The organism is Stenotrophomonas sp. SAM-B, assembly GCF_013387485.1.
GTDB classification, from domain to species: Bacteria; Pseudomonadota; Gammaproteobacteria; order Xanthomonadales; family Xanthomonadaceae; genus Stenotrophomonas; species Stenotrophomonas maltophilia_AA.
The window spans coordinates 382405-613090 of record NZ_JABBXB010000002.1 but is presented as its reverse complement, the minus strand read 5'-3'; the positions used below and the strand labels follow the sequence as shown (position 1 = coordinate 613090).

The window sequence follows — 230686 nt, the reverse complement described above, 5'->3', positions numbered from 1 at the left end:
GCACCGGCGCGCCGCAGTAGTCAAAGATGCCGGTCTCGATCTGGATCTTCATCGCACCGGTATAGCCGCGCTTCTGCCAGGTGCGGTCGTCAGCGCCGCCGAGCCCGACCAGGTGGACGGGCAGGTGGCCGAGCTTCTTGAGCACGCCCTGGCCGCTGCTGTCGTCATAGGCCCAGCCATTGGAGAAGACCCGATCGATCCAGCCCTTCAGCAGGGCAGGCATGCCCCACCAGTAGACCGGGAACACCAGCACTACGGCATCGGCGCGGTCCAGCCGGGCCTGTTCGGCCAGGACATCGGCAGGGAAGGGGGCGTTGCGGTGGTGGCCCTGCAGGTCCGCCCGGTTGAAACGGGGGTCGAAGCCCTCTGCGTCGAGGTCGGCGAGCTCGGCGGTACTGCCGTCATTGGCGCTAATGCCTGCTGCGATCTGGGTCGCGACGGCGTGGGTCAGGGAGTCGGGATCAGGGTGGGAGACGACGATGAGCGCGTGCATGGGATTCCTGGGGCGGGGAAGGGCTTGTATACTTTCGGTAAGTTACGGAACGTAAGTTACGATTGGTATATAACCATGTCAAGTCCGCCCGATGCGCCTGCCCCGGTGGCACCCCGCCGCCGCATGACCCGCGATGACCGCCTGCGCCAGCTCCTGGCGGAGGCGTGGCGGCTGATCCGCGAGGAAGGCACCGATGCGCTCACATTGGGGCGCCTTGCCGAGCAGGCCGGGGTGACCAAGCCGGTGGTGTATGACCATTTCGGTACGCGGGCCGGTCTGCTGTCCGCGCTGTACCGCGATTTCGATGCGCGCCAGGGCGTGGTGATGGAAGCGCGGTTCGCCAGCAGTGGCCCGACGCTTGCGGACAAGGCGCAGGTCATCGCCGAGGCCTACGTGGCGTGCGTGATGAAGCAGGGGCGCGAGATTCCGGGCGTGATCGCTGCGCTGGCCGGGTCACCGGAACTGGCGCGTATCAAGCGCGAGTACGACGTCGTGTTTCTTGAGCAGTGTCGCGCGCTGTTGTCGCCGTTCGCACCCGCAGGTGCGTTGGCGCAGGCGGGGCTGTGGGGCATGCTCGGTGCCGCGGAAGGTCTCTCTTCTGCAGCGACCACCGGCGACATCACGCCGGTGCAGGCGGAGCAGGAACTGGCGGCGACCATCATGGCGATGGTGGCGCGCGGCTGAGCGCTGCCTGCACGACAGGGCGATGACGCGCGAAGCGGTCGTCGAGTGGGCGCGTATGATGTCCCGCCCTTCTGGACTGGATGCCATGCGCGCTTTTTTCCCTGTGTTCGTACTCGCTGCCGCGATCGGCGCGGCCTTGCCCGCCACCGCGACGACCGTGTCGTTGAATGAGCGCCTGAAAAGCGCGTCCCGCGTCGAGGTGAACCAGGTGCCGACGAGCGGCGCGTCATTGATCGGGCGCGTACAGCAGTTCCACAACGGCGACAGTCTGATCAGCCTTGGCGAAGGCGAGGGTCAGCCGGTCGTGTTGACACTGTGCAGCGGCAAGGCGCATCTGAATCTCGAGGCGAGCTGGCCGGGTGCGCCCGCGGCGAAGACGGCCGAGGAGAAGCAGATGCGGGCGTACGGCATGTACATGGCGGTGATGGGTGGCATGGCGATGGTGCAGGGCCTTGCAGGCGATACGCTGGAACTGCCGGCCGATGGGCAGGCAGCCACTGTGCAGCGCGAGACCTCCTGGGCCTATGGCAAGGAGCAGTACGCGGTGACCGTTACCGGTGGTGCCGGCGGCGAACTGCGGATCAAGGCGGTCAAGACCGCGAACACCACGAAGACGCCGCGCTCGGGGCCGGACGACTTCGTCAGCACCGACGGTGACAAGGCGGCGCGCCTGGCCGAGCTGGAGCCGGTCGGCACGTCGCGCGAACTGGTGATCTCGTCCGCGCCGATGGCGGCGGGGATACCGGATGCTATGTCCCTGGCAGGCTGGCTGTCGGCCAGTGGGAAAGGGGGCGCGACCGTGGGGGAGGCGCGCACGGCCTCGGGTGACTGCGCGCGCTGAAGCACCTTGAGAAGGAAGGCGCCTGGGCGGGGTGGTCAGCGCAACGTCAGTGATACCCATTCTCATTTGAGTTACACTGGCGCGATAGCACCGTCCCTCGCTCCGGGTAGTCATGATTGTTTCGTCGTCGCTGATCTCTTCCGTATCGCCGTGGTTGCGCACGCTGGGCGTGGCGACCGCCATCGGCATGGCGGCGCTGTCGCCGGCTTCGGCTCAGCAGCGCAATCCCGAGCAGAAAGTCGGTGAGACGGTGCTGGACCAGCCGGCGCAGAGTTATCGCTTCGAACACTTCGTGCTCGACAGTCCGGATCACGCCCGCCGCTGGCGGGTGAATGTCGGTGTGCCGGCGAAGGCCTCGGCCACGCCGGCACCGGTGCTGTACATGCTCGACGGCAACGCCGCGGCGATGGTGCTCGACCAGGCGATGCTTGCCGATCTGGCCGCGCATGCCGCGCCGGTGCTGGTGTTCATCGGTTACGACAACGACCTGCGCATCGATTCCGCGGCACGCACCCGCGATTACACCGCGTGGATCGATACCGCCGATGACGAAAACGGCACCTCGCAGTCCAGCGGTGGTGGTGCGTATGCGTTTCTCGATCTGATCGAGCGCCGGATCAAGCCGGAAGTGCAGCGCCGCGCCAGCATCGATCTGCAGCAGCAGTCGCTGTGGGGCCATTCGCTGGGCGGCCTGTTCGTGGTCAGCACGCTGTATACCCGCCCGGCCGCGTTCCAGCATTACGTGTCGGCCAGCCCATCGCTGTGGTGGAGCCAGGGCGCGCCGCTGGGCGACATGGAGCGCCAGTTCATTGCCAACACCCAGGGTCAGCCGGCACAGGTGACGGTGATGCTTGGCGGCGATGAGCGCACCGGCAACCGCGGGGTGCGCGACATGACCAACCCGCGTGTGGTCGCGCACCTGCGCCGTATCGGCGGGGCGACGCCCGATGCCGCCCAGCAGCTGGCCACCCGCCTGGCCAAGGTGCCGGGCCTGACCGTGCAGTACCGCGAATTTCCCGGCCTTGGCCATGGGCCGATGCTGCCGGCGTCGCTCAAGGCCACGCTGAGCCAGTTGTATGGCATCGCCGATCGCAGCGGCACGCCCGCGCCGGCACCCTGATTTTTCGTTACCCAGGCAGTTCCGTGGCCCTGTGCCACCGCCGCAACGGACCGCGGCCACGCCAAGGCAAGCACTGTGACAACGCGCCAACCGGCGCGCCCCCAACAGAAGGAGTCTGCTGATGTACACCCTGAAAACCCTCCCGCGTGTCGCCGCCCTGGCCATTGCGCTGTCGCTGGCCAGCCCTGCCGTGTTCGCGCAGCCGGTGTTCGATGCGCCGGCCAACGGCTTCCGTGGTGAAGTGATCAGCCGCGGCCAGAACGTGGTGCCGGGCAGCGATGCCGAGGTGATCGGCCGCCAGTTCGTGCCGGGCCAGCAGGTCACCCTGCTGCGCGGCGAGACCGTGCTCAATGCCACCCCGTACGTGGTCGACGCCGAGGGCAACTTCAAGGGCAACGTCGCGATTCCCGCCGATGCCGTGCCCGGCCAGCAGCCGGTGATCGTGCGTGCCAGCCAGCCGTCCGCGGCAACGGTGCTGTCGCTGCGCGTCTCGCCGAACCTGCCGCTGAGCGGCCAGCAGAATTTCAACCAGACCTCGGCCAAGCTGGTCCAGGGCCTGTACCAGTCCGCCTACAGCGCGGCCAGCAACGCGGTGTTCGTCACCGCGGCGGTCGGTCGCCCGCCGGTGACCCAGTCGCAGCTGCTCAAGCTCGACCCGAAGACGCTCAAGGTCACCGCCAAGATCACCCCCGCTGCAGTGCCGGGCGGCAAGGGCGGTGCGGTGTTCGCGGTGTATGGCGTGGGCGTGGACGATGCCAACGGCAACGTCTGGGTGACCAATACCCGCCAGGACACCGTGGCCGTGTATCGCCAGAAGGACCTGTCGCTGGTGCGCCAGTTCGACGTCGGGGCGGTGCCGCATGCCCGCGACATCGTGGTCGATGGCCGCCATGGCAAGGTGTTCGCCTCGGCCGCCGGTGAAGACCATCTGTCGGTGTTCGATGCCCGCACCCTGCAGCCGCTGGAGCCGATCACCCTGGCCTCGGGCGCGGACGACAAGAAGTTCGTCCCGATGAGCCTGGTGCTGGATGAAGCGGCCGGCAAGCTGTTCACCGTCAGCATCGGCACGCCCGAAGCGGCGGTGATCAACACCACCACCGGCAAGGTGGAGAAGGTCATCGACCTGGGTAATTCGATCAGCGCCTCCGGCGTGGCCTACGACGCTTCGGCAGGTCGGCTGTACGTGGCCTCTCAGGGCACGGACAACCTGCTGATCGTCGATGTCGCCAGCGGCAAGGTGCTGCACGACGTGCCGGTCGGCGCGGGTGCGCTGAACGTGGCCTTCGAGCCGGTGTCCAAGCTCGCCTACGTGACCAACCGCGGTGCCGGCACGGTGACCGTGGTCGACGGCAACGGCAAGGTGGTCGGCAACCTGGATGGCGGCACCTTCCCGAACCATGTGCGTGAAGATGGCAAGGGCAACGTGTTTGCCGTCAACAAGTCGCGTGATGCCCAGGATCCCAAGGGCGACCGCATCACCCGCATCAGCACCCGCGCGAACTGAGCTGCGCGGAGAGCGTTGCACCGGCGGCGGGGCGTACAGCCCCGCCGTTCTGATTGAAGAGGAACTGCCATGAAGTCGATTGTTGTCCGCCGCAGCCTGTTGGCGCTGTCCCTGGTCGCCGTGATCGCCGGGTGCTCGAAAGAGCCCGCTGCACCTGCCACCGACACCGCTGCCGCATCGGCCGCGCAGACCCCCGAAGCACTGCCGGAAGGCTGGCAGCGTGTGGTGGGCGTGGACGTGCCCGACATCGAAGGCGCCACCCAGCAGTTGCCGACACAGGTCACCTCCGATGATGGCGTGGCCACGACGGTGACCGACACCTCGAAGATCATTGCCGGCGGCGATGACATCATCGCCGTGCTCGAAGCGCTTGGCCTGGACGATCAGGTGTACGCCGCGCCGCTGCGCTCGGCCACCGAATCCGGGCGCAAGGCCCCCAAACAATTCCTGTTCAACCGCACCACGGGCGTGGAAGGCGTGTTGAGCCTGCAGGGCACCCTGTTCCTCGGCAACAGCCTGCGCCGTCATTCCGATCTGGCCGCCAAGCTGCGCGGCGCAGGCGAAGCGGCGGTGATCGTCGATGATCTGCAGCCGGCGGCCGACAAGGTGCGCAAGGTCGCCGCCGCGGTCGGCATGGCCGAGCAGGGTGAAGCACTGGCCACGAAAGTGCAGTCGCAGCTGGATGCGGCCAAGACCAGTGGTGCGGCGCTGGCGTGGCACCCGCGTGTGATCCATGTCTCCGCGACCGGTGCCGGCGGCGCGCCGACGGTGGCGGGCTCGGACAGCGCCTCGGGCAAGCTGATCACGCTGGCCGGTGGCATCAACATCGGTGACGAGGCTGGCGTGGCCAACTATTCCGCGCTGAGCAATGAGGGCGTGGTGGCCGCTGCGCCGGACGTGATCCTGGTGACCGAGAACGACCTGGCCCTGTTCGGTGGCCAGGCCGGCCTGTGGCGCGCCTATCCGACCCTGCGGCAGACGCCGGCCGGTGCGGCCAATCGCGTGTGGGTGATGCCGGACGTGGAGTTGAAGTCCGCCAGTGTCGCCTCGGGCAGTGGCGCGGTCGCCCTGGCCGCGGCCTTCGCCACCGTGCCGCGTCCGTGAGGGCGTAAGGCATGGCGGTGTCGAGTCCTGCGCGTCGCCGTGGCGCGACCGTGTTGATCTGGGCCGCGGTGGGATTGCTGATCGCGGTGATCGCCTCCTTCGCGGTGGGCCCGTTGCGGCTGCCGCCGATGGACGTGCTGCAGGCGATCGGGGTGAAGCTGGGGCTGGCCGATCCGGCCAGCGTCAGCACCCGCGATCTGGCCGTGGTCTGGCAGCTGCGCATTCCGCGTGCCCTGCTGGGTGCGATGGTGGGTGCCGCACTGGCGATGGCCGGTGCGAGCCTACAGGGATTGTTCGGTAATCCGCTGGCCGACCCCGGCATCGTCGGCGTGACCCAGGGCGCGGCCTTGGGCGCGGTCTCCGCGATCGTGCTCGGGGCAGGCGCGTTCGGTGCATGGACGCTGCCGCTGGCCGCGTTTGCCGGCGCCGGTGGCGCGATCACATTGACCTACCTGCTGGCACGACCGGGGCAGGGCAGTGGCACCGCAACATTGCTGCTGGTCGGCATTGCCATCGCCGCGTTCTGCTCGGCGATGATCGGGTTCCTGACCTACATCGCCAGCGAGAGCGAGCTGCAGTCGCTGGTGTTCTGGCAGATGGGCTCGCTGGCCCAGGCCGACTGGCGGGATGTGATCGCAGTGGCGCCGGTGTTCGTGCTCGGCACGATCGCCCTGCTGCGCCTGGCCACGCCGCTGGACATGCTCGCGCTCGGTGAGCGCCAGGCCCAGCACCTGGGGCTGGATGTAAAACGCACGCGGCTCAAACTGATCGCCTTCAGCGCCCTGCTGGTCGGCGCGGCCGTTGCGTTCGCCGGTTCGATCGGCTTCGTGGGTCTGGTCGTGCCGCATGTCGTGCGCCTGCTGGTCGGCCCCGGCCATCGCTGGCTGCTGCCGGTCTCGGCCGTGGCCGGCGCGCTGCTGATCGTGGTCGCCGACACCGCCGCCCGCACGCTGGATCCGCCGTCCGAAATCCCGCTGGGCCTGTTCTCGGCTGCGCTGGGCGCGCCGTTCTTCCTGTGGCTGGTGATGCGTCAGCGCCATCGGAGCGGCGGATGAGCGCGTTGCTGCAACTGCAGTCGGTGCAGCTCAGTCGCGGCGCACGGCGCATCCTGGATGACATCACGCTGGATTTCGTGCCCGGCACGGTGACAGCGCTGGTCGGCCCGAACGGTGCGGGCAAGTCGACGCTGCTGGCGGTGGCCGCAGGCGACCTGGAGGCGGAGCAGGGCCACGTGCTGCTGCGTGGACAGGCGCTGGCGGAGTGGAAGGCCAAGCCGCTGGCGCGCGAGCGCGCGGTGATGCCGCAGGAGCACGCGGTCCGGTTCGCCTTCCGGGTGCATGAAGTGGTCGCGATGGGGCGGCTGCCGCATCCGCCGGACCCGGTCAAAGACGCCGCCTGCATCGCCGATGCGCTGGCGCGTGCCGACCTGCATGCGTTGATCGAGCGGGAAGTGGAGCATCTGTCCGGTGGTGAGGCGGCGCGGACGACCTTCGCCCGCGTGCTGACCCAGGACACGCCGCTGTTGCTGCTGGACGAGCCGACGGCGGCGTTGGATCTCCGCCATCAGGAACGCACATTGCGCGCGGTCCGCGAGCTGGCCGATGCCGGCGCCTGCGTGATCGTGGTGCTGCACGACCTGAATCTGGCCGCGGCCTACGCGGATCGGATCGTGTTGCTGGAACAGGGCCGCGTGGCCGCCGACGGGACGCCTACCGAGGTCCTGACCCGCGAGCATATCGAGCGGGTCTACCAGCAGCCGGTGCTGGTGCTGCGGCATCCGCAGCGCGATGTCCCGTTGGTGGTGGTCACCGACGCGTAGCGCCGGGTTGGCCGGCGCGTTGACGGTGTGATGGGAGCCGGCCCATCGGCCGGCCCCGCCGTTTACGGATTACCAGCCGAATCTGGCGGTCGCCATCACCGTGCGGCCGCTGCCGTAGTAGCACGACGACACGCCGGTGCAGGTCGACACGAAACGCTTGTCGGCCAGGTTGCTGGCGTTGAGTGCCAGCTGCACCTGGGTGCCACCGATCCGGCCCACGTCATAGCGGATCGCCGCATCGAACAGGGTGTAGGACGGAATCCGGTACAGGTTGGCGCTGTCGCCGTAGCTGACGCCGTTGTAGCGCGCGCCGGCCGCCAGGCTGAGACCCTGCAGGGCGCCGGCCTGGAAGGTGTAGTCCGCCCAGAACGAGGCGCTGTAGTCCGGCACCATTGCCAGTTCCTTGCCCTTGTAGGGCGCCGAACGGGTCATCTCCGAGTCCATGCGTGAGGCGGCGCCGATCAGGCTGAAGCCCTCGATCGGGGTGATACGCCCTTCCAGCTCGATGCCGCGCACGCGGCCTTCGTCGCCCTGGATCGAGCAGGTGGCGGTACCGGTCGCGCCGCAGTTGCGATGCGACGCCACCGGATCATCGACGATCATGTTCTGCTGGCGCAGGTCGTAGACCGACAGGGTGACCAGCCCATCCACCGAGGCCGGCTGGTACTTCAGGCCGGCTTCCCACTGCGAACCGGTCACCGGCTCGAACGCGGTCTGGGTGAAGCTGTCCAGCGGCGATTTGGTCGAGGGCTGGAAGGATTCGGCGTAGCTCACGTACGGGGTCAACCCGTTCTCGAACACGTACAGCACACCCGCGCGGCCGGTGAACGCCTCGCTCTTGATCACGTTGCGCCCGCCCGGCGTGGAGATGCCGGTGGCGATGTTGCGGTTGGCGCTGCTGCTGTCGTCCTTGGTCCAGTCGTAGCGGCCGCCGAACGTCATCCGCCAGTTGCCGAGCGCCAGCTGGTCCTGCAGGTACACGCCGCTCTGGCGATTGATGCCAGCGGTCGGGGTTTCGGTGCTCACCGTCGGGCGGTAGGTCGAATACACCGGATTGAAGATGTCGATCGGGCGCGGGCTGCTCATGGCGCTGCGCACGCCTTCCCAGTCCGCACGCTGCCAGTCCCAGCCGAGCAGCACGGTATGGTCCACCGCGCCGGTGCTGAAGCGCGCCTGCAGGCGGGTATCGAAGGTGTCGCCATCGGAGTCGCCGGTGCCCATCACGCCGCGACGGTTCTGGGTGCGGCCATCGGCATTCAGTGCGCCGAAGGTGACCACGCTGCGGAACAGCGAATCGACATGCGTGCGGCGCGCGCTCTGGGTCAGCGTGAGGTGGTCGTTGAACTGGTGCTCGAACATCCAGCCGGCGGTCCACAGCGTGCGGTCGAAGGTGTTCCAGTCCGGCTCGCCGATGAAGGTGCTGTTCTTCATATAGCCCGACGCCGTCGGATTGAGCGTGCCGGCCGCCGGCAGGAACTGGTAGGTCGAGCCGCCATCGTCCTTCTGGTACAGGCCCAGCAGGGTCAAGCGGGTGCGTTCGGCGAGCTGCCAGGTGTAGCTGGGGGCGAGGAACCAGTGCTCCTGTTCGGTGCGCTTGATCTGGGTCTGGCCATCGCGGTACAGGCCGACCAGGCGGAACAGGTGATCATCCCCCGCAGTGCCGGCGCCCACGTCGAAAGCGGCGCTGTACTGGCCGTTCGCATCCACGCCCAGGCGCAGCTGCTGCATCTGGTCCGGGGTGGGGGTCTTGCTGACCTGGTTGACCATGCCGCCCGGGGCCACCTGGCCATACATCACGGCGGACGGACCCTTGAGCACTTCGACCCGCTCCAGGTTCCAGCTGTCGAACATGCTGCGGTTCCACTGGCTGCCCTGCGGCGCGCGCATGCCATCCAGGGTGACGTTGTTGGACCAGCTGCCGGCATCGAAGCCACGGATGCGGAAATCGTCCACGCGGTTGTCGATGCCCGAGCTTTCCAGGCTGACGCCGGCGACATAGCGCATCGCATCGTTGAGCGACTGCACGCCACGGGCATCCAGTTCGGCGCGCTCGATCACCGAGACCGACTGCGAGGTTTCGGCCAGCGCGGTGCTGGTCTTGGTCGCGCCGCTGGTGCTGTTGGCAGCGCGGTAGGCATTGACGCGCACCGCATCCAGATCGGTCGCGGTCTGGGCATGGGCGGCAGGAGCAAGCGCGGCGGCCAGGCAGGCCAGGGCCAGCAGGTTGGGGCGCAACCGGCGCGGATTCGGGGAGGAAGAGCAGGTCATGGGCAACAACTCGGCAACGCGGAAGGAGGGGCGCGAGCGCGGCTCGTTGCTTTGATGGGCGGAGCCTGACGCGCGGGCGTCGCCGTTGGCGACGCATAGGCCGCCATTTTAAGGATTCCCGTCATATACGCAATTGCGACCCATTCGCATGTCGGGGGATGCTCGGGGGTCGTCGTGCTAACTACGAGCGTTATCGGCGTGCATGAGGCTCAGTGTTGCACGGGTGGTGTCAATCAGGGCTTGTAGCCAGCCACGGGAGGTCTACAATGCCGGCTACACCCCAGGTGATCCTCATGACTTCGATGCCGCTTCTGACGTTTTTTACCCTGACCCGCGTTTACGCGGCACGGGCGCGTCTGCTACTCGGAGTGGAAGGCTGCTGACCGGAACACCGGTCACCCTGGACCCCAAGCAGAGCGCCCACCGGGCGCTCTTTTCGTTTCCACGCACCAGAACTGTTTGAAGGAGAACGTGCCATGCACCAGATCGCCGAGCCCCAAACCTGGCCGCACGCCCGTTAGCCAACGGCGGCGTGCGGCTCCCCGATGTTGGCAGCGAGACCTATCCCATGAACACCCATACCCAGACCCTGTCCCTCCGGCGCAACCTCGGCATCATTGCCCACATCGACGCCGGCAAGACCACGCTCACCGAGCGCCTGCTGTGGAAGACCGGCGAGATCCATCGCGTCGGCGAGGTCCACGACGGCGCGGCGACCACCGATTTCTCGGCGATCGAGCGCGAGCGCGGCATCACCATCGGCGCGGCCGCCGTGCAGGCGCATTGGGCGCCGCGCGACCAGCCGATCCACCACCTGACCTTGATCGACACCCCCGGCCACATCGATTTCGCGATCGAAGTGGAACGTTCCCTGCGCGTGCTTGATGGTGCGGTGGCGGTGTTCTCCGCCGTGGATGGCGTGCAGCCCCAGTCCGAATCGGTCTGGCGCCAGGCGCGTCGCCACGGGGTGCCGCTGATCGCCTTCGTCAACAAGATGGACCGCACCGGTGCTGCGTTCGAACGCGTGCTCTCGCAACTGCGCGAGAAGCTGCGGGCCACGCCGTGGGCGCTCGGCGTGCCGATCGGGACCGAAAGCCAGTTCAACGGCTGGGTGGACCTGGTCGACCGCAGTACCGTGCACTGGGACGACAAGGGCACCGCGTTGCGTCATGCCTGGACGACCGATGAGGCGGCCCAGTGGATGCCGCAGCGCGAGGCGCTGATCGAGGCCGTGGCCGATGCCGACGACGTGCTGGCACAGGCGTGGCTGGAAGGCGCGGCGATCGACAACGCGCAGCTGCGCGCGGCGATCCGTCGCGGCACCCTGGCCGGTGCCGGCGTCCCGGTGCTCGCGGGCTCGGCGTTCAAGAGCAAGGGCGTGGAAACGCTGCTCGATGCCGTGGTCGACTATCTGCCGTCGCCACTGGATCGGCCGGCGGTGGTCGCCACCGAGAACGGCAACGACGTGCTGCTGCCTCCTGATCCCGATGGTCCGCTCGCGGCGCTGCTGTTCAAGATCACGCACCAGAACCACGGTGCGCTGAGCTTCGTGCGGGTGTATTCGGGCACGCTGAAGGTGGGCGACGCGCTGGCCAGCTCGCAGCATGCACACGGGCGACGCGTCAGCCGCCTGGTGCGGGTGCAGGCCGACCAGACCCACGACATCAAGCAGGCCGTGGCCGGTGACATCGTCGCGGTGCTGGGCTGGAAGGACGCCGTCAGCGGTGAAACGCTGAGTGCGCCCTCGCGCCCGCTGCTGCTCGATACGATCCAGGCGCAGCATGCGGTGCTGGCATGGCGGTTGACGGCGGAGAAGGCCTCGGACCTGATCCGCATCAGCCAGGGACTGGCCAGCCTGGCGCAGGAGGATCCGTCGTTCCGTGTCGAGACCGATGCGGACAGCGGAGAGACCCTGATCTGGGGCATGGGCGAGCTGCATCTGGAGGTGATGGTCGAGCGCCTGCGCACGGAGTGGGGCGTCAACGTCCGCACCGGCCAGCCGCGCGTGGCCTACCAGGAGACGCCGAAGCGTGCCGTGCAGCGGGTGGAAGGCAAGGTCGCCAAGCAGACCGGTGGCCAGGGCCAGTTCGCCCAGGTCCTGATCGACATCACCCCGCGCGAGGACGGCGAGGTGAGCTTCGTTGACCGCACCGTCGGCGGCGCGATCCCGCGCGGGTTCGTCAATGCGGTGGAGAAGGGCGTGCGCGCGGCATTGGGCGAAGGTCCGCTGGGCCATCCGGTGGTCGGTATCGAGGTGACGCTGGTCGACGGCCAGACCCACGTCAAGGACTCCTCGGACATGGCCTTCCATCGTGCCGGCAGTGAAGCGGTGAAAGCGGCGCTGGCCCAGGCGGGCACGCAGCTGCTGGAGCCGGTGATGGAGATCGCCATCCACGCGCCGTCGGGCAACGTCGGCGATGTGGTCGGCGACCTCAACCGCCGCAGTGGGCGGGTGGCCTCGATCGAGGACCAGGATGGGCAGGCCGAAGTGCTCGGCTATGCACCGCTGGCGCGACTGGGTGGCTATACCACCTCGCTGCGGTCGCTGACCCAGGGGCGCGCGTCCAGCGACATGCGCTTGAACGGGTACGAGGCGGCGCAGACGGTCTGATCGTTGATGTGGAAAAAGAAGGGGAGCCGGGCAACCGGCTCCTTTTTTCATAGAATATCCATCGCACTGTCGCGCGCAGCCCCAACCCGCGCTGCGACCGGATTTCACCTTGGAGTACCGCTATGAGCAACACGCATTTCTACCCGATCGGCACCCCCGGCCAGCCCTGGGGCGACGCGGAGCGCGCGCAGTGGCGGGCGGGGCAGCAACGGCAGCGCAGTTACCACGAGGATGTCGTGGCCGCGCTGGAGCGTCTGGGCGAGCGCTTTGATGTCGTGCAGTACGGTCAGCTCGACTACGCCCCGGATCATTACCCGCTGTTCGCGGTGGTCAGCCACGACTGGAACCCGGCCTTGCCGACGGCGCTGGTCACCGGTGGTGTGCATGGCTACGAGACCAGTGGCGTCCACGGCGCGCTGCAGTTCCTGGACCAGCACGCCGAGGCATACGCGGGCCGCATCAACCTGATCGTCGCACCCTGCGTCAGCCCGTGGGGTTACGAGCGCATCCAGCGCTGGAATCCGGAGGCGATCGATCCGAACCGCAGCTTCCGCGGCGAGGGCATCATCGAGGAAGCCGCGTCACTTATGCGCTGGATGGCGGCGCGCGGCGATACGCTGCTGGTGCACATGGACCTGCACGAAACCACCGACAGCGACCTGCACGAGTTCGATCCGGCGCGTTGCGCGCGCGACGGCATCGCCTTGGTGCCCGACATCATTCCGGACGGCTTCTATGTGATTGGCAACAGCGAAGATCCGCAGCCGGCCTTCCAGCAGGCGTTGATCGCCGCGGTCGAGAAGATCACGCACATCGCCCCGGCCGATGCGAACGGCGAGCTGATCGGCATGCCGCTGCAGTCACCGGGCGTGGTCTGGGGCGAGTCGCGCTCGATCGGGGCGTGCGCCGGTTTCACCGACGCGCGCTATGCCACCACCACCGAGGTGTATCCGGACAGCCCGCGCACGTCGCCGACCGAATGCAATGACGCGCAGGTGGCGGCCATCTGCGCGGCACTGGATTACGCGCTCGCCCAGCGCTGACCGGGTCAGCTCTTCAGCCAGCGCTCGCAACCGGCCGTGCCCTCCGCGGACGACGCGGCCTTCGTGCAGGTTGCGGTCATCCGTGCCTGCAGGCGGGTCAGGCTCTCCGCACCGTGATGGGTGCGGCTCCAGGCCTGCAGCGTGGTGCCAAGCCGTTCGAAACGCTGGCGGGTGCGCTGGTGGTAGCCGGCCGGTTGCGCGGCCAGATCGGCGATCACCTCGCCGGTAGCCTGTTCGATGGCGGGGGCATCGTCCGGGCTCAGGCGCACCAGGCCTTCGACGTACAGGACACCCCGCTGCACGCGCGTGGCGGGTCCCTGCGCGCCCTGGTATGCCTTGTGCAGCCACGAGAGGGCGGAGGCCTTGTCGCCCCGGGCCTCGGCGAGGTCGGCCAGCTCGGGCATGTAGTAGTACGGGGTCTGGCTGCGGTCGAGTTCGGCCAGCAGCAGCTTCTCGGCGTCGTCGTCCTCCTTGATCTGGCGCAGCACATACACGGCGGTGCTGATCGTGGCCTGGCGCTCGTGCGGCGTGGTCGCGGCGGCATCGGCAGCGGCGACGCGCTGCTGCGCTTTCTCCTTCAGTGCCGCCGGAATCTCCTCATCGGGATGCTGCTGGCGCTGCAGCGCCAGTTCGGTGATGACGGTACCCAGTCGCGCATCCGCCTTGTCGCCCAAGGCGCGGTCCGCAGCATCCAGGGCGGTCAGCAGCTGCTTACCCAGTTGCTGCGCCTGCTCGGGGGTGGCGCTGGCCAGGCTCACCAGGGCCGGACCCTGGTAGCCCAGCAGGTCACGATTGGCACGGACCTCCGCCGGCGCGCTCAGCACGGCGTCGAGCAGGGTGCGTGTGGTGTCGCGTTGCGCTGGCGTCGGTGTCACGTCGGGCTTGCCCGCGCCAAGTGCCAGCAGCGCGAACCGACGCTGCAGCGCAGGCTCGGGCGCTGAGGTGGCCAACTGCTGTAGCAGCGAGGCGGCATCGCGCTCGCCGGCAAGGCGATTGGCATCCACTTCCCAGCCGTAGTCGCCCAGTACGCGCCAGTCTTCGGCGCTGACCTCCTTCGGTGCATTCAGTGCGTGCTGCAGCACCTCGCTCACCGCAGTGCGGCGGCCGGCAGCCAGGGTGAGTGCGCGGGTCAGGGCTTCGCTGTCGTTGCCGCCGGCCAGGCGGGTAAGTTCATTGCGCTGGGGGTCGAGCACGATCAGGGTCGGGTAGCCGCGCACCCCAAAGCGCTCGCCCCAGGCCTGCGCGCCTTCCTCGTCGCCGTCCAGATAGACCGGAACATACTGGCGCGTGAGCGCGATGAAGGCGGGATCCTTGAACAAGGTAGCCTTGAGCTGGTTGCAGGGCGGACACCACACCGCGCCCCAGTACAGCAGCACCGGTTTGCCGCTGTCGCGGGCCTCGGCGAAGGCATCGTCGACGTCGCCATGGCGCCAGGCGATTTCCGTGGGCGCCGGTTCGGCCGCAGCGGGCGTCGCAGTAGCCGCGGGGGAGGGAGCGGGCGAGCAGGCCGGCAGCAGGGTGATTACACCCAGCAGACCGAGGGACAGGGCAAGGCGCATCGAGGTATCCAGAGGGGAGAAGGCGGGAGGGAGGCCGTGCTCGATTGTAGGAAGCGCGGGAAGGTCCGGCCGCGTCTCCCTGATGCGGATTGCTCATGACGGCAGGCCCGGGCGTGATAAGGCGTGCGTCCGCCCCTCGACATGGCATGCCGTTCACGGACCGCGAGGCAGGCTGGGGTCATTGCCAGTGGAGCCTTTCATGCAGATGCCGAGCCGGAACTATGCAGGGTTGATGGCCGCCGCTTTGACGGTGTTGCTGTGTGCCTGTTCGCCGCAGGGCGAGGGCGGTGCTGCGCCGCTGGTACCGCCCAGCGGCGCGGACCCGGGGGCGGCGAAGGCGGCTGATCCCGGGGGCGCTGCGACCACAGTCGGGCGGCCGGCACCGGTCTATCAGGAAGGCGCTTCGGGCATTGCGGTCGGTCCGGTCGCGGGGACGCGGGTGGCGCACGATTTCCAGCGCGACTACCTTGCCTCGCCGACATGGAAGCTGTTCGCACCGCCGGACAGCGTGGGCACACCGCTGGTGGCGTTGGTACTGGACGGCTCGGATCGGATGACGGCCGGTGAATTGCGGATCGGGCGAAGCGATGATGCCGTGGCAATCAAGACCTGCCTGGAGATGCCTGCCGAAGCGGCCGGTCCTGCGGTGGCGGCCACGGTCGATATCGGCGGCGTGCCGTTCACCCACTTCACCGTTGGCGATGCCGCGATGAGTCATTACGTCAACGCGGAGAGCTACCGCGCGGTCCATGACGGCGGCTGCTACGCGATCGATCTGGTCGTGGCGGGGACGCGTCCGGAGGTCTACGATCCGCCGCGCACGCCGCCGTTCACGCAGGAGGAGGCGGCATCGCGATTGGCGGAGGCGTTGAAGGCGGTGTACTGGGTGGAATGAGGGGCGTTCTTCCTGCGCTCGACTCTGGCGCTATGATCTGGTCTTGGAGTCGTGCCACGCCGGAAGCTCCAAGGCATGCTCTTTGAGCATGGCTTGGATGCACGCGCACGCGTGGTCTCTCTCCGCCTGCGCGCATTGATCCAGAATCTCTCCAGCGAGCATTTCGAACTGCGGCCAGAACTGCGCCGGGTGGCGCACCTGCGCCACCCAGTGGACCAGCATCTCGCCCAGCGCATCAAGCTGCACCTGTATTTCGGGGCGCACGTTCATCCCGGCGGCGCCCCCAGGTCAAGCGCGACACGGTAGTAATGACCGTCGTCGCGGAGCTGGACGGTGAGGTCCGGCTGCAGGACGTCATCCACATGCAGCGTCGGCTGGCCCTGCGCAGTGCGGGTCACGACGAACTCGTACAGGCTGCGCCCGAAGCGGTAGCTCAGTTCGAAGGACGGCCAGTGATCGGGCAGGCACGGTTCAAGCGACAGACGATCACCGTCACGACGGATGCCGAGCAGGGATTCGACCAGCAGGCGATACATCCAGCCGGCCGAACCGGTGTACCAGGTCCAGCCACCGCGCCCGACGTGCGGCGATACGGCGTATACATCGGCTGCCAGCACATAGGGTTCGACGCGGTAGGTCTGCACTGCCTCCGGGTCGAGCGTGTGGTTGAGCGGGTTGATCATGTCGGCCAGCTCCCAGGCACGCACCGCATCGCCCTGCTGTGCGAATGCCATGGCCGCCCACACTGCCGCGTGGGTGTACTGGCCGCCATTCTCGCGGACGCCCGGTACGTAACCACGAATGTAACCGGGGTCTTCCTTCGTCTTGTCGAAGGGCGGATCGAGGAGCTGGATCAGCTTGGCGTCCTTTCGCACCAGATGCGTGTAGAGCGAATCCAGTGCTTCCTGGGCACGCTCCGGCGCGGCAACGCCTGACAGCACCGACCAGCTCTGGGAGATCGAATCGATGCGGCATTCCTGGCTTTGCGACGAGCCCAACGGGGTGCCGTTGTCGAACCAGGCGCGGCGGTACCATGCCCCGTCCCAGGCGTGCTGTTCCAGGTTCTGACGCAGGCGCTCGGCCTGCTCCTGGCACCACTGGGCGCGGGCTTCGTCGCCCCGCGCGTTGGCCAGCACGATGAAGCGGCGAAGCGTGTCGTGGAGGAAGAATCCGAGCCACACACTCTCACCGCGCTGCTGGTCGCCGACGCGGTTCATGCCGTCATTCCAATCGCCGGTCCCCATCAACGGGAGACCGCGCTCGCCGAGCAACCGGCAACCGCGCTCCAGCGCGAGGACGCAGTGCGCATACAGCGTGCCGCGCTGCGTCGAAGGCGTGGGCATGTCGTAATACCCTTCCTCTTCCGGTGTCACCGCGCGTCCTTCGATGAAGCCGACCACTTCGTCCAGCACGCTGGCGTCGCCGGTGACCTCCAGGTAACGGCACGCGCCCTGGGGCAGCCACAGATAATCATCCGAGCAGCGGGTGCGCACGCCGCGACCCTGAGGAGGATGCCACCAGTGCATCACATCGCCTTCGGCGAACTGGTGGGCAGCGCAGAGCAGCAGGTGATCGCGGGTCAGGTCCGGGCGAGCGTGCACGAGGGCGAGTGCGTCCTGCAGCTGGTCGCGGAAGCCGAAGGCTCCGCCTGACTGATAGTAGCCACTGCGCGCCAGGTAGCGGCAGCCGAGGGTCTGGTAGACCAGCCAGCCATTGGCCAGCGCGTCCAGCGCCGGGTCCGGCGTGCGTACCTGCACCGTGGCCAGCACATTGCGCCAGTGGATACGCACCGCGTCCAGCGCATCGATGGCCTCATGAGCACCCTGGCGGCTTCGTGCCAACGCGAGTGTTTCGTCGCGGTCGCGCCCCGCGCCAAGGCGGAACGTCGTTTCACTGCGGTCGCCCGGCGCCAGCACCAGAGGCACCTGGATCGCCGCGCAGGGATCCAGGCCCGTACCCAAGCGTCCATCCAGACGTTCGCGACGCAACGCCGCGGGTGCATGCAGGCCACCATTGCGGCCGATGAACTCCAGGCGATCACAGGTCCAGCCGCAGCCCTCGGCATCGGTGTCGAAGAAGGCCATCCGGCCGCCGAACTCGGTGCTGTAGCTGTTGCGCGCGAGCAGCGCCCCGGTCTGCGGGTCGCGTTCCGTGACGACGTGCATGCGCGACTTGGTGCGCAGGTCGCCCATGACCCATTCAACGTAGCCGATGGCCGACAGCCGCCGTGGCCTGCCCGAGAGGTTGTGCAAGCGCAGGACCGAGAACTTCAGCGGTGCGGTGACATCGACGAAGATCCACAACTCGCTGGCGATGCCGTCTTCGATATGCTCGTAGACCGTATAGCCGAAGCCGTGGCGGGTACGGTACGCACCGGTGCCCCTGCACGGCAGCGGCATCGGCGACCAGACACGGCCGGTGTCCTCGTCGCGCACGTAGAACGCCTCGCCGCCGGTGTCGGACACCGGATCATTGAGCCAGGGCGTCAAGCGGAATTCGTGTGCGTTCTCGAACCAGGTGTAGCCCGGTGCACTCTCACTGACGACCGTACCCAGGCGGGCATTCGCGATCACGTTGGCCCACGGCGCCGGGGTCGGGGCGCCTTCGCGCACCACCACGACGTACTCGCGGCCGTCCTCGCTGAAGCTGCCGGTGCCGTTGTCGAATCGGCCCGCGCCGCGGTACGGAAGGAACGGCCACGGGTCGTCCACCTCTTCGTCATGCTCGGCGCCCGGGGGCAGTCCGGGTTCGGGGCCCGGGTCGGCGACGACGGGCAGCCCGGGCGTCTCTTCCATCGCCAGGGCCAGCTCCTGCTGCTCCGCCTGCGGCACCAGGGCCGGAATCCGGCGCACCGGCAGCGGCTGGCGTCCCACCTGCGCGGCCAGCGTGCCGTCTTCGTCGCTGATCACCACGCGTGCAACCGCCTGCAACAGAATGCGGTCCTCGTGGCTCATGTTCTGCACCGGCCGCACGAAAATGCCGCCCGGGCGATCGAGCAGGCCGGTCTCCGAACTGGCGGCCACCATCCCCAGGATCTGGTCCTGGAGTTCCTGCCGATAGCCGGCCTTGCTGTCGTTCCAGATGACGAGGTCGGTGTTGAGGCCCTTCTGGCGCCAGTACGCATGCGCCTGCACCAGTTGCCGGACCAGTTCCACGTTCTCCGCGTCGGTGACCTTGAGCAGGACGATCGGCAGGTCGCCGGAGATGGCATGGCCCCACAGGCCGGATTGTCCGCGCTGGTTCTGCTGGAGGACGGCGGCGCCCGCGCGCAGCAGCGGATTGGAATACAACACGTGGCTGGCCAGGCGCTCGTAAAGCGACGCCTCGGCCTGGCTGGCGTTGATCTGCCGGCGCACCACCTGGCTGTGCGTCCAGGCCAGGTCGAAGACACGGTCGGCCAGGCGGCGATCACGGTACTTGTCTACCAGGGCCTCGCAACCGGTGCGGTCGGCGCCGATGCCGTACACCATGTCCAGCTGCACCGTCTGCTCAGGCTCAAGCACCACGCGGACGCGGATCGCCACGATCGGGTCGAGCACCGAGCCGTCCGTGCCGGAGAGCTCGGTATCGGTGGTCAGGGCCTGCGGCGTCCGCGGCGTGTTGCCACGACCGAGGAAGCGTGCGCGGTCGGTTTCGTAGGAGATCGCCACCACCTCGGCATCATGCACCGCCACCAGGTGGAACATCCACGGTGGTACCTCGTCGTGCGAACGCGGCCGGCGCGTGCATAGCACGGCCTGCTTGGCCGACAGGATCTCGCTCTGCACGAACAGGTTGCTGAAGGCCGGATGCGCATCGTCGGATGCGGCGGGGGCGAGCACCACTTCGGCATAGGTGGTGATTTCCACCGTGCGCTGGCGACGGCTGCGGTTGGTCAGGCGCAGGCGCCTGAGCTCGATGTCGTCCTCGGCGGAGATGGCGACCTGCAGGTGGCTCTCGCAGCCGCGGCGGGCACCGCGGAACTCTGCCTTGGCGTCGGAGAAGATCGCCTCGTAATTGTCCACTGCCACGCAGGTGGGCTGGTAGGCGGCAGACCAGAACTCGCCGCTGTCCACGTCGCGCAGATAGCAGAACGAGCCCCAGGTATCGGTGGTGCCGTCCTCGCGCCACCGGGTGAGCGACAGGTCGCCATGGCGGCTGTAGCCGCCGCCGGCATGGGTCAGCATGCCGTGGTAGCGGCCGTTGGACAGCAGCTGCACTTCCGGGCGCGGGCCACCCGGATCGCGCAGGACGCGCAGGGAGGTCTCGTGCTCGGCCATGGCGGAGTGCTCGCCCAGGGATTCGACCTCATGGGGATGGAATACACCGATGCGCGGGATGCGTTCCTGCAGCAACAGCAGGGTGGCCTGGAACTCGACATCGGCAACGAAGCGGCGCTGCATCGGCTGGTCGCGCAACAGGTAATCCAGCGACAGCAGGCCCATGCCCTGGTGGTGGGCCATGAACGAACGCAACAGCACGTGATCCTGTCCCGGTGGTACGCGGGCGGGGGTGTAGTCGATCGCTTCGTACATGCCGAAGCGTCCGGAGAAGCCCAATCCTTCGAGCGCCTGGAGGTTCTGGCACGCCGCTTCCGGCGCGACCATCAACGCCATCATGCTGGCATAGGGCGCGATGACCCGATCCTGGCCCAGGCCGCGCTTGAGACCCAACCCAGGCACGCCGAACGCCCGGTACTGATAGTTCAGGCGGGCATCGACGGCGTTGTAGCCGGACTCGGATACGCCCCACGGCAGGTTCAGGGTACGGCCGTAGACGATCTGCGCCTCGACCGCATGGCGCGCGGTCTGGTCGAGCAGGGTGTCCGGATAGCTCGGCATCACCAGCTGCGGCATGAGGTACTCGAACATCGAGCCACTCCATGACAGCAGCGTCGGCGTGCCGTTGACCTCGGTGAGCATCCGGCCGAGCGCAAACCAGCTCTCCTGCGCCAACTGGCCCTGGGCGATGGCGACGAAGGCGCACAGCCGCGCTTCGGAGGCCAGCAGGTCGTAGAAGCTGTTGTCGAGGCGGTGGTCGTCGACGTTGTAACCGATCGAGAGCAGGTTGCGGGTACGGTAGAACAGGAACCCGTACTCCATCAGCGAGAACTGCCCGGCACGGTGCGCCAACGCGTGCAGTTGCTCGGTGCGCACGCGCGCGTCCGCACCCGCCGTACCCGGCAGGGCGGCCAGCTGGCGCAGGCTGGGCACCGGCGCCTCGCCGTCCACGGCGGCAGCGGCAGGGAGGTCGGCGAGTGCCGCCTGGGCGGCATGGCATTCGGCAGCGAACAACGCTGGCCAGTGCAGCTCACCTTCCTCGGGCGATTCCGGTGCCGGCCATTGCATCAGCACGGCATCGGCCAGACCGGCCAGCTCCTGCAACCGGGCGAGCAGCTGCGCCATCCCATGGGGGCGATCGGTACGCGTTGCCACCAGGCGCTGGCGAAGGTGGTTGAGCGCCTCGCCGAGTCGCGTGTCACCGGGGCGATGGCGCTGCCGTTCCTCTTCCAGCACGCCGAGCGTATCGGCCAGGCCGTCGAACGTGTGCGGCGCCAACACCGGCGCGTCGACCAGCGCGAGCAGGCCTTGGCGCAGCGTCAGCAGATGGCCAGCCAGGTTGCCGCTGTCCACGGTGGAGACGTAGCGCGGCGGAAGCGGTGCGAGGGTTTCGGTGTCGTACCAGTTCAGGAAGTGGCCGCGATGGCGCGGGAGCTGGTCCAGCGTATCGAAGGTGAGGGCGGTACGTTTGGCGACCGCGCCCTGCTGGAGATACCCGAAATCCCACGCGGACAGATTGGCCAGCAGGGACAGGCCGATGTTGGTCGGCGACGTGCGCCGCGCGACGACCAGCGTCGGATGCTCCTGGATGTTGTCCGGCGGCAACCAGTGATCCTGCTCGCGGACCCAGGCCTGGAAGAACGACCAGGTGCGCCGCGCCAGCCGGCCGAGGAAGGCCCGCTGGGTCACGGACAGTTCCGCCACGCTCGCAGCCGGCGGCCGGCCCAGCCACGCCATCAAGGCGGGCGCGAAGGTCCACGCCAGCAGCAAGGGCAGGGCGACAGGCAGCGCCTGCGGATGCACGCTGGCCACGACCGCCGCCAGCGCGAGCGCCAGCAGTGACGCCGGTGCCATCACACGCCACTCCGCGCCGCGGTCGCCGCCGAGGCGGCGCTCGACCTCGCTGGAGGGGTTCCATTGCAGCAGGTGACGGCGGGTGATGGCCATGCGCCAGAGCGTGCGCAGGATTGCACCACCGGCCAGCAACGCTTCGTAGGGAAGGCAGGCGATCTGGGTGGACGCGCGCAGCAACGACTGCAACGTACCGCGCCCGACCATGATGTAGTGGGCTTCCAGCGGCGTGTCTTCCGGAACGCTCAGCGCATCGCGCAGCATGCCGATCAGCGGCGGCGCGAACCACAGCGCCAGCACCCACGCCGTCCACGCGGCTGGGTTTCCGGCATACAGCCAGCCCGCCATCAACAGGGCCAGGGCCGCGATCGGCACCAGGCTTCGGCGCAGATTGTCCAGCAACTTCCCGCGCGACAGCAGACTGAGCCGGTTGCGTTCCCAGCCGGATCCCGGGCGCGGTGTCCACGGCAGCAGCCACGGCAGCAGCTGCCAGTCGCCGCGGATCCAGCGTGCACGGCGCTTGGCATCCGCCGCGTAGCGTTCGGGATAATCCTCGTACAGGCGCACGTCGCTGACCAGCCCCGCGCGCGCATAGCAGCCTTCCAGCAGGTCATGGCTGAGGATGCGGTTCTCGGGCAGGCGGCCCTCGAGCGCATGCTCGAAGGCTTCGACGTCATAGATGCCCTTGCCCACGAACGAGCCTTCGTCGAACAGGTCCTGGTAAACGTCCGAGACCATGCGCGTGTACGGATCGATACCCGGCTCGCTGCCGAACATCCGGGCAAAACGCGAGGTGCGGCGCCGGCCCAGGCTGGTGCCGACACTGGGCTGCAGGATGCCGTAGCCCTCGACCACGCGTTGCAGCGCCGGATCGAAGCGCGGGCGGTTGAGCGGGTGCGCCAGAGTGGCGACGAAGGCACGTGCCGCATCCCGCGGAAGTTGCGTGTCCGAATCCAGGGTGATCACGTAGCGGACGCCGATCAGGGCCGCCGCGTCACCAACGACGCGCATGAACGCGGCCGCATTGCCCTGGCGGAGCAGGGCATTCAGCGCGGCCAGCTTGCCGCGCTTGCGCTCGTGGCCCATCCACACGCCTTCGCCCGGGTTCCATTGCCTCGGGCGGTGCAGCAGGTAGAAGCGATCGCTGCGATCTGGCGCGTAACGACGGTTCAATTCCTCGATCCGCTCCACGGCATGCGCAAGCAGGGTGGCGTCCGTCGGCGTCTCGGCTGCCGCGGCATCGAGAAAGTCGGTCAGCAGCACGAAGCGCAGCTGGGGATCGCGGTTGGCCAGGAAGCGGACCTCCAGCGCTTCGGTCAGGACGTCGATGCCGTCGATGCTGGAGAGCATCGACGGGACCGCGACCACGGTGGCGCAGGCGGCAGGGATACCTTCGCTGAAATCGAGCTTGGGCAGCGGCCGGGGCGTGACCAGCACCGTCGCGGTCCAGTTCACCAGGACGATGCCCAGCTCGCTGAAGACCAGCAGCCCCAGCAGCGCGGCCAGCCAGACGGGCGCCGCGCCACTGCCGCTGGCCAGCAGGCCACCGGTGGCCAGCACCGCAAGCAGGATGATCGGCAGCAGGTACAGCGCCAGCGGCACGCGATGCGCCAGTCGCGGTGCCTTGCGGTGGCGAGGGGCTGCCTCGGCCACCGCGTCAATGGTGGCGTTCACGCCTTCGCCGACGAGCCAGTAGCCCACGTGCGTGCGCGGCCCCTCGAGCGGCGCAGCCCGTGCCAGGTCGAGCGCGATGGTCGCAACGCGTTCCTCCGCGACGCGGCTGCCGCGGGCAATCTTCTCCACCACATGGCGATAGGCGTCGCGGGTGCCGAAATCCATCTGCGCATAGACGCCCATGGGGTCGTCCCGCAGCCGCTGCTCGACCACGCTCATATCTTCGACAAACGTGCGCCAATCCATGGTGGAGAGGAAGCGCAGGCTGCCGATGCTGTTGCCGATCGAGACCTGATCGGCCGCCTGCTGCTGCCCCTCGGCGGCGACCAGTTCGTCGATGCGCTGCCCAGCCGCGGCCGCCCACTGTTCCAGCCAGGCGACGGGCATGGCCCATGCGCCGCCGCGCCCCTGCAGCGAGCGGGTGAGCTCGGCGATGAAGGCGCCGGTCAGAGGTGGCTCGGACCGTGCCATGTCAGCCACCACCAGGACCACATCGGTAGGGGTGTCGGAGGCAGCGCGATTGAGGTTGTCCGCCCATTGGGCGGCCAGGCCACGGTCTGTCCCGTCGCGCATCACCCGCGCCGCCATGCGCCGCAGATTCTCCAGCAGGGCCAGGCGCAGCATGATGGGCACGGCCCACAGTTCGCCCAGGCTCAGCGGCGCGAGCGACTGGTACGAGGCGATGAAGCGGCCCAGGGTGTCGGCGTCAATGCGGCCGTCGCCGTGCGCGATGGCCTGCATCGACAGCTCATACACGCGCGGCAATCCGGCCGAGGGGCCGCCGACAAGCGAAGGCAACTGCCGGCTGTAGCCGCGCGGCAGGTGGCGTCGCGCGGTCTGGATCTGTTCTTCGATCAGGTAGTAGTTGTCGAGCAGCCATTCCCCGGCCGGGGTTACCGGCCGCTGTTCGCGCACTACGTTGCTGAGCAGCGTGTTGGCGTCTTCCAGGACACGCTCGTTGGCCTGCAGGCGATCGAGCAGGCGCTCTGCGCCAGGTCGCATCCGCACCCGGTGCTGGCGCGCGAGTGCGCGGCCGTACACCTCCATCTGTTCAACGCTGTACAGCGCGGCACGCAGTGGGACCTCGGTGGCTTCGATGGCCGGGACCGAGGCCTGGCGCTCACGCCAACGCCAACGCACGAGCCGACGCAGGCGGAGCCAACGACCAAAAAGACGACGAAAGTGGGGCATGGGTTACCGAGGGGGGCAGGTCGCGGCCTTCATAGTTGCATTTGGGGTGCCGTGGTAGCTGTGAAGGTCGCGTGCGGCTGGCGGGGCCGGTCCCGCCGTCAAGCGTTGGCCGAAGTGCACTTGCTCTACACTGGGTTGAGCGGGTTCCCGCCGTCACGCCGATTCATCCCAGGGGATAAGCAAGATGCGTCTGAAGTCGATCGGGGCGGCACTGTCGCTCGCATGTCTGTGCGCCGCTTCCGCCAGTGCGGAGACCGTTGTACCTCTTACTTTCGCCGATCGCCTGGCGCAGGCAGGGTCGCCGCTGACCGTCCGGCCGGAGGGCTTCTCGGGCCCGGGCGCCGCCATTCTGTCGGACGCTGTGGACGCCAGCCGGTACGTCCTCATCGGCGAGAGCCATTTTTCGCGTGAGATCCCCGCCTTCACCACGAACGTCTGTCGATTGATGGCGCCCGGCGGTCTGACCGCCATGGCCGTCGAGACCGGGCCGGAGGCCGCCACTGCAGTCGACGCACGGATGAGAGCGCCGGATCGCGAACAGCAGATTGCCGACTTCATGACCACCTATCCCGACGCCATGGCGTTCCTCAACAGCCGCGCCGAAGGCCAGACGGTGGCCGAGTGCGCCGCTGTCGCCGGGCCGGACTTCACGTTGTGGGGGCTGGATCAGGAGTTTCTGGGGGTAAGCGGCTATCTGTTCGACCAGATGCTGGCGTCTGCCCCAGGGCCGCTCGCCCGTGCCCAGATCGAGGCCTTGGCCAAACAGGAGCGGACGGCCGTACAGGCTGCGCTCGCCTCCGGCTCACCGATGGACCTGTTTCTGTTGAAGGTCAGCGATGCGACGCTGGATCCGGCGGGGAAAGCCATCGACCAGGACGGCGGCGACCGGGCAAAGGCACTGTTCGCCGCCTTGCGCGAAACGCGCGCCATTTATCAGGCCTCGCAGTCTGGTCGTGGTGATCCGAACGGACGCAGGGCGCGGCTGATGAAGCGGACGCTCGCGGTCCATTTCGACGAGGTGCCGCAGGCGCGCGTGCTGATGAAGTTCGGCGCCTATCATCTCTACAAGGGCTACAACCCACTTGGCCAGCGCGACGTGGGTAACTTCGTCGCTGAACTTGCCGACGGAGAAGGCGTGAAGGCGTTGAATATGATCGTCGTTGGCGCGAAGGGCAGGGAGGCCGGATACAACGGGGTCGGTCGCCCGATGAAGGTGTACGACTTCGATGCGACAACCGGCAAGGACAGCGACTGGCGCAAGGATGTGATGTTGGCCCGCCCCTCGGGCATGGCACCGGGCGACTGGATGCTGGTGGATCTGCGCCGTTTGCGCAGCAAGGATATGGAAGACGTAACGCCTGAGTGGAGCGAGCTCATCCGCGGCTACGACCTCGCCGTTGTGGCGCCGGAACTGTCTCCGTCGACCAAGCTCGGGCCGCCGGACGCCCCGTAGCGGAAGGCGGATGAGCGCCATGAAGAAATATCTATCCTTTCGCACTGGGTTCGCGCGGCACCGCGGAAGAGCTGACGGGTTGGAGAATCGAACCCCAGGCGCAGCTGATCTGGCAGCGCCTGGACGTCGACGACCTGGTCGATGACATCGCGCGCGTGCGCTACAGCGATGGCGATTCCACGGTGGGCCGGTTGGGCATCCGGCTCAATCGCATCGGCAGTGGCCAGGGCCGCAACGGCGGCGCCCGGGCCAGCGATGCGTGGCTTCGCCTGAACGCGTGGCACGAGTTCAACGGATCGCCCAGGACAGAGTTCTCCAGCGCGACGGGGTATGTGCCTTTTACGGCCGACGTCGATTACACGTGGAGCTTCAACGGCGATGAGACATCCTGGAACAGCAAGGTGGGCATGTGTTGGAACTGGTGGCCTACCACCATGATCGTGTGAGGATGGCTTAAAGAAGCCCTCCCACTACGGCAGTTCCACCACCACTTTGCCCTTCGCCCGACCGCTCTCCACATGCGCCAGCGCACCCTGGGTATCCTGGAACGGAAATACCCGATCAATGACGGGGGCGATTGCGCCGGACTCGACGAGCGATGTGATGGTGCTCAGTTGCGCCCCATCAGCCCGCATGAAGACGAAGGAGTACGTCACCCCTTTCAGTTTGGCCTTCCTGCGGATGCCAAGGCTGAGCAGGCGCATGATCTGCTTGAGCGGCCAGGCCAGCCCGCGCGCAGCGGCAAAGCTGGGCGTGGGCGGCCCCGAGATGGAAATAAGATGGCCACCCGGCTTGAGGATCTGCAGCGATCGCTGCAGTTCATCCTTGCCCAGGCTGTTGAGCACCACATCGTAGTCCTGCAGTTCCGTAGCGAAATCCTGCTGCCTGTAATCAATGACCACGTCCGCGCCCAAGTCCTTCACCCAGGCCACGTTCGGCGTACTGGTGGTGGTGGCAACGAACGCGCCGAGGTGCTTGGCCAGCTGGATGGCCACGGTGCCGACGCCGCCGGAGCCCGCCTGGATGAACACCTTCTGCCCGGGTTTCAGCTGGGCGGTTTCGACCAGTGCCTGCCACGCGGTCAGCGTGACCAGCGGCAGCGAGGCCGCCTCCACCGTGGTGAGGTTGTTGGGTTTGAGTGCCACAGACGTGGACTTGACGGCGATGAACTCCGCGAACGTACCGATGCGGTCATCGTCGGGACGTGCGTACACCTCGTCGCCCGGCTTGAACTGGCGAACGCTGGCGCCGACGCGCTCCACCGTACCGGCCAGGTCGTTGCCCAGAATCAGCGGCAGTCGATACGGCAGGATCACCTTGAACTCGCCCCGCCGGATCTTCGTGTCCAGCGCGTTGACGCTGGCAGCATGCACCCGGATGAGCACATCGTCATCGCGCAGCGACGGCGTCGGCACGTCATCGATGCGCCCCGTTTCTTTCTTGCCATAGCGGTCGATGAGGAAGGCCTTCATGGGCGATAGCGCTCCGCAGCCTGCGCCTGCCGGACGTCCGAGAGCAGGCCCTGGCGCGATGCCTCCAGTGTGTCCCAGCGTGCGGCGACGTGCAGCGGCGGAATGGTCACGGTCTCGCGACGATCAAAGCCGACCAGGGCGGCATCCACCAGCTCGCCGACATCCATCACCTCCGACAATGTATTGATGTCGATGCCGGCACGCTCCCAGATCTCGGTGCGCGTGGTGGCAGGCAGCACGGCCTGCACGTAGACGCCCTTGGGCGACAGCTCCAGGCTGAGCCCCTGCGACAGGAACAGCACAAAGGCTTTGGTCGCACCGTAGACGGACATGCCGAACTCGGGTGCCAGACCCACCACCGAGCCGATGTTCACGATCGCGCCTTCGCCGGCGTCGGCCAGTCGCGGTGCAACGGCCGCGGCGAGGCGCGTCAGGGCGAGAGTATTCAGTGTCACCAGCTGATGGATGCTGTCGGCCGACTGCGCGGTGAAGCCGCCGGACTGGGCCATGCCCGCATTGTTGATCAGGATGCCGATGCGGGCGTCGTCGCGCAGGCGGGCTTCCACGTTGGCCAGATCGGTGTGCTGGGTGAGGTCGGCCGGCAGGACGTCGACGGCCACACCGGTGTCCTGGCGCAGGCGGGCGGCCAGTGTGTCCAGGCGCGCCTTGTCGCGCGCGACCAGCACCAGGTCGTGGCCGCGGCGTGCGAAGCGTTCGGCGTAAACGGTGCCGATGCCGCTGGAGGCGCCGGTGATGAGGACGGTGGGAAGCAGGCTCATGGTGTGTCTCGTGAAATGGGTGGACGAACGGGGGGCGCAATGCGCGGCTGTCGAACGGGTTACTGCGGCGTCGTGTCCGTCAATGTGGGGTAGTCGGTGTAACCCTCCGCGCCACCCCCGTACAACGTGGCGGGATTCAATGCGTTCAAGAGCGCGCCGGTCTTCAGGCGTTCCACCAGATCAGGATTGCTGATGAAGGCACGGCCAAACGCAACGAGGTCCGCCTTGCCTTCGGCGAGGTGTGCGTTGGCCAGCTCCAGGTCATAGCCGTTGTTGGCCAGATAGGTCCCCTTGAAACGACCGCGCAGCCCGTCGAAATCGAAGGGCGCGACGTCACGTGGGCCGCCCGTCGCACCTTCGACCACATGCAGGTAGACGATGCCGAGCGCGCTGAGCTGGTCGACGATGTAGTCGTACTGCGGCTGTGGGTCGCTGACCGTGGCAATGGCGTTGGCCGGCGAGACCGGCGAGATGCGCACGCCGGTACGATCCGCGCCGATCTCCTCGGCCACGGCGGCGGTTACCTCCAGCAGCATGCGCGCACGGTTCTCGATCGAGCCGCCGTAGGCATCGGTGCGCTGGTTGGCGCCGTCCTTGATGAACTGTTCGAGCAGGTAGCCGTTGGCACCGTGGATTTCCACGCCGTCAAAACCGGCGGCGATGGCATTGGCGGCAGCCTGGCGGAAGTCGTTGACGATGGCCGGCAGCTCGTCGATCTCCAATGCGCGGGGTTCGGACACTTCGACAAAGCCGTTGTGGACGAAGGTCTTGGTCTGCGCGCGAATGGCCGAGGCGGAAACCGGCGCGGCGTTACCCGGCTGGAGATCCACGTGCGAGATGCGGCCCACGTGCCACAACTGCACGAAGATGCGCCCGCCCCGGGCATGCACGGCATCGGTGACCTGACGCCAGCCGTCGATCTGGTCCTGCGAGTACAGCCCCGGCGTGTCCTGGTAGCCCTGGGCCTGGGCCGAGATCTGGGTGGCCTCTGTGATGATCAGGCCGGCCGAGGCGCGCTGGGCGTAGTAGGTGGCGGCCAATGGACTGGGTACCAGACCGGCGCCGGCGCGGTTGCGCGTCAGCGGCGCCATAACGACGCGGTTGGCCAGCGTTATCGGACCAAGGGGGTAGGGCTGGAAGAGTGTCGGGGTCGTCATGGGTGCGGAGGTTCTGATCGTTGGGAGGGATGTTGCGAAGGGGCCGAAGCCCCCTCTGGGACGGCGGGTGGCGCAATGATGATGACCATAATCTTAGATGTCAATAGTTTGATGATGCACATAATCTAAGTGTGGTAAAGTGCCCTACTTCCGCAGCACAGCGTTGCAGGGCATCGTTCATGAAGGTCACCAAGGCACAGGCGCAGGCCAACCGGGCGCACATCGTTGAAACCGCCTCCACGCTGTTCCGGGAGCGGGGATACGATGGCGTGGGCGTGGCAGACCTGATGGGGGCCGCGGGCTTCACGCACGGCGGCTTCTACAAGCACTTCGCCTCCAAGACCGACCTGATGGCTGAAGCTGCGACCTGTGGCTTCGAGGCATCCGCCGAGGCGTTGGCCGAGACCGACCTGCGTGCGTTCCTGACCTATTACCTGTCCCGTGAACACCGGGATGCGCCAGGGCAGGGCTGCACAATGGCGGCGCTGTGTACGGATGCCGCGCGTCAGCCGGCGTCGGTCAAGTCTGCGTTCGCAACCGGTATCGAAGCGCGGCTGGCAGCGGGAGCAGCTCCCGAGGGCCAGGTGGATCCCACTGCCGCCAAGCGCAGCCGTGCGCGGCGGATTGCCCTGATTGCGCAGGCGGTGGGCGCGGTGGTGTTGTCGCGGTCCTGCCCGGATGATGCGGCGCTGGCCGACGAGATTCTGGATGCCTGTCGGGACGACATACTGGCGCGGCTGCCGGATGCACCTGATCTAGCGGGCTGAGACACGCGCCAAGCGTCGTAGTCCTTTCCTGTCGATCACCTGCAGTCGTCCGTATCCCACGCTGAGCAGGTCCAGCCGTGCCCATCGGGCAAGCTGGCGGTTGAGGGTAGGGCGGGATACCCCGAGTTGTGACGCGAGGAGTTCCTGGGAAATCCTGGGTAGCGCAGTGGCGCCTTCGGGAGAGAGGGCCAGAACCCTGCGCGCCAGCCGCACCTCGAAGGACTGCAGGACATTGTCTTCAATCCAGGCCAACGCTTGACGATACCTGGCGCAGACAAGTTTCGTGATGGCCAGCAGCGCCTCCGGGTGCGTGGTGATCACAGCGTTGAATGCCGTTGCGGTCACCACCGCAATGCGACACTCGCCGTGTGCAATGGCAGTGAATGCCCGCGCTTTTGCGTCCAGCAGCGGCGCCTCACCGAACCATTGACCGGGTCCGAGCAGGGTCGCCAGCCGCTGGTCATGGTCCGAATCGGCCAGGCTGACCCCGACATGTCCGCTCAGCACGCCGAACATCGCGGCAGGATGTGACCCTTCGTCAAACAGCAGTTGCCCCTTCCGGTAGCGCCGGGAAACCGCTACGTCGGTGAGCAGGGCGCTGATGGCGCTGGGGAGCGTCCCGTCTGCAGCGGAGGAAGCCCCCTCCGGAAAAGTGTTCATTTTTTACAGTCTCGAGCCCCGGGCGCGCAGATTATCTACCGGATCGAGCACTGGAGCCGTATATGTACGTCGGACACTTCGCAATCGGGCTGGCCCTGAAGGCCCGCTTTCCCCGGATTCCCACGCTCCCCCTCCTGATGGGGGTCGGATTCCTGGACATTCTCGATGGCCTGTTCATCATCTTCGGCTGGAATCAGGTCACGCCCAACCTCAGCGCCGGGCCCTACCTGTTCTTCGATCTGACGTTCATCGACTGGGATCATTCCCTGGCCGCTGCGCTGCTGTGGTCCGCGGTATGGGCGGCGCTCTTCTTCCGTAACCGAACCGTCGCGGTCATGGCATTTGCCGCCTCGTTCTCCCATTTCCTTGCGGACTGGCCGATGCACAATGCCGACCTCGCGATCTACCCCTTCTCGACAACGCATCTTGGACTGGGCCTGTGGGGAAAGTTGGGGACGATGTCCTGGGTCATCGAAGGGCTGTTTGTGGCGGCTCTGACGGCCTATGCCTGGCGTGTTTGCGCAAAGCGCGGTGTGCATCTGCTGTGGCCGACGGTGGCGATGGCGATCGCGTTTCTCAACCTGTCGCCCTGGCTGTCACCCATGAAGCATGTTGCGACGTTGAATGAGCCGGCCGCGCATCTGCTGCACGGCGTGTTGGTTACGGCCGGCTTCCTGCTGCCTGGCGCGTTGCTGACTTGGCTCGTGAACCGCGCGGAAAAGCGCGCGGCGCCTGCGGGCATGACGCTTTGAAAAGCAGAGTGGCAACCTGGGGGAGGTGCCGTTGACGGACGGCCGCACGGCCTTCGGTGAACCCATACCCGATCGGTCACCGTTTGCCCGGTTCACTCCACGGCGCTACCCTTGGCCCATGTCCATTTCACCCTCCGCAGCGCTCGACGCCGGGCGCGGCCCCGCCGAGCACGATGTGCGCACGCAGATCATCGAGGCGGCCACCGCGCACTTCAGTCACTACGGCTACGACAAGACCACGGTGTCCGACCTGGCCAAGGCCATCGGTTTCTCCAAGGCCTACATCTACAAGTTCTTTGCCTCCAAACAAGCCATCGGGGAGGTCATCTGCGCCAATTGCCTCGGGCAGATCGAAAGCGAGGTGCATGCGGCCTTGAAGGGCGTTCAAGCGCCACCTGAAAGGCTTCGTGTTCTCTTCACCGTCATCGTGGAGGCCAGTCTTCGCCTGTTCCTCCAGGATCGCCGGCTCTATGAAATTGCCGTGGCGGCCGCGACGGATCACTGGCCCTCGACCCAGGCCTACCAAGGCCGCATCCGGCAGCTTGTCGAAGAGATCCTGGAAGCTGGACGCGTCTCCGGCGCATTTGAGAACTCAACGCCGCTGGAAGAGACCAGCCGCGCGGTGTACCAGGTGCTGGTGCCCTATCTGAACCCGGTGACGCTTCCCCACCTGTCGGTCTGGTATGAGGAAGTTCCCACCGCACTCCAGGACCTGGTGCTTCGGAGTCTGTCCTCGCTGCGCTAGTGACTATTGACGTAAATGGTCACTAGGAACAGAATGCGTCCGGATACCCCACTCCGGAAGTCTGTATGCGGCGCCGTTTTGTACTCACAGCCATCTCCTGTGTTGTTCCGTTGTTCCTTGCAGCCTGCGGAACGTCGGATGACACCGACCCCCGGACCGCGCCGCCCATCGTCCGGGTTGCCACCGTGCAACCGGGCGCGGGAGACGCGCGCACATTTACCGGCACCATCGCGGCAAGGGTGCAGAGCGACCTGGCATTCCGTGTGGGAGGCAAGCTTACTGAGCGCCTCGTCGAGACGGGTCAGACGGTCAAGCGCGGCGATGTGCTCTACCGGATGGACCCCAACGATCTGAACCTGGCCGCGGCCGCCCAGCAGCAGGCCGTCATCGCGGCGCGTGCGCAGAGCGTGCAGGCCACGGCCGACGAAGCGCGGTATCGCGATCTGGCGGCCCAGGGCGTCGTGTCACGATCCTCTTACGACCAGATCAAAGCGGCGGCCGACGCGGCGGCCGCACAGCTCGGAGCGGCCGAATCCCAGGCTCGGGTTGCGCGCAATGCCAGCCAGTACACAGCGCTTGTTGCCGATGCCGATGGGGTGGTCATGACCATCTCCGCCGAGCCCGGTCAGGTTGTGGCGGCGGGGCAGATCGTCGCCCGGCTTGCCCGTGCAGGCAGCAGGGAGGCAGTGGTCCAATTGCCCGAGACGCTGCGTCCCCAGATCGGCTCCGTGGCCTCGGCGTCCTCGTTCGGGGGCAGCGGCAAGATCCCCGCGCGGTTGCGCGTGCTCTCTGAATCGGCAGACGCCGCAACCCGGACCTTCGAAGCCCGCTACACGTTGGAAGAGGGCAGCGCCCCACTGCCGCTGGGTTCAACGGTGGCGGTCGAGCTTGCAGGCTCGGCCCCTGCCGGCGTCCCGGCTGGGTTTGCGGTTCCGCTGGGGGCGTTGTTCGATCCCGGCACCGGAACCGGCGTATGGGTGATCAGCGGTGAGCCGCTCAAAGCCAGCTGGACGCCGGTCGCCGTCAAGCAGCTGGGCGACGATCAGGCCTTGGTCGAGGGCGCGTTGAAGGCCTCGGATCGCGTGGCGGCGCTTGGCGCACACCTGTTGCGGGAAGGGCAGGTGGTTCGTCTGGCTGACACGGCCAAGAGCACCGCTGCAGATGGGGCCCATCAGTGAGTGGGTTCAACCTGTCCGCGCTTGCGGTGCGCGAGCGCGCCATCACGGTCTTTCTGATCTTTCTGATTTCCGTTGCCGGCATCGTGTCGTTCTTCCAGCTCGGCCGCGCGGAGGACCCCGCGTTCACCGTCAAGGTCATGACCATCGTGACGGCCTGGCCAGGTGCCACGCCGACGGAAATGCAGGACCAGGTCGCCGAGAAGCTGGAAAAGCGACTGCAGGAACTGCGCTGGTATGACCGCAGCGAAACCTACACGCGGCCTGGCTTGTCCTTCACCACGCTGACATTGCAGGACGGTACGCCGCCTTCGGCCGTGCAGGAGGAGTTTTACCAGGCGCGCAAGAAGATGGCCGACGAAGCAGCGAACCTGCCCGCAGGCGTGATCGGGCCGATGGTCAACGACGAATATGCGGACGTCACCTTCGCTCTGTTCGCACTGAAAGCGAAGGGTGAGCCGTTCCGTGTGCTTGCACGCGACGCTGAAACCCTGCGCCAGCGCTTGCTGCACGTGCCTGGCGTGAAGAAGGTCAACATCATCGGTGAGCAGCCCGAGCGCATCTATGTGGAGCTTTCGCACGAACGCCTGTCGAACCTTGGCATCACACCACAGCAGGTGTTCGGGGCGCTCAACGGACAGAATGCCCTGACGCCCGCAGGCTCGGTCGAGGCCATGGGCCCGCAGATCTTCATCCGCCTGGATGGGGCGCTGGACCAGCTGGAGAAGATCCGCGATACGCCGGTCATTGCGCAGGGTAAGACGCTGAAACTGCGGGACATTGCGACCGTCAAGCGGGGTTATGAGGATCCGTCGACCTTCATGATCCGCAACGGCGGCGAGCCGGCGATGCTGCTTGGGATCGTCATGCGTGACGGCTGGAACGGCCTGGATCTCGGCGCCTCACTCGACGCGGAGGTCAAGAAGATCAATGCGGGCCTCCCGGTAGGGATGGCGCTGGACAAGGTCACCGATCAGGCGGTGAACATCAGTGCGTCGGTCGACGAGTTCATGATGAAGTTCTTCGCCGCGCTGCTGGTGGTGATGCTGGTGTGCTTTGTCAGCATGGGCTGGCGGGTGGGGGTGGTGGTCGCTGCGGCGGTGCCGCTGACGCTGGCTGCCGTGTTCATGGTCATGGCCGCAACCGGCAAGAATTTCGACCGCATCACGTTAGGCTCGCTGATCCTGGCACTTGGCCTGCTGGTGGACGACGCGATCATCGCCATTGAAATGATGGTGGTGAAAATGGAGGAGGGCTACAGCCGGGTCAAGGCATCGGCCTACGCGTGGAGCCATACGGCAGCGCCGATGCTGGCTGGCACCCTGGTGACTGCGGTGGGCTTCATGCCCAATGGCTTTGCCCGGTCCACTGCGGGCGAATACACCAGCAACATGTTCTGGATCGTGGGCATCGCGCTGATCGTGTCGTGGGTGGTCGCGGTGTTCTTTACGCCTTACCTGGGTGTGAAGCTTCTCCCTGAACTCAAGACCGTCGAAGGCGGGCACAGCAGTCTCTACGACACGCCGCGCTACAACCGCTTCCGATCGGTCCTGGCGCGCGTGATTGCGCGCAAGTGGCTTGCCGCAGGCTCGGTGATCGCACTGTTCGTGCTCTCGGTGGTGGGCATGGGGCTGGTGAAAAAGCAGTTCTTCCCCATCTCTGACCGTCCGGAGGTGTTGGTCGAAGTGCAGATGCCCTACGGCACGGCCATCGAACAGACCAGCCTGGCCACCAAGAAGGTCGAGAAGTGGCTCTCGGCGCAGGAAGAAGCGAAGATCGTCACGGCTTACATCGGTCAGGGCGCGCCCCGGTTCTATCTGGCCATCTCGCCGGAACTGCCGGACCCGGCGTTTGCCAAGATCGTGGTGCGCACCGACAGCCAGGAACAGCGTGATGCCTTGAAAGCCAAGCTTCGCCGAGCGGTGGCGGAGGGCTTGGCGCCCGAGGCGCGTGTGCGGGTGACACAACTGGTGTTCGGGCCTTACTCGCCTTACCCAGTGGCGTATCGGGTCAGTGGTCCGGATCCGGACGTCGTCCGTGGCATTGCGGCCAAGGTCGAGCAGACCCTGCACGCCAGCCCGATGATGCGCACGGTCAACACCGATTGGGGCGTGCGCACACCGACGCTGCACTTCATGCTGGATCAAGATCGCCTGCAAGCGATGGGCATGACATCGGCCTCTGTCTCGCAGCAGTTGCAGTTCTTCCTGAGCGGGGTGCCCGTCACGGCTGTTCGTGAAGACATCCGCACCGTCGAGGTTGTCGCTCGATCCGGCGGGGACACACGCCTGGATCCGGGCCGGATTGCGGACTTCACTCTCGTCGGTGCGGCCGGCCAGCGCGTGCCGCTGTCCCAGATCGGCACAGTGGAGGTCCGGATGGAAGAGCCGGTGCTGCGCCGTCGTGATCGGGTGCCCACCATCACCGTGCGCGGTGACATCGACGATGCGCTGCAGCCACCGGACGTATCCGCAGCGATCAGCAAGCAGCTTGAGCCACTCATTGCCTCGCTGCCCGAGGGCTACGCCATTGCCCAGGCCGGTTCCATCGAGGAATCGGGCAAGGCCATGAGCGCCATGCTGCCGCTGTTCCCGATCATGCTGGCGGTGACCTTGCTGATCATCATCCTGCAGGTGCGCTCCATCTCGGCCATGATCATGGTGTTCATGACCAGTCCGTTGGGGCTGATTGGCGTGGTGCCAACGCTGCTGCTGTTCCAGCAGCCGTTCGGCATCAACGCGCTGGTGGGATTGATTGCACTGTCGGGGATCCTGATGCGCAACACGCTCATCCTCATTGGTCAGATCCATGAGAACGAACAAGCAGGGATGGAGACCTTCCACGCCATCATCGAGGCGACGGTTCACCGCGCGCGTCCAGTGATCCTGACCTCCCTGGCAGCGGTGCTTGCCTTCATCCCGCTGACCCATTCGGTGTTCTGGGGAACGCTTGCCTACACGTTGATCGGCGGCACCATCGCCGGCACCGTGATGACGCTGGTGTTCCTCCCGGCGATGTATGCCATCTGGTTCAAGGTCCGAGCGGAAAAGACCCCCGTTGCCTGACATTGGCCCGGACCTCTTTTATATGGGAAGTGATTCATGAGCATTGCTGACAAAGACCGCATCGTGGTGACCGGAATGGGCGTGGTCAGCCCACTCGGCTGCGGGGTTGAAACCGTCTGGTCGCGCCTCTTGGCGGGGCGCTCCGGGATCGGGACGCTGGGTGCCGATCTTGCAGCGGGGACCGGCTGCGAAGTCGGCGGCCGCGTGCCTGACCGTGTTCAAGACCCGGAGGCGGGCTTTGACTCGACCGGGATCATCGCGCCGAAAGATCTCAAGAAGATGGACCGGTTCGTTGAGTTTGCGCTGGTCGCCGCGCATGAAGCGCTGGCGCAGGCGGGTTGGCATGATGCCGATGAGCGCGGGCTGCTGCGAACGGCGACCGTGATTGCCACGGGCATCGGCGGGTTTGGATCGATCGTCAATGCGGTCCACACCACCGAAAGCCGTGGGCCTGGCCGGCTGTCGCCCTTCACTGCGCCGACTTTCCTGGCCAACATGGCGGCAGGGCAGGCGTCGATACGCTATGGGTTCAAGGGTCCGCAGGGTGCGCCCGTCACGGCCTGCGCAGCGGGCGTCCAGGCCATCGGTGATGCAGCACGGCTGATCAGGTCCGGTGAGGCGGACATCGCGTTGTGCGGTGGGGCGGAAGCGGCGATGCACCGGGTCAGCCTGGGTGGCTTCGCGGCGGCCAAGGCGCTGAGCACCTCCTTCAATGCCACACCCCAGGCAGCCTCTCGCCCGTTCGATGAGCAGCGGGACGGATTCGTCATGTCCGAAGGGGCAGGGTTGCTGGTGATCGAGCGCCTGGACCACGCCTTGGCGCGCGGCGCCAAGCCGCTTGCCGAGCTGGTTGGCTACGGCACGACCTCCGATGCCTACCATCTGACAGCCGGCCCCGACGACGGCAGCGGGGCGCGGCGGGCGATAGAGATCGCGCTGGCACAGGCAGGCATTACGCCGGCGCAGGTCGATCACATCAACGCGCATGCCACGTCCACCCAGGTGGGCGACCGGGCAGAACTCGCGGCGATGCGTGCGCTGTTCGGTACCCGACCCGATCTTCTGATCTCCGCCACCAAGTCCAGCACCGGGCATCTGCTGGGGGCGGCGGGGGGCATCGAGGCCATCTTCACCGTGCTCGCGTTGCGTGATCAGATCGCGCCCGCGACGCTCAATCTGATTCGTCCGGATCCATTGGCGGAAGGACTGACGATCGTAGGCGGCGTGCCGCGGAAGGCGGACATCGCGCTCGCCCTGACCAATGGATTTGGCTTCGGCGGAGTGAATGCCAGCGCGCTGTTCGGGCGACTGTGAACACTGCGGCCTCAACCGGCGGCGCAAGCAAGACCACGCTGCGTTGGGAGCGGGCGAGGGCGCGTAGCCGAAGGAGCATCCTTGATGCCGCCGCCACCGTGTTTGCGGAGGAGGGCTTTGAGCGTGCGACGATGAAGCGCATCGCAGAGGCCTGTGGTATCACGAAGGTCACCCTCTACGCGCACTTCCGTGACAAGGAGCGTCTTTACAGGACGGTCATGGACGGCCACCTCGCATCGATGCCCTCAGGGATGCTCGACATGCATGGAGTTGCCGATCTTGGCGAAGCCTTGAAGCGTATCGCTGAGGGCATCGGAAGATTGGCGGCGGACGCTTCGTGTCAGGCGTTCTGCCGGTCGTTGTCGCGCTCTGGCGCCGCAAGTGACGTCTACAGAGACCAGTGGAACGCGATGCTGGAACCGTATCTGACGCTTGCAGACGATGTCTTCATGGAGGCTTCCGCACGCCCGACCAACGCCGCTGACAGCGAGAATTTCCTGAGACTGGTGCTCACGGAGCATGGCTTGCCTCACGGGCCCAGGCGTGTCTCCAGGAGCGATGCAACCGTCGCGCTGTTTCTTCGGGCCTATGCAACGCCTCAGCGGCGCAGGTAGCTGGCCAGTTTGAGGACGGTGGCTGCCCTGGATGCTTGGAGCAATCGTAAGGCCGTGGCCTTTCGGGAGCCGATGCCGGCGACCGCTTCCTGTACCACGATCGTTTCATACTCCCTGGCGTTGCCATCGAAACACGTGGCCGTAATACAGGACTCGGCCGTCATTCCGACAACGACGAGCTCCCTTACGCCAAGCTTGGCAAGCAGCACGGCGAGTGGGGTGGCGAGGAAGGCCGAGTGCTTGGGTTTGAGCACGAAGTAGTCGCCGTGCTCCGGTTGCAGGATTTTCGCGATCGCCGATGACGCGCCCTCCGTGGACAGGCAGAGCCTCACCAACTCTTTGAAATCCATCTGCCAGTTGGCGAAATTGTCATTGGCGTAGATGACCGGATGGCCGCGCTCGCGGAAATGCCGCGCGAGCCTTGCGATGTGCCGAGCTGCTTCCAGAGCACTGGGCTTCGCTTGGGCGGCTTCCGGGAAGTCGAACAACGTGAACATATCGATGATCACGAGCGCAGGGTTGGGAATACTCATGGCTTTCCTCCCACCTCAATCGTCCGTCTGGTCGTAAGGCGTCGGCAGCGGCTCGATCATGCAGTGAAGGAGCGGCGGTGCATGCCGCTCCTGGATCAGCTGCCGAATCCGGGGCGACGGGCCTCAAGCGGCCTTTGCCGCCTGCGCATTCCCACCCGACTTGGCCAGGATCGTCAGCTTCTCATCGGTTGCCTTTTCTTCTTCGAGGGTTTCAAGGAGAAGCGGCAGCGCGTCCTTGTAGCCCAGCTGCTTGGCGAGCGCTGCGATCGTGCCGTAGGACGCTATCTCGTAGTGTTCGACCTTCTGGGCGCCGCCGATGAGAGCCGCATCGCGCACCGGCCCCTCTTCGATGCTGTCGATGGCTTCCTTCCCTTCCTCAACCAGCCCTTCCATGGCGGCACACTTGATGCGCTTGAGACGAATGCCGAGCAATTCGACCACCTGGTCGATGCGCTCGATCTGGCCCTGGGTCTCTTCCAGATGGGTTTCAAAGGCGGCGGCCAGGTCCGGGTTGGCGGCTGCGCGCGCAAGGCGGGGCAGCGCCTTGGTCAGCTGCTTTTCCGCGCTGTAAATGTCCGACAGTTCGTGGATGAACAGGTCTTCAGCGGTCTTGATCGCCATGATGGTCCTCCAGGTTGGTGGCGGGTGGAGCGCTGAAGCTAGGGGCTCTTTCCGTTAGGTTCGTGCGCAGAGCTGTGAAGGCCTGCTACACACGCCTGCCATGTCTTCTGCGCACGGCATGCAGACCTGTTCACAGCCGCCCCACGGTCGAAGGGCTAGAACCAGGCTGGGCGAGTGGGACGTTCAGGAGAAGCCGTAATGCATCGAACCGTAGTATGTATCGCTGTCATCTTCGCTCTGTCTGCGTGCGGGGGCGGGAACACAGAGTCCAGCGTCCAAGCACCCGGGGCTGAAGAAACCGCGAAGACCAAAGCGCTCGAGACCGGGGCCGCCTTGCTGCAGGACCGACCGCCGGTCGACGCCATCAACGCCTATCTGGACGGGTTCCATTTCTACAATGGCCAGATGAAGGTCCAGATGGAAGCGCACCATTACTGCTCCATCCTCAACGAGGATGTCATCCAGTGCACGATCTACGACGGCAACGTGAAAGACGCCAAGTTGATGGGGGTGGAGTACATCATCAGCGAAAAGCTCTTCGCAGGTCTTCCCGAGCAGGAGAAGGCGCTATGGCACAGCCACATTCAGGAGGTGAAATCCGGTCAGCTCATCGCGCCAGGGATCCCTGAGGTGGCCGAGCACGAGCTGATGGAGAAGCTCATCCACACGTATGGCAAAACCTGGCACACCTGGCACACAGACCTGGACAAGGACCTGCCCCGAGGCATGCCGCAGCTGATGATGGGCTTCACCGCCGATGGCCAAGCGGATCCGGCGATGGTGGCTGCACGCGACGCGCGGTTGGGCGTCAGTAGTGAGGACAAGCGACAACGCCGTGCCGACATCGCCACGCCGCCCATCGATGCAGGGGCGGATGCGTGGCAGAAGGGGACAGTCATCCAGATCGAGGACCCGACCGGCGGACATGCTCACGTCGGTGCCAAAGATGCTGACCCGCCGTCCGGCAGGGACAGGAATGCGACGTCCAAGGGCAGCTCAGGAAGGTGAGGGTGGACGTCGAGACCAGGGTCAGGACGTCCGAAGGTGCTGGCCTGGTGCCGCTGCCGCTGAGCGCAGCAGTGCGCGGCGGATCGCCCTGATTGCGCAGGCGGTGGGCGCGGTGGTGTTGTCGCGGTCCTGTCCGGATGATGCGGCGCTCGCCGACGAGATTCTGGACGCCTGTCGGGACGACATACTGGCGCGGTTGCCGGATGCACCTGTGGCCTAACGCCGTGCCCTGCGGGGTGAGCGCTGCAGGAACGAGCTTGAACACGGTCGTATCGTCGGGCGGTACGGATTGCCGCAGATTCTACGATCCGATAGCTGTCCTGAGTTTCTAAGTGAAGCACTCAGCCAGTTGGCCAAACCCAACGGCGTGACCTTGCGATGCGTCCAACCCGGCAAGCCCAACCAGAACGCCTTTCGAGAAGGTGTCGGACGTGCTGAAGGAAGGCGATCGGGTGAAGGTCAAGGTGCTGGAAGTTGCCAAGCCGGGCCGAATCGCCCGTCGATCAAGGCCGTGTCGGATGGCGAAGGGCTGACGGCCGAGCAATCGGCCGCCCACCTTCGTTTGTTGTGTCAATGCGGAAGCGCGGCCCTCGGGTCGCCTTTCCGCTTTCCGACCTTTGGTTTGCCGCGGCACCAATGCAAGTTTGCAACTCGTTGTATGGCGGCTCCTTCGTGCCCTCTCTACCATCCACTGCCATTATCGATCCGAGGATTGCCCGTGAGACCTCTCCTGCTCCACAGCCTGATCTGTGTCGCCTGTCTTGCCCCTGTCGTGGGCGCTTCGCAGAACCTCGTCGTCGAGCCAGCTGCCGCGCCAGACGTTGCGTCGCTTAGGACCTACACGAAGCACGGGTTGAAGTTGCAGTTGCCTGGAAACTGGACGGTCCTGGAAGACCATCCCAGTGACGGGGAGAACCAGCGGCGTCTAATCATCGAAGCCGACAAGACCCGTTTCGAAGTGTTGAACCTAGAGGTCACGATCAATGTCGTCCACACGAGCGAGGCCCTCTCGTTGCCGGATTGGGCCGCCCACTCGTACTCACTGGATGTGGAGGACAGCGAATACTACGGACCCCCCAAGTATTCGGCCTACCAGCTGGCGCCAGGCGTGAAGGCGCATGCCACGCAGTTCCAGAACAACCTTTTCGAAGACGATCAACCGTATGCCCAGCGCCTGCACGTACTGGCCGTCAAGCGGTGCGGCGAGGAGTGGAACTGCTACGCATCCACTTGGACGGTTGAGGCGAATCGCAGCGCCGCGGAAGCGGGCATGCAGAAGATCATGGAAACCGTGACGTTCGCGGACTGAACGACTCGTGCCCTGCGCACGCCATCTTAGGAACCTGCATGAAGCGTTTTCCGAATCTCCTGCTGCTTGCAATCGCGCTGGCCGTAGACGCGGCCGCCGCGGCGACTCCTGCTCCCAGCTTCGCATCTTGTTTCGTCCTGCAGCCGGGTGTGGAGCTATCGACATCCGCATCCCACACGCGCATCGAGTCAGCACGCTACGACAACAGGGACGTGATTGCGGTGTCCGTGACCCTGTCGGACGAGCATGGGGGTGGCACGGTGGTGCAGTACCACGACCCTGGTACCTACCGGCCCATTGCGCTCGAATCCACTGGCATGCATGGGCTAGGGATCCCGGCCGGGGAGGTCCGGATTCCAGATGCGGAGCCCTACCCAGACCACGTGGCCCGCGGCACCAAGGTCCAGTCCACTGGCATGCGCCTCGCACAGCGCCTGCTGCCGTTCGATGCGACGATCACGTTCGTCGGTTTCGCGACCATCGAACTGCCCCTTGCCGCTGGGCCACGCACCTTCGAACATACGTGCCATCTGCAGGTGTCGGTAGATGACGCGCGCGTGGACTATTGGTGCGCCAGTGGGCTCGGTGTCATCCGCGCCGATTTTGCGACGGGCGATGGTCCCGTGCAGAGCAACCCCGTCACCTCGATCAGCGAAGGCATCTAGTTCTTCACGTGGGGAAACACGGAGACGCGGTCCCGCACCATGCGGCGGGCAGGTACCGCGTCGGTGGGGTGCTAGGCAACATACAGCGGCGTGCCGCGATCAACGCTGCGAAGGCCCTTCTGCGCATCGATCGAGCGCTCTACGAAGAGACGGATGCGACTGCAACGATCTTGACGCAGTCTTATCAATCAAGTGCCGGCACGGTGGCCACGTCTTACGACCGGAGTGCGGACCAGCCGATTCCTGTCTATCCGAGGAACTCCGCCACCTGGGGATCCCGGGTCAAAGGGTAAAGGTCATCGATTCCAGCATCAGGCGAATCCCTGCCTCAGCCGCGTTTCATCCACCCGCACTTCCAGTTCCAGCTGCCCAGGCCGCTCCAAGTCCGCCTCGAAACGCGCGTAGCGGTTGTTGGTTTCGTCGTCGAAGCCGACCCAGTTCCCGGACCAGTTTCGCGGCAACTCCAGCCTCAGCTCATCGATCGTATATTTCTTGGGTGAAGTGACGTTGGGCGAGGGCGCGGGCGCGGGCTCTGGCGCCGGGGTGCCACTGCAGGCCCCGGCAGCCGTTGGCGGAATCGGCGACCCGGCCAGCATCCCCAAGGTCTGGAAGACTTGCCTGTACGTTGGTTTCGCTTTGTTGGGAGTCATTGGCACGGTTCCCGCCTGATTTGTTCTGCGGCCTTTTCCTGGGCAACAGCAATGACGGCATATCGATTTCGGCACAAGCTCTGCTCGCCATCGGTCAGCGCGGTATCGCAATCGGGCTGAATACCTACTATGCAGGCGAGGAGGCGCACATCACTGGGTACCAGAACTCGTTCAAGCCGAGCCGCTTCGTGGGCCAGCTCAATTCCCAAGATGTGAACGGCCGCTTGTAGCCGAGAGAGAGGATGGGCGCTTGGCGCAGTTGATTAGGGATGTTTATCGGGGGTAGGGGAGGGCAGCTGCCGACCCAAAGCGGACGTACGATGTTGCCCCGAGCGCGCGATCGGGGCGCTGAAGGGAAGCCTTGATATCGAATTCAATCAGGGCCACCCTTGATTCAAATAAAAGGGGGACGTCGTGTTCGAACATATGAAGAAGGAGCTGGAGCGACTGGCTCAACTGCAACAAGTATCGGTGCCGTTAGAAAGCGATGCTGAAGGTTACTGGGACAAGGAATGTCCCTCACCTGGGTGCCTCTTCCAATTCAAAGTTCACAATGAGGACTGGAAGAACATCGTCCGCGACGAGGAGGTCTTCTGCCCCGCTTGTCGACATGCAGCCCCGGCGAAATCATGGTTCACTATAGCGCAGGTAGAGGCAGCTCGCGAATTCGCACTTGGCACCGTGGTCAATTGTTTGAACAGGGCCATCCGGGAGGATGCGAGCGAGTCGAAAAGAAGGCAGAGTCCAAACTCATTCCTTCGCATCACTCTTGAAGCCAGGGGGGGGCGCGATGCGGTTCTGCTCCCCATCGCATCAGCAGAACCTATGCGGTTGCGGGCGGTATGTGAAGGCTGCGAATGCAGGTACTCCTACATTGGCGCCGCGTACTTTTGTCCGAGCTGCGGAAAAAACTCGGCAAAGCACACATTCTTCCAGACCCTAGGCTCGATCCGATCTGCCGTAGGGCTTCGCGGCACCTTGGTGGGCTCGATCGGTATCGATGAGGCTGAAGTCGTGACACAGTCGCTCATCGAAAAAGGAGTGCTCGATGCGGTTACCTCCTTTCAGCGACTTTCTGAGCAGCTCTATTTGCTGCGTACAGGAAAACAGGCAAAGAGAAATTCTTTCCAGAACCTAGATGTTGGATCGGAGCTCTGGAAGTCCGAGATTGGTCAGAGCTACGACCAATTGACTGATGAGGTGTCAGTAGCGAAGCTCCGGATCTTCTATCAGCAGCGACATCTGCTGGCGCATCAACAGGGGATCGTTGATGCTGAATATATCGAGCGGAGCCAAGATCATCGATATGTTGTTGGACAGAAGATTCTCGTTCGAGAGGGTGACGTTCTCGAATTCGTCAGGCTCATCGAAATACTTGGAAACGGGCTAATGGAGCACGTGGGCGACTGAAGACGTTCACTGCGAAGTTTCGCTGCGGACGCCGACTGGATCTAGCAGTGACGGAGAGCAGCTCGCCATGAGTACGCTTCCCAAGCGCGAGGAGGTTGCAGCTGAATTGTCCGCTTCTGGCCGGTAGCGGTCCCAAGTACACCGAGGCAGCATCCGACCCAAAGCTGACATTGGACCTTAGCCCTGCGACGCTTGATCTAGCTGTTGACGCCTGAAGTCCAAAGCGGCCACCATGCTCCAATGGCCCAAGGGTCCACAAGGAGTAGTTATGGCGACGAAGTATTCAGTTCGTCAGACTGATGGATCTGTAGAGCACTGCAGCACGCGCGCGGAGGTGGTGGCCGCCAATCTGACTACGACTATTGCTCGGACTTTAGAATTATTGGAACCATGAGCCGCACACGAGACATCATCCAAGAAATTGCCGAAGTTCGCCAGCGTCGGCGCTGTGGCTCAGCCATGTCAGAACTTCCGATGCGGCTCTTTGCGCTAGAGCATGCATTCGAGAGGCATGACAAGTCGCAGAGCGAGCTGACCCGATACTTTCCTGTCGCGCTCATCGCGTGCATCGAAGGGTACTTTCGGATGGCGATCAAAGACCTCATTGATGCGGGCGATCCATACCTCAGCAACGCGGAGAAGCCAGCTTCGTCCATGAAGCTTGATTTCTCCATACTCAGGGCGGTGCACGGCAAAGCGCTCACCGTTGGAGAGCTTGTTGCCCATGGCGTTCCGCTGAGTCGTCTCGATCACATCGAAAATGCGATAACGAGTTTGATCGGAACGGCATTTTTACAGGCACTCCGCACGACTATAGATCGTTGGGGTCACGAAGTGTTGGGAGAGCCGCCTAGTCCCGTCCTCGCGAACCCCGACCAGGTCTTCGCCGATGTGGCGAGGACCTTCGAGCTAAGGCACATCATCTGTCACGAGATTGCCTCAGCATATGAGATTAAAGCGGAGGAGGTTGAGCGTTGTTTTCAAAGTTGCGTGGCGTTCTTGAGAGCAACTGATGAGCTCATCTCTGAAACGCTTCACCCCGGCGCGCCTCTGACGCAGACTGAGATGAACATCGTCGCCGGGCAGTCACTTTCTGAGGCCGAAGCGCGGCTAGGCGAAGCGATTGAAGGAGTCAGGCAACGCCTCGACGCCTCCGAGCTCGCAGCGTTCAACGACTCACAGGCTAAGTGGAAGATGTATTCCGACGCGTGGGCATCGTTCGTAGCCGGAGAGCGGGTCAACAGCGGGACGATCTGGCCACTGATAAATGCTAACGCTGCAAAGGCAGCGGTTGATCAGCGGATAGACGAGGTTGTCGGCTGGAGGCGATTTGGTGATGGTGCTTAGAAATCTAACCCTTCGTTCCAGCGGACTGCTCGGGGCGTCCTCCGAATTCAAACGGTCGACGTCCGCTCGTGGCCGTTGAGCCAGTGAGCCAGTCCAAGGCATCCCACCACGCTACGGCGGGTCTTTCTATAGGAAGCAAGAAGATATTGAATCAGCAGCACATCAGCGAAATTTCAACGATTGTCGAGCAGCTGACGGTCGCACCAGCAAAAACCAAGGGCACTGGATACGCTCGTTTCGTAGCCGCAGCCGACCTTTGGTTCATCCTGTTCTACGTCGTGCTGCTTCTTGTCGTTATCGGCCTCGGCGTTGGGCTCAAATACTTCGACTTTGAGCCATTAACCGCTACAGCAGTTCTGCCATGGATCGTGGTTCCGATGGGGATCGCTGGAATTGTATACGCCGTGCTCAATGTCACTGATATCACCATTCGCCTGATCAAGCGAAGGTCAGATCCGCACGGAGAGATCATGACGCAGATCAGGCTCACCACGGCGGCGGATGCGGACTTGGCTTCTCGACTGGCGACCTATGGTAAGCGCGAGCTTGAGTACGTGCTTGTCCAATACGAGACCAAGTGGGGGCTTATGGAGGACCGCGTCGCGTTGCTGGTTGGCAACATCCGAAAGCTTGGCCTGATGCCCATGCTGGCAGCCATTACCGCAGGTTCGGTAAAGCTCTTCGATAAGAGTGCCAGCGTGTACTGGGGCATCTTGCTCGTGGCACTGCTTCCAGCTGTCTTTGCGATCATGGGCTTTGTGGCCATCGCTTCGCGTGAGCGCATCAAGCAGGTCACTGAAATACTGAAATTCGCGATCAGGCACGCCCTGGATAAGCGCGTTGCTCCTGACGAAGTGACGGAGGGCGCGGCCTCCGCAGCCCCTACATCCCTGTAGGGGCCCGCTCAGTGGATGACATGCTTTACTGGGCCGATAACGGGGTCAGGCTCACTTCCGGGCCTTTCGCGCCTGGCGTTGACTTTGCGGTGAGGGCGGGAGCGAAGGTGCTTGGCGGCTACGTCGGAACCAAGCGAACGTCCCGTCCTGGCCGAGGCTGTGTGAAAACTATTGCCCTGAACCACGAGCTTCAATTCTGGCTGGCACACTTTTGATCGATTTCTCCAAGGCGAAGAGTTTTAACACAGCCTCGGCTGGAAGCGGACATTGGCTGGGAAGGGGATAAGGAAGATTTATCAAGGGTAGGGCGCGCCATGTTTCGTTTCTGTCGACCACCCTCCAGTGAACGGGCCCAGATGGATGCCCGGCCAAGCCGTCAACGTGCCAAATTGGGCCGGGCCAGATCCTTGCGGCACAACAGCCGTGCACGATGACAGCCTCGCCTCGCGCCGTCCTGCACAGAGCGATATGCTACGCGCATGCAGGCTGGCGCGAGGGAGCGGCGATGTCCAATACCAACGAATATTCAGAAGACTTGCCTCCTCTTCGAACAGAGGGGCGGGGTCGGCTGGACTTGATTATTGAGGAGGTGAAAACGTCCGAAGGCAAAATTAAGTTCCGGGTGACGCCAGATCCTCGCCGATACGAGCGAGTAGAAGCGGATGGAGAGGTTTGCTACATAGACAGGTTCACTCGGGTCATGTTCCCGATACGGCTTTTTCAAGACGCCATTTCGACTCTGCCTTTCTATGATCTAAGACCGAGGATAGCCTCTACCACTGACTACGCTCAGGAGCGCGCCTTAGCGGTAGAGGATGAGCTGGCGGGCGAGAGCCTCAGAAGCCCGAGCGTGGAGCCTGCGCGCCATAGAGAAATGCAAAGTAAAACAACGATCACCAGTACGCCATTTTTGTCACTGGATATCTGCAGGTCGACGGAATTGCGCAGGAGGGATTCCGCGTCATTTGATAGAGCGGCCGAGATACTTTTGCGCGAAATGCAAATACTCGTCGGTCAATTTGAGGCCACGATCCTCAAGGCAACGGGTGATGGCTTCATTGCATACCTGCCACATCCCGCTTTCACGCGACAGTGTGACTTAATCGTTGATCTTGGGACTTCAATGATTAGGATGGCGCGAGACTCGATCTGCCCCATGCTGCATGCCAGTGGACTTCCACGCCTGGATATCCGGATCGGCGCAGACTACGGCGAGGCCAGATTTGAACAGAAGACGAATGCTGCCACTGGATTTACCTGGCCACACGTTGATAGCGACGCCCTCAACCTTGCAGTAAAAATCGAGCAAACGGCTCGCGCGAATAGCCTGCGTATAGGTGTGGCGCTATATGGGCTGCTGCACGTGCAATGGCTTGAGCGAGCCGCCCTAATTCCAACAGAGGAACTGCCGTCTTCATTTAACGGCTATTCTGTTTATGAGATAAACTAATGGCGACCTATAGAGAGTTGACGTCAAAGAGCTACCGCGCCACTCAGCGGGACAGGGTCGTTGCCACCGCAAGGAAGATCAGTTCTCGTAGCAACTTGCGTCCAGGGCGGGTAATTCCAGGTGCAGACGACCTCGCGATACACGAAGGCAGGTTTCTCAATGCGGCCGTACTCTTTCTAGACATTTCAGGTTTTACTGGAAGACCTCAGGAGACTCGAGATCAGCAGGAGCAGCTTCTTCAAGGGCTTTCGCTTTTTTTTACGGAAGCGATCAGGGTCGTGGAGGACTTCGGCGGGGTAGTTGAAAAGAATACTGGCGACGGGTTGATGGCTTATTTTGTCAGAGAAGCGGATGAAGACGCCTCAAAAGAAGTTCGATCTCTAACGGCAGCGATCACGTTGTTCGATGCAATGAGCGGCGGCCCGGATGCGCCATTGAACAATGAACTGTGGAACTTCGGAGTGGAACCTTTTCGGTTCCGAATCTGCATTGATAGCGGGCCATTGACCGTAGCAAAGATGGGGGCGGCGCAGCGATTCAATGGGGTTGTCGCTATTGGGACCACGGCCAATCTTGCGTGCAAAATGCTTAATGTTGCACAGGCTGGAGAGATAATGATAGGTAATAACGTGGCGAATTCATTGCCGGAAGACTGGAGACAGTACCTCGCGCGCTCCGATCACGAGACAGGGTATCACTACACCCTTACTGGACTTCCTTACTATTACTGGTACTACACCGGAAGGTGGATGTCATGACGCACCCAAGCGATTCTACTAATTCCCTTGGAGCCCACAGCGAAGCGGCTGGACTGCAAATTCAGCTCCAGTTTGCTGATACGCAACAAGCGTATATTACGAGCTATATCCAGCTTGCAGATACGAAGTGTGCATGGTCGTTTGCCGCATCTGCCGCCCTGGTAGCTTACATTATTACCAATACCAGTTCGTCCCCATTGCTCCTCGATGGCGCATCAGGAGCCGTGCGTGGCTTGGGTCTGATTGCGCTCGCACTTCTAATTGCATCCGCAGCTTACGCATTCTTAGGGATAGCGCCTCGGTTGAAGTCATCGCGATCAACGGACCCCTTCTTCTTTGGCACAGTTGCACGTCACGGATCTCCCGGGCAGTTCGTCCAACAGATTTCTAGCCTTAGCCCGAGTGACGTTGTCACCATTCGGCTACGTCATAACTTTGACATTGCTCGTGTGTGCACTAGGAAGTACTTCTTTGTCAAAGCGTCACTTTGGATCGGCATAGCAGGAGCCATATGCTTAGGCTTGGCACTCCTATTGAATAAATGTGGTTAGCCGTTGCCGTCAAGATCTTCAACAGCACGCAGGTCACGCAGGTCGGCTGCAGCGATCTCGCTGCGCCGGCGCCCGCCACTGGCAAATCCAAAGCAGAGCACGGCGCGGTCACGGATCCCCTCTAAGCTGTCATCGCAGGTGGCCAGCATCGCCCCCAGCTCAGGCAAGGTGATGGCGGTCTTCTTGCGCGGCCGCTCGCCACGCTTGACCGCGGCTCGTGCCGCGCGGCTGAGCACAGTGCGAATGGCTGGCTGCTCGCAGGGATTGGTGACTTGCTTGAGTCGGTGCGCCGTGGACAGGACGGCAACGCGATGACGCACGGTGGCCAAGGTCCACGGGCCGAGCTTGGCCTTCAGGCCAGCGACCACAAGCGCCTGGTCGACGGCCGGCGGCAGCTCCCACGCTAGCTCTCCATCGGCCGAGCGCCGCTGCACGTGGTCGACCACAAACTGCAGCACGGTGGCCTCGGCCACCGGCATGGTCAGTTCGATGCCGTAGCGCGCCGCATGCCAGCCAGCAGCCCAGTACCGCAGGCCGGGGCACGATCTAGGAACAAAAGGACATCAATTAGGAACACCGACAACCTCGCCACGGCCGCCAGACGTTTTACATAATATACATTATGCGAAATGGATCATGGGTCGTCTTTCGTGGGTGTGGCTGTGGATCAAGTCTTGCCTCCCTTCCGGGAGCCCAACAAGGACGACATCGCAGCATGACCACGATGGACGCGCAGAGAGCGGCAGATGGGTGTCAATCATGCCGGAACCCTAGACCAATCTTCGAACGTAATTCACGTTTCCCACTGGCAAAGGAGCCCAAGCCGAACGTAAGCCCTTGCCAATGGCATGATCCTTCACTGCCTAGTCCGGGCGTCCTTTCGTTCCCTGGCGAGGCGAATACGCTCTTTCTCCGTATAGAGACGACGAAGCAATTCAGTCGTAAAGTCAAGCAGGTCTTCTGCTTCTGCACTGGATAAAGAGCCACGGTGCACCCCATCGTTCCCATCGTCTTTGATGCAGACAGAAAGATCGTGAAGGTCCTCAGGTAGCTTCGCGTTCTCGAAGAGCCAAGGAAGTCTTAGGCCAAGTTCGCGGGCTGTCCGATGGTTTGGACCGCCTTCTTCAGGGGTAGGGACAAGTGGAGTTGTCGCAAGGTCAACGCAGAGTCGGAACATAGCTGCGGCGGCATTTATGCAACCGATTGAGTGGCAGGCGGCCCCTTCTCGAAAGGCAGCATCGATAGATGCGGGCAAATAGTCTGGCGGGACCGTGGTCACCCTATCTTTGGTACTAACCAATCCGATGACCCTAACAATGTGGTTGAGTACACCAGGCATTTTGCCTATCCCGCCGTTAACCTGCATCAGGCTGTAACCACGAGGCTCCTTGGTTTGGACAACCAAGGTGCTTGACTTGGCACAGGCTCGACAGACAGAAAAAAGCTCATGCACCTCCTGCCACGTGTGCTGCGACGAGAGTAAATGTGCGCCCTTTACGTCAAAGGTCGTATGTGGAACACCACAGCGCGGACAGTCGTGAACAATCTCGGGCATATCAATGGCTCCAGATAGTGACCAGAATCAGCGATTAGCGTGGACATATTTGCATGTAGACGCAAGCTCTGACCGACCAAATAAGATCCGGCCAGCGTCAGATGATGAAGCGCGCTTCATTGACCGACAGGGCATCCAAGACCACCACTCCGGGCGGTCAGCAGGTTGAGGGCGTCTCCGTAGGGCTCCGCCCCTACACCCCGGCTAGAATGCGCGGACCATTCACCGGGGGAACGGAATTGACTGACCACAGGACAGCGGACGCCATTCACACGATCTGGTGGCAGGTGGGCTTAGGGGTGTTCTTGACCCTTTCTGCCCACAGCCTGATCGAAGCTGCTTACACGCGATACCAGATGCAGCAGGTTACGCAGCAGCTGGATGCCGAACTGAAGAAGCTACCGGCTGTAGTGAACAGACCCACTCCAGTTCAACAGGAACACCGGCCAGCCCCATTACGAACAAATGAGCGATGCATGCAGGGGCGTAGGTTCGACCGCGTCGAGAACGGCTGGAAGCAGATCAACGAGCCTTGCCAGTTCCCGCCGTAGCGATTCTGCACGGACTTCGGGAACGTGCCCATAGGACGATTTTGGACGTTGAGCAAGACATACGGGCTATGAGCACCTGCAGAAGTAACGAGTGCACTCTGATCCGGCACTGCCGTCCCGCCTGAAATTTGACGACCACTATCAGGGCCTCCTTGCCCTGGCTGTTTGTAGGGGTTGTAGGCTGGGCCATCGCGAGTGATCGCCACGCAGACTGGCAGCCTAACTTTGGCCTTTGTGCCCTGCTCTGTCAGGCAGGTGCAGGTCGCGTCGCTTAGTTTATTTGTCTTGAATAGTGGCTGCCCGCCCCAGAGCGCAAAGTTGTCTGGCCATCCGTCGCGACCGTTCTTGGGTCGTGACCCTGCGCGGCGTTGAGTCAGGCGCCAAGAAATTTGCTAAAGATGTTCACAATCACGCCGCGCCCCATCTCCCCTAAATGGCGACTATGGGCATCCACTCGGTCGTTCGGTGCAGTCAATTGCGGCAGATAGACGTCGCATCCGGTCTTGCGGCGAAAGTGTTCCACCAGGAACCACAGCTCGGCGGCTATAGCGTCCTCGCTTGCACCGGTACCATGAAGACGAACATATCGCTCCAGCGCAAGCGTCGCGACATCGGAGCCACTAAGCTCAGATTCGCGCTCATCATCCCCTTGCCAGAAGACGCGTACGGCGCCGCGCTCTTCGCCATCGCGCTCGTCCATCGGCAGAATCAGCGTGCCGTCTTGCAGCGAGCGTGCGCAATAAAGTCCGTCTAGGTGTTCACCCACATATACAGGCATCAGATTTGCAACAAAACTGACAATGGCGGCACTTCTGCCATCCCGAGGCGCGGCTAAACTGGATAGCCATTTTGCCATGCGCGGCGACAGCGTCACACGATCTAACTTATTGAATGAAATCGTTGTCTGGCGCCCGTTGGCGCGGTAACCGGTGGCGGTGAGGTTGGGTTCCAGTCTTGCAAGGCGCTGTAGAAAGTGAGAAACGGGAATGAAACCCTGGTTAGCCAGATGCCGTTCGTTGTGCGAGTAGACCATGTCGACTCCCTCTCGCTTCGAAACGCGGGGAACGACGATCTCCTCAGGAGCGTCTGTACGACACTCTATATCTGGCAAGCATCCGTTCCGAATGAAGTTGTAGCATGAGCTCACGCTAGGCCTTCCTGCGCCGCAGCATCCTGCCGACAATCACCTCGGCAGACGAGAGATGTAAATGCAACCTGTTTCATAGGACAGGGGTCCTGGGTCTTCATTGAACCGCCATAGTAGTCAAATTGGAGCCTCCGTAAGTGTATCTATTTGGGGACTGTTTTCCGGTCCCCTTGGCTCCGTGCCGCTTCTCAGCCAAGCACATTCCTCCAAAGTGCTTCGAAGAGTCGATCGAGCCGGTTGACTGTCAATAGCGAGCGAGGGGGCGATGGAGACGGTTCGTCCGCTGTCACTGGCTGCACTGACGCCGGAGCGACGCTCAAAGCTGGCGACCTTTCCTCTAGCCTGCAAAGCCAAGTCACCTGCAAAGAAACCCGCAATACATACGACAACGTACTGCCCTATACGTGCAATTTGAATCCTTCGGGGCAAGCCTCGAATCTTCAGACGATGCTGGAAATAGAGCGCGATCGCGCAATACAACGTCCAGAACCCCAACATGACGCAAGCTGTGGCTCCTATTACTTTGTTGTACACGGCAAGGTTGCTCTCAAGAACGACCTGCGGCGCGGCTAGGATGGCCAGACTGAGCGCCACTCCCTTCAACAGCTCCAGCTGATCCCTGATGCTTGCAAAGAAGAGCTCCGATTCCTTCGCTCGCTCGACTGCTTTCGCCTGGTCGGCGCTTCCATTGGTTCTACCCGCTTTGCGCATAACGCTCTCCATTCTCTCGTCAATGATCCAAGCCCCTAGGCAGCAGATCCTCGGTGCTCAACGGTAGCTGGCGAATGTCGCACGTGCTGAGACGGGTCTTTGAAGAATCGTGGCGAGATCCAGTTCCCACTGGAATGGCGGCGGTAGATACCTGATGGCAGGTCCGGGCTGGAAGCGCGATGCCCTTTATGGCATCACCAATTCGACACGCCCACACTGCAGGTGCAGCACCGGATATTGTTGGTGTTCTTCAGCCAGCTGGCGTTCCTGCTGCAGTTAGTGCAGCCCCGCATCTGAGTCAGTCCGCCTTGCGTGCGTGTTTTTCCAGTGTGGCATCGAGCAGGGGAAGTCCTTCGATCCCAGCCGCCAACCGCCGCCGCTGATTGAAGAAAGATCCTGACGGTGGGCTGACGATCTACATCCACGCCGATCCGACGGGCAAGGAGAGGCAGGCCAACTGGTTGGCCGCTCCCAAGGGACCGTTCGTGATGTTTTAGTGACCCGGCTACCGATACCCGGGCGCCGGAGCATCGCCAGTGGCGATCTGCCACCGCAGCTCGAACCTCAGCTCCAGCGTCTGCCCTGACTCCAGCCGCTTCGGCACCAACGTAAACCCATCAGGCGGACCAGTCTGTGGCTCCACGCACGTCGCGTGAGCAGCACCGTCATACACCACCCAGTGATCCGAATCCGCCAGCAGCCACAGCCGCTGGTTTCCAGACACCAACGTCACCTCAGCCTGGTTGATGAAACAGTCATCCCAAGGCCCAGGTGTGGGAGCAATACAGGGCAATGCAGCTATGCCTTCCCCGTTCCGTGGATACATCGCACTGGGCGAGAACAGCAACTGATCCGGCTTCCGGAACCACGGGTGCCAACCAAGCACCGCCGGCATCGCCTGGTCGCCGGCTTGCACCGCAAGGCGCAGCTCCAGACTGTCAGCCAGCACACGGATGACCTGCGTCGCACGGCCACCGAACGGCCAATAGCCATCCTCGGGAAGCTCCAGCGACAACATGGCGCTGTCCGCCCCGAGACTGTCGATACGCCACGGCCGTGAGAAGCCCACCCCGTGGATTGCGTGCCCGCCGAAGTTTGTCGGCAGCTCATACGGCTTGCCATCAAAGGCAAAGCGCCCCTGCCGGATCCGCCCGGCCCAAGGCACCATGGGATAGCACCCCCATCCGATCGCAGCCGCCCCACCCTCCTGCTCACCCACCAACCAGTCCACACCGTCATAGCGAATCTGCGCAATGCGTCCACCGGCCTCCGGTGCAAGCGCGAGCTCCAGCTTTCCTGCCCGCAACCAGTAGAGGCGACCACCCGGCAGCGGCGCCTGCGCATCATCCTCGGGTGACGCCGCTTCAAGCGCCATATGGATCGATCGTCCGGATGCCGCCGTCCGCGTCCATCAACAGCGGCGTGCACTTGACCGAACGCAGATGGGTCACGCCGCCCGACAACAAGGCGTCATGGTAGAAGAGATACCACCGCCCCTTGAACGCGCAGATGGAGTGATGCGTGGTCCAGCCCACGACGGGCTTCAGGATCACCCCGGCATAGGTGAACGGTCCGTACGGGCTGTCACCGATGGCGTAGCACAGCAGGTGCGTATTGCCCGTGGAGTACGAGAGGTAATAGCGGCCCTGGTACTTGTGCAGCCACGGCCCTTCGAAGAACCGGCGCGCATGGTCATCGGCACGCAGCGGCTGCCCGTGCTCGTCCAGGATGACGACCTCGCGCGTAGGCTCCGCCAGCCGGGTCATCCCCGCATCCAGTCGGCCGACACGCGGTCCCAGTGCGGGCGTCTCCCCGGTCGGCTCTTCGTGCGTCGCATCAAAGCGGTTGTCACGGTACTTCTGCAGCTGGCCACCCCAGATGCCGCCGAAATAGAGGTAATGCGTGCCGTCGTCGTCTTCGTACACGGCCGGGTCGATCGAGTACGTGCCCTCCATCGGTTCCGGTTCGGCAGTGAACGGCCCCTCCGGGCGGTCCGCGACCGCGACGCCGATGCGGAACATGCCCTGCCCGTCCTTGGCCGGGAAATACAGGTAGTAACGGCCGTCGCGGTGGGCTGCGTCCGGCGCCCACATCTGCTGCGCGGCCCAGGGTACGTCGCGCACATGCAGCGCCATGCCGCAATCGATGGCGTCGGCCTCGGGCGAGTCCATCCGCAGCACGTGGTAATCCTCCATGCCGAAATGCCCACCGTCATCGTCGAAGGGCGCGCCGCCGTCGATATCGTGCGACGGATAAATGTACAGGCGCCCCTCGAACACGTGTGCCGACGGATCGGCCGTATAGATGTGGGTCACCAGCGGCTGGGAGATGGCATGCGCTGCGAGCTGATCAAGGCTGCTGCCCTGGCGACGCAGATGCAGGTCATGCTCGATGCGCGTCTCCATCCCTTTATCGATCTTGTAGAAGAAGAGCAGCGCAACCGCGACCAGGAACGGAATGGAGCAGTAGAGGCTCACGGTCAGGCGGATGCCGTCCACCACGGCGTGGGGCTGCTGTTCCGCACCGGCCTGATAGCCGTGGTGCGCGAGAATCCCGGCGACCAGTGCACCGCCGGTGCTGAGCCCGATCTTCAACCCGCACAGCATCGCGGAGAAGATGATCGCGGTGGCGCGGCGATGGTTCTTCCATTCCGAATAGTCGGCAACGTCGGCGATCATCGCCCACAGCAGCGGGATGGTGATGCCGTAGCAGAATCCGTGCAGCATGAAGGCGCCAAAGGCCACGCCGACCGCCGTGGGCGGAAAGAGATAGAAAACCAGCAGGAACACGGTGGATACCAGCAGCGCACCGCCGAAGACATCACGCTTGCCGAAGCGGTCGGCCAGGCGGCGGGAGACGCCGATGCCCAGGATCATGCAGAGGATGCCGCAGGCGTTGAACAGGCTGAAGGCCGAGGTCGCCGGATCCTCCGGCCAGGTGAAGCCGGACAGGCCCCATCCGTTGACGGTCGCGTTCACCGCCCCGATGAAGCGGTTGAAACCGGAGGCGTCGAGAAAACCCGCCAACGCGGCCTCGCTCATGTAGTACTGGAAGTAGTAGATGTAGGTGCCGCCCTTCAGGGCGAGGTTGATGAAGACCAGCACCGTCAGGGCCAGCATCACCTTCCACGGCCGGTTGTGCAGCAGGTCGGACAGGTCCTGCATCACCCCGCCGGTCTGTTCCTTGGCCGGCACGATGCGCTCGCGGGTGGTGGCGAAGGTGATCAGGAAGAACAGCGTGCCCACGACCGCGAACACGGTCATTACCCGCTCAAACCCTTGCACACGGTCCCCGTCGCCCAGGATCAGCACCAGCGGCAGCAGCAGCACCTGGATGATGAACTGCGCGATCATCACCGCCACGAAGCGGTAGGCCGACAGGCTGTTGCGTTGGGCCATGCTGCCAGTCAGCACCCCGCTGAGCGCGGAGTACGGCAGGTTGTTGGCCGCGTACACGAACATCAGCAGGCCATAGGTCACCAGGGCGTAGATGACCTTGCCGCGCCCGCCGAGGTCCGGCGTACTGAAGGCCAGCAGCGACAACGCACCGAAGGGAATCGCCGTCCACAGGATCCAGGGCCGGAACTTTCCCCAGCGGCTGACCGTGCGGTCAGCGGCAATGCCGATCAGCGGGGTGAACACGAAGGCGCCCAGCAGGCCGATGACAAGGATGATCGTCGCCGCCGTGGCGGGCGGCAAGCGGTACACATCGGTGTAGAAGAACGCCAGGTAGGTGATCAGCGTCTGGAAGATCAGGTTCGCCGCGAGGTCGCCCAGGCTGTAGCCCAGCTTCTCCCGGACGGACAGCGTGTGCTCGGGAATATCCATGTGGCGGGCCTCAGTCACGACGTGCCTCCACGGTGAAGCGGCTCTGCACACGGGCATCGGCGCTGGAGCCGCCTACCCTTACTTCGTACTCCCCCGGCGGCACCACATACGTTCCGCGCGCGTCGTCGTACTGGCGCAGCGCCTGCTGTGCCTGCAGATCGAATGCCATGGTGCGCCGCTCGCCAGGCGCCAGGTGGACACGCTGGAAGCCCTGCAAGGTCTGCTGCGCATCGCCTGCGCCGGCCGCCAGCCGCCGCACATACACCTGCACTACTTCATCACCCGCGCGCTTGCCCGTGTTGGAGACGTCCACCTGCACCTTGAGCGTGCCGTTGTCGGCGATGCGGGGCGCATCGAGACGGAGTCTGCCGTAGCCGAACCGGGTATAGGACAGCCCATAGCCGAACGGATACAGCGGCGTGCCGCGGAAGTAGCGGTAGGTGCGGCCCTCCATCGTGTAGTCGTCGAAGGCCGGCATCGCCTGGTCCGCGGTGTAGAACGTCACCGGCAGCCGGCCCGCGGGATTGGTGTCGCCGAACAGCGCTTCGCCCACCGCAGTGCCACCGCGCTGCCCCGGATACCAGCTCATCAGGATCGCGGACAGGTTTGCCTGGGCCCAGTCCACCGCCAGCGCCGAGCCCCCGGTCAGCACCATCACCACCGGCTTGCCCGTGGCATGCAGCGCTTCCAGCAGGGCGCGCTGGGTGGCGGGCAGGCGCAGGTCGGTGCGGTCGCCGCCCGCGAAGCCCGGATAGTTCACCGTCATCTCTTCGCCCTCGACGTCGCCGGTCAGGCCGCCGACGAAGACCACCACGTCCGCATTGCGGGCGGCATCGACCGCCTCCTCGAACGGCGCCTTCGCCCCGGGCATGCGCCAGCCCAGCCGCACCCCGGCGTCGCGTTCGTTATCGAAGTACTCCAGCGTGAGTTCATAGGCGCGGCCCGCCTGCAGGTCCAGGTCGACACCGTCGCTGCGCAGGCGATCGCTGTTGGCCCAGTGGTCCAGCACCCGCTTTCCATCCACGTAGAGACGAAAGCCGTCGTCGGCGGCTGCCTCGATCCGGTAGCGGCCCGACACCGGCGGCAGCAGCTGGCCCCTCCAGCGGATGCTGAAGCCATCGTTGGGAATGCCCTGCCCCGGCGCCGCTTCACCGCGGGCCAGCAGGTTGTCGGTGGGTGAACCCCGGTCCCAGCGGAAACCGATCTGCGCATCGGTGCGGACCAGCGCCGGCGTCCCTGACAGATCGGGCGTGCGGAAGTACTCACCGCGCAGGCCACGTTCCGGGGAATCGGCCGACGGCCGCAGGTACGCTGCCTCGATCAGCGGTGTCGCACCGGGATCGTCGCGCCCTTCGACCAGGTCGACGCCGCGTGCGTACTGCACCTCGACGCCCTTCGCCGCATCGCGGATCCCCTGCAGGATGGTCACCGGCGCGGCCGGCGTGCCGAAGTAGTTGCCGAGCAGGGCCATGGTGTCATCGGCGGTCGGGCCGACCACGGCAATGCGCTTGAGGGTGCGTGACAACGGCAGCACGCCATCGTTCTTCAGTAGCACCAGTGACTGCTGCGCGGCCTTCAGGGCCAGCGCGTCGTGCGCCGGGGCCTGGTTCACGGAGGCCGGTATCCGCGCCCAGCGCACGCGCTCGGGCGGATCGAACATGCCCAGCCGCATCCGCGCGGTGAACAGCCGCGTCACGGCATCGTCGATCTCCGCTTCGCTGATCAGCCCCTGGCGTACCGCGGCCGGCAGCGTGGCGTATTCCTGGCCGCACTCCAGCTCCGTGCCGTTCTTGACCGCCAGTGCCGCGGCGGCCTCGCGGGTCGGCACGATTTTGTGATGCTTCCAGATATCCACGATGGCCCAGCAGTCGGACACCACGTAGCCCTGGAAGCCCCAGTCCCGGCGCAGCACGTCGCGCAGCAGGAACCTGCTGGCGCTGGCGGACTCGCCGTACACCCGGTTGTAGGCGCCCATCACCGCGTCGACCTGGCCTTCCTTCACCAGCGCCTCGAAGGCCGGGAGGTAGGTGTCGTACAGGTCGCGTTTGCTGGGGCGCGCGTCGAAGTGGTGGCGGTCGGCCTCGGGGCCACTGTGCACGGCCAGGTGTTTGGCCGTGGCGTCCAGCTTGCGGTACACCGGGTCGTCGCCCTGCAGGCCGTGCACGAAGGCGACGCCCATGCGCGCGGTCAGGTACGGATCCTCACCGTAGGTTTCCTGGCCCCGGCCCCACCGCGGATCGCGGAAGATGTTGATGTTCGGCGACCAGTAGGTCAGGCCCTGGTAGCGGCCATGCGACCCCTCGCGTACGAACTGGTGATGCTTGGCGCGCGCCTCGTCGCTGATGGTGGTCGCGACCTGCGCCATCAACGGCACATCGAAGGTGGCAGCCAGCCCGATCGCCTGCGGGAAGACGGTGGCCTGCCCTGCCCTCGCCACACCGTGCAGGCCTTCGTTCCACCAGTCGTAGGCCGGAACGCCCAGGCGCTCGATGGCCGGCGCGGCGTTCTGCATCTGGGCGGCCTTTTCCTCCAGGGTCATCTGCCCCACCAGCGCGGCGGCGCGGGTTTCAAAGCCGGCCGAGGTGTCCAGCCACAGCTGGGTTTCCGCGGCATGACCGGCGGTCGCTGCTGCCATGGCAGCGCACAGCACCAGGGTGCGGAAGGCGGGGCCACGACGGCCACTGAAGAGGTAAGGCGCACGCGTCATCATTTGCTCCTCAAGGCGCGCTCGTCGCGCGCGAATGGTCCCAGCAGCGCGCCGACAAAGCCGCCTGCGCGATCCGTACTCAACACCGTTCCGTCTACGTCGTCAGCGAGCCTCTGCCAGCCCTGCCCATCACCCGTGTCGAATGCGAACGCATAGCTGCCCTCGTCACCGGCGATCTTCAGGCGCAGCGACGTGGACGCCGTCGCGTTGCGCGTGGCCAGGGTGCGGGTCGCCCCGCTGCCATCGCGCCCTTCCAGGAAGATCGCCACGCGATTCCCGCCGAGGCTGCGCACGCCCAGGAAGTACCAGTAGCTTTCGCTCTGGAACGCAGCAATGCCCGCCGCCACATCCGTCGCCGGTCGCGTCATTTCAGTGCTGGCCTCGAAGCGCAGATGCTGCTGGCGGCGACCAAGGAAGGCAGGGTTGCGCAGCGTGTCGAGGTTCTCCGGCAGCGGATGCACAGCCAAGCTGCCCGGGCGCAGGCCCAGGTCTGCCCACGCCCGTTTGGGGACGCGCACCTGCAACCATCCCGTGCCGAGCGTCGGTGCATCGAAACCGTCGCGATCGACGAAGTTGCCGGTTGATGGGGCCTGCGAGGCATCGCCGTGCATCCACGATGGCGCTTTGACCACGTACGGAATGACCTGGTCGGCCGGCAGGATCACCGGCCAGCCATCCCGCCATTGCACGGGCAGCAGATACGTCTCCCGCCCCGTGTTGTAGTGGCGCGTCTGGTAGTTGCGACTGGCCAGGAACACCGCCCACCAGGCGCCGTCCGGACCTTCCACCAGATCGGCATGGCCGGCGTTGGTGATCGGCAGCGGCCGGTCGTCCGGCAGGTCGCGCTGGGTGAGAATCGGATTGCCCGCATACGGGAGGTACGGCCCCCAGGCCTTGCGGCTGCGCAGGACCACCTGGGAATGCTGCGGCCCGGTGCCCCCCTCGGCGTCGGAGAGGTAGTACCAGCCATCGCGCTTGAAGACATGCGGCCCCTCGATCCAGATCGGGTTCTTCGCCGGCTCCACCCCGCCGTCGATCAGCACCCTCCGCGGCCCTACCGGCTTGAACGCGGCCAGATCGATCTGCTGCATCCAGATGGCGCGGTGGCCTTCGTAGCGCTGCGGACCGGGCGGCACATCGTTGTTGACCAGGTAGACGGCGCCGTCTTCGTCGAAGAACAGCGACGGGTCGATGCCCTCCACGCTGGGCAGCCAGTGCGGGTCGGACCAGGGGCCGGCCGGGTCGCGCGCGGTCGCGATGAAGTTGCCGCCACTGTCGACGGCCGTGGTGACCACATAGAACATGCCGTCGTGGTACTCGATCGCCGGCGCGAAGATGCCGCGCGAAACGCTCAGTCCATCGAAGTCCAGCTGCGTCGGGCGGTCGATCACGTTGCCGATCTGTTTCCAGTGCACCAGATCGATGCTTTCGAATACCGGAATACCCGGGAAGTAGGTGAAGCTGGAATTGACCAGATAGAAGCGGTCATTGGCGCGGACGATGCTCGGATCCGCGTGGAAGCCGGCCAGGATCGGATTACGGTAGTGACCGGCTGGAAGAGGTGTCTCAAACGCCGCGTCGTGACCCGAATATTCGAACCAGTCGAAATAGACCGGCGGCGCAGGCGTAGCACCGAGCGATGGCGCAGCAGGCAGCAGCAGGAGCAGCGTGGCAATCAGCAGGCGCATCAGGGGACCTCGGCGGCGGTGAGGGGAATTTCGAAGGGGCCGGCCGGCGCACCGCTGCTGTCGCGCAGCGTGCAGACCGGACCGTCCGCCCAGCAATAGCGCACACGCAACGCGCCGCTACTGTAGTGCCGGCCGCTGGCCGGCTCCACGCAATCCATGCAATCCAACACAACCTCAAGCCCCTCCAGCACCGCGTCGGCATACCGGCAGTGCCGTGCGTCGGCGTCACAGAGCTCGAATCCTATGGGGCCGTCCGCACCGGTCGTGACCAGGGTGCCGGTGACGTTGTCGAACGCGATCCTTGTTTCGCGCTGCGCGCGAGACGCCGTGCGAACCGACGGGCCGGAAGGTGCCAGCGCCCGTTCGCCGTAGACCACGTGACGCGCCACCCGGGCCAGGCGCCGGCCCAGCTCCTGTTTGTTGGGCGGGTGGATGTCGTACGCGTCGCCGATGTCGATCGCCACGGCGAGCCCGGTATGCGGGTCCTCCGCCGCGACGCGACGCTGCGCCTCGCGCACCTGTGCCCAACCACTCTCCCCCGTGGCTTGAGGCGGCTGCCCATAGCCGGCCAACTGCACCACCAGCAGCGGCATCCGCGCACCGAAGCGGCTGCGCCAGTCATCGCGCAGGCTGCGCAGCCGGTTGGCATAAGCGGCGCCGTCACCCGTGTTCGACTCGCCCTGGTACCAGAGCATCCCACGCAGGCCATAGCTGCCGAGCGGCGCGATCATGCCGTTGTACAGCGTCGACAGACCCGTGGCGGCATGCCAGGGCGCCAGCGGCGGTGCCTGTGCACCGGGCGCCACCCGGTAGTGCCACGGCGCGTCCAGGACGATGCGCGTGCCGTCGTCGAGCTCCACCGCGTGGGCGGCGGCCGGTCCCGACAGCCCACCCTCGCCGTAGGTATCCAGCACGTTGATCACCACCGTGTTCGCGCCGGCGTTCAAGAGCCCGGGAGGAAGTGTGTAAAGCCGCGGCTCCCCTGCACCGTACTGGCTGCCCACCGCCACGCCGTTGACCCAGGTCATGTCCGCCTCATCGACGGCGCCCAGCGCAAGCCGTGCGCCCTGCGCCGCCTGCGCGGCGGTCAGCGTGACCTGGGTGCGGTACCAGACCATGCCGTTGTACGCGGCAAGCGCCGGCACGCCCCAACGCTCCCATGCTCCGAGCGCGGCCGGTGCCGTGTGCCACGCCGTGCTGTCTGTGCCCGGCTGCCAGGGAGTGTCGCCTTGCCGGGCTCCGTCGCGCTTCGACCACCACTGCTGCCATACCTCGCCCCAGCCCGCGGTTGCCGCCGCAGGGTTGCTTGCGTAGAGCGCGAGCAGGTCAAGCGCGGGATCCATGCCGCCCTGCGTACGCAGCGCGTCGGCGCTGGTCCACGCCTCGATCCGCGAGCCGCCCCACGCCGCCTGGATCAGCCCCATCGGGACGTCGACGGTCTTCTGCAGTTCACGCGCAAAGTAGAAGCAGGCGGCGGAAAAGTCGCGCACCGCGGCTGGCGACGCCGGCTTCCACGCCGTCGGCGCCGGGAACGTGCTCTGCGGCGTAACGGTTGCCGCCTTGGGCACGCTGAACAGGCGGATCGTCGGGTGCGTGGCGGAGGCGATCTCACTGTCTGCGTCGAGCGCGCGCCACACCGGCAGTTCCATGTTCGATTGCCCGGAACACAACCAGACATCACCCATCTGCACGTCATGCACGATCTGGGTGGTCTGCCCTGCGCGGACGGTCATTTCGTGAGGGCCGCCAGCGGGAATGGGCTTCAGCGTTGCATGCCACTGGCCGCCCGCATCCGCGCGCGTGGTGACGGTTTGTCGCGCGAACGCCACGGAAACCGGAATGCCGGGCGCAGCATGGCCCCAGACCGGAATCTGCTGGTCGCGCTGCAGCACAGCGTGATCCTGGAACAGCGGATGCAACAGTGCTGTGGCCGGCTCCTGTGCCACGGCCGGCATGGCGCAGCACATCACGATGGTCGCCAGTATCCAGCCCATCCACGCTGTCCGACTCATCGCCCATCTCCCGGTGCGGAAGGAAACTGCAGGCGCTGGTACCACGCCAGCGCCTGTGGCGGCGCGGTTTCGCCCGCAGGCAAGGGCCTGCCGCTGATCGACTGGAAGTACGCCACACTGGCATCGCGCCACCACTGCGCTTCGCGCCGCTGGATGCCGAGGAAGGCGGCGACCTGCGCATGCCGCTGCGCATCCACCCTGCCCTGCAGGCCCGCCCAACTGGCCTGCATGTCCTCTACCTGACGCACACCAAGGGAGTAACGCCCCACCAGTTCGTCCCACAACGGTCGTCCTGAGGCCATGCGGTGATCCCACGGGACATGGTGGAACCACAACAGCAGCGGCTCCGGCACCCGCGCCAGGTCGCCGTACACGGCGGCCACCTCGGGGGCGTACTGGGCCACCGCGTTGCTGCCGCGTGCAGTGCGATCGAAGCCGATGCCATCGCGGTCGGCGCGGTGGTAGTACACGGCGGTCCAGTCCGCGCGCGGACCGCCGTCCACCCACGGGCCGGGCCCGTAATGGTGCCCGCGCGCCATCAGGTGGTGCAGGCCCAGCGGTGTCATGTAGTTCACCGCGGCCTCGCGCGAGACCATCATCATGTCGACGATGGGTGCCACCACCTGGGGATCCGGCGCGAACGTCATCGCTGCCCAGTCCGTCGCGATGTCGCGGGCGGACTGGTCCGGATTCCAGGCGAGACGGCCGAAGGCGTACCAGTTGGCCTGGTCGAAGTGCGACCCACTCCAGGTGTGATCGTTGCCGATGTTGGCCACGCCGGCGATGCCGGTCAGGCGCTGCGCGACCGTGGCGCCCGCGCCGCCTGCGTGGGTATCGGACTGCAGCACCTCCTCGTACAGCGGCCCCAGGTACACCAGATGCGTGGCGAAGCCGAGATACTCCTTGGTGATCTGGACCTCCATCATCAGCGGCGTGCGTGGCATGGCCCCGAACAGGGGATGGAACGGCTCCCGCGGCTGGAAGTCGATGGGCCCGTTCTTCACCTGCACGATCACGTTCGGGCGGAACGCGCCGTCCAGGCCGGAAAATTCGGTGTAGGCCTGCGTGGCGCGGTCCGCGGGCACCTCATGCGCGTAGACGAAGGCGCGCCACATCACCACGCCGCCATGCGGTGCCAGCGCGTCAGCCAGCAGATTGGCGCCGTCCGCATGCGAGCGGCCATAGTCCTGCGGTCCGGGCTGTCCTTCCGAATTGGCCTTGACCAGGAAGCCGCCGAAATCCGGAATGTGCGCGTAGATCTCGTCAGCCTTGTCGCGCCACCAACGTTGCACGTCCGGGTCGAGCGGATCGGCGGTTTTCAGCCCGCCCAGCTCGATGGGGGCGCTGAAGCGCGCGCTCAGGTACACGCGGATGCCGTACGGCCGGAACATGTCCGCGAGCGCGGCCGCTTTGATGAGATATGCCGGCGCAAGGCTCTGCGCGCTCGCGTTTACATTGTTCAGCACGGTGCCGTTGATGCCGAGCGAGGCGTTGGCACGCGCATAGTCCGTATAACGCGGGTCCCGCCACTCCGGCAGGGTCTGCCAGTCCCACAGCGAGCGACCCGCATAGCCGCGTTCGACATAGCCGTCCAGGTTGTCCCAGTGTTCGAGCACGCGCAGCCGGAGCCGTGGTGATTCCCGAACCTCAAGGGCATCGAGTGGTGCGCCGGTCTGCAGCAGTCGCAGCAGATGGAACACGCCATACAGGACCCCGATATCCTGGCGTGCGGCCACCAGCAGCACCGCGCGCCCGCCGATGTGCGCACGCCTGAGCAGGTAGCCATCGTCGCCGAGTGATTCCATCTCCTTGCGGAGCGGCGCGATCACGGCCGACGAATCGGGGGTGCCCAGCACCACGCTGGGGTCCGCGCTGGGCGCCCTCTGCATCCGCGGCGCGCGACCCAGCAGGCCGGTGAGGCCACGCACAAGTTCCTCGCGCGCGGCACGTTGCGTCGGGGTCTGATCGGGGGCCACGACCCCGCCCAGCCGTGTCCGGTAGTCGGTCGCGAGGGCAGGTTCCAGCGGTGCGTAGCGCAGCCAGAGGGCGTAACCGTCCTCCGCGCGCACGCTGCCCGCGCAGGCGAAAAGTGCCAGGGCGACACCCAGCATCCAGTGACACCGCTCGACATTCCGGCGGAGCAGCAGTGTCGCCAGCAAACCTTGTAAGCTGCGGACGTGCCCGCCTCGCGGCAGCGTCACAAAGAAGAAAGGCAACACGCATTGGACAAGCCGAAGAAATCGGTCCGCCGCAAAACCAGTGGCGTGACGATCGACGAGGTGGCTGCCCTGGCCGGGGTCTCGCCGATGACCGTGTCGCGCGCGATCAACCAGGGCAAGGTGCGCGATGTCACGCGCGAACGGGTGATGCGCGCGGTGCGCGAACTGGGCTACACGCCCAACCTGGCCGCGAGTTCGCTGGCGGCGGCGCAGCACACGCGGATCGCGCTGATCTACACCAACCCCAGCGGCGCCTACCTGCGGGAGCTGCTGGTCGGCCTGCTGCGTGTCGCGTCCAACGCGGCCATCCAGCTGGTCATCCATTACTGGGACAACTTCGACCCCGAGGCCGAGCGCAACGCTGCGCGCGCCCTGGCTGGCCGTGTGGATGGCGTCATCCTGCCGCCCCCGCTGTGCGAGTCGCAGGCGGCCGTGACCGAACTGGTCAGCGCCGGCATTCCGGTGGTCGCGATCGCGTCGGGGCACCTGAGAGACGATCTTTCCTGCGTCCGCATCGACGACTTCCATGCGGGCAAGGAGATGGCCGAACACCTGATCCAGCATGGGCACCGTCGGATCGGCTTCATCTGCGGCCGCAGCGACCTCAGCGCGAGCGCGCGACGCTACGATGGGTTTGTCACCGCCCTGCAGGAGGCAGGGCTGCAGGTCGAACCCGGCCTCGTCGAACAGGGGGATTACACCTACCGTTCGGGGCTTGCCGCGACCGAGAAGCTGCTGTCCCAGCGTCGGCCGCCGACGGCCATCTTCGCCAGCAACGACGACATGGCGGCAGCGGCCATCTCCGTTGCACACCGACGCGGCCTCGAGGTGCCCCGTGACCTGTCGGTGGTGGGTTTCGATGACACGTCGGCGGCAACGACCGTCTGGCCCGAGCTCACCACCCTCCATCAACCCATCGCTGCGATGGCCGACGCCGCCATCGATATCCTGCTGCGCACCATCCGCCGCAAGGGCGATGAGACGCGCGTGTTGACCGATCACGTCATGCCGCACCGGCTGGTGGTGCGCGACTCGGTCGCGCGCCCGCCCAAGCGCTGAGGGCGCAGGCCGCATCGTCACGCGCCGGGGCATGCGATGGTGGCCTCCGCTTCGTTCAAGGCGCCCAGGGCGACGCGTGACACCGAGAGCGTCATCACGCCTGCCGTCCCGATCGACCAGGGGCGATCCAGCTTGCCGACCTCCGCGCCTGCCGCCGCCAGACACTTCAAGGGCACGCCCACGCGGGTCCATTGGCCCACGGGCAGCTTTGCCAGCGCCGGCCCGAGCGCAACGCGTGCCGAACAGCCCGTGCCGCAGCCCACGGACAACCACGCCTCGCCCCGGGGTGCGGCGTCGACGCGCATCGTGGTCAACAGCATCAGATCGCCGTTGCTCTCGCGCTGCAGGTCCAGTGGCGTGTGCGACTGCAGCGCGACGATCGCCTCACCCTTGCCCGACCACGCGAGACGGCGGCCATCTTCCTGCGCCAGGTGATCCACACCGGTGACCTTCAGCAGGTCGCCCTCGAGGGATTCCGGCACCTGGGTGACGGTCACCCCCTGCCCTGTGCTGCGCTCCAGCCGCAGGGCCATGCCGGAGCCGGCATCCCCACGCGCGAAGAACACACCGATGGCCCCTTCGTTGCCCGTCACGCCCGATGCTTCCGGCAGCGCGGCCAGATCGCCGTTGTCGGCATAGGTCAGGCCGAAGCCGAAGGCGAACAGGGGGTTGTAGTCCTTCTGCCCGACATTGTTGGCGTACTGCGTCGCGGTGCGCGGCCAACTGAAGCTCAACTTGCCTTTGAAGTCGTGCTGCACGCTGCCATCCGGACTGCGCAGCAGCACATCGGCAATGCCGGCCCCTTCCGAACCAGGCAGCCAGGCCGCCACGAAGGCATCGGCGGCATTGATCTCACGATTCACCCAGAGCGGGCGTCCGCTGAGGAACACCGCGATCACGGGGATGCCGTCGGCCTTGAGCCGCTTGATCAACGCGAGATCCGCGTCGTCGCCCGGCTTGTAGGCCAGGGTGGGCAGGTCGCCCTGGAACTCCGCATAGGGGTTCTCGCCGAACACCACCACGGCCACATCCGGTTTCGTGGTGTAAGCACCATCCACCGCCAACTGCGCCTCGCCGCCAGCGGCCTTGGCCTGCTGCGCAATACCTTCGTAGATCGTGTCCGCATTCGGGAAGTCTTTGCGGGTGGTGCCGGTACCCTGCCAGTTCAGCGTCCAGCCGCCCGCCTGCTTGCCCACGTCGTTGGCACCGTCACCGGCCACCAGGATGCGTTGCTTCGGCGACAGCGGCAGCACGCCGCCCTGGTTCTTCAGCAGCACCAGCGATTCGCGCACCGCCTGGCGTGCAACCTGACGGTGCTCCGGCGCGCCGACGAGTGCGAACTGCCCACCGACGGCGCGCGACGACGGCTTGCCCGCCTCGAACAGGCCCAGCCGCATCTTGACCCGCAGGATCCGGCGCACTGCATCGTCCAGGCGTTGCTGGGGAAGCGTGCCGTCCTTCACTGCGGCCAGCGTGGTCTCGTAGAAGCCCTTCCAGCTGTCCGACGCCATGGCCATGTCCAGGCCGGCATTGATCGTGGCCGGACAATCGGTGGTGGTGCAGCCCTTGACCTGCCCGTGGCCGTTCCAGTCGCCCACCACGAAACCACCGAAGTGCATGCGCCCCTTCAGCGCATCGGTCAGGTACGGCTTGTTGCCGTGCATCTTTTCGCCGTTGACGCTGTTGAAGGAGGCCATCACCGTCTGTGCGCCCGCCGCGATGGCGGGCGGATAGCCGGCCGCGTGGATGCGCACCAGCTCGGCCTCGCTGATCCGGGTATCGCCCTGGTCCTTGCCGTCGGTGGTGCCGCCGTCACCGAGGAAGTGCTTGACCGATGCGATGACATGGCGACCGTCAAGGAAGCCTGGCGAGCCCACCTTGCCCTGCAGGCCCTCGACCATCGCGCCGGCATAGCTGGCCACCACCTCGGGCGACTCGGAGTACCCCTCATAGGTACGCCCCCAGCGGTCGTCCTGCGGTACCGCCACGGTCGGCGCGAACGCCCACTCCATCCCGGTCGCACGGGTTTCCAGCGCGGTGATCTCACCGATACGGCGCAGCAGTTCCGGATTACGCGTCGCGCCCAGGCCGATGTTGTGCGGGAACAGGGTCGCGCCGATGATGTTGCTCTGCCCATGGACGGCGTCGATGCCGAACAGCACCGGGATCGCCTTGCCGCCCTGCGAGGTGTCCATCGAGGCCGCATAGAACGCATCGGCCAGCGCCAGCCATTCGGCCGGCGAGGCATCGTAGCGGCCACCGGGGTCGGAGTTGCCGCCCGCAAGGATCGAGCCGAGCCGGTAGGTGCGCAGGTCCTCCGGCGTGATGCTGGCGATGTCGCCCTGCACCAGTTGGCCCACTTTTTCCTCCACCGTCATGGTGTCCATCAGGTCGGAGATCCGCTTCTCCAGCGCGGCATCCTGAGGCAGCGGCCAGGCCACCTGCGACCACGGATCCGGATCGGCCGCCGCCGGTGCAGCAGCCTTGTCATCGTTTCCGCAGGCAGCCAACACCCCCATCAGCGCGGCCAGCATCACGCCACGGCGGGCGTGGGTAAGGCGTCGATTCGTCATCGTGTTCATCCTTCCATCTGCTCCAGTTCCTTGCCCTTGGTTTCGTGCACATACCTGAGCACGAAGAAGACCGAGATGACGGCCGACGCCAGGTAGAGGCTGTAGGTCGCCGCGAGTCCGATGGCGGCCAACAGAATGGGGAACGTCACCGTCACGGCGAAGTTCGCGGTCCATTGCGCCGCACCCGCCACGGCCAGTGCCGAGCCGCGGATCTGGTTGGGGAACATCTCGCCCAGCATCACCCACATCACCGGGCCCCAGGAAAGATTGAAGAACACCACGTAGGCATTGGCCGCCACCAGCGCCAGCGTGCCCATGCTCCCGGGCAGCTGCAGGCGCCCATCGACCAGCGAGCCACTCGCGAAGGCGACCACCAGGAGCGCCAACGACACCGCCATACCGGCCGAGCCGATCCATAGCAGCGGCTTGCGCCCGATGCGGTCGATCAGCAGCACGGTGACGAGGCAGGCGCCGATGCTGAGCGCACCGGACAGCACGTTGATCAGCAGTGCGTCGTTCTCGGAGAAACCGACCGCCTGCCAGAGCACGGCGCCGTAGTAGAACACCACGTTGATGCCGACCAGCTGCTGGAAGATGGCCAGGCCGATGCCGACCCAGACAATCGGGCGCATCTTCCCGGTGGCCTTGCTGCGCAGATCCGACAGCCGCGGGCGATGGTGGTCGGTCGACAGTGAGGCGTCGATCTCGGCCAGCTTGGCCTGCGCCTCGGCACCGCCGAACAGCCGCGTCAGCACGTGCAGCGCCTCGTCCTTGCGGCGCTTCACCACCAGGTAGCGCGGGCTCTCCGGAATGGTCAGCAACAGTGCCAGGAACAGCAGCGAGGGCACCGCCTGCATCCAGAACATCCAGCGCCACGCCGCATGCCCGCCCCACAGCGGCTCGGTCGAGGCGCCGGCGGTGGCCGCCAACAGATAGTTGGACAGGAACGCGACGGTGAGCCCGCTGATGATGGCGATCTGCTGGACCGTCGCGAGGCGGCCGCGGTAGCGCGCCGGCGCGACTTCGGCGATGTACGCCGGCGAGATCACGCTGGCCGCACCCACCGCAAAGCCCCCCATCACCCGCGCGATGATGAACAGGGTCGACGACGCCGCTGCACCTGCCCCGATCGCCGACAGCAGGAACAACACCGCCGAGACGATCAACACGTTGCGGCGTCCCAGGCGGTCGGACAGCCGGCCGGCGCTGAAGGCACCGATGGCGCAGCCCAACAGCATCGAGGCGATCTCGAACCCCTGCATCCACTCGCCTGACCGGAACGTCTGGTGCAGCCCGTCCTGGGTGCCGTTGATCACGCCGCTGTCGAACCCGAACAGGAATCCGCCAATCGTCGCCACCACGCTGATCAATACGATCAGCCGGGTGTTCTCCCCACCGCTCACTGCCTGGTTCATTGCCCTGCCCCTCCCCGATTCGGTGTCATCGCTGCGAACTGTCGCGCTCAGCGCAGCAGGTACTGGTTGAGCAGGTTCTCGTAGCGTTCCTGCTTGCCGCTGGTCTGGTTGGGCTCGCCGCCCTTGGCACCCAGTGCGGCCAGGTCCGTGAGGCTGAGCGCACCGCGCGCGAACTCCTTGCCGGCACCACTGTCGAAGCTGGCGTAGCGGGCCTTGCGCCACTGTTCCAGCGGCGAGTCGTTCAGCAGCGCGTGGGCCACTTCCAGCCCGCGTGCGAATGCGTCCATGCCGCCGATGTGGGCGATGAACAGGTCTTCCATGTCGGTGGATTCGCGACGCAGCTTGGCGTCGAAGTTCAGACCGCCCTCCAATCCGCCCTGCCGCAGTACGACCAGCATCGCGCCCACGGTGTCGTAGAGGTCGGTCGGGAACTGATCCGTATCCCAGCCGTTCTGCGCGTTGCCGCGGTTGGCGTCGATGCTGCCCAGCAGGCCGTGGTCCGAGGCGACCTGCAGGTCGTGCTCGAAGGTGTGGCCGGAGAGCGTGGCGTGGTTCGCCTCGATGTTGAGCTTGAAGTCCTTGTGCAGGTCATGTTCTTTCAGGAAGCCCGCCACGGTCGCACTGTCGAAGTCGTACTGGTGCTTCATCGGCTCCATCGGCTTGGGTTCGATCAGGAAGTTGCCCTTCAGGCCGATGCTGCGGCCATAGTCGCGCGCCATCGTGAGGAACCGCGCGAAGTGGTCGACCTCGCGCTTCATCTGCGTGTTCGCCAGCGAGGCATAGCCTTCGCGGCCACCCCAGAACACGTAGTGTTCGCCGCCCAGTTCAACCGTCGCCTCCAGGGCCGCCTTCACCTGCACGGCGGCGCGCGCCACCACGGCGAAATCCGGATTGGTGGACGCACCATTCATGTAGCGCGGGTGCGAGAACAGGTTGGCCGTGCCCCACAGCAGCTTCATGCCGGTCGCATCCTGCCGGGCCTTGGCCAGGCCCACCATGTGCTTCAGGTTCTTCTCGTACTGGCCGACATCGTCCGCATCCGGCGCCAGGTCGATATCGTGGAAGCACCAGTACGGCACGCCGAGCTTGGTGAAGAACTCGAACGCCGCGTCCACCTTCGCCTCGGCAGTCGCCATCGGCGAGGCGCCTTCCCACGGGAAATTGCGGGTGCCCGGACCGAACGGATCATGCCCGGCGTTGCAGAAGGTGTGCCAGTAGCAGGCCGCGAAGCGCAGATGCTCCTGCATCGTCTTGCCACCGATGACCTTGTCCGCGTCATAGACCTTGAACGCGAGCGGATTGTCCGAGCCCCGGCCTTCGAAGGGGATGCGGCCGATGCCGGGGAAGTATTCCTTGGCGCCGATGAAGGGTTGATTGCTCATGGTGCGTCTTCCTGTCGTTGTGCGAGGTGGTGCGTAGAGGGATCAGCCGCGATACAGCGGCGTGAGGGCGTCGAGGTGTCGAAGGAAACGTGCATAGGCCGTGGCATAGGCGTGCGTACGCATCGGATCCGGGTGAGCGGACTGCAGCGGATCGACCGCAACGTGCCGGTCCGCGATGTCGGCGATGGAGGCGGCGTCACCGCGCGCGTGACCCAGCGCCCACAGGGCCTGCAATGCCGCACCGAAGGCCGCCCCCTCGGACTGGGTCGGCACGTCCACCGGCAGGCCGAAGACATCGGCCACCATCTGCCGCCACTGCGCGCTGTTGCTGCCGCCACCGGTCAGCACGATGCGGTCGAACCGCATGCCCGCGCGGACGAAGGCGTCGTATCCATACTTCAGGCTGTAGGTGGCGCCTTCCATGGCCGCGCGGTAGAGGTGCGCCGGGGTCATGTTCGTCGTGTCCAGACCGGCCAGGACGCCCTTGCCCAGCGGCAGGTCCGGCGTGCGTTCGCCATTGAGGAACGGCAACATCACCAGGCCGTCGGCACCGGGCGAGGTCGCCCGCAGGTGCACATCGCCATCGCGGGTGCTGAAGCCGAAGGCATCGGCGACCTGTTCGGTTACCACGGTGCAGTTCATCGTGCATATCAACGGCAGCCAGCCACCGGTGGACGAGCAGAACGCGGCCCAGGCGCCGTCCGGATCGACCACGGGCGTGTCCGAATAGGCGAACAAGGTGCCCGAGGTGCCGAGGCTCATCGCCAGGCGACCGGGCACGACGCAGCCGGTACCGATGGCCGCCATCATGTTGTCGCCCCCGCCAACCGCAACCTTCACCGTCTCGGGAAGCCCCAATAGGCCCGCCGTGGCCGGATCGATGTCGAACAGCTCGTCGGGCGCGGCGATGCGCGGCAGGCAGAGGGCCAGGTCGCGCTCCGGATCGGTCGCGCGCAGCAGCTCGGCTGACCAGGTCCGGGTGCGCACGTCCAGCCAGCCCGTACCCGACGCATCGCCATGCTCGCAGAAGCGCTGGCCGGTCAGCACGAAGTTGAGGTAATCGTGCGGCAGCAGGATCGTGGCGAGCCGTGCGTATGCGTCGGGCCGATGCGTCTTCGTCCAGGGCAGTTTGGACGCGGTGTAACCGGTCAGGATGGGGTTGCCGGCCAGCGCGATGGTGCGCGCTGGTCCGCCGAGTGCGTCCATGATCTGCACGCACTCGGCCGAGGTGCTGGTGTCGCACCACAGTTTGGCCGGTGCCAGGACCTCCCCCGCGGCGTCGAGCGGTACGAAGCCGTGCTGTTGCCCCGAGACCGCCAGCGCGGAGATGCGGGAACGAACCTTGGAATCGATCGCGCGGAAGCAGGCCTGAAGGGCTGCGCCCCACGCGGCCGGCTGCTGCTCACGGCTGCCATCGGCGGCGGAAGCCAGGTCCAGGGGCGCGCTCGCGCTGGCAATGAGCTGCCGCCCGGCAGGGTCGTACACCACCACTTTCAGACTCTGTGTACCTGCATCGATTCCTGCAACCAGATCCATCTATCTCATCCCCGTGGGTGTATGGAGGTAGCGCTACCATTTCTGTGCAGCAGCGTGCTGCCCTGCTAGGCCAGGGCTGAGGCCCGTGGCCAGACGTTCTGCGCCGTCCGGCAGTAGCGTTCGATGAAGGCTGCCTGCGACGGCATCGTCGCGACCGCCTGCTGCACCGGCTGGCGGATCCGCATCAACAGCGTGCGCAGGTCCGCGTCGCTGATGGCAGCGGCAAGCGGATGCGGGGGGCCCGGCTGGATCCCCTGCCCCATCAGCACGCTTGTCCAGGAGTCCACCCGGAAGAGCTCGCCGGGGTCCTGCCAGGCATGCGCACGTTCGCGCCAGGCGCGCAGCCGGACCGCAAGCGATTCCGGCAGTTCCATCTCACGACAGGCCTTCCACATCGGCTCGTCGCGCTGGTTGGCGTGGTAGTGCAGGATGATGAAGTCGCGCACGTGCTCCATCTCCTGGCGGCTGACGTCGTTGTACAGGTCCATCAGCGCCGGGCTGATGCCGTCGAACGGGAACAGCTGGATCAGGCGCACCACCGCACTGATGGTCAGGTGGATGCTGGTCGACTCCAGCGGCTCGATGAAGCCACTGGCGAGGCCCAGCGCTACCACGTTCCTGTTCCAGGCCTTCAACCGGCGCCCGCTGCGGAACGGCACCAGCCAGGGATCGCGCAGGGGCGGCCCGTCGACGTCACGCAGCAGCTTGGCCCGCGCCTCGTCATCGGACATGTGGCGGCTGGAGAACACCAGGCCACAGCCGACCCGGTGCTGAAGCGCGATATGCCATCGCCACCCGGCTTCGTGCGCGATGGCGCGGGTGTACGGCACCGGCGGGCCGACCGACTCGGTCTGCACGGCAACGGCGCGGTCACTGGGCAACCATTCGTTCCAGTCCTCATAGCCGGTATGCAGGGTCTGCTCGGTCAACAGGCCGCGGAACCCGGTGCAGTCGATGAACAGATCGCCCTCGATGACCTGCCCGTCTTCCAGCACCAGGGAGGCAACGGCGCCGTCGTGGGCATGTTGCCGGACCTCGCGGATCTTGCCTTCCACCCGGCGCAGCCCGTGGCCTTCGGCTTTGCGGCGCAGGAATTTCGCGTAGAGCCCGGCGTCGAAGTGATAGGCGTAATTGACCTGGGGCTGGGTCTGCAGCGAGAACCGGTCTTCCCGCGAGGCCACGCTTTCCAGGCAGAAATCGCCCAGGTCCGACGGCATGCCGCGGCGCAGGCTGTCCAGCCAGAAGTGGTGGAACGGCGTGGCCCAGGTGCCCTGCCCGATCGTGCCGAACGGATGGATGAAACGGTCGCCGGGCCGACGCCAGTTCTCGAACGAGATCGAGAGTTTGAACGTGCCGGCGACGGCCTGCAGGAACTCCTGCTCATCGATCTGCAGGAATCGGTGGAACGTGCGGATGGGCGGCACGGTCGACTCGCCGACACCCACCGTACCGATCTGCTCGGACTCCACCAGGGTGATGTCCAGCTGATCGCGGAACTGGTGCGCCAGCGCACAGCCGGCCAGCCAGCCTGCGGTGCCGCCACCGGCGATGACGACCCTGCGGATACGCCCTTCGGTTGTGTTCGCCACGTTCAATGCGGTGCTCCCATCAGCGGTTGAGTCGAGCCAGCAACTGGGCGCGCATGCGGCGCGCCTGCGTCTCGTCGAACGGTGCCAGGTCGCCCCGGGCGGCATCGGGCAGGTGGTGCCCTGCCCGCTCACCCGGACCGAATACGTAGTACTCGAAGATTTTTGCCCAGGCCTGCTTCTCGCGCGCCGGCAGGTCGCGCACGGCCCACATCGCGTGATGGAGTGCCGGCAGCGGTGAGGAAAGGAAGGCCGGCGAACTGCGCCACCAGTAGTTCACCAGCACATTGAACGGCGCGAGGCTGCGCACGTGATGCCACCACAGGCCGGGAATGAAGATCGCATCGCCCGGTTCCAGCTCGGCGGTCTGTGCGCTTGCCAATGCATCACGGAACCTTGGATGGCGCGCGAAGTCCGGCTCGTCGAAATCCACCACGCTCACCACCTGCCCCCCCGGGGTGGGTTCCAGCGGCCCCGGATACAGATTGTCGATCTGCTCGGGCGGGAAAAGCGTGAACCGGCGCCGGCCCACGGCGCAGCAGGCCAGGTTGTCCGGGGTATCGAAATGGCAGGAGGCGGTCACGCGGTTGCCGATCCAGATGCTCGCCGAGGCCTCGATGCCCTGCCCCGCCAGCCCGGCGTCGTTGGCCTGCGCGAAGCCGGGCAGCGCCCGATCGATCAGCAGCGACGCGAGATAGTAGGTAGGTGGCCTCGGGTCGTCGAGATGATCCGCAATTCCGTCCAGCACCTGGCTCAACAACCCACGCCGGACCTCGACGTTCAACCGGGTGAAGTCCGCGTTGTAGAACGGACGCCCCTCGATCTCGGGCCCGCCGAAGGAGTATTGGACAGGGATTCCCGCTTCGAAGCCGCGCAGATACCCCATCGCCTCCTGCGTGGAGCGCAACCCCGCCTGTACCAGCCCCCAGTCGCGCGCGATGCCGCGCAGCACCACCGGCTCGCCGGCGGCCACCAGCGCCTCCAGCGGGAGCGCGCCCGGCTCCAGGTCTTCCAGGGTCTGCATCGCAATGCCGCCCAGCACCGGTCAGTTCCTGCCCGCCGCCGCAGCGGCATCCTGCAGGCGCAGACGTTTCTGCTTCTCGGCGATCAGGCGCCGCATGTTGTGCAGCGACGCCAGCATCAGGTACGCGCCTTCCAGGTAGCCGGCGTGGTTGAGTTCGGCCAGTGCGGGGCCGTCCAGCTGGCCAAGCCGGTCACGGTCGATGGCGTGCAGACCGTTGACACCCACCCGATGCTCCTGGGCAATCTGCACGTCGAGCGTGACCGGTTGAATGAGTCCTTTGGCGTCGAGCGCGGCAAACATCTGCGCGCCGAAGGCGTGGCCATCGTGAATGCCACGCAGCACGCCTGCGATGTGGTCCAGATACGGCGTATTGCCCCCCTGCGGCAGGAACACCGGCTCGCCCTGCATCGCATTCACGCGCGGATGATCCAGATCCACGTGCAGCACTGCCTCCTGGATGAGCGTGCCATCGATACGGTTCTCCTGGAAGCCGATGAGGAACGGCCCCTTGGCTGCGGCCCCGGGCAGGTAGGACGCATTCCATCGGCCGTCCTGCAGAAACAGGTTTTCGTGCTGCTCGAACCCGAGCAGGACCACCGACTGCCACTCGCCCGTGACGGCGTCCCTGCGAAGGAAAATGGGATATTCGCGCTGCAGTTCAGCGAACTCGCTCGGGTAGGCCGGCACCATGCCGACCGCGTCGCCGAACTCGGGGCCGAAGTCGGTGGCCACGCGCAGATCGCGGTGGGCGATGTTGTTGAGCATTTCGTAACGCGGCATGGTGTTCTTCCAACCCCATCAGGACCCTTGAACGGGTGCCGCCGCCAAGGCAGCGGCACCCCCACACATCAGAACCGGTAACGAACGCCAAGCATATAACGCGGACTCTGGTCTGCCAGCTTCACGATCATCTGCGAGGTGCGCGAGCGCCAGCGGACGTCCTCACCGGTCAGGTTGATCGCCTCCAGCCCAAACGACCAGTGATCATCCAGGGTGTAGTTCACGCTGAGATCCCACTGTTCGTAAGCTTCCACGTAGTACGGATTACGGCTGGCACCCTGGTTGGCCAGGATCAGGTACTGGTCACGCCAGTTCCAGGCCAGGCGCACCGACCAGCCGTATTTTTCGTACATCAGCATGGCGTTGGCAGTATCACTGAGGCCGGTCAGCGAGAACTGGTCGATGCCCGGGTCGCCCCCGTTGTTGTAGCCGACATCGCCGTTCACGAGGGTGTAGTTCGCCAGGACGCCGAACCCGGTGTCGCCGAAGAAGTACTGCCCACCGAGCTCCCAGCCATGCAGCTTGGACTCGTTCTGGTTGATGGGCCGGTTGACGTTGAACTGGTACAGCGGGTCGGCCGCCGTGCCATACAGATCGTAGCTGGCTTCGGTAGCCAGGACCTGCGCGTCTGTACCGTTGTAGGCACCCAGTCCGGCGGGATTGTTGCGCAGCAGCGCCAGCGCGGTGAACAGCGCGGTGTCGTTGCCGTTGCAGGCCGCCGCATTGGCCGCACCGACCTGGGTCACGCAGGCGCCGCTGTTGAGGAAGGCCAGCGCCGACTGTGCATCCGGGCCGGAGGTCGGGTCGCGCAGGCCGTACAGGTTTTCCTGGACCACGGTGTTGCCGATGAAGTTGGCGACCCGTTTGTTCCAGTACGTGACCGACACGTAGCTCGCGTCAGCGAAGTACCACTCCAGCGCCAGGTCGAGGTTGTCCGATTCCAGCGGCTTCAGCTGCGGGTTCTGTGCCGTGCCGCTGGCCCGCGAAGACGGATCGATCAGCACGGAGCCAAATGGTTGCTGCGCGGTCGGGCCTGCATAGAGGTTGCCGATCGGCGCGCGCGCGATGCTCTTGCCGAACGAGACGCGTCCCTTCAGGTCGTCCATGAGGTCGATGCTGAAGTCGAGGTTGGGCAGGATGTAGCTGTAGCTGTTCTTCTCGGTGAACGGCTGTTGCTCGTCGGACAACACCACGCGGAAGTCGTTGTTGGACTGCCATTCGATGGCCTCCGGGATGGCGATGACCGACGTCGACACCACATCGGTGGTTTCATAGCGCACGCCCAGGCGGGTATTGGTGCGCAGGCCGCCCAGCTCGCCGTCCAGTTCGACCTGGAAATAGGCCGACTTGGTCTTCTCCTCCACCAGGTTGTCCGCAGCACGCTGCGGGCTCACGCCGAGACTGGCGCCATAGTTGTCCGCTGCCCATTGCGCGAGGCGGCCAGCATCGCCGCGCCAGGCGGTGAAGCTGTTGGCATTGAAGTCGTTGAACAAGCCGACGATGTTGACCGGCTGCAGCAGGTCCATCAGCCCGTTGGCGACATCCCCGTCCACGTTGGCCACGCCCCAGTCGCCCAGGGTGTTGTAGTTCTCCGCGGCCTGGATGCGGTGGGTGGTCTGCTTGCTGGAGTCCACGCCAAACTGGAAGCGGCCCTTGTCGAAGCTCCACTCACCGTCGACGCGACCCTGCTTGATCTCGCTGATCTGGGTCTGCGAGTTGATGCGCAGCACCTGCGACCCGATCTCGCCCGGCACGAAGCCCGGATTGACCACGCCATTGGTCTTGGCCAGGGCATCGGCCGTGCTCGGGTACCAGACCTGGGTGCCCACTGGCAGGCCGTTGTTGAAGTTCATTTCCTGCACCCACGACCCACCGCAATGCGGTCCGGTGGTGCAGTTGTTGGTGCCGGCGATGCTGCTGAAGATGGAGCCGCCACCGGTGAGCGGATCGTTCGGGCGGCTTTCGTTCTTCGAGTCGTGCGCGTCGAAGCTCAGTTTGAAGCGGTCGGTGACGTTCCACTGGGCATTGAAGCCGAGCGATCCCAGCTTGTACTTCTGCATGCTGCGCTGCTGTTCTAGCCCGAAATCCTTGGTCCCCGCGACTTCGCGGATATAGATCGGGGTTGCGACCGCGCCGCTGGTGTCGAAGGTGACATCGGTGTAGTTGCTGTTCTGCAACCACATGCCCTGTTCGCCACGATTCTCGGTGATCTCGTTCGTCGAATAGGTGTAATCGAGGGTCAGGGTCACCGCATCTGTCGGTGCGAACTGCAGCACCGCCTGGCCATTGACGCGCTCACGCTCGAACTCGGAGAACGCATAGCGGAGGTCGTTCGGGCGACCGTACAGTGCGCCCACCGCGGGTGCGTTGACCACGGTCGGGTTGCCCGGCATCGTGCCGGTCCACGGCTGGATGTTCCAGTAGTTGTTGGTGGCCTGCACCGAGCCACCCTTGCGCTTCTGGTAGCTCGCACTCACGCCAACGCCGAAGGTCTTTTCCGGGTTGCTGTAGCTGAAGATGCCGGACAGTTCCGGCGTCAGGTCGCTGTCGAACGGCTGGCTCTGGTCGGAGACGACCTTCGCACCGGCACTGGCGACGGTGCCATCATGGTCGAACGGCCGCGCCGTCAGGATGTTGATGGTGGCGCCGATGCCACCGCTGGGCACATTGGCCTGGCTGGTCTTGTAGACCTCGATGCCGTTGATGGCCTCGGCGGCCAGCTGGGCGAAGTTGAACGCGCGGGTGCCGCCGTCGACACCGCCGATGGCGACCTGTCCCGAGGCACCGAACGCATCAGCACCCGGCATCTGGCGCCCGTTGAGCGTCACCATGTTGAACTGCGGGCCAAAGCCTCGCGCCGTGACCTGCGCCCCTTCGCCATCACGGCGCTCGATGGAGATGCCGGTGATGCGCTGGAGGGACTCGGCCAGGTTGGTGTCCGGGAACTTGCCGATGTCCTCGGCACTGATCGCATCCACCACGCCGGCCGAGTCGCGTTTGATGTCCATCGCCTGGCTGAGGCTGTTGCGGATGCCGGTGACCTGCACGGTATCCAGCTGCGTCGGGCTGCTGGGCTGGGCCTGCGCTTGGGCGACGGGCGCCGGCGTTGAGGCGTCCTGTGCGAAGGCGGGATTGATGACCAGGACGCCGCCCACGAACGTGAACATGGCCCTGGAGGTGAACTTCGCCAGCGTGCGGCTCATGAACGAGCCCCCCGGCCTTGGGTACGACGGAACGTAGAAGCGCTCATGACTCTCCCCTCTGACATATACGATCGAATGGATGTACCGCCCCTCCTGGGGGCACGTACGGGCGATGCCCGTCTTCCACACCGAACATCGCAGTGCGCTGTGCGCTCACTGCGACTCACACTCGCTTTCAGGCTTGCCAGAACAGCCGCGTGGTAAAGGGGGGGGTACCCACTGGCCCTTACCCCGGCCAGGTGGTAGCGCTACCATCACGTCACGGCCGCAGACTAATCATCCGGGGTCGCGCTTGTCATCATGCAGCGCAGCAAAGGAAACGAGCCCTTGAAGAACAGCCACAGAACCGTCCGTCGAAAAGCGAGTGCCATCACTATCGACGACGTCGCGGCGCACGCCGGGGTATCCGCCATGACGGTGTCCCGCGTCATCAACGGCCATGCGGGGGTGCGCGAAGGCAATCGCGCGCGTGTGATGCGCAGCGTGCTCGAACTGGACTATCGGCCCAATCCTGCGGCGAGCGCCCTGGCGGCGGCGCAGCACACCTGCATCGCGTTGATCTACACCAATCCCAGCGCCAGCTATCTTCGCGAACTCCTGGTCGGGGCGCTGCGCGGATCCACCCGGGCCGCGGCGCAGCTGGTAATCGCCACCTGGGACGACCTGGGCGCGCAGGCGCGTCGCGAGGCGGCACGGCAACTGTCCAGCAGCGTGGCGGGCGTGATTCTTCCCCCACCCCTGTGTGAGTCGAAGGACATCGTCGACGAATTCCTGCTCGGCGGCATTCCCGTCATCTCCATCGCGTCCAGTCATTTCAGTGACAGGGTGTCCTGTGTGCGCATTGATGACCGCCAGGCCAGCCATGACATGGTGTCGCACCTGATCAGCCAGGGACATACCCGCATCGGCTATATCAAGGGCGATCCGAATCAGACCGCCAGCGCGCACCGCTGGCAGGGCTACCGGGATGCGCTGGCTGGCGTGGGCATCGCGTACGACGCTGCACTCGTCCACCCCGGTTGCTTCACCTACCGCTCCGGACTGGAGGCGGCCGAGCGGTTGATGGCCCTGCACACGCCGCCCAGCGCGATCTTCGCCAGCAACGACGACATGGCGTCTGCCGTTGTTTCCGTGGCGCATCGTCGCGGCCTCGAGGTGCCGCGTGATCTGTCGGTGGTCGGTTTCGACGACACCTCCGCGTCGACGATGGTGTGGCCGGAACTGACCACGATCCGTCAACCGGTGGCGGAGATGGCGGACACTGCCATCGACATCCTGTTGCGCGAGATTCGACGCCCGACTGCTTCCGCGCGCGCCATCGTCAACCACGTGCTTCCGCACCAGTTGGTCACGCGGGCGTCCGTATCGCGGCCTTTGCCGGACGTTTAGCCGCCTGGCGCGGAGGCGGCCACCTTACAGGCGACGGTCCAGGACCTGGCCCGGCCAACCGTCTATGTTGAAGGTCGACAGCCTTTCGTAACCGCACGATTCGTAGAAACGCACCAGGTCGCCACTGCCTCCGCCATAGCAATCCACGCGAAGGTAGGCAACACCCGCGGCACGTGCCTGCTCGTCGGCGAACGCCATCAGCCGGCGGCCGATACCGCGCACGCGCGGATCCCGCGAAGCAACCAGCACACGGACATAGAGCTCTGGCTCGTTCGCCGCGGGCACGTAAGGCATGGCCTCGCCCAGCGCCAGGAATGCGCGTACCTCACCCTTCCCTGTTTCAGCCACCCAGGCGCCGGGCAGCGCGCAGGCATCGGTCACCTGGGTGATGCGGCGCGGAATGGACGACCATGCTTCGCTGCCCCACTGCTGCGGGTTGCCGATGGCCACGAACCACGCAATCACTTCGTCGAACAGCCGCAGCACAGCGGGCGTATCGGTCACGCTGGCGCGACGGATGGTCAGCGCTTCCTTTCCTGGATCAGTCACGCATGTCACTCCTGCCGGTGGCGCTACGCCACATCCAGCAGTAGTTTGCCGCCATCTGTGGCAGACACCAAGTCTACCGACGCGATGTCTGCGCGATATCGTGCACTGTTATCATGGATGGCTGTATGGACAGGGATGATGAAGGATGTTGAAGCTGCGGCTGGCGCAACGCTGGGAGCGATTGGGCGTTCGAGATGCCGACGTCGGCGTGATGCTGTTGTTCGCACTGCTCGCCGCGTTCCTCGCCTGGGGCGCCTATGAGATGGCCTATCCCGAACACGGCTGCATGCGGATGGGCAAGGGCAACAGCGGCCCGCTCCAATGCGACCCAGGGGAGCTGATGAAAGAAGCGATGTGGCCGATGTTGCTCAGCGCCCTCAGCGCCTACGCCGTCCTCTATGGTCTGTGGGGCTGGATCAAGGACATGGCGAGGCCGCTGACGCTGGACGGCGATACGGCCAGCGCTCCGGATGCCGATCAGCAAGGGCCTTGAGCGGGCCGCTGCCCGTCGGCTCACTTGATCTTCAACTCTGGTAGCAGCGGATCGACGTCCACCAGCTCCAGCGACGTGACCATGTGCAGTGTTCCGTTCTTGTACGCGAGGAAGTGCGGGCTCTTTACATGTGCTTCGTAGGCCTGGCGGTTGGCGTAGATCTCCAGGATGGTCAGTCGTGTCGGATCCTCCTTGTCAAACACCGCATACAGCGACAGAACACCAGGCTCAAGCGCCATTGAAGCGCGGACCTCTTCAGCCAGCGCCTCCCGATAGGCGGGGAGATGGGCAGCGTCCACGGTGATTTTCGACAGTCTCGTCATCTGCGCCTCCTCTGCCCGAGCGCTGAAGGAAAGCGCGATCAGACAGATTGAGATGCCCCACATTGCCTTGTTCATTGCTCTCTCCGACGCCTGCGCGTCATTCGATGAAAACCTCTCTCCGCGTCACTCGGTGTGCAGGGAGTCCAGTTGATGTTCAATGGCCTCGCGCGCACGCGTTGCCGCCTGCGGGTCGAAACGTGCGTCAAGAACATCGGCCAGCTCACGCAGTTGCTCGACGCTCACGCCGATGTTCATGCTTATCCCGACGTGAGACTGCAGCTGGGGTTCCACCCCGGACATCGCAGCCAGCATACTGACAGTGGCCAGCTCGCGGCTCTGCCAATCCAGGTTGTCACGTTCGAAGATGTCCCCGAACAGGTGGGTCCGTAGATAGGCGTTGGCCTGTGGCGCGAACTCGAACAAGGGTCCGGCGACCGGCGCACCTGCCAAGGTGGTTTGATTGGCCGTCCCTGCCGCCAGCAACGCATCGCCCTTGGGTATCGGCTTCACCGGTTCGCGACCGGCCTCATCGTGGATGCCGCGCTGCCTGCGCGCGTCCAGTACCTTCATCATCTCGCCGAGTGCATTGAGACTTCGGGGAAAGCCGGCATAGGCGTACACCTGTACGAGGATCTCGCGCGCCTCGGCCACGCTCAGCCCGGCGTCCAGGCCGCGATTCACTGCCTCGCCAAGGCGGGCCATGTCACCCGCCGCTGCGGCAGCGCTGATCGGAATGATGGCCTGCTGCCTGGCATCCAGTGCGGTGGCCGGCTCGTCAGTAGAATTGAGATTCATCGATGTCTCCTTCGTATGCATGTGCGCCTCATCAGCTTCGGGCCTCCGCAGCCATCGCCGACGGGGCGGCGGACCCGGCGTCCGCGGCCGTGACATAGGCCAGCAGCGCCGCAGACACCAACACGCCGGCACTGGCCAGGAATGTGCCGGCGAAGCCGACGCTGTCCAGCAGCAGGCCGCCGAGGGTGGAGCCCAGCGCGATCGAGCACTGCACCACCGCGACCATCAGCCCCCCGCCCGCTTCGGCGTCGTCGTTGCTGAAGGTGCGCGCCAGCCAGCTCCACCACCCCACCGGTGCCGCCGTGGCCAGCAGGCCCCATGCTGAAAGCAGTGCGGCCGTCGGCCACAGCTGCGGACCCAGCGGAACCAGTGCCGCGGCGATCACCGCCATCAAGGCAGGAACCGTCACCAGCGTGCGGTAGAGCCCGCGCCTGAGGAACGCCCCGATGGCGAGTGTCCCGACCAGGCCGCTTACACCGATGGCCAGCAGCACCAGCGGGACAGTGGAATCCCCCGCGTTGGTGACCCGTTCCAGGAACGGTCGCACATAGGTGAACAAGGCAAACTGTCCCATGAAGAAGGCGCCGCACGCGGTCATGCCCAGCGCCACCACCCGCCGCCGGAGCAGCACGAGCACGCCGCGCTGTGGCTGCCTGCGCTCCGCTGCCATGGACGGCAGGCAGGCCCACTGCCACGCAAGCGCGACAGCCGCCACCGGCAGCAGGCACAGGAATGCCCCGCGCCACCCGATCACGCCGCCCAGGTAACTGCCCAGCGGCGCGGCGATCACCGTTGCCAGCGCATTGCCGCCGTTGAAGATCGCCAAGGCACGCGGCACCTGTGCTGCGGGCACCAGCCGCATGGCGGTCGCCGCGGACAGTGACCAGAACCCGCCGATCACCACGCCGATCAGCGCACGGCCGATCATGTAGACCGGATAGTTGGGGGCCAGTGCGACGATCAGACCCGACACCGCCATCAACGCAGTCAGCGTAAGAAGCAACGTTCTGCGGTCGATGGCACCGGCCAGCCGGGAGATCGACAGGCTGGTCAGCACCGCGAAGGCGCCCGAGATGGCAATACCGTATCCGGCAAGGCCCTCGGTCACGCCAAGGTCCGCGGCCAAGGGGGTAAGCAGGCTCACCGGCATGAATTCGGATGCGATCAACGCGAAGACGCACAGCGTCATCGCAAGCACGCCGCCCCAGTTGCCCCTGTCCACGGTGGTGTCGGGACGACTCATTTCCCGGCCAGGCTCTGCTGGAAGAACGCCGTCAGCTTGGCGAACGGAATCAGGTCGGTGCGGTCATACAGGTCCACGTGCCCGGCGCCCTTCACCCAGTAGAGCTCCTTCGGTTGGCCGGCCCGCCGGTACGCGTCTTCGCTGAACTCACGGGAGTGTGCGGTGTCGCCGGAGATGAAAAGCATCGGCCGTGGCGAAAGGGTCTCGATGTCGTTGAACGGATGGAAGTTGATGAACTTGACCAGGCTGCTGAACAGCGGCTGCGTGGTCAGTTCAGGGCGCTCGCCGGCGGCCGCGTAAGCGCCGCGCGGCGTGCGGTAGAAGTCGAAGAATTCGCGCTGCACGGCCGGGGTATCGGGCTCGAGCGTGTTCACGGTCCCGGGCACATACACGCGCTGCCCGCCCCTGAACTCGACCAGACGCTGCTGCGCGGCCGCCTGGATCATCTCGTTCCGCTGCTCCAGCGATTGCGCCTTGTTCAGCCCCTGGCGCACGGCGGCGCCCATGTCATACATGCTGACCGTCGCGATCGCCTTGATCCGCGGGTCGATCTTCGCCGCGCTGATCACGAAGCTGCCGCTGCCACAGATGCCCAGGCCGCCCACCCGTTCCGGGTCCACGAACGACTGCGTACTCAGGAAGTCCACGGCCGCACTGATGTCGTCCGAATAGATTTCCGGCGATACCAGGTGACGCGGCGTGCCCGCGCTTTCACCCCAGAAGGACAGGTCGATCGCGAGCGTCACGAAGCCCTGTTCGGCCAGCTTCTGTGCGTACAGCTGCGAGCTCTGTTCCTTCACCGCGCCCATCGGATGACCGACCACCACGGCCGGCGCGCGGCCGTCGCGTCCCAGACCCTCGGGCCGGTACAGCGTGCCCACCACCTCCATCTGGTACTGGTTCTTGAACCGGACGCGTTCGCCGGTCACCCGGTCGCTCCTGTAGAAATTGTCCGCCCCCGTGGTCCTGGTGGCCGCTGGCGCGTCGGAAGCCCACGCGGAATGTGGAACGAGGGGGCTGGCGAGCAGTGCCAGCAGCAGCGTGGTGGGTTTCATGCGGACCGCCTCTGGAGGAGTGAGGACGCCACGATAGGCCCGGGCCGTTACCGCGATAAGCCGGCTGAAAGTTGATGAATTAATGAGTTTAGCTCACAATTGACCCATGAGCGCAGTGAAGACCAACGACCTGCAAGCCTTCCTGGTGGTGGCGCAGGAGCAGAGTTTCACCAAGGCGGCGGCTCGCCTGGGCGTCACCCCGTCTGCGTTGAGTCATTCGATGCGGCTGCTGGAAGAGCGCCTGGGCATCCGGCTGCTGGCCCGGACCACGCGCAATGTCGCCCCGACCGAGGCGGGTGAGCGCCTGATGCGCTCCATTGCCCCGCACTTCGAGGCCATCGGCGCAAGCGTCGAGGCACTCGGCGACCTGCGCGACCGCCCGGCCGGGACGCTGCGGATTTCCTGCACGGACGACTCCATGGAGACCATCATCCGTCCCCGCCTGGCCGGGTTCCTCGCCGAGTATCCGGACATCACGCTCGAGTTCTACGTCGACTACGGTTTCACCAATGTGGTGGAACAGCGCTTCGACGCGGGCATCCGACTGGGTGAGGCGCTGAGCAAGGACATGATCGCGGTCCGGGTGGGTCCGGATTGGCGGCTGGTCGTGGTGGGGTCTCCCGAGTATTTCGAGACGCATCCCAAGCCCAGGAAACCCGCCGACATCACGCGCCACCGTTGCGTGAACATCCGGCACCGCCCGAACGGGTCCATCTATGCCTGGGAATTCGAGGAAAAGGGCAAGGAGTTCACCGTGCGTGGCGACGGGCCGCTGGTGTTCAACAGCATGGTGCACGTCATCAATGCCGCACTCGACGGGCTGGGCCTGGCGTATGCGCCCGAGCCCATGGTGGCCGATCACATTGCCGAGGGGCGGCTGGTGGCCGTCCTGGACAAGTGGTGTGTGCCCTTCCCCGGCTATCACCTCTACTATCCGAACCGTCGGCAACCCTCGCCGGCATTCTCGGCGCTGGTCGCGTGGCTCAAACGGGATCCCTAGCGCTCACGCCCATGACCCGTTGAACAGGAAGAATGCGCCCAGGACCCAAACGAGCAGCATCAGGTGCCCCCGCTGCAGATCGTCCTGACGGATCCAGTACGCAAACCAGAGTCCGCCGAGGTGCATCGCCAGCAGCAGGAGGGTGAAGAGGCTCAGCGCCAGGTTCAACCACGGCCGGGCCTGATCAATGCCGCTCGCAAACAGGAGTAGACAGCATCCCATCGCCATCGCTGAAAGCGCCAGCAGCTTCAGGGCCAGCAGCGCAAGTGCTGCGCTTCTGCTCAGGACACTGGACGTCACCGCACGCGTCGCAAGCGCGGTCTCAACCGGCGGCGCCTGCCGCAGCAGTGCCATGGACAGGGTGAGGCCCACCGCACCGGCCAGTTCGCGGAATGCTCTGATGTTGTCGATGACGGCGATTGCCAGCCAGACAGTCAAGCCCATCGCGTAGACGGATTGGAACAGCCAGATCGACATCGGCAACGACATGGGAGAACCATCCTGAGGAAGCTGGGCTGAGCAGCCTATTACCTCAACCGCGATTCAGGTCAACAGCGACCTCTTTCCCCTCGCGCCAAACCCCAGCCCGACCTCATCGAGGCGAGGGCTGGGGCAGTTTGACCGTGCGACGCCACGACCCGCCGTGGCGCCAGCCGGGGGGCGTGTTCCTATCGGTGCAGTGCGTCGATGATCACGCCTGTTGCGATCTCCACCAGCAGGTACTCGGTATCCGACTGTCGAACCCAGCGATGACCGCGACCAGGGTCCCGCAGACGATAGTGCGCGTAGTCGTCCACCCAGTAGCGGCGGTCGACCTCAGCCCAAGGCAGCCTCTCCCCGCGTCGCCATGCCTTTTTCTGCCATCCCGGCGGTGGGGCATCGCGGTTGTGGGGGCCGCCGGCGTGAGGGGGTGGGCCATTGCCCCGTGCGTGGTGCGGCGGGTCGGCCCAGGCGGGAGCTGTGGCCATCGCCACTGCGGCCATCAGCGTAATGCCAAGCAAGCGTCGGGTTTTCATAGGACAGCCTCCACTTCGGCCGCAGCGTGCGGCGTCACAGCGGCGAATATAGGCCGCTGCGTGTGAATGGATCGACGCGCCCTGCCCTGACTCCACGGGTGCCCCGGTTTCACGTCGGCCAGGGCTTCACAGGCTCAGCCCGCCGCTTCCAGCTTTCCGCTTGGCATGACAAGCCGCGCAGCGCGCAGGTATCGCACGTACTTGCCAATGAAGATGCCGGTGAAACCGCCCGACAACAGCAGGTAGACCGCGCGGAAACTGCCATCGGCGCTCAGTGAAGGCGACGCGGAGAGCGCAACCTCGAAACCGTACTTCACCGCGAACGTGACCAGCAGCAGCGGCAGCAGGCTGTAGTCCGCGCTGCGCCACACCTTCCCCGTGGACGCGTTGAGGGTGAGCGTTGCGCGTCGCAGCAGCATCCACCCAAGGGTCATGCCCGCGCCGATGCCGACCAGCCACTCGGCCCACGCCTCCCAGGAACCGCCGAAACGGTGGCCGAGCGACCAGGCTCCCCAGGCGGTGAAGAGGGCCGGCACGAGGGCCAGTTTCGTGAGCGAAGTTTCACCGGGTTTCATGGCCGCGATGCCGCGGCTGACCAGGAAGACCAGAAGCGCCCAGACCCACACAGGTGTGTTCGAGATGAGGTGCTGCAGCATGATCACGGGGAGTCCTTGATGGGGGTGGGTGCCGGCGATGCAACGCCGCGCGGGAATGGCTCCATTCTCGCTTTGCACCGACCCATCACAAGTGACAGGTGTCAGGCATCCGGAATTACTTCCCCCTTGCCAGCGCTGTTCTCCCGCGCCGCGATCCTCTCCACCAACGTATCGATCGCTGTTTCCATGGCGCGCGCAGTCTGGTCGCCGCTCTGGTTGGTGATCACGAAGATGCCGAGGTCGTACTTCGGCAGGATGTAGATGTAGCACTGCGAGCGCGGCACGCCACCATGGTGCGCATAGTAAGTACCCTTCAGGGGGTCGCCACGGACGATGTTCCAGAAGTAGCCGATGCTGGACTCGGCATCAAAGGTGACCAGGGTACGATGCGATTCCTTTGCCACGGGCCCGTCGGCCAGCTGGAACTTCAGGTACTTCACCATGTCGGGAAGCGTCGCCTTTGCGTTTCCGGATGCACCCCACGGCAACGGTGGCATCGGCGTGGTCGGTACTGGGTTGTCACTGTGATAGCCGACCGCAAGACGGGGCGCCTCTTCATCGCTCAGCCTGATCCTGAGGCCGGTCATCCCCGCAGCGTCGACGAGGTACGCGCGCAGCAGCGACTCGTAATCCTTTTTGTAGACCACTTCCAGGACATGTGCCGTCAGCTCGGTCCCGGCACTGGAATAACCATAATCCTTCCCCGGCACCCGGGGAATCTCGACCGTGTGCAGGTCCCGGAGGAAGTCCGCCTTGTCGTAGCGCGCATAGACGGCATTGAGCGCGTCGGGCGTACGGTGATCCGTAAAGTCGGCGAGCACCGTGTTCGCGCGTTCCGGCAACATGTTCGGCAAGCCACTGGTGTGCGACAGCAGGTGCCGGATGCGGATGGGGTAGCCTTCGTACTGCAGGTTCGGATAGTCACCCTGCAGATACATCCGAACGTCGTCGTCCAGGCCCAGCTTGCGATCCAGCACGGCATTGGCCATCAGGGTGCCGGCCAGGGTCTTGCTCAACGAACCGATTTCGTAGAGGGTCGCATCGGTCGGCGGGTCCGGCTTCCCGGCTTCCATGTCGCCCCGATGCCGGATGAACTCCTTGCCCCGGTACACGACGCCGATCGAGGCTGAGTGGAGCAAGGGCTGCTCGACCAGCGCTGCGGCGACCTCATCGATCTCCGCCCCGAGATCCTTCGCTGGGCCCTTCCCGCCTGCGCAGCCCATGACAAAAAGCGAGGCGGAGAGAACGAGGCAGCGCAACCACGCGCTACTGGGAACACTCATGGACGTCGCGTGCATGCGTAGGCGCTTGAGGAGGATATGGCAGAGCGCGATCTTAGAGGTGCTGGGGCCCTGCAACAAGACGATGGAACCCGGCAATCGCGCCCTGCTCTCCCCCTGCCGCCTTCAGCGCTGCTGATCCCTCAGGAAAAACCAGGTAATCAGCGTGGCATCCGGCCCCTTCGGATCGGTGAACGGCAACCCGGACTGGCTGCCGCTCCAGGCATGCCCCATCCCCTGCACCACGTAATGCTGGGCCAGTGTCCTGCCCCCATAGATGTACGTGTCCACCGTGTAGGCGCGCCCGCCCGGCACCTGGCCCTGGAAGGTGCTCGTCGGCAGATACTTGACCGACTCGTTGTCCACCCCATCGTCCGCCAGGTCATTGGTCTGCAGGAACTGGCGCACGGCCTGCTGTCCGTTCACCGGATTGACCGTGGCATCGGCGCTGCCATGGAACACCAGCACCGGCATCGGTCGCGGCGACGGTGAGCCGGCGCACTGCCAGGCGAGCCGGCCGTTGCTGTCCGGGGAATAGATGCTGCCCGCCAACAACGCATAGGCGCTGCCCGACACCGTGGTGGCGCCCTTGTACATGCCGCCGGAATGCACCGCGCCAGCGGCGAACACGTCCGAGTAGCACGCCAGCATGATCGAGGTCATCGCACCACCGGCGGAAATGCCGGTGACGTAGACCCGGCGCGGATCGATGCTGTAGCCCGCCTTCACCTGGCCCACGATTCCGGCCAGGATCGATGCCTCGCCACTGCCCCGCGCCTGGTTGATCGGCAACTGCCAGTTCCAGCAGCGTGCGGGGTTGGCGGTGACGTTCTGTCGTGGGTAGACCACGATGAAACCTTCCGTATCGGCCACCTCGTTGAAGCCCGACGCCTCGCCCATCAGGTTCGGCCCGTTGACGCAGCCGTGCAGCACCAGCAGCATGGGCAGTGGTTGGCTTTCCTGGTAGCCGGCCGGCACCCACACCTGGTACTCGCGGCTGCCGAACACATTGCCGTAGAGACCCACATCCCAATGCCCAGCGGGGCCTGCAGCAAGGGCGCTGCCCGCCGTCGCCAGCCAGGTGCACACCACCAGAAGTGCCGCCTTGATCGAATCGATTCCAGATGTCATCGCCAGATCCTCATGCGTGAGTTGTGGGTAGGGTGTTGCGACGCCGCTGTCAGACCCAGCCTGTGGCGTAGTAGATGCCGATCACCACGAACACCGCGAGGGTCTTGATGACGGTCACGGTGAAAATGTCCTTGTAGGCCTGGCGGTGGGTGAGCCCGGTCACCATCAGCAGGGTGATGACGGCACCGTTGTGCGGCAGGCTGTCCATGCCGCCCGAAGCCATCGAGGCGACGCGATGCAACACTTCCATCGGGATGCCGGCGGCCTGCGCATTGGCAATGAAGGTGTCCGACATCGCGGCGAGGGCGATGCTCATGCCGCCGGACGCCGAGCCGGTGACGCTGGCCAGGCCGGTTACCGTGACTGCCTCGTGCAGCAGAGGATCCTTGATGAAGCCCAGCGCGTTGGCCACGACCATGAAACCCGGCAGTGCGGCGATCACCGCACCAAAACCGTATTCCGACGCGGTGTTCATGGCGGCCAGCACCGCACCGCCGATCGCGGCCTTGGTGCCCTCGGCGAACTTCGTCACCACCGGACGCCAGGCCAGCGCCAGCACCGACAGGATGCCGACCAGCAGCGCACCGACGACGGCCCAGATCGCCCCGATCTTAGCCACGTCCTGCACCACCGGTACGGAACTGCCCAGTACCGATGGCACGAAGCTGTGCTCTGCGCCATACCAGTGCGGCATGCCCAGGGTGAACAGCTTGTTGGAGACGAACACCAGCACCAGCGGCAGGATGGCAATGCCCGCATGCGCCAGATGGGTGCCGGTGAACGGTGCCGGCTCGTTCACCAGGGTGGCCGGATCGCCGTATCCCTCGCCGTTGCGCAGCGCGACCCGGCGGCGCCACTCCAGGTAGGTCATGCCCACCGCAAGCACGAAGACGCTGCCGAGCGTGCCCAGCACCGGGGCCGCCCAGGTATCGGTGCCGAAGAACGTGGTCGGGATGATGTTCTGGATCTGCGGCGTGCCGGGCAGCGCGTCCATGGTGAAGCTGAAGCCGCCCACGCCCAGCGTCGCCGGAATCAGGCGCTTCGGGATGTCACTCTGGCGGAACATCTCGGCGGCGAACGGATAGACCGCGAACACCACCACGAACAGCGACACGCCGCCATAGGTGAGCAGGCCCGAGACCAGCACGATCGACAGCATCGCCCGCTGCGGCCCGAACAATCGGATCGCCGCACCAACGATGGAGCGGGAAAAGCCGGACAGTTCAATGAGCTTGCCGAACACGGCGCCCAGCAGGAACACCGGGAAGTACAGCTTGAGGAAACCGACCATCCTGTCCATGAACAAGCCGGTGAACATCGGTGCCACCAGCGAGGGATCGGTCAGCAGCACGGCGCCGAGCGCGGCGATGGGCGCGATCAGGATCACGCTGTAACCCCGGTAGGCCGCCAGGATGAGGAAGCCCAGTGCTGCAAGTACGATCAATAACGACATTCGGCGCTTCCCGATGAGGATGCGCCCAGTATCCCGATCTGGCGGTCGCTGCCGACTGGACCTAGGTCCACTCGCGGGTGTACCACGGCGCCGCTAGCCTAGGCTCCAGGGGTGGCAATGGGCCATCTGCAATGCACATGCCTGGGGGGAGGACCGAATGAAGCGGAACTGTTTGAGCCTGATGATCGGCACGCTGTTGGCCTCCGGGCCGGTACTGGCGCAGGAAGCACCACAGGCCGCGCCGTCGGCGGGCAGGACCGCATCGGCCACCACGCTGGACAGCATCACGGTCACCGCGCGCAAGCGCGAGGAAACCCTGCAGGAAGTCCCGGTGGCCGTCACGGCCTTCACCGCCCAAGCCCTGGACAGGATGAACGTGCAGGACATCAGCGACCTGGATGGACAGGTGCCCAACCTGACCATCTACGCTGCACGTGGTGCCAGCAGCACGGTCACAGCGTACATCCGCGGCGTCGGCCAATCCGACCCGACCTGGGGGGCTGACCCGGGCGTGGGCATCTACCTGGACGACGTCTACATCGCGCGCCCGCAGGGTGCGCTGCTGGATGTGTTCGACGTATCGCGCATCGAGGTGCTGCGCGGCCCGCAGGGCACGCTGTATGGCAAGAACACCATCGGCGGCGCGATCAAGTACATCTCGCGGGGGCTGCCGACCCAGACCGAAGGGTTCGCCCAGATCACCGCGGGCAACTACAACCAGCTGGATGCCAAGGCGGCCATCGGTGGGCCGCTGGGCGGGCCGGACAGTGGCCTGCGTGCCCGCGTGGCGGTGGCCAGCATGAATCGTGACGGCTTCGGCGAGAACACGTTCAACGGCCAGCCGGTCAGCGACAAGCAGATCAATGCCGCGCGTTTGAACTTGGGTGCGTACGCGGGCGACGATCTTGACGTGCAGTTCGCCCTGGACTGGGTCGATGACCAGTCGGGCATGCGGGGTTCCAGGATGCTGGCACCCAACCCGTTCCTGCGGGCGTACCCGCCGATGGATGACCGCTACGACATCCGTTCGGGGATGCGCAACCTCAACAGCGTGGAGACGAAGGGCGCCTCGGCGACGGTGAACTGGCGACCCAGCGAGGACGTGGCGCTGAAGTACGTGGTGGCCAAGCGCGAATCGGACAGCGAGGCGAACATCGACTTCGACAGTACGCCGGTGAAGCTGGCCGACGTTGGCGGTACCTACAACGACAACCAGGTCAGCAACGAGGTGCAGCTCAACTACGATGCGGGGGGGCGTGTGCGCGGCGTCGTGGGCCTCTACCAGTTCAGCGGTGAAGCCGGTGGTCAGATCCAGAACAACTACTTCAGCGCGCAGTTCGCGGACAACCAGGGCAAGGTGCTGACCGACAGCATCGCGCTGTATGCGGACTGGACTTTCGACCTGACCAGCAGGCTCAAGCTTGACGCAGGCGCCCGCTACACCGACGAAGACAAGCGCGCGATCGTGCTGAACCGCCTCTATTCCGATCCGACCTTCAGCCGGCCGGTCGCCGTGACGGCGGATTTCGACAAGAAGACCAACTTCAAGAACGTCTCGCCGAAGGTCTCGCTGGACTATCAGGTCACGCCGGACATCATGGTCTACGGTCTTGCCACGCGGGGATTCAAGTCGGGCGGCTACAACATCCGCGCCAACGCCGTGGCGGTGCCGCGCTCGGCCGAGCCGTTCGATGACGAAACCGTCGACAGTTTGGAGATAGGCAGCAAGATGGCCTTCCTCGACCAGCGTCTGTTCCTGAACCTCTCGGCCTTCCACAACAAGTACAAGGACATCCAGCTGTCCGTATTCACCGGCATCGATACCAATGGCGATGGCGTGGATGACGGCTTCTTCGGCGACTTCACCAATGCCGGCTCCGGCACCATCAATGGTCTGGAGATCGAGTACCAGTACCTGCCCAGCCAGCACTGGTTGATCTCGGGCAACCTGGCCTGGCTGGACGCCAAGTACGACGAGTACATGGATCGCGGCGTCAACGTCGCCGACCAGATGAAGTTCACCAACGCACCGGACTTCTCGGGCGCGTTGAACGTGGAGTACCGCACCGAGCTGGCCCGCGGCGGCAATCTGTCCGCACGCGTGAGCTACAGCTACCAGAGTGAAGTGTGGCCGACCACCGACCTCAGCCCGGTGATCCGCCAGGACGGCTACGGACTGGTCAACGCCGGTGTGATCTGGAAGCTCGATGAGGCCTGGACGTTCTCGCTGCAGGGCACCAATCTGGCCGACAAGGAGTATCGGACCACCGGCTACAACATCCCGGCGGTCGGCACGCTGATCGGGTTCTATGGTCCGCCGCGCCAATATAGTCTCAGTGCCCGTTACGATTTCTAGGAATCACCTGCATGACGCCGTCTTACGATGATCTGTACTGGAACAGTGACAATGGCCTGCGCCTGCACGCGCGCGACCATGCGCCGGAGGCGGGTCAAGCACCCCGGGGCACGGTGGTGTGCATCCCCGGGCTGACCCGAAACGGCGCCGATTTCGATGCGCTGGCCGGTTCACTGACCGCGGCCGGTTGGCGCGTGATCGCTGTTGACCTGCGCGGGCGTGCAGGTTCAGAACGCGCGCCGGACCCGTCCGGCTACAACCCACGGGCGTATGCCGACGACATGGTGGCGCTGCTACGCTCGCAGAACATCGACAGGGCCGTGTTCATCGGTACTTCGCTGGGCGTGCTGGTGACCATCACCCTCGCCTCCCGTGCGCCCGGACGTATCGCCGGGGCGGTATTGAACGATGCCGGCCCCAAGGTGCCGCGCGACGCCCTGGCACGGATCGGCAAGTACGCCGGCAAGCCCGTGCCGCCGATGGATCCGGCGCAGGCCACCGCCTACGTGGAATCCATCGGCAAGGCCGCGTTCCCCCGCTTCACCGCCGAGGACTGGCGGGCGATGGCCTCACGTACCTTCCGCCAGCGCGAGGATGGGCTGCTGGTGCTGGACTACGATCCGGCGGTGATCCGTACGACCCGGCCGTGGGTGCTGTGGCTGCTGCGCCCGGTGCTGTGGCGCGCGGTGCGTGGGCTGACGGCACGTGTGCCGGTATTGGTGGTGCGCGGCGCGTTGTCGGACATCCTGCCTGCCGATGTGGCACGGCAGATGGCCGCGACATCGACGAACGCCCGTCTGGTCGAAGTGCCGGAGGTGGGCCATGCGCCGACCTTGTCCGAACCCGAGGCGCGTGACGCGATCCTGGCCCTGCTGGAGCGCGTGCGATGAGTGCCGCTGCATCGAGCGAAGCGCTGCCTGCCGCCCTGCAGGCCCTGCAGCAATGGGCGGCCAACGAGCGGCTGGGCGGCGTCACGCGGATCGCGCAGCCGCGCATCGATGCGTTCGCGGACGCCACCGGTGACCACAACTGGATCCACGTTGATCCAGCCCGCGCAGCGGCCGGGTTGCCGGGTGGGCAGACCATCGCGCATGGCTTCCTCCTGCTCTCGCTCACGGTGGAAGAGGATGTGGCCGCCCTGGTCGGCTTCCCCGGCATCGCCCATGTACTGAACTACGGGTTGAACAAGGTGCGCTTCCTGGCGCCGGTGCCCAGCGGTTCGGAGGTGCGGGTGCGCTCGCGGCTGGTGTCATTGGAAGCGCGCCAGCCGGGTCAGTGGCTGCTGACCCAGCACAAGACCGTGGAAGTGGTCCCCGGCGGCGAGGTGGCACTGGTCGCCGAGCAGCTGTCGTTGATCGTCGCCGGCTAGTCCCGCTCCGCCCCACAGCGCGTGGCTGGCGTGCTGCACGCCGGCTGCGGTTCTCTCTACACTGGAGCGATGTTGACGCCCTCCATCGTCCTGTTCGCCTGCATCGCGTGGACCGTCCTGTTGTTCGGCGTCGCGCTGTGGGGCGAACGTCAGGGGCACCGCCTCACGAAGGCATGGCCCGCCATCTACGCGCTGTCGCTGGGCGTGCACTGCACCGCATGGACGTATTACGGGGCAGCCTCGCAGGGCGTGCAATGGGGCTTCCCGATCCCACCGACGCTGATCGGCATGGCACTGATCTTCGCCTTCGGCCTGCCGTTCCTGGCGCGGCTGGGGCGGCTGGCCAAGCAGCACAACAGCGCGACCATCGCCGATCTGGTGGTCGCGCGGCTGCGTGCCGATCAGGGGCTGGGCGCCACCATCACCCTGGTCGCGTTGTTCGGCATCATTCCCTACATCGCGTTGCAGCTCAAAGCGGTCAGCCAAGGGCTTGGCACTTTGCTCGGCGATCAATTCGCGCCCGTCGGGTGGCAGCTGGACATGTCGTTCTGGTTCGCGCTGACGATGGCGGCGTTCACCACCCTGTTCGGTGCGCGCAAGGCGTCGGCCACCGAGCACAACCGCGGCATCGTGGTCGCGCTGGGCCTGGAATCGCTGTTGAAACTGGCGGCGCTGCTGGCCATCGGCCTGTATGCCGGGCTGTCGGTGCACCAGGCGGGCACGCCCCTGCTTGAGAAGATGGCTGAGCTGCCGCCGCCAGCGGTCGTGCCGGACTACCTGACCATGGTGGCACTCGGTGCGATGGCGGCGTTCACCCTGCCCCATCAGTTCCATGTGGGTGTGGTCGAGCTGCGCCAGGCGTCGGACCTGAAGACGGCGCGCTGGCTGTTCCCAGTGTATCTGCTGCTGATCGGACTGCCGTCGGTGCCGATGGCGCTGGCCGGTGCCGCGCAGCTGCCGCCCTCGGTGTCGCCCGATCTGTACGTGCTGGCGCTGCCGCAGGCGCGCGGGCACCACCTGCTGGCCTTGTTGGCCTACCTGGGCAGTCTGAGCGCCGCCACCGGCATGATGATCCTGTCCGGGCTGACCCTGTCGATCATGCTCGGCAACCATGGCGTGGGATCACGGCTGCTGGGAGGCGTCCATGGCGTGAACGCCGGTGCCGACCTGCGTCCCCGCGTGCTGGCCTTCCGCCGCGCCGGCATCCTCGCCGTCTTCCTGATGGCGTGGCTGTACAGCCGCGCGATGAGCGGCACCGAGGCGCTCAGCGATTTCGGCCTGATGTCGTTCACCGCGCTCTCGCAGTTGGCACCGGCGGTGCTGCTGGCGGTGTACCGCCCGCGCACGCCCTCCCCGGCGATCATCGCCGGCATCGTGCTGGGATTGCTGGTCTGGCTGTGGCTGGTGCTGCTGCCGATGGTGGTCCCGACCCCACCGCTGTCGGCCAACCCGGGCGGGCTGCAGTGGCTGGCGATGTTCTCGTTGCGTCCGCAACCGGGCCATATCGCCATCAGCATGGGCGCAAGCCTGGCGGTCAACCTGGTGACCGTCGTGCTGGTGTCGCGTGCGGTACGTCCCTCGCTGCCGCGACAGCGCGACGCGGTGGCAGCGGCATCGTTGCGCAAGACGGCCGGTCGCTTCCTCGGCCAGGAGCGGGCACGGCAACTGATGGACGGACACGCCGGGCAGATGCTGGATGACGACCGGGTCACCGCCATCGAACGCGAACTGACCGCCGTGGTGGGTGCGGGCATGGCGCGGCTGCTGGTGGAAGCCGCACGCGATGGCGGCGCCGCGCCCCTGGACGCGGTGACCCGCGCGGTCGGCGAAGCCACCCAGGTGCTGCGCTTCAACCAGCGCCTGCTGGAAGCAGCGCTGGAGAACATGAGCCAGGGCATCAGCGTGGTCGACGCGCAGCTGCAGCTGGTGGCCTGGAACAGCCGCTATGCCGCACTGTTCAAGTTCCCCCCGGAGCTGCTGCAGGTGGGGCAGCCGGTGGTCAACCTCACGGCGTGGGCGTTGGGCCAACTGAAAATCGGCGACACCCCCGGCGACACGCCCGACAAGGCACTGCAGCGCCGCGTGGTGCACATGCGGCGCGGCACGCCGCATCTGTCCGAACGGATCTTCCCGGATGACACGATCGTCGAGATCCGCGGCAACCCGATGCCGGGGGGCGGTTACGTGGCTACATTCACCGACGTCACTGCCTTCCGCCGGGCCGAGGACGCACTCAAACGCAGCAACGAAACCCTGGAGCGCCGCGTGCAGGACCGCACGGCCAGGCTGGAGCTGGCCGTGCACGAGGCCGAGCGCGCGAACGTGGCCAAGACCCGCTTCCTGACGGCGGTCGGCCACGATCTGATCCAGCCCCTGCACGCGGCGCAGTTGCTGACCGATGCGATGTCGCAGCACATCGACTCCGAGTTCCTGGACAGCTTCCTGCGCCAAATCCGGGGCGCCCTGGACTCCACCGACGACCTGCTGTCGGGCCTGCTGGATATTTCACGTTTGGAAGCTGGCGGGCTGGTCGCCGATCCGCGCCCGTTCGCGCTGTCCACCGTGCTGGATCCGCTGGCGCAGGAGTTCGCCGTGCTGGCCGCCGCGCAGGGCCTGCAGTTCCGTTATGTGCGCACCCGCGCCTGGGGGCACAGCGACCCCTTGCTGCTGCGCCGCGTCTTGCAGAACTTCCTGGCCAATGCCATCCGCTACACCCGCGTCGGTGGCGTCCTGCTGGGGGTGCGTCGCCAGGGCCACGGGCTGTTGATCGGGGTGCATGACAATGGGCCCGGCATCGCGCCGACGCAGCAGGCGGTGGTATTCGAGGAGTTCCATCGCGGCGATCGCAGCATCGGCCAGGGCCTGGGTCTTGGCCTCACCATTGCGCACCGGATCGCCGCCCTGCTGCATGCGCCGCTGCACCTGCACAGCGTGATCGAGCGCGGCTCCGCTTTCTCCATCACCGTGGCGCGGGCAGTGCCGCCCGCGGCACCACGAACGGAGCCCGCCAGCGGCAGCAGCGCCATCAACGGCCTCCGGGTGCTGGTGGTCGATAATGATCCGGACGCGCTGGAGGCCATGCGGCAGATGCTGCTCTCCTGGGGTTGCGACGTCATTGCAGTGTGCGACCCGAGCGCGCTGGAGGTGTCGGCGCACAAGGCCGCATTGTGGTTGTTCGACTACCACCTCGACGATGGCGATACCGGCGTCGCGCTCTGGAAACGGCTGGTTGCCGTCCATGGCCCGCGGCCGACCGTGATTCTCAGCGCCGATACCGGCGGTGACACTCGCGACGCGGTGCGCGAGGTGGGTCTGTCGCTGCTGAACAAACCGTTCAAGCCTTTGGCACTGCGCTGGGCCATCAATCACCTGTTGGCCAAGCCGGGCACGGCAACGCCCTGAGGCCCCGGCAATTCGCTGGCCAAGCGATGTCCGTGCCGCGGATCAGGCGTCCTGTGCCGCTTCGAGCTGTCGGGATGGATCGGTCAACCCCATTTCGTGCAGCACGCGGATGGCCTGCGCACGATTGCGCACCCCCAGGCGGCCCATGATGCGGGTCATATGCGCCTTGACGGTGCGCAGCTGCACGCCCAGCCGGTCGGCGATCTGCTTGTTGAGCAGTCCTTCGGCCACCAGGCTGAGCACCTTGTATTGATGCGGAGACAGGCTGGCCAGGCGCGCGGCAAGATCGGCGTCCTTGCTGAAGGGCGCCACCCGCGCCACCGGCTCGCGCAGCATCGCCGGGATCCAGCGCTCACCTTCCAGCACGGACTGCAGCGCAGACTGCAGATCGGTCAGCCCCGAACTCTTGGGCAGGTAGCCTGCCGCACCCAGGTCGATCGCGCGGCGGATGACGTGTGGCTCTTCATTGGCCGACACGATGATGATCGCCAACCCAGGCTGCAATGCGCGTATGGTCGCCAGCCCGGCAAGCCCGTGGTTGCCCGGCATATGCAGGTCCAGCAGCATCAGGTCGATCTGCCGGTGCTCGATCGCTTCCAGCACGCTGTGCAATGAATCGGCCTCGCTGATCTGCAGATCGACCACCGCCTCCTCGGCCGCGCGATGCAGCGCAGCGCGGAACAAGGGGTGGTCATCGGCGATGAGCAGGGTCGGCATGTCCAGCCGAGGTTAGCAAATCGTCCGCGATCGGGCACGGGTACCTAGGTACGCTGGCGCGTCCCGACCGGCTTGCTAGTGTGGCGCCATGAACATCCGTCGCCCCGTTGTACTGCTGTACGCCGCGCTGCCGCTGTTGTCGGGGTGCCTCGCCGTTGCCCATGCCGCCCAACCCCGTGCGGATGGTGCTGCGCCGGTGTTCGAACAGTGGCGGGAAACCATGCATCGCGGCAACGATGACCTGCTGACGGCAGGCTTGGGAATCGATGCACTGCGCGTGGCCACCGCACCGGCATTCGCCAGCCCGGCGCGACCGACGGCCGGGGAAGCACGGCGCCGCGCGATCTGGAGCAGTTGGCGTGGCATCGCCGACCTGACCCCGGGCGGTGGCTTCGGCGTTGTCTACGGCAGCCTGCAGCCGGCCCCGGGGCGCGAGTTCTCGGCCTACGCGCGCGTCCCTGGCGCCCGCCATCCCCATCGCGTGCTGGTGCAGGTACCCGACACCTTCGATGTCTCCAGACGCTGCCTGGTCGTCGCCGCCTCCTCCGGCTCGCGTGGCATCTACGGCGCGATTGCGGTTGCCGGCAGCTGGGGCCTGGCCCATGGGTGCGCCGTCGCCTACACCGACAAGGGCGCCGGCAGCGACTACTACGACCTCGACGCCCGCATCGGCGTCCAGGCCGACGGCACGCCTGCTGGCGAGGGCCCATTGGCCTTCGTTCCCTCGGCCACGGCGGCCGCGCACGGTGTCGCGTTCAAGCACGCGCATTCGGGTGACAACCCCGAGGCGGACTGGGGCCGGCATCTGCTGCAGGCACTGCAGTTCGGGCTGCAGGCGCTGGACCGCGCCTACCCCCGCTCCGCTCCCTTTACCACGGCGACGACGCGCACGCTGGGGGTGGGCGTATCCAATGGCGGTGGTGCCGTGCTGCGTGCGGCGGAGATCGAGGGCGCCGGGTTCGATGCGATGGTGGCGGGCGAGCCCAACGTGTCGGTCGCGGGCGCGCCACCGCTGTACGATTTCGTTACCCGGTCGGCGCTGCTGATGCCCTGTGCGCTGCTGGCACTCGATGATCTGCCACAGCCACCCCTGCAGTCACAGGCAGCACCGGCAGGCGCGCAGCGCTGCGCCCTGCTGAAGTCCGGCGGATGGGTCCAGGGTGATGACACCGCGGCACAGGCACAGTCTGCACGCCAGCAGCTTGCCGACGCAGGGCTGAGCGACGGCGCCCTCCGCGCCGGCGCGTTTCCGACCGGGTTCGATCTGTGGCGCGCGATCGCGGTGACCTACGCATCGGCCTATGGACGCTACGGCCCGGGCGAACATCCCTGTGCGTACAGTTTTTCGGCCGCCGCTGCTGACGGTAGCCCCGGTCTGGCGGCTGCAGAGGGTCGTTCCACCTGGTGGAGCGAAGGCAGTGGCATCCCGCCGGGCAGCGGCGTGGTGCTGGTGGACGACGACGCGGCTCAGTCGGCAGAGGATCCGCTGCACGGCCTGACTTGCCTGCGCGCGCTTGGCAGTGCCGACAGCGCCGAGGCGCGGCGGGTACGCGCCGGCATCGCCGAGGCGGCGGTCAAGGCCCCGCGCCGCGGCCTGCCGATCGTGGTCATCCATGGCATCGACGACGGCCTGGTGCCGATCGGGATGACCAGTGATCGTTACGTGGCGCTCGCACGCAGTGCCGGAGCGCAGATTGCGTACTGGCGGGTGGACAACGCCCAGCACTTCGACTCGCTGCTGGGCTTCCCGGACTACCGGAAGCGTTACGTGCCGTTGCTGCCCTACATGTTCGCCGCCCTGGACCAGGTGTGGGATCACCTTGAGGATCCCGCCCGCGCTCTGCCACGGGATGCGCTCATCCACCCGACACCCCGCGCGGACGCCCCGCTGCTGCGCGACACCCTGTCCATTCCCGCGCCCCAGGCCAGTCCCGGCCGCTGACGCGCTGTTTCCCAGGAAAACCCCATGTCGCTCTCCACCGCCGCGTCCTCGTCCCTACCCGGGCCCCATGCGTATCCGCTGCTGATCAAGCAGCTGTTGCATACACCCCTGGCGGTGCGTCCCGAGCAGGAGATCGTGTGCGGCGAAGCGGTCCGCTTCGACTACCGCACCTTGCAGGCGCGCATCGGCCAGTTGGCCGGCCTGCTGACGTCGCTCGGGGTAAAGCACGGCGATACCGTGGCGGTGATGGACTGGGACAGCAACCGCTACCTGGAGAGTTACTTCGCGGTGCCGATGATCGGTGCGGTGCTGATGATGGTGAACGTCCGCCTTGCTCCCGAGCAGATCGCCTACACGCTCAATCACAGTGGTGCGCGGGTGCTGCTGGCCAATCGCGAGTTTCTGACGGTGCTCGAAGGCATCGATGAACAGCTGCCGGATCTGCGCACCCGGATCCTGCTGGATGATGCCGATGGCCCGCTGCCGACCGGTTTCGCAGCCGAGTACGAAGCCGGCCTGCGTGAGGCCACGCCCATCACCCACTTCCCGGACTTCGACGAGAACACCCGCGCCACCACGTTCTACACGACCGGCACCACCGGCCTGCCCAAAGGGGTCTACTTCAGTCATCGGCAACTGGTGCTGCACTCACTGGCGGGGATGGCGGCCCTGGGCAGTGCAGCCAGCCAGGGGCGCCTGCACCGCGACGATGTCTACATGCCGATCACCCCGATGTTCCACGTCCATGCCTGGGGCCTGCCCTACGTGGCCACCCTGATGGGCCTCAAACAGGTCTATCCCGGCCGCTATCTGCCGGGCCGCCTGCTGGAGCTGATCGCGCGCGAGAAGGTGACTTTCTCGCACTGCGTGCCGACCATCCTGCATATGCTGCTCGACCATCCCGCCGCTGCCCAGACCGATCTGCGCGGCTGGAAAGTGGTCATCGGCGGCGCTGCCTTGCCCCGCGCACTGGCGCAACGCGCACTGGCCTGCGGCATCGACATTTTCGGCGGCTACGGCATGTCCGAGACCTGCCCGCTGCTCACCCTCGCCCAGATCGATGCCGAAGCCGTGGCGGGTTCGGATGAGGCGCTGTCGCTGCGGACCAAGGCCGGCATCCCGGTGCCACTGGTGGACCTGCGGATCGTGGACGAAGCCATGAACGATGTGGCCCACGATGGCGTCGCCACCGGCGAGGTGGTGGTGCGCGCGCCCTGGCTCACCGAAGGCTACCTGCATGATCCGGATGCGTCGGCGGCGCTATGGGCGGGCGGCTATCTGCATACCGGAGACATCGGCAACATCGACGCCGGCGGCTACCTGCGCGTCACCGACCGCATCAAGGATGTGATCAAGACGGGCGGCGAGTGGATTTCCTCGCTCGCGCTGGAAGACATCATTGCCATGCATCCGGCGGTCAGCGAGGTCGCCGTGATCGGCGTCAGCGATGCGAAATGGGGCGAGCGACCGCTGCCGTTGGTGGTCACCCATGCCAACAGCGCGGTGACCGAAGCCGAGATCATCGAGCTGGTCGCAGCCCGCAGCCGCTCAGGTGATATCTCCCGCTACGCGATCCCGGACCGGGTCAGCTTCGTGGAGGCGATAGAACGCACCAGCGTCGGCAAGATCAACAAGAAGAAGCTGCGCAGCCTGCATGACCAGGGCGTGGCCAACAACGCCCGCTGAGGCTCGGCCGCAGGGCGGGGGCACGGATCGACGCCGCGGTCCGGCTGATGCCCCGATCCAGCAGATAGCTGCTCACCGCAGCAGCCAACCGCCAGGCAGCGACGCGTGCAATGCCTGCTCGATGATGTCGGCCAGGTGCGCGGCCGGTGCGCTGTTCTGCTGCGGCGCGCGGTGCAGTGCCAAGCCCAGCGACGGCAGCGGCGGCAGGCCATGCGCAGCGGGTGGTAGTGCGCGCAGCGTGGTCGGCAGTCCGATCGGCGTGCGCAGCGCGAAGCCGAGCCCGGCGGCGGTGGCTGCCCACAACCCGCCCAGGCTGGGGCTGGTGAAGGCCAGCCGCCAGGCGATGCCGCGCCGGTCCAGCGCCTCGCAGGCCAAGGTGCGCATCAGGCACGGTGCCTCCAGTGCGATCAGCGGCAACGGCTCGTCGCTGTTGCGGTGCCAGTGTGGGCCGCCGTCGGCCGCGCTCAGCCAGCACAGCGGTACCGTCGCGATCCGCGCCGCTGCGGCATTGCCCTCGTCCCACGCCAGTGCCAGGTCGAGCTGGCCGCTGGCCACCTTGTCCAGCAGCTCGGCATTGCGTGCGATGCGGCCCTCGATGCGCACCTGCGGATGGGCCTGTGCGAATTGCCCCAGCACCTGCGGCAGCACGCTTTGCCCGAAGTCCTCCTGGATGCCCAGCCGCACCCAGCCCTGCAGTGGCTCGCGGTGTAGCGCCGCGACCGCCTCATCGTTGAGCCCGAGCATGCGCCGCGCGTAGGACAGCAGCACCTCGCCCTCCCCGGTCAGGCCCAGCCCGCGGCCGGAGCGACGCAGCAGCGGCGCCCCGGCCTGCTCTTCAAGCTTCTTCAACTGTGCGCTCACCGCCGAGGTGGAGCGGCCCAGCCGGTCGGCGGCGCGCGCGTACGAACCGGCATCCAGGCCGGTCACGAAACTGCGCAGCGCATCCATGTCGAGATTGGTCAGACGCATATGACTGTTCCATATTCCGGGATTGGCGATCCCGAATAATCCGGTTTTCAGGACGCCTCAGGCAGGCGAGAGTACACCTCCCCGCCCCGTTTCGGAGCTCTCCGTGCCCATTACCCGCATCTCGCTCCTCGCCGGCCGTTCGCCGGCCTACCTCGGGGCGCTCACCAACGCCCTGGACCGCGCCCTGGTCGAAAGCTTCCAGGTACCGCCACACGACCGGTTCGTGGCCGTACACCAGCATGCCCCGGGCGAACTGGTGTTCGACCGCCATTACCGTGGCGGCCCGCGCTCGGACCAGTACGTGCTGTTCCATATCACCACCGGCAAGCCGCGCAGCGCCGCGACCAAGGCGGCGTTCTTCCGGCGACTGGTTGATGAGCTGGAGCAGGCGCCGGGCATTCCCGCCCAGGATGTGATGGTGGTGATCGCCGAATCGGGCTGGGAGGACTGGTCGTTCGGTGGCGGCATTTCGGCGGCCGATGACAGCGGGACAGCACCATGATCGCCATGCAATACAGCGTCGTTCTGGACGACCCCCATGACATGGCGCAGATCGACCATCGCATCGCCGACAAGGGGCCGCTGTTCGACGGTTACCCGCAACTGCGCATGAAAGCCTGGCTCAGTGCGCGCCGGCAGGCGGGTGTGCCCGGCAGCGTCAATCTGTACGCGCCGTTCTATCTGTGGGCAACTCCGCAGGGTCAAACCGACTTTCTGGCCAGCCCGCCCTTTGCCACGCTGTGCCGCGACCTGGGCCGGCCGGCGGTGCAGACCTGGTTGCCGTGGCATGCCGAACTGGCGCCGGGGCTGGCGCAGGCGCGCCACGCCAACCGCACCATCACTCCGATCAGCGCCGATGCAGATCTGGCGGCACTGCGTGCCCAGGCCGTTGCCGAGGCGAGCGATGCGATCGCATGCGGTGCGCTGGCGGTGGTGAATGGGTTCGATCCCGCTGGGTGGACTCAGCTGCGCCTCCAGCTATGGAAGCAGGCTCCTGTCCTGGAGGACGCGGCGGCGCAGGTATATGCAGTCGGGCATGTGTCGTTGCCGACCGCGTGAATGCCCTGGGCCTGCCGCATCCGACCAATCTTGCGAGGATGATCAGAGCATCTCTGGAGAACGGCTCGCGGCCTCACGGCTATCACTCGATCACCACGCCCGGCTTCCAGCCACTGCCTGCCAGGATGGTGTGGGGCTCACCCATCGTGATGATCTCCTTGAGTGCCTGACGCTTGTCTTTGGCATTGGAATAGTATGCTTTGACGATGCGATAGCCGACCCAGTAACCGATGTCCTGTGGATTGGATGCGGAGGAGTTGTACAACCAGTTTGAGAAATCGGTTGATCCCATCTCTGCCTGGAATCTTGACTCGATTTCCAGCTCCCGCCCCTTCACCAGGTCAGCCATGTAAGCGTAGGCGACATCGCCGGTAAGCAGCTCCGTCAAGAATTCGGCTGAGCCTTCGACAAGCGATACATCAAGGACCGTAGCGTCTGGCTTGTCGGTCAGCGCGGGATTCTGCTGGACATGGACGAATTCATGGACCATGACGCGCACGAAGCGATCTTCGACATCCGGATTGATGAAGGTGGTCGCGCACAGCGCCTCCAATCCGATATTGATGCCGTCATTCGGGCCCGCGACAGCAACGGGGCGCCCGCGCCCTACCGAAACCGTCACCGCGGGAAACCGGGCGTCAGCGTACATTTCGGAGAAGAGACTCAACGCGCGGCCCACGCGAATCCTGGCGGCAGGGAGCACCGTGGCGCAATTGCGTGCGTCGACATAGATTTCCGGTCTATCGGCGATGGCTTTGGCGATGCGCTCCCCGGTGATATTGCGGATGCGGGCGAAGTGCTTCAAGCCTTCGGACCCCATCGCCAGATAGTCGCGCTGCAGCTGATCTGCTGTCGGCTTGCCATCGGAAGCCTCGTAGATCGCATAGAAGCGGTCGACGTCGCTGGTCACCACACGCGGCTCAGCGCCGGCTGGAAAGGCCAGCATCGCTTGTACGGCCCCAAGTCCAAGAACGATGAGGGAGGTCGCTGCTTTTCGCGGTACAAGCCAGCGCGCAGGGTCAGCGAGTGCGGTCATGCGCAGGTGGTGCAGCGACGACATGGAAACACCTCTCGGAGAATGGATTCACGGGTAGCGTCCCCGGCCAAGCACTCACTCAGCTCCTGCGCATCAGGATCATCTTCTCCTGCGACATGTCCCGCATCGTGTACGGAATGCCGCCGGTGCCGTAACCCGACTCGCGGCGGCCGGCGAAGGGCATCCAGTCGGTGCGGAACGCCGTGGGGTCGTTGATCATCACGGCCGAGGCATCCAGCCGGTTGGCGGCGCGCAGGGCGATGTCGATATCCTGGGCGAACACACTGGCCTGGAAGGCGGTAGGCAGGGAGTTGGCGCGCGCGATCGCCTCGTCGAGTTCGGTGTAGCGATAGACCGCCACCACCGGGCCGAAGATTTCCTGCGTGGTCACCCGCGCGTCACTGGCCGGATCGAGCAGCACGGTGGGCTGCAGTGTGGTCTCCGAGAGGCGCTTGCCGCCCGTGGCGAGCTGCGCGCCGCCGCGCACGGCCTCCTCAATCCATTCGGTGACGCGGTCCGCCTCGCGTGGCAGGATCAGCGGGCCCACCTCGGTATCCTTCAGCGTGGGATCGCCGGTGCGCAGGCGTTCGACCCGGGCGATGAGTGCCTGGGTAAAGTCATCGGCAACAGCGTCATGGACGAAGATGCGCTGCGTGGAGACGCACACCTGACCCGCATGGTAGTAGCCGCCCTTGACGATCGGCTCGATGACCTTGGCCAGATCGGCACTCCGGTCGACGAGGGCCGGCGCAACGCCGCCATGCTCCAGCGCCGAACGTGCACCGTGTGCCAGCTTTGCATGCAGCGACCACCCTACCCGCGCCGAGCCGATGAAGCTCAGGAAGGCAACGCGGCGGTCCGTGGCCAAGGCCTCGGCCAGGTCGTTGCCTTCCGGGAGGAAGCTCTGGCACCACGGTTCGGGCAGCCCGGCCTCATGCACCATCGCCACGAATTCCAGGCAGGACAGCGGCGTTGCCGAGGCCGGCTTGATGATGACCGGGCAACCGACCGCGATGGCCGGTGCCACCTGGTGCACGATGAGGTTCAGCGGGTGGTTGAACGCCGAGATCGCCGCCACGACGCCGATGGGCTCGCGGGTGGTGAACGCCCAGCGCCCCTCCGACGCTGCCGACAGCCCCATCGGTATTTCGCGGCCGGCAAAGTTGCGAAGCTCATCGGCGGCGTTGTGGACGCCATCGATGGCGCGCGTGGTCTCGATGATGGCATCCGGCAGCGGCTTGCCACCCTCGCGGGCAATCTGCAGGGCGAGGTGGTCGCGCTTGGCGTCCATCAAGGCGGCAAGCCTGCGCAGGATCGCGATGCGCGCGTGCGGCGCAAGCCAGCCGTCGCGGTCCTTGAACACCCGCTCGGCGGCGCTGAGCTTGTGCTCCAGCGCGGTGGCAGTGTCGAAGCCGATTTCTGCGATCGGGGCGCGGTCGAAGGCCTGTACGACGGTCAACATGCTGGACTCCTTGAGGGTGTGGCATCGGAGGCGATCATGCGCAGCCCACGTTCGGGGTGCGGTTGCGCAGTTCATCCACCAGCACGCGGGTGTTCTCGGAATAGTCGATGGGCACGTCCAGCACGTGGACGCCGCCGCCCGCGAAGGCGGCTTCGATCATCGGCACCAGCTGGTCGACGGCCGTCACCCGGCTGCCCTTCGCGCCGTAGGCCTCGGCATACTTCACGAAATCAGGATTGCCAAAGCGCATCCCGAAATCCTCGAAGCCATCCACCGCCTGCTTCCAGCGGATCATGCCGTAGGCACTGTCGTTGAGGATCACCACGACCAGGTTGAGCCCGAGCCGGACGGCGGTTTCCATCTCCTGCGAGTTCATCATGAAACCGCCATCGCCGCACACGGCCATGACGCGCCGCTTCGGGTACAGCATCGCGGCCATCATGGCGGACGGCAGGCCGGCCCCCATCGTGGCCAGCGCGTTGTCGACCAGCAGCGTGTTGGCGACATGCGTGCGGTAGTTGCGCGCGAACCAGATCTTGTACATGCCATTGTCGAGGCAGACGATGCCGTCGTCCGGCATGGACTGGCGCACGTCATGCACCAGCCGCTGCGGCGTGACCGGGAAACGATCCTCCTCCGCGCGGTCGTTGAGCCGGGCCAGGATGTTCTGGCGCAGCTCGATCATGCCCTCATCGGCCGTCAGGCGCCCCTCCAGGCGCTCGGCCAGTGCATCCACCGAGGGGCCGATGTCGCCCAGCACCTCGATATCGGGGTGGTAGACCTGCTCGACCGTGGCCGACTGGAAGCTGATATGGATGACCTTGGGGCCACCGCCGCTCTTCATCAGGAACGGGGGCTTTTCAACGGTGTCATGGCCGATGGCGATGATCAGGTCCGCGCGGGCGACGGCCTCATGTACATAGTCGCCCTCGGAGAGCGCGGCCGTACCCATGTAGAGGTTGGAGCCACCGGTCACCGCACCCTTGCCCATCTGCGTGTTGAAGAACGGCAGCCGCGTGCGCGCCACGAACGCGGACAGCGCCTCGGTGAGCCACGGCCGGCTTGCGGCCGCGCCGATCATCACCAGCGGTCGCTTGGCAGCGAGGATGGCGGCTTCCGCCCGATCCAGTGCGGCAGCGGGCGCGATGGGGCGTTCCAGGGGATGCACCGGAATGACGGGCACATCGTCCACTTCCTCACCGGCGACATCCTCCGGTAGCTCCAGGTGTACCGGGCCGGGGCGTTCTTCCATTGCCACGCGGAACGCATCCCGCACCGTGGCGGGAATCGCGGCCGGGCTGACGATCTGGCGTGTCATTTTCGTGAGCGGCTTCATCGACGCCACGATGTCCACGATCTGGAAGCGCGCCTGCTTGGCGCTCATCACGGCCTTCTGGCCGGTGATCAGAATCATCGGCCATGCCCCAAGGTGGGCATAGGCCGCGCCGGTCGAGAAGTTCAGTGCGCCCGGGCCGAGCGTCGCCAGGCACACGCCGGGCCGGCCGGTGAGCCGGCCGTGGGTGGCGGCCATGAACGCGGCCGCCTGCTCGTGGCGGGTGAGGACCAGCTGGATGCGCGAGTTCCGCAGCGACTCCAGGAAGTCCAGGTTCTCCTCGCCCGGCACACCAAAGATGCGGTCCACGCCTTCGTTTTCCAGCGCCTTGACCAGTAGATCCGAGCCCTTCCGCATAGCATTGATCCTTGTCGTGAGGATGGGCTCACTATACGCCGGGTTGTTTTCCCGCCCGGTGACAGTCGATATCCCGTGTGAAATCATGCAACGTTGTCCATCCGGCAACAGCGCGTGTTCAAACGTCTCTTCAAGAAAAGCAACAAGGAGGTTGCGGCCGAGCAGGGTCTCGACGTCCGCAGTCAACGTCCTTCAGCGGGTGAAATCCGCGTCCAAGGTCTGAGCGAAACCCTCTTCCTGTCCCCGTTGCCGGTCCACACCGGCCAGGTCCAGGCATCCCGTCGAAACTTCTCGGACGTGAATGATGTGTTCCTGGAGATGGGAGGAAACAACTGGGGAACGGTTGAAGGGGGAAAAATCTTGGCCGGGGCCATCTCGGTTTTCCTGTTCGTCGTCGTTGGCGTACCCGCCCTCATCGTTCTGTACAGCGTGCTCGCTTATCCGCAGAACTGGCCGGATCCCTGGGGGGAGTTGAAATCGTTCATCCAGGTCTTTGCGCTGGGGTCGCTCGGCGGCCTGCTTCCCTTGGGGGCTTACGCCTACGGCCTGCTCGGTGACACATTCAAGCGTGACAAGCCCTACCCCGTGCGCTTCAACCGCCAGCGCCGCGAAGTCTGCTACATCGACCGCAAGACCCACCGCGTCCTTATCGTGCCTTGGGAAAGCGTGGTCGCCTGGGTCTCCAATTCCCAGGGCGTGACCGGTTATGGCGCGATCCGCCAGTACACCTTCGGCATGGGGCTGGAGGATGAAGAACAGGACAGAGTGCAGTTCATCCTGTTGTCCCAGGCGAGTGATTCGCACTCTCTGGGCATGTGGACGGCGATCCGCAACTACATGGAAGACCATCAGCAGTTCAATGCGCCGAACCCGTGGTTCAAGGCGCTGGGCCTCACGCCGAGCGCGGATCGCCTGAAGACCTACGAGGGCATGCACACGTTCGAGATCGAGCGTGAGGATGCCCGCGCGATGGGTTCGCTGGACGATGGCGGCGACGATCTGACCCCGGAGCAACGGGAGAAGTACGGATACAGCACGCGCTCCTACTGGCCGCTTCGTCGCTGGTACCTCTGGCGCGTACTGACGTTCTGGAAGGCGCCTTATCTGCTGGCCGAATGGGTCCACCGCCGGGACCGGCCTGTGCTTCCGGAAGCAGTGGTGGCCTGGTCCCAGGCACTGCCGGAAGCGCAGTGGGCCCAGCCCAGCGCCGCGCTTGTGAAAGCCAATCAGATCGTGAAAACGGCGATGGATAAACAGGGCGCGACGTTCGTCGAAGCCTGCAAGGCAGCCGGACTGCAGTAAAGGGACGAGGATCAGGCGTCGACGTGCTCGGCACGGTTGACAGGGTGCTTCCGGGTGGCCGAGTCTTCGATCCAGCCGCCATCGCGCCATCACTCGGCCTCCAGCCACGCAAGCAGGGACAGACCCGATGAATTTCCACACGGACGCGATGACGAACGACCCCTCTGACGTCGAGCGGTCGCGGCGACATTTTCTCGGTGCCTGTGCGCTCGGTGCCGCCGGGGCCCTGCTGCTGCCGGCGCAGGCGGGCGCCGCTGCCCCGGCGGCTTCCGCACGCCCGCAGTGGCCGGGGTATCGGCGCGCCACCGTGATCGATGCGCTCAGTGGCGGGCCACTCGATGTACGAGAAGAAACCGAGTATGCGCCGCTGAGTGCACGTTCCCTGGCCGACGCGCGCGCCTCCGGGCTGACCGCCTGCACCATTACCGTCAGTGGCGTCGGCAGCTACCTCAACGACTATGCGTTGACGATGCGCAACATCGCCTACTGGAATGCGCAGCAGGCACTGCATGAGGACGCCCTGAGCCTCGTGCGCACCGGTGCGGACCTTGTCGATGCCAAACGCAGCGGGCGCCTCGGCATGATCTACGGCTTCCAGGATGCGACGCCGTTCGGCGAAGACAGTGAACGCTTCGATACCTTCCATGGCCTGGGCGTACGCGTCTACCAGCTCACCTACAATCGCCGCAATCTGGTCGGTGACGGCTGCCTCGAGCCGGCCAATGCAGGGCTGAGTCGATTCGGTCGCGAGCTGGTCGAGAAGATCGATGCCGGCCGAGGGCTGGTCGATCTCTCGCATGCTGGCCAGCGCACCACGCTGGATGCGATCGCAGCGTCCAGGCACCCGGTCACGATCAGTCATACCGGCTGCGCCGCCCTCGCCGAGAACCCGCGCAACAAGAGCGATCAGGAACTGCGCCAGCTTGCGGCACGGGGCGGTGTCGCGGGCATCTACCTGATGCCGTTCCTGCGCCAGCAGGGGCAGCCGACGGCAGAGGACCTGATCCGCCACATCGAACACGCCATCAACGTCTGTGGGGAGGAACACGTCTGCCTGGGCACCGATGGCATGATCTCCTCGATCGACCTGACCCCGGCGTACCGCGAGCGCCTGCGCGCCGTCGTCGAGGAGCGCATCAGACTCGGCATCTCCGCGCCCGGTGAAAGCGGCGATGTGGTCACCTTCCTGCCCGACCTCAACCAACCCGATCGCTTCGACCGCCTGGCGTTCCTGCTGTCCCGGCGCGGGCACAGTGACGCCCGCATCGAGAAGATCCTGGGCAGCAACTACGCACGGCTGTTCACGGACGTATGTGGATGATGGCGCTCATCCGTCGCCGCTGCAGATACAGCACGATGCCCGCCAGGAGCGCGGCCACGGCCCCTGCCAGCGGCACCGATGCGAGCGTCGCGTAGCTGATCGTCAGGCTACCCACGGCGCCGCCCAGCGCGGTGCCCAGGTTGAACGAGGCGATGTTCAGTCCGGCCGCCACCGAGCTGTAGCCGGGAATGAAGTGCTGGGCCTGCTTGAGCAGGCGCAGGGTCAGCAGCGTCACGATGGAGAAGAAGCAGATGCCCAGCGTGCCGATCAGGAGCATCATCATGGCCGGCACACCTGCGAAGCCGTACAGCCCTAGCAGATTCACCGCCAATGCGACCAGCGCCAGCCGGAGGCTGCGATCCCCGTCCATGGCATCGCCGAGGAATCCGCCGAGCAGATTGCCTGCGATGGCGCAGACACCGAACAGCAGCATGCCCAGGCTCAGCCACTGCACGTCCACGCCGGTGATCTGCTGCAGATAGGGCGAGACGAAGGTGAAGAACGAGAACGTGGCGACGCTGACCAGCGCGCCGATGCCCGCCGTCATCAGCAGCTGCGGGTGGGTGATGGCCTGGATGCCCTTCCATGCGCCGCCTCGGGCGGACGGCGCAGCGGTCCCACCCCGCGGCATGCACAGCGCAAGGCCCAACATGCCGGCCACGCTGAGCGCCCCGATGGTCAGGAAGACCACCCGCCACGACCACACGCTGCCGAGGTAGGTTCCGATCGGAACGCCGAACGCCAGGGCAAGCGTCAGTCCGATCCAGACCACCGACAGCGCCCGGCCGGACCGCTGCGGCTCGACCAGCCGGGTAGCTGCGTCGGAGGCCACCGCCATGAACACGCCGTGGCCGAGGCCGACCACGAAGCGGATCACCAGCAGGGTCACCAGATTCGGCGACGCACTCATCAACAGGCTGCCCAGCCCGAGCAATGCGGTGGCCAGCAGCAGGATCTGCCGGTCCCGCCAGTGGGCGACCAGGGCGGTGATGAAGGGTGCACCGATGGCCGCGCCCAGTGCATAGGCCGCGATGGCCGTGCCGACGAGGGAGATCCGCGCATCGAGATCATCGGCAATGGCGGTCAACAGGCCCGCGACAACGAATTCAGACAGACCGAACGCGAAGGCGCACAGCGAAAACACATAGATGGCAGCAGGCATTGCGGATCCTCGACGGCGGAGCTGCCGAAGACTAGTGCCTGCCGGGAGGTGGGTGAAGGACCGTCTGCGTACCGCGGCAAGATGCGGCGCGTCTCACCGCTTCACGGCGGTGGCAGCGCCTGCAGCACGGCATCGATCAACCGGTCGCGGATCGCAGAGGCACGGTTCGCGTTCCATGCCATGAACAGATCCAGCCGTGTCATGGCTTCGGGCGCATCGACACGGAGCGGACGGAACACAACATCCGGCCGTGCATCCGTCGCCAACGAGGCGGGCAGCAGCGCGATGCCGAACCCCGCGGCCACCAAGGCGATCAAGGTCTGCATCTGCCGGCCGTGCTGCACGATGTCGGGCACGAACCCGGCGCCCTGGCACAGGCTGATGAGCTGGTCATGAAAGCCCTTGCCCAAGCTCCTCGGCGATGCAACGAACGCCTCGTCCCTGAGGGAAGCCAGGTCGACGGTCGGGCTTGCTTCAAGGCGATGGCCAACGGGCAGCGCCACGCAGATGGGTTCGCTCAACACCGCGGCCAGGCGCAGGTGCGGTGTCGTCGTTCCCGGTGCCCGCATGAAGGCGATGTCCGCCCTGCCCTGCTCCAGCGCGTTGATCTGCTCCTGGGTAGTGGCCTCCCGCATCGTGAAGTTGATACCGGGGTTGGCCTGTCGAAACGTGCGCAGCACGCGCAGCAACGGGACATACGGGGCGATGTTGATGAAGGTCAGGGTGAGGTGACCTTCGATGCCCTGTGCGACCCGGCGCGTCTGCGCCACGCCCTCTTCGAGGGACTGCACCGTGCGGCGGGCGGTTTCAAGGAAGGCTGCGCCGGCCGGGGTCAGCGCCACGCTGCGATTGGTCCGTTCGAACAACGGCGCGCCCACGAGGCCCTCGAGCCGGCGGATGGCCTGGCTCAGCGGCGGCTGTGCCATGTGCAGCCGCTCGGCCGCGCGATTGAAATGCAGCTCCTCGGCCACGGCGATGAACTGCTGGAGCAGGCGGGTCTCGATCACCGGGGCGTCTCCGCTTCCATCAGCTCCCGGCGCTGGGCCTCGATCCATGCGTCGCCGGCGGCACGTGCCTGGGCATCCAGTTCCTTGTTCTGCCGCTCGATCTCCTGATACTCCGCCCATACCTCGGGTGTGATCGTGTCGAGTCGATGGTCGGAACGCAGCGCGATCGAGGGAGAGGCGCCCGTGGAGACCGTGAAGTTGTCGAACAGCCATTGCCGTCGCTGCTCGGGCGAGGCATGCAGCAGGTCGGGCTCCGCATAGGTCTGCATCGGCAGGGTCTGCTCGGCAAGCGGGGTATCCGAAGAAATCCGTGCCAGCCTGACGACGAGGCGCTCATGGTCCCGGTCCTTCCGGTACAGGGCGACGGTGTCGCCGTCGATCCACAGCGCATACCAGTACCCCGCGATGGGATGGACCTGGAAAGGTCGTTCACGGACCAGGATCAGATCGCCGGGATCTCTGTAAAGCGCCCGCCAGCCCGGAGCGGCCGGGCGGATGCTGCAGTCGGCCGTCCCTTTCATGATCGTGTCCAGTGTCGGCGTGCCATTGCGTGCGGCAAGCCGCGTCGTCCAGCAGCGTGAGCCGTCACGGTTATGCGAGGCGATCAGCACCGCGTCTTCGTCCAGCACCACAGCATCGGTATGCACGAACTGATCGCCCGCTGCGTCACGATCCTGCAGGAGCGCGGAGAATCCCTGATCGGACAGCCTGTTGCCGTCCACGTACAGCACGTACGTCGTGTAGTGCTGATACCGGCTGACGTTGATGTCCAGTCGGCTTTCGGTCACGGCCACGACCTTCAGCGTGTCCGAGGACAGCACGGTTTCCCGGTGGGTCCGGGCACATCCCGTCAACAGCGGCGCCGCACACAGCAACAGTGCGGCGGAACGCAGGAGGGAATCCAGTCTGAAGCTCATCGCGCTGCGGCCTGCGGGTGTGGGGCGGACCCGTGCAAGCATATCTGCTTCGGTGCCGCACCGCCCCGGCCCGCTCGATCAGAAGCTGTAATCGAGCGACACACCCACCGTGCGCGGTTGCATCATCACCGCATTCCAGCGCCGGTACTCCTGCGCGCCTGCCGCAGGAATCGTCCTGCCTGCCGCCACGTAGATGTCCTTGTTGGTGAGGTTGGTGATGAAGAAGCGCACGGTCGTGTTCTGGCTGCTCACTTCCGCGGTCAGGTCGACCGTGGTGTAGCTGGGCAGATCAAAGGACTGCGTCGACGCCACCGAGGCCGCGCGCTCGCCGTAATAGCGCAGCGCGCCACCGACGCTCCAGCCCCACTCGCCACTCGTCGGGAACTGGTAGTCGGCCTGCAGGCTGCCTGACCATTCGGGCACCTGCGGCAGCTGTGCACCGGATTCGGCCTGGTTGGGGCCGCCCGGGCGGGCCGGCGGAATCGGCGCGGTCAGCTTCGCATCGGTGTAGGTCAGGCTGCTGCTCAGGCGCAGGCCGTCGACCGGCATCAGCGCGCCGGTGAATTCAACGCCCTGGCTGCGTGCTTCGCCACCATTGACGCCGTAGGAGATGCCCTGGGGCGTGAGCAGGTTCAGGCGGATGTCGTCCCAGTCGATCCGGAAGGCCGCCACTTCCACCAGCGCACGCCGATCCCAGAAGTGGGTCTTGAGGCCGGCTTCGTAGTTGATCAGCGTGTCCGACTTCACCTGCGAAGGCACATCGGGGGCGGCCGGCAGGATGGGGTTCGGGCTGCCGGCGCGATAGCCGGTGGCCACGCGCACGTAGGCCATGGTGTCCTCGCCCAGGAACAGCCGCGGACTGGCGCTCCAGGTGGTCACGCTTTCCGAGGATTCGGTGATGCGCTGCACCCCGTCGCCGCCCAACGGACCGCCGAGCGTCTGGCGGAACTCCTGGTCGTTGCGCGCATGGCGCACGCCCAAGGCCAAGTCGAAGCGGTCGGTGAATTTCCAGGTGGCGTTGCCGAACAGGGCCTTCTCTTTATAGGTGGTCAGCACCGAGGCGGTGAACAGATCGAGCACCGGGATGAACGCCGGGCTCAATGCACTGCCACGCTCGGTGTAGGTGGCATCCTCATCGGTGTAGAACGCGCCGAGCTGCCACTCCAGGCGGCTGTCGCCCTTGGACGTCAGGCGCAGTTCCTGGGTCCACTTCTTCAGTTCGATATCCGTGTCCAGGCCGGCATAGGCCATCACCGGACCGACGCCCGGCTTCTGGCCGAGCAGCGGGATGTACTCCACCGACTGGTCCTGCAGGCGCCACGAGTTGGATTTCATCCAGCTGCTGGCAGAGGTGAAATCGGCCCAGCCCAGATCCCAGTCCACCGTCAGGCCGTACACGTCGTACTTGATCGTGCTGGGCTGCAGGAACAGGTATTCATTGGCGTAGCCGGGCAGCTTCGGTTTGAAGGTGGCCGGGTCCAGTGCGACCGTCGCGAAATTGTCGCCCTTGTTTTCCTGGCGCATCGCGGTGAGCAGGACATCCACCGTGTCCGACGCCTTCCACAACAGCGAAAGGCGGCCGGCGTTCTGGTACACATCGTTGGTGTCGCGGCGATGCAGGACGCTGTTGTCGATCCAGCCCGGGCTGGTCTGCTCGGCGTAGCTGGCGCGCAGGGCCAGCTGACCCTCCACCAGCGGCACGTTGACGGCGGCACGCTCGGAGTGACCGACCCGGCCGCCATCGTCGACAACGCGCATCGTGGCGCCGACGCGGCCCGAGAAGTCCTCCAGGTCCGGCCGTTTGGTGACGTACTTGACCACGCCGCCCAGGGCACTGGCACCGTACAGCGTGCCCTGCGGCCCGCGCAGCACTTCCACGTTCTGCACGTCGTAAGGCAGCAGATCGAACATGCCGGAGGTGGCACCGGACAGCGAGCCGTTGGCGGTCAGCGGCACATCGTCGACATAGATCGAGGTCGAGGCGGTGTTGCCCATCGGGGTGATGCCGCGGATCGAGATCGTCGAGCGGCCCGGCGCGCCGAGGCTGGTGATCTGCAGACCGGGGACCAGTCCGGCCAGGTCATTCATGTTGTTGACCTGGAGGCGGTCGAGCTGCTCTTCGCTGATGACGCTGATGGACATCGGGATATCGGTCACCACTTCCACGCGTTTCTGCGCGGTCGCGGTCACGGTGCCCAGGGTATGTACCTCGTCGCGGTTGGGGTTCTCGGCGGCGACCTGTGCCAGTGCCGTGGCGCTGCAGCCCAAGGCCAGGATGCCTGCAGTGCAGGCCAGCGACAACGCGTTCATTCGGAGCGAACAGTGACTCATGTGATGAGACCTCGGTAGCGAAGCTGGACGCCCACGGCAATGGGCACGGAATGCGGCAGTCAGGGCACCCCGTCGTGCTGGGGTGGTGCCGGCCTGGCAATGACGCTCCTGGGATGAATGGCTACTTACAAGCCCATGTAGGACACAATAGTCCTGTTCAGAGAACTGTCAATCCTGCGTCGCAGCATTGACATCATTTCGTGCGCCAGGCGCCCCCGCCCCCCGCGCCTCAGCTCCCGGCGCCCCAGACCGCGTCGTCGCACCAGATCGTGCCGTCGCGATAAACGACCCCCGGGCTACGGTCCTGCTTGAGGAAGGTCGGACCGTCCAGGTCGACGAGGTCACAGAGCTGCCCGACCACGAAACCCGGCGCGGCCCCCAGGCTGCTGCACACCATGCAACCGACCATCACGCCCAGATCCGCTTCGCGCGCCGCGGCCGCGATCAACAGGGCTTCGGTCAGGCCGCCGCATTTATCGAGCTTGATGTTGAATACCTTGAAGCGGCCCTTCAGTCCTTCCACGTCCGCGAAGGTGAGCGCGCTCTCGTCCGCGGCGAGCGGGATGGGCGACACGAATCCATCGAGATCGGCTTCGCGCCCGCGCGCCAGTGGCTGTTCGATCAGTGACACATCGGCTGCAAGCATGGCCGTCACGAGGCGGTCGAGATCGCCGATCAGATAGCCCTGGTTGGCGTCCACGCCCAGCCAGACATCCGGGCGCACCGCACGAATGGCGGCGACGCGCGCGATGTCGAGGTCCAGGTCACCGGTCAATTTGACCTTGATGGAGCGCGCCTGCCGATAAGCAACTGCGGCCGCCGCCATGGCTGCGGGGTCGTCGGCACCCACCGTGAATGTCGTCGGCAGCGGCCGTGGCGCAGCGAGCCCGGCCAGCGCCCAGACGGGTGTGCCGGTCTGCTTGGATTCCAGCTCCCACAGCGCGGCATCGACCGCGTTGCGTGCGCCGCCAGCGGGCAGGATCGCACGCAGCTCCTCGCGTGTCGGATGGGCTTCGAGCGCATCGCGCGCCGCTTCCAGTTGGGCGCGCATGGTCTCGATGTCTTCGCCGAGGTAATAAACCCCGGTCGCCTCACCGCGGCCGACATGCGTGCCGTCATCCAGGGTGACCAGGCAGGCCAGCCGGGAGTCGAATACGTGACTGGCGATACGGAAGGGGGCTGCGAGACGCAGGGCATCTACCGCAATGCCGAGTTTCAGGCGGGCCATCAGCCGTTTGCCCCGTCGGCGGCAGGGTCAGGCGTGATCGGGGGCATCGCCAACAGCTTGATCGAGTACATCTCGTTTCCCTGCCTGAAGGTGAGTAATTCTCACATTGAGACAGTAGTTCTCTATCAAGAGAACTGTCAATGGGCGCCGCTGTGGGCGCCCTCCTTCTTCTCTTCGATTCCGGCTACTCCGTCGGTGCGACGGCCGGAGCGAGCGCCGCCGCGATCCGCGACAGGTGCTTGTTCCAGTCGAACTTCTGCCCTTCCGGGGTCCAGCCCAGACGCACGATCACGGCATCCTGCGAGGGGATCACCGCCACGATCTGGTGGTTGTGGCCCATCGCCATGAACGCATCGGGTGGCACATCCTGCAGCACCTTGCGCCCCGCTTCCGTGGCTTCTGCGCGGTTCAACCACAGCTGCGCGCCGTAGGATGGTCGCGGCGATGCAGGGGTCGGCGTCAGCGCGAAGTCGAGCCATTCCTGCGACAGCAACCGCTTGCCGCCGGCCTGGCCGTGGTTCAGGTGCAGCAGCCCGTAGCGTGCCCAGTCGCGCGCCGTCGCATAGCCATAGGAACTGCCGACCAGCACGCCGGATTCGTCCGGTTCGATCAGGGTACTGCGCATGCCGGCGGGCTCGAACAGCCGCTGCTGCGCGAAACGGGTCATGCCCTCCAGGGTGCCGCCGGTCGCCTCGAAGACGATCCGCGACAGCAGGTTGGTCGTGCCCGACGAATAGCTCCAGAACGTCCCCGGGGCGTGCTCCAGCGGCGAAGCAGCCGCCAGTGCGCCCATGTCGCCTGCCTCGAAGAGCATCTTGATCGAGTCATTGCCCGGCTTGTAACTTTCGACGAACGCCAGCCCGCTCGACATCGTCAGCAGCTGGCGCAGCGTGATGGCGCCACGCGGATCGCCCGCACCCTTCCACTCCGGCACCGGCGCAGGCTCATCCAGCTTGAGCACGCCATCATCGACCAGCAGGCCGACCAGCGTGCCCATGAAGCTCTTGGTCGCCGACCAGCCGAGCATGCGGGTGTCCTGGTCGAAGCCGGGCGCATAGCGTTCGGCGACGATCGCGCCACCCTGCACGACCAGGATTGCGCGGGTGTCCGGATAACCATCCACGTTCTGCTCATCGAAGGCGGCCTGCACCGCTGCATCGAGTGCGGCCCGGTCGAGGTGCGTTTCAGCGGCGGCCTGCAGTGCCGGCACGGGCTGGTCGCCCTGCGGCCACGGGCGTGACGACAGCGGCGACAGCGGCTTGAGCCGGGCCGTCTGGGCCTTGAGTGCGGTGAGCGGCACGTCGCCGGTGGTCAGCGTGCAGCCGACTGCCGGACGATGCAGCGCCGTGCGGGTGGGCGTGCCGGGCGCGGAGGCGGTGACGGTACCCGCCCTGCGGTCCACCGACAGCGTCACCGCCTTGGTGAAGGGCGCCAACGAGTGGATGTCATCACGCAGCACGTCGGCCTCGGCGCGGTTGGCCACGAAAATGCCCGCGCAGGCGATCTGCGCCGAGACGGCCGTGCCCAGGTCATCCGCGCTGGCAATCGGGGGCGCGGCAGCGAATGCCGGCGCAGACGTGGCCAGCGCCAGGGCGAGAAGGCTCCCGCCGGTGGAATGTCGGATCATGAGGTGTGTCCTGTGTGTGTTGGTGCGCGCACGTCTTTCAGCGCGTGCGGCATTGATGGCGCAGCGCCGAGCCGGCCCTGGCGCCGGTGTGCTTGCCGCCCTCGAAGCTGACCACGCCGTTGACGATCACGGTCTCGATGCCGGTCGGCGCGCCAGCAGGTGCATCCCAGCTCGCTACATCATCCAGTGTGTCCAGATCGAACAGCACGATGTCCGCGCGCATGCCCTCGCGGATCAACCCGCGATCGCTCAGCCCCATCCGCTGCGCCGGCCAGCTGGTCATCTTGCGCACCGCATCCTCCAACGTCAGCACGTGCTGTCGCTTCACATACTCGGCGAGGATGCGCGGGAAGGTGCCATAGGCCCGCGGGTGCGGCAGGCCGATGGCGCCGTCGCTGCCGTAGTTCACCGCCGCCGCGGCATCACTGCCGATGCTGACCCACGGTTGGCGCAGGGCGAGCTGCACGTCCTGTTCGCTGATCATGAAGTACAGCGCAACCGCGCGATTGGGCAGCCCTTCGAGCGCGATGTCCCAGGCCGCGTCCGCGGGATCGAGATTCAGTTCCTTGCCGATATCGGCCAGCGTCTTGCCGTGGAACCGCCGATATTTGACGCTGAAGCTGTTGGCCAGGCGCACATTCTCGAAGCCGCCCGAGGCATGCACCAGGTTCGACCAGCCGGGCATGGAACCCGCCGCGACCTCTTTCTTCATCCGCTCGCGCACCTTGGGGTCACGCACGCGTTCAATGCCTTTCTCGAGACCCTCGGCCCAGACCCAGCTGGGCGCGATGATTTCCAGGCCGGTGCCGCCCGCGGTGTAGGGATACAGATCGGCGGCGACATCGACGCCACGGTCGCGTGCGGCATTGATCGTCGCCAGCGCCTGCGGCATCAGCTTGCCCCATTCCGGCGCGTAGGCCGCCTTGAGGTGGAAGATCTCCACCTTGACCCCGCCCTTCTCGCCGATCTCGATGGCTTCCTCGATCGCCTTGACCACGCCCTCGCTCTCGTCACGCATATGCGTTGCATAGAAGCCATCGCATTGGGCGGCGACCTTGGCCAGCGAGATCAGGTCCGAGGTGCTCTGGAAGCTGCTGGGCGCATAGATCAGCGCACTGGAGATGCCGAACGCGCCGGCCTCCATCGCGATCTTGACCTGCTCGCCCATGGCATCGAGCTGTTTGCGCGTGGGCGCGCCCGCGGCATCACCCATCACATGCACGCGGGCCTGGGTCGAGGAGTAGTAGGTGCCGAAGTTCACCGCGATACCCTGCGTTTCCAGCTGCTTGAAGTAGCCGGGCATCCCGGACGCAGGCACCGGCGGGCCACCCTCGCCGCCGATCAGCGTGGTCACGCCCATGCGCAGCTTGTTTTCCGCGGCGCCGTCCTTGAGCAGCGCCGCACCGGACTGGTCCATCATGTCGATGAAGCCGGGTGATACATAGCGCCCGGTGGCGTCGATCTCGCGGGTGCCGTGTCCGGGGACCTGGCCGACCTGGACCACCCGGCCGTCCTTGATCGCCACATCGGCGCGGACCCACGGATTGCCGGCGCCGTCGAGCACGCGGCCACCACGGATCACCAGGTCATGGTCGGCAGCGGCTGCGTGGGTGGCCAGCAGCATCGACAGGCCCGCCCAGAGCAGGGTGCGCTTCATCATTTCATCTCCTTGTCGGTACGCGCCTCAGCGCGCACGTCATCCACCACCTCGCGGACCGCAGCGACCACGCGATCCGGCTGGTCGATCTGGATGTAGTGGCCCGAGTCGCTCACGATCTGTTGCTGCCCGCGGCTGGACAGGGCGGCCTGCTCGGCATGCAGCGTGCGCCATTCCTGCTTGAACCGGGCGCCCTCCTCTGCCGACAGGCCCATCTTCTCCAGCTCATCGGGCTTGAACGGTTTCAACGCGGTCAACACGATCACCGGGCGGTCGCCAAACGACGTGACCGCGCGGGCATCGTCCATGGTGCTGTCGAAGCCGTCGAGTTCGGCGGTCGCGCCGGTGACCGAGGCGCTGGAGAAGGCCGTGATCTCTGCGGCCTCATCCTTGGGTCGCGGGCCATGATCGGCGCGCGAGAACAGGAAGCGGACCAGGCCCGTCCGCGACAGCGCCGTCGCGGTGTGCATCAACAGCGACACCTTCTTCGGGTGGACATCGATGCTCACCACACTGCCGAGCCGGGCGATCTGGTCGGGGTGCGAGGGGTCGACCATCACCAGGCCGGCCACCTGCCCGCCGTAACGCCCGACATAGGTCCGGATGTACGGCCCGCCGATGGAGTGACCGACCAACACCAGGGGATCGGTGATGCCGGCGCCTTTCAACAGGGCATGCAGGTCATCGGCCACGGCCGACGCACGCTGCGGGGTGTCCTTGGCGTCGCTGCGCATGATGCCGGCGCGATCGTAGGCGCAGGCACGGGTGAAGCCGGCGATCCGGTCGTGTACGCGCGTCCAATCCATCGTCCCGCCCGTGCCCAGCCCGGATTCGAAGATCACGGTCGGCGAGCCGCTGCCGCGGCACTCGATATGCATCTGGCGCCCGCCGATATCGACCATCTGCCCACGCAGCGGATGGTCGGTCGCCGCGCTGCGGCGCGCGAGCGCCTCGTACACCACCCCGATCAGGGTGAGAAGGATCACGAGCGCGAGCAGACCCAGCAGGATCCACTTCACCCATCGCCAAAACCGCCGCCAACCCTTTACTGCTGTCATGTCGTGCTCTCTTGAATGGCGTGCTGAGGCCTGCGTTACGATGCAGGCGGTTGAGAATCCTGTGACCTGCCCGCCAGCCAATGCACAAGCTCAAGGATTGGAGCAGACCCATGTAGGATATAAACGTCCTATATGGAGAATTGTCAATGTGCAGTGCGGGGCTGTCGGCTGCCCATGACCTGCTCCGGCGGGCACCTGGCCAACGCGAGGCGGCGACAAACCGTCGCAATGGCGCAAAAGCGGGGCCGGTTCGTGCGCCCCTCCTCCACCGCTGGCTTCGCACGCAATCACGCGGTTGACCAGCGTCCGGCTCACTCCGTGAGCGCGAATGCCCGCCGCCACTCACGCGGGCTCACCTGGAATGCGCGGTTGAAGCTCTGACGGAACGATACGGCCGTGCGGTACCCGGAGCGCTCGGCCACCTGATCGATGGACAGAGAAGTGGACTCGAGCAGATCCTTCGCCCTGCGCAGGCGCTCGGCATCCAGCCAGCCGCCGACCGTCATGCCGGTCGCCTTGAGGAAGCGACGGGTAAACGATCGCCGGCTCATGGCCACGCGTTCGGCGAGTTCATCCAGCGAATGATCGCGTTGCAGATCTTCGCGCATGTAGTCCAGCAACCTGCTGAGCAGTGCATCCTGAGGTGAAGCCGGTACCGGTTGGTCGATGTATTGGGATTGGCCGCCTTCGCGGTGCGGCGGCAGGACCATCATGCGGGCGATGCGGTTTGCCTCGCGTGCACCGCAGAGCTTCCTGACCAGGTACATGCAGCAATCCAATGCCGCCCCGGTGCCTGCCGACGTCACGATGCGGTCTTCGTCGACGTACAGGGCATTCATGTCGAGTGTGACCGCCGGAAAGCGCGCGTGGAAATCCGCTTCGGCGAGCCAGTGTGTTGACGCGGCGTGCCCATCGAGCAAGCCTGCGTACGCAAGCGCGTAGGCGCCATAACACAGGCCCACGACGTGGGCGCCACGTTGGTGTGCCGCAACCAGCGTGGCGCTCAGCGCGGCACTCGGCGGGTGATCCAGATTGGCCCAGCCGGGGATGATCACCACCTCGGCCTGGTCAAGCAATTCCAGCCCGCCGTGAGGTGTCACCGCCACCTGCCCACCCGATAACGTGACCCCTCTCCGCTCCGCGGCGATCCGCAGTTGGAACAGCGGCGGGTCATCTGCATGCACGTCGAAGATCATCAGCGGGACGGACAGGTGGAAGGCGCTGACGCCTTCTGGCGCTACCACCACGACCCGGATGGGCGTGCTGCGTTGCTGGGATGAACAGTAGCTGGCCATGGCCCGATTCCATCGTTGTTGGTCTCGCAGGCCAGTATTCACAGGTTCACTTCCACGTCAATCTGGGCGCCATCCGCTCAGACTGAGAGAAACGCATGAAATTCCTGTCCCTCGCACTTGCCTCGGTGTTGGCCTTGGGTATCCAGACCAGCGCAAACGCGGCAGGCCCGGCATCCACCACCACGTCGATCCAGCAGATCCGCAATGCCACGGCCAAGATCACCTATGGCGACACCGTGTTGCTGGTGGACCCGATGCTGGCCGCAAAGGGCGCATATCCCGGCTTCCCGGATACATATCGCAGCGAACTGCGCAATCCAACCGTCGAACTCCCCTTCGATGTGGGCCAGGTGCTCAAGGACGTGGATGCTGTCCTGCTAACCCACACCCACCTCGATCACTGGGACCCGGCCGCCGAGACGCTGATCCCGCGGAAGATGACGATGTTCGTTCAGCATGAGGCCGACGCGGCCCTGCTGCGCGGCAAAGGGTTCGCTGATGTCCGTATCCTCCCCGCGCACGTCACCTTTGGCGGCGTGAAGATATCGCGCGTCGCCGCCCAGCACGGGTCGGCGGCCATGTTCCAGGTGGAGCCGCTGGCAACGCTGCTCGGCAGTGTGACCGGCTTCGTCTTCCAGAAGGCTGGTGAGCCGACCATCTACCTCGCCGGCGACACCGTGTGGACCGGCGACGTACGGGACGCGATCAAGCGGTATGCCCCCGATGTCATCGTGCTCAACACGGGCGATGCACGGGTCAAGGGCTTCGATACCGGCATCATCATGGGGGTGGAGGACACCTCGCGTGTCCATGCGTTGGCGCCGACGGCGAAGATCGTCGCCGTCCACATGGATGCGGTGAATCACATGACCGTCTCCCGTGCGGACCTGCGCCGCTACGTCCGTGAGAAAGCACTCCAGGACAGCGTGCTGATTCCTGAAGATGGCGAAACCCTGAACTTCTGAAGGAGCACAACATGAAAACTGCACTGATCGTGGTCGACATCCAGAACGACTACTTCGCAGGCGGCCGCTTCCCGCTGGAAAACAGCGAACAGGCCTTGGCTGCAGCGCTGGACGTGATCGCGCAGGCCAGGCAGGCCGGTGAGCTGGTCGTGGGCATCCAGCACATCGCACCGAGCGATGGTCCGTTCATGGCCGCAGGAACCCAGGGCGCGGAACTGCATCCGGCCATTGCCGAGGCGCTGGAGGGCTGTCCAGTGATCGAGAAGCATCAGGCCGACAGCTTCCTCGGCACTGCGCTGGGCGAAACACTCGCCGCCCGGAACGTCTCGGCCATTCGACTGGTCGGGATGATGACCCAGCACTGCATCACGCATACGGCACTGTCGCCGGAAGCGGCGGGCGTTGACGTCACGATCATTGGTGCGGGCTGCGCTGCGCCGACCGCGATGATCAGTGGCATCGCGCTCTCCGGATTGGCCGGGCGCTGCAAGGTGGTGTGACCCGCAGGAGGTGCCCGCGTGAAGACTCGTGCTTCACGCGGCGCACACTACCCTCTTGCCGTCACACCCCATGGAGCTGCCCCTCGTGAGCCGGCATTGGCCGCCAACGCGCGCGTTAAAAGGAGTTACCTGTTTTTCCCTGCTTCTGTTGAGTGGCGCTGCCATCGCCCAGCCCGCACCGGACGGCGCCGCGGTCCCCGCCTTGGATTGGCAGCAGTCCCAGCAACGCCTGGAACAGGTGTCCAATGCCCTCGCCGCTGCGGATGCCTCGGTGCGCAACAAGCAGGACCTGCAGGACGCCACCCGCCTGCTGCGCCTGCCGGAGATCACCGGGGAAGTGCGTCGCCTGCAGTTCCAGAAGACGCTCACCCTGCCGCTGGGTTCGTTGGCGCCCGTCGCTGAGGCCTTCGGCATCGACTCGCCCCTGCAGTTCACCGAGCGTGACTGGCGCACCCGTCCGGTGGTGACCGCGGTGCTGCCGCTGTACACCGGCGGCCTGATCCCGGCCGCGCAGCAGGCTGCGGCCGGTGCCACCGACCAGGCCAGCGCCGAGCGCGAATCGCAACGGCAATCCTTGAGCGTGCAGTTGGCCCAGGCCTATTTCGGCCAGCGCCTGGCGGAACAGGCGGTGGACGTGCGCCGTGACGTGCGCGATGGCCTGCAGCGTCACCTCGACGATGCCCTGAAACTGGAGCGCGAAGGCTTCGCCACCCGTGCCCAGCGCCTGCAGGCCAACGTGGCCCGTGACAAGGCCGAGCGCGAGTACCAGAAATCGCTCAATGATCTCCAGACCCTGAAGGCGGCGCTGGCCACCCTGCTCCGAAGTGGCGGCGAAGTCCGGCCGCTGTCGCCCCTGTTCGTGCACCGGGCGCCGATCGGGGCGCTGCCCACGTTCGAACGCGATGCGCAGGCCCGGCAGCCCCAGATCGCGCGGCTGCGCGCCCTGGTTGCGCAGGCCGAGCAAGGCGTGCGGGTGCAGCAGGCCAAGCTCAAGCCCACCGTCTTCCTGTTCGGCCAGTACGATTTCCGTCGTCGCGATGAAATGCTGACGGATCCGGACTGGGCGTTCGGCATCGGCCTCAAGTACACCTTCCTGTCGCCGAGTTCGCGTCCGGCGCAGATCAGCGCCGCCCGCGCGCAGCAGGAGCAGGCCGAAGCCGGCCTGCGCGAGGCCGAGAACCAGGTGACGCTCGGCGTCCGCAAGGCGTGGTACGAACTGGACACCGCCCGCCAGCAGTACCTGCTGCTGGACAGCAGCATCGAACAGAACCGTGAGAACCTGCGCCTGCAGGAGCTGGCGTTCCGCGAAGGCCAGGCGACCTCGCTGGACGTGATCGATGCACGCCTGGGGCTGGGCGGCGCGCAGGTCGAACGCGCGCAGGCGGCCTATCAGTATGACGTGGCACTGGCACAGCTGCTGGAGATCAGTGGACAGATGGATCGATATGAAGAATTCCGCCGCCGCGGCGACGAGGTGATCGCGCATGAATGACACATTGCAGGCACCGGCCGACGCGCCGCCGCCGAAGAAGCGCAAGCTCGGCATCCTTATCGTGCTGGTGTTGGCGATCGTGGTGGTGGTCGGCCTGTGGCTGGCCTGGCGTACCCCGGCCGAACAGTTGCAGGGCATGGCCGACGCCGACACCGTCAACGTCGCCGCCAAGATTACCGCGCGGCTGGCCGAACTGAAGGTGCGCGAGGGCGACCGGGTCAAGGCCGGCCAGGTGCTGTTCGTGCTGGACAGCCCGGAAGTCGCCGCCAAGGAAGAACAGGCGCATGGCGCGCTGGACGCGGCGCGCGCCGTGGCCGACAAGGCCGACGAAGGCGCCCGCAGCGAGGATATCCGCGCCGCGCAGGCCAACTGGAAACGCGCCGAGGCCGGTGCCACCCTCGCCGACGCCACCTATCAGCGGGTGCAGAACCTCTTCAACGAAGGGGTGATGACGCGGCAGAAACGTGACGAAGCCCTGGCCCAGGCGCGCAGTTCGCGCGAGCTGTCCAACGCGGCGCGTGCGCAGTACGACCAGGCGCTGGCGGGTGCCCGCGACCAGGACAAGCGCGCCGCGCAGGGCCAGGTGCGCCAGGCACAAGGCGCGGTGGCCGAAGTCAACGCCGCCCGCGACGAGGTCAACGGACGCGCACCGGTGGCGGGCGAGATCAACAAACGCATGTCCGACATCGGCGAGCTGGTGCCGGCCGGCTACCCGGTGTTCACCCTGGTCGACATCGATCACATGTGGGTCTCGGTGAACCTGCGTGAGTCGCAGATGCGCGGCCTGAAGGTGGGCAGCCGGCTGCGCGGCAGCGTGCCCGCGCTGGATCGCGATGCCGAGTTCGAGGTGTATTTCATCAATCCGGCCGGCGACTACGCCACCTGGCGCGCCACCCGCCAATCCTCCGGCTATGACGTGCGCAGCTTCGAGATCCGGCTGCGCCCGGTCGCCCGTATCGAAGGCTTCCGACCGGGGATGAGCGTGCTGTTCGCGTGGCCGCAGGGATGAACCGCCCGGTGTGGGCGGGCATGACCGCCTCGCTGCAGCGCGAACTGCACCACCTGCGTCGGGACCGCGCCGATCTGCTGCTGGTCACCCTGCTGCCGGCGCTGATGCTGGGCGTGATGGCCTGGTTGTTCGCCGCCTCGGTGATGCGTGATATTCCGATCGCGGTGGTCGACCTCGATCGCAGTGCCGAGAGCCGCCAGCTGACGCGGATGCTCGATGCCAGCCCCGGCGTGCGCGTGACCAGCCAGCCGTCCAGCCTGGCCGATGCGCAATCAGAGATACGCCGGCTGGAGGTATTCGCGGTGGTCCTGGTACCGCGCGATGCGACACGCAATGCGCTGCGCGGCCGCCAGGGCGCGGTGTTTGCGTACTACAACGCCACGTACCTCACCACCGGCCAGTCGGCCGTGCGCGATATCGTTGAAGCGGTCAGCGCCTGGAATGCGCGGTTGCTGGGCGAGCGCATCGCCAAACAGGTGGGCCCGGCCACGCTGCGCGCGCCGCCGATCGCGGTGCAATCGGACATCCTGCACAACCCGGCACGCAGCTATGAGCTGTTCCTGCTGCCGTTGCTGTTCCCTGCGGTCCTGTCGCTGGGGCTCGCGCTTGCCGTGGCGGCCAGCCTCGGCCGTGAAGTCCGTGACGGTCACCTGCGCGACTGGCTGGGCGCCGCACCGTGGGCGGCCATCGCCGGCAAGATCGCGCCGTATGTCGCGCTTTTCTCGCTCTACGGTGCGCTGGGCGTGCTCTACCTGGCCCTGCTCCGCGGCGACGGCATCGCCGGCAGTGCGCTGCTGCTGATGCTGGCCCAGCCGCTGTTCTATCTGGCCTGTGCGGCGGTGGGGCTGCTGTTTGTCGGGCTCACCCGCGACATGGGTACGTCCCTCTCCGCGATCGGCCTGAGCATCGGCACGGCCTTGGCATTCTCGGGCGCCACTTTCCCGGTGGTGGACGCGCCGTTGTTCACCCGGATCTGGAACGTGCTGCTGCCGCTCACCGCTTACGTCAAGGTTCAGACCCAGCAACAATTCGTCGGCGCGCCCTGGAGCGTCTCGCTGTGGCCGTTGGGCACCTTGCTGCTGATGGTGCTCGTGGCCGGCGGCATCGGTGGCTGGCGCTTGATCGCCGCCGCCCGCAGCCCGGATCCGCTACCGCCGGCTGCGCAGAACGAGGCCGGCGCATGAACCGTTTCGCCGCCAGCCTGCGCTTGACCCTGCGCACGGTGCTCACCGACCGCTATGCGGTGGTGCTGATGGTGGGCGCGGTGGTGCTCTACTCGTTCTTCTACCCCGCCGCCTACCGCCACCAGGTGGCCAGCAACCTGCCCATCGTGGTGGTCGACCATGACCAGAGCGCCACCAGCCGGGAACTGCTGCGCCGGGTCGATGCCCTGCGCACGGTCCGCATCGTCGACCAGCCGGCCAGCGTCGACGAGGCGCGCGAAGAGATGGAGGCCGGCCGGGCCGAGGGAATCCTGCTGATCCCGGCCAACCTCGAACGCGACATCCTGCGCGGCGGCCATGGCTACCTGGTACTGATGGGCAACGGGGCATACCTGGGCCGAGCCAGCTGGGTGCTGGGCGGCGTGGCCGATGCCCTGACCGCCTTCGCCCGCGAGGCGGCGGTGTCCCAGGCGGCGTTCATGGGCGCGCCACAGGCCCCGCCGATCACCCTGGTGCAGCGCCCGCTGTTCAACACCCAGGAGGGCTACGGCAGTGCCATCGTGCCCGGCGTGGCCGAACTGATCGTGCACCAGACCCTGCTCATGGGCATCGGCGTGCTGCTTGGCGCCCGTCGGCTGGCGCTGGGCCGCCGCCTGCGCTTCGACCTGCCGACGCTGGCCGGCATGGCGGTGGGCTTCGGCACGATCGGCCTGCTCGGGCTGCTCTACTACGCGGGATTCACCGCCTGGGTGCAGGACTATCCGCGCGGCGGCAATCCCATCGGCCAGTTGCTGGGCGGCACGTTGTTCATCGCCGCCTCCGTGGCGTTCGGGCTGTTCGTCGGCAGCTTTTTCGCCACCCGCGAGCGTGCGTTCCAGGTGGTCATCGCCTGCTCGATCCCGCTGTTCTTCCTGGCCAACCTGTCCTGGCCGGCGGTCACCTCGCCGCCTGCGCTGGTGGCACTGGCCCACCTGCTGCCCACCACGCCCGGCATCAACCTGATGGTGCGCCTGAACCAGATGGATGCGAGCCTGGGCGAAGTCAGTCACGAACTGTGGACGCTGGTGGCGCTGCTGGTCCTGTATGGCGGCCTGGCGGTGTGGCGCCTTGGCGCACGTCGGTCAAACTGATGGGAGGCGCGCCCGGGTCCGCTGCCGGCTAGATCAGCACCTGCCGGGTACTGCGCAGGAACTGATGAATCTCCTTCTCGACCGCCTCGTCCAGCATGTACACAGGCCGCTGGCCATTGGGGCAGCGAAGCGTCGGCGTGGTGCCGAACATGCGGCAGATCAACGGCCGCTCTTCGTAGACCTCGCAGCCGTTCTTGCCCAGATACGGGCAGCTCAGCTCGGCCAGCGCGGCGGCATGCTCGGCATCGCTCTTGACCGGCAGGCGCGCCACTTCCTCGCTGGAGGCGGTGACCGGGCCACAGCAGTCGTGGCATCCCACCACGCAGCGGAACGAGGGAATCTGCTCGCGCAACCGCTGTATCGCGTCGCGGTTGGTATAGGGCATCGGGATGGGCCTCGGCGGCATCAACGGGAGGTCATTTTACAACCGTGGCGCCCGGGGCACGCATCAGGCGCCGGCCGGACCCGTGTCAACAAACAGGAAAACGGCCTTGGCCCGTCGTTGACACCCGAAGGCAGACCATACCCCTCTCCTTCTCCGCCCCCACCCCCATGAACCGTTCTGCTGTTGCTTCTGCTGGTCGTACCGTACTGGTCGTCGAAGACGAGATCGAGCTCTCCCGGCTGTTCATCGAAGTGCTGAACGAGTCGGGTCATACGGCGATTCCCGCCTATTCCGTGAGCGATGCGCTCAGCGTCATCGCCCACCAGCGCTTCGATGCCGCCATTCTGGATGTCGAGCTCCGGGACGGCCCGGTGTTTCCGGTGGCAGACCGCCTGGCGGCCCTTGGAACGCCCTTCCTGTTTGCCTCGGCGGTGTATTACCAGGTCGTGCCACGCGCGCATCAACAGGTGCCGTTCGTGAGCAAGCCGTTCGACGTCAAGGTGCTGCAGCAGCGCGTCGAGGAGGCACTGGCCAGGCGGCCGGCGTCATCGGGTGGTGTAAAGGCAGCCGGCGACTGAGATCGGCGACGGGTCGCTCTCGATCCGATCCGCTACCAGCGCGATGACCTCGATGCCATCACCGTGCTCCTCGGGCGCGGATTGGACCACTCGCATCCCGCCCGGCGGTGCGTCTGCTCCCCGGCCCTCCAGTTCCAGCGTCCCGGTGAGCTCCCTGGCAACGTCCGGATCATCGAACGCCGCGACGATGGAAATGCGCGACAGGATCAACCGGGTGGTCTCATGGCCGAAGACGCGCACAGGGGCCGGCAGCCGCATTTCCGCGATGACACCCATCATGCCGCCCGGCGGCATGCCATCGGCCTCACCTTCCGTGGCGATCGGTTGCCAGCCTGCCTTCGGCTCCCCGCTCTCCTGAACGTCGCGCATGGCGAACGCCAGCGTCCTGAAGGCCTTGCGATCAGCCTTGCAGTCGACCAGCTTCAGCGCCTGATTGATCTGCGACCGGGTGGGGACCGAGGTGCGGGCGGGGTTCGAGGCCAGCGCGGCTGGTGCCAAGGCGAGTCCAATGGCGGCCAGAAGCATCGCGGACGTCAGAGTGTGGGTTTTCAACGCGGCATGGTCCATTTCGGTGGGCGAAAGAAAGCGCGAAAGTGTAGCGCCGCGAACCGCATCTGTACCGACGCTGGATCCGACCTTGGCCAGTCGCTCGCCCGTAGAGCACGGGGACGTGCCTGGTCCTTGCGGCGGACGGGTCACAACCCGTGACCGGACAAGACATTTCACGCGAGCGGACAGCGCCAATCAGCAGGTTCGCTTATCACGCTCATATAAACGGGAGATAACGCCAGAGGAGCGCGTCACAATTTTGCACTATTGAAACTAATTGCAGGTACATGCGAGCGGTTCTCCCCGATCATGCGACCCGCCCAAGGCTCCCCTACGCCAAGGCAGGCGCCCTGCGCCTCAATTCAATTGCACCCCCGGAGAACTGCTGTATGCGTTGCCCCCCATTTACCCAACGACCCCTTTCTATCATGGTGTCATTGGCGCTGTGCGCTGCCTCACCATGGGCTGCCCATGCCAGTTCCGACCCGGAATGCGATGGCCTTTCCGTAGACGACAGCTGTCCAGCGGATGACGACAGCACCAGCAGCGTGAAAGGTTGGCTGATCGGCGGCCTCGCCGTCCTGGTTGGTGGCGCTGCGGCCGCCGGGGGTAGCGGAGGCTCCAACAGCGACAGCGGTGGCGGGGGCGACAACGGCGGCACGGCACCCGGTCGGGAAGGAGGTCAGTTTGGCGACTTGCAGGCTCTGACAGCCTCTGGCGTCAATGCCGTATGGAGTCAGAATGTCGATACGCGGATTACGGGGAAGGTGCGTAATGACGGGCAGCTGCAGCTGACAGCGGGAAGCCTTCGTGTTCTCAATGGCGGTGACCTGCACAATGTCGGCACCATTGCCATCGGCGAGCAGGCGCGACTCGTGCTGGAGAATGACGCCGATATGGAGAACCATGGCCGCCTCGAGCTGAGCGGGCAACTCCTCCTGCAGCGTGACGGCAGTTTGGACAACTTCGGCGGTCTGCTGGCGCGCAACGCCAACATCACCCTCAACGGTGACTCGGACATCGAGAATCTGGGGGAGATGGAGCTGCGCAATACTGTGCTGACCCTGCAGGACGAAAGCGAATTTGACAATGGGGAGCGGCGGCGCAATGCAAGGCTGAGCGTCCACGGAGGTGGCTTCATCCTCGGTGGCATGTCTGAGTTCGATAACCATGGCATGGTCAGCGCATCTGGAGCTCTGCATCAGAGCGCGCTGGTGACTGCGGTGACGGCACAGGTCGGTAACGAGCGCGAGGTCATCGAGAGTTTCAACAACCGCGGCACGATCGAGATGATGGCCGATGCTCGCGTCCTCAATCTGATTGCAGATAGTCACGCAAGCACAGGCATCAATCGCCTGGGAGCGCTGATTTCCAGCGGAGCCCGTGGTCAGGCGGCGCTTCATGCTGAAGGCCTCCATGCAACCCTCTTGAATCAGGGCACGATTACCATCACGGGGGACAACGCGGTAGCGATGTCCGGTGGTCGGGGGGCCACTCTCATCAATGACGGCACCATCAATGTTGGTGTGGCCGGCAACATCAACGGGCAGAATATGGTCGCCATGCAGTCCGACGGTTCAGCGACCATCAACAACCGCCGCGGCGGCGTGATCAATATCCATGCTGACAATTCCCATGCATTCCGCATGGGGCCGGGTGCAGGCGGTCAGCTGATCAACAATGGTGTGGTTCACGTTTATGGTAGTGGCAGCAGCATCGACGCCGATGAAACGACCGCACACGCCAATCGGCCCGGTTCAGACGTTGGCTGGCAGGCCCCGAGGGGGATCAGCGGGTATACGGTAGGCACCAATGCCGATGGCAGCTCCGGCCGCATGGTGCTCCACCAGGGAGGGCAGCTGTCTGATGTTGCCGTGGACACCGGCTTCACCCGAGGTACCGCCTCTTCGCAGGTGCGACTGACCCAGGTGTTCTCTGGTGCTGAAGGAGGTGAGCAGAACATTCGAAGCGCCAGCGTGGTTTGGCGCGCGCGCGCGGAACGCGACGATCAGGGCATCGTCGACGTGGTCATGACCCGAAATGACTACCGTGAACTCGCCGATACCTCCCTTCAGGGCGTCGCCGGGGCGCTGGAAGCGGGCTACGATAACAACGCGTTGTTCCACAGTCTGGAGGTGGCGGATGCAGCCGAATTCAATCGCGCTCTGCAACAGCTTTCCGGGAGCGAGATGGCCGCCACGAGCATGCGCTTGGCCGCTGACGGTGACGCCTTCTGGTCCAGCTTGGCGCGAGCCGCTCCGGTCAATGGGCATCGTGTCGTGGCATTCGGTCCGGGCGCGGAAACCACCTACGGCGTGCGCGGCTCCGGTGCAGGCATGCAGGTAGCGATTCCAATGGCGGGTGGCCGACAGCTGCAGCTGATCTCGGGCATGCTTGGGTCTGATTTCTCCAGCGATGGCGGCCAGACGCGCAATCAGTCCCGTTTCGCCGGCCTGGGAATGGGTCAGTCGTTGGGCGCGTTCACCCTTCAGCACAGCCTGGGAAACGAATGGCACCAGCTGGACGGCCAGCGTAGCCTGCGCTGGGGGGGCACCCAGCTTGAATCGCATAGCCGTCGCAGCCTGTCACGTACCCGGTTTGGCAGCACGCTCAGCCGCGACGTTCACGCACATGGCGTGCATTGGCAGCCTCGCATCGCTGCCAATGCCTACCATAGCCGCGAACAGGGCTTCGAGGAATATGGTGCTCATGCCTTCGGTCTTTCGGTAGGTGCAGGCACGCGCAGCGGGGTGCAACTGGAACTGGGTTCCATGATGAATGCGAGACTCGGTGCGAATTGGCAACTGCGAGGTGACATCGCCCTGCTTGGTTCAGTAGTGAGCAATGCCAGCACTCGCCTCGCCCGTCTCCACGGTGCGGGTAACCAGGCGTTCGAACTTGCGAGCGCCATGCCCCGGGGAATGGACTATCGGCTCATGCTGGGCGCTGATTACCGGCGGGCACGGCTGACGATCGGAACCGCACTGATGGCCCAGCGCCAGTTTGCCGTTACTGACACCCAGGCGCAGCTGCATCTGGGCTACGCCTACTAAAGCAGCAGGCTGACGCCGCCAACTGCCCGTCGAGACAGTTGGCGGCTGATCCACGCTCATCTCCTGTGCTGCAGGCACGGTGAGACGGGCACCTCTACTCAATCAAACTCGACATGCGCACGGAACTGGTTTTCTACGCGGGCACAGCCGGCGCTTGGCTGGGCCTCGCTTTTGGCGGATGGCAGCTGCTGCGGCACAATCAGGCAGGCGCCACTCAAGGGCTGCTGCTTTCGGCTGCCTTTATTGCACTTCTCTTACTCAGGAATTCGCGCGTCATCGGTGATATCTGGTGGTCGGCGCTGAGCGGCGTCGCCTTGCTCGCGGTGATAGGCGTTCTTCTCACGCGTTGAGCGCAGTTGAGCAAACCGGCCTTGACAATCACAGCGTCGCCTGCGCCTGCAGCGTGAACACCCAGCTGTCCGGCCGACTTTCATACGCCCCGGGGCGCGCGACGTACTGCACCGCGGGCCGCAGGATCAGCCACGGTGTGACCTGCACGCCGTAGTTCATTTCAACGAACTGCTCGTTGCTCTGCACGTCCTTGCCGGTGATGCGCTGGTACTGGGCGAGCCGATCGGAAATATCCAGGCGGGTCCACGCCAGGCTGAGGACATCATCCTCGCGCGATGCCACCACGCCGCGCCAGCTCAGTCCGGCTTCCCACGAGTACCGCATCAGGCCGGTCCTGGCATCCGCACGTGTCGCCACCCCGAACACTGACAGCCCGCGCACCGTGTCGCCCTCGGGCTTCAGAACGCGCTGCGCCAGCTGGATGTACGAGCCGCTGCGATGGGACGCGCGCGGTGCGGCCGGATTACCGATGTCGTCCGCGTTGGACGTATCCAGGTAATAGCCGACCTTGTAGGTGCCGCCGTAATGCTCCCCGGTGTTGCCGTGGCTGTAGCCCACTTCCACGGGCAGGAACAGGCCGGTCTTGCCACGATCGGATACGCGGAACCCGCTGTTGGCCTGTTTGCGCATCGGAACGACATCGTAGATGCCGGTCTGCGCGTACCAGCCCGAGGGATCGGCCCACTTCACCCGCAGGCCCCACTGGCCGGTCGGATTGTCCAGCCAGCCGGAGCTGTAGATCGGTCCCAGCGGATGGCCGCATTGGCCGTTGTTGTTGAAATTGCAGGTGTACGGCAAGCCGCCGAAGTCGTTGCCCATCGAGTAGAACCCACCCTTCAGGCTCAGCCGCTTGTCCAGCAGCCACCGCTCGTAGGAGAGCTCGTTGAAGCGCAGGTTCTGCCCCTGGCCATAGAAGGCCTGGTTCTGCACATAGGAGCCGGTCGAACGGTCATTGACCGCATTGCCGAAACGGTCGGAGAGCACCACGCGCATCGTGCCGTCGAAGCCGAAGGCCTTGCCGGTATCGATCATGGCGCCAACATCGACGTGTTCGGCGGTGGACCAGCCGGTCCCCTTGTAGCCATCGCTGTTGACACCCGTGGCGATCACGATGCGGGCGCTCGGCGTCACGCCACGGTCCTGCAGCCAGATCCGGGCCGCCCAGTCGGCACTGAGCGGCGTCTGGGCAATGGTGTCGACGGGTTTGGGTTTCGGGGCGTCCGGGTCGGCCGCCGACGCCGGCACGCTGGCCGCGACTGCCGCCAGCGCGAGGCTGGCCAGGAGAGAGATGCGCTTCATGCCGAGGCCCTCCGCTGCGTGCGTTTTTTCCAGGCGCGTCGCAGCAGCAGGATCCCCCCTATGAAGGCCGCAAGCCCCAGGATGAGCAGCGGCAGCCAGAGGCGTGCGATCTTGGCCAGCAGCGGCTTCTCGCCGCCGTCGCGGATCAGCGCGACCTGGGCTTCCGTGACCTGGTCGCCGGGGCCAAAGCTCGTCCGCACGTAGCTCGCGACGGCCGCGACGTCGGCATCGCTCAAAGCCTGGACGAACGAGCCTTCAGAGAAATGCGGCATCACCACATGCTCGCCATCCACTTCGCGGTCGATGCCGCCGATGATGGTGGCCACGAGATTCTGTGGACGGGCCATGCCCACGGTGCTGTTGTGCACCAGCGACGGGTAGTAGCCGTCCTGGCTGCCCTCGCCTCGCGAACCGTGGCAGCTCGCGCAGAGGCCGGAGTACAGCACCGCACCGGACGCGAGGGGGGCGTCCGTGCCACGAACCGGCTGCTCGCCCGGTGTGTTGGCGGCGTCGCCCCAGGCAAACGCAGCACGGGTGGTGTCCTTGTCCGCCACCGCCGGCACGGTGCGCAAGTAGGTCACGATGGCACGGATGTCCTCATCGCGCAGTTTGGAGAGGCTGTTGGTCACCGCCTCGGCCATGCCACCGCCCGCCTGTCCCTTGCCGGCCACACGGCCGGTTTTCAGGTACTGGGCGAGCTCGTCATCGGTCCAGCCGCCGATGCCACTGATCGGGTGCGAGGTGATGTTCGGCGCGTACCAGTCGCCCAGCGAGCCGCCAGCGAACGCCTTGCCGCCCACTTCCTGCATCATCAAGCCGCGCGGACTGTGGCAGCTCGAGCAGTGCGCCAGCCCTTCCACCAGATACGCGCCGCGATTCCACTGCGCGCCTTTTGCTGGATCGGTCTGGAAGGGTTTTTTGTCCAGGAACAGCAGATTCCACACCGCCATGGACGAGCGGACGCTGAAGGGGAACGGCAGTTCGGTCGCGTGGGCCTCCTCGTCGACCGGCGCCACCGCCTGCATGAAGTAGACGTACAGCGCGTGGATGTCCTCGTCGGTCAGCTTGGCATACGAGGTGTACGGCATCGCCGGATACAGATGGGCCCCGTCCTTGCGCACGCCCTCGCGGACCGCCTTGGCAAAATCGGCCTCGCTGTAGGTGCCGATGCCGTGGCTCTTGGACGGGGTGATGTTGCTGGCCCAGATCTCGCCCAGCGGCGAGGCGATCGCGTAGCCGCCCGCATACGGTTTGCCCTGCTTCGGGCTGGTATGGCAGGCCACGCAGTCCGCCGCGACGGACAGGTAGCGCCCGCGCTCCACTGTATCGTCGGCGCGCACGGTCTGGCTGATGCCACCCAGCAAAGTCATCGTGATGAGCAGGAGGGTCTTCATGCCGCACGCTCGATGGCATCGGCCGCGCGCAGGGCCAGCGCGGCCATGGTCAGGGTACTGTTGACCACGCTGGCCGAGACCATCGCGCTGCCGCCCGGCAGCCACAGGTTCGGGTGATCATGCGCGCGGCAATCGCCGTCGACCACCGAGTCACGCGGATCGGCGCCCATGATGGTCGAGCCCATGATGTGGTTGTTGGCGTTGAGCGCCGTGGTGATCACGAACTCTTCCGCATTGAACAGCGTGCCGATATGCCGCAGCTGCTCGCACGATCTGTCGTAGCCCTTGCGCGCGTAATCGCCCAGCGAGTAATGGATGTCCGGGCAGGCCAGGCCGTGGCCGTCGACACGGGTCTTGGACAGCGTCAGTCGGTTGGTCGGGTCGGGCAGCGGCTCGAGGCTGATCGACAGGTCCACCCCGTAGATCGCGCGGCGGCGGATTTCCGCGTCCAGCGCCTCACCGGCCAGCCCCATCTTCAGCGCCTGGTCGGTGGCGATCGCCACCCGGCTGATGTTGTTGAGGATGATCTTGGTGGCCGAGTACTCGGAGCGGAACGCCCCATCGCGCGGCCCGACCATGCAGCTGGACTGCGCCGGCCCGCGCCCCAGCCAGATCGGCCGATCCGCAATGAACGAGCAGTGGAAGCCGGAGTGGTCCAGCATGTTGCGCCCGACCTGGTCGGACGAGTTGGCGATGCCGTTCGGGTTCTGTTCGTTGGCCGCAAGCAGGAGCAGGCGCGGCGTTTCCAGCGCGTTGCAGGCGATCACGAAACTGCGGCCGGTGGCCTTGTGGCTGACCTTGTCGCTGTCATACCAGTGGATGGCGGTGACCCGGTTCTGCGCGTCGGTGTCGATTTTGTACGCCACCGCTTCGGCCAGCACCTTGGCGCCCAGTGCCTCGGCGGCCTCGACGGTATGCACGCCGTTGTACATCGCCCCGATCGGGCAGATCGGCTGGCAGTTGTTGTTGCCACAGCAGGCGGGGCGATCGTTCCAAGGCTTGATCATGCGCCCCTGCGGGATCGGCACCAGGTTGTAGCCGTGCGGATTGACCACCTCGGCGAATACCTTGTCACCGTTGCCCCAGGGAATCATGTCGGCCAGGTAGGGCTTGGAGCGTTCCGATGGGCTCTGCTGCGCCGGATCGTTCGGCCCGGAGACACCCATGGCCTCTTCCGCGCGGCAGTAATACGGCTCGATGTCCTCGTAGCTGATCGGCCAATCGCGGCCGACGCCGTACGCGGACTGCATCTTGAAGTCGACGGGCAGATGGCGCCAGCAGGAGGCCGCCCAGTGCCAGGTGGTGCCACCGACTGCTTTGATGAAGCCCTGGTGGAAGCTGCTGGCATCGGGGCCGGTCAGGCCGACGTAATCGTTGGCGGGAAAATACAGGGGGGCCGTCGCGAACTTCGATTGCGGATACGGCCCCTGGAAGTCGCTGCCGATGCGCCGTTCGAAGCTGGCGTTGCGCCAGTTCTCGACCACATCGGAACGGTTCAAGCGCGGCCCGGCCTCCAGGACCAGGACGGATTTACCGGCACGCACCAGCTGGTGGGCGATCAACGCACCGACGACGCCCGAACCGACGATCACGACGTCGGCATCGGCGTCGCCATCACGGAAAACCGGAGCTTTCATGAGAGGGATTCCAGAGCTATGAAAAGTGTAAGAGAACCGCGCAGGCTTATGCGTGGGCTCGAATCGGGGCCGGCGGCGCGGCGGTCCACCAGGCGGGTCCGCCCTGGACGTAGGTCGGCGGGGAGAGGCCATCGTCCACGCAGCGCTGCATCAGCGCATCGCGATAGGACACGGTCACGGCATGCACGCCCTTGCCCACGGTGCCGGTGTACCACGCGGTAATGATCGCCAGCGCTGCGGGCCTGGCCTCGCCCGCGGCGGCGACCAGCGCAGTGGCACCACTCACCTGCCCGGCCAGCGTAACTAGCGCGGGGAACTGCGCATGCAGCTCAGGCTGAAGGTGGGCGAACGCCTTTTCGATCCGGTCGGCCGTGGCCGGATCCAGATCGGTCTTGCCGGTGAGGGCATGGGAGAGGTCGAGGAAAGCGGTATCGGCCTTGGCCGCAGGGGCCGTCGCAGCAAAGGTTGCTGCAGGAGGCGCTTTGTCACCGCAGGCCGCGAGCAGCGACACCGAACTGACCGCCAGCAGGAAGCCTCTTCGTGTGAGGCCGTGCCCCCGCCGATTCTCGTCCAGTCCCTCGGGAATACTCATGATGTGAACTCTGCTCCGTAACACGCCGGCTCCCCGCCCGTAGACCACGGAACGGCTAAGCATCGACGGCGGCAAGGGTACTCCATGCGGTTGTCATCACAGAGTGATCATCGGGTTGATCACGCATCGCCAACGGCGTCAGCGTTACAAACCGGGTTCGTCATCAATGCCGGAGAATCGCCATGCGAATCGTGTTGTTGAGTGCCCTCGCGGCGCTCGCGCTGTCGGCCTGCAGCCAGGGCGAGCGTACCGAGCAAGGCAAGCATGCCGATGCGATCGAGCAGCCTGCAGCGGCCACCGCGCCTGCCGACAACGCATCCGCCCGCAATGTGCCCGGGGGCGGCAGTGGCACGGCGGCTTCCGAAGAGCAGGACTCCGGCCATGGCACCGAGACCTCCGCGGAGCCGAAACACGCGTCACCACCGAAGCCGTAACGCTCATGACGCCGCTCGATAAGCCACTGCGCCGGGAAGTCCAGATCGGCGACGAGAGCTACACGCTCACGATCGACCCGGAGGGCATGAAGCTGGTGCCCAAGGGCAAGCGGAACGGTTTGACCCTGAAGTGGACGGAACTGGTGAACGGTGATGCGGCGCTGGCCACGGCGCTGCAGGCTTCGGTTTCCGCGAATTGAATTGGTTAGGCAGTGAGCGTGCTGCGTTACCGTCTCTCGGCACGCTGACGGTGACTGAATCGCAGCTGCGTGCTGATTCCACAGCTTCTGGGTGCTAGTTGCGATAGTTGCGTCCGCGAAACAGGTTGCTTGCGACAGCATTTTCAACTAATAGTCTATTTGTTCTGCTGCCTCTATTGTTTTTCTCTATATCGAGGCATTGGTGGTGCGCAGCCTTGTACGGTCTCGCCTCCTTTGTTGCGGGATTGCTGTAAATGGCTGACACGACTAACGCTGCTCTTTCTTCGCGTCAGGCCGAGTGGCTACCGATGTTTCTGGTGGTCAATGCCGCGCTGTCCGCGATCCCGGTGATCACGAATCTGCAGTGGCCCACCGCGATGGACGCGCGGGTATTTACCGTTGTTGCACTGGCTGCGCAGGTCGGCACGGCAATGGCAATATGCGGCCTGCCAGGTCTCCTGATTGGAATGATCAGGCCACTTCGCGCCTGGGCGCTGCCAGCCGTCGTCACCCTTACTACCTTGTGGTGGGTGGCGCTACTGATCGATGCACGTGTCTTCCATCAGTTCGGCTTCCATATCAACAGCTTGGTAATTGCCTTGGTGCTGAATGGTGGACTGCTGGGACAGCTCGGGCTGTCCCCGGGGTTCTGGCTCGCCGCAATGGTCGGGACAGTTACCTTCGGGATGGCGCAGCTCTTTTTCGCCCGCTGCCTGCGGGACCCACGTGTCCTTCGGCTACGCGGGCGATGGCTTGTGCTCGTGCTACTGCCACTGGTGCTTGCTACCCAGGCTTTGGGCATCTGGTATGACGCACGAGGGCGTACAGATGCAATGGCTGGCCTTCGCGCCATTCCTTGGCTTCACACTGCAACGGCGCGTCGACATCTGGTCGAGCTGGGCTGGGCGGTCGATGATCGTTCGCAGCGCTCGTTAGCGGAGCAGCCGTCCCAAGGTGCCGCCCTGCTCTATCCCCGCAGGCCACTCCAGTGTCAGGCGCAGCAACCTCTCAATGTACTGATGATCGTGGTCGACTCGCTCCGCTACGACATGGTCACCGGCGAGCAGATGCCGCATACGTTCAGCTTTGCCGCTACCGCATGGCAGGCCGGACAGCACTACAGCACCGGCAACAACACAATGCACGGCCTGTTCGGGTTGTTCTATGGCCTGCCGGCGATGCATACCAACACCATGATCCACCACCGGCGTGGACCGGAACTGCTGCGTCAGTTAAAGCGGCACGGATATGCCTACCATCTGTATGGGGGTGCCTCACTGCATGGTGCCCGCATGGACCGTGCTGTGTTCGTCGAAACCGACGCGCCGTTGCATACCGCGCCAAGCCATGTTCCGCAGGATATGCGCGACCGCCATGTGGTCGCACAGATGGTCACCGCTCTGCATGCACAGCCGTCGAGTCAGCCGTTCTTTGGCTTCATCCTCCTGGACAGCGCACACACGCCCTACGCCGTGCCTGCGGACGCAGAGCAGCGGTACATGCCGCAGGCCGCAACAGGGGCTCACCTGAAGACGGGACGTTCCACCGATCCAGTTCCATTATTCAATCGGTATCGCAATGCCGTGCTCAAGGCCGATACGCTTATCGGCAGTCTATTGAAGACCTTGGATGACACCGGTCTAAGCGAGGACACGGTGGTGATCATTACGAGCGACCACGGCGAATCGTTCAACGACCTGGGCCAGAACGATTGGGGGCACAACAGCAACTTCAGCGATGTGCAGACCCGCGTGCCGATGTTGGTACGCTGGCCCGGCCGCACCCCGATATTGGAGTCGGCCGTCACCAGCCACATGGACATCGCACCCACCCTGATGCGGCACCTGTTGTCCTGCACCAACCCGCCGGCGGAGTTCTCCGCCGGGCTCGACCTGTTCACGGACCTGCCGGCGGAGCGCCCCCTGCTGGTCGAATCATGGACGACCCGTGCGGTACGCGCCGGCTCGCAAACACTCCTGATACGCCCGTACGGCATCGATGTGCTCGGCAACGACTACCTGCCGGTCGAAAATGCACGCCCGCCTGACCACACGAGTGCCGTCATCCTCGACCAGATGCAGCTGCTGCAGCCAGGCGCGGTGCAGGCGGCTGCCGCCCGTGCAAGCCCGGCGGGCTGAGCGGGAGACGCACGCATTTCATCTGGTGCATTCAGAATCGCCACTGGTCCCGGGAACCCCGTGGCCGGCGTCCGTTTTCGGCTGCTGAACACCCGATCCGGCATCAAATCCCAGGATCAGGGACAATACCCGCCCACCGTCTGCCCCGGCCTGCCGGTGAATGCCCGCCCAGGCGGCCATTGCGCGGCCGTCCATGCCTGCCTTCCTGCCGCTTTTCCGGATCCGAATTGAATACCACCGCCCTGCCCCTTGCCGATGACGACCTGCCCCTGACCGACCGCCTGCGCACCGCGCTGGACCTGCTGGAGGCCATCGAAGCCGACCGCAGCGTGCTCGATACGCTGCCGGAAGCCGACCGCGTCCGCCTTCACCAGGTCGTCGCCAAGGTCTACCACCCCGAGCCCAAAGCCCGCCGGGCGAAGCTGAAGCAGCAGGCCAAGGCGCGTCATCAGGAGAAGGTGGCCAAGGCCGAGGCACTGCTGGAGCAGACCGGCATCCGCGCCCTGCGCCGCAAGCCGGTGTTCAGCACCCCGAACTATTTCCCGCCGCACGCCGCGGGCCTGCACGATGCCTCCAACGGTGAGCATGCCGACGCCACGCCTGAGCCGGTGCATTCGCCGGAGCTGCGCCACTGCTATGTCTGCAAGCAGAAGTTCACCCAGCTGCATCACTTCTACGACCAGATGTGCCCGGCCTGCGCCGAGCTGAACTTCTTCAAGCGCACCGAGACCGCCGACCTGACCGGTCGTGTCGCGCTGCTGACCGGTGGGCGGGTCAAGATCGGCTACCAGGCCGGCCTGAAGCTGTTGCGTGCCGGTGCGGAACTGATCGTGACCACGCGCTTCCCGCGTGACTCGGCCGCCCGGTACGCCGAAGAGCCGGATTTCGCCGAATGGGGTCACCGCCTGCAGGTCTACGGCCTGGACCTGCGCCACACGCCGAGCGTGGAAGCCTTCTGCAACGAACTGCTGGCCACGCGGTCGCATCTGGATTTCATCATCAACAACGCCTGCCAGACCGTGCGTCGGCCGCCGCAGTTCTACGCGCACATGATGGCGGGTGAAACCGCTCCGCTCCAGGAGGTGCCCGATACGCTGCGCAGGTTGATCGGCGATTACGAGGGGCTGCGCAGCGCCGAGCTGCTCGGCACCACCGGGTCGGCCGCGCTGCCGGTGGTCCAGGGCCGCGACTTCAACGCCGCCAATGGCCTGACTCGTGCGGCCGAGCTGTCCCAGGTCCCGCTGCTGGACGATGAGCTGGTGGCCCAGCAGCACCTGTTCCCGGACGGGCGCCTGGATCAGGATCTGCAGCAGGTCGATCTGCGCGGCCGCAACTCCTGGCGCATGCTGATGGCCGAAGTGCCCTCGGTGGAACTGCTGGAAACCCAGCTGGTCAACGCCATCGCGCCGTTCATCATCAATGCGCGCCTGAAGCCGCTGATGCTGCGCACGCCGGGACGCGACAAGCACATCGTCAACGTCTCGGCGATGGAGGGGCAGTTCTACCGCAACTTCAAGACCACCCGCCACCCGCATACCAACATGGCCAAGGCCGCGCTGAACATGATGACGCGCACCTCGGCGGCCGATTACCAGAACGACGGCATCCACATGAACAGCGTCGACACCGGCTGGGTGACCGACGAGGATCCGGCGGATATCGCGGCCAAGAAGGTCAAGGAAGAGCGCTTCCACCCGCCGCTGGATATCGTCGATGGCGCCGCGCGCATCGTCGATCCGATCATCCACGGCATCAACACCGGCGAGCACGTCTGGGGTCAGTTCCTGAAGGATTACGCGCCCACGGACTGGTAACTGCATCCGGAACGGCGTTTGACGCGTATGGAGTGGACAGAAGGCCGCTGGCCCCCGCCCCCCTCCGATACGACATGAGTCCCCCACCCTCCCCCCTGGATGAAAGACGCGCGGTGCTGAGCGCCATGCAGGTCGACAGCGTCGCGTCGCTGCCTGCGCTGGACCGGCTCACCGCGCTTGTTGGCTACACCTTCAACGCGCCGGTGGCGTTCGTCTCGGTCCTGGGGGATGTGAAGCAGCGCTTCCTTTCCCGGATCGGTCTGCCCATGGCGCAGACCGATATCCGTTCGTCGATCTGCGCCCACGCCGTCACCTCCGACGGTGTCCTGGTCGTCCCGGATCTCGAGCAGGACGCTCGTTTCCGGGACAACCCGCTGGTGACCCACAGTCCCCACCTGCGTTTCTATGCGGGCGCGCCGCTGGTAGCCAAGAATGGCGTCGCCATCGGTGCGCTGTGCGTCATGGACACTCGTCCGCGCACCTTTGACCCGCGCGATCAGGAACAGTTGGCCACCTTGGCGGAGCTGGTGATCGCACAACTGGAGCTGCGCAACCTCTCCGGCAACCTCGATCCGGTCAGTGGCCTGCCCAGCCGGCACCAGTTTCATGCGGATCTGCCGGGCATTCTCTCGCGCTGTGCGGATGGAAGGGCTTACGCCGTCGCGGTGGACGTGCTGGATATTCCGCGCGCCAACCAGGTGGGCCAAGTGCTGGGGCTGCGCCCGTTGGAAGCACTGATCCGGCGTGCCGGCGTCCGTCTGCGCACCGCGCTGGAGGACGCCGCAACGGTGTACCACGTCGGGGTGACCCGCTTCGCGTTCGTGGTCGACATGCCGGCAGCAGGCCATGTCGAGAGCCTGGTCCTGGAGCTGAGGACGCGAATGCTGCGCCCGTTGATGGCTGCCGCGGTACCGATGTCCCCCCGCTTCCATGCCGGCATCTGTGCCGTCGATGCGGATGAGCAGGACAGTCACGACGTGCTGCGACGACTGCTGGTCAGCATGCAGGGCGCGTTCGACGCTCGCCAGGCGCTTTGCTGGTACTCCGAACAACGCGACGAACGGATGCACCGCGCCTACCGGCTGGCCTCGGATGCCGAGCGCGGGCTGCAGAACGGTGACTTCCATCTCGACTACCAGCCCCGTTTCACCCTCGACGGTCGGCGCCCGGTCTCGGCAGAAGCCTTGATCCGCTGGAGCCACCCCACCCTGGGGCCGATCAACCCGGGCGAGTTCATTCCGGTCTTCGAGCGGACCGCATTGATGGACGAGGTGACGACCTGGGTGCTGGACACTGCGCTGGATCAAGTCCAAGCGTGGCGCGCCCAGGGACAGGACATTCCAGTCTCGATCAATCTGTCCAGCAGTTATCTGTCCAACGCATCGGCATGGCATGACATCCGCAGCAAGCTCGAGCACAGGGCGCTGCCGTTCTCGATGATCGAACTGGAGATCACCGAGGGCGAATGGCTGCGTCCGGGGTCACCGGCGATCGACCACATCGCGGCGATGGCGGAGGCCGGCATCAAGGTGGCGATTGATGACTTTGGCAGTGGCTACAGCAACTTCAGCTACCTGTCAGACCTTCCTATCCACACCGTAAAGCTGGACAAGTCGCTGATCGATGGCATCGCTGACAATCGGCGCGCACGCGCCAAGGTGTCCGCCATCCATCATCTGGCCCATGAGCTGGGCTATCTGACAGTGGCCGAAGCGGTCGAGCAGGAAGCGCAGATGGACGTTCTGGCCGACATGGGGATCGACGAAGTCCAAGGCTATCTGCTTGCGCGGCCCATGTCCCCGCCCGCGGTGAGGCAGGTGTTCGAACAGGGCGCGGGCGTCAGAGCTTGAACACCTGCTGCAGCTTGCGGGCGAACCAGCCACTGAAGACCAGCGGCGCATCCAGCGCTGAAACGCAGATGCACGCCACCCCGGGGGTGGTCACCGGCTGATGTTCGACCTCACTGTCCAGATCGGCCACATCGCCCGGTGCGAAGTGCCCCAGTGAATCGTCATAGGCACCGCGGAGGATCTGGGTCAGCTCGCTGTTGCCATGGCTGTGCATGGGCAGGCATTTACCGGGCGCGATCTTCAGCATGATCAGCGACGGCAGGTCCGGGGCGCGGATGCAGTGCACACCCGGCGCCATCCACCGCCATTTGAGCGAGCGGTAAGACGTCCCGAAATGCGGTGCAAGCGCGGAGGGCAGCCGATCCGGATCGTGCGTGCCCACCCGGCTGCGCTCGACCTCAACCGGCGCCACCGCGGGCGGCGTCGGCGCATCCAGCCTGCCCAGCATTGCCTCCCGCAGCGCCGCCTGCCGATGTTCTTCCGCTGGCGGCGACCCTTGCTGCTCAAGCAGCACCCCGCCCAAGCGCTCGGCCGAGCGCAGCTGCTCCCGGCACTGGGGGCAGGACTCTAGGTGCGCGGCGGCAACCACGGACATCTCCGCTGCCAGCGTGCCGGTCGCAAACGCGAGCACGGTGGCCGGATCCAGGTGGTGGCGAGGATTCACCGCTTCTCTCCCATCAGCGACTGCAGTTGCAGGAACGCCCGCCGGATGTGTGATTTGACCGTTCCCAGGGGCATGTTCAATTCGTCGGCGATCTCGGAATGGGTCTTTGCTTCGAAGTACGACATCCGGATCAGCCGTGCCTGTGTGGCGGAAAGTTCGTCCAGCCGTTGCTTGAGCCGGACGTGCTCGGTGTGCAGCTCGGCCAGGGAGCCCCGCCCGTCATCCTGCTCGGCAGCCTGCTCGACCACCTCGTGGGCATGCACCCAGATGTGTTCCCGCCGCACGCGGTCGATATGCAGGTTGCGGGCGATCCGGTACAGCCAGGTGCCCAGGCCGCTTCGGGAAGGATCGTAGAGATCGGCGCGGTTCCACAGTTTCAGCAGAACCTCCTGGGCGAGGTCCTCCGCCACCGCCTGAGGCGCTCCCAGTCCACTGAGATACCGGCACAGGCGCGGCATGAAGTGGTCGTAGATGCGCATGAAACACTCACGGTCACGCGCGCCGGCCACCGCGGCCACATCCGCAGCCCAGGTCTTCAGCTCCGCAGTGTGTTGCGCGGGAATGGCACTCATCCGGGCCGCCTCGAAAGGCGTCAACCTTGCAGCAGAGGGGTCGGCGTCCATCCTAGGCCAGTTCCGGGCGATCGGCGACTTGGGGTTCATGGCCGGTTGTACGGGCAACGGGGCGGATTGGATGCAGGCGCCTCCTGCCGGTGCCCTGGCTGCTGATATAGTCAGCCGGGCATGGCGGGCACGGTGTCCGGCCACGAATCACAGGGAGCGGGTCATGGGTCTTCGTCAGGCAGTGGCAGGGGCAGTCGGTGGCGTTCTGGCCGACCAGTGGAAGGACTTCTACACCGTGCCGACGGGCCTGCCCTCCACGGCAGCGCTGTTCGCGGCCGTGCCGCGCGGCACCAATGCCGGTCGCGGGTCGAACACCAGCGCCTCCTCGAACATCATCACCAACGGCTCGAAGATCGTCGTTCCGGAAGGCTATGGCCTGCTGCTGTTCCAGGACGGCGCGATCACCGGCTTCGTCGCCGAACCGGGCGGCTACGAGTGGCGCTCCGACGATGCCAACTCGCAGTCGATCTTCGCCGGCGACGGCTTCGTCAGCCCCCTGATCAAGCAGAGCTGGGAACGCTTCAAGTTCGGCGGCCAGCCCGGGTCCCAGCAGGCGGCCTTCTTCGTCTCGCTGAAGGAACTGCCGGACAACCGCTTCGGTACGCAGTCCGAGATCTATTGGGACGACGGCTTCCTCGGCACCCAGGTCGGCGCGGTCACGCGCGGCTCGTACACGCTGAAGATCGTCGATCCGATCCTGTTCGTGAAGAACTTCGTGCCGGCCAGCTACCTGCAGCCGGGCCAGGTGTTCGATTTCACCGATCTGGACAACGCCGCCGCCAGCCAGCTGTTCAATGAAGTGGTCGGCTCGCTGGCCCCGGCCTTCAGCCTGTATACGAACGATCCCGGCAAGGGCAACCGCATCACCAAGCTGCAGCAGGATTCGCTGGGCTTCGCGCAGAGCCTGTCCGCTGCCGTCGAGCAGGGCTACCAGTGGGAGTCCGATCGTGGCCTGGCCATCGTCAAGACCGCCATCGTCTCGATCGAGTACGACGCCAACACCCGCGAACTGCTCAAGACCGTGCAGCGCGCCGATGCCCTGGCCGGCTCGCGCGGCAATTCCAACCTGCAGGCCAGCGTGGCCCAAGGCATCCAGTCGGCCGGTGAGAATGGCGGCGCGGCGGGCCTGGTCGGCGTGGGCATGGCCTCGGGCATGCTCGGGGTCGGTGGCATGCAGCAGCCGGTCGCTCCCGCAGCGGACGATCCGGTCGCCAAGCTGAAGAAGGCCAAGGAGATGCTCGACCTCGGCCTGATCACCCAGGACGACTACGACAAGCTCAAGGCCAAGGCGCTGGGGCTGTAAGACACCGAGCGCACCGACACCATGTCCGACCCCAAGATCCCACCGCCGATCCCGGCGGCTCCGCCGCCGTTGCCGCCTTCCCCGGCAGCACCGGTCACCGGCCCGGGCTCGCCCCGGGACGTGCCACCCCTGCCCGGCAGTTTTCCACTGGACCCGGAGACCCTGCCCCAGCCCATCCGCGATGAGGTGCAGGCGCCCGACCCGGTCGCGCTGGACACCTCGGCGGCCGAGCTCAAGGACGGCCTCAACCGCTGCCCGAAGTGCGGCTCCAGCGATATCCGGTTGAAGCTGGGCAGCGATCTGCTGGTCTGCCAGTTCTGCCGTCACGAATGGCATGGCGACCGCGTGGAGGAAGCCTTCGGGTTCGGCGAAGGCATTGGCGAGCTGCGCGGCACGGTCGTCGCCTCCGGTGCGCGCGACATCGAGGCCGATACCGCCAGCCTGATGAGCTTCAAATGCACCGGCTGCGGTGCCGAAGTCACCATCAACACCGAGAGCACCATGACGGCACGCTGCCACTGGTGCCGCCATGTGTTCGGGGTCAACGAGCAGATTTCCAATGGCGCGGTGCCGGATGCGGTGCTGCCGTTCCATATCAGCAAGGACGATGCCGTCGCGCGGATCCGCCAGTTCGTGGACAAGCGCCGCCTGTTCGCACTCAAGGCGTTCAAGGACCAGTTCACGCCGGAGAACGTTACCGGCGTCTACCTGCCCTACATGATCGTGGACAGCAACGTCAGCGCCAGCGTGTCCGGCAAGGGCGAAATCCAGACCCGGCAGTACACGCGGGGCACCGAGAAGAACAAGCAGACCTACTACGACGCCGATGTCTACCAGGTGGATCGCCAGGTGGATTTCACCGTGGACGATCTCACCATGGAATCCTCGGCCGAACGCGGCAACCTGGATACGCAGGCCAACACCAACAACATCATCAATGCGATCCTGCCGTTCGATACCAAGAACGCGCTGAAGTGGAACGCCTCTTATCTGGCGGGCTTCACCTCGGAAAAACGCAACCTCGACGTGGAGAAGCTGCGGCCGCGACTGGAAGATCAGCTGCTGTCGATCGCCCGGGCGCAGGTCGAGGGCTCGGTGCGCCGCTACGATCGCGGTGTGCGCTGGGAGCGCGAGCGCGTGGATGTGCACGGTACCCGCTGGGTGTCGATGTACCTGCCCGTGTGGCTTTACTCGTATCACCAGCCTGGCCGCAACGGCGGCATGCTGCACTACATCGCGGTGAATGGCCGCACCGGTGAAACCATGGGCAGCGTGCCCGTGCAGCAGTGGAAGCTGCTGCTGGCGGCGCTCACCACCGGCACGATCATTGAAGCCCTCGTTCTCTTCTTCCTGGTAGCTGCCTCATGAGCGATGACAGTGGACTCTGGCTGCTTGCCGCCGGCCCGGCCGGTGCGACGGCGTTGTACTGGGCGTTGTACCGGTACTACCGCAACACCGACAAGTCGCATGCGTTCGAGCATGAAACGACCATTGAAGCCAAGCCGGTGACGGGCGCGGACCGCAAGGTCGATACCGTGACGGGGACGCAGGAGCGACGCATCCGGGGTGACAATGTCGGTGCCTATCGGACACGGGTGCAGCGCGACAGGGACAGCCCGCCACCCTTGTGACGCGTCACGGGCGCGTCTCGACGAACCCGGGCGGTATCATGTGGCGTCAGTTTTCCGTAGGACGCCCCCATGCGCACGCTCTACCCCGCGATCACGCCCTTCCGCACGCATCAGGTGCCGGTCGATGCCCTGCATACCCTGTTCATCGAGGAGTGCGGCAACCCGGACGGCATCCCGGTGGTGTTCCTGCATGGGGGCCCGGGTGCAGGCGTATCGCCGGTCCATCGTCGCTTCTTCGATCCGGCGCGCTACCGTATCGTGCTGATCGACCAGCGCGGCAGTGGCCGCTCCACGCCGTTCGGTGAGCTGCGCGACAACACCACCCAGCACCTGGTGGCCGACGTCGAGATCATCCGCGCCCTGCTCGGCATCGAGCGCTGGCTGGTGTTTGGTGGCTCGTGGGGGTCCACCCTGGCGCTGGCCTATGCACAGGCGCACCCGGACCGCGCGACGGGCGTGATCGTGCGGGGCGTGTATCTCGGCCGTGCCGAGGAAAACCGCTGGTTCGCCGAGGCTGATGGCGGTGCGCGATGGGTGTTCCCGGAACGTTGGGCGCGCTACGAGGCGCATATCCCCGAAGACGAGCGCGGCGACATGATCGAGGCCTACTGGCGGCGGCTGGACAGCCCCGACCAGGCGACCCGTATCGCCGCGGCGCAGGCCTGGCTCGGCTGGGAAGACCACGCCGCCACCCTGGTGCATGACGTCGATGCAGTGTCCGGTGATGATCCGCTGCACACGCTGGCCAAGGCGCGCATCGAAGCACACTACTTCCGCAACCATGCCTTCCTCGATCATGGGCAGCTGCTGCGTGATGTCGACCGCATCCGGCATCTGCCGGGCGTGATCGTGCAGGGCCGCTACGACATCATCTGCCCGGCACGCAGCGCGTGGGACCTGGCCTGTGCCTGGCCGGAGGCCTCGCTGCAGATGGTGCTGTCCGGCCACAGCGCGATGGAACCGGCGACCGCCGATGCCCTGGTGCGCGCGACGGATGCGTTCGCAGACCGTCAGTAAGGAGGCGTAGTGGATTCGATCTACGTGGTGGTGGCGCTGGGTGCCATCGTTGCGGGCTTTGTGCAGGGACTGTCGGGCTTCGCGTTCGGGCTGGTGGCGCTCTCCTTCTGGGCGTGGGTGCTCGACCCCAAGCTCGCGGCTACCCTCTCGGTGTTCGGTGCCCTGACCGGCCAGCTGCTGGCGGCCTTCACCGTGCGCCGCGGCTTCAATCTGAAGACCCTGCTGCCCTTCGTTCTGGGCGGACTGGCCGGGATTCCGCTGGGCGTCTACCTGCTGCCGATGCTCGACATGAACTGGCTCAAGGCCATCCTGGGCACCCTGCTGGTGCTGTGGTGTCCCGCCATGCTGCTGTCCCGCCAGCTGCCACGGGTCACCGCGGGCGGGCGCGCGGCGGATGGCGTGGTCGGGTTTGCCGGCGGCATCATGGGCGGGCTCGGTGGCTTCACCGGCACCCTGCCGACGCTGTGGTGCACGCTGCGCGGCTACGAGCGCGATGTGCAGCGCTCCATCGTGCAGAACTTCAACCTGTCGATGCTGCTGGTAACCATGGGCACCTACGTGGGCACCGGCATCGTCACCCGCGAGATGCTGCCGATGTTCGCCATCGTCGCGCCGGCCATGTTGATCCCGACCCTGCTCGGTACCCGCCTTTACATCGGCATCAGCGACGTGCGGTTCCGGCAGATCGTGCTGAGTCTGCTGACGGTCTCGGGGATTGTGTTGCTGGCGTCGTCGCTGCCGGTGCTGCTGGGCTGGCGCTGAGCCGGCCGGGTTACAGCGGCAGGCGATTGCCGACAACGTTGACCGTGAATCGGGATCGACGCGCAAAGATGGCGAATGACGTCATAACCCACAATCAGGGCAAATGAACGGCCGGCAGCATCGTGTCCGATGTATCCAAGGCACCCGAGGCATGACTGACGCCATGCTCGGATGCCTCGGGCATCAACTTGTGGCAGTGTGTTGTGAGTAGATGCGGCTAACAATGATGAGTTACGAAATCCTGCCTTATGTGGGCGTAGGCAAATTGAGATTTGGAATGTCTCCATCCATGGTGGCAACCATGATTGGAAAGCCGCGATTCTCTTGTTACGACACGGATGCCGACGCCACTACTCAGTACTGGCATGACAATGGCTTGCAGCTCACTTTCCTGAAGTGCAGCAGTTCTCTTGCATCTATCAGCATGTATTCAAATATAAGCGATGTATCGCTGCCGGGAATTGCACTTGACTGGAGCCAGTCAACGTCAACATATGAGTCATTGATGGATTTGGATCCTTCAGCCATGACAACTGTTGGAATTACAGTTTTCTTCAAGTACGGCATAGCTGTTTCAGGGTTCCAGGATGAGGATGGCGGTGGCAAGTCCATTACCGCTTTTAGCGAAGGGCAGTGGACGCCCGAGGACCCATTTCTGAAGCCGGTCAGATAGCTGCGAAGGCGGCCAAAGTGCTCTTGGCTCGCCTTGGTGCTGGCCCAATACGGTTACAGCGGCAGACGATTGCCGACGAAGTTGACCACGTTCTCCATCGCATCCGGATCGACATTGCTCAACCCGATCACTACGTAGCCCTGGCTGGGCAGCACGATGAGTGCGGCATTCGCACCCGGCGCCCCGCCCTCGTGGCCATACTGGCGTTGCTCGACATCGTCGGCGCCGCCGCCTTCGCGCAGATGCAACAGTTCAAAACAAAGAGACTTCTTCAGGTCTATTCAATAAACCTCCACGGATAAGAAAACCATGTCCTTGATTTCAGAACTAAAAAAATATTCCAAATTGAAATCCGAAGCCGATATGAAATGCTTTTCAGACATTGTGCGAAAAATGGCGGCTTCGAAGAACAATAGATATATCTCGGTAATTTTGTTATACCTGGATGACGAGTCAGAACACATCGACCTGATGAATGTTCTAATTGGCATGGCAGAATCGTTTAATTCCGTAGACTACGTGCAATGTGTGCTTGACAACATCGAGGCTCTCAATAAGTTTGCTCCTGATTGGCTGGAGCACATCACGTATCGCATTACCAACTCGGAAGATTACTCCAACACATACAAAGCCTTATTGAAAACGCACCCAAACAGCGACGCAATAAGAAGATTCCTGATAAATTTCTCAAAAGCCAATCCAGAGAAAAATACTGTTATTAAATCTATCGTAGAAGACGATAATTTACGATCACTTTGCCGCCGACCACACCTGTAAAGCGTTCGACCTAACGTCTCAGCGAAACCAGCAGTGCCGGTCTTTTTTAGTATGACTGCGATGCGTTGGGCAATCTGCAAACCCTGACCCTGCCCGATAAGCGTCAGCTGAACCACCTATGCTACGGCAGCGGCCACCTGCATCAGCTAAACCTAAACAGCCGGGTGATCATCGACTTCGTGCGCGACCAACTGCATGACGAGGTTTTGCGCACTCAGGAGAGCCTGCTGACCCATACGCCCTAAGACCGCAATGGCCACCTCCACCACAAGGCGCTGCACGGCCAGCAGGTGGCCCGCGCGGTACTGTCGCTGTTGCAGAAGGACGATCAGTACGACGCCAGCCACAACCTGGCGACCGAGATCCTGACCCAGATCCAGCGACCCGGCAGCATTCGCCCGACCACGCCGGTCAATGACGACAGACTGCTTCGGCAACGTCCTGTCCTGCGTCCTCGGCACGATCCGTGACTCAGAGGTCCGCTGCCGCCGAGAGCAGATACGTGCGCTGTGCACCAAGGCTAGGTTGTCGAAAACAGTTGCGTGCACCTGATCGAGGCGGAGTTCGGGTGGGGCATGCACACGCTGCTGCTGGGCGCCCTGAGGGTGATCGAGGAAAACCTGCCATTGGACGCCCCATCGTTCCGGGCGCCCGCAGCCAGGTAATCGGGGGAACCGCAACGCCCATGTCCTAATCGCGACGAGCACCGCCCAATTCGCGAGAGACGGGGCATTCCCTCCGGCCTACGCTTGGCGTCCTGTTTCGCGCCACGGGGCACGTTTTCTAGCCCAACCCCGTGGCTAACCCCCGTTCCCGATCGTGCTCCCATGACCCCCGAAACCGCTGCCGCCCCCGTCATTCCCGCCGAACCACTCAGCCCCGCGCCGAACCAGGGCTTCGCGATCCGCATCGTCGGCGCCGCCGCCTTCGCGCACCTGCTCAACGACATGATCCAGGCGGTGCTGCCGGCGGTCTATCCGATGTTCAAGGCCCAGTTCTCGCTGACCTTCGGGCAGATCGGCATCATCGCGCTGGTCTACCAGGTCACCGCTTCGCTGCTGCAGCCCTGGGTGGGCATGTACACCGACAAACGGCCGCTGCCCTATCTGCTGCCGTCCGGCATGATCGCGACCTTCGTCGGCATTGCCCTGATGGCGACGGCGACCCGTTACGAAATGCTGCTTGTCGCCGCGGCCGTGGTCGGCATCGGTTCGGCCACCTTCCATCCGGAGGCCTCGCGCGTGGCGCGGATGGCCTCGGGCGGTCGCTTCGGTACCGCGCAGTCCACCTTCCAGGTCGGCGGCAACACCGGCTCGGCGATCGGCCCGCTGCTGGCGGCGGCGATCGTGATTCCGCACGGGCAGCGGGCGATCGCCTGGTTCATGCTCGCCGCCGCGCTCGCCATCACTGTGCTGTTCCGCCTGACGGGTTGGACCATCCAGCACGGCCAGGCCAAGATGAAGGGCCTGGCCAGAAGCCACGGCATCGGCTTGAGCCGCGGCAAGGTGATCCAAGCGATCGCGGTCATCGCGGTGCTGATGTTCGCCAAGTTCGTCTACATCGCCTCGTTCACCAACTACTTCACCTTTTACCTGATGGAACGTTTCGGCCTGAGCGTGCAGCAGAGCCAGATATACCTCTTCATCTTCCTGGCCTCGGTCGCGCTCGGCACCTTCATCGGGGGTCCGGTCGGGGACCGGATCGGGCGCAAAGCGGTGATCTGGATTTCCTTCCTGGGCGTGGCCCCGTTCGCGATCGCCCTGCCCTATGCCAACCTGATGGGCACGGCGGTGCTGGCGGTGGTGATCGGGCTGGTGATGTCCTCGGCGTTCGCGGCGCTCGTGGTGTATGCGCAGGAAGCCGTGCCGGGCCGCGTGGGCATGGTCTCGGGGCTGATGTTCGGCCTGATGTTCGGCATCGGCGGTATCGGTGCCGCGGGGCTGGGCAATCTGGCCGACGTGCACGGTCTGGTGTGGGTCTACCACTTCACCTCGTACCTGCCACTGCTTGGGCTGGCCACTGCGTTTCTGCCGAAGACGAACATGCACTGAGGCGTCTGCCTGGCACGTGCAGCGGCAGCACCAGGCTCGCTTGGTAGCGGCTGGAGGCACGGTTGCCGCGCACATGCAGGCAATGCCGACAACCACTGGACACCGGTGTATGCACAAAGACTTGCATTCGCACACTCGCGAGCAGGGTAGCTCTGTCACTGACTGACGCGTTCGCCACCTCCTGCGCTACCCGGCGTACTTTACAGTGCCGTGGACCACAGCCTCGCTGTTGGCCCAATCGCTTGTCTCCCCTATCCTCGCGGCCCCTATAAGGCAGGGGGGGGCGAGACCAAAGCCAAGACGTATTTGATCAGCTCGTCGTCCTCCGTGCTGTCCATCGTCAAGGAGACGACATGCGGTATCACCACCTGCGACGTCGAGGCCTGCGCGCCCTGGCTACTCTTGCACTGCTGGCGCTCGCTCCCAGCAGCTTTGCACAGACCGTGAAATGTGGACTCTTCGTGAGTGAAACCGGGAGTGCCAAGCTGCAGCTGGACGCTCCCGATCGTGGACGGGAACTTTCCGACTACGACTCTGACAAGGCGTTTGCACTCCAGCCGATCGACGGCCAACTGAGCCTGGTCAATCTCAGGTACGGTCTGATCAGTACCGTGATGATCAGCAGGAACGGTCGTGAGCTGAGTGTGGATGACAGGCACTACCGTTTGAGCAAGCCTGCGCAATGTCAGGCGGTCGTCCCCCATCCCGAGGGAAGCTGCCTGGCCGATCCCGCCGGCTGTCTTGCTGATCTCCACGAGAAGGACATCACGGATCTTGAAGCGGGCTGCAATGAAGGCGTGCCTGCACTGTGTTCCCGCTTGGTGGAGAAGTACAGGCAACTGGAACAATCCGACGAGGATGGGGGACTTTCGGAAATGCAGATTGCCGCCGCACGTGCCTATATGGAGAAGGCCATGGCGGAAATCGATATCCCGGCAAGTTGCCGCGAAGAGTCTGAGCACGCCGACGAGGCTGCATGCCGGAAAGTCATGGAGGCTTCTCCGGAGCTTGTGCAGAAGGTCAACGATGCTCTTCTCGGTGCATCTGCAGCGGCGGGGATGGTGGGGGTGCTGTCCCGGACCTCACAGCCGCCCTTGTCGCCTAAACACTTGGCCAATCTTCTCGCATTCTGCGAACAGACCAAGGATGGTGATTTCTGCACTGAAGTGGCCAAGCAGCACTGGAATGCGAACAAGCTGGTAGACGCCACGTCCGCACTGGCGCTGGCGTGCACAGGGGGGAGCAGCAGTGCCTGCACCATGGCGCCTGCACTTCAGCAACTGGGGGCAGAACTGGTTCCGCAGGCAGCCGAGACCGTCCCCTGCGGCGAGTATGTTTCGCAACGTGCGCTCATGGATACCCTGTCATTCGGCGATCGGGGCCTGGTCAAGGCGGGCTTCGGCCAGCTGCGTGCCCGGGTTGAGGATGGCGCTATCCGCATCCGGCATGAGCGAGGCGGAGATTTCGTTCTGAAACCGTTGCCCAACGGCGATCTGCTGGGGATGGACGAGTGGACCCGTTTCCAGCGGTTCAAGCGCCAGCCTGATCAGGGCGGGCAGGCTCGTTGCATGCCACCGGTTGATTTCAACGAGGTACCCCTGGTGCAGGATTGCCCGAAGGCCCTGGTCGATGGGGGTGCCGAGGCCTGCTGCGCAAGCGGCAAGTTGCAGGGCTGCAACGTGCTTGGTACGCGGCTGGGATTGAACGGTCAGTGGCAGCACGCAGCCGAACAGTATCTCAAGGTCTGCCGTGCAGGCATTCGCGAGGGCTGCGAGAACCTGGCCAGCGTGCAGGAGAACAGCAGCACGGTCGATGCGCACAGCATGCTTCAAGAGGTATGCCAGGCTGACTCCAGTGGTCGCCATGTCGCGTGCGATCTGCTGGAGACGCGCAATTGGGGGCTGATGGTCATTGGCGGAGCCTTGCAGCGCGCATTGGAGGAGACGCTCCGCGACGAGGGCATGGACGCGGATGCCGACGAGGGAACTGGTCCAGGAAAGCGGACACCCAACCATAAGTAGTGCCGCCGAGGCGTCTGCGGCCCGTGCGCCATCCTGTTGCAAACGCGTCCTCGCAAATCTGGCCGACTAGCTGGGCCACGACGCAATACGCCGAAAGTGCCGACCTGGAGCTCAAACATGCACGCTGCCCGATCACTGGCCCTGTTGATCCTTCTGCTGCCAGGCCCAGGAAAGCAGACGCAGGCCTATGGTGCGACTTCATTGCTTCCTGCTGGCACGTCTATCGCTGGATGCGCAGGGAGTGAGTGCGGCTGCGCTGAATCCCGTACTCGCCTGGAGGCGGTTCAGTGCATTCAGGGGCTGGAAGCCGCTGGCGATCAGGGCGACATTGACGCGGCGTTTGCGCTGGGGACCATGTATGAAGCGGGCCTCCATCAAGCGCCGATCAGTCGTATGCTGGCCCGGCACTGGTTTCATGTTGCTGCCGAGGGCGGGCACGCAGAGGCCCAAGAGCGACTGGATGGAAAGGATCGCTACGCGGACCACGACTTCTAGAACTACTTCACCATCGATCACCAGTACCTGGTCATCCACGTTCGCCCTGGAGCTTCGGGCCTATCAGGATGGGTTGATGCCTCAATGGAAGAACTGACTCGGCAGCTGCCCGAAGCGCTTCTTGAACATCGCAGTAAACGCGCTCGGACTGGCATAGCCCAGCGAGAGCGCCACGTCGATCACCTTGTCACCGTGCGCCAGCTGCTCCAGCGCACGCAGCAGGCGCGCCTGTTGGCGCCATTGCCCGAAGGTCATGCCCAGTTCGCGCGCACACAGGCGCTGGATGGTTTTCACGTCCACACCCAACCGGGTGGCCCAGTCCTGCAGCGTGGACGGATCTTCCGGAGTGGAGTCCAGCTGCCGGCCGATCACCCGCAGGCGCGGATCGGTCGGCTGCGGCAGGTGCAGCGGCAGCACCGGCAACATCTGCAGCTCATCCAGGATCAACTGCATCAGCCGCCCGTTGCGCGACTGGGCCTGATACGGCGTCGGTACGTCCATGGCGGCGTGGATCAGTGCAGCCAGCAACGGCGTCACCGAGACCGTGGATCCGCTGGCCGGCGGCTGGGCAATCGCCTGCGGCAGGATGTACAGGCTGCGCATGCCGACCGCGCCGATGCAGCTGACCTTGTGCCCCATGCCGGCCGGAATCCAGATCGCGCGCGTGCTGGGTACCACCCAGCGCCCTGCCCCGGCCTGCACCACCAGCACGCCGGATTCGGCGTAGACCAGTTGATGGCGGTCCGGGTGGTGATGCAGCGCGATGATCGTGCCCGCCGGATACTCGCGCGCCCGGCAGAACACCGGGGTCTCCGGGCCGGCCGGCAGTCGCTTGCCCTCGCCGACGCCCGGGGCGATGTCCCTTCTTCGATATGGCATGGCAATACCCTTCAAAACAACCTGCCAGGCGACTGTACCGCCTCAGGCGCATTTTCGGTATCGGCGCCGGCCAGCTATCGGGGTTTGGTGGGCGCCAGCACCTCGATCCAGGTGGGTGCGTGGTCGCTGGGCTTTTCGAGAGCGCGGACCCACCTGTCCACGCCCGCGTCTTTCAGATTGGGCGCGAGCACGGGATTGAGCAGCAGATGGTCGATCCTCAGTCCGCGGTCGCGGGCGAAGTGCTCGCGGAAGTAGTCCCAGAAAGTGAAGATCTGCGCGTCGCCGTGGACCGCGCGCAGGCTGTCGGTCCAGCCCTGCCCGAGCAGCGCCTGGTACGCCTCGCGCACCTCGGGCTGCAGCAGCGCGTCCTTCCGCCACGACTTGGGATCGTAGATGTCCGCATCGGTGGGCACGACGTTGAAATCGCCGATCAGTGCGACGGGATGCGGCAGCGCGACCAGGCTCTTCGCGTGCTTGTGCAGGCGCTGCATCCACTTCAGCTTGTAGTCGAACTTCGGGCCGGGCTGCGGGTTGCCATTGGGCAGGTACAGGCCGCCCACGATCACACCGTGTGCGGCCGCCTCCAGATAGCGGCTCTGGTCGTCTTTCGGATCGCCGGGCAAGCCACGCCGGCTTTCGATCGGGTCCTGGCCGCGCGCCAGCAGCGCGACACCGTTCCATGCGCGCTGTCCCTGCCAGATGCACCCGTAGCCTGCATCGCGGATGGCGGCCTCCGGGAATGCCTCCTGGATGGCCTTGAGTTCCTGCAGGGCGACGATGTCCGGTTGTTCGCGCTCCAGCCACGCGAGCAGATGCGGCAGCCGGGTCAGCACGCCGTTGACGTTGAAGGTCGCGATCTTCAGGCGTTTTCTGGCGGGCATGGCGCGTGCTTCGTCGCGGCGGATACGTAGCCGAGGATTGCCCTGTATCGATCAACCTGCCGCGAATGTCGGGCGAGCATGGCGTGATGATCGCAAGGCGTTGATCGCGCATTGACCGCCGGCGCGTCACAGTAAGGGCTCGTTTCGGCAAAGGTATCTCCATTGCGTGGATTGGCATGAAGAAGTGGACCGTTCTGCCGCGACGCTTCTACCAGCGGCACCCGACCGACGTGGCGCCCGAGCTGCTGAACAAGCTGCTGGTGCGCGATGACGGTCGAGCCGGCCGCATCGTCGAGGTGGAGGCGTACGCCGGTGACCAGGATCCTGCGGCGCACTCGTACCGCGGCATGACCGCGCGCACCGCCACGATGTTCGGTGAGGCCGGGCACCTCTACGTGTATTTCAGCTACGGCATGCACTGGGGGTCGAATGCCGTGTGCGGTGAGGTCGGCCAGGGCTGGGGCGTGCTGCTGCGGGCGCTCGAGCCGGTGGCGGGGCTGGAGCTGATCCGCGAAGCGCGGCCGGCCATCCGGCGTGATCGCGATCTGGCCAGTGGCCCGGGGCGGTTGTCGCAGGCGATGGGCATCACCAAGGCGCTGGATGGTGCGGATCTGGTGCGTAATGACCGTGGCATCCGCATTGTGTCCGATGGGATGGCGCCGCCAGAAGCGCCGGTGGTCGGGCCTCGGATCGGCATCAGCAAGGCGATCGAGTTTCCGTGGCGTTGGCATGTGCCGGAGCATCTGCATGTGTCGGGACGCACGGCTGCGAAGAAGTCGCGGGAGCCCGTCTCGTGAGTGCCGTGACGCCGCCCCTGCGCTCCTCGCCTGCACGCCGGCTGCGCCGCTGGCTGCTCCGGTTGCTCGTCCTCGTCGTGTGCATCGTCGTAGCCGGCGTGCTGTGGAACAGCCCCATCGCGGAATCGCCACGGGCGCTCTGGCGGCTGTCGCAGATGCCAGCCCCGACAGCGTTGCCCGTTCCCGTGGCCGGTGTTTCGGCACGCCAGGTGGCCGATACCTTCGGCGCACCCCGGGGACGCGATCGTACGCATGCCGGCGTGGACATCTTCGCCAAACGTGGCACCGAAGTGCGCAGCGCGACACCCGGCATCGTCGCGGATATTCGTGAGAGTGGCCTGGGTGGCCGCCAGGTGTGGGTGATGGGCCCGGCGCGTGAGCGCTACTACTACGCGCATCTGGACGACTGGCGCGAAAGCCTGGCGCGCGGCGATGTCATCGAACAGGGCGCCGTGCTGGGCTACGTCGGCGATACCGGCAACGCGAAGGGCACGCCACCGCATCTGCACTGGGGCATCTACGGTGCCGACGGTGCTTACGATCCGCTGCCCCTGCTGAAGGCATGGCCGGACGCGCCTTGAGCGCGCGTGCAGGGGCCCTTCACAACAAAGCGCACCGGCCTAACACCCACGCGCCTAGCGTCGGTCACTCGACACCCACCGGCAGTACCTCCCATGGCGATCAAGACCGCAGAAGACCTGTTCATCCACGAGCTCTCGGATATCTACAGCGCAGAAAAGCAGCTGACCAAGGCGTTGCCCAGGCTGGCGCGCGCCGCCTCCAATCCCGACCTGGCCGCCGCCTTCACCACGCATCTGGAGGAAACCCAGGGCCAGATCGAGCGCATCGACCAGGTGGTGGAGCTGCTGGGTATCCGGCTCAAGCGCATCAAGTGCGCCGCGATGGAAGGGCTGGTTGAAGAAGGAAAGGACGCGATCGAAAGCATCGAGGAAGGGCCGGTGCGCGACGCAGCGCTGATCGGTGGCGCGCAGAAAGTGGAGCACTACGAGATCGCCTCCTACGGCACCATCGCCGCGCTGGCCAAACAGCTGGGCTACAAGGCGGCCGTGCCGTTGCTGCTGGAGACGCTCAAGGAGGAGAAAGACACGGACGAGAAGCTGACCCTGCTGGCCTTGTCCGGTGGTTTCAATGCCAAGGCCGCTGCAGCCTGACTCCAGCGAGTGACCCGTTGCGCGGGGAGCCTGTCTCCCTGCGCAGCGCGTTCCAGTCTTCGATGTCCACCTTGATCACACAGGAGCCTCCATGACGCTGCGCCCACCCGTTCTCTACCACGCCTCGCTCGAGCACGCCGATGCGGACGAGGCGACCCACATCCGTGAGCTGACCGAAGTGTTCGCGCGCATGGCACTGACGGTGGCCGAACAGGAAGGCCACGCGCACCGCGCGGTGCACGCCAAGGGTCAAGGCCTGCTGCGGGGTCGGCTGCGCGTGCTGGATGACCTGCCCGCCGAGCTGCGCCACGGCCTGTTTGCGCGGCCCGGCAGCTACGACGCACGGGTGCGGCTGTCCTCGCCGCCCGCCGAGCAGCTGCCTGATTCGGTCTCCACTCCGCGCGCGATGGCGCTCAAGGTGATCGGCGTGCAGGGCCCGCGTGCGGAAGGCGCCGAGGAGCAGCACACGCAGGACTTCCTGATGGTCAACGGCCCCGCGTTCAATACCCCCGGCGTGGCCGGCTTCCTGCGTTCGGCCAAGCTGCTCGCCGCAACCACCGAGCGGATGCCGCGCACCAAGCGGATGATCTCGGCCACGCTGCGGGGTGCGGAGGCGGCACTGGAGGCGGTCGGTGGCCAGAGTGCCCTGCTCAAAGGCATGGGTGGCGAGCCACAGCACCATCCGCTGGGGGAGACCTTCTTCAGCCAGGTGCCGTTTCTCTACGGTCCGTACATGGCCAAGTTCTCGTTGGCGCCGGTCTCACCTGCCCTGCTCGCACTGACCGGCGACAGAATCGGTTCGGACGAAGATGCGCAGCGTGACGCGGTGGTGGCCTTCTTCACCGACCTGCCCAACCCCGTCGAATGGGAGCTGCGCGTGCAGCTGTGCCGATATGTGGAGCGCATGCCGATCGAAGATGCATCGGTTGCCTGGCCCGAGGAGGACAGCCCGTTCCTGCCGGTCGCACGCCTGAGCGTGGCGCAGCAGGAGGCGTGGCAGCCTGACGCCTCGCCGGGCGTCGAGGATGCGCTCGCGTTCGCGCCGTGGCACGCGCTGGCCGAGCATCGTCCGCTCGGTGGATTGAACCGGGCGCGGCGCGTGGTGATGGCCGCCTCGCGTCAGTTCCGCTCGCGATTCAATGGATGCCCGATCCACGAGCCGGTGGGCTGAGACACTCGGCCGCATTACGGATCGCGAAGTACTTTGCTTGCCGCGTCTCGCATCGCAGCCGTGATGCGCTGAAGCGTGGTCGAGCGGATCGCGGCGTGCTGCCAGTAAAGCGGCACGTCGATCCAGCGCGCTGGATCAAGCTCGTCCACCGCGTTTGTCTTCAGCGCAGTGATGGCGAGTGACTCGGGCACCAGGCACCAGCCCAACCCAAGTGCGGCGGCCTCGACAAAACCTGTCGATGTAGGCAGGTAGTGCACCGGCGGGGCCAGCGTGGCGCGCGTGACAGTGCGTAGATACCGCGCCTGCAGGCGGTCCTTGCGGTTGAAGACGATCATCGGGGCAGTGGCCAGGGAGGCCGCGCTCACGCCTGCGCCAAAATGCGTCGCTTTGAATGCCGGCGCCGCGATCGCCAGATAGCGCATCGTGCCCAGCGGATGGACATTGCAGCCCTGCAGGGCCTTGGCATCCGCCGTCACCGCGCCCAGTGCCGAGCCGTCCCGGAGCAGATCCAACGTGTGGTCCTGATCGTCCACGCGCAGGTCGAAGGTGTAGCCATGTGCAGCATGCAAGGCGGCCAACGCGGGAAGAAACCAGGTTTCCAGCGAGTCGTCGTTGACCGCCAGGCAGACGTTGCGGTGCTGCACCTCCGCATCCGGCAGGAAGTCGGCGAGCACCTCTTCTTCCAGGGTCTGCATCGGACGCACGCGGCGCAGCAGCTGTTCACCGGCGGGTGTGGGGCGGCACGGTGCCTGGCGCACGATCAGTACCTGGCCGAGCCGGTCCTCCAGCGCCTTGATCCGCTGGGAGATCGCGGACTGGGTGAGGTTGAGCCGCCGGGCGGCAGCCTCGAAGCTGCCCTCCTCCAGCACGGCGGAGAACGCGGCGAGTTGGGGATGGAGCAGGCTCATGGCGATCTCGGCATCAGGAATGCTTATCGTGACACAGGAAATGTAGCTGGGCTTATCCCGCTCCTGCGGCCACCCTGCACGCCCCCTTCCGTGGATTTCCCCATGCAGCCAGCTGCCGCCCTCGCCGGATTTCTCACCGGCGCCGGTCTCATCATCGCCATCGGCGCCCAGAACGCCTTCGTGCTCCGCCAGGGCCTGAAACAGCAGCACGTCGCGCTGGTGGTCGCGGTCTGCGCGGCCGGCGACATCGCCCTGATACTGCTGGGGGTGGCCGGCATCGGCGCAGCCGTGGCGCGTTTCCCATTGCTGCTCGAGGTCCTGCGCTTCGGTGGGGCGGCCTTTCTCGCGGTATACGGCCTTATGGCCGCGCGCCGGGCGTGGTCCTGCGGTGGCGGGCTCGATGCAGCTTCTGACATCCAGGCGGGATGGCAGCGCACGCTGCTGGTCTGCCTGGCATTCACCTTCCTCAATCCGCACGTCTACCTGGACACGATGGTGCTGCTCGGCAGCCTCTCGACCCGCTACCCGGGCGATGCCCGGTGGCTGTTCGCGGCAGGCGCGTGCCTGGCCAGCGTGTCGTGGTTCACCCTGCTGGGCGTCGGGGCGCGCTGGCTGCAACCGTGGTTCGCGCATGCCAAGGCGTGGCGCTTGCTGGACGCGGGCATCGCGGTGTTCATGCTGACGCTGAGCGTGCTGTTGCTGCTCAGGCCCCTGCAGTAACGCTTACACCGGGGTATGCAGCTCCATGGCCCGCATCACGATGGGCTTGGCCCAGTCGGGGGTCTGCAGCAACTCGATCGCCGAGGCCGGATAGTGCAGCCCGTTGCGATCCAGCTGCAGCACCGGCAGCGGTTCGGCGCCGTGGGCGTCGGCCGGGGCGCTGTTGTCGTAGACGTGCAGTTCCGCCAGATGCGGCAACAGGGCCAGCAGGTTCTCGCGGGAGGAGTCGTAGCGGGCGCGGATTTTGTCGGCGGGGATATCGTGCCCACCGCGACTGACCCGCGCGGCGACGCGTTGCATGTGCAGCTCCACGCTCTGCAGGCCGCAGAACCAGATCGCCACGTCGTGCTGCCCGCACGCCTCGCGCAGCAGGCGCGGGATGGTGTTGCCGCCCAACGTGGTTTCGAACGCGAAGTCGGTACCCTCGTCGATCGCCTGCCGCAGCCGGCGCGCGCCTTCATTCCAGGCCGCAGCGTTGGCCTCGCCCAACGACCACCCCGTCTCCACCAGGCGGCGGGTGAACGTATCCGGGTTGAACCAGGTCAGGCCTTCTTCTTCCAGCCACATGCCCAGCAGCGAACTCTTGCCGGCGCCATTGACACCGGCCAGTACCAGAATGCGCCCCATCGGTCAGAGGGGGCTGCCGAGGGCGACCTTGCGGCCACGGCGGATCGGCTGACCCAGCACCTTGCCCAGCCCGCCATCGCGGCCCAGGCTGGCCAGCGCGGTATCGAACGCGGCGCGCAGGCGTTCCAGCTCGCCCAGCCGCTCGTCGGCGTCGCCACCGGCAGCCTTGGCCAGCAGCTCCTGGTAGGTCTTGATGTCCACGATCACCGCTTCGGGGTGATTGTGGTTGGTGATCACCAGGGCCTGTTTCTCGCGGACGGTCCGCATCAGGCTGGGCCAGCCGCGGGTTTTCACCGACGACGCCGTGGCCTTTTCAAGGCCGGGCAGATCCAGTGGCAGGGTCATGGCACGCTCCAGGACGGGATGGCCCTACTATACCCCCTCTGGCCAAATTGGACATAAATCCCATTTTGGCCAGAAGGGCGCCCCGGCAGCCGGTCAGCGGGACATCGAGTACGGCTGTTCCGCGCCCTGCCCCGGCCAGGCCTTGTTCGGCTCGGCCTGGAGGGTGAAGCGCAGCTCGCCACCGGCCAGGATTTCCTCGTGGCGCAGGAAGGTGCGCTGCAGCGGCTGGCCATTGAGCGTCACCGAGCCGACGTAGTCGTGGCCCTTGCCCAGCCCGTCGGTGACGATGGTGAAGGTCTTGCCGTTGGGCAGGTGCAGCGCCGCCTTGGGCAGGAACGGGCGGCCGATGATGTATTCGCCACTACCTGGTGCCACCGGGTAGAAGCCCAGCGCGGTGAACACGTACCACGCCGACATCTGGCCCAGGTCGTCATTGCCGGCCAGGCCATCGGGACGGTCGGCGTACTGGGTGTCCATGATCTGTTTCAGGCGGGCCTGGGTGCGCCACGGCTGGCCGGCGTGGGCATACAGGTAGGCCACGTGGTGGCTGGGCTCGTTGCCGTGCGCGTACCAGCCGATCAGGCCGGTGATGTCTTCCATGTGCTCGAAGATCGAGGGGTCGACCTTGGCCTCGAACACCTGGTCCAGACGGGCCAGCAACGCGTCGCTGCCCCCGTGCGCAGCGGCCAGGCCGGCCACGTCGTGCGGCACATACCAGGAGTACTGCCAGGCGTTGCCTTCGGTGTAATCCGTGCCGTAGCCGCTGGCGCTCGGGTCGAACGGCGTGCGGAAGCTGCCATCGCGCTTGCGCGCCCGCATGAAACCGGTGTCCTTGTCATAGGCATTGCGCCAGTTCGTGGCGCGCTTCTCGAACTCACCGGCGACCTGGGTGTTGCCCATCGCCTTGGCCATGCGCGCGATGGTCCAGTCGTCGAAGGCGTATTCCAGCGTCTTGCTGGCGGCCTCGCCTTCTTCATCGATCGGCACCCAGCCCAGTTCGCGGTACTGCGCGATGCCGTCATACGGGCCGTAATTCGCGGTGGCCACCATCGCCGCCAACGCCTTGTTCTCATCGAACCCGCGGATGCCCTTGAGGTAGGCATCGGCGATCACCGGCACGGCGTGGTAGCCGATCATGCACCAGGTTTCCTGCCCGTGGAATGCCCATACCGGCAGCATCCCGTAGGCGCTGTTGTGCTGGTGCGCGAGCAGCGAATTGATGAAATCACTGTTGCGCTTCTCCGGCTGCACCAGGGTCAGCAGCGGATGCAGGGCGCGGTAGGTGTCCCACAGCGAGAACGTCGAGTAGTTGGTATAGCCCTCGGCGCGGTGCACGGCATTGTCCGAGCCGCGGTACTGGCCATCGCTGTCCATGAACACGGTCGGCCCGAGCAGGCTGTGATACAGCGCGGTGTAGGCGCTGCGACGGTCGTGCTCGGGGCCGTCGATATCCAGCACCGACAGCGCCTGCGTCCACTGCGTTTTAGCCTCGGCACGGACACGGTCGAAATCGAAGCCCGGTACTTCACTCTCCAGGTTGGCGATCGCACCGGCCTCGCTGACCGACGAAATCGCCACGGTTACCACCAGCGGCGTGTCCAGCGTGCCGAAATCGAAGGTGCCGACCAGCTGGCGCCCTTCAATCTGCGCACGCTGGGCCGGGCTCTGGTGACCCGGCGGCGGGAAGCCCTTGTAGGCGATGTCGGTCTCGGTGTTGTGGAATGCGTGACCGGTCAGCGGCCGCGAGAAGCGCATCGCGAAATACAGCTGCCGGCCCGGTGCCCAGCCGCGGGTCTCGCGGAAGCCGGTGATGGTGCCGTCCTCGCGGGCGCGCAGGCGTGACCACATGATCTTGCCCGGGTAGTCGTAGAGGCTGGTGCGCAGGTCCAGCAGCACGCGTGCGGGCTGGTTGGCCGGATAGGTATAGCGATGCACGCCGACGCGGGTGCTGGTGGTCAGCTCGGCGCGCACCTTCGGATCATCCAGCGTGACGGCGTAGTAGCCTGGCTCGGCGCGCTCGTCGTCGTGGCGGAAGCGCGAGGTATAGCCGCTGCCGGGTTTGTCCGGATCGCCACGCTCCAGGCTGGCATCGGTGCGCACCGGCATCAGCAGCACATCGCCCAGATCGGAATGGCCGCTGCCGGAGAAGTGCGTGTGCGAGAAGCCGACGATGCTGGTGTCGTCATGCCGGTAGCCCGCCGCCCAGCCATACGCCTTCTCGCGTGGCTGGATGCGGGTGTCCGGGCTGAGCTGCACCATCCCGAACGGCACGGTCGCGCCGGGATAGGTGTGCCCCTCCCCGGCCGTGCCGATGAACGGATCGACCGCCGCATAAGCGCGTTCGCCGAGCTTCGCCGGTGCCGCCGTGGCCGTGCCGGCCACCAACATCGCCCCTACCGCGAGCCCCAACCACCGCACCGTCCCCGTTTTTGTCATGGCGTTGAATTTAGATCGATTCAGGTGAGGTTGATCCTAGCACTGGCCGATCGGGCTGACATGTTGCGGTGCGGGTGTTGCCGGCGCCGGGCCGATCGCCCGGCGCCATTGGTGCGCCGTTGATGATGGACGCGGACCGGCGTTACGCCGGACGCGCGTCCTCCGGCACGGCGGCCACCGGCAGCGTCGGCTGGGTCGCATCCACCGTGACCGGCTCGTCGCTGCGCATCAGCGCACGGGCTTCGGCTTCGCTGGCCACCGCCGGCGGCGAACCACGCAGCGGCATCCCGGCCGTCTCACGCACGAACAGCATGGTGATCACGCCGATCACCGCCGCGCCCATCAGGTAGTACGCCGGCACCAGTGGATCGCCGGTGCGCTCCACCAGCCAGGCGGTCACCAGCGGCGTGGTGCCACCGAACAGCGACACCGAGACATTGAAGGCAATCGACAGCGCGCTGTAGCGCACCGGCGTATAGAACAGCGCCGGCAGCGTGGACGGCATCGAGCTGGTGAAGCACACCAGCGCCACGCCGAGCAGCATCAGCCCGAGGAAGATCAGCCAGTCATTGCCACTGCCAACCAGCTTCAGGCACGGGATCGCCAGCAGGAACAGCGCGATGCAGGCACCGATGATCATCGGGCGGCGGCCCAGGCGATCGCTGAACAACCCGCCCAGTACATTGAGCGGCATCATCACCAGCATCACGATGATGATCAGCAGCAGGCCCTTGCTCTCGGCGTAGCCCATCGTGACGCTCAGATAGCTGGGCATGTAGGTGAGCAGCATGTAATCGGTGACGTTGAACACGAGGACCAGGCCGACGCAGATCAGCAGCTGCGCCCAATGAACGCGGAACAATGCGCCCAGGCCGGGACGTTCGTGGTCGCGCTTTTCGGCTTCTTCGGCATACGCGCGGAAGGCCGGGGTTTCTTCCAGCTTCATGCGCATGTACAGGCCGAGCAGGCCCAGCGGGCCCGCCACCAGGAACGGAATGCGCCAGCCCCAGTCCAGCATCTGGGTGCCTAGCGCCATGTGCAGCGCGGTGACGGTGCCGGCACCGGCGATGTAGCCACCCAGCGTGCCGAACTCCAGCCAGCTGCCCATCAGGCCGCGATTGCGGTCGGTCGAGTACTCGGCGATGAAAGTTGCCGCGCCGCCGTATTCACCGCCGGTGGAGAAGCCCTGCACGATGCGGGCGAGCAGCAGCAGTGCCGGCGCCCATATCCCGATCCGGTCATAGGAAGGGATCAGCCCGATGCTGAAGGTGCCGGCGGCCATCAGGATCATGGTGAAGGCCAGCACTTTCTGGCGCCCGTACTTGTCACCCAGCGGCCCGAATACCAGGCCGCCCAGCGGGCGCACCAGGAAGGCGACGGTGAAGGTCGCGAAGGTCGCGATCAGCTGCGCGGTCGGGCTGCTGTCGGGGAAGAACACCTGACCGAGGGTCACGGCCAGGTAACCGTAGACACCGAAATCGAACCATTCCATCGCGTTGCCGAGCGCGGCGGCGCCGACGGCCTTCTTCAACATCGGACGGTCAACGACGGTGACTTCGTCGACGTGCATCTGGCGGCGGCGTTTGAACCAGCCGAAATGGGCATGTGCGGCATGCAGGTCCTGCATCTGCTTTCTCCTGGAAGCAGGCCATCGCGGCGCCCGAGGTCCCGCGCACGGCACAGGAAATACCGCCTCTGATGACACAGCGCGATGCGCGACGAGGGGTTGCAACAGACGATCCCGGACGGCCGCGTGGACTCAGCGACGCTGCGGGATGGATGACCAGGAAGCGGGCAATGGCCCGGGGGTGATCAAGCGAGCCATGTTACTACAAACGGCGCTGTCGGTCCTCCCACCTTGCCCGCGGACGGCATGGAACAGCGTGTTTCAAGCTGTTTCAATACATGCAATGCCTTACGGATCGCGCTCCAGCGCATCGATCAAGGGGGCAAGATCTTCCCTCTCCTGCGGCCGTACGGCCCGCGCGATTTCCTCGCCGTCCCGCAGCAGAATCACGGTCGGCCACAGCTTCACCGCGAAGGAGCGGCCGAGTGGCCGCCCCTTCCCGTCTTCCACCTTCAGATGCGTGGTGTCGTAGCCACCGAGGAACTTCTGTAGCAGCGGCTGCGCGGCACTGCAGTGGCCACACCAGCCCGTGCCGAATTCAAGCAGCACCCAGCCGCTTCCTGCATCGAGCTCGGCGCGGGTGATGTCGGCAGGGCTGTACTCACGAACGAAGGCCATGGGCAGTGTTCTCAGGACAGGGCGCGCTGGATGTCCTCCAGCGGCGCGTTGGTGAAGTCCTTGGCCAGATCCTTGATCAGGCGCTCCTGGGTTTCCTTGTGCAGCAGCGGACGGATGCGGCCCAGGGTCTGCGGATCGGCGATCAGTATCAGGTGTGCGTAGCGGTTCTTCAGCGCATCTTCGTTCAACTGGGCGGCCACCTGTTTGGCGAACGTCGCCTCGTTGAGCTGGGAGATGCTCATCTCCTGCGGCACCGAGCCGGACGGCCCCTGCCCGGACGCGCCGATATCGCTGACGGCCTGCAGCTGCAGTTCCCCCTCCTGCTTGAGTTGCAGCTTGTGCGCGGTGCCGACGTTGGTGAACACGCGGGCCGAGCCGCCATCGGCTACAACGACCAGGGTACCTTCGGGAATCTGCTGACTCATCATCTACTCCTTATGGGGAAAACCGAGCGCGGGTGCACTCGGGTTCCACCGTAGGCAACGGCATGTAAGCACCGTGCATACGGATGTATGCACAGCGTATGCAGGCCCTGTGCGCCCTACTCTCCCGGGGATGCCGGCAGCGGCATCCGCAGGTGCCTGGCGAAGAAACGCGCCATCACCCGGTAGGCCTGCTGGCTTTCCGGCAAGCGCGCGTCCAGGTGGAAGGCGTGGCCCAGGCCGTCCCAGACGTGCAGGTCCGACTCGCGACCGAGGTCCACCAGCCGCGAATGGGTGTAGGCGACGTTGCTCATTTCGGCCGCGCGGGTGGCGGTGATGAACAGCGTGGGCGGAAACCGGGCCAGTACCGCATCGGAAAACACCGGCGACACCAGTGGATCCCGGAAATCGACCTTGCCGTAGTACAGGTCTTCCATGATCGGCAGCGTGCCATCGGCATGCGGCAGCAGGGCATCGGTCACCGCCGCGGCCACATAGCGCGAGTCGCCGCCGTAACGGGCATCGCCGCCGGCGCAGAACAACCCGGCTGCGGCCGGCATCGGCAGTTTCTCCTTGTCGAACCACGCCAGCGATTCACCGGTCAGCACACCGCCGGCCGAGCAGCCGAACAGGCCGATGTGCTGCGCGGGCATTTTCTCCAACGCGGCGCGATACACCGCCGCGACATCCTCGCTGGCGGCCGGAAAGTGGTGCTCCGGCCCCTGTCGATAGTCCACCGCCACCACCGTGGCACCGGTCATTGCCGCCACCGGGATCGCCTCGAGCAGGCCAATACTGTCGGCACGCCCGAAGACGAAGGCGCCGCCATGCAGCTCGATCAGCAGCCGCCGCTGCGCCGGATCGGCGGGTGCACTGTGCGGCTCGACCCGCACCACCGGCACGCCGTTCCAGCGTTCATGGTGCAGCTCCACCGGATAGCGCTCGCGCAGCGCCTGGATTTCTCCGTAGGCCCACGCGTCCGCGCCCTTACGGATCGCTGCCAACTCCCTGAGCACGGTGGCGTTGTCCATCTTTGCGACGGGATCACCGTTGACCACCGCGTTGCGCATCGCCGCCTGTGCTTCAGGGCTTAGATAGGGCGAGAGCGGTAAGGCAAACCCGGGGACGTTCCGCACGCCCTCCGTGGCTGAAGGTGCGGGCGTGGCCGCCATGACGGTCCCGCTGGCGGCCAACCACAGCGCCATCGGCGCGATCTTCCCGGTCCACCCCATCTTCTGCACTCCCCTGTGAGATCGGGTCACAGAATAATCGTTGCCTCACCGCAGACGCTACGCAGCCGGGCCGGGATCCTTGCGCCCAGGGCAACTGTCTTTCGCCGCTGGACGGGTGTTTGCGGACCAACGCCGCGCGCAGACTGCCTGACCTGCAACCTCGGACCCCACCCCATGCGCATTGATCTCCCCGGCCGCGTCGGCTTCGGCACCGCCCCTCTGGGCAACATGTACCGCGCCATCCCCGAACAGGAGGCACTGGACACCGTCCACGCCGCCTGGGACCACGGCATCCGCTACTTCGACGCCGCCCCCATGTACGGCGCCGGCCTGGCCGAACTGCGCCTCGGCGAAGCGCTGCAGCAGTATCCGCGCGATGCCTATGTGCTCAGCACCAAGGTCGGCCGTCGCCTGCTGGATGAAACCGAAGACACCGCCCAGCGTGATCTGGGTGAGAAAGGCGGCCTGTTCGAGCACGGGCTGCCCAACAGAATCGTCTACGACTACAGCGCCGACGGCACGCTGCGCGCGATCGAAGAGAGCCTGAAGCGCCTGAAGACCGACCGCCTCGACATCGTCTGGATCCATGACCCGGCCAAGGATTTCCATGGCGATGACTGGCGTGCCGTGTTCCACCAGGCCATGTCCGGCGCCGCGACCGCGCTGACCCGGCTGCGCGAGGAAGGGGTCATCAAGGGTTGGGGCCTGGGCGTCAACCGGGTCGAGCCCTGCGTGATGGCGCTGCAGCAGGCCGACCCGGATGGCTTCCTGATCGCCGGGCGGTACACGTTGCTGGATCACGACGACGCCCTGGCCAGCCTGATGCCGGCCAGCGAAGCGCGGGGCGCCCGCATCGTGGTCGGCGGCCCTTACAACTCCGGCATCCTGGCGGGCGGTGCGCATTACGAGTACCAGAAAGCCGGTGCCGACGTGCTCGGTCAGGTGGCCCGCCTGCAGCAGGTCGCCGCGCAGTTCGGTGTCGACATCCGTGCCGCGGCGTTGCAGTTCTCGCTGGCACACCCGGCCGTGGCGGCCGTGATCCCGGGCGCCAGCCAGCCCAGCCGCATCGCGGAGAACCTGGCCCTGGCCGAGGTCGCGATTCCGCCGGCGTTCTGGAGTGCGTTGCGCGAACAGGGCCTGGTCTCTGCGCGCGCCCCGTTGCCGATCGACGGAGGCTGAACCCGGCGCCCGGGCGGTGGGCGGTCATTACGGTGTAAAATTCGTCGTTTTAACCGGAACAATGGCCAAAACCGCGCAACGGACGCCTGTCCCGGGCCCGGCCTTCATCCGGCTGCTGGCCCGCCTCGCCGAAAGCAACCTGTCCTCGACGGGCCCTGCCCTGTCCGACCGGCTCAGCGAGTGGGTGGACTGGACGCGGGCGGTTACCTTGTCCAAGGCGCTCGATGGGCGGCTCCCGCCTGCGGTTGAAGGCCCGGATTTCGACGCCGACGAGGACGCCGAGTGCCAGCGCATCCGCGCGGCGCTGGAGGCCAGCATTGTTCAGGAACCTGAGCCTGCCAGGCCCCCTCGCCGGGTCGTTGACGCCGGCGGTGCCGAAGCGTCCAGCGACTACACCGTGTTCCGCGAGCGCTATATCACCCTGCAACGCTCGATGCTCAGTGCCACCAGCCGTCTGCGTGGCCGTCTGCGCGACATGCTGACCCGCACCTCGCCCGAGATGGCCAGGCTCGCCGAGGTCGATGCGCTGATGGAGCAGACCCTGAGCGCGCGCGAGCACGGCCTGCTGGCCAAGGTGCCGGTGCTGCTCGGGGTGCATTTCGAACGCCTGCGCGAGGCCAGCAGCGACGATGCCTGGCGCGAGGTGTTCCGCCGCGACATGCAGAGCCTGCTGCTGGCCGAGCTGGATATCCGTTTTCAACCGATCGAAGGCCTGCTTGCAGCGCTTCGCACCCACTAACCGGGACGTCATGTTCAGAACCAGTCTTCACTACGTTGTTTTCCTGCTTGGCCTTGTGGCGGTGTGCTGGATCGGGGCGGGCTATGCCAGCACCAATCCGGTCGGCTTCGCGGTCGCTCTGCTGATCGCCGTCTGCTACCTCGCCGGTGGCCTGGAGCTGTATCGCTACCGGCAGGCGACCGCCTCGCTTGCGTCGGCCAGCGCCAGTGCGGGCACGGCAGGCGCAGGGCTCGCCGCCTGGCTCGGCCAGCTGCATCCCAGCCTGCGCAACGCGGTGCGGCTGCGCGTGGAAGGCGAACGGGTCGCCCTGCCCGGTCCGGTGCTGACGCCGTACCTGGTCGGCCTGCTGGTGCTGCTCGGCATGCTCGGCACGTTGCTCGGCATGATGGCCACCCTGCGTGGCACCGGCCTGGCACTGGAGAGCGCGACCGACCTGCAGGCCATCCGTGGTTCGCTGGGTGCGCCGGTGGAAGGTCTCGCGGTGGCGTTCGGCACCTCGATCGCCGGTGTCGCCACCTCCGCCATGCTCGGCCTGCTCTCGGCCCTGTGCCGGCGTGAGCGCCTGGAGGCGGTGCAGCGGCTGGACATGGAGATCGCGACCACCCTGCACACCCACTCGCAGTCCTGGCAGCGCAATGAAGCCTTCCGGCTGCTGCAGCAGCAGGCCGAGCTCATGCCCGCGCTGGTGGATCGGCTGCAGGCCATGACGGCCGCGATCGAGCAGCAGAGCAGCGCCTCGGGCGAGCGGCTGCTGGCCAACCAGCAGAACTTCCATGCCAAGGCCGACGAAGAATACGCGCGCCTGACCGCCGCGATCGAGCAGTCACTCAAGGACAGCGTCGCCGAAAGCGCACGCGCGGTTGGCGCGGCCTTGCAACCGGTGATGGACACCACCCTGGCCGGCATCGCCCGCGCCAACGCCGCCATGCACGAGACGGTGACCGAGGCTGTACAGCGCCAGCTGACCGGTCTGACCGAGGGCTTCGACGCCAGCCGCGTCGCCACCGCCGCGTCCTGGCAGGCCGCGCTGGACAGCCAGCAGCAGACCAATACCGCATTGACCGCCGACCTGCGCGCCGCGCTGGACGGATTCGCCGCACAGCACGATCAACGCGCGCTTGGCCTGCTCGACGCGGTTTCCGCGAAGCTGGTCAGCACCGCTGACGGTTGGCAGGCGGCCCAGTCCGCTCAGCAGCAGACCCATGCCGCGCTGACTGCCGATCTGCGCAGCGCACTGTCCAGCTTCACCGAAACGCACGAGGCCCGGGCCACCGGTCTGATCGACTCGGTCGGCAGCCGCCTGGACGCCACCACCGCCCAGATCGCCGAGGCATGGCAGCAGGCCCTGGCCCGCCAGGATGCGGCCGCAACGGCACTGAGCGAGCGTCACCAACAGGCGCTGGACGCCGCCGCCGCGACGCTGCAGGCACAGGCGGTGTCACTCGGCGATGCGATGCAGCAGTCCCATGCCCAGCTGCAGGACGCGCTGGAAGCACGCGATCAGCAACGTCTGAGCGCGTGGACCGAGGCCTTCACCGGTATGAGTGCCAGCCTCGGCGAGCGCTGGGAGCAGACCGGCGACAGCGTGGCCCGCCGCCAGCAGGACATCTGCGACACCCTCGCCCGCACCGCCAACGACATCACCCAGCAGGCACAGGCCCACGCCAGCGAGACGATCAGCGAGATCTCGCGCCTGGTCCAGGCGGCGTCGGAAGCGCCCAAGGCCGCGGCCGATGTCGTTGCCGAGCTGCGCAGCAAACTGTCCGACAGCCTGGTCCGCGACACCGCCACGCTGGAAGAACGCAGCCGTCTGCTGGCGACCGTGGAGACTCTGCTGGATGCGGTCAACCACGCCGCCAACGAACAGCGCGTCGCCGTCGATGCGCTGGTATCGACCTCGGCCGAGCTGCTGGACCGGGTCGGCACCCGCTTCACCGATCACATCGAAGCCGAGACCGGCAAGCTGGGCAGCGTGGCCGCGCAGGTCACCGGCAGCGCGGTGGAAGTAGCGAGCCTGGCCGATGCGCTCGGCAGCGCCGTGCAGTCGTTCGGGACGGCCAGCGATGGCCTCAACGAGCGGCTGGCCCAGATCGCCGCCTCGCTGGACGGCTCGCTGGCCCGCAGTGACGAGCAGCTTGCTTACTACGTGGCCCAGGCGCGCGAGGTCATCGACCTCAGCGTGCTTTCGCAGAAGCAGATCATCGATGAGCTGCAGCAGCTGGCCGGCCGCCGCAGCAGCAAGGCCGGAGCCGCCTCGGCATGAGCGACGAGATCGAAGTCGAGGCCGACGGAGGCGCGCCGATCTGGGCCGCCTTCGGCGACCTGATGTCGGTGCTGCTCGGTGCGTTCGTACTGATCCTGGTCGGCGTCGTCGCGCTGCAGTTGGAGCTGACCAACCGGCTGGATGAGGAGGTCAAGCAGCGCCAGGCCGAAGTGCAGCGTCGCCAGACGCTGGAGCAGGCACTGGCCGGCCCGCTCGCGGCCGGGCGCGTGACGCTGGTGGATGGCCGCATCGGCATCCGCGGCAATGTGCTGTTTGCCTTGAACTCCGACACGCTGCAGCCCGAGGGCGTCGACGTCCTCAAGAGCCTGGCCGGGCCGCTGAAAGGCTACCTGGCCTCGCGCGAGGAAATCCTCATGGTCAGCGGCTTCACCGACGACCAGCAGGTGCGCGATGGCAACTGGCGCTTCGCCGACAACTGGGAGCTGTCCGCCGAGCGTGCATTGACCGTGACCCGCACCCTGATCGCCGAAGGCGTGCCGTCGGATGCGGTGTTTGCCGCAGCGTTTGGCTCGGAGCAGCCGGTGAGTTCCAACGCCGACGAGGATGGCCGCGCCAAGAACCGCCGCGTCGAAATCGCCCCGATCCCGAAACCCAAGGCGAGCAAGGCCGCGGATGCCCCGTAACCCTGTTGCAACCGCTGAGATTCTCGAGAACTGGCGAGCGGACAAGCTCGACGGGCTGGACCGCACGCGTTTTGCGATGATCGAGGCGTTGCATGCCCGCATGCAGGCGCATGACGGGGAGGTGCGGGCGCTGTTGCAACGGAAGCTGGACGCGTTGGTCGCGGGTTACGCTGAGCGGGTTGCCGATGCGTCGGCATCGCTGACATCCGAGCCGGGCCTGTCATCGGGTCGCATCGGCCTGCAGGCGCTGGTCACGGAATTGACCCGGCAGCACAGTGCTGCGTATCCGGAATTGCCGGTGCTGGGCGAGGTCCGGGCGACGTGGGCCAGGCTTCGCAATGCCAGCCAGCTCAAGGAATCACTGGCCCAGATGCCCACCAATGGTGGGCCGTTGAACTCCGGTGTACTGGTCCATCGCGCCCTGACGCTGATGAAAGAGACCTCACCCGGTTACCTGACGCATTTCATGGCGTACCTGGATGCGCTGTCGGGCATGGAGCACCTGCATCAGTGGGGCGTGCTGGTGGCGACGCCGAAGGTTGTGCCGCGGGGGGCGAAGCCGCGGCGGCCGCGTGCGGGCAAGGCGCCGGGCTGATCGAAGCGTCGAGAACGCCCTATGTACGTCTACGCCTCCATGCGCGACGGGAAAGGGTCAGCGCTACTGCATGGACAGCTGTCCCTCCAGCTCATGGTCGTCGAACCACGCCGCCGTCGCGACGCCAGACAATCGCCTTCGCGTCGCCGAATGTAACCCGATCCACCTTGTCATCCAGGGGGAGCGCGTAAGTGAAACTGCCCGACATGCCCGCTTTCGCGGGCACCAGCATCACGTTGATTTGAATCGCGTCCCCCTGACGCACGCTATCGATCCGCTCAACGGCGAGCGCGCTATGAAAGGCAAGGCCCGACAGCAACAGCTCCCCTGGTCGGCTCTGTTGGGCCTTGAAGAACTGGACGTCCTCGAGCTTCAGTGTCAGCGCATTATCTTCGCCACACGCTGCCAACAACGCTCCTGCAACCAACACCACGTACCTGAGTGCAATCATCTCAAATCACCGTCCCGGAGGAAGTCCTTCGGTTTGACGCCCAGGCGAATCACGTTCCTCAGTATGCCCAGATGGGCATCACCAAAGAGCAACGAGAATCCTACCGTCGTATAGAAGATCAGAAGCGCTGCCGGGACCGGGAGTGCGCGAACGATGCTCCCACAGTCACGGTTCCACGCAAGCAGCACGCCGACACCGACCAGTTCAACCGCGACCACCGCACCGAGCACGCGTCCAACCCATGATGCAGGCAGCTTCACCAGGCCCCTCGATGCAAACTTGAACCTCGAGTACACCATCAGCATCAATACAGCCACATACATCGCCGCCAGTACGCTCGGCGGGTAGGCGTCGAGCGGGCAACTCATGCTAACCAGGTTGCACGCAAGTACGAAGCAGGCAACAAACGCTGCCGCAATCGCTGCAAGCTTCAGAGATCGCGCAATGATCAATTCTGCGTACATTGGCATATGTGGGGTTTTTGTCCGTCGAACGATCAACGCTAAGCGGCGCTTGCTTCAGAGCGACGTTGACCACGTCGAACAAACACGCCAACGCATGCGCCCGCCATGCCACTCAGGACAGAGACCACGATGTTCGGCGCGAACCACATGCCGGCAGCCGAGGACAGCACGTCGCTCGTGTCGAATGCAAACTTACTTCGAGCCACTACTGAGATGCCCAGGAAGTACGCGGCCCCGAATACCAGTGCCAGCACCAGATGCAAAGCCCCAAGTTGTCGCCACATGGATTGAAACCCCCGTTCATCCCGTTCTCGCGCCACTCTACCTGAATACGTCTGCCCAGCGATAACTCCCGGGCACTGGCCCAGAGCCCTCCTCGCCTGACGGGAAGGCGGCCAGCTGATCGTCTCCACGCTGGCGACCGTAAGTCTCATGGATTCAGCATCACGCCGCGCTGGCATGCAGGGTCACGCCCTGTGCACGGGTGACTTTGAGGATTGTGGCAAAGTCCGGGCTGCGTTCACCGGACAATGCCCCGCACAAGCTTACGCGCGACAGACCCGCATCACGCGCGACTCTACTCATGCCCTGCGCGCACGATATCGCCCAGCGCCTTGGCGATGAAAGCCGCATCGCCGTCGCTTTCAATGAGGCAAGCATGGAGATACGCCGCCATCTCGTGCGGTGTACGCAGGTGCTCGGCCACATCGAACGTCTCCAAGCGCGTTTTCTTGTTCATTCCCATGGCACCTTTACTCCGAGCCATTCAGGGCTATTGTCTTTACCACTTCGCCTCCACGTTGCGTGTAATGCACGCGGCACCCAGGGCAAACCTCGATCGGAAGCTCCGATATCCCGCAGAGTACTACCGCAACAACTACCTGATCCACGAGAGTCTGCAGACGCATGCCGGCAACCCGTGGCTGATCCGCGTCACCCACGATCTGCACCGCATCCTGAAAATGCATCGCGGCCGTCAGCTGCTGACCCCGGGCCGCATGGCGCAGTCACTGGCCGAGCATCGCGCCCTGATGGAGTGCATCCGCAACCGCGATGCCGAAGCCGCCGAGCAGATGATGAACCGGCATCTGCTCAGCCAGGGCGAAGCCTTGGCCGCCTACGTGGCGGCGGGCGGGCAGTTGAACGTGCCCGCGCCATTGCCGCGGCACGGCGGCATCTGACTACTCAGGCCGTACCGGACTCAGCGCCTCGCGCATTGTCTCCTGGGTGAGAACCTGCGGCAGCACTTCACCCTCCTGATTCGGTCGATAGAGCACATACAGCGGCACACCGGGGGCGCCCTGCTCCTTCAACAACGCGCCGACCAGCGGATCGCTGTGGGTCCAGTCCGCTTTCATGTACAGCGTTTCCGTGCTCAGCAACAGGGACTGGAAGCGGTCCGTGGCCAGCACCGTCTGCTCGTTGGCGATGCAGGTGATGCACCAGTCGGCGGTCACCGTCAGCAGGACCTGGCGGCCTTCGTTGCGGGCATGGGCCAGGTCACGCGCAGAATAAGACGTCGCGCCGATCATCTTCGAGGGACGCGTCGCATTGCCATCGGTATTGGGCAAACGGTGGATGGCGCCCACCAACGCAAGACTGGCAACGATCACCAACCCACCCAACACCTTGCGCCAGGTCTGGCTGCGCCAGCGGCCCTGCTCGAACAACCACAGGCCCAGCGCCAGCACGACGCAGGCGGACAGGATGAGGGCGACGGCGTTCATGCCCTTCTGGTTCCCCAGCAACCACACGAGCCAGACAGCGGTCAGCAGCATCGGGAACGCCAGCAGGATCTTCAGCGTCTCCATCCACGCGCCGGGCCGGGGCAGCCAGCGTCCCAGTACCGGAAAGAAACCGATCAGCAGGAAGGGCAATGCCAGGCCAAGCCCCAGCATCACGAAGACCAGCAACGCAGCCACCCATGAGGCGCTGAATGCATACGCCAATGCAGGCCCCATGAAAGGGGCTACGCAGGGGCTCGCCACCACGCAGGCCAGCACACCGGCCCAGAAGTCACCGGCGTAGCCCTGCCTGCCCAGCAGCTTCTGGCCCGTGCTGCCTACCGCGCCGCCCAGCGTGAACATGCCTGCCAGGCTCAGGCCGACCAGCACCATCACCCAGGCCAGCACCGCGACGAACGCGGGCTGCTGCAGCTGAAAGCCCCACCCCAGCACGCTGCCGGTGGAGCGCAGCACCAGAATCAACGCGCCGATGGCGAGGAACGAGAGTAGGACGCCTGCGGTGTAGGACAGCGCGTGCCGCCGCAACTGCACCGGGTCCGCGCCCGTGCCCAGCACGGACAGCACCTTCAACGACAAAACCGGAAGAACGCAGGGCATCAGGTTCAGCACGACCCCGCCCAGCAATGCCATGACCAGTACCCACGCAAGCCCATCGGGCACCATCGGCGTGGTGGCAGCCGCCGAAGCCGCCTGGGCGGAAGCACTGCAGACGAGCGCACCCACGCCGATCATTCCACGGGAAAAACGTCTTGCCAGATGCATCGCGATGTCCTGCCAGATAAGGAGCGGCAGGTACGGGATCATGGTGATCGCCGCAGGTGCCGACCGTCCAACCTATGCAGGTCGCCCCGGCAGGGCCATACAACAAGTACGAAAATCGCGTACGGATTTCATCAACAACGATCAGCAGCGCGTGTCTTACGCCAACTCGACCGTCAGCCGGGTCAAAGATTGCCCCAGCAGATGCAACCGGATCTGGTCCAGGCTGGTGAAGTAGCACACGGTATCCGTCCCTGCCAGGCGATAGATGCCGCGCTTGCCCCCGAGCAGGACGAACTTTTCCTGGTCGACGAGATACTGGGCGACCGGAGGCACGCCCTGCGCTTTCAGTCCGTCGATATCGATGGGCTCAAGTGCGTCGAGATCATGCAGTGCTGTGGTCATGGGAAAGAAGAACGTCGCGACGGGAGTCTCAGGTTAGGGATCGCCGAAGCAGCAAGGCGTGGAATCGTCGTGACGACCGTGCGAGTACGACGCGCTGGGACAGTTGCTCCTGACGCGCTGGTGTCTCGCGACACCATGGGATGGGACCAGTCCCATGCCTCAATTCGCGATCGCCGCGGCGGATTTCGTACTTGTTGCATACCGCACTTGCGCTGGCGCGTGTACTTCTGTCGCGCATGTTCCTATCACTCCCCGACCGAATGACCGCCGTCGGCCCCGCCCCACCATCATGGATGACATCGTGAGCTCTGCTATTGAAGGACGACAGCGTGTGCGGCGCATGGCGTGGCTTGCTGCCATGCTTGCGATCAGCGGCACCCTGCTTTGGCTTGTACTGGCGCCGACCACCCCGCAGCGCGTGCCGTTCACGCTGGCGATCGGCCCCCAGCTGGCCACGCAGCACGGGCTGGCCGGGGATCCCGCCAAAGGCGGCGCCAGCGCCTATCTGGAGGCGGTGCAGGCCCTGTCAGGGCTCAAGCTGAAACTGGTGCGCGCCCCATCCATCGAGCGCGCCGCACTGCTGCTCAAGAACGAAGAGGTGGATGGCCTTGCCTTCTCCCTGCCCTCCACGGCAACGATGCTGCCTGCCACGGCAACCCTGTCGCCCTCGTTCTACAGTGGAAGCACCGTGATGGTCACGCGCCGGACGGTGGGGCCACGGGCGCTCTCGTCGATGGGCGGCATGCGGGTCGGGGTGATCGGCAATGGCGAGTACCGGGCCTTCCTGGCCCGGAACTTCCCAGCCATCGACGTCTACCAGATCGCCAATGTGGACGAGATGCTGGACGCCGTGGACCGGGGAGCGATCGATGCCGCGCTGGGGGTGGACGCCGTGCTGGCCCCCTTGACGCGCAAGCGCTTCGACGCGCGATTGGCCGTGCAGGCCGCGCCCGACGCGCCCCCGGTGGAGATGCGCGTTGCGTCGTTGCCGCATCGCGCGGCCGACATCGATCTCGCCCACCAGACGTTCCTGTCGCTGCCACTGGATACCCGGCAGGACATTCTCGAGCGCTGGTTGAATGCCCTGTACCGCTCTCCCCCTACCCTGCGTGCGGTGCTGAGCCATTACCGCGTGCACGTCACGGTCCTCTGCCTCGCCCTGCTTGTGTTCCTGCTTGCCGTGGCACGTGCCCAGCGCAGGGCACGGGCACTGGCCGCTCGCCAGGCCAGTTCGGCGCGGATTCTCACGCTGGTCAACCATGAGGTCCGCAACGGCGCGGCGTCGGTCATTTCCGCCATCGACCTGCTCGAGGCCGAAGCGGACGCGGCCGAGCGCGAGCGGCTGCTGCGCTCGGCCCGCTCGGCTGCCGATGCGCTGAAGCACACCCTCACCAATGCCCTGGAGTTCATGTTCCGCAACAAACCGGACCAGGCCGATGCCGCGTTCCTCAAGAACGCCAGTGAGGTCGTGGAGGAATGCCTGTCGGCGATGCGTCCGCTGGCGCAATGCAAGGGATTGCGCCTGCTGCTGCACACAGAGGGCCCGCGGACCGCGCAGGCGTTCTGTGATGCGCGCGCCCTGCATCACATTGCGAGCAACCTGATCTCGAACGCGATCAAGTTCAGCGACCATGGCGACGTGACCATCACCCTGCGCTTCATCACCGGCGTGGGCCAGGCCGGCTCCCTCCTGCTCAGCGTCACCGACGTCGGGCCGGGTATTCCGCAAGAGGACCTCGCCCACATCTTCGAGCCGTTCAGCGCGACCCGCATCGGCCGCCTCAAGCACGGCGCGGGGATCGGGCTGTCGCTGTGCCGGCGGATCGCCCGTGCCCATGGCGGGGATGTCACGGTCACCAGCACGCCGCGGATGGGCGCTACGTTCGTGGCTGTCCTGCGTGCCGAGCTCGCCGGAGCCGAGACCGGCAGCGGTTCACCGGCTGAACCGGCCGCTGCTCCATCCGTCGCGCACGCGCTGGTGATCGAGGATCAGCCGACCATCGCGCGGGTCATGGTCCGCCGTCTCTGTGGCCTCGGTCTGGATGCCCTGATCGCCAGCTCGGGCGCTGCAGCCGTGCGGACCATGAACCAGCACGGCCCGTTTGGCATCATCACCGTGGACGGTGACCTCCTGGATGCCGACGGAAGCGACGTCGCACTGGAAATCCGGGCCATCGAGCGCCGCCGGGACTGGCCTCCGGCACGCATTCTGTCCATCTCAGCCTCCCCGGACAGTATCGACCGGAACGCCTATGCGCGCGCCGGCGTGGATATCTACCTGGGGAAGCCAATCGACTGGGCTGCCTTCGACGCGGCGAGTGGTGGGACCAGGCGCGACGCGCCACCCCCTGCCACGGCGATGGAGGAAGGATTGACCATGATGGAGACCTATCGCCAGCAGATGCGTCTGGACCAGGCCGGACTGGAGGTGTCGCTACGCGTGCAGAACTGGCGCGGCGCCCTGGCGATGGCGCATCGCATGCAGGGGGCGGCTTCCATGGTTGCCGATGCGGAGGCGGTGGCGGTGCTGTGTGAGCTGCAGCTATGTCTGAAGGCGCACGCCATCAACGGCAATCCCGCCGATGCGAGAATCTGGGCATTGGTGGAAGCGCTGAATCGGGACGGGATCGGCAACGTGAGTGCAGCGGGCGGATGATGGCACTCGCGCAGCACGCGGGCCGCTTCACGTTCGCGACACAGTCGCACCACGTTCGCCCCATGGGCCGGACCCATGCTCTGCGTTCGACACGCTCTGGGCCACTCCCATGTCCTCCGTCCTGGCTCACGCGGCCGCCGGCATCACCGCCTACCTGTGCAGCAACACATGGGCGGATAAACGGTCCCGGTGGGCACTGACGCCCTTCGTGTTCCTGGCGATCTGCCCGGACCTCGACTACGTGGCCGTCTGGTGGTTCGACTACGTCCCCCATCCGCGATTCACGCATAGCCTGCTTTTCGCGCTGGTTGCCGTCGTGGCTGTGTACGCCGCCACGCGTAGCAGCAGGACGGCCAGATTCCCGGCCATCTGGCTCATTGCCGCGGCCGCCTCGCACGGAATGCTCGATCTGCTGGTGGGTGCGCACGCCGTGCCGCTGCTATGGCCGCTCCCTGCAGAGATCCAGATGCCGATCGGCGTACTTCCGAGTGCGGGAGCGTTGAAGATCGGCAACTACTATCTCTGGAGGAACCTGGTCATCGAACTGGGGCTGATGCTTCCCGTGTACACCGCCATGGTGCTGGTGTGCCGAGGCGCTGTACGACGATGGCACCGGGTGATGGCGCTGACCCTCTCTCCTGCCTGGATCGGGCTGCGTGCCTGGTCTGTCAGTCTTTCGAGGTGATGGCGTCGCTTCAAGCTCTCTGCCCGGACTCATTCTGGACGGCACTCACGGCGCAGATGTGCGCGCTGCCACCGACACTCATCTGGGTCAACCCTCATAACCTCGGAATCTGAATGATCAGCCTGAACCGCTTCGCGATGCTCACTTCGGCCGCTTTCCTTCCATGGGCGTTTCCCAGCGCCGCCGAGAACAACGGCAGCATGGCAATGCAGAACAGCAGCGAGGTCAGTCCTGAGGATCTCGCCATGCTCGGCATGCGTCTGATCCTTCAGCTCGACGACGAATCGTTCATTAAATTCCACGCCGTCACGACGGGTAGCACTGAAGAAGATGTGCGTTCCAACTATATCGGCGAGACACGCGAAGGATTGGACTATGCCATCGCTCAAGCAGTAGAAGACGCCCACGGTGGCCATGCCCTGTATCAAGTAATGGCCGACGCGCAGCGTCGGATCAACTGCGCTCCCGTACTGCCAAGCCAGCCGGTGGAACGGAATCAGGACGGGATCGAGTCAGTCAGCGTGCGCATTCGCTGCATGATTCCCGAGATCCGTCATATCGAGGACGGCACACTTGCCGACATAACCGAGGGAGAGCTGGTGCCGGACACCAACCGCAGCTGGAAGAGCTACCTGGAAGACCTCCGCGGACCTGCCAACATACCCATCTACTTCACATGGACCCTGTTGCGCGACCCGAGCACTGGCGTGCCCGGATGGAGGCCCTATCCGTTCGTCTTCGAGGCAAACTTCATGGCTGCCTCGTTGGCGTCGTCGCCCCGATCGCTGCCCGGGGGTACGGCAAAGTACATCAATTCTTTCGCAGATGGTGTGGACGAGGAGGACGCTGACCAGCAAGGCGCGGGGAAAGAATAGCGCCGCCTCACGACCCACGCTCTCATGGTTTTCCAGCACTCTGCATGGGCTGAACATGATCCTCAATCCTGTCCATCCGCCCCAACCCCAGATGCGCGCGCAGCGCCGACAGAAGCGTCCCACGATGCTTGTACCCAACGGTCACGGCAATCTGGTCCACCGTCATCTCTCCCTCGCGAAGCAGGCGCACAGCGTGATCCAACCGCACGCACCCGGCGAACGATAGCGGGGACAGTCCATAGACGGCATGAAACACCCTGGAGAGGTAGCGCGCCGGAAGTCCCGCGAACGCGGCCAGATCGTCAACCCTGTGGTCGAGCAGCGTGTGACCTTCCAGGTACAGGCGGGTCCGCTGCAACGTTGCCATCAGTGGGGCCCGCTGCTTGATGGATCGCCCTGGGCAGCGGTTCGCTGCGATGCCGATATCACGCTGGAGATCTTCCATCAGGAGGAATAGCGGGCGCAAATCCTCCCGCGCCATGACCTTGCCATCCGGGACCACCCGAGTGCGGCGCCAAAGGCGCACCGCGATCTGCATCTCGTCCCGCCACATGCGACCGCGGCCGGGGTAAAAGGCGTGGCTTGACGGAAGACACAGACCCATGCAGATTGCGAGATGATCTGTCTGGAGGCGCGGCTGGGAAGCACCATCGAGCAGGATCCAGTCACCTCGCCTGAGCAGGAAGGTTCCCTCCTGGCACTGCACGGTCGACGTGCCGCGCAGCTGCATCCAGGCGGTGGTGACGCCCTTGGGGACGCGAGCGGCACCGGGCGCGGGAAGGCGAACACACCCTGCCGCGTCAAAGTTGGGCGACGCCATTGTCGGATTCACGGCGAGAGAGGCGGCCTGCAGGGCCGCGCAAGAGGTGACGTGTCGGCGCCGCTCATGGCACCGGGTACCTCGGTGAACACCGCGCTGGCCGGCGCCCGGGTTGCATGATTCTGATAGTACGCAATGGCGATGGCCAGACTCACAGCCAAGGTGCCCAATACGGCGATCAGTCCCACCAGGGTGATACCACCGATTGGGCGAGCGCCGCCCATTGGCCGTGCAGCTCCGGAGTGCTTCATGTTCATACCTTCCTGTCAGGCAACCACCACGCGCCGCGCAGCAAAACGCCGTGACCGCCCTTCCCCGGCGACCACGGCTACCCCATCCCCAGGCGTTGCAGGGCGCGTGCGCCCCGTTGTCAGATCGAGAGTGCGCCTTCCACGTCCAGCACCATGCGGCGTGCGAGGGCGAGATTGGCCTTCTGGCGGTCGAGCACGACGTAGAAGAACAGGCCCTTGCGTGCCGCCACCGGTCGCAGTACGTGATACGCGCGGCCGAGCGTGATCAGCACGTCTTCAATGGTGTCGTTGAGGTTCAGTGCCTCGGCCGTCTTCATCTTGGCGCGCAGCACTTCGGTGTTGCCGGCAGCGGCGAGTTCCATGTCCACGCCGGAACCGGCTTCGCCGAGCAGCATGCCGCTTTCATAGTCAACCAGGGCAACGGCTTGGGCGCCGTTGATCTGCATCAGCGTGGCCAGCGATTTTTCGATCGTATTGTTCATTGGGTGTCTTCAGGAATTGGGAGGTGTATCCATCGCAATGGCGATGGCAGGTACGGTCTGTTTTGCATGCCACAGAATCTGGCCCATCACGCAGTCCTGGTTGCAGGCCGCCATCAGCACGCGCATGGGCTGCGAGGGAATGGTCAGCATCAGCACCTTGCCGTGTTCGGCATCGAGCATCAGCGTGTCCAGCACCCCGATATCCAGATCACGGCCGAGGGCGTTGGCCAGGCCCAGCATCGAGCTGGTCATGGCCGCCAGCCGTTCGGCAGCACCGTCGGCACGCCCCACCTGGGCAAGTGCGAAGCCATCGAGACTGGCCACCACGACGCCGGACAGGCCGTCCACCGCAGCCACCAGGCTGTTCAGATGCTGCTCCAGTAGCGGGTTGGGCGGGTTACGCAAGGGAATCACCGCGGCGCTATGCATCGTCTTCCACCAAGGCCAGGCATTCGATCTGGCTCATCAGTACATCCATTACGGTCAGCACCTGCTGTGGATCGCGCGGATCCAGCGCCAGCGCCGGTAGCGGCTCCGGGTAGGCGTGCAGCCACGCCTCGCACGCCGCGACATGTTCCGCCGAGGCCGAGTCCAGCCGGGTCAGGCAGATCACCACCGGCAGGTGCGCGCTGTAGTGCTCCAGTGCTTCCAGATGCGCACTGACCTGTGCCGCCGGCTCACCCTCGCTGGCGTTCACCAGCAGGATCGCCCCGCTCGCCCCTTCCAGCAGGATCGGCCACAGGAAGGCGAAGCGGATCTGGCCCGGTGTGCCATACAGGCGCAGCCGGCTGCCACCGGGCAGATCGATATCGCCGTAATCCATCGCGACCGTCGTCAGCGGCTTGTCGATGTCCGGGTCGGTGTTGCAGACCTCGGTGCTTACCGCACGGCCTTGGGCCAGGGCCTGCACCAGGGTCGATTTGCCTGCGCCCATCGGCCCCAGCACGACAATCTTGTACTCACGCATCATCAAGCACTCCAGCGGGCGCGAACGTCCCGCCACAGTTGGACCAGTCCGCGCCCGCTGCTCTGGCGCAGCACCGGCTGGGTCTGGGTCTGCACCAGGTAGGCATAGCCGCTGAGGTAGGCGGCATTGAAGAACGACTGCACTTCTGCGCGCGGCAGGCTCAAGGCCAGGCTGCAGGCTTCCACGTCCATGGCACGCTTGATCAACAATGCGCAGATGCGGAAGTCGCCGTGGCGATGTGCGAGCACCCGGAAGTCCGGCCAGCGGCGCAGCTGCAGGCTGCTCTGGGCAGTCAGCGGCGGCAGCGGCGCGTTGGCCGTGCAGGCGTTCAACCCTGCCTGCCACAGCGTCGGTCGCAACGGCGCGGCGCGGGTGTACTGCGCCTGTCGCTCGAACGCATCCGGATCCAGCGCCGAGAAGGCCAGGCTGGATAGCTGCGCAGACATCGCCACCTGCAGCCGCACCATCATCGTCTCTGCCGGCTCAGCCACCAGCACGCGACCGTTTTGCAGGTCCAACCAGCACAGCGTTTCCCCGCCCAGGCTGACCGCCGCGTACTGCAACCGCTGGTGCAGCAGCGCACCCACGCTCAGGCGATGATTCAACTGCTCCACGAAGCCGGTTGGCGCCGGGGCAGGCGCAACAGGCTCAGCAAGGCTGAAAGGAAGGCGGCGAAAGCGGGTCATGGTTGCCTGGCTGGGTCGATGCGGCACCGGAACGCGGTGCAGGAGGGCGAGCCCGGCACCTCCGACACGCACAAGGCGAGCTCGGCACCGGACCCGGGTGCGCCAGGCGGATCAGGCGCGGCAGATGGCGGGCACCAAATCCGTTCGCGCCATGGTGGTGCTGCAGGTCCACACACCATCGTCGTTGCGCGACCACACCAGATTGCCTTCAACCAAGCCGGCAACCCGCATCGCGCAGGTCAGCGTCGCCGCGCCGTTTGCTGCCATCGTCGGGGTGATGTTGGTGCAGCGAGGTGTGGTCGCTGGCAGACCGAGGGCGGCCGGGGTCGTGGCGAGTGCGCCGCCCTCGGCATAGATGGTTTCCACGCCGACCTTCCCCGGGGTGATCTCCGCCAGTGCTGCCGCGGTCTGCGATTTGGCGACGTAGTTCTGATATTGCGGCATCGCGATCGCAGCGAGAATGGCGATGATCGCGACGACGATCATCAGTTCGATGAGGCTGAAGCCGCCTTGGCGGGTGGACAGGTGACGCGGTTGGATCGAGCGTTTCATGAGAGGTCCTTGAAGTTCAGGAGAGGTGGACTATTGGCGCTGTCCACGTGCCGAACATGAGACCACCGGGCTCCGGCCCGAGCCATGCAAGAATTTGCAAAACTCCTTTCAAAACAGCACTTTGCAATTCCTTGCAACTGTAACCACATGGTGTTGCAGGAGCGGAAAGCGCGGACTCTGCTGCAACGCGGCGAAGTCCGCGCGACACCTGAATGGCAGGCAACCAAGAGATGACGCGACCTTCACACCGGCTGATGTAGCGCTGATCCAGCAAAGGCAGGCACGCATCAACGGGGGCGCTAGTGGCAGTAGCGCCGCACGGGAATGGGGCAGATGCGCCTCCCGTACGCGGTCATGACCCTATTGACGCGATCAACCACTATCCAATCAGTGCCGCGGTGGCAATCCAGAACATTGCCTTGGAGGCTGATGGATGACGGCCCACACTGTATGGAAACGTTTTCATGACGCCCTGCGCGGCGTCCTCCCAGATGCGCGCCGCGCTACTTCAAATGGACTTCGACATCATGAATACCCGCCTCATCATTGCGGATGACCACCCCGTGGTCCGCCTTGGCCTGCGCGCCATCCTGGAACGGCAAGGCGACTATCGAATCGTGGCAGAGGTCGACAGCCCCGAATCCCTTGCGTTCGCTCTGGAACGGACACCGGTGGACCTGTTGATCACGGATTTCGCCATGCCCTGCACGACCTCGCCCGACGGCCACGCGATGCTGTCGATGATCCGACGCAGATACCCCGCGCTGCCTGTCGCGCTTTTTACGATGTTCAACAACATTCCCTCGCTGCGCATCGCGATGCAGCTGGGCATTCGCGCCATCATCGACAAGAGTGCGCCCATGGATCTGATCCCCGATGCACTGCGGGACGTGCGGGCCGGAATGACCTACGTCAGCCAGAGCCTGCGCCATGCCATGGAAATGGATGTTCCCGGCCTGCCGTGCTCGGGTGTTGCGCTGTCACCCAAGGAAATGGAAGTGCTGCGTCTGTATGTGTCCGGATCATCGGTGACGCAGATCGCGGCGCAGCTTGGGCGAACCGTCAGCACGATCAGCCGCCAGCGCAGCATGGCGATGGACAAACTCGGCCTTTCCACGGAAGCAGAACTGTTCGCCTATGCCTACGAGCACGGCCTGGTTCCCGCACCCCGTCTGCCGATGACCACCGAGGTCACCCACCTGCGGCTGCCTGCGCATGTGCACGTGGAAAATGTGACCTTCTGCAGCGCGTGCGAACTCAACCTGGACGCTTGATTCAGCGTATGGCCGCGACGGCCCGGCGATAGGCCGTCATCACGCGCTGCACCTGTTCGATGGCCCCTTGATGGGGCGCGATCCCCTCCCGTTCCACGGCGACACTCAGGTCGCGCAGGTGAAGTGCGATCGCCGGCGTGTCCGCCGCACCCGTGCCCCCCGCCATGCGATGCAGCGCGTCGCACGCCATCTGCGCGTCGCCGCTGGCCAGCGCTGACTCGAGATTATGCAGATCGACGCCCAGCGCTTCATCCAGGGTCGCGGCGATCCGTGCGGCGAGGTCCGCGGTGCCGAATCGCGCCTGCAATGCCTCGGTCGTCGGCAGGTCGCTGGCCCAGTCCAACGGGGCGCTTACGGGTGTCGGATCTCCTGGGCCAGGACCATCGTCGGCGCCAGCCGCCACGACAAGCCAACGCTGGAGTGCCACGCACAATTGATCCAGCGATACCGGCTTGGTCAACACGTCGTCCATGCCGGCGCGGTAGCAGCGTTCGCTCTCTTCCGCACTGGCATTGGCGGTCAGTGCGATGACCGGCAACCGCGCACTGCCGCGTGCACGCTCGCGTTCCCGCAGCGCTTCGCTGAAGGCATAGCCATCCATGCCAGGCATGCGGCAGTCGGTGATCACCACGTCGAACGCCTGGGACTCCAGTGCATGCAACGCAGCCTCCCCTTCAGCGGCGATCACGAAATCCAACCCCAGCTGCTGCAGCCGCCAGCGCATCAGCGCCTGGTTGGTGGGATGGTCTTCGACCACCAGCACGCGTTGGCCTGCCGAGAACCGGGTCTCGGCCGCAGCATGCTGTGCAGCGCCGACCGCAGGCTCATCCGGCGACGCCACCACCGGCACCACCAGCTGCACATGCACCTGCGTACCCCTCCCCGGTGTGCTCTCCAACTGCACACTGCCCTGCATCGCCTCCACCAAACGGCGCGTGATGGCCAACCCCAGCCCCGTCCCGCCATAGCGTTGACTGATGTGGGGGTCGGCCTGATTGAACGGACGGAACAGGTGCTGCTGCGCCTCCGGTGAGATACCGATCCCGGTATCTGCAATGGAAATCCGCAGCTCCTGCTGCCCCGCGTCCCCGCGGAGCAACGCCACGCGGGCGTGCACCGCACCCTGCGCGGTGAACTTGATCGCATTGCTCAGCAGGTTGAACAGCACCTGCCGCAGGCGCAACCCATCCACGAGGACACACCCTGCAACGCCCGGGTCGATCTCGCACTGGAACTGCAGTCCCTTGGCCTGCGCCTGCGGCGCCAGCAACGCATGCACATTACGCACGGTGGCGCGAAGGTCGGTTGGCACCGGGGCAAGCTGCAGCCCCCCCGCCTCGATCCTGGAAAGATCGAGGATGTCGTCCAGGATCTGCCGCAGCATGCTGGCCGACCCCTCGATCACCGTCAGCACCTCCCGCTGTGGCGGGGTCAGCCCGGCGCTCTCCAGCACCTCCAGCATGCCCAGCACCGCGCTCATCGGCGTGCGGATCTCGTGGCTCATGGTGGCCAGGAACTCGGCCTTGGCTGCGGTGGCGCGCTCGGCGGTGGCCGTGGCCTGCGCCAGTGCCTGGGATTGTGCCTGCGCCTCGGTGATGTCAATCCAGTAACCGCTCCAGCGGGTGCTGCCATCATCGGCACGGTACGGCGTGCCGCGCGAGCGGACCCAGCGCCAACCGGCGAGCCCCTGCGTGCGGAACTGCGTGTCGATGGGCAGGAAGTCACGGGCCGCGTCCGCCAGCAACGCCTGCAGCGCAGCCTGGTCCTCCGGATGCACGCGGGCGAACAGATCGCGCTCGTCACGCATGGCCTGCGCCGCGTCAATGCCGAACAGCGCCCTCATGTCGCCGACGATGAAGGGGAACGAGAGCTCCCCCTTCGCATCCTGCTGGAACTGATAGACCACGGCCGGAAGGTTGTCGGTCACCTCGTCCAGGCGCTGCTCCACCCGGCGGCGCTCGCGTACTTCGCGGCGCAGGCGCCAGTGCCCCACCCCATGCACCACCACGGCCGTGACCAGCACCATCAGCAGAGGCGCGAGCCACCGCAGCAGCCGGCGCCAGTCCAGCCCACTGCGGTACTCCACCGCGAGCCAGTCACTGCGGATGGCCTCACGATCACGCGGCGGCATGGCCATCAGCATGCGATCAAAGCTGCTCACCAAGGGAGCGTACTTTTCACGCACGGCCAGCGCCAGCCGGTCTTCCAGGCCGGTCGGCGCCGCGATCTGGAGGTCGCCGCTGTGGCGTTCCCGCAGCCACCGGTCGATGATCGCCAGATTGCCGATGTAGGCATCGACCGTGCCAGCCTGCACCATCTCCATCGCCTGCTCGGCACCGCGTGCCCCCAGGACGCGCGCGCGCGGGGCCTGCGCCAGCAGGTGGGGCTCCAGGCGCTCACGGTCACTCAGGACCACCCGCAGATCGTTCAGATCGCGCATCTCCAGCACGACTTCGCCGTCGCGACGGGTCACGATCACATTGGCAACCGTCAGGAACGGACGGCTGAACACCCATCCCTTGCCCGCGGCGATGCTGTCGTCGGGAACGCCCATGACCGCATCGACCTCGCCATCGCGCATCTTGTCGCGGATATCACGCCAGTCCGCCACCGGCACCATGTTCAAGGTGGCGCCCAAGGCACGGAAGCGCGCCAGATAGTCCTCGGCCAGACCACTGGGCGAGCCAGCCGCATCCAGGAACGAAATCGGGGCGGCATTCGGGGCGAATCCCATCCGTACCGGTTGGGCCAGGGCCGCGGTCTCGCGCGCACTCAGCAACGGACGGCCCTGCCGTCCCCAGTCCAATGCCGGCAGCCAGCGGGTGCGGATCGCGAGACGTTCGCTCTCGGGGAGCTGTGCCAAGGCCCGGTCCAGCGCCTCGGCTAGCGGCTGCTTCGCGTTGGGCACCGCAAAATGCAGGCTGTCCAACGGCAGATCGCTTTGGCGGACCAGGCTCAATCCGTACTGGCGATGCGCATCCATGAACGCGGACGCCACATACGGGTTGCCCAGGTACGCGTCGGCACGGCCGTCGGCCACCATGCCCAGCGCTTCGTCGGTCGTGGCTGCGACCACATGCTGGGCATCGACGTAGCGCACGCGCGCCATCGCAGCGGTCGGGAAATCCTGCTCCGTGACCAGGCGCAGGTGCTTCATGTCGGGGTCCTGCACCACCCGCTGGTCGTGCCTGCGCCCGACCAGCGCCACCGGAACCTCGGCGTAGGGATCGGTGAACACCATGCAGCGGGTGCGCGCGGCGGTCAGCGCGACATTCATGATCACATCGACCTCGCCGGCGCAGGTCGCCTTGATCAGCGTGGCCAGGTCTGGATAGACCTTGACCGTGACCTCCACCCCCAGGCTCGGTGCCAGCGCCTGCAGGTAGTCGATGCCCAGGCCTTTCAGCTGGCCGCCCTCCTGGTACTCGAACGGCGCCCAACTCAGCCCGGCGGTACCCAGCACGATCCGCGGATGTGCCTGCAGCCAGGCGCGTTCCTGCGTTTCCAATGCCAGCGGCGGCGCAGCCGGCGCCTTGGGGGAGGCGAACACCCCCAGCGGGACCAGTAGCAACCACAACATCACTATGCGTATCAGCCTGGCGCCGAACATGATGTCGCTTCCCCGGTATGACGCCCACCAAGCGGTATGGGATGGGCAGCTGCACCCGTCCCGGCAATCACCAGTGTAGCGTGAGGCCGCGCCGCGGCAACGCGCACCCCGCTAATGCACGGGGATGGCTGCCGCGCTCCGCCGCACCCGCCAGGCCATCACAAATGCGGCCGCCACCAGCGCCGTGATCAGCCCCGTCCACATGCCTGGCGCGCCCATGCCGAGCCCAAGCCCCAAGCCGGCACCCAACGGCATGCCGATGCCCCAATAGCACCCCACCGCCATGAGCATCGGCACCCTGGTGTCGTTGAGCCCACGCAGCACGCCAGAGGACACCATCTGCAGTCCATCAGGAACCTGGAGCACAGCCGTGTACACGAGCAAGGTAGAGGCCAGCAAAGCGACTCCCGCATCGGCGGTGTACAGCCCGGCCACCTCGTCGCGCGCGATGAGCAGCACCAGCACTGCGCAGAGTTGGGTCGCCAGCACGATCACGTAACCTGCCCGCGCTGCCAGCCGGACCTGAACCGGTCCGTGGCCGGCGCCCAGCGCGTGGCCCACGCGTACGGTGGTGGCCTCGGCCACGGCAACGGGGATCATGAAGCACAGCTGCGACACGTTGACGGCGATCTGGTGCGCAGCCAGCGTCTGCGCTCCCAGACGGCCGATCAGTAGCGCGGTGGCGATGAACAGCCCACCCTGCATCAGGATCGACAGCCCGATCGGCAGGCCGGCCTTGAGCAACCCTGAAATGACGCTCCATTGTGGCCCCTCTGCGCGCTCGAACAAACGCAATGGCGCAAAGCGTGGTGATCGCCAGAGGTATACCGCGAAGGTCAGGGCCTGCGCCCACATCATGGTGGCCGAAGCGATCCCCAGCCCTTGGGCCCCCAGTGCAGGCAATCCCAGCCGACCGTTGGTCAGTGCCCAACCCAGCGGGACCAGCAGGAACAGACCGCCGAAACCGAACACCATGGTCGGGCGCGTCCAATGGGTGCCTTCGCACAGATAGCGAAAGCAGTAGAACAGCGTCAGCGCCGGCCCACCCCAACGCACGGCGAGCAGGAATGCGGTGGCCCCGGGAATCACTTCCGGGGCGATACCCAGCAGCGGCAGCGCCTTTGCCATGGTGCTCAGGAACACGAACATCGCCAGGCCCAAGACAAGTGCGAGCCACGTCGCCTGGCGGAACACCGCGCCCACCTCGCCATGCCGGCCCGCACCGCACAACTGGGCAACGGCCGCCGTCAGCGCGATCAGCGTGCCGATCGGCACCAGCATCGGCAGCCACAACAGGGCCGTGCCGATCGTGACCGAGGCCAGCGTCAAGGTGCCGTGGTGCCCGGCGATGAGGTTGTCGGCGAAGGCGATCAATCCCGTCGACACGTGTCCCACCACCAAGGGGAGCGCCAACGCGGCGGTCGAGCGGATCTCCGGAATCAGCCTGGGCGTGGCAGAGTGATGGTTCGATTTCAACAGTGGTAATCCGCATGGTCAGTGCTACTTGATAGCAGCGCCCCAAGGTCCAGGCCAATTCGAAAACCAGATGCCTGGGCGATTGTTGATCGACATAGCGTAGCTGTCTGCCGTGCAACTGCGGGACCCGAGGACGACGTCTCGTTCGTCGTACGCCCCCACTGCGCGCCGCTCAAACGCGCTTGCTCACGGATGATCGTGAAAAAAGGGACTGCAGTTTGCGGGTGCCCACGTGTAGGGGTTCACCAGCGTGTTGACGTTGCATGACCAACCGTCGGCGGTGGAGTACCACAGCTCGACTGCCGCACTTCTGAATCGTATTCCGCCGCAGTACATCTTCACCCGTCGCTGCCCGGGTCGGATGTAGGTGGTAAGCGTTACCGTCGGGCATAGCGTCGTCTGGCTGTTCAGTCCGACCTCCTCGGGCGTAATGACCGGGCCGAGATCCCCTTCCATCAGCAGCGACTCCACGCCGGCTTTGCCCCCCGAGAGCTCCGCAAGCATCGCAGTGACGCGGGCGCGCTCGGTGTAGTTCCTGTAGTTCGGGATGGCGATCGCGGCCAGGATGGAGATGATGGCAACGGTCACCATAAGTTCGATCAAGGTGAAGCCGCGTACGCGTGCAGGGCTCTTCACCCAGGGCCTGTCAGGTACGTTCATGTTCTCCATTCGTATATAGGGGGATTGATGCCCCGCGCTCAAAGTTCTTTTCAGCATACTCAGGGATGAATGATGACCTGCGGGTAGCAGTTGGCCGGCGCCCACGCGGTACTTGTGCGCGAAACTGCATTGCACGACCAGCCTGTGGTGCTTGAACGCCACAGCTGAACGCTCCTGTGGTCCAAGCCGTCACATTGCAGCTTGACCATGCGCTCGCCGAACATCTCGACGAAGGCGACGATGACCGTGGGACACAACTCTGTTGCGCCCTGAAGGCCGACGTCTGCAGGAGTGATTGTCGCCGCCGAATGACCTTCCATCAGCAGTGTTTCCACGCCTGCTTTGCCGCCAGAGAGTTCCGCGAGCATCGCGGTGGTTCGGGCACGTTCTGTGTAGTTACTCCACTGCGGAAGAGCGATGGCAGCAAGAATCGAGATAATCGCCACGACCACCATCAACTCCACGAGGGTGAAGCCTCGAACATTCGTGCTGCCGTTTCCCGTCCGGGGCATGTTTGGTGTTTTCATGGTTTACTCATTCGTGTTCTGCCCGGGCGTATCAGCTCCGGCCGTACTGCGGCAGCAGCTGTGGCGAGCGTGCGCGGATGCGCGACGCAGGGCCTGGAGAGGAGAGGCAGCGAGATATATGCAGTGCATCTTGGCTGCGCTGTTGCTGGGAACAGGAAATCACGCAGCCAGCGCGGGCACCATGCAAGAAATGGTAAAGAGCGTGAAACAGATGGATTTTGCAAGATGTTGCAGCCACGAACTGCCCGCGAAAGTTCGCGGAGGTAGCGCCGCAGACACGCTCGACCATCGCAGTGGCTGGGTGCCCCACTGCGCAGACGGACCAGCGGATCACCAACTGACAAAAATGCTGATTCAATGTTCGAATCGTCTTTGCGATCGAACTCTCAAACTCAAATAGACGTGCACCGCAATCTAGAGCTCCGCCGCAACCGGGCACTTCGCGCGCGATTGCGCCAGAGTGCCTTTCAATCCGGGCACAACGACGCACGGCAACGACCTCACCCGTGCGACACACGCGAAGGCATGTCGCGTTCAACACCAATTGAACCCCTGCAGCGGATCGCGTTCGCGCTCGACACCTTTACCGGCCCACAACAGAGGTTGCGTGGCTTGCTTCCTGCATCGGCGTTCAAGGCATAGGCTCTGCTGTCACGACTGCATGCGCACGCAGGGCAAGGCGCCTGACCACGTCGCCCTCCACGCGTCCTGTACCGTGCGGCCGTGTCAACGCCAGAGAGTCCGTACACATGATCAAACCCACTCACGGCTACATCCCCGGTATCGACGGCCTGCGCGCCATCGCAGTACTGGCGGTGCTCGTCTACCACGCCGATTACCTGCCGTGGCTGCCCGGCGGCTTCACCGGCGTGGACATGTTCTTTGTCATCTCCGGTTTCGTGATCAGCCAATCGCTGTCCGAACGCACCACCACGGGCTTTGCCGACTACCTGCTCACCTTCTACCGCCGCAGGGTGCTGCGCCTTCTGCCCGCTCTGGTGGTGGTGCTTGCGGTCAGCTTCCTGCTGTCCGCCATGCTGCTGCCCCAAGTCTGGCTCAGCGAGCAGAACAACCGCACCGGCATGGCGGCGTTCCTGGGATTGAGCAACTTCGTGCTGGCCTTCAACAGCGATACATACTTCTCGCCCAGCGTCGATCTCAACCCCTATCTGCATACCTGGTCGCTGGGCGTGGAGGAGCAGTTCTATCTGCTGTTCCCGGGGATCTGGTACCTGTGGCTGCGCCACAGGGAGCGCGTGCCAGCACTATGGGCGCTGCTGCCGTTGCTTGCCTTGGCGTCGTTGGCGATCAGTGCGTTGCAGACCGGGCGCAGTCCCCTGGCCGCCTTCTATCTATTGCCGTCGCGCTTCTGGGAATTGGCCGCCGGCGCACTGCTGTACCAGCTGCTGCGACGCGGGCCCTTGCAGGCACGCTCGAGTGGTGCCCTGGCCCTGCTGATGCTTGCAGGGCTGAGCCTGCTGATTGCTGGCTTCCTGCAAGCCGATGCGACTCAGTTTCCGATGCCGTGGGCGCTGGCGACAGTAGCCGGCACGCTGTTGATGATCACCGCGCTGGTGCTTCCCCACACCGGTGCCCTGCCGATTCCGCACCATCTGCTGCAGAGCCAGCCAGCCCGCTATGTAGGCAGGCTGTCCTATTCGCTGTATCTGTGGCATTGGCCGGTGGCGGTGTTCATCCGTTGGACGGTCGGCTTCGAGCTGTTGACAGTGCAGCTTGCCTATCCGCTGCTGGTGCTGGGTCTGGCAGCAGCCTCCTATCATTGGATCGAAAGCCCGATCCGCGCTGGTCGCGGCGTGCTGCAGATGCGTAACTGGGTCACCGCCGGTGCAGCGGTTGCCACGGTGGCAGTGGCGATGATGGGCGCACGCTGGGTGAGCGAGAACCCTGATCGTGTGTCGCTCAGCCGTACTGCGGATACCTATAACTGGATGGCCTATCGGCATGCCCCGCCGGCCTCGGCGCAGCCCATCCACGCGCCACACCTCCAGGGCCGCCAGTTGTTCGTGCTGGGCGACTCGCACACAGCGGCCTACCGCACCCTGCTGAAGCAGGTGTCGGTGCAACTGGGCGTCACCGTGATCGAGCACGAACGCGGCGGCTGCGGCGTGGTGCGGCTGATCGACGCCGACCCGCCAGAGTGCGCGGACAGTCGCGAGGCCGCGCTGCGGGCTATCGAAGCGGCGGCGAAGCCGGGCGACATGGTGTTTCTCGCGTCACTGCGAATGCCGGAACTTGCCGGCCGCGACTGGGCTACTGACCCGGAGGCGACCTGGGCGGCGGTATTCGCCGAACTGGACAAGGACCGTCAGGCTGCAGCGATGGCTTCGGCCCATGCGGTCTTGGCGAGGTTGCAGGCGGCCGGCCTGCAGGTGGTGATCGATGCGCCAAAGCCCGTGTTCAAGGCCCCGGCCAACCGCTGCTCGGACTGGTTCAACCGAATCAACCCGATCTGCGCGCCGGGCCTGAATGTGCGGCGGGCACAGTTGCAGACGTTGCGCGCAGGACAACTGTCTCAGCTGGCGCAGTTGCGACGGCAGTACCCGATGCTCACCGTCTGGGATCCGTTCTTTCTGCTGTGTCCCGGTGAGACCTGCTCGGCGTTCGACGCCGAGGGCTTGCCGCTGTACTTCGATGCCGATCACCTCAGCGGCCACGGCAACCGCGTACTGGCGGGGGATTTCATCGAGATGCTGCTCCGGGTCTGGGGGCGCGATGCCACGGAGCGTGACGTATCCGCCCCTCCCCGTCCGCGCACACTTGGGCGAGAATGATCGACCAACCCCGACGCTGCACCGCGACCCATTCGCCCGCAGCGCCCGCAGCGCCCCGAGCAAGATTGAACTGTCATGACCATCGAATTCACCCTGTTGCGAGATCGCCCTGAGCTGCTGCCGGTTGTCGCCGAGTGGTACTTCGACGAATGGGGTACCTCAGTTCCCGGGCACTCGCTGGCCGTCGAACGGCAGCATTTGGAGGCCAGCGATCACGGCGAGGACCTGCCCATGGTGCTGATTGCACTTGAGGCGGGCCGTCCCGTAGCCACCGCGCGTGTAAAGCGGCATGAGCGCCGGGAGCGCCCAGAACGCGAATTCTGGCTGGGCAGCGTGTATGTTGCGCCGTCCCATCGTGGACAGGGCCTGGCAGGCCTGCTGGTCAACGAACTGATGTCGCGTGCCGTTGAACTTGGCATCTGCGATGTGTACCTGCAGACGAAAGTCGACGACGGAGGGTTGTATCGACGCCTGGGCTGGCTGCCGCTCGAGTCCATCCTCCATGAACGTGGCTTCCAGGTAAGAGTCATGCGGCGCTCCGCGCGCTTCAACGCGGACAAGGTGCCCTTTGGCAGCGCGTAGCGGCCGCACGCGAGGAGTTACTTGACTGGCCTGGCTTCCGTTACCCGGGCACGAGCGGCGTCCGTCAGGTCATACGCGGGAAAGAACGCCTCTGCGCCGTCATTGAAAGGGCCGGCTTGCGCCGGCCCTCCTGCTGCTTTCCCTCGGCGCCCCGATCAGAAGCGCTGCTGGTACTTCATGTAGATCGACCGGCCGATGTCGAAGCCGCCGTAGTACGCAAACGTACTATCAGGCTGCGAGAACATGATCGGGCCCTGGTGGTTGAACAGGTTTTTCGCCCCCACCGAAACCGTGGCATCCCACGGCGCGGTCCAGCGCACCTGCAGATCGTGGAAGGTGTTGCTGCCGACCTTGCGCACTGCGGCACCCTCGCCGTGTGCCATGCGGTCCGGATCCGTGCACGGCCGTTTCGGCACGCAGTCTTCGCGCATGCCGGAGTAGTAGCGCAACCCGTAGTTGGCGCCCCAGCTGCCCTTCTCCCAGTCCAGGCCGATGTTGGAGCGCAGACGGAAGTAACCCGGGTCACCGACCAGACCGATCATGATCTTGTCGCCGGCGTTGTTGACGCCTTCCTCGTCGAACTTGGTGGTATAGCTGCTCTGCCAATCCAGTTTGAACTGGCCGATCGCCATTTCCGGCAGCCGGTAGCGCACGCCCAGATCGTAGCCCTGGGTCTTGGCCAGGCCCAGGTTCGCCTTGCCATAGTGGAGGCTGGAGATGTGCCCATCCGCTGCACGCACGACACCGGCACAGCGCTCCGCGTTACCCAGGATGTAACAGTCGCGCAGGATACGCTCGACGCTGTCCTTGATGATCATGTCCTTGATCGTGTAGCTGTACCAATCCAGCGACACATCCAGCCCTTCCACCCAGCGCGGGCTCCAGACCAGGCCGATGGTGGCACTGGTGGAGCGCTCCGGCTTGAGATTCGGGTTGGACTCGTTGAAGAACTGCTCCGGGGTCTGGCACGGGTAGCCCGTGCATGGCACCAGCCCCTGCCCCAGCTGCTCATAGCCCAGCGGAACGCCCGCCGCCGTGCATGCCGCATTGCCGTTCACGCTGTTGGTGTGGCCGGTGCCGCAGGGGTCGATGTAGGACTCGAAGCTGGACGACGTGCCACCGTAGAGATCGCTGATGGTGGGCGCGCGGAAGCCCGTGGCCACCGTGCCCCGCACCAGCAACTCATCCACTGGACGCCAGCTCAGCCCGAACTTGCTGTTCAAGGTGTTGCCGAAGTTGCTGTACTTGGAATAGCGCCCCGAGGTGCTCAGGGTCAGCTCGCGGGCGAACGGCATGTCCTTGAGGATCGGGATGCTGAGCTCGGTATAGACCTCATCCAGCGAGTACGCCCCCTCAGTGGTCACCGCTTCCAGGCCGGTGCTCTGCCCGGACTGGGAGAACGCGTCCGGAACGAAGCGGCCCTGCTCGCGGCGGTGCTCATACCCCACCGCAAAGCCAAGCTCGCCGGCCGGGAGATCGAACAGCGAACCGGAGAGGTTGGCGCTGTAGGTAGTCGTGGTGGTCTCGCCGGTATCCAGGAACGTCGGGAACAGGAACTTCTGCAGCTCGGGATCGGACAGCGAGCCCGGCCCACCCACGCCGTAAGGCAGCAGCGGATTCCACGGCTTGCAGTTCGGATCGGCCGCGGTGCCGCACTCGGGTTTGAGCGAGCGGTCCAGCGCGAAGCGGCTGCCGTCGCCGCGGGCGGTCTTGGTCAGGCGATTGCGGTTGACCAATGCGCCCACATCCCAGTCAAAGGCGCGCCCGCCCATCTCGAAGCTACCCACCAGCCCACCGCTCAGGCGGTAGGTCTGCAGTTCACTTCGGGTGGTGCGCGGCATCTCCCACAGGCGGCGGCGGATGTCGGTTTCCACGCCGTACGGATTGAATGGGCTGTTGGCGGGCAGCTTGTACTGCAACGGGTAGCCGGCGACCTGCTGGTCGGTGATGCGCTGGTTGTACAGCGCCTCGCCCTGCAGGCGCAGGGTGTCGTTGATGTCGTGGTACGCGCTTGCAAACAGGGAGCGGCGCTCCAGCCCCGTCTGCACCATCATCTGCTCATTGGAATTGACGTTGTCGTCGGCGGTGAACAGGCGGTAGTCGTTCCGGTTGCCCGGATCGCCGCCGTCTTTGAGCGTCCACCAACGCACATCCTTGGGGTCCACCCCCTTACCGGCGCAGGGATTGCAATGTGAGCCCTTGTTGCTGATCGGGCTCCAGCCCGAGCCGGGATAGTCCGGGCCGGCATTGCCGTCGCGGCTGAACCAGCGGTCCTTGGCCCAGACCGGATCTTCCTTGCTGTACTCCGCGGCCAGCATCATGCCGCTGCGCTCGCCCTGCGTGCCCACCTTCAGCGAGAACTCCTGGGTGCGGCCGTCGCCTTGGCTGAACTGGCCGACCCGCGTGTTGAACTCGGCCCCATCGAACTGGGTGTCGGTGATGATGTTGACCACGGCGGCAATCGCATCGGAGCCGTAGATGGACGAGGCGCCATCCTTGAGTACTTCGATGCGCTGGATGACGGCGAGCGGGATCTGGCCCAGATCCTGCATGCCACTGGTGGTGGCCCCCAGGCGCCGGCCATTGAGCAGCACCAGGGTGCGGGTCGCCCCGAGGTTGCGGATGTCGATGTAGTAACCGCCGACCGACTCGCCCGAGGCCAGCGCATCGGCGCGCGAGATCGCCGGTGAACCGGCCGAACTCAGGTTCTGCAGGATATCGGCGACGCTGGTATGACCCTGCTTGGCGATATCGTCGCGGGTGATGGTGAGGATCGGTTGGCGGGTCTCGGCATGGGCGGCGCGGATGCGCGAGCCGGTGACTTCGATCCGATCCAGCGTCGTGGCCTCCTGGGCCACGGCGGTAAGCGGTGCAAGGGCGGCAGCAATGGCCAGTGGAAGTAGATGTACCGGCAGTGCGCGCGGCAGGCTCAGGTCAGACATACAACTCTCTCCAGTTGTTAACGTTGCGCGAAAAAGCGCAGAGCTGAACTTACGGGACGGCATGCGGATGCGCTGCGCGCGATGCGCGCGGAATATGTGCCGAATTTGCTGTGCAGTCGCAGACGCTCTCGCGGTAATCGGTGGCACAGGCACCGAAGTGCGCGCGGAACGCACGCGCGAAGCTGCCAGCGTTCTCAAACCCGCTGGCCGCAGCGACCTCACCGACGATCATGTCGCTGTCGCGCAGAAGCCGCGCCGCCTGTTCCAGCCTCAGGCGCGCACCGCATGCCTGGGGCGACTCGCCATACACCGCCTGGAATGCCTTGGAGAAGTACCAGTAGGACAGGCTCGCGAGGTCCGCCAGTTCGCCGATGCGTACCACGCGGTCGGTATGCCCTTCCAGGAACAGCCGGGCGCGTTGCAACCGTGCGAGAACATGACGCTTCCGGCCCAGCGAGCGACCGGGGCAGAGACGCACCTGTGCAGTGATCCCACGCTGCAGGTCAGCCATATGCAACAGCAATGGGCGCAGATCCCCCCTCATGCCCGAGCTGCTTTCTGCGGCATGGCCAATCTGCCGCCAGAGCCGCACGGCGATCTGCAGGTCGCTGCCCGACATTCGCCCGCGGCCGGGAAACAAGGGAACGTCGCCGTTGCCCAATGCAACGAGTGTTTCGCTGCTCAGACACAGGCCCACACAGATCCCCGCGCGGTCAGCCTGCAACGCAGGGTGCGAGTCACGCTCCAGCACCATCCAGTCGCCACGCCGCAGGCGGAACTGCCCCTCCCGCGCGCGGACGACCGTGGAGCCGCGCACCTGCATCCAAAGTGTGGATATCCCGCCGGGTAACTGCACCGAGGACATCCGTGAGATACCGATACTGCTGGTGCCCTCGCCCACCAGCGGGACGTTGAGCTGCAGGCCACGATCGACCCATTGAACAGAATGCATGGAACACCACCGCCTTCGTCGAACAGGAACAAGGGCAACCCTCCCGGGGGCCGGGGCCCTGGCTGCGCGACAGTGCGGATGCATCGCAACGTGGGTCAAGCAACAATGTGCAAGTGACGTAAAGACGTGCCGGATACGTCTGGATCCGGCGTTGCCTGCACATTGAGGCCAACGCGATGTTGCGTGTGCGGAAGCGTTCAGCCTTTTCGGTAGACTCTGCAACAGTTTGCATATCCAGGCGTCGCAAGAGCCCGCAGACTGCATGCTTTACCCTGGCTCCGCGATCATGCGCACTTTGCTGACTGATTCGTTACTTGCGATCTTCCTGTGCACGACAGCAACGGCTGCTGCTGCGGCAGCACCTGTTTCACTTGAAGAGCTGATGAGGGCTCCTGCCGGAATCGAGCTCAGACAGGGGCACGCTGATGGAGAGGCGAGCCCTTATGGTGATCTCCAGCGCACCGCAGGAAGCAGCATTACCCGATGGAATGTCGATGATGGGCTGGCTGTCGCCCAACGAGGCGCAGTACGCGTCGGTCGGCGAGGCGCGCAAAGCATCCAGCGCCTGTACGCCGTCCGGTGATGCGTCGGTCGATCAGCCGCCGGTGGTGTTTGACTGAGTTGGAGTCTCGCCGTGATTGGTCCTGCAAACTTGTGCGAACAAGTGCGGCTCCATCCCCGAGATGGAATGAGAGCCGCTTCTTGGTCAGCTTTCAGCCATCGGCAATCGCCTGCCGGTGCCGTTCCAGCCACGCCTGGAACATGAGGATCGGCCACAGGTGGGTATGCCACTTGCGCCTGCCCTCACAGAACTCCGTCCATATCCGCGCGACCTTGGCCGCATCGAAGTAGCCCTCGCGGCGCAGCCGCTGCTCATCCAGCAAGGCGTTGGCCCACGGAAACAGCGGGCCTGCCAGCCACGCGGCGACCGGGGGCCCGAAGCCCATCTTCGGCCGATACACCAGCCGTTCGGGAAGATGCCGCGACAACAGTTGCTTGAGGATCCATTTGTGTTCGCCTTCTGCGAACGTAAGGTCCCCAGGCAGCGCCCAGGCGAAGCGTGCCACGGCCTGGTCCAGCAACGGCGAGCGGGTATCCAACCCATGGGCCGCACCGGCGCGGTCGATCTTGGTCAGGATGCCGTTGCCCAGGTCCATCAGGAAATCCAGGTATTGCACCCGGTCTGCCGGATCGCCCGCTTCCAGCCAGCGCCCGCGATCAGTGAATACTGTCGTTGGCTCACGTGCGCGCAACACCACGCGCGCGGGATCGCGCCAGCGCGACACCCGCAACAGATAATGCGCTTCCACGCTGTCGGCGCCCAGTTCCGAACGCAGCGCGGGCCAGCCGCCCAGTCGCGCCCGTTCCGGGTCGGCCGCAGGCCATCGCCGCAACAAGCTGCGCAACGGCGCCGGCACACGTTCGTTCCAGGCTGCATTGCGGATGGCGCGCTGGTAAGCGCCATGTCCATGGAACAACTCATCCCCGCCATCGCCGGTCATCACCACACGATGATGGCCGGCGACCAGCATGCTGGCCAGCAGTGTCGGCACCTGCGACGCATCGGCAAACGGCTCGCACCAGATGTCCGGCAGCGCCGCCACGAGGGTTTCTGCCTCGCTACGGCGCAGGATGTGACGGGTGTGCCGGGTCCCGAGCCGGGCGGCGACCTGATCTGCCCAGTCGGCTTCGTCGTGGCGTGGATCGTCGAAGCCGACCGTGAAGGTGTCGACCGGCAGCATGGACTGCGACTGCAGGACGGCGGTGACCAACGAGGAATCGGTCCCCCCGGACAGGAATGCCGCCGCTTTGCCGTCCTGTGGCGTCCGCCGCGCGACCGCCTGGTGCAACACCAGTTCCAGCCGCTGCACCGCGTCGTCACTGGTGGACAACGGCATGTGCGCGCGCTCTTCAATCGTCGTGCGCATTTCCTCGCGGGCGTCCCAATAACGGCGACCACCCGCGTGGTCGTTGTGTGCCAGCGCCCCCGCCTCGCGCACGGCCAAGGTGAGCCGGACCACGCACCCGGCGGCCACTTTGAAGATGCCCTGCTGGATGCTGTGCGGCGCGGGAATGTAGCCAAAACGCAGCAGCAGCGTCAGCGCATCGCGATTGATCGGCGCCTGGAAGCCGGGATAGCCGTGCAGCGAGGCCAGCCCCATGCCGAACAGCAGATCGCCGTGGCACCAGCCGTAGTAAAGCGGCCGCGCGCCGACCCGATCGCGGGCCAGCCATAGTACGTGCTCCTCGCGATCCCATACGGCCAGCGCGAAGTCCCCGTCGCACTCATTCAACGTGCGCTGCAGTCCACGGGCAGCAATCGAGAGCAGCAGCAGCGTCGCATCGTCCTCGGCGGCCCCTACCGACGTCGCGAACCCGCGCTGCAGGGTCGTACGGGTATGCAGCGTACCGTCCAGACACAACACATAGCGCCCACACGCGGACCGCTGCGGCGGCAGTTGGGTCCCACCCACGCTGTGCAATCGCGCCAGCGCCACGCCGTGGCTCTCGTCGTACCAGGTCGACGGAGCGCGGCCGCCGTGGCGCAACGTCGCACTCATGGCGTCCAAGCGTTGCGGCAAGCCAGCGGAACATTTTCCAGGGCGCACGACGACGCCACAGATACCACTCATACAGAGGTTTCTCCTGCCAAGATAGCGGAAAGGCCACCCCCGACCGCAGCGGTTCGGGGGTGGCGATGGCGGTGCCGATCAGAAGGCGTAGGACATACCCACGTTCCAATTGTTGAGGCGCATCTTTTCCACGCCGGCCGCCTGTTGGACCTTCTTGTTGGCCGACATCGGGATCGTGTACTCAGCGCGCAACGCGAGCGCGTCGGTCAGATACACGTTGGCGCCGACGCTGGGCGTGGTGGCAAATTTGCTCTGCCGAGTCGTCTTGATATCCGTGCCCTTGGGCGGCAGGAAACTCTGCTGGCGGCTGCCGACGGCCACCTTGCCGAACAGCTCCACGTGATCACCGATCGGCATCAGGGCCAGGCCACCCAGGTTGAGCGAACGGCTGGAGAAGTTCGCCGTGCCCGGATCCTTGCTGCGACGGTTGCCGACGGTGTTGTCGAAGGAGCCTTCGGCCGCCAGGAACGGATTGAATCGGTACCCGGCACCGACGCTGTAGCTGGTGCCGGAGCTGCGCTGCTTGCGCTTGGTACCCGGTGCGGCATCGGCAGCGGGGACCTTCCAGTTGGCGTGCGTCTTGCCGAGGCCACCGTACACGTAGACACCTTCGCGATCCGCGGGAGAGGCTTGGGCCGTGGTGGCGACCAGGGCCAACGAGAGGGCGATCAGGGAACGTTTGATGTACATGGATGACTCCGTGGTTGGGAGTGCACACCGTGGGCTGTCGGCGGGGCGCTGTCAGTGCAGCGCACGTGTGACCCGCGCAACCGTTCTAGACCGTGTGTAACGGTTCGTGACAGCGGGTTGAACGCGACAATCAGGCAAGTGTTTCGTGCCTTCGCGGGGACACTATTAGACCGTCCGATGACGACACCGTTCGACGTGTTGCACCGCAGATTCGCCGCACCTGTCCCCACAGGTGCCCCCCGGATGAACAGTCTGACGGGCACGTTCAGCGCACGCCTCGCTGCCCCGACGTGCTGCCTTAGGATCGCGCCAGGTCAGGAAGACAAGGCAGGGTAGCGATGGTCGACATCGTGCTTGTGGAGGATGACGAGCGTCTCGGCGCTCTGGTCAGCGGCTATCTCTCGCGCCATGGCTACGACGTGGAACACGAGCTCAGCGGCGAAAGCGCGGTGGAGCGCATTCCCGGTCTGGACCCGGCCGTGGTGCTGCTGGATGTCACCCTGCCCGGTATCGACGGCTTTGCTGTCTGTGCCGCAATCCGACCGCGCTTCAGTGGGGTGATCTGCATGTTGAGCGCACGCACCGATGATATCGATCAGGTGCTCGGGCTGGAGCTGGGCGCGGATGATTACATTGGCAAGCCGATCGAGCCGCGGGTACTGCTGGCGCGCGTACGCGCGCACCTGCGTCGCGACAGCAACCAGCGACAGACACGTCCGACACTGTGCTTCGGGCGGCTTCGCATCGAACGCGATACCCGCGAGGTGACGCTGCAGGGTGAACGGATCGAATTGACCACGGCTGAGTTCGATCTGTTGCTGTGCTTGGCTGACAGCGCAGGCACGATCCTCAGCCGCGATGATCTGATGCGCGATCTGCGCGGGATCGGTTTTGATGGCCTGGACCGCTCGATCGATGCCCGTATCTCACGACTGCGTCGCAAGCTCGGTGACCTGGGGGAAGTGCCCGGCCGGATCAAGACCATCCGCGGCAAGGGCTATCTGTTCAATCGCGCCGGATGGGGCTGAACGCGATGGGTGCGGCCGATACCGCTCCGCTTCACGGTGGGCACTTCCGCCTGTTTCTGCGCTATTGCTTCGGCTTCGTGCTTGCCTATCTGGTGCTGATCGCCGCCGGCCTCTACCTGTGGGCAACACTGACCGCACAGGGCGAAGACCAACAGATCCGCACGCAGTTGCAAGGCACCCACCATCTCCTGCACGCGCGCTATGCCGACACGCCGCAGACAGACTGGCCGCAGCTGACCCGGCACCTGCAGATGCAGTTCGCCTACCCGTTGCAGGTGATGTCCCTGGCCGAGGCTCGGCATGTTCTGGACGCCGACTCACTGCGTCATCTCGACCAGGGTGGCCTGGTCCTGTCATCGGATGCGAACTTCAGCTATCAGCGGCTGCCGGGCTCGATCGACGTGCTGGTGCTGGGCGACTTCTCCGAACCTGAGCATGCCGCTGTTTCCTGGTACGACAGCGCGAACGTGGATACTGCGGTGATGGTCAGCATCTTCGTCATCGCCATCGCGCTACCCTTGTACTTCCTGGTTTACCGCCTGTGGCGCGATGTCTATGCGCTAGGGCACATGGCGCTGGCGATCCAGCAGGGCGACGTGGCAGCAGCCTCCCCGCACGTCAGCACCCATCTTGTGCGGCCGTTGCGTGAGGCGTTGTCCAGCATGGCAACGCAACTGCAAGACGTGATGGAGGGACAGCGGATACTCTCCCAGGCAGTGGCCCACGAAACCCGCACCCCATTGGCACGGATGCGCTTTGCCTTGGCCATGTTGCAGGACGGAAACGAGGACCCTGAAGAGACGGAGCTGCTAGCCGGACTAAAGATCGATGTAGCGCGATTGGAGCAGCTGGCCTCTGCCGGCGTGACCTACGCGCAGTTCGGCCGCAGCCGCCGGATCACTAAGCACCTGCAGGACATTCCCAGGCTGTTCGAGGCGCTCGATCAGCGCTTTGCAGCCGCCGGCGAAAGCGGCCCGAGGCTATGCTTCCAGCCCCCTCATCAGCGCACCCTGGTCGCCAACCGCGATGCATTGATGCTCGCGCTGGGCAATCTTATCGGCAACGCACGTCGCCATGCGGCCAGCCAAGTGGTCGTGAGCCAGCATCTCGCGGAGTCGTCGCTGGTTATCGCCGTGGACGACGACGGGCCAGGTGTGGCGCCCGCTGATCGCGAGCGCATCTTCCAGCCCTATGTGCAGTTGCAGGGCCATCCCGACGGTTTCGGACTCGGGCTCGCCCTGGTCCATATCATCGCCACCAAGCATGGTGGCAGGGCGGACGTGTGCGACTCGGTCCTTGGCGGCGCATGCTTTCGGCTGCTGCTGCCGCCCGCCTGAGAGGCCGGCGCTCTGCGAAGAGCAACAGAAAAGGCCGGCAGCGCTGTTGCGCTGCCGGCCTGATGACACAGTCGTTGCTAGCCCACGAGGGTTACCAGCCGATACCCACACCCACGCCGACACTCTTCTCGCCGCTGTTGGTGAACGCGCCATTGAGGCTGAAGGTGGCCGAGCCACGCTCCGTCAACACGCGCTGGTAGCCCACCGCCATCGCCGATTCGCCTTCGGAGTAGCCCACGCCAGCACCCAACCGGTTGGCGGTGGCCAAGCCCGCGGTGTTCATCGCCATGGCACTCTGCGCACTGCTGATCGCGGCCATGCGGTTGATGCGCTTGTCCACCTGGTCCAGACGCTGGTTGACGCTGGCCACCGCGCTGTCCGTGTAGGCGTTGGCACGGTCCAGCGCATCGTTGACCTGACGCACGTTGGCGGCATCGGTGTCGGCGCGGCCTTCGGCCACGTGCTTCACCTGACGTTCCTTCCCCTCGCTGCCGACGGCGACCGCATTGTCACCCTCGGCTTTGACCAGCTGATCCTGCGCGGCGACAGTGCCCGGATCGGCGGCCGGCGGGGTGGCTTCCGGCGGAGCAAGCTGGCTGCCGCCGTCCGCTGACGGGGTGATCGAGCCGCTGCGGGCGTTCATGGCCAGCGGCGACCCGCTGACCTCGCCCTTAGCCGGGTCCAGCGCATCGATCTGGCCCTGCAGATCCTCCTTGACCGCCCACAGCTGACCACCGTTGACTGCATCGCGGCTGCCCTGCCCGATCAGACCGTTGGCCACATTGCCCAGCACCATGCCCTGCGCGCCGCCGAAGTTCAGGCGACCCGCGCCGTCCGCGTTGGCGGAGGGCGACTCCTGGAACAGGCGCTGGAAGCGGCTGTCCAGCGTATCCAGGTTGCGCTTGTTGTCGCCGACGCTGCCATCCAGAGCCGTGATGGCATCGCCGAAGGAGCCGTACTCGCTGCCCTGTACTGCATAGCGCGGGCCGATCACGTTGCCGTTGGCATCCAGATCGGCGCCGCCACCGAGTGCCGAGAGGGCACCGCGGAGCTGAGAGACGGTGGTGGCGTCGTCGGACTTGATGCCTTGGGCGACATTTACGATGCGGCGCTTGAGACCATCATTTCCCAGCGACACTGTGTTCGCCTCGGTGGCGACAGAAGCATTACCCAGCGCGATCGATTTTTCGGCGCCCGTCATTACGTAACTGTCTGAGCCGATCGCCATCCCTCCCGCAGATTCGACGTTGCTGCGCGTCCCAAGCGCAAAACCATTCGTAGCACCAAGGGCGACGTATGACCCGCGACCCAACGCCACCGAATTTCTTCCAAGCGCCGACGCAAAGCTGCCAACCGCGGTTGCACCCTCTTCACGAGCAGTTGCGTCCCCGCCTACCGCGACGCCAAAGATGCCGGCTTGGGCCGCTCCACTGAGCTCATCTGTCCCCACCATCACATAGCGCTGTTGTTGCTCCACATAACCTACCCGCTCATTGGTCGCGAACAGCTGCGCACCATTGACTGCGTCGCTGCTGTCGGCCTTGATGCTGCCAGCCGCAAGGCCGGTCAGACGCGCGCCCCCAAAGTCCACCACGCTACGGTCATCGTTGTAGCGGATCGAACGATCGTTCTGCGCAAAGGCCTTGTACTGGGTGTCGAGCGCGTCCAGCTCATCCTGGTGGCTGAGCAGTTTAGTGTCGAGGAAGGTCAACGCATCTCCGACGTTTGTATACCCATCTCCGGATAGTACGTAGTTCGGCGCGATCAGGTGCCCCGTGGCATCGAGACCAGCGCCGCCGCCCAGTGCCGAGAGAGTTTCAGTAAGCTGGGAGACGGTGGTGGCATCAGCTCCGGCAGTCCCTCGGCCGACATTAACAATACGTCGCTTCAGGTTGTCGTTGCCTACCGACACCGAGTCCGCTTCGGTAGCTACGGAGGCATTGCCCAGCGCCACGGAGTTCCTTGCATCCGCCATTACAACACTTGATGCACCTACTGCGAGACCGGCGGCTGCAAGCACCTGCGTACGCGAGCCAAGCGCGAATCCCTCCACGCCGGTCTCGGCCACGTAAGAGCCGCGCCCTATTGCCACCGAGTTGACTGCACCTGCGTTGGAGAACGAGCCGAGAGCCGTGGCCCCTTCCGCCAGCGCGACAGCATCACTGCCAACTGCCACGCCGAGGTCACCGGCCCGTGCAGGACCACTGAGCTCATCAGCCCCAACCATCACGTAACGCTGCTTCGCCTCCAAAGACCCCACTCGCTCATTGGTACCGAACAACTGGCTGCCATTGATCGCCTCGCGACTACTCGCGCTGATCTCGCCGGCGGTCAGGCCGGACAGCCCTGCGCCGTCCAGATCCACCAGACTGCGATCTGCGTTGTACCTCACCACCCCACTCAGGTCCGGCTCGAAGTTGTCGAATGCCTCGCGCAGTTCATCCAGGCCGTCGCGGTTCACGCCGATCTCCAGGCGGTTTACAGCGATGGCGACGGAATGCAGCTCGACCCTGTCATTTACGGCGCCCAGCTGCGCGCCGTTGACGGCCTCGCTGCTGCTGGCATGCAGCGCGCCGGCTGCAACACCGCTCAGCGTGCGGCTGCCCCCGTTGCTGTTGCGCACGTCCATCACGAAGCCCGCATTCTCTCCCCCCAGTCGCATGACGCCATTGGGGTTGGCCTGGCTGACCAAGCCATTGAGGTGATTGGCCTTGCCCAGCGCGTCCACGGCATTGAGCTGTGCCGCGTCAGCGGTGGCCTTTGCCGTGTTGGCGGTAGTGGTAACTGCCGTAACCTTCTGGTCGGTGGCAAACAGCTGCTTGCCCGTCACCGCTTCGGTGCTTGCGGCCGACAAGGCTCCGTCGGCCACGCCAGTGATGGCGCGGTTGGCATTGCTCTTGCTGCGCACATCCAGCACGGCGCCGGTGTTCTCGCCGCCGACACGCACACTACCGGTGGGAGAGACCTGACCGATCAGGCCGGAGACAACGGTGGCCTTGTCCAGTGCCGCATCCGCGGTGGTCTTGGCAGTATTAGCCGTGTTGGTTGCCGTGGTGACGTTCTGGTTGGTAGCGAACAGCTGCTTGCCGGTCACCGCATCCGTGCTGGTGGCCCCCAGCGTGCCGTCGGCAACATTGACGATCCTGCGCTTGATGGTGTCGCTGCCCACCGAGACCGTGCGGCCTTCCGTCGCCACCGAGCCGCGGCCCAGCGCCACCGACTGGCTGGCGCGAGCATGGGCGTCATGCCCCAGTGCAAGGCCATCGTAATCGGCGGTGGAATAGCTGCCGACGGCGGTGCCGCCGGACCAACCGCTCGTACCCGCCCGCGCATTGGAACCGATTGCTGGGCCCCCAACACCGCCGGCAGTAACCACCGCTGCTGCGTTGCCGATCGCGATACCTCCAGGGCCATTGATGCTGGAACTTTGACCCAGCGAGAGCTCCTGCCCGGTGAGCCGCGCGCCGACCGCGTGCAACTGGCGACCGTTCACCGCATCGGTGCTGGTCGCGGTGACGTCACCATCGGCCACATTAACGATCCTGCGCTTCAAACTGGCCGAGCCTACCGAGACTGTATTGACGGCAGTGGCCACCGAGTTTGACCCGAGGGCAACTGAGCTGGCGGCGGTGGCGCCGACCTTGGCCTGCCGCCCCAAGGCGACGCTGTCCGTTGCATTGGTGTCGACGTCTGAGAAGGCGCCGATGGCCACCGAGTGGCTGCCGTTTGCCTTGGTCTGCCAGCCGATCGCCACGGTGGCCGCGCTGTTGGATTCTGCCTGATAGCCAATCGCCGTCGCACCGGCACCCCGCGCCTTGGCCTGGAAGCCAAACGCGTTGGCCCAGGAATTGTTCGCATCTGCCTGGCGGCCAAAGGCAATGCCATTCGCGTAACTTGCCAGAGCACCTTCGCCAATGGCGATCGCGCCATCTCCTTTGGCCTGCGTATAGCGACCGACGGCGATTGCCCCGGCGGCGGTTCCCGATGCGTTACGGCCCAACGCCATGGCACCGACGTTCAGGGCATTGGCACTGTAGCCCAGCGCAACGCCGTCATGGGTGGCATCCGCGCTTCCTCCCATCGCCACGGCGCCCGTCCAACCAGGGCTGCCAGCCCGGGCAAGGGCGCCGATGGCAACGGCATGGATACCCGCAGAACCGCCCTCGACCGTATCGGCTCTGGCGGCCTCGCCAATGGCCACGTTGCCGGTACCCGCTGCGGTGGCATTGATGCCGATGGCCACGGCGTCCCGGCCACCGATCGCACTCGCCTTGGAGCCCAGCACCGTGTGGCCACCGCCACTGATCACCACCTCGTTGCCGATACCGGTGCTGCGGTTGCCGGTCACGCTGGCACGCGAGCCCAGTACCAGCGAGTTCTCACCGCTCAACGTCGCGTTGGCGAAATAGGTGTCGTTCACCGTCGCCTGAAGGGCCCGGTTGAGCGCCAAGGGGGCGATGTCAGCTCCGGCGGTGCGGAGCAGCGCATCGTTGTTGTGGCGCAACAGCGCCGTAGTGAAGTCACTGGCAGATACCGTGTCCTCCTCGGTTGTCCGATCCTCATCAGCGGCCAATGCCGCCAACGGCAGCGCCAAGGCGAAGGCCGCTGCTGCGGCGCGCACGGTGCGGGTGCGCTTGCCGCGGCTGCGGGTGTGTTCGCTGGCCACGACCCAGCAGGCCAGTGTGGTGTTCCAGATCAGACGATAGATGTGATTCACGGCAAGAACTCCTTAGGAGTGGATAAACAGAGAAGGAAACAGGTGGAGAGACAGGCGAGCCGGCCAGCGGCCGGCACTACCGCGGGCATGCGGGGGCCGTGCCGCGCTGCGGTGGGCGCGGCTGGGTGACGACGTCAATGGATGCAGCTAGGCCTTGGTCAGGGCTGCAGCTCACGTTCGTGTGAGCGATAGCCGGCATGGCTCAGCCGGTAGTGCACGCGGACGCGATCGCCGCTCGCGGCGGTGAACGGCAGCTGGAGCTGCTGGCCTGGGTAGATGCTGTGCTGGATGTCGTGCAACTCGCATTGATTCTTCGCTACGCAGCGCTCCACCGTTGTCACGCCGAGGCGGAGATTGCCGGTGTTGTGCAGGGTGGCGCCGTCGAGGCGCATGTCCGGCACCGGATCGGCAGGCAGTACATGCACCAGCGTGCCCCAGATCAGGCTCAGCCCCACCTGCGCTGCTGGGCCTTCTTCGATGGGCGTGCTGGTCTCATCCGCATCACCGCGGACACCTTCGAAATAGACCCGATACGCGGTTTCCTGCGTCACCGTGCTCAGCGGAATGACGCGTACCAGGCGGTTGCCGCCGCCAGCCAGCGCGAACTTTCCCGGGGTGACCGCGATGGCATCCAACTGGCCCGGCTCGATGTCGACTTCTGCTTCATCGTCGGTAGCGGGATCGACGATGCGCTTGATGGTGGCCTGGACATACTGGGTCTGCGCGGATTGCGAGTACACGCGTACCTGTGCACCGCGCTGGTGCTCGACCGCCACGCGCATGGGGTGCACGGTCAGGTTGGCGTGTGCAGCGGGGGTAGCCATCAGCAGGGCCAGCGCTGCCAAGGCGGCGTAAAGGCAGACAGTTGGTTTCATCACGGGTTTCTCGGTCACGAAAAGGAACGCACGACAGACAACGGCCATCAGGGCCCGGCCGTCGGCAGGGTGAACTCAATGTGCAGGTCGCCCTGGTAATACCCCTCCGCCTTGCCGGATGCCGGCACGCGCGGGGTGATCAGCGACAAGGGCGTAGGCACGCAGTACACCGGGTGGGTCATGCCGGGCAGCAGCACCAGCCGTAGGCGGGCGGTATCGATGCCGCGCAGGATCTCGACGCGATCGTTGTGCAGCGGCAGCCGGCTGCCGTTGTGATCCATCACCACCTCATAATCGAGCCGGTGCCGGTCTTCGGTGCCACCGGTGTGGTGCCATACCGAGAACATGCCAGGCGGCCGTCCCGGTGCACTGCGGCCGTCATCCCGCAGGGTCACCTCGAAGTATTCGGCTTGTGAGCCCAGGCCGTCGTAGAGGCACATGTCCAGGTTGGCGCGGCCGCCGATGCTGGGCTGGCCGATCGGGTTGTAGTCGATGTTCAAACCGACCCGGGGCGACACCTGGTCGAACTCGGGGAAGTAGATCGACATCGCATCGCGGTCGGTGATCGTGAGGTCGAAAGTGAAGGTGTACTTCGCGAGGACCGGGCCTGCGGGATCGGCGCGCAGGAACAGTTCGAGGGTGGCGTCCCAGCGGCCTGCGACGAGCTTTTCGAGTTCGCGCTGCGGGAGTGACAGAGCCGCACCCGTGCCTGCGGGAACACGGCCAAAGCACTTATCACCCCAAGAGGTTGACAGAGGATATGTTCCCGTGTGCCAGTAATTGACACAGGTCCGATCTGAATCTGCCCGCTCCAAGAATCCACCAAGTGCAAGCTCTGTACGTAGGCCACTGCGGCGTTCAGTGAACCGAAGATTCACGGTACTTCTACCGAGTCCGTTCTCCCCTGTGTCGACGACCGGGCATCTACCTCGATCGGAGTCACTATCAGAGCCGCAGGTTAGATGGATCAGTCCGTACTTGAGACCCGCGTCAGTGCTGTACCCCAACACAGTCCGCTCCGCCCACAGCACCTGATCCCCCGGCAAGGACCCTCGGTCATAGGTCAACTCGACGTTGCGCTGTTCACTGGCTGGATGCGTCTCAGGCGGCTGCTGCGCATGTGCCGCACCAACCATCAACAGCGCCGGCCACAGCCATGCACAAGAGAAAGTGAAACGGCTCATTTACGGTTCTCCACGGCGGCCGACGAGGCGGTGCCGTTGGTCAAGGCATGTTCCTGCAGCAGCCGCTGCACGCGGGCCTGCTGGTGGATGGGTGCGGGTAGCCGATCGAGGGCAAGCGGCTCGCACTGCACCTGGCCCACCAGCAGCAGCACGCTGCGGCGCTCGCGCACGGTGAGCGGGCACTGCAGGAGACGGTCGCCCTGCAGCAGGTAGAGCATCTGTTCGCGCTGCGGGAAGTCGGCAACGAAGCCGCCGCCCCGGCTCAACGCAGGCACCGGGGCGTTGAGCACGCGTGCGCCTTCCAGCGGTTGCCCGTCGATGTCACGCGCGCTACCAACGAAGGTGTAGGTGACATCCAGCGCCACCGGCATGTGCAGCACCTTGCCCGGCGGCAGGAACAGGCGGTGACCGGCGCCCATGCCGGAGACGCGCACCGCCGCGGCGCTGTCGTGCGCGCTGACGTCCTGCACCTCGGCGCGGCCCGCTGTGTACGCGGCCATTGGCAGGAGGCGGCGCTGGCCGAAATGCAGTACCTGCCGGCGCGAACCGCTGACGTTTACTTCCGCCGCTGGCCCCAACAGGGCGAGGTCTTCGGCATCGTCCACCTGCACCGCCACGCCGGCACCGCCACTGAAGCCGCTGCCGACGAACCAGCCGGCACGCGAGACCGCCAGGCCGGACGTGTAGGTGGCGCTGTAGGACATCTCCGAGCGGCCCTCCGTGCGATAGCCGGACACGGTGGCCGCGCTGGCGCCGAGTTCGTTCTGCAGGCGGCCGCTGACCAGCGCACCGTAACGATCGGTGTCACGCCCGTTGAGCTCCGCGCCCAGCTCCTTGTACCCACTGCCGGTATCCCAGCGGCGGACCTGGCCGGCACGCCAGCCCAGTTCCTGCCCGCGCACGTCGCCGCGCTGCAGGTCCAGCGAGACACGGTCCTGGCGGCTGCGGCCGCTGCTGCGGGCCAGGCGCGAAATGGACAGGTTCAGGTAGATGCCGTTGTCGTCGGCCACGTCGCTGCGCTTCTGCCGGTACAGACCCGCACGGGTGGAGATGCTCAGCCCCTGCCAATGGGTGGTGCGGTTGAAGCTGGCCTGCAGGGTGCGCGACACCTGCGACTGCAGGTTCGACGGCAGTGGCTGGCCCGGCGGCGGCAGCCACGGCAGATCCGGGCCGGGCGGCAGGTCGGGATCGCGCTGCCAGTTGAAGCCGACGCGACGGGTGTAGCCGAAGTACAGATTGCCGCCTGCCAGCGGCATCGCCACCGAGGCGCTGAGCGAGTCCTGGCAGCCGAGGCTGTCGCGGGTATCGCCATACTCCACGCGGCAGGCACTGCCTCGCATGCGCTGGTTGTAGAAGTTCCAGGACAGGTAGCGGCGATAGCTGACCTGCTGCTGCACGCCGTGGCTGCCGTCCGAGCCGCCGAGCCACGCGAGCGTGCCGTTGACCTCGTTGGGCCCCTTGGCATGACGCGCGTCCAGCCGTCCTTCCGCATAACGCACGCCATCGACCGTGGCCACGCCCAGGGTCATCGCTACCTGCTCATGCAGTGGAACCCGCAGACCCGCCTGGAACAGGCTCTCGTCGCCATCGCGGTCGAAGCTGCGCGCGGCGCGGCGCCCGCCTTGTGCGAACCACTGCAGGGTGCCATCGCCCAAGGGCTGGCCATTCTTGTTGAACGGCGCGTCCTCGGTGCGTGCCAGCACGCCATCCTCATAGATGCGCAGGGTGACCAGGTAGCTGCCGCCGGGGAAACGGGTGGTATCCAGCTCGTTGATGCCGGCATCGAGGTAATAGCTCTGCAGCAGGCGGTCGCCATCCAGCGCATCCACCCGCGCGTTGCGGCTGAGCAGTACGGTCAGCGGGCTGCCCTGCCCCAGCTGCTGTTGGTCCAGGTAGGCCTGGGTGGTGCCGATGCGCGCGCCTTCGAAGCGGTCCAGCGGCAGCATCCCGAAGCCGAAGTTGCCGCCCTGCGCGCTGGAGAGGTTGCGGCGGTCCATGCGCCCGGCCTGCAGGTAGTGGCGCTGGCCGAGGTCATGGCGATAGTAAAGATCGTTGACGCTCAGCCGCTGGTCGGCGCTGCGATAGCGGCTGTCCTGGCGCACGAAGGTCCAATCGACCGCGACATGCCCCTGGCGCATCACGCCGAGCATGCCGTTGCCGTTCACGGTGAGGTTCTGGTAGTCGCTGCTGCCACTGAGGTTCATGGAATGCTGGTGGATCAACGCGTTCTGCGCGTTGTCGCTGATCTGGTGATACGGGGTTCTGCCATCGCGTTCGGTGGGCAGCCACTGCTGGGCCACGAACAGGTGCACAGCGCCCTCGCCTTCGTCGTAGATCAACCGGACCTGGTCCGGTGCCTCCGGGGGCGGCAGGTAGCCGCAGCCGGTGGATGGCGCGCCATAGCGGCACGCCAGCTGGGTGTTGCGGGCCAACGGGCTGCGCAGCGCCGGCAGCAATGCCGCGCGTGCGTCATCGCTCAATGGCAATCCGGCGAGTACTTTTTCCGGGTTGTCGAACAGAACGCTGTCTGCTGTGACCAAGGCCGAGGCCATGCCGCCCGAGCGGCCCATCAGCCGCACGTCCAACTGCTCCTGCTGGCCATCCACCACGTCTTCGAAGCCGGCCGGAGCTGGACGCGCATGAAGTGACGGTGCAGCGATGCAGATGCCGATAGCCAAAGCCAGTCGGGTAGCGGGGAGACGGAGCATGGGCAGGGGAATCCAGGGCGAAACAGGGCGATTCACAGCAATGCGCAGTGCCACCGCCACGTGTGAGCGTGGCAGTGGCGCTGCGAGCAACAGTTACGGTGCAGTGGCCTTCTGGTTCAGAGCGATGCTGACCAGGCCTTCATAGTGGCCGGCGACAGTAATGGCCTCAGACGTGGTCTGGCTGACGACCAGCGGCATTGCGATCGAGCCACCATCGCCCGCGTCCGAACCCGGGAACAGCTCGGCAGCGGTGAAGTCGGTGACGGTGGTCTTCAGCTCGCGGCCGTTGAGCTTGACCGTCATCGGGATCGCCTTGGCGGCACCGCCAGGCGTCGACGGCAGCAGCTCGACTACCTGACCCAGGCGAACTTCCACGTCTTTGAGACGATCGTTGGTGTAGATGCGGACCTGCTCGCTCCACGGGCGCAGACCGGAACCGGGCATGTACGCCAGCTCTACCGAGTCATCCAGCGCGGTGCCATCGGCCTTGAGCAGCGACAACGTCGGATCCACGTCCGCCCACACGATGATGTGCGCCTCGGCGGCATGGACGGAGACGGATGCAGCGCACAAGCCAACGGCCAGGCACAGTTTTGCCATGTTGTTCATTCGGTATTTCCTTTGTGGGATGTTCAGAGGGACTGACCGGGCGGCGTGGGAGGCGTTGAATGCCCCACCCGATCAGGATGCTCAAAGTAGAGATGCAAGCTGCGGTGCACCATGCAACAACTCGACAAAATTTCACTGTCGACGTGAACGGGGATCGCAGTCACAGTTCATTGCTTTCTCTCCCACGTGCTGTCTCATCCACACGTCGGCGATAGTCCAACGCGCCGTGCGTAATCCATCAGTTCGAACTCGGTCATGAACCCAAGCCGCTTCATGGCGGCGCACTTCTGACGGCTGATAGTGCTCACAGTTCGGCGATGGAACTGGGCGATCTCATTGATCTCCATGCCATGCGCCAGCAAGCGCACCACTTCACTTTCGCGTGCGGTGAGGCGGTTCGCGCAATGGGCAGACGTCTGAAGGCGGCGCGCGATATCGGCGGAGTAGTAGTTGCCGCCTGCGAGAATCGTTTGGACCGCTTCGATCAGGACACTCAATGCACTGGTTTTTTCCAGGATGCCGCCAACGCCCAGTTTGGCGATCGCACGCAGCACTTCCGGGTTGCTGAAGGACGTCACCACCAGTACACGGACGTCCGGAAACTCACGCCGGATCCCTGCCACCATGCGGACACCATCGGGTCGCCTGCCGCGCGGCATGGAGAGATCGGTGATGACCAAGTCACACAGGCGTTGTGACAGCAGTACTTCCAGCTGCTCGGCATCGGTGGCCTCACCCACCACGGCGTAGCGAGCGTCGCGGCTCAGGATGGCATGCAGGCCAATGCGGATGACCGGGTGGTCATCTGCAATCAGAATTCGTTTCATGGCAGGGCCTCGAAGTGGTACACACGGACGCGACGAATCGGACCGGCGCATGCGGCTGCATGTGCATCGACGGCGTATTCGTCCATGAACACTCACAGTGACCGGGCCACCTGCATTCAGCGCCCGCTTATCTCACGTGGTGAGGCACCACGCTAGGCGCGTTCCCACGGGCTCGCCATGCATCAACTTGAGTAAACAGAATTCTGTGCTGTCGGTCGCAGACGCGCTGTTTCCGTCATGCTTGGCCTATCGCGATAGGCACTGTCTGCTCAGCAGCAGCGCTTTGCCTGCTCGCTGAAACGAAAAACGCCCCGGAGTCGCGATGGACTCCGGGGCGTCGGGTGATGCAATGGCGCGGCTCGAATCGCCGCGCGTTCCGTTACCAGGTACTACGCAAGCCCACCTGACCCGTCATGTCGCGGTATCCGCCGTCGCCACCCTGCAGGCCCAGGTCAGCCCAGGCCGTCCAGCGTGAACCCAGTTGCAGCGCGGCACCTGCCTTCGCTTCATAACGGTCCTGCGGCAGGCCGCCCGACACGCGCTCGCCATCCAGGCGCAGGCTGTTCACGTGCGGCTCCCGCAGCCAGTTCACCGCCACGAAAGGCTGCACGCGATTGCCGGCGTCAGTCGCGGCATGGCCGAACACGCGCACGCCGACGCGGTTGCCCATCCCACCGGCATCACTCCCGTTCACCACCGTGCCGTTGGCCTCTGTGTGGTCACCGGCACTGAAGCGGGTGTAGCCCACCTGCAGCTGCGGCTCGATGAACACCGTGGTGCGTGGGCCGTCAACCATCTTCACGGTATAGCCGGCTTCCAGCGAGGCCGAGGCGGCGCGGCTGTCGTAGCGCTCTTTGGCCAGCGCGTCGCCGTGCACCGTATTGGTGAAGCGTGCGTACTGCACCCAGCCATCCAGATAGAGGCCGCTCGTCTCAACCGGATCCTGCAACCAGCTGCCGTACACGCCGAGCGCGCGACCCTGCACCGTGCCGCGCGCGGTGTAACCGGTCAGCCTCGAGGTCACCGAGCTGTCGGTGCGCCCCTTGCCTGCCATCAGCCCCAGGTGTGCGCGGCCTTCCGGGCCGAACGCAAACAGATCGGTGCCCAGCTGCAGCACGTTGCCATCACCGCTGACCTCCAGCTGGCCGCCGACGACGCCATAGTCGGCCTGGTTTCGGGATGCGCGCACCCAGGCGCCGGGCTCACCCTGCCCACGGGCGGTGCCGCCGGTGCGGTCGTGCAGACGCATGCCGAACATGCCGGTCGCGGCCACCTGGTTGGCAAGGTAGGCACCGACTTCCGGACGCAGCACCGGCACCGGCGGCGGTGGTGGCGGCGGCGGGGTCGACCCGCACTGTGGCAGGGCAGGATCGATTTCGCACTGCTCCGGCAGTGTGATCGTGCAGCGGGCGCCGCGTGCCGCATCGTTGCAGGGGCTGGTCGGTTCCTGCCATTCCGAACGCAGGTACCAGTCGCCATCGGCAGGATCGGCCACGCCGCCCTTGAACAGGAAGTACTCGTACTGCCCACCCACCGCGCGGCCGGCCAGATTGAATTCACCGTTGGAGGCGCCATCGACCTGGACCACCTGGATCCCGTTGACGGTCTGCGCGCCCTGCCCGCCCACGTTGTTCACCCACAGCTCTGCATTGCCGCGGGTATCGCCCTGCACGTGCAGGCGGTCGATGGCCGATCCGTCATCCGCCAGTGCGCCGTTGAACAGGATCCGGGCGTTCTGCGTGTCCAGATCACCGGTGACGGTCAGCGTATTGAAACCGCCCGCCCCCACTTCGGACAGCGCCACCACGCTGTCATGCACGGTCAGTGCGTTGACGCTGGCATCGCCGGTCAGGGTCCACTGGCTGTTGCCGGTCAGCGAGAGGGTATCCAGCGCGATGCTGCTGCCCGTCCACGCGGAGCCATTGCTCAGGGCAAGCTGGATTGTCGGCAGGGCCATCGGGCCGGCGTCACCTTCCGGCGGAAGCACCACGATGTCGCCGCGGGCCTGCACGTCCTGGTCGAAGGCCAGCGATACGGGACCGGTCACCGTGTTGTCGAACGCGATCAACGTGCCGTTGCCGCCGATCAGCTGCGCGCCCTTGGCGATGCGCAGCTCGCGCAGGCTGCGCACCCAGATCGCGCCATGCTGGGCGCTCACCAGCGAGCCACCGTCGATCTCCAGGCGGCCCTTGTCGTTGATCACCGCGCCCCATGCCTCCGCACCTTCGGTGCGCACATGGGTGCCCTTGAGGGTCAGGCCACCGGCGCCTCCGCTCAGCACACCATAGGCCTTGTCGCCGGTAGTCAGAATCTGCCCGCCGTCCAGGTTGATGATGCCGCCCAGACGCGCCACTGCACCGATCCCGCCGAAGCCGGTGGTGTGGACGTCCACGTTGTGACCGGTGATGACCGGACGTCCACTGCCGGTATCCTGCGAGGCATACAGTCCGTGCGACGAAGCACCGGCCGTCACCAGGCGGGTGTCATTGAGGGTGACCTGGCTGGCGCGGTTGTCCAGCGCCACCGCGTTGTCCGCCGAGGTCTGCAGATGGCTGTGGCTGACCTGCACCGAGGAGGCACTCGGCGCCCACAGCGCGGTGCGGCCGGTGGCATAGATCTCCACACGGTCCAGCACTGCAGTACCGCCGTAGCCGTTGACGTTTACGCCGAGGCCGGCGCTGTCGATGCGGGTATTGGTGATCGTCGCCTTGGCATTGTTGGCCAGATAGACACCGTCCGCGCCTGCCTGTGTGGTGGAAACGCGCGAGCCTCGAATATCCGCATGGCTGACGCTGCCGTCCACCCGCACCCCGTGCCCGGTACTGATGATGTCCACGTTGTCGAGCACGGCCAGGCCACCCACGCCGACACCGATGCTGGAGGCGCCGCGGGTTTCGATCCTGCTGTTGGACAGGTGCAGCTCGGCATCGGCCTGTGCCCGCGCGCCGGCACCCAGGTAGCCCTCGGTAATGATGGTGACGCCATCGCCGTCTATCCTGCCGCCATTACGCGCCAGGATGCCCTCACCCCCCGTCGCGTGGATCTGGACCTTATCCAGGCTCACGCTACCCCCGTCGGCCTGCACGCCGTACGTGCCCGACTGGTGGTTGGTAATACTGCCACCGGTCATCGCAACGTGCGCGCCGGACAGGACGGTCAGGCCGTTGGAGAAGTTGCCGTGGGTTTCCAGCACGGCATCGACCAGCTCAATCCGCGCGTTCTGCGTGGCTTTCACCGCATCGCTGTTGCTGCCTTCTGTGCGCACGGCCAGGCCACCGACCGCCGCCCGGATGACACCGCCATCGGTTGCGGACAGCCCGGCGGCACCGTTGCCGGTCGTGCGGACGGTGGCGCTAACCAGATCGATCTGGCTGCCGATACCCGTGGCATGCGCGGCCGCAGCGCCATTGCCGCTGGTCACGAGGTTGACGGCACCCAATGGCGAGATGGTGCCGCCGTTCAATGCATGGAAGGCATAACCGGCCGTACCGCCGGCATCCACCGGCTCGGTGGTCACGTAATCGCCGGCGGCAGGGTTCTGGGTGTCGCCGTCAGCGACGACCTGCTGCGCGAGGACGGGATGGGGGAACAGGAGGGCTGAGGCTATGGCGATGGCCAAGGCGTGCGGCGCAATGCGCGACTGGGGGGACAACATGGGGGAGTTCCTGGAATGGGTAAGCCGCCCCGCATCCGCAACCATATGGTGCGCCAATGCAGGGGCTCGAAGATGCTGACCGCATCAATCGAGAGTTCCCATGCAATTAGTTTCAAATCTCGTGCTGCTGATTTGTATCCTGCATTTCCCACGCTGAAGGCCGGTGCGACGGATCGCACCGGCCCGGCAGAGCCTTGACTCTAGTCGCTGTTACCAGCTGCTACGCAGACCGATCTGGCCGCTTACATCCTTGTAGCCATCGTCGCCTCGTTGCAGGCCCAGGTCGCCCCACGCCGTCCAGCGGTCGCCGAGCTGCAGCGACGCGCCGGCCTTGGCTTCGTAACGATTCTGCGGCAGGCCGCCAGCCACGCGCTCGCCATCGAAGCGCAGGCTGTTGTCGCTGGATTCGTGAATCCAGTTGATTGAGACGAACGGCTGCACGCGATTGCCTACCTCCGCATTGGCATGGCCGAAGAAGCGCACACCGACCCTGCTGGTCAGGCCATCGGCGTCGCTACCGTTGATCACCGTGCCGTTGGATTCGGTGTGACTGTCAGCGGTGGAACGGGTATAGCTCAATTGCAGCTGCGGCTCGACGAACATCGCGACGCGCTCGCCATTGGCGACCTGGACGCCGTAACCGGCCTCGACGGAGGCGCTGTTGGCGGTGCTGTCATAACGCTCCTTGCTCAGGCCATCGCCCTGAACACTGTTCTTGAATTGCGCACGCTGGGCCCAAGCATCGACATATAGCCCGGTCGTCTGCGCCGGGTCCTGCAGCCAGCTGCCATAGACACCGATCGCCTGCCCTTCGACCTTGCCCTTGGCCGAGTAGCCAGTCAGACGGGAGGTCACAGTGTTGTTCGCACGGCCACTGCCCAGCATCACCCCCAACTGGCCCCGACTGCCCTCGCCCCAGGTGAACACGTCGGTACCCACCTGCAGTACATCGGTATCGCCGTTGACGCTCAGCTGATCGCCAATGACGCCGTAGTCGGCCTGGCTGCGGGACACGCGTGCCCAGGCACCACGCTCGGAGAGGCCGCGAGCCGTTCCGCCGTTGCGGTCATGCATCCGCATGCCGAACATCTGCGTGGCAGCGGACTGGTTGGCCAGGTACGCACCCGGCTCCGGGCGCAGCACCGGCACCGGCGGCAGGCACTGCGGCAGGCTCGGATCGATCAGGCACTGCTCCGGCAGAGTGATCACGCAGCCCGGGGCGCTGGGATCGGCCAGGCAGGGATCCGGATCCGGCGGGATGACGGGTGTGCAGCCCGGCAGGCTCGGATCGGCATCGCACGGGTCCGGCGTGGTCGGCAGCTCAGAGCGCAGGTACCAATCGCCATCGCCCGGATTGGCCTTGCCGCCTTTGAACAGGAAGTACTCATTCTGGCCGGCGACAGCACGTCCGGATAGCGAAAACACCGCGTTGGAGGCGCCATCCACACGGATCAACTGGATTCCCTCCACCGTGTATCCCCCGGCTCCCCCCAGGTTGTTGACCAGCACATCAGCAGTGCCTCGCGTGTCACCCGTCACGTGAAGAATGTCCGAAGGCGAGCGGTCCCCAGCAAGTGCGGCGTTGAAGACGATTCGTCCTGCATTGCTATCCAGGTCGCCTGCAACGGTCAGTGTATTGAAGCTGCCCACTCCTGACGACAAGGTTATCCCGCCCTTGTCCAGCCGCAGCGTTTGCACCGTCGAATCGCTGGTCATATGCCACATGCTCTCGCCACTGATGGCCACTACATCGACCACGTCAGTTGCGCCACGCCAGGCAGCCGCGTTGTCCAGCTGCACATCGATGCTGTCGATGCTCTTTCCAGTAGCGCCAGTCGTGGAAAGCACTATGTCGCCTTCGGCGTAGGAGGCGCGATCCAGTACCAGCTGCAACGTGCCTACTGCTGATGCATCGATCGCCAGCAGCGTGCCGTTGCCGCCCGTGACACGGGCGCCATCGGTAAAGTTCAGTCGCCCACCGCTGCGTGCCAGGATCGCCCCATGACGTTCACTCGCCAGCGAGCCACCCTCCATGCTGAGGCTCCCTGCCTCTGACAGCACCGCAGCCCAGGCCTCACTCCCGTACACCGCCACGTCCGTTCCTTTCAGCACGGCGTCCCCGCCTACGCCAATCCCAACGCCCCGGTCACCGACTACATCCACTCGGCTGCTGTTGAGGAGCAGCTCGCCGGTGTTCTCCAGCCGTGCACCGTATTGCGCAGGACCATCGACGGACAGTCGTAGTTGCGTTCCCTCAATCCGCCCACCCTTGGTTGCGACCAAGCCATCGCCGCTTGCGATACGGATGTCGATCGATCGCAACAATGCCGTTCCCGCGTCAGCCACCACGCCATGCGATCCGTCGCCCTTGAGCTGAAGCGCGCCACGGTCCAGCGTGACCAGGCCGTGATCGCGGGAGACAAGGCCGTGTGCAGCGGCGCCGAACGTCGTGACGTCGACTTCGTGAAGCGAAATGATGCTGTTCTGTATGGCCACCGCACCATAGCTGGCGGCGCCCGTGGTAAGCACATCGAGGCGATTCCCACCCTCATCTCCGCTGCCGACGAGGTAGCCCTCGTCGCTGGCGGAGAATCCAGCAGCACTGCGACCACTTGTGCTGATTGAGCCGCCCGCGATGACAATCAAACTGAGCGCTCCCTGTGCGTGAGCACCCGCTGCCCCGTCTCCGGACGTAGCCAGATTGACAGGACCATCCGTTTCCAGAACTCCATCGTTGACGGCGTAGAAGGCGTATCCAGCCGTGCCAGCGTCGTCGACAGGTTCCTGGGTGGTGTAATCGCCAGACGGCACGCGGATCGCCGTACCGTCAGCGACTACCTGCGCGGCCCGTAAGGGGGCAGCTACCGTGAGCGCCGCGGCGATAGCAAAGGGCAATCCGCGCAGGCTGAGCAGCTGGCAGCTCGCGCGTCCCGCCCTCAAGCCGATGGTGGTCCTGCCAGTCATAGCGCTTACCAGCTCGCCCGCAGGGCGACCTGCGCGCTCGCATTCCTGTAACCCCCATCACCGCGCTGCAGACCCAGATCACCCCACGCCGTCCAACGACCGCCCAGCTGCAGCGAGGCACCGGCCTTGGCTTCGTAGCGATTCTGCGGCAGCCCGCCGCTGAGCTGTTCGCCATCGAAGCGCAGGCTGTTTTCGTTCGACTCGCGGATCCAGTTGACCGACACGAACGGCTGAACGCGATTGCCCGCCTCGGTATTGGCATGGCCGAAGAAGCGCACGCCGGCGCGACTGGTGAGCCCATCCGCATCGCTACCGTCGATCACCGTGCCGTTGGATTCGGTATGGGTGTCAGCGGTAAAACGGGTGTAGCTCAGCTGCAGCTGCGGCTCGACGAACATCGCAACGCGCTCGCCCTTGGCGACCTGGAAGCCATAACCGGCCTCGACCGAGGCACTGTTGGCCTTGCTGTCGTAGCGTTCCTTGTTCAGGCCATCGCCCTGCACACTGTTCTTGAATTGTGCGTGGTTGGCCCAGGCATCCACGTAGAGACCAGTGGTTTCGGCGGGGTCCTGCAGCCAGCTGCCATAGACGCCGATCGCCTGCCCGTCCACCTTGCCCTTGGCCGAATAGCCCGTCAGTCGCGAGGTGACCGTATTGTTGGCACGGCCACTGCCCAGCATCACGCCGAGCTGGCCGCGCTCCGCACCCCAGGTGAACACATCAGTGCCTACCTGCAGCACATCGGTATCGCCATTGACAGTGAGCTGGTCGCCGATGACGCCATAGTCGGCCTGATTGCGGGACACGCGCGCCCATGCTCCGCGCTCAGCGAGTCCACGGGCGGTACCGCCATTGCGATCATGGAAGCGAGTCCCGAACATCTGCACCGCGGCGCTCTGGTTGGCCAGGTAGGCACCCGGCTCCGGGCGAAGCACCGGTACCGGCGGCAGGCACTGCGGCAGGCTCGGATCAATCAGGCACTGCTCCGGCAGGGTGATCACGCAGCCCGGCGCGTTCGGGTCG

General features: G+C 65.5%; 186 protein-coding genes and 5 pseudogenes (1 of these 191 cut by a window edge). 87 read left to right on the top strand and 104 right to left on the bottom strand.

Going from position 1 to position 230686, the window contains the following annotated elements:
• Window positions 1–493 carry the 5' portion of an NAD(P)H-dependent oxidoreductase gene (locus HH110_RS06920; RefSeq protein WP_176988980.1) on the bottom strand. It extends 113 nt beyond the left edge of the window, so 493 of the gene's 606 nt are visible here — the first part of the coding sequence; its start codon is at window positions 491–493; its stop codon lies beyond the left edge, outside the window.
• Between the two features lie 75 nt (window positions 494–568).
• Here HH110_RS06920 and HH110_RS06915 point away from each other — a divergent pair, with 75 nt between their 5' ends.
• The 7 genes from HH110_RS06915 to HH110_RS06885 all read left to right on the top strand — a co-directional run bounded on the left by HH110_RS06915 (window position 569) and on the right by HH110_RS06885 (window position 7565).
• The gene (locus HH110_RS06915; RefSeq protein ID WP_176988979.1) at window positions 569–1177 is read left to right on the top strand and encodes a TetR/AcrR family transcriptional regulator; all 609 of its coding nucleotides are present in this window, start codon (window positions 569–571) and stop codon (window positions 1175–1177) included.
• A 22-nt stretch (window positions 1178–1199) separates the two neighbouring features.
• The gene (locus HH110_RS06910; RefSeq protein WP_176988978.1) at window positions 1200–2018 is read left to right on the top strand and encodes a hypothetical protein; all 819 of its coding nucleotides are present in this window, start codon (window positions 1200–1202) and stop codon (window positions 2016–2018) included.
• Window positions 2019–2130: 112 nt separating this feature from the next.
• Window positions 2131–3138 (top strand): alpha/beta hydrolase, encoded by a 1008-nt coding sequence (locus HH110_RS06905; RefSeq protein WP_176988977.1) that lies wholly within the window; start codon window positions 2131–2133, stop codon window positions 3136–3138.
• A gap of 121 nt (window positions 3139–3259) precedes the next feature.
• Entirely contained in the window at window positions 3260–4642 is a 1383-nt protein-coding gene (locus HH110_RS06900; protein ID WP_176988976.1) for a YncE family protein, read from the top strand.
• Window positions 4643–4711: 69 nt separating this feature from the next.
• Window positions 4712–5746: a hemin ABC transporter substrate-binding protein gene (locus HH110_RS06895; protein ID WP_176988975.1), complete on the top strand. Its 1035-nt coding sequence runs from the start codon at window positions 4712–4714 to the stop codon at window positions 5744–5746.
• Between the two features lie 11 nt (window positions 5747–5757).
• Complete coding sequence (locus HH110_RS06890; protein ID WP_176988974.1) at window positions 5758–6801, top strand: iron ABC transporter permease; 1044 nt, start codon at window positions 5758–5760, stop codon at window positions 6799–6801.
• The gene (locus HH110_RS06885; protein WP_176988973.1) at window positions 6798–7565 is read left to right on the top strand and encodes a heme ABC transporter ATP-binding protein; all 768 of its coding nucleotides are present in this window, start codon (window positions 6798–6800) and stop codon (window positions 7563–7565) included. Before HH110_RS06890 ends, HH110_RS06885 begins: the two co-directional genes overlap by 4 nt.
• A gap of 69 nt (window positions 7566–7634) precedes the next feature.
• On the opposite strand, the gene HH110_RS06880 is transcribed toward HH110_RS06885, so the two are convergent.
• The gene (locus HH110_RS06880; RefSeq protein WP_176988972.1) at window positions 7635–9833 is read right to left on the bottom strand and encodes a TonB-dependent siderophore receptor; all 2199 of its coding nucleotides are present in this window, start codon (window positions 9831–9833) and stop codon (window positions 7635–7637) included.
• Window positions 9834–10401: 568 nt separating this feature from the next.
• On the opposite strand from HH110_RS06880, the gene fusA reads away from it, so the two are divergent.
• Window positions 10402–12444: an elongation factor G gene (fusA, locus tag HH110_RS06875; protein WP_176988971.1), complete on the top strand. Its 2043-nt coding sequence runs from the start codon at window positions 10402–10404 to the stop codon at window positions 12442–12444.
• A gap of 122 nt (window positions 12445–12566) precedes the next feature.
• Window positions 12567–13487 (top strand): M14 family metallocarboxypeptidase, encoded by a 921-nt coding sequence (locus HH110_RS06870; protein ID WP_176988970.1) that lies wholly within the window; start codon window positions 12567–12569, stop codon window positions 13485–13487.
• Window positions 13488–13492: 5 nt separating this feature from the next.
• Here HH110_RS06870 and HH110_RS06865 read toward each other — a convergent pair whose 3' ends face one another.
• Window positions 13493–15046 carry a thioredoxin family protein gene (locus HH110_RS06865; protein ID WP_176988969.1) on the bottom strand — a complete coding sequence of 518 codons (1554 nt, stop codon included), beginning with the start codon at window positions 15044–15046 and terminating at the stop codon, window positions 13493–13495.
• Window positions 15047–15278: 232 nt separating this feature from the next.
• On the opposite strand from HH110_RS06865, the gene HH110_RS06860 reads away from it, so the two are divergent.
• The gene (locus HH110_RS06860; protein ID WP_176988968.1) at window positions 15279–15941 is read left to right on the top strand and encodes a hypothetical protein; all 663 of its coding nucleotides are present in this window, start codon (window positions 15279–15281) and stop codon (window positions 15939–15941) included.
• A 30-nt stretch (window positions 15942–15971) separates the two neighbouring features.
• Here HH110_RS06860 and HH110_RS06855 read toward each other — a convergent pair whose 3' ends face one another.
• Both HH110_RS06855 and HH110_RS06850 read right to left on the bottom strand, forming a co-directional pair.
• The gene (locus HH110_RS06855; protein ID WP_176988967.1) at window positions 15972–16211 is read right to left on the bottom strand and encodes a hypothetical protein; all 240 of its coding nucleotides are present in this window, start codon (window positions 16209–16211) and stop codon (window positions 15972–15974) included.
• Complete coding sequence (locus HH110_RS06850; protein ID WP_176988966.1) at window positions 16208–24916, bottom strand: glycoside hydrolase family 94 protein; 8709 nt, start codon at window positions 24914–24916, stop codon at window positions 16208–16210. Before HH110_RS06850 ends, HH110_RS06855 begins: the two co-directional genes overlap by 4 nt.
• A 184-nt stretch (window positions 24917–25100) precedes the next feature.
• Between HH110_RS06850 and HH110_RS06845 the strand changes: the two genes are divergently transcribed.
• Both HH110_RS06845 and HH110_RS06840 read left to right on the top strand, forming a co-directional pair.
• Window positions 25101–26369, top strand: a complete 1269-nt coding sequence (locus tag HH110_RS06845) for a hypothetical protein (protein WP_176988965.1) — start codon at window positions 25101–25103, stop codon at window positions 26367–26369.
• A gap of 29 nt (window positions 26370–26398) precedes the next feature.
• Complete coding sequence (locus HH110_RS06840; protein ID WP_176989149.1) at window positions 26399–26815, top strand: autotransporter domain-containing protein; 417 nt, start codon at window positions 26399–26401, stop codon at window positions 26813–26815.
• A 24-nt stretch (window positions 26816–26839) separates the two neighbouring features.
• On the opposite strand, the gene HH110_RS06835 is transcribed toward HH110_RS06840, so the two are convergent.
• From HH110_RS06835 to HH110_RS06825, 3 genes are read right to left on the bottom strand one after another with little or no spacing between them, the layout of a single operon-like run.
• Entirely contained in the window at window positions 26840–27841 is a 1002-nt protein-coding gene (locus HH110_RS06835) for an NADP-dependent oxidoreductase (protein WP_176988964.1), read from the bottom strand.
• Entirely contained in the window at window positions 27838–28620 is a 783-nt protein-coding gene (locus tag HH110_RS06830; protein ID WP_176988963.1) for an SDR family oxidoreductase, read from the bottom strand. The genes HH110_RS06835 and HH110_RS06830 overlap by 4 nt, the downstream gene beginning before the upstream one ends.
• 59 nt (window positions 28621–28679) lie before the next feature.
• Window positions 28680–29777 carry an alkene reductase gene (locus HH110_RS06825; RefSeq protein ID WP_176988962.1) on the bottom strand — a complete coding sequence of 366 codons (1098 nt, stop codon included), beginning with the start codon at window positions 29775–29777 and terminating at the stop codon, window positions 28680–28682.
• Window positions 29778–29956: 179 nt separating this feature from the next.
• On the opposite strand from HH110_RS06825, the gene HH110_RS06820 reads away from it, so the two are divergent.
• On the top strand, window positions 29957–30544 hold the full coding sequence (locus tag HH110_RS06820; protein ID WP_176988961.1) for a TetR/AcrR family transcriptional regulator: 588 nt from the start codon (window positions 29957–29959) through the stop codon (window positions 30542–30544).
• On the opposite strand, the gene HH110_RS06815 is transcribed toward HH110_RS06820, so the two are convergent.
• Window positions 30533–31204 carry a Crp/Fnr family transcriptional regulator gene (locus HH110_RS06815; RefSeq protein WP_176988960.1) on the bottom strand — a complete coding sequence of 224 codons (672 nt, stop codon included), beginning with the start codon at window positions 31202–31204 and terminating at the stop codon, window positions 30533–30535. The two genes, HH110_RS06820 and HH110_RS06815, sit on opposite strands and share 12 nt — an antisense overlap.
• Window positions 31205–31266: 62 nt before the next feature.
• Between HH110_RS06815 and HH110_RS06810 the strand changes: the two genes are divergently transcribed.
• From HH110_RS06810 to HH110_RS06785, 6 genes are all read left to right on the top strand, one after another.
• A complete protein-coding gene (locus tag HH110_RS06810; protein WP_176988959.1) occupies window positions 31267–31956 on the top strand; it encodes a hypothetical protein in 690 nt (229 codons plus the stop codon).
• 118 nt (window positions 31957–32074) lie between these two features.
• Complete coding sequence (locus HH110_RS06805) at window positions 32075–32701, top strand: TetR/AcrR family transcriptional regulator (protein WP_176988958.1); 627 nt, start codon at window positions 32075–32077, stop codon at window positions 32699–32701.
• A 65-nt stretch (window positions 32702–32766) separates the two neighbouring features.
• Window positions 32767–33879, top strand: a complete 1113-nt coding sequence (locus HH110_RS06800; RefSeq protein ID WP_176988957.1) for an efflux RND transporter periplasmic adaptor subunit — start codon at window positions 32767–32769, stop codon at window positions 33877–33879.
• Window positions 33876–36941, top strand: a complete 3066-nt coding sequence (locus HH110_RS06795; RefSeq protein ID WP_176988956.1) for an efflux RND transporter permease subunit — start codon at window positions 33876–33878, stop codon at window positions 36939–36941. The genes HH110_RS06800 and HH110_RS06795 overlap by 4 nt, the downstream gene beginning before the upstream one ends.
• Window positions 36942–36977: 36 nt before the next feature.
• Window positions 36978–38255 carry a beta-ketoacyl-ACP synthase II gene (gene fabF / locus HH110_RS06790; RefSeq protein ID WP_176988955.1) on the top strand — a complete coding sequence of 426 codons (1278 nt, stop codon included), beginning with the start codon at window positions 36978–36980 and terminating at the stop codon, window positions 38253–38255.
• Window positions 38252–38869, top strand: a complete 618-nt coding sequence (locus tag HH110_RS06785) for a TetR/AcrR family transcriptional regulator (RefSeq protein WP_176988954.1) — start codon at window positions 38252–38254, stop codon at window positions 38867–38869. The genes fabF and HH110_RS06785 overlap by 4 nt, the downstream gene beginning before the upstream one ends.
• Here the strand turns inward: HH110_RS06785 and HH110_RS06780 are convergent.
• Both HH110_RS06780 and HH110_RS06775 read right to left on the bottom strand, forming a co-directional pair.
• Window positions 38854–39402 carry a cysteine hydrolase family protein gene (locus HH110_RS06780; protein WP_176988953.1) on the bottom strand — a complete coding sequence of 183 codons (549 nt, stop codon included), beginning with the start codon at window positions 39400–39402 and terminating at the stop codon, window positions 38854–38856. The two genes, HH110_RS06785 and HH110_RS06780, sit on opposite strands and share 16 nt — an antisense overlap.
• A 123-nt stretch (window positions 39403–39525) precedes the next feature.
• Entirely contained in the window at window positions 39526–40023 is a 498-nt protein-coding gene (locus tag HH110_RS06775; RefSeq protein WP_176988952.1) for a ferritin-like domain-containing protein, read from the bottom strand.
• Between the two features lie 198 nt (window positions 40024–40221).
• Here HH110_RS06775 and HH110_RS06770 point away from each other — a divergent pair, with 198 nt between their 5' ends.
• From HH110_RS06770 to HH110_RS06760, 3 genes are all read left to right on the top strand, one after another.
• The gene (locus HH110_RS06770; RefSeq protein ID WP_176988951.1) at window positions 40222–41031 is read left to right on the top strand and encodes an OBAP family protein; all 810 of its coding nucleotides are present in this window, start codon (window positions 40222–40224) and stop codon (window positions 41029–41031) included.
• Window positions 41032–41749: 718 nt separating this feature from the next.
• Window positions 41750–42340: a hypothetical protein gene (locus HH110_RS06765; RefSeq protein ID WP_176988950.1), complete on the top strand. Its 591-nt coding sequence runs from the start codon at window positions 41750–41752 to the stop codon at window positions 42338–42340.
• Window positions 42341–42378: 38 nt separating this feature from the next.
• Complete coding sequence (locus HH110_RS06760; protein WP_176988949.1) at window positions 42379–43005, top strand: hypothetical protein; 627 nt, start codon at window positions 42379–42381, stop codon at window positions 43003–43005.
• A gap of 311 nt (window positions 43006–43316) precedes the next feature.
• Here HH110_RS06760 and HH110_RS06755 read toward each other — a convergent pair whose 3' ends face one another.
• Window positions 43317–43655 carry a hypothetical protein gene (locus tag HH110_RS06755; RefSeq protein WP_176988948.1) on the bottom strand — a complete coding sequence of 113 codons (339 nt, stop codon included), beginning with the start codon at window positions 43653–43655 and terminating at the stop codon, window positions 43317–43319.
• Window positions 43656–44069: 414 nt separating this feature from the next.
• On the opposite strand from HH110_RS06755, the gene HH110_RS06750 reads away from it, so the two are divergent.
• From HH110_RS06750 to HH110_RS19610, 6 genes are all read left to right on the top strand, one after another.
• Window positions 44070–45065 carry a hypothetical protein gene (locus HH110_RS06750; protein WP_176988947.1) on the top strand — a complete coding sequence of 332 codons (996 nt, stop codon included), beginning with the start codon at window positions 44070–44072 and terminating at the stop codon, window positions 45063–45065.
• A gap of 459 nt (window positions 45066–45524) precedes the next feature.
• The gene (locus tag HH110_RS06745; protein WP_176988946.1) at window positions 45525–46412 is read left to right on the top strand and encodes a lysozyme inhibitor LprI family protein; all 888 of its coding nucleotides are present in this window, start codon (window positions 45525–45527) and stop codon (window positions 46410–46412) included.
• An 83-nt stretch (window positions 46413–46495) separates the two neighbouring features.
• Window positions 46496–47308, top strand: a complete 813-nt coding sequence (locus HH110_RS06740) for a hypothetical protein (protein ID WP_176988945.1) — start codon at window positions 46496–46498, stop codon at window positions 47306–47308.
• A gap of 505 nt (window positions 47309–47813) precedes the next feature.
• Window positions 47814–48758, top strand: a complete 945-nt coding sequence (locus tag HH110_RS06735) for a hypothetical protein (protein ID WP_176988944.1) — start codon at window positions 47814–47816, stop codon at window positions 48756–48758.
• Complete coding sequence (locus tag HH110_RS06730) at window positions 48758–49516, top strand: adenylate/guanylate cyclase domain-containing protein (protein ID WP_176988943.1); 759 nt, start codon at window positions 48758–48760, stop codon at window positions 49514–49516. The genes HH110_RS06735 and HH110_RS06730 overlap by 1 nt, the downstream gene beginning before the upstream one ends.
• Entirely contained in the window at window positions 49513–50067 is a 555-nt protein-coding gene (locus HH110_RS19610; RefSeq protein WP_369407606.1) for a Pycsar system effector family protein, read from the top strand. Before HH110_RS06730 ends, HH110_RS19610 begins: the two co-directional genes overlap by 4 nt.
• A gap of 26 nt (window positions 50068–50093) precedes the next feature.
• Here HH110_RS19610 and HH110_RS06725 read toward each other — a convergent pair.
• From HH110_RS06725 to HH110_RS06710, 4 genes and pseudogenes are all read right to left on the bottom strand, one after another.
• Window positions 50094–50600 (bottom strand): annotated as a pseudogene (locus HH110_RS06725) (integrase); the annotation flags it as partial.
• Between the two features lie 323 nt (window positions 50601–50923).
• Window positions 50924–51622 carry a DUF4145 domain-containing protein gene (locus HH110_RS06720; protein WP_176988942.1) on the bottom strand — a complete coding sequence of 233 codons (699 nt, stop codon included), beginning with the start codon at window positions 51620–51622 and terminating at the stop codon, window positions 50924–50926.
• 924 nt (window positions 51623–52546) lie between these two features.
• Complete coding sequence (locus HH110_RS06715) at window positions 52547–53206, bottom strand: hypothetical protein (protein ID WP_176988941.1); 660 nt, start codon at window positions 53204–53206, stop codon at window positions 52547–52549.
• A gap of 231 nt (window positions 53207–53437) precedes the next feature.
• Window positions 53438–54031 (bottom strand): hypothetical protein, encoded by a 594-nt coding sequence (locus HH110_RS06710; RefSeq protein WP_176988940.1) that lies wholly within the window; start codon window positions 54029–54031, stop codon window positions 53438–53440.
• Window positions 54032–54414: 383 nt separating this feature from the next.
• On the opposite strand from HH110_RS06710, the gene HH110_RS19590 reads away from it, so the two are divergent.
• Entirely contained in the window at window positions 54415–54528 is a 114-nt protein-coding gene (locus tag HH110_RS19590) for a DUF1214 domain-containing protein (RefSeq protein WP_176988939.1), read from the top strand.
• A gap of 8 nt (window positions 54529–54536) precedes the next feature.
• Here the strand turns inward: HH110_RS19590 and HH110_RS06700 are convergent, their stop codons facing one another.
• The 7 genes and pseudogenes from HH110_RS06700 to HH110_RS06675 all read right to left on the bottom strand — a co-directional run bounded on the left by HH110_RS06700 (window position 54537) and on the right by HH110_RS06675 (window position 66376).
• Complete coding sequence (locus HH110_RS06700) at window positions 54537–55406, bottom strand: aldose epimerase (protein WP_176988938.1); 870 nt, start codon at window positions 55404–55406, stop codon at window positions 54537–54539.
• Window positions 55396–56361, bottom strand: a complete 966-nt coding sequence (locus tag HH110_RS19405) for a glycoside hydrolase family 43 protein (RefSeq protein ID WP_342589231.1) — start codon at window positions 56359–56361, stop codon at window positions 55396–55398. The genes HH110_RS06700 and HH110_RS19405 overlap by 11 nt, the downstream gene beginning before the upstream one ends.
• A gap of 27 nt (window positions 56362–56388) precedes the next feature.
• Window positions 56389–57858 (bottom strand): annotated as a pseudogene (locus HH110_RS19400) (MFS transporter); the annotation flags it as partial.
• A gap of 10 nt (window positions 57859–57868) precedes the next feature.
• A complete protein-coding gene (locus HH110_RS06690; protein WP_241696471.1) occupies window positions 57869–60493 on the bottom strand; it encodes a glycoside hydrolase family 3 protein in 2625 nt (874 codons plus the stop codon).
• Window positions 60494–60564: 71 nt separating this feature from the next.
• Window positions 60565–62253, bottom strand: a complete 1689-nt coding sequence (locus HH110_RS06685) for a glycoside hydrolase family 43 protein (RefSeq protein ID WP_176988936.1) — start codon at window positions 62251–62253, stop codon at window positions 60565–60567.
• Window positions 62253–64265, bottom strand: a complete 2013-nt coding sequence (locus HH110_RS06680; protein ID WP_176988935.1) for a sialate O-acetylesterase — start codon at window positions 64263–64265, stop codon at window positions 62253–62255. Before HH110_RS06680 ends, HH110_RS06685 begins: the two co-directional genes overlap by 1 nt.
• Window positions 64262–66376, bottom strand: a complete 2115-nt coding sequence (locus HH110_RS06675; protein WP_176988934.1) for an alpha-glucuronidase family glycosyl hydrolase — start codon at window positions 66374–66376, stop codon at window positions 64262–64264. The genes HH110_RS06680 and HH110_RS06675 overlap by 4 nt, the downstream gene beginning before the upstream one ends.
• A 111-nt stretch (window positions 66377–66487) precedes the next feature.
• On the opposite strand from HH110_RS06675, the gene HH110_RS06670 reads away from it, so the two are divergent.
• A complete protein-coding gene (locus HH110_RS06670) occupies window positions 66488–67543 on the top strand; it encodes a LacI family DNA-binding transcriptional regulator (RefSeq protein ID WP_176988933.1) in 1056 nt (351 codons plus the stop codon).
• A gap of 17 nt (window positions 67544–67560) precedes the next feature.
• Here HH110_RS06670 and HH110_RS06665 read toward each other — a convergent pair whose 3' ends face one another.
• The 8 genes from HH110_RS06665 to HH110_RS06630 all read right to left on the bottom strand — a co-directional run bounded on the left by HH110_RS06665 (window position 67561) and on the right by HH110_RS06630 (window position 81042).
• Window positions 67561–70077 (bottom strand): exo 1,3/1,4-beta-D-glucan glucohydrolase, encoded by a 2517-nt coding sequence (locus HH110_RS06665; RefSeq protein WP_241696470.1) that lies wholly within the window; start codon window positions 70075–70077, stop codon window positions 67561–67563.
• Between the two features lie 44 nt (window positions 70078–70121).
• Window positions 70122–71531 carry a sugar porter family MFS transporter gene (locus HH110_RS06660; protein ID WP_176988931.1) on the bottom strand — a complete coding sequence of 470 codons (1410 nt, stop codon included), beginning with the start codon at window positions 71529–71531 and terminating at the stop codon, window positions 70122–70124.
• A 47-nt stretch (window positions 71532–71578) separates the two neighbouring features.
• Window positions 71579–72913: a xylose isomerase gene (gene xylA / locus HH110_RS06655; RefSeq protein WP_176988930.1), complete on the bottom strand. Its 1335-nt coding sequence runs from the start codon at window positions 72911–72913 to the stop codon at window positions 71579–71581.
• 42 nt (window positions 72914–72955) lie between these two features.
• Window positions 72956–74449, bottom strand: coding sequence for a xylulokinase (gene xylB / locus HH110_RS06650; protein ID WP_176988929.1), 1494 nt, complete (start codon window positions 74447–74449; stop codon window positions 72956–72958).
• 65 nt (window positions 74450–74514) lie between these two features.
• Window positions 74515–76044: a tryptophan halogenase family protein gene (locus HH110_RS06645; RefSeq protein ID WP_176988928.1), complete on the bottom strand. Its 1530-nt coding sequence runs from the start codon at window positions 76042–76044 to the stop codon at window positions 74515–74517.
• 13 nt (window positions 76045–76057) lie between these two features.
• A complete protein-coding gene (locus HH110_RS06640; RefSeq protein ID WP_176988927.1) occupies window positions 76058–77077 on the bottom strand; it encodes a cupin-like domain-containing protein in 1020 nt (339 codons plus the stop codon).
• A gap of 3 nt (window positions 77078–77080) precedes the next feature.
• Window positions 77081–77839, bottom strand: coding sequence for a SapC family protein (locus HH110_RS06635; protein ID WP_176988926.1), 759 nt, complete (start codon window positions 77837–77839; stop codon window positions 77081–77083).
• 68 nt (window positions 77840–77907) lie between these two features.
• Entirely contained in the window at window positions 77908–81042 is a 3135-nt protein-coding gene (locus HH110_RS06630; protein ID WP_176988925.1) for a TonB-dependent receptor, read from the bottom strand.
• A 327-nt stretch (window positions 81043–81369) separates the two neighbouring features.
• Between HH110_RS06630 and HH110_RS06625 the strand changes: the two genes are divergently transcribed.
• On the top strand, window positions 81370–82431 hold the full coding sequence (locus HH110_RS06625; protein WP_342589228.1) for a LacI family DNA-binding transcriptional regulator: 1062 nt from the start codon (window positions 81370–81372) through the stop codon (window positions 82429–82431).
• A 24-nt stretch (window positions 82432–82455) separates the two neighbouring features.
• Here the strand turns inward: HH110_RS06625 and HH110_RS06620 are convergent, their stop codons facing one another.
• Window positions 82456–82980, bottom strand: a complete 525-nt coding sequence (locus HH110_RS06620) for a GNAT family N-acetyltransferase (RefSeq protein WP_176988923.1) — start codon at window positions 82978–82980, stop codon at window positions 82456–82458.
• Window positions 82981–83125: 145 nt separating this feature from the next.
• Between HH110_RS06620 and HH110_RS06615 the strand changes: the two genes are divergently transcribed.
• Window positions 83126–83473 carry a hypothetical protein gene (locus tag HH110_RS06615; RefSeq protein WP_176988922.1) on the top strand — a complete coding sequence of 116 codons (348 nt, stop codon included), beginning with the start codon at window positions 83126–83128 and terminating at the stop codon, window positions 83471–83473.
• Window positions 83474–83493: 20 nt separating this feature from the next.
• Here HH110_RS06615 and HH110_RS06610 read toward each other — a convergent pair whose 3' ends face one another.
• From HH110_RS06610 to HH110_RS06595, 4 genes are read right to left on the bottom strand one after another with little or no spacing between them, the layout of a single operon-like run.
• The gene (locus tag HH110_RS06610; protein WP_241696436.1) at window positions 83494–83871 is read right to left on the bottom strand and encodes a putative quinol monooxygenase; all 378 of its coding nucleotides are present in this window, start codon (window positions 83869–83871) and stop codon (window positions 83494–83496) included.
• A 48-nt stretch (window positions 83872–83919) separates the two neighbouring features.
• Complete coding sequence (locus HH110_RS06605) at window positions 83920–84591, bottom strand: carboxymuconolactone decarboxylase family protein (RefSeq protein WP_176988921.1); 672 nt, start codon at window positions 84589–84591, stop codon at window positions 83920–83922.
• Window positions 84592–84622: 31 nt separating this feature from the next.
• Entirely contained in the window at window positions 84623–85834 is a 1212-nt protein-coding gene (locus HH110_RS06600; RefSeq protein ID WP_176988920.1) for an MFS transporter, read from the bottom strand.
• Window positions 85831–86889: an alpha/beta hydrolase gene (locus HH110_RS06595; RefSeq protein ID WP_176988919.1), complete on the bottom strand. Its 1059-nt coding sequence runs from the start codon at window positions 86887–86889 to the stop codon at window positions 85831–85833. Before HH110_RS06595 ends, HH110_RS06600 begins: the two co-directional genes overlap by 4 nt.
• A gap of 106 nt (window positions 86890–86995) precedes the next feature.
• Here HH110_RS06595 and HH110_RS06590 point away from each other — a divergent pair, with 106 nt between their 5' ends.
• Window positions 86996–87889 (top strand): LysR family transcriptional regulator, encoded by an 894-nt coding sequence (locus tag HH110_RS06590; RefSeq protein ID WP_176988918.1) that lies wholly within the window; start codon window positions 86996–86998, stop codon window positions 87887–87889.
• Between the two features lie 3 nt (window positions 87890–87892).
• Here the strand turns inward: HH110_RS06590 and HH110_RS06585 are convergent, their stop codons facing one another.
• The 6 genes from HH110_RS06585 to HH110_RS06560 form a co-directional block, all read right to left on the bottom strand.
• Complete coding sequence (locus tag HH110_RS06585; protein ID WP_176988917.1) at window positions 87893–88378, bottom strand: DUF2165 family protein; 486 nt, start codon at window positions 88376–88378, stop codon at window positions 87893–87895.
• 179 nt (window positions 88379–88557) lie between these two features.
• On the bottom strand, window positions 88558–88905 hold the full coding sequence (locus tag HH110_RS06580; protein WP_176988916.1) for an RcnB family protein: 348 nt from the start codon (window positions 88903–88905) through the stop codon (window positions 88558–88560).
• A gap of 134 nt (window positions 88906–89039) precedes the next feature.
• Window positions 89040–89567, bottom strand: a complete 528-nt coding sequence (locus tag HH110_RS06575; RefSeq protein ID WP_342589227.1) for a DUF6622 family protein — start codon at window positions 89565–89567, stop codon at window positions 89040–89042.
• Window positions 89568–89662: 95 nt separating this feature from the next.
• Window positions 89663–90844 (bottom strand): serine hydrolase, encoded by a 1182-nt coding sequence (locus HH110_RS06570; protein ID WP_176988915.1) that lies wholly within the window; start codon window positions 90842–90844, stop codon window positions 89663–89665.
• Window positions 90845–90967: 123 nt separating this feature from the next.
• The gene (locus tag HH110_RS06565; RefSeq protein ID WP_176988914.1) at window positions 90968–91972 is read right to left on the bottom strand and encodes a PHB depolymerase family esterase; all 1005 of its coding nucleotides are present in this window, start codon (window positions 91970–91972) and stop codon (window positions 90968–90970) included.
• A 49-nt stretch (window positions 91973–92021) separates the two neighbouring features.
• Window positions 92022–93425 (bottom strand): GntP family permease, encoded by a 1404-nt coding sequence (locus HH110_RS06560; protein ID WP_176988913.1) that lies wholly within the window; start codon window positions 93423–93425, stop codon window positions 92022–92024.
• A 157-nt stretch (window positions 93426–93582) separates the two neighbouring features.
• Between HH110_RS06560 and HH110_RS06555 the strand changes: the two genes are divergently transcribed.
• The 4 genes from HH110_RS06555 (at window position 93583) to HH110_RS06540 (ending at window position 100552) form a co-directional block, all read left to right on the top strand.
• Window positions 93583–95781 carry a TonB-dependent receptor gene (locus HH110_RS06555; protein WP_241696435.1) on the top strand — a complete coding sequence of 733 codons (2199 nt, stop codon included), beginning with the start codon at window positions 93583–93585 and terminating at the stop codon, window positions 95779–95781.
• An 11-nt stretch (window positions 95782–95792) separates the two neighbouring features.
• Window positions 95793–96671 carry an alpha/beta fold hydrolase gene (locus HH110_RS06550; protein ID WP_176988912.1) on the top strand — a complete coding sequence of 293 codons (879 nt, stop codon included), beginning with the start codon at window positions 95793–95795 and terminating at the stop codon, window positions 96669–96671.
• Entirely contained in the window at window positions 96668–97150 is a 483-nt protein-coding gene (locus tag HH110_RS06545; protein ID WP_176988911.1) for a MaoC family dehydratase, read from the top strand. Before HH110_RS06550 ends, HH110_RS06545 begins: the two co-directional genes overlap by 4 nt.
• 69 nt (window positions 97151–97219) lie before the next feature.
• The gene (locus HH110_RS06540; RefSeq protein WP_176988910.1) at window positions 97220–100552 is read left to right on the top strand and encodes a PAS-domain containing protein; all 3333 of its coding nucleotides are present in this window, start codon (window positions 97220–97222) and stop codon (window positions 100550–100552) included.
• A gap of 42 nt (window positions 100553–100594) precedes the next feature.
• Here the strand turns inward: HH110_RS06540 and HH110_RS06535 are convergent, their stop codons facing one another.
• Window positions 100595–101269, bottom strand: coding sequence for a response regulator transcription factor (locus HH110_RS06535; protein WP_176988909.1), 675 nt, complete (start codon window positions 101267–101269; stop codon window positions 100595–100597).
• A gap of 88 nt (window positions 101270–101357) precedes the next feature.
• On the opposite strand from HH110_RS06535, the gene HH110_RS06530 reads away from it, so the two are divergent.
• Both HH110_RS06530 and HH110_RS06525 read left to right on the top strand, forming a co-directional pair.
• Window positions 101358–103211, top strand: a complete 1854-nt coding sequence (locus HH110_RS06530; RefSeq protein ID WP_176988908.1) for a 3-hydroxybutyrate oligomer hydrolase family protein — start codon at window positions 101358–101360, stop codon at window positions 103209–103211.
• 24 nt (window positions 103212–103235) lie between these two features.
• Window positions 103236–104897 (top strand): fatty acid--CoA ligase, encoded by a 1662-nt coding sequence (locus HH110_RS06525; protein WP_176988907.1) that lies wholly within the window; start codon window positions 103236–103238, stop codon window positions 104895–104897.
• 72 nt (window positions 104898–104969) lie between these two features.
• On the opposite strand, the gene HH110_RS06520 is transcribed toward HH110_RS06525, so the two are convergent.
• Window positions 104970–105866, bottom strand: a complete 897-nt coding sequence (locus HH110_RS06520) for a LysR substrate-binding domain-containing protein (protein WP_176988906.1) — start codon at window positions 105864–105866, stop codon at window positions 104970–104972.
• A gap of 103 nt (window positions 105867–105969) precedes the next feature.
• Between HH110_RS06520 and HH110_RS06515 the strand changes: the two genes are divergently transcribed.
• Both HH110_RS06515 and HH110_RS06510 read left to right on the top strand, forming a co-directional pair.
• On the top strand, window positions 105970–106368 hold the full coding sequence (locus HH110_RS06515) for a tautomerase family protein (protein WP_176988905.1): 399 nt from the start codon (window positions 105970–105972) through the stop codon (window positions 106366–106368).
• Entirely contained in the window at window positions 106365–106925 is a 561-nt protein-coding gene (locus HH110_RS06510; protein ID WP_176988904.1) for a DUF4865 family protein, read from the top strand. Before HH110_RS06515 ends, HH110_RS06510 begins: the two co-directional genes overlap by 4 nt.
• Before the next feature lie 82 nt (window positions 106926–107007).
• Here HH110_RS06510 and HH110_RS06505 read toward each other — a convergent pair whose 3' ends face one another.
• From HH110_RS06505 to HH110_RS06495, 3 genes are read right to left on the bottom strand one after another with little or no spacing between them, the layout of a single operon-like run.
• Window positions 107008–107985, bottom strand: a complete 978-nt coding sequence (locus tag HH110_RS06505; RefSeq protein ID WP_241696434.1) for a DUF2268 domain-containing putative Zn-dependent protease — start codon at window positions 107983–107985, stop codon at window positions 107008–107010.
• A gap of 55 nt (window positions 107986–108040) precedes the next feature.
• Window positions 108041–109423, bottom strand: coding sequence for an aldehyde dehydrogenase family protein (locus HH110_RS06500; protein ID WP_176988903.1), 1383 nt, complete (start codon window positions 109421–109423; stop codon window positions 108041–108043).
• A 34-nt stretch (window positions 109424–109457) separates the two neighbouring features.
• Window positions 109458–111113 (bottom strand): acetolactate synthase large subunit, encoded by a 1656-nt coding sequence (locus HH110_RS06495; protein ID WP_176988902.1) that lies wholly within the window; start codon window positions 111111–111113, stop codon window positions 109458–109460.
• Window positions 111114–111227: 114 nt separating this feature from the next.
• Between HH110_RS06495 and HH110_RS06490 the strand changes: the two genes are divergently transcribed.
• Both HH110_RS06490 and HH110_RS06485 read left to right on the top strand, forming a co-directional pair.
• A complete protein-coding gene (locus tag HH110_RS06490) occupies window positions 111228–112415 on the top strand; it encodes a DUF6708 domain-containing protein (RefSeq protein ID WP_206677533.1) in 1188 nt (395 codons plus the stop codon).
• A gap of 127 nt (window positions 112416–112542) precedes the next feature.
• On the top strand, window positions 112543–113736 hold the full coding sequence (locus tag HH110_RS06485; RefSeq protein WP_176988901.1) for a dipeptidase: 1194 nt from the start codon (window positions 112543–112545) through the stop codon (window positions 113734–113736).
• On the opposite strand, the gene HH110_RS06480 is transcribed toward HH110_RS06485, so the two are convergent.
• The 9 genes from HH110_RS06480 to HH110_RS06440 all read right to left on the bottom strand — a co-directional run bounded on the left by HH110_RS06480 (window position 113717) and on the right by HH110_RS06440 (window position 126018).
• Window positions 113717–114898: an MFS transporter gene (locus tag HH110_RS06480; protein ID WP_176988900.1), complete on the bottom strand. Its 1182-nt coding sequence runs from the start codon at window positions 114896–114898 to the stop codon at window positions 113717–113719. The genes HH110_RS06485 and HH110_RS06480 overlap by 20 nt on opposite strands.
• Window positions 114899–114999: 101 nt before the next feature.
• Complete coding sequence (locus HH110_RS06475) at window positions 115000–115953, bottom strand: LysR substrate-binding domain-containing protein (protein ID WP_194243623.1); 954 nt, start codon at window positions 115951–115953, stop codon at window positions 115000–115002.
• On the bottom strand, window positions 115902–116822 hold the full coding sequence (locus HH110_RS06470; protein ID WP_176988898.1) for a hypothetical protein: 921 nt from the start codon (window positions 116820–116822) through the stop codon (window positions 115902–115904). Before HH110_RS06470 ends, HH110_RS06475 begins: the two co-directional genes overlap by 52 nt.
• Window positions 116823–116900: 78 nt before the next feature.
• Window positions 116901–119132: a TonB-dependent receptor gene (locus HH110_RS06465; RefSeq protein ID WP_176988897.1), complete on the bottom strand. Its 2232-nt coding sequence runs from the start codon at window positions 119130–119132 to the stop codon at window positions 116901–116903.
• Window positions 119133–119382: 250 nt separating this feature from the next.
• The gene (locus HH110_RS06460; protein ID WP_176988896.1) at window positions 119383–120381 is read right to left on the bottom strand and encodes a dipeptide epimerase; all 999 of its coding nucleotides are present in this window, start codon (window positions 120379–120381) and stop codon (window positions 119383–119385) included.
• Between the two features lie 184 nt (window positions 120382–120565).
• Window positions 120566–122008, bottom strand: coding sequence for a serine hydrolase (locus HH110_RS06455; protein ID WP_176988895.1), 1443 nt, complete (start codon window positions 122006–122008; stop codon window positions 120566–120568).
• A 37-nt stretch (window positions 122009–122045) separates the two neighbouring features.
• Window positions 122046–123665, bottom strand: a complete 1620-nt coding sequence (locus HH110_RS06450) for an amidohydrolase family protein (protein WP_176988894.1) — start codon at window positions 123663–123665, stop codon at window positions 122046–122048.
• Window positions 123665–124684, bottom strand: a complete 1020-nt coding sequence (locus HH110_RS06445; protein WP_176988893.1) for an alpha/beta fold hydrolase — start codon at window positions 124682–124684, stop codon at window positions 123665–123667. The genes HH110_RS06450 and HH110_RS06445 overlap by 1 nt, the downstream gene beginning before the upstream one ends.
• A gap of 350 nt (window positions 124685–125034) precedes the next feature.
• Window positions 125035–126018: a GlxA family transcriptional regulator gene (locus HH110_RS06440; protein ID WP_176988892.1), complete on the bottom strand. Its 984-nt coding sequence runs from the start codon at window positions 126016–126018 to the stop codon at window positions 125035–125037.
• Window positions 126019–126113: 95 nt separating this feature from the next.
• Here HH110_RS06440 and HH110_RS06435 point away from each other — a divergent pair, with 95 nt between their 5' ends.
• From HH110_RS06435 to HH110_RS06410, 6 genes are all read left to right on the top strand, one after another.
• Window positions 126114–126983, top strand: coding sequence for an MBL fold metallo-hydrolase (locus HH110_RS06435; protein ID WP_241696433.1), 870 nt, complete (start codon window positions 126114–126116; stop codon window positions 126981–126983).
• Window positions 126984–126994: 11 nt separating this feature from the next.
• Window positions 126995–127483, top strand: coding sequence for a cysteine hydrolase family protein (locus HH110_RS06430; protein ID WP_176988891.1), 489 nt, complete (start codon window positions 126995–126997; stop codon window positions 127481–127483).
• An 85-nt stretch (window positions 127484–127568) separates the two neighbouring features.
• Window positions 127569–128975 carry a TolC family protein gene (locus HH110_RS06425; protein ID WP_176989142.1) on the top strand — a complete coding sequence of 469 codons (1407 nt, stop codon included), beginning with the start codon at window positions 127569–127571 and terminating at the stop codon, window positions 128973–128975.
• Entirely contained in the window at window positions 128968–129984 is a 1017-nt protein-coding gene (locus HH110_RS06420; protein WP_176988890.1) for an HlyD family secretion protein, read from the top strand. Before HH110_RS06425 ends, HH110_RS06420 begins: the two co-directional genes overlap by 8 nt.
• Complete coding sequence (locus HH110_RS06415) at window positions 129981–131168, top strand: ABC transporter permease (protein WP_176988889.1); 1188 nt, start codon at window positions 129981–129983, stop codon at window positions 131166–131168. Before HH110_RS06420 ends, HH110_RS06415 begins: the two co-directional genes overlap by 4 nt.
• Window positions 131165–132277, top strand: a complete 1113-nt coding sequence (locus tag HH110_RS06410) for an ABC transporter permease (protein ID WP_176988888.1) — start codon at window positions 131165–131167, stop codon at window positions 132275–132277. Before HH110_RS06415 ends, HH110_RS06410 begins: the two co-directional genes overlap by 4 nt.
• 28 nt (window positions 132278–132305) lie before the next feature.
• Here the strand turns inward: HH110_RS06410 and HH110_RS06405 are convergent, their stop codons facing one another.
• The gene (locus tag HH110_RS06405) at window positions 132306–132662 is read right to left on the bottom strand and encodes a YkgJ family cysteine cluster protein (protein ID WP_176988887.1); all 357 of its coding nucleotides are present in this window, start codon (window positions 132660–132662) and stop codon (window positions 132306–132308) included.
• Between the two features lie 167 nt (window positions 132663–132829).
• Here HH110_RS06405 and HH110_RS06400 point away from each other — a divergent pair, with 167 nt between their 5' ends.
• Window positions 132830–133240 carry a response regulator gene (locus HH110_RS06400; RefSeq protein ID WP_176988886.1) on the top strand — a complete coding sequence of 137 codons (411 nt, stop codon included), beginning with the start codon at window positions 132830–132832 and terminating at the stop codon, window positions 133238–133240.
• On the opposite strand, the gene HH110_RS06395 is transcribed toward HH110_RS06400, so the two are convergent.
• Window positions 133208–133792, bottom strand: coding sequence for a hypothetical protein (locus HH110_RS06395; RefSeq protein WP_176988885.1), 585 nt, complete (start codon window positions 133790–133792; stop codon window positions 133208–133210). The genes HH110_RS06400 and HH110_RS06395 overlap by 33 nt on opposite strands.
• A gap of 545 nt (window positions 133793–134337) precedes the next feature.
• On the opposite strand from HH110_RS06395, the gene HH110_RS06390 reads away from it, so the two are divergent.
• Window positions 134338–136842 (top strand): hypothetical protein, encoded by a 2505-nt coding sequence (locus tag HH110_RS06390; RefSeq protein ID WP_176988884.1) that lies wholly within the window; start codon window positions 134338–134340, stop codon window positions 136840–136842.
• A 113-nt stretch (window positions 136843–136955) separates the two neighbouring features.
• Window positions 136956–137192, top strand: a complete 237-nt coding sequence (locus tag HH110_RS06385) for a hypothetical protein (protein WP_176988883.1) — start codon at window positions 136956–136958, stop codon at window positions 137190–137192.
• 28 nt (window positions 137193–137220) lie between these two features.
• Here the strand turns inward: HH110_RS06385 and HH110_RS06380 are convergent, their stop codons facing one another.
• The 4 genes from HH110_RS06380 to HH110_RS06365 are packed head-to-tail and all read right to left on the bottom strand — an operon-like array spanning window position 137221 to window position 142115.
• A complete protein-coding gene (locus tag HH110_RS06380; RefSeq protein ID WP_176988882.1) occupies window positions 137221–138492 on the bottom strand; it encodes a carbohydrate porin in 1272 nt (423 codons plus the stop codon).
• Complete coding sequence (locus tag HH110_RS06375) at window positions 138489–139886, bottom strand: c-type cytochrome (protein ID WP_176988881.1); 1398 nt, start codon at window positions 139884–139886, stop codon at window positions 138489–138491. Before HH110_RS06375 ends, HH110_RS06380 begins: the two co-directional genes overlap by 4 nt.
• The gene (locus HH110_RS06370) at window positions 139883–141523 is read right to left on the bottom strand and encodes a GMC family oxidoreductase (protein WP_176988880.1); all 1641 of its coding nucleotides are present in this window, start codon (window positions 141521–141523) and stop codon (window positions 139883–139885) included. The genes HH110_RS06375 and HH110_RS06370 overlap by 4 nt, the downstream gene beginning before the upstream one ends.
• Before the next feature lie 46 nt (window positions 141524–141569).
• Window positions 141570–142115 (bottom strand): sugar dehydrogenase complex small subunit, encoded by a 546-nt coding sequence (locus HH110_RS06365; protein ID WP_176988879.1) that lies wholly within the window; start codon window positions 142113–142115, stop codon window positions 141570–141572.
• 182 nt (window positions 142116–142297) lie between these two features.
• Between HH110_RS06365 and HH110_RS06360 the strand changes: the two genes are divergently transcribed.
• The 5 genes from HH110_RS06360 to HH110_RS06340 all read left to right on the top strand — a co-directional run bounded on the left by HH110_RS06360 (window position 142298) and on the right by HH110_RS06340 (window position 148551).
• Window positions 142298–142549 carry a hypothetical protein gene (locus HH110_RS06360; protein WP_176988878.1) on the top strand — a complete coding sequence of 84 codons (252 nt, stop codon included), beginning with the start codon at window positions 142298–142300 and terminating at the stop codon, window positions 142547–142549.
• A 5-nt stretch (window positions 142550–142554) separates the two neighbouring features.
• The gene (locus HH110_RS06355; protein WP_176988877.1) at window positions 142555–142749 is read left to right on the top strand and encodes a hypothetical protein; all 195 of its coding nucleotides are present in this window, start codon (window positions 142555–142557) and stop codon (window positions 142747–142749) included.
• A gap of 254 nt (window positions 142750–143003) precedes the next feature.
• Window positions 143004–144887, top strand: a complete 1884-nt coding sequence (locus tag HH110_RS06350) for a sulfatase-like hydrolase/transferase (RefSeq protein WP_176988876.1) — start codon at window positions 143004–143006, stop codon at window positions 144885–144887.
• A 227-nt stretch (window positions 144888–145114) separates the two neighbouring features.
• Window positions 145115–146701, top strand: a complete 1587-nt coding sequence (locus HH110_RS06345; RefSeq protein ID WP_176988875.1) for an SDR family NAD(P)-dependent oxidoreductase — start codon at window positions 145115–145117, stop codon at window positions 146699–146701.
• Between the two features lie 125 nt (window positions 146702–146826).
• Window positions 146827–148551, top strand: a complete 1725-nt coding sequence (locus HH110_RS06340) for a bifunctional diguanylate cyclase/phosphodiesterase (protein ID WP_176988874.1) — start codon at window positions 146827–146829, stop codon at window positions 148549–148551.
• Here HH110_RS06340 and HH110_RS06335 read toward each other — a convergent pair.
• Both HH110_RS06335 and HH110_RS06330 read right to left on the bottom strand, forming a co-directional pair.
• Window positions 148541–149215 carry a ChrR family anti-sigma-E factor gene (locus HH110_RS06335; RefSeq protein ID WP_176988873.1) on the bottom strand — a complete coding sequence of 225 codons (675 nt, stop codon included), beginning with the start codon at window positions 149213–149215 and terminating at the stop codon, window positions 148541–148543. The two genes, HH110_RS06340 and HH110_RS06335, sit on opposite strands and share 11 nt — an antisense overlap.
• Window positions 149212–149838 (bottom strand): sigma-70 family RNA polymerase sigma factor, encoded by a 627-nt coding sequence (locus HH110_RS06330; RefSeq protein WP_176988872.1) that lies wholly within the window; start codon window positions 149836–149838, stop codon window positions 149212–149214. Before HH110_RS06330 ends, HH110_RS06335 begins: the two co-directional genes overlap by 4 nt.
• A gap of 163 nt (window positions 149839–150001) precedes the next feature.
• On the opposite strand from HH110_RS06330, the gene HH110_RS06325 reads away from it, so the two are divergent.
• The 6 genes from HH110_RS06325 to HH110_RS06300 all read left to right on the top strand — a co-directional run bounded on the left by HH110_RS06325 (window position 150002) and on the right by HH110_RS06300 (window position 155224).
• Window positions 150002–151141, top strand: a complete 1140-nt coding sequence (locus HH110_RS06325; RefSeq protein WP_176988871.1) for an SPFH domain-containing protein — start codon at window positions 150002–150004, stop codon at window positions 151139–151141.
• Between the two features lie 21 nt (window positions 151142–151162).
• Window positions 151163–152509, top strand: a complete 1347-nt coding sequence (locus HH110_RS06320) for a TFIIB-type zinc ribbon-containing protein (protein ID WP_176988870.1) — start codon at window positions 151163–151165, stop codon at window positions 152507–152509.
• A complete protein-coding gene (locus HH110_RS06315) occupies window positions 152506–152772 on the top strand; it encodes a hypothetical protein (RefSeq protein WP_176988869.1) in 267 nt (88 codons plus the stop codon). The genes HH110_RS06320 and HH110_RS06315 overlap by 4 nt, the downstream gene beginning before the upstream one ends.
• Before the next feature lie 69 nt (window positions 152773–152841).
• On the top strand, window positions 152842–153789 hold the full coding sequence (gene pip, locus HH110_RS06310; RefSeq protein ID WP_176988868.1) for a prolyl aminopeptidase: 948 nt from the start codon (window positions 152842–152844) through the stop codon (window positions 153787–153789).
• 9 nt (window positions 153790–153798) lie between these two features.
• Window positions 153799–154551, top strand: a complete 753-nt coding sequence (locus tag HH110_RS06305) for a TSUP family transporter (protein ID WP_176988867.1) — start codon at window positions 153799–153801, stop codon at window positions 154549–154551.
• Window positions 154552–154777: 226 nt separating this feature from the next.
• A complete protein-coding gene (locus HH110_RS06300; RefSeq protein ID WP_176988866.1) occupies window positions 154778–155224 on the top strand; it encodes a hypothetical protein in 447 nt (148 codons plus the stop codon).
• Window positions 155225–155277: 53 nt separating this feature from the next.
• Here HH110_RS06300 and HH110_RS06295 read toward each other — a convergent pair whose 3' ends face one another.
• Complete coding sequence (locus HH110_RS06295) at window positions 155278–155472, bottom strand: hypothetical protein (protein WP_241696430.1); 195 nt, start codon at window positions 155470–155472, stop codon at window positions 155278–155280.
• Between the two features lie 61 nt (window positions 155473–155533).
• On the opposite strand from HH110_RS06295, the gene HH110_RS06290 reads away from it, so the two are divergent.
• Window positions 155534–156001 carry an Imm30 family immunity protein gene (locus HH110_RS06290; protein WP_176988865.1) on the top strand — a complete coding sequence of 156 codons (468 nt, stop codon included), beginning with the start codon at window positions 155534–155536 and terminating at the stop codon, window positions 155999–156001.
• A gap of 152 nt (window positions 156002–156153) precedes the next feature.
• On the opposite strand, the gene HH110_RS06285 is transcribed toward HH110_RS06290, so the two are convergent.
• The gene (locus HH110_RS06285) at window positions 156154–156438 is read right to left on the bottom strand and encodes a hypothetical protein (protein WP_176988864.1); all 285 of its coding nucleotides are present in this window, start codon (window positions 156436–156438) and stop codon (window positions 156154–156156) included.
• A 390-nt stretch (window positions 156439–156828) separates the two neighbouring features.
• Between HH110_RS06285 and HH110_RS06280 the strand changes: the two genes are divergently transcribed.
• The 3 genes from HH110_RS06280 to HH110_RS06270 all read left to right on the top strand — a co-directional run bounded on the left by HH110_RS06280 (window position 156829) and on the right by HH110_RS06270 (window position 160568).
• Window positions 156829–158052, top strand: a complete 1224-nt coding sequence (locus HH110_RS06280; RefSeq protein ID WP_194243621.1) for an MFS transporter — start codon at window positions 156829–156831, stop codon at window positions 158050–158052.
• A 353-nt stretch (window positions 158053–158405) separates the two neighbouring features.
• The gene (locus tag HH110_RS06275; RefSeq protein ID WP_176988863.1) at window positions 158406–160073 is read left to right on the top strand and encodes a hypothetical protein; all 1668 of its coding nucleotides are present in this window, start codon (window positions 158406–158408) and stop codon (window positions 160071–160073) included.
• 117 nt (window positions 160074–160190) lie between these two features.
• On the top strand, window positions 160191–160568 hold the full coding sequence (locus HH110_RS06270) for a sel1 repeat family protein (protein ID WP_176988862.1): 378 nt from the start codon (window positions 160191–160193) through the stop codon (window positions 160566–160568).
• Between the two features lie 81 nt (window positions 160569–160649).
• Here the strand turns inward: HH110_RS06270 and HH110_RS06265 are convergent, their stop codons facing one another.
• Together HH110_RS06265 and xth are read right to left on the bottom strand one after the other, a co-directional pair.
• A complete protein-coding gene (locus HH110_RS06265) occupies window positions 160650–161447 on the bottom strand; it encodes a helix-turn-helix transcriptional regulator (RefSeq protein ID WP_176988861.1) in 798 nt (265 codons plus the stop codon).
• A gap of 104 nt (window positions 161448–161551) precedes the next feature.
• Window positions 161552–162328, bottom strand: a pseudogene (xth, locus tag HH110_RS06260) (exodeoxyribonuclease III); the annotation flags it as partial.
• 176 nt (window positions 162329–162504) lie between these two features.
• Between xth and HH110_RS06255 the strand changes: the two are divergent.
• The 4 genes from HH110_RS06255 (at window position 162505) to HH110_RS06240 (ending at window position 165468) form a co-directional block, all read left to right on the top strand.
• A complete protein-coding gene (locus HH110_RS06255; protein WP_176988859.1) occupies window positions 162505–163125 on the top strand; it encodes a DNA-3-methyladenine glycosylase in 621 nt (206 codons plus the stop codon).
• Between the two features lie 17 nt (window positions 163126–163142).
• Window positions 163143–163706, top strand: a complete 564-nt coding sequence (locus HH110_RS06250) for a M23 family metallopeptidase (RefSeq protein WP_176989140.1) — start codon at window positions 163143–163145, stop codon at window positions 163704–163706.
• Window positions 163707–163799: 93 nt separating this feature from the next.
• Entirely contained in the window at window positions 163800–164297 is a 498-nt protein-coding gene (locus HH110_RS06245) for a ferritin-like domain-containing protein (protein WP_176988858.1), read from the top strand.
• Window positions 164298–164388: 91 nt separating this feature from the next.
• On the top strand, window positions 164389–165468 hold the full coding sequence (locus tag HH110_RS06240) for a catalase family protein (protein ID WP_176988857.1): 1080 nt from the start codon (window positions 164389–164391) through the stop codon (window positions 165466–165468).
• Between the two features lie 14 nt (window positions 165469–165482).
• Here the strand turns inward: HH110_RS06240 and HH110_RS06235 are convergent, their stop codons facing one another.
• The gene (locus HH110_RS06235) at window positions 165483–166376 is read right to left on the bottom strand and encodes a LysR family transcriptional regulator ArgP (protein WP_176988856.1); all 894 of its coding nucleotides are present in this window, start codon (window positions 166374–166376) and stop codon (window positions 165483–165485) included.
• A 102-nt stretch (window positions 166377–166478) separates the two neighbouring features.
• On the opposite strand from HH110_RS06235, the gene HH110_RS06230 reads away from it, so the two are divergent.
• Window positions 166479–167096, top strand: coding sequence for a LysE/ArgO family amino acid transporter (locus HH110_RS06230; protein WP_176988855.1), 618 nt, complete (start codon window positions 166479–166481; stop codon window positions 167094–167096).
• Between the two features lie 3 nt (window positions 167097–167099).
• On the opposite strand, the gene HH110_RS06225 is transcribed toward HH110_RS06230, so the two are convergent.
• From HH110_RS06225 to HH110_RS06195, 7 genes are all read right to left on the bottom strand, one after another.
• A complete protein-coding gene (locus HH110_RS06225) occupies window positions 167100–167723 on the bottom strand; it encodes a hypothetical protein (RefSeq protein ID WP_176988854.1) in 624 nt (207 codons plus the stop codon).
• 3 nt (window positions 167724–167726) lie between these two features.
• Window positions 167727–168068, bottom strand: a complete 342-nt coding sequence (locus HH110_RS06220) for a type II toxin-antitoxin system prevent-host-death family antitoxin (RefSeq protein WP_176988853.1) — start codon at window positions 168066–168068, stop codon at window positions 167727–167729.
• A 93-nt stretch (window positions 168069–168161) separates the two neighbouring features.
• Window positions 168162–170456 carry a GH92 family glycosyl hydrolase gene (locus HH110_RS06215; protein WP_241696429.1) on the bottom strand — a complete coding sequence of 765 codons (2295 nt, stop codon included), beginning with the start codon at window positions 170454–170456 and terminating at the stop codon, window positions 168162–168164.
• Window positions 170457–170646: 190 nt separating this feature from the next.
• A complete protein-coding gene (gene proP, locus HH110_RS06210) occupies window positions 170647–172131 on the bottom strand; it encodes a glycine betaine/L-proline transporter ProP (RefSeq protein WP_176988851.1) in 1485 nt (494 codons plus the stop codon).
• Window positions 172132–172419: 288 nt separating this feature from the next.
• The gene (locus HH110_RS06205; protein ID WP_176988850.1) at window positions 172420–172749 is read right to left on the bottom strand and encodes a thioredoxin family protein; all 330 of its coding nucleotides are present in this window, start codon (window positions 172747–172749) and stop codon (window positions 172420–172422) included.
• 11 nt (window positions 172750–172760) lie between these two features.
• Window positions 172761–173174 (bottom strand): host attachment family protein, encoded by a 414-nt coding sequence (locus HH110_RS06200; RefSeq protein ID WP_176988849.1) that lies wholly within the window; start codon window positions 173172–173174, stop codon window positions 172761–172763.
• Between the two features lie 116 nt (window positions 173175–173290).
• Window positions 173291–174376 carry an alpha/beta hydrolase fold domain-containing protein gene (locus HH110_RS06195; RefSeq protein ID WP_241696465.1) on the bottom strand — a complete coding sequence of 362 codons (1086 nt, stop codon included), beginning with the start codon at window positions 174374–174376 and terminating at the stop codon, window positions 173291–173293.
• Window positions 174377–174577: 201 nt separating this feature from the next.
• Between HH110_RS06195 and HH110_RS06190 the strand changes: the two genes are divergently transcribed.
• The 5 genes from HH110_RS06190 to HH110_RS06170 all read left to right on the top strand — a co-directional run bounded on the left by HH110_RS06190 (window position 174578) and on the right by HH110_RS06170 (window position 179823).
• Window positions 174578–175582 carry an aldo/keto reductase gene (locus HH110_RS06190; protein WP_176988847.1) on the top strand — a complete coding sequence of 335 codons (1005 nt, stop codon included), beginning with the start codon at window positions 174578–174580 and terminating at the stop codon, window positions 175580–175582.
• Window positions 175583–175643: 61 nt separating this feature from the next.
• Window positions 175644–176321 (top strand): DUF3348 domain-containing protein, encoded by a 678-nt coding sequence (locus HH110_RS06185; RefSeq protein WP_176988846.1) that lies wholly within the window; start codon window positions 175644–175646, stop codon window positions 176319–176321.
• 10 nt (window positions 176322–176331) lie between these two features.
• Window positions 176332–178584, top strand: a complete 2253-nt coding sequence (locus tag HH110_RS06180; protein WP_176988845.1) for a DUF802 domain-containing protein — start codon at window positions 176332–176334, stop codon at window positions 178582–178584.
• Window positions 178581–179228 carry an OmpA family protein gene (locus HH110_RS06175; RefSeq protein ID WP_176988844.1) on the top strand — a complete coding sequence of 216 codons (648 nt, stop codon included), beginning with the start codon at window positions 178581–178583 and terminating at the stop codon, window positions 179226–179228. Before HH110_RS06180 ends, HH110_RS06175 begins: the two co-directional genes overlap by 4 nt.
• On the top strand, window positions 179218–179823 hold the full coding sequence (locus HH110_RS06170) for a DUF2894 domain-containing protein (protein WP_176988843.1): 606 nt from the start codon (window positions 179218–179220) through the stop codon (window positions 179821–179823). The genes HH110_RS06175 and HH110_RS06170 overlap by 11 nt, the downstream gene beginning before the upstream one ends.
• A gap of 91 nt (window positions 179824–179914) precedes the next feature.
• On the opposite strand, the gene HH110_RS06165 is transcribed toward HH110_RS06170, so the two are convergent.
• The 3 genes and pseudogenes from HH110_RS06165 to HH110_RS19560 form a co-directional block, all read right to left on the bottom strand.
• Window positions 179915–180274, bottom strand: coding sequence for a hypothetical protein (locus tag HH110_RS06165; RefSeq protein WP_176988842.1), 360 nt, complete (start codon window positions 180272–180274; stop codon window positions 179915–179917).
• Window positions 180271–180642 (bottom strand): hypothetical protein, encoded by a 372-nt coding sequence (locus HH110_RS06160; protein WP_176988841.1) that lies wholly within the window; start codon window positions 180640–180642, stop codon window positions 180271–180273. Before HH110_RS06160 ends, HH110_RS06165 begins: the two co-directional genes overlap by 4 nt.
• 540 nt (window positions 180643–181182) lie before the next feature.
• Window positions 181183–181483: pseudogene (locus HH110_RS19560) on the bottom strand (addiction module antidote protein).
• 112 nt (window positions 181484–181595) lie between these two features.
• On the opposite strand from HH110_RS19560, the pseudogene HH110_RS06150 reads away from it, so the two are divergent.
• Window positions 181596–181919: pseudogene (locus HH110_RS06150) on the top strand (GntR family transcriptional regulator); the annotation flags it as partial.
• Here HH110_RS06150 and HH110_RS06145 read toward each other — a convergent pair.
• Both HH110_RS06145 and HH110_RS06140 read right to left on the bottom strand, forming a co-directional pair.
• Window positions 181920–183287, bottom strand: a complete 1368-nt coding sequence (locus HH110_RS06145; protein WP_176988840.1) for a protein-disulfide reductase DsbD — start codon at window positions 183285–183287, stop codon at window positions 181920–181922. It lies immediately after the preceding pseudogene.
• A gap of 114 nt (window positions 183288–183401) precedes the next feature.
• Window positions 183402–183647: a hypothetical protein gene (locus tag HH110_RS06140; RefSeq protein ID WP_176988839.1), complete on the bottom strand. Its 246-nt coding sequence runs from the start codon at window positions 183645–183647 to the stop codon at window positions 183402–183404.
• 301 nt (window positions 183648–183948) lie between these two features.
• On the opposite strand from HH110_RS06140, the gene HH110_RS06135 reads away from it, so the two are divergent.
• From HH110_RS06135 to HH110_RS06125, 3 genes are all read left to right on the top strand, one after another.
• Window positions 183949–186303, top strand: coding sequence for an ATP-binding protein (locus tag HH110_RS06135; protein ID WP_176988838.1), 2355 nt, complete (start codon window positions 183949–183951; stop codon window positions 186301–186303).
• A 109-nt stretch (window positions 186304–186412) separates the two neighbouring features.
• The gene (locus tag HH110_RS06130) at window positions 186413–186988 is read left to right on the top strand and encodes a metal-dependent hydrolase (RefSeq protein WP_176988837.1); all 576 of its coding nucleotides are present in this window, start codon (window positions 186413–186415) and stop codon (window positions 186986–186988) included.
• Window positions 186989–187101: 113 nt separating this feature from the next.
• The gene (locus HH110_RS06125; protein WP_176988836.1) at window positions 187102–187863 is read left to right on the top strand and encodes a hypothetical protein; all 762 of its coding nucleotides are present in this window, start codon (window positions 187102–187104) and stop codon (window positions 187861–187863) included.
• A gap of 22 nt (window positions 187864–187885) precedes the next feature.
• On the opposite strand, the gene HH110_RS06120 is transcribed toward HH110_RS06125, so the two are convergent.
• The 6 genes from HH110_RS06120 to HH110_RS06095 form a co-directional block, all read right to left on the bottom strand.
• Entirely contained in the window at window positions 187886–188683 is a 798-nt protein-coding gene (locus HH110_RS06120; protein WP_176988835.1) for an AraC family transcriptional regulator, read from the bottom strand.
• A gap of 370 nt (window positions 188684–189053) precedes the next feature.
• Window positions 189054–189380 carry a hypothetical protein gene (locus HH110_RS06115; RefSeq protein WP_206677541.1) on the bottom strand — a complete coding sequence of 109 codons (327 nt, stop codon included), beginning with the start codon at window positions 189378–189380 and terminating at the stop codon, window positions 189054–189056.
• A gap of 45 nt (window positions 189381–189425) precedes the next feature.
• Window positions 189426–189821, bottom strand: coding sequence for a roadblock/LC7 domain-containing protein (locus HH110_RS06110; protein WP_241696427.1), 396 nt, complete (start codon window positions 189819–189821; stop codon window positions 189426–189428).
• Between the two features lie 16 nt (window positions 189822–189837).
• Entirely contained in the window at window positions 189838–190383 is a 546-nt protein-coding gene (locus tag HH110_RS06105; protein WP_176988832.1) for an ATP/GTP-binding protein, read from the bottom strand.
• 2 nt (window positions 190384–190385) lie between these two features.
• Window positions 190386–191069, bottom strand: coding sequence for a hypothetical protein (locus tag HH110_RS06100; RefSeq protein ID WP_176988831.1), 684 nt, complete (start codon window positions 191067–191069; stop codon window positions 190386–190388).
• A 111-nt stretch (window positions 191070–191180) separates the two neighbouring features.
• Window positions 191181–191621: a pilin gene (locus tag HH110_RS06095; RefSeq protein ID WP_176988830.1), complete on the bottom strand. Its 441-nt coding sequence runs from the start codon at window positions 191619–191621 to the stop codon at window positions 191181–191183.
• A 527-nt stretch (window positions 191622–192148) separates the two neighbouring features.
• Here HH110_RS06095 and HH110_RS06090 point away from each other — a divergent pair.
• Entirely contained in the window at window positions 192149–192895 is a 747-nt protein-coding gene (locus tag HH110_RS06090; RefSeq protein WP_176988829.1) for a response regulator transcription factor, read from the top strand.
• A 1-nt stretch (window position 192896) separates the two neighbouring features.
• On the opposite strand, the gene HH110_RS06085 is transcribed toward HH110_RS06090, so the two are convergent.
• From HH110_RS06085 to HH110_RS06070, 4 genes are all read right to left on the bottom strand, one after another.
• Entirely contained in the window at window positions 192897–196475 is a 3579-nt protein-coding gene (locus HH110_RS06085) for a transporter substrate-binding domain-containing protein (RefSeq protein WP_241696426.1), read from the bottom strand.
• 141 nt (window positions 196476–196616) lie between these two features.
• The gene (locus tag HH110_RS06080) at window positions 196617–197981 is read right to left on the bottom strand and encodes an MATE family efflux transporter (protein ID WP_241696425.1); all 1365 of its coding nucleotides are present in this window, start codon (window positions 197979–197981) and stop codon (window positions 196617–196619) included.
• A 186-nt stretch (window positions 197982–198167) separates the two neighbouring features.
• Window positions 198168–198641, bottom strand: coding sequence for a prepilin-type N-terminal cleavage/methylation domain-containing protein (locus HH110_RS06075; RefSeq protein WP_176988827.1), 474 nt, complete (start codon window positions 198639–198641; stop codon window positions 198168–198170).
• A gap of 59 nt (window positions 198642–198700) precedes the next feature.
• On the bottom strand, window positions 198701–199168 hold the full coding sequence (locus tag HH110_RS06070) for a prepilin-type N-terminal cleavage/methylation domain-containing protein (RefSeq protein ID WP_275135067.1): 468 nt from the start codon (window positions 199166–199168) through the stop codon (window positions 198701–198703).
• 749 nt (window positions 199169–199917) lie between these two features.
• Between HH110_RS06070 and HH110_RS06065 the strand changes: the two genes are divergently transcribed.
• Window positions 199918–201960, top strand: a complete 2043-nt coding sequence (locus HH110_RS06065; protein WP_176988826.1) for an acyltransferase family protein — start codon at window positions 199918–199920, stop codon at window positions 201958–201960.
• A 75-nt stretch (window positions 201961–202035) separates the two neighbouring features.
• On the top strand, window positions 202036–202542 hold the full coding sequence (locus tag HH110_RS06060; protein ID WP_176988825.1) for a GNAT family N-acetyltransferase: 507 nt from the start codon (window positions 202036–202038) through the stop codon (window positions 202540–202542).
• Window positions 202543–202697: 155 nt separating this feature from the next.
• Here HH110_RS06060 and HH110_RS06055 read toward each other — a convergent pair whose 3' ends face one another.
• Window positions 202698–205475 carry a TonB-dependent siderophore receptor gene (locus HH110_RS06055; RefSeq protein ID WP_176989137.1) on the bottom strand — a complete coding sequence of 926 codons (2778 nt, stop codon included), beginning with the start codon at window positions 205473–205475 and terminating at the stop codon, window positions 202698–202700.
• A gap of 58 nt (window positions 205476–205533) precedes the next feature.
• Window positions 205534–206436, bottom strand: a complete 903-nt coding sequence (locus tag HH110_RS06050; RefSeq protein ID WP_176988824.1) for a helix-turn-helix transcriptional regulator — start codon at window positions 206434–206436, stop codon at window positions 205534–205536.
• A gap of 443 nt (window positions 206437–206879) precedes the next feature.
• On the opposite strand from HH110_RS06050, the gene HH110_RS06045 reads away from it, so the two are divergent.
• Window positions 206880–207056, top strand: a complete 177-nt coding sequence (locus HH110_RS06045; RefSeq protein ID WP_176988823.1) for a hypothetical protein — start codon at window positions 206880–206882, stop codon at window positions 207054–207056.
• Window positions 207057–207149: 93 nt separating this feature from the next.
• Here the strand turns inward: HH110_RS06045 and HH110_RS06040 are convergent, their stop codons facing one another.
• The gene (locus HH110_RS06040; protein ID WP_275135064.1) at window positions 207150–208997 is read right to left on the bottom strand and encodes an asparagine synthetase B; all 1848 of its coding nucleotides are present in this window, start codon (window positions 208995–208997) and stop codon (window positions 207150–207152) included.
• A 150-nt stretch (window positions 208998–209147) separates the two neighbouring features.
• Window positions 209148–209759, bottom strand: coding sequence for a porin family protein (locus tag HH110_RS06035; protein WP_176988821.1), 612 nt, complete (start codon window positions 209757–209759; stop codon window positions 209148–209150).
• Between the two features lie 338 nt (window positions 209760–210097).
• Between HH110_RS06035 and HH110_RS06030 the strand changes: the two genes are divergently transcribed.
• Window positions 210098–210787, top strand: coding sequence for a winged helix-turn-helix domain-containing protein (locus HH110_RS06030; RefSeq protein ID WP_176988820.1), 690 nt, complete (start codon window positions 210098–210100; stop codon window positions 210785–210787).
• On the top strand, window positions 210778–212124 hold the full coding sequence (locus HH110_RS06025) for an ATP-binding protein (RefSeq protein ID WP_176988819.1): 1347 nt from the start codon (window positions 210778–210780) through the stop codon (window positions 212122–212124). Before HH110_RS06030 ends, HH110_RS06025 begins: the two co-directional genes overlap by 10 nt.
• A gap of 91 nt (window positions 212125–212215) precedes the next feature.
• On the opposite strand, the gene HH110_RS06020 is transcribed toward HH110_RS06025, so the two are convergent.
• The 9 genes from HH110_RS06020 to HH110_RS05980 all read right to left on the bottom strand — a co-directional run.
• Window positions 212216–216841 (bottom strand): ESPR-type extended signal peptide-containing protein, encoded by a 4626-nt coding sequence (locus HH110_RS06020; protein ID WP_176988818.1) that lies wholly within the window; start codon window positions 216839–216841, stop codon window positions 212216–212218.
• 158 nt (window positions 216842–216999) lie between these two features.
• On the bottom strand, window positions 217000–217716 hold the full coding sequence (locus HH110_RS06015; RefSeq protein WP_176988817.1) for a fimbrial protein TcfA: 717 nt from the start codon (window positions 217714–217716) through the stop codon (window positions 217000–217002).
• Between the two features lie 47 nt (window positions 217717–217763).
• Window positions 217764–218900 carry a CfaE/CblD family pilus tip adhesin gene (locus HH110_RS06010; protein WP_176988816.1) on the bottom strand — a complete coding sequence of 379 codons (1137 nt, stop codon included), beginning with the start codon at window positions 218898–218900 and terminating at the stop codon, window positions 217764–217766.
• Window positions 218897–221608: a TcfC E-set like domain-containing protein gene (locus tag HH110_RS06005; protein WP_176988815.1), complete on the bottom strand. Its 2712-nt coding sequence runs from the start codon at window positions 221606–221608 to the stop codon at window positions 218897–218899. Before HH110_RS06005 ends, HH110_RS06010 begins: the two co-directional genes overlap by 4 nt.
• Window positions 221609–221701: 93 nt before the next feature.
• A complete protein-coding gene (locus HH110_RS06000; protein WP_176988814.1) occupies window positions 221702–222217 on the bottom strand; it encodes a CS1 type fimbrial major subunit in 516 nt (171 codons plus the stop codon).
• Between the two features lie 194 nt (window positions 222218–222411).
• Entirely contained in the window at window positions 222412–223044 is a 633-nt protein-coding gene (locus tag HH110_RS05995; protein WP_176988813.1) for a response regulator transcription factor, read from the bottom strand.
• 379 nt (window positions 223045–223423) lie between these two features.
• Complete coding sequence (locus HH110_RS05990) at window positions 223424–226699, bottom strand: autotransporter outer membrane beta-barrel domain-containing protein (RefSeq protein WP_176988812.1); 3276 nt, start codon at window positions 226697–226699, stop codon at window positions 223424–223426.
• A gap of 210 nt (window positions 226700–226909) precedes the next feature.
• Complete coding sequence (locus tag HH110_RS05985) at window positions 226910–229663, bottom strand: autotransporter outer membrane beta-barrel domain-containing protein (protein WP_176988811.1); 2754 nt, start codon at window positions 229661–229663, stop codon at window positions 226910–226912.
• Window positions 229664–229668: 5 nt separating this feature from the next.
• A partial coding sequence (locus HH110_RS05980; protein ID WP_176988810.1) for an autotransporter outer membrane beta-barrel domain-containing protein occupies window positions 229669–230686 on the bottom strand: 1018 nt, incomplete at its 5' end.

Coding starts and splice junctions, on each gene's coding strand:
- HH110_RS06340 (WP_176988874.1), top strand. CDS start 146,827: ATGCAGGTCGACAGCGTCGCGTCGCTGCCTGCGCTGGACCGGCTCACC.
- HH110_RS06630 (WP_176988925.1), bottom strand. CDS start 81,042: ATGAGCCGCACGCTGGCGAAGTTCACCTCCAGGGCCATGTTCACGTTC.
- HH110_RS06880 (WP_176988972.1), bottom strand. CDS start 9,833: ATGACCTGCTCTTCCTCCCCGAATCCGCGCCGGTTGCGCCCCAACCTG.
- HH110_RS06145 (WP_176988840.1), bottom strand. CDS start 183,287: ATGATCCCGTACCTGCCGCTCCTTATCTGGCAGGACATCGCGATGCAT.
- HH110_RS06905 (WP_176988977.1), top strand. CDS start 2,131: ATGATTGTTTCGTCGTCGCTGATCTCTTCCGTATCGCCGTGGTTGCGC.
- HH110_RS06165 (WP_176988842.1), bottom strand. CDS start 180,274: ATGATTGCACTCAGGTACGTGGTGTTGGTTGCAGGAGCGTTGTTGGCA.
- HH110_RS06545 (WP_176988911.1), top strand. CDS start 96,668: ATGAGTGCCGCTGCATCGAGCGAAGCGCTGCCTGCCGCCCTGCAGGCC.
- proP (WP_176988851.1), bottom strand. CDS start 172,131: ATGCAGGACCTGCATGCCGCACATGCCCATTTCGGCTGGTTCAAACGC.
- HH110_RS06635 (WP_176988926.1), bottom strand. CDS start 77,839: ATGCCGCGTTACGAAATGCTCAACAACATCGCCCACCGCGATCTGCGC.
- HH110_RS06215 (WP_241696429.1), bottom strand. CDS start 170,456: ATGTTGGTGGCCGGCACGGCCACGGCGGCACCGGCGAAGCTCGGCGAA.
- HH110_RS06595 (WP_176988919.1), bottom strand. CDS start 86,889: ATGAAACCCACCACGCTGCTGCTGGCACTGCTCGCCAGCCCCCTCGTT.
- HH110_RS19610 (WP_369407606.1), top strand. CDS start 49,513: ATGACGCACCCAAGCGATTCTACTAATTCCCTTGGAGCCCACAGCGAA.
- HH110_RS06900 (WP_176988976.1), top strand. CDS start 3,260: ATGTACACCCTGAAAACCCTCCCGCGTGTCGCCGCCCTGGCCATTGCG.
- HH110_RS06060 (WP_176988825.1), top strand. CDS start 202,036: ATGACCATCGAATTCACCCTGTTGCGAGATCGCCCTGAGCTGCTGCCG.
- HH110_RS06735 (WP_176988944.1), top strand. CDS start 47,814: ATGTCCAATACCAACGAATATTCAGAAGACTTGCCTCCTCTTCGAACA.
- HH110_RS06895 (WP_176988975.1), top strand. CDS start 4,712: ATGAAGTCGATTGTTGTCCGCCGCAGCCTGTTGGCGCTGTCCCTGGTC.
- HH110_RS05995 (WP_176988813.1), bottom strand. CDS start 223,044: ATGAAACGAATTCTGATTGCAGATGACCACCCGGTCATCCGCATTGGC.
- HH110_RS06570 (WP_176988915.1), bottom strand. CDS start 90,844: ATGAGTGTTCCCAGTAGCGCGTGGTTGCGCTGCCTCGTTCTCTCCGCC.
- HH110_RS06665 (WP_241696470.1), bottom strand. CDS start 70,077: ATGCTGGCCGCGCTGATGGGGGTGTTGGCTGCCTGCGGAAACGATGAC.
- HH110_RS06820 (WP_176988961.1), top strand. CDS start 29,957: ATGAAGGTCACCAAGGCACAGGCGCAGGCCAACCGGGCGCACATCGTT.
- HH110_RS06475 (WP_194243623.1), bottom strand. CDS start 115,953: ATGGATCGAGGCCCAGCGCCGGGAGCTGATGGAAGCGGAGACGCCCCG.
- HH110_RS06130 (WP_176988837.1), top strand. CDS start 186,413: ATGTCCTCCGTCCTGGCTCACGCGGCCGCCGGCATCACCGCCTACCTG.
- HH110_RS06605 (WP_176988921.1), bottom strand. CDS start 84,591: ATGAATCTCAATTCTACTGACGAGCCGGCCACCGCACTGGATGCCAGG.
- HH110_RS06535 (WP_176988909.1), bottom strand. CDS start 101,269: ATGCCGACCCTGCTCATCGCCGATGACCACCCCTTGTTCCGCGCTGCG.
- HH110_RS06885 (WP_176988973.1), top strand. CDS start 6,798: ATGAGCGCGTTGCTGCAACTGCAGTCGGTGCAGCTCAGTCGCGGCGCA.
- HH110_RS06615 (WP_176988922.1), top strand. CDS start 83,126: ATGTTGAAGCTGCGGCTGGCGCAACGCTGGGAGCGATTGGGCGTTCGA.
- HH110_RS06365 (WP_176988879.1), bottom strand. CDS start 142,115: ATGAGTATTCCCGAGGGACTGGACGAGAATCGGCGGGGGCACGGCCTC.
- HH110_RS06000 (WP_176988814.1), bottom strand. CDS start 222,217: ATGAACAACATGGCAAAACTGTGCCTGGCCGTTGGCTTGTGCGCTGCA.
- HH110_RS06125 (WP_176988836.1), top strand. CDS start 187,102: ATGATCAGCCTGAACCGCTTCGCGATGCTCACTTCGGCCGCTTTCCTT.
- HH110_RS06590 (WP_176988918.1), top strand. CDS start 86,996: ATGAGCGCAGTGAAGACCAACGACCTGCAAGCCTTCCTGGTGGTGGCG.
- HH110_RS06775 (WP_176988952.1), bottom strand. CDS start 40,023: ATGGCGATCAAGACCGCTGAAGACCTGTTCATCCACGAACTGTCGGAC.
- HH110_RS06315 (WP_176988869.1), top strand. CDS start 152,506: ATGAGCGATGACAGTGGACTCTGGCTGCTTGCCGCCGGCCCGGCCGGT.
- HH110_RS06220 (WP_176988853.1), bottom strand. CDS start 168,068: ATGACCCTGCCACTGGATCTGCCCGGCCTTGAAAAGGCCACGGCGTCG.
- HH110_RS06065 (WP_176988826.1), top strand. CDS start 199,918: ATGATCAAACCCACTCACGGCTACATCCCCGGTATCGACGGCCTGCGC.
- HH110_RS06355 (WP_176988877.1), top strand. CDS start 142,555: ATGACGCCGCTCGATAAGCCACTGCGCCGGGAAGTCCAGATCGGCGAC.
- HH110_RS06745 (WP_176988946.1), top strand. CDS start 45,525: ATGTCAGAACTTCCGATGCGGCTCTTTGCGCTAGAGCATGCATTCGAG.
- HH110_RS06500 (WP_176988903.1), bottom strand. CDS start 109,423: ATGTTGACCGTCGTACAGGCCTTCGACCGCGCCCCGATCGCAGAAATC.
- HH110_RS06450 (WP_176988894.1), bottom strand. CDS start 123,665: ATGAAGCGCACCCTGCTCTGGGCGGGCCTGTCGATGCTGCTGGCCACC.
- HH110_RS06375 (WP_176988881.1), bottom strand. CDS start 139,886: ATGAAGACCCTCCTGCTCATCACGATGACTTTGCTGGGTGGCATCAGC.
- HH110_RS06325 (WP_176988871.1), top strand. CDS start 150,002: ATGGGTCTTCGTCAGGCAGTGGCAGGGGCAGTCGGTGGCGTTCTGGCC.
- HH110_RS06160 (WP_176988841.1), bottom strand. CDS start 180,642: ATGAGTTGCCCGCTCGACGCCTACCCGCCGAGCGTACTGGCGGCGATG.
- HH110_RS06280 (WP_194243621.1), top strand. CDS start 156,829: ATGACCCCCGAAACCGCTGCCGCCCCCGTCATTCCCGCCGAACCACTC.
- xylA (WP_176988930.1), bottom strand. CDS start 72,913: ATGAGCAATCAACCCTTCATCGGCGCCAAGGAATACTTCCCCGGCATC.
- HH110_RS05985 (WP_176988811.1), bottom strand. CDS start 229,663: ATGACTGGCAGGACCACCATCGGCTTGAGGGCGGGACGCGCGAGCTGC.
- HH110_RS06910 (WP_176988978.1), top strand. CDS start 1,200: ATGACGCGCGAAGCGGTCGTCGAGTGGGCGCGTATGATGTCCCGCCCT.
- HH110_RS06470 (WP_176988898.1), bottom strand. CDS start 116,822: ATGAGCTTCAGACTGGATTCCCTCCTGCGTTCCGCCGCACTGTTGCTG.
- HH110_RS06870 (WP_176988970.1), top strand. CDS start 12,567: ATGAGCAACACGCATTTCTACCCGATCGGCACCCCCGGCCAGCCCTGG.
- HH110_RS06015 (WP_176988817.1), bottom strand. CDS start 217,716: ATGAAACCAACTGTCTGCCTTTACGCCGCCTTGGCAGCGCTGGCCCTG.
- HH110_RS06610 (WP_241696436.1), bottom strand. CDS start 83,871: ATGAACAAGGCAATGTGGGGCATCTCAATCTGTCTGATCGCGCTTTCC.
- HH110_RS06265 (WP_176988861.1), bottom strand. CDS start 161,447: ATGCCATATCGAAGAAGGGACATCGCCCCGGGCGTCGGCGAGGGCAAG.
- HH110_RS06270 (WP_176988862.1), top strand. CDS start 160,191: ATGCACGCTGCCCGATCACTGGCCCTGTTGATCCTTCTGCTGCCAGGC.
- HH110_RS06805 (WP_176988958.1), top strand. CDS start 32,075: ATGTCCATTTCACCCTCCGCAGCGCTCGACGCCGGGCGCGGCCCCGCC.
- HH110_RS06560 (WP_176988913.1), bottom strand. CDS start 93,425: ATGTCGTTATTGATCGTACTTGCAGCACTGGGCTTCCTCATCCTGGCG.
- HH110_RS06800 (WP_176988957.1), top strand. CDS start 32,767: ATGCGGCGCCGTTTTGTACTCACAGCCATCTCCTGTGTTGTTCCGTTG.
- HH110_RS06505 (WP_241696434.1), bottom strand. CDS start 107,985: ATGTCGTCGCTGCACCACCTGCGCATGACCGCACTCGCTGACCCTGCG.
- HH110_RS06235 (WP_176988856.1), bottom strand. CDS start 166,376: ATGAGCCTGCTCCATCCCCAACTCGCCGCGTTCTCCGCCGTGCTGGAG.
- HH110_RS06290 (WP_176988865.1), top strand. CDS start 155,534: ATGTCCTTGATTTCAGAACTAAAAAAATATTCCAAATTGAAATCCGAA.
- HH110_RS06855 (WP_176988967.1), bottom strand. CDS start 16,211: ATGAACGTGCGCCCCGAAATACAGGTGCAGCTTGATGCGCTGGGCGAG.
- HH110_RS06860 (WP_176988968.1), top strand. CDS start 15,279: ATGGCCGCCGCTTTGACGGTGTTGCTGTGTGCCTGTTCGCCGCAGGGC.
- HH110_RS06760 (WP_176988949.1), top strand. CDS start 42,379: ATGAAGCGTTTTCCGAATCTCCTGCTGCTTGCAATCGCGCTGGCCGTA.
- HH110_RS06460 (WP_176988896.1), bottom strand. CDS start 120,381: ATGGCCCGCCTGAAACTCGGCATTGCGGTAGATGCCCTGCGTCTCGCA.
- HH110_RS06360 (WP_176988878.1), top strand. CDS start 142,298: ATGCGAATCGTGTTGTTGAGTGCCCTCGCGGCGCTCGCGCTGTCGGCC.
- HH110_RS06815 (WP_176988960.1), bottom strand. CDS start 31,204: ATGAACACTTTTCCGGAGGGGGCTTCCTCCGCTGCAGACGGGACGCTC.
- HH110_RS06200 (WP_176988849.1), bottom strand. CDS start 173,174: ATGAGTCAGCAGATTCCCGAAGGTACCCTGGTCGTTGTAGCCGATGGC.
- HH110_RS06530 (WP_176988908.1), top strand. CDS start 101,358: ATGAACATCCGTCGCCCCGTTGTACTGCTGTACGCCGCGCTGCCGCTG.
- HH110_RS06180 (WP_176988845.1), top strand. CDS start 176,332: ATGTTCAGAACCAGTCTTCACTACGTTGTTTTCCTGCTTGGCCTTGTG.
- HH110_RS06710 (WP_176988940.1), bottom strand. CDS start 54,031: ATGCGCAAAGCGGGTAGAACCAATGGAAGCGCCGACCAGGCGAAAGCA.
- HH110_RS06525 (WP_176988907.1), top strand. CDS start 103,236: ATGTCGCTCTCCACCGCCGCGTCCTCGTCCCTACCCGGGCCCCATGCG.
- HH110_RS06370 (WP_176988880.1), bottom strand. CDS start 141,523: ATGAAAGCTCCGGTTTTCCGTGATGGCGACGCCGATGCCGACGTCGTG.
- HH110_RS06565 (WP_176988914.1), bottom strand. CDS start 91,972: ATGACATCTGGAATCGATTCGATCAAGGCGGCACTTCTGGTGGTGTGC.
- HH110_RS06120 (WP_176988835.1), bottom strand. CDS start 188,683: ATGGCGTCGCCCAACTTTGACGCGGCAGGGTGTGTTCGCCTTCCCGCG.
- HH110_RS06680 (WP_176988935.1), bottom strand. CDS start 64,265: ATGAGTCGGACAGCGTGGATGGGCTGGATACTGGCGACCATCGTGATG.
- HH110_RS06090 (WP_176988829.1), top strand. CDS start 192,149: ATGAATACCCGCCTCATCATTGCGGATGACCACCCCGTGGTCCGCCTT.
- HH110_RS06030 (WP_176988820.1), top strand. CDS start 210,098: ATGGTCGACATCGTGCTTGTGGAGGATGACGAGCGTCTCGGCGCTCTG.
- HH110_RS06825 (WP_176988962.1), bottom strand. CDS start 29,777: ATGACGACCCCGACACTCTTCCAGCCCTACCCCCTTGGTCCGATAACG.
- HH110_RS06890 (WP_176988974.1), top strand. CDS start 5,758: ATGGCGGTGTCGAGTCCTGCGCGTCGCCGTGGCGCGACCGTGTTGATC.
- HH110_RS06690 (WP_241696471.1), bottom strand. CDS start 60,493: ATGGCAGCAGCGACCGCCGGTCATGCCGCGGAAACCCAGCTGTGGCTG.
- fusA (WP_176988971.1), top strand. CDS start 10,402: ATGAACACCCATACCCAGACCCTGTCCCTCCGGCGCAACCTCGGCATC.
- HH110_RS05990 (WP_176988812.1), bottom strand. CDS start 226,699: ATGTTGTCCCCCCAGTCGCGCATTGCGCCGCACGCCTTGGCCATCGCC.
- HH110_RS06440 (WP_176988892.1), bottom strand. CDS start 126,018: ATGGCCAGCTACTGTTCATCCCAGCAACGCAGCACGCCCATCCGGGTC.
- fabF (WP_176988955.1), top strand. CDS start 36,978: ATGAGCATTGCTGACAAAGACCGCATCGTGGTGACCGGAATGGGCGTG.
- HH110_RS06465 (WP_176988897.1), bottom strand. CDS start 119,132: ATGAACGCGTTGTCGCTGGCCTGCACTGCAGGCATCCTGGCCTTGGGC.
- HH110_RS06660 (WP_176988931.1), bottom strand. CDS start 71,531: ATGAACCAGGCAGTGAGCGGTGGGGAGAACACCCGGCTGATCGTATTG.
- HH110_RS06850 (WP_176988966.1), bottom strand. CDS start 24,916: ATGCCCCACTTTCGTCGTCTTTTTGGTCGTTGGCTCCGCCTGCGTCGG.
- HH110_RS06175 (WP_176988844.1), top strand. CDS start 178,581: ATGAGCGACGAGATCGAAGTCGAGGCCGACGGAGGCGCGCCGATCTGG.
- HH110_RS06835 (WP_176988964.1), bottom strand. CDS start 27,841: ATGAAGGCCTTCCTCATCGACCGCTATGGCAAGAAAGAAACGGGGCGC.
- HH110_RS06405 (WP_176988887.1), bottom strand. CDS start 132,662: ATGCCCTATACCAACCGCGACGCGATACAGCGGTTGCGCGAGCAGATT.
- HH110_RS06085 (WP_241696426.1), bottom strand. CDS start 196,475: ATGTTGTGGTTGCTACTGGTCCCGCTGGGGGTGTTCGCCTCCCCCAAG.
- HH110_RS06810 (WP_176988959.1), top strand. CDS start 31,267: ATGTACGTCGGACACTTCGCAATCGGGCTGGCCCTGAAGGCCCGCTTT.
- HH110_RS06495 (WP_176988902.1), bottom strand. CDS start 111,113: ATGCGGAAGGGCTCGGATCTACTGGTCAAGGCGCTGGAAAACGAAGGC.
- HH110_RS06600 (WP_176988920.1), bottom strand. CDS start 85,834: ATGAGTCGTCCCGACACCACCGTGGACAGGGGCAACTGGGGCGGCGTG.
- HH110_RS06330 (WP_176988872.1), bottom strand. CDS start 149,838: ATGGACGCCGACCCCTCTGCTGCAAGGTTGACGCCTTTCGAGGCGGCC.
- HH110_RS06005 (WP_176988815.1), bottom strand. CDS start 221,608: ATGCTCCGTCTCCCCGCTACCCGACTGGCTTTGGCTATCGGCATCTGC.
- HH110_RS06075 (WP_176988827.1), bottom strand. CDS start 198,641: ATGAACGTACCTGACAGGCCCTGGGTGAAGAGCCCTGCACGCGTACGC.
- HH110_RS06715 (WP_176988941.1), bottom strand. CDS start 53,206: ATGGTCTACTCGCACAACGAACGGCATCTGGCTAACCAGGGTTTCATT.
- HH110_RS06580 (WP_176988916.1), bottom strand. CDS start 88,905: ATGAAAACCCGACGCTTGCTTGGCATTACGCTGATGGCCGCAGTGGCG.
- HH110_RS06300 (WP_176988866.1), top strand. CDS start 154,778: ATGAGTTACGAAATCCTGCCTTATGTGGGCGTAGGCAAATTGAGATTT.
- HH110_RS06415 (WP_176988889.1), top strand. CDS start 129,981: ATGAACCGCCCGGTGTGGGCGGGCATGACCGCCTCGCTGCAGCGCGAA.
- HH110_RS06190 (WP_176988847.1), top strand. CDS start 174,578: ATGCGCATTGATCTCCCCGGCCGCGTCGGCTTCGGCACCGCCCCTCTG.
- HH110_RS06430 (WP_176988891.1), top strand. CDS start 126,995: ATGAAAACTGCACTGATCGTGGTCGACATCCAGAACGACTACTTCGCA.
- HH110_RS06830 (WP_176988963.1), bottom strand. CDS start 28,620: ATGAGCCTGCTTCCCACCGTCCTCATCACCGGCGCCTCCAGCGGCATC.
- pip (WP_176988868.1), top strand. CDS start 152,842: ATGCGCACGCTCTACCCCGCGATCACGCCCTTCCGCACGCATCAGGTG.
- HH110_RS06550 (WP_176988912.1), top strand. CDS start 95,793: ATGACGCCGTCTTACGATGATCTGTACTGGAACAGTGACAATGGCCTG.
- HH110_RS06240 (WP_176988857.1), top strand. CDS start 164,389: ATGACGCTGCGCCCACCCGTTCTCTACCACGCCTCGCTCGAGCACGCC.
- HH110_RS06205 (WP_176988850.1), bottom strand. CDS start 172,749: ATGGCCTTCGTTCGTGAGTACAGCCCTGCCGACATCACCCGCGCCGAG.
- HH110_RS06115 (WP_206677541.1), bottom strand. CDS start 189,380: ATGCAGATCAACGGCGCCCAAGCCGTTGCCCTGGTTGACTATGAAAGC.
- HH110_RS06010 (WP_176988816.1), bottom strand. CDS start 218,900: ATGAGCCGTTTCACTTTCTCTTGTGCATGGCTGTGGCCGGCGCTGTTG.
- HH110_RS06245 (WP_176988858.1), top strand. CDS start 163,800: ATGGCGATCAAGACCGCAGAAGACCTGTTCATCCACGAGCTCTCGGAT.
- HH110_RS06845 (WP_176988965.1), top strand. CDS start 25,101: ATGCGTCTGAAGTCGATCGGGGCGGCACTGTCGCTCGCATGTCTGTGC.
- HH110_RS06350 (WP_176988876.1), top strand. CDS start 143,004: ATGGCTGACACGACTAACGCTGCTCTTTCTTCGCGTCAGGCCGAGTGG.
- HH110_RS06520 (WP_176988906.1), bottom strand. CDS start 105,866: ATGCGTCTGACCAATCTCGACATGGATGCGCTGCGCAGTTTCGTGACC.
- HH110_RS06480 (WP_176988900.1), bottom strand. CDS start 114,898: ATGCCTGCTGCCATCTATGTGTTTTCGCTGTGCGCCTTCGCGTTCGGT.
- HH110_RS06185 (WP_176988846.1), top strand. CDS start 175,644: ATGGCCAAAACCGCGCAACGGACGCCTGTCCCGGGCCCGGCCTTCATC.
- HH110_RS06585 (WP_176988917.1), bottom strand. CDS start 88,378: ATGTCGTTGCCGATGTCGATCTGGCTGTTCCAATCCGTCTACGCGATG.
- HH110_RS06380 (WP_176988882.1), bottom strand. CDS start 138,492: ATGAAGCGCATCTCTCTCCTGGCCAGCCTCGCGCTGGCGGCAGTCGCG.
- HH110_RS06780 (WP_176988953.1), bottom strand. CDS start 39,402: ATGAGTATTCCCAACCCTGCGCTCGTGATCATCGATATGTTCACGTTG.
- HH110_RS06730 (WP_176988943.1), top strand. CDS start 48,758: ATGGCGACCTATAGAGAGTTGACGTCAAAGAGCTACCGCGCCACTCAG.
- HH110_RS06230 (WP_176988855.1), top strand. CDS start 166,479: ATGCAGCCAGCTGCCGCCCTCGCCGGATTTCTCACCGGCGCCGGTCTC.
- HH110_RS06275 (WP_176988863.1), top strand. CDS start 158,406: ATGCGGTATCACCACCTGCGACGTCGAGGCCTGCGCGCCCTGGCTACT.
- HH110_RS06040 (WP_275135064.1), bottom strand. CDS start 208,997: ATGAGTGCGACGTTGCGCCACGGCGGCCGCGCTCCGTCGACCTGGTAC.
- HH110_RS06070 (WP_275135067.1), bottom strand. CDS start 199,168: ATGAAAACACCAAACATGCCCCGGACGGGAAACGGCAGCACGAATGTT.
- HH110_RS06035 (WP_176988821.1), bottom strand. CDS start 209,759: ATGTACATCAAACGTTCCCTGATCGCCCTCTCGTTGGCCCTGGTCGCC.
- HH110_RS06140 (WP_176988839.1), bottom strand. CDS start 183,647: ATGACCACAGCACTGCATGATCTCGACGCACTTGAGCCCATCGATATC.
- HH110_RS06510 (WP_176988904.1), top strand. CDS start 106,365: ATGATCGCCATGCAATACAGCGTCGTTCTGGACGACCCCCATGACATG.
- HH110_RS06555 (WP_241696435.1), top strand. CDS start 93,583: ATGAAGCGGAACTGTTTGAGCCTGATGATCGGCACGCTGTTGGCCTCC.
- HH110_RS06865 (WP_176988969.1), bottom strand. CDS start 15,046: ATGCGCCTTGCCCTGTCCCTCGGTCTGCTGGGTGTAATCACCCTGCTG.
- HH110_RS06700 (WP_176988938.1), bottom strand. CDS start 55,406: ATGGCGCTTGAAGCGGCGTCACCCGAGGATGATGCGCAGGCGCCGCTG.
- HH110_RS06320 (WP_176988870.1), top strand. CDS start 151,163: ATGTCCGACCCCAAGATCCCACCGCCGATCCCGGCGGCTCCGCCGCCG.
- HH110_RS06915 (WP_176988979.1), top strand. CDS start 569: ATGTCAAGTCCGCCCGATGCGCCTGCCCCGGTGGCACCCCGCCGCCGC.
- HH110_RS06385 (WP_176988883.1), top strand. CDS start 136,956: ATGCGCACGGAACTGGTTTTCTACGCGGGCACAGCCGGCGCTTGGCTG.
- HH110_RS06045 (WP_176988823.1), top strand. CDS start 206,880: ATGGTGATCTCCAGCGCACCGCAGGAAGCAGCATTACCCGATGGAATG.
- HH110_RS06485 (WP_176988901.1), top strand. CDS start 112,543: ATGAATTTCCACACGGACGCGATGACGAACGACCCCTCTGACGTCGAG.
- HH110_RS06255 (WP_176988859.1), top strand. CDS start 162,505: ATGAAGAAGTGGACCGTTCTGCCGCGACGCTTCTACCAGCGGCACCCG.
- HH110_RS06100 (WP_176988831.1), bottom strand. CDS start 191,069: ATGACCCGCTTTCGCCGCCTTCCTTTCAGCCTTGCTGAGCCTGTTGCG.
- HH110_RS06025 (WP_176988819.1), top strand. CDS start 210,778: ATGGGGCTGAACGCGATGGGTGCGGCCGATACCGCTCCGCTTCACGGT.
- HH110_RS06685 (WP_176988936.1), bottom strand. CDS start 62,253: ATGCGCCTGCTGATTGCCACGCTGCTCCTGCTGCTGCCTGCTGCGCCA.
- HH110_RS06720 (WP_176988942.1), bottom strand. CDS start 51,622: ATGCCCGAGATTGTTCACGACTGTCCGCGCTGTGGTGTTCCACATACG.
- HH110_RS06755 (WP_176988948.1), bottom strand. CDS start 43,655: ATGACTCCCAACAAAGCGAAACCAACGTACAGGCAAGTCTTCCAGACC.
- HH110_RS06195 (WP_241696465.1), bottom strand. CDS start 174,376: ATGGCGCTGTGGTTGGCCGCCAGCGGGACCGTCATGGCGGCCACGCCC.
- HH110_RS06455 (WP_176988895.1), bottom strand. CDS start 122,008: ATGATCCGACATTCCACCGGCGGGAGCCTTCTCGCCCTGGCGCTGGCC.
- HH110_RS06435 (WP_241696433.1), top strand. CDS start 126,114: ATGAAATTCCTGTCCCTCGCACTTGCCTCGGTGTTGGCCTTGGGTATC.
- HH110_RS06225 (WP_176988854.1), bottom strand. CDS start 167,723: ATGGGGCGCATTCTGGTACTGGCCGGTGTCAATGGCGCCGGCAAGAGT.
- HH110_RS06420 (WP_176988890.1), top strand. CDS start 128,968: ATGAATGACACATTGCAGGCACCGGCCGACGCGCCGCCGCCGAAGAAG.
- HH110_RS06105 (WP_176988832.1), bottom strand. CDS start 190,383: ATGCGTGAGTACAAGATTGTCGTGCTGGGGCCGATGGGCGCAGGCAAA.
- xylB (WP_176988929.1), bottom strand. CDS start 74,449: ATGGATCTGGTTGCAGGAATCGATGCAGGTACACAGAGTCTGAAAGTG.
- HH110_RS06770 (WP_176988951.1), top strand. CDS start 40,222: ATGCATCGAACCGTAGTATGTATCGCTGTCATCTTCGCTCTGTCTGCG.
- HH110_RS06095 (WP_176988830.1), bottom strand. CDS start 191,621: ATGAAACGCTCGATCCAACCGCGTCACCTGTCCACCCGCCAAGGCGGC.
- HH110_RS06410 (WP_176988888.1), top strand. CDS start 131,165: ATGAACCGTTTCGCCGCCAGCCTGCGCTTGACCCTGCGCACGGTGCTC.
- HH110_RS06540 (WP_176988910.1), top strand. CDS start 97,220: ATGTTGACGCCCTCCATCGTCCTGTTCGCCTGCATCGCGTGGACCGTC.
- HH110_RS06400 (WP_176988886.1), top strand. CDS start 132,830: ATGAACCGTTCTGCTGTTGCTTCTGCTGGTCGTACCGTACTGGTCGTC.
- HH110_RS06170 (WP_176988843.1), top strand. CDS start 179,218: ATGCCCCGTAACCCTGTTGCAACCGCTGAGATTCTCGAGAACTGGCGA.
- HH110_RS06050 (WP_176988824.1), bottom strand. CDS start 206,436: ATGCATTCTGTTCAATGGGTCGATCGTGGCCTGCAGCTCAACGTCCCG.
- HH110_RS06675 (WP_176988934.1), bottom strand. CDS start 66,376: ATGCTGGGTGTCGCCCTGGCACTTTTCGCCTGCGCGGGCAGCGTGCGC.